The sequence below is a fragment of the Nonomuraea gerenzanensis genome, assembly GCF_020215645.1.
GTDB lineage: Bacteria > Actinomycetota > Actinomycetes > Streptosporangiales > Streptosporangiaceae > Nonomuraea > Nonomuraea gerenzanensis.
Window position 1 is genome coordinate 11,550,035 of sequence record NZ_CP084058.1, and the last position, 226,302, is coordinate 11,776,336.

At 71.8% G+C, this 226,302-nt stretch carries 208 protein-coding genes (2 of these 208 only partly in view); 107 read left to right on the top strand and 101 right to left on the bottom strand.

The genetic code is table 11. The features are described from left to right. Positions 1-580, top strand: partial view of a tetratricopeptide repeat protein gene (locus LCN96_RS53870; protein WP_225270117.1) — the end only. It extends 1,094 nt beyond the left edge of the window; 580 of the gene's 1,674 nt are visible here — the last part of the coding sequence; its start codon lies beyond the left edge, outside the window; the stop codon is at positions 578-580. A 10-nt stretch (positions 581-590) separates the two neighbouring features. Here LCN96_RS53870 and LCN96_RS53875 read toward each other — a convergent pair whose 3' ends face one another. The 7 genes from LCN96_RS53875 to LCN96_RS53905 all read right to left on the bottom strand — a co-directional run bounded on the left by LCN96_RS53875 (position 591) and on the right by LCN96_RS53905 (position 8,498). Beyond that, positions 591-1,394 carry a glycerophosphodiester phosphodiesterase gene (locus tag LCN96_RS53875; RefSeq protein ID WP_225270118.1) on the bottom strand — a complete coding sequence of 268 codons (804 nt, stop codon included), beginning with the start codon at positions 1,392-1,394 and terminating at the stop codon, positions 591-593. A gap of 100 nt (positions 1,395-1,494) precedes the next feature. Beyond that, entirely contained in the window at positions 1,495-2,394 is a 900-nt protein-coding gene (locus LCN96_RS53880) for a sugar phosphate isomerase/epimerase family protein (protein ID WP_225270119.1), read from the bottom strand. Positions 2,395-2,405: 11 nt separating this feature from the next. Next, complete coding sequence (locus LCN96_RS53885) at positions 2,406-4,499, bottom strand: PQQ-dependent sugar dehydrogenase (protein ID WP_225270120.1); 2,094 nt, start codon at positions 4,497-4,499, stop codon at positions 2,406-2,408. A gap of 196 nt (positions 4,500-4,695) precedes the next feature. Next, complete coding sequence (locus LCN96_RS53890) at positions 4,696-5,922, bottom strand: S1C family serine protease (protein WP_225270121.1); 1,227 nt, start codon at positions 5,920-5,922, stop codon at positions 4,696-4,698. Between the two features lie 148 nt (positions 5,923-6,070). Further along, positions 6,071-6,739 (bottom strand): response regulator, encoded by a 669-nt coding sequence (locus LCN96_RS53895; RefSeq protein WP_225270122.1) that lies wholly within the window; start codon positions 6,737-6,739, stop codon positions 6,071-6,073. Next, on the bottom strand, positions 6,736-7,896 hold the full coding sequence (locus LCN96_RS53900) for a sensor histidine kinase (protein WP_225270123.1): 1,161 nt from the start codon (positions 7,894-7,896) through the stop codon (positions 6,736-6,738). The genes LCN96_RS53895 and LCN96_RS53900 overlap by 4 nt, the downstream gene beginning before the upstream one ends. Before the next feature lie 23 nt (positions 7,897-7,919). Then, complete coding sequence (locus tag LCN96_RS53905) at positions 7,920-8,498, bottom strand: hypothetical protein (protein ID WP_225270124.1); 579 nt, start codon at positions 8,496-8,498, stop codon at positions 7,920-7,922. Positions 8,499-8,625: 127 nt separating this feature from the next. Here LCN96_RS53905 and LCN96_RS53910 point away from each other — a divergent pair, with 127 nt between their 5' ends. After that, positions 8,626-9,867, top strand: a complete 1,242-nt coding sequence (locus LCN96_RS53910; protein WP_225270125.1) for a serine hydrolase domain-containing protein — start codon at positions 8,626-8,628, stop codon at positions 9,865-9,867. 313 nt (positions 9,868-10,180) lie between these two features. Here LCN96_RS53910 and LCN96_RS53915 read toward each other — a convergent pair whose 3' ends face one another. Further along, positions 10,181-10,801: a hypothetical protein gene (locus tag LCN96_RS53915; RefSeq protein WP_225270126.1), complete on the bottom strand. Its 621-nt coding sequence runs from the start codon at positions 10,799-10,801 to the stop codon at positions 10,181-10,183. A gap of 323 nt (positions 10,802-11,124) precedes the next feature. On the opposite strand from LCN96_RS53915, the gene LCN96_RS53920 reads away from it, so the two are divergent. The 4 genes from LCN96_RS53920 (at position 11,125) to LCN96_RS53935 (ending at position 14,168) form a co-directional block, all read left to right on the top strand. Then, on the top strand, positions 11,125-12,189 hold the full coding sequence (locus LCN96_RS53920; RefSeq protein ID WP_225270127.1) for a trypsin-like serine peptidase: 1,065 nt from the start codon (positions 11,125-11,127) through the stop codon (positions 12,187-12,189). A 164-nt stretch (positions 12,190-12,353) separates the two neighbouring features. Beyond that, entirely contained in the window at positions 12,354-12,803 is a 450-nt protein-coding gene (locus tag LCN96_RS53925; RefSeq protein ID WP_225270128.1) for a septal ring lytic transglycosylase RlpA family protein, read from the top strand. A 10-nt stretch (positions 12,804-12,813) separates the two neighbouring features. After that, positions 12,814-13,404: a cell wall protein gene (locus tag LCN96_RS53930; protein ID WP_225270129.1), complete on the top strand. Its 591-nt coding sequence runs from the start codon at positions 12,814-12,816 to the stop codon at positions 13,402-13,404. Between the two features lie 14 nt (positions 13,405-13,418). Next, a complete protein-coding gene (locus LCN96_RS53935; RefSeq protein ID WP_225270130.1) occupies positions 13,419-14,168 on the top strand; it encodes a MauE/DoxX family redox-associated membrane protein in 750 nt (249 codons plus the stop codon). An 89-nt stretch (positions 14,169-14,257) separates the two neighbouring features. On the opposite strand, the gene LCN96_RS53940 is transcribed toward LCN96_RS53935, so the two are convergent. Together LCN96_RS53940 and LCN96_RS53945 are read right to left on the bottom strand one after the other, a co-directional pair. Then, complete coding sequence (locus LCN96_RS53940; RefSeq protein ID WP_225270131.1) at positions 14,258-14,599, bottom strand: chorismate mutase; 342 nt, start codon at positions 14,597-14,599, stop codon at positions 14,258-14,260. Positions 14,600-14,678: 79 nt separating this feature from the next. Then, positions 14,679-15,845 (bottom strand): 4-hydroxybenzoate 3-monooxygenase, encoded by a 1,167-nt coding sequence (locus tag LCN96_RS53945; RefSeq protein ID WP_225270132.1) that lies wholly within the window; start codon positions 15,843-15,845, stop codon positions 14,679-14,681. Positions 15,846-15,972: 127 nt separating this feature from the next. On the opposite strand from LCN96_RS53945, the gene LCN96_RS53950 reads away from it, so the two are divergent. Next, complete coding sequence (locus tag LCN96_RS53950) at positions 15,973-16,383, top strand: VOC family protein (RefSeq protein WP_225270133.1); 411 nt, start codon at positions 15,973-15,975, stop codon at positions 16,381-16,383. 3 nt (positions 16,384-16,386) lie between these two features. Here the strand turns inward: LCN96_RS53950 and LCN96_RS53955 are convergent, their stop codons facing one another. Next, positions 16,387-16,644, bottom strand: a complete 258-nt coding sequence (locus LCN96_RS53955; RefSeq protein ID WP_225270134.1) for a hypothetical protein — start codon at positions 16,642-16,644, stop codon at positions 16,387-16,389. Between the two features lie 64 nt (positions 16,645-16,708). After that, positions 16,709-17,047 (bottom strand): hypothetical protein, encoded by a 339-nt coding sequence (locus tag LCN96_RS53960; protein ID WP_225270135.1) that lies wholly within the window; start codon positions 17,045-17,047, stop codon positions 16,709-16,711. Positions 17,048-17,250: 203 nt separating this feature from the next. Here LCN96_RS53960 and LCN96_RS53965 point away from each other — a divergent pair, with 203 nt between their 5' ends. Next, complete coding sequence (locus LCN96_RS53965; protein WP_225270136.1) at positions 17,251-18,582, top strand: hypothetical protein; 1,332 nt, start codon at positions 17,251-17,253, stop codon at positions 18,580-18,582. Positions 18,583-18,646: 64 nt separating this feature from the next. Here LCN96_RS53965 and LCN96_RS53970 read toward each other — a convergent pair whose 3' ends face one another. Next, positions 18,647-20,032: a hypothetical protein gene (locus LCN96_RS53970; RefSeq protein WP_225270137.1), complete on the bottom strand. Its 1,386-nt coding sequence runs from the start codon at positions 20,030-20,032 to the stop codon at positions 18,647-18,649. Between the two features lie 258 nt (positions 20,033-20,290). Between LCN96_RS53970 and LCN96_RS53975 the strand changes: the two genes are divergently transcribed. Further along, the gene (locus LCN96_RS53975; RefSeq protein WP_225270138.1) at positions 20,291-21,073 is read left to right on the top strand and encodes an SAM-dependent methyltransferase; all 783 of its coding nucleotides are present in this window, start codon (positions 20,291-20,293) and stop codon (positions 21,071-21,073) included. A gap of 39 nt (positions 21,074-21,112) precedes the next feature. Here LCN96_RS53975 and LCN96_RS53980 read toward each other — a convergent pair whose 3' ends face one another. From LCN96_RS53980 to LCN96_RS53990, 3 genes are all read right to left on the bottom strand, one after another. Continuing rightward, positions 21,113-21,601, bottom strand: coding sequence for a CAP family protein (locus LCN96_RS53980; RefSeq protein ID WP_225270139.1), 489 nt, complete (start codon positions 21,599-21,601; stop codon positions 21,113-21,115). A 226-nt stretch (positions 21,602-21,827) separates the two neighbouring features. Then, entirely contained in the window at positions 21,828-22,271 is a 444-nt protein-coding gene (locus LCN96_RS53985; protein ID WP_225270140.1) for a GNAT family N-acetyltransferase, read from the bottom strand. Positions 22,272-22,328: 57 nt separating this feature from the next. Then, positions 22,329-22,817 carry a hypothetical protein gene (locus LCN96_RS53990; RefSeq protein ID WP_225270141.1) on the bottom strand — a complete coding sequence of 163 codons (489 nt, stop codon included), beginning with the start codon at positions 22,815-22,817 and terminating at the stop codon, positions 22,329-22,331. A 409-nt stretch (positions 22,818-23,226) separates the two neighbouring features. Between LCN96_RS53990 and LCN96_RS53995 the strand changes: the two genes are divergently transcribed. From LCN96_RS53995 to LCN96_RS54005, 3 genes are all read left to right on the top strand, one after another. Beyond that, positions 23,227-24,336, top strand: coding sequence for a trypsin-like serine peptidase (locus tag LCN96_RS53995; protein ID WP_311132152.1), 1,110 nt, complete (start codon positions 23,227-23,229; stop codon positions 24,334-24,336). Positions 24,337-24,483: 147 nt separating this feature from the next. Then, entirely contained in the window at positions 24,484-25,224 is a 741-nt protein-coding gene (locus LCN96_RS54000) for a response regulator transcription factor (RefSeq protein ID WP_311132153.1), read from the top strand. After that, positions 25,221-26,741: a sensor histidine kinase gene (locus tag LCN96_RS54005; RefSeq protein WP_225270142.1), complete on the top strand. Its 1,521-nt coding sequence runs from the start codon at positions 25,221-25,223 to the stop codon at positions 26,739-26,741. Before LCN96_RS54000 ends, LCN96_RS54005 begins: the two co-directional genes overlap by 4 nt. On the opposite strand, the gene LCN96_RS54010 is transcribed toward LCN96_RS54005, so the two are convergent. Both LCN96_RS54010 and LCN96_RS54015 read right to left on the bottom strand, forming a co-directional pair. Then, entirely contained in the window at positions 26,643-28,241 is a 1,599-nt protein-coding gene (locus LCN96_RS54010; RefSeq protein ID WP_225270143.1) for a hypothetical protein, read from the bottom strand. The two genes, LCN96_RS54005 and LCN96_RS54010, sit on opposite strands and share 99 nt — an antisense overlap. Then, complete coding sequence (locus LCN96_RS54015; RefSeq protein WP_225270144.1) at positions 28,238-29,122, bottom strand: ABC transporter ATP-binding protein; 885 nt, start codon at positions 29,120-29,122, stop codon at positions 28,238-28,240. Before LCN96_RS54015 ends, LCN96_RS54010 begins: the two co-directional genes overlap by 4 nt. A 66-nt stretch (positions 29,123-29,188) precedes the next feature. Here LCN96_RS54015 and LCN96_RS54020 point away from each other — a divergent pair, with 66 nt between their 5' ends. The 4 genes from LCN96_RS54020 (at position 29,189) to LCN96_RS54035 (ending at position 32,263) form a co-directional block, all read left to right on the top strand. Further along, complete coding sequence (locus LCN96_RS54020) at positions 29,189-29,770, top strand: TetR/AcrR family transcriptional regulator (protein WP_225270145.1); 582 nt, start codon at positions 29,189-29,191, stop codon at positions 29,768-29,770. A gap of 96 nt (positions 29,771-29,866) precedes the next feature. Continuing rightward, positions 29,867-30,439, top strand: a complete 573-nt coding sequence (locus LCN96_RS54025) for an NADPH-dependent FMN reductase (protein ID WP_225270146.1) — start codon at positions 29,867-29,869, stop codon at positions 30,437-30,439. 16 nt (positions 30,440-30,455) lie between these two features. After that, positions 30,456-31,430 (top strand): ATP-binding cassette domain-containing protein, encoded by a 975-nt coding sequence (locus LCN96_RS54030; RefSeq protein WP_225270147.1) that lies wholly within the window; start codon positions 30,456-30,458, stop codon positions 31,428-31,430. Continuing rightward, the gene (locus LCN96_RS54035) at positions 31,427-32,263 is read left to right on the top strand and encodes an ABC transporter permease (RefSeq protein WP_225270148.1); all 837 of its coding nucleotides are present in this window, start codon (positions 31,427-31,429) and stop codon (positions 32,261-32,263) included. The genes LCN96_RS54030 and LCN96_RS54035 overlap by 4 nt, the downstream gene beginning before the upstream one ends. 195 nt (positions 32,264-32,458) lie before the next feature. Here the strand turns inward: LCN96_RS54035 and LCN96_RS57620 are convergent, their stop codons facing one another. After that, on the bottom strand, positions 32,459-32,914 hold the full coding sequence (locus tag LCN96_RS57620; protein ID WP_225270149.1) for a DUF488 domain-containing protein: 456 nt from the start codon (positions 32,912-32,914) through the stop codon (positions 32,459-32,461). A gap of 184 nt (positions 32,915-33,098) precedes the next feature. On the opposite strand from LCN96_RS57620, the gene LCN96_RS54045 reads away from it, so the two are divergent. Together LCN96_RS54045 and LCN96_RS54050 are read left to right on the top strand one after the other, a co-directional pair. After that, on the top strand, positions 33,099-33,701 hold the full coding sequence (locus LCN96_RS54045; RefSeq protein ID WP_225270150.1) for a YdcF family protein: 603 nt from the start codon (positions 33,099-33,101) through the stop codon (positions 33,699-33,701). 51 nt (positions 33,702-33,752) lie between these two features. Beyond that, a complete protein-coding gene (locus tag LCN96_RS54050; protein WP_225270151.1) occupies positions 33,753-35,282 on the top strand; it encodes an RICIN domain-containing protein in 1,530 nt (509 codons plus the stop codon). A gap of 6 nt (positions 35,283-35,288) precedes the next feature. On the opposite strand, the gene LCN96_RS54055 is transcribed toward LCN96_RS54050, so the two are convergent. Further along, positions 35,289-35,540, bottom strand: coding sequence for a hypothetical protein (locus LCN96_RS54055; RefSeq protein WP_225270152.1), 252 nt, complete (start codon positions 35,538-35,540; stop codon positions 35,289-35,291). 207 nt (positions 35,541-35,747) lie between these two features. Further along, positions 35,748-38,951 carry an AAA family ATPase gene (locus LCN96_RS54060; RefSeq protein ID WP_225270153.1) on the bottom strand — a complete coding sequence of 1,068 codons (3,204 nt, stop codon included), beginning with the start codon at positions 38,949-38,951 and terminating at the stop codon, positions 35,748-35,750. 298 nt (positions 38,952-39,249) lie between these two features. Between LCN96_RS54060 and LCN96_RS54065 the strand changes: the two genes are divergently transcribed. Further along, entirely contained in the window at positions 39,250-39,780 is a 531-nt protein-coding gene (locus tag LCN96_RS54065; RefSeq protein ID WP_225270154.1) for a hypothetical protein, read from the top strand. A 61-nt stretch (positions 39,781-39,841) separates the two neighbouring features. On the opposite strand, the gene LCN96_RS54070 is transcribed toward LCN96_RS54065, so the two are convergent. Continuing rightward, positions 39,842-41,038, bottom strand: coding sequence for a cytochrome P450 (locus LCN96_RS54070; RefSeq protein ID WP_225270155.1), 1,197 nt, complete (start codon positions 41,036-41,038; stop codon positions 39,842-39,844). Positions 41,039-41,226: 188 nt separating this feature from the next. On the opposite strand from LCN96_RS54070, the gene LCN96_RS54075 reads away from it, so the two are divergent. From LCN96_RS54075 to LCN96_RS54085, 3 genes are all read left to right on the top strand, one after another. Further along, positions 41,227-42,741 carry an FAD-dependent monooxygenase gene (locus tag LCN96_RS54075; protein WP_225270156.1) on the top strand — a complete coding sequence of 505 codons (1,515 nt, stop codon included), beginning with the start codon at positions 41,227-41,229 and terminating at the stop codon, positions 42,739-42,741. A gap of 158 nt (positions 42,742-42,899) precedes the next feature. Beyond that, entirely contained in the window at positions 42,900-43,553 is a 654-nt protein-coding gene (locus LCN96_RS54080; RefSeq protein ID WP_225270157.1) for a maleylpyruvate isomerase family mycothiol-dependent enzyme, read from the top strand. A 65-nt stretch (positions 43,554-43,618) separates the two neighbouring features. Continuing rightward, a complete protein-coding gene (locus tag LCN96_RS54085) occupies positions 43,619-44,572 on the top strand; it encodes an NAD-dependent epimerase/dehydratase family protein (RefSeq protein WP_225270158.1) in 954 nt (317 codons plus the stop codon). Between the two features lie 24 nt (positions 44,573-44,596). Here the strand turns inward: LCN96_RS54085 and LCN96_RS54090 are convergent, their stop codons facing one another. The 5 genes from LCN96_RS54090 to LCN96_RS54110 are packed head-to-tail and all read right to left on the bottom strand — an operon-like array spanning position 44,597 to position 49,235. Next, complete coding sequence (locus LCN96_RS54090; protein ID WP_225270159.1) at positions 44,597-45,877, bottom strand: ABC transporter substrate-binding protein; 1,281 nt, start codon at positions 45,875-45,877, stop codon at positions 44,597-44,599. A gap of 5 nt (positions 45,878-45,882) precedes the next feature. Beyond that, a complete protein-coding gene (locus tag LCN96_RS54095) occupies positions 45,883-46,881 on the bottom strand; it encodes a branched-chain amino acid ABC transporter permease (protein ID WP_225270160.1) in 999 nt (332 codons plus the stop codon). Further along, positions 46,878-47,759 (bottom strand): branched-chain amino acid ABC transporter permease, encoded by an 882-nt coding sequence (locus LCN96_RS54100; protein ID WP_225270161.1) that lies wholly within the window; start codon positions 47,757-47,759, stop codon positions 46,878-46,880. The genes LCN96_RS54095 and LCN96_RS54100 overlap by 4 nt, the downstream gene beginning before the upstream one ends. Before the next feature lie 4 nt (positions 47,760-47,763). After that, a complete protein-coding gene (locus LCN96_RS54105; RefSeq protein WP_225270162.1) occupies positions 47,764-48,480 on the bottom strand; it encodes an ABC transporter ATP-binding protein in 717 nt (238 codons plus the stop codon). Next, a complete protein-coding gene (locus LCN96_RS54110) occupies positions 48,477-49,235 on the bottom strand; it encodes an ABC transporter ATP-binding protein (protein WP_225270163.1) in 759 nt (252 codons plus the stop codon). The genes LCN96_RS54105 and LCN96_RS54110 overlap by 4 nt, the downstream gene beginning before the upstream one ends. Positions 49,236-49,413: 178 nt before the next feature. Here LCN96_RS54110 and LCN96_RS54115 point away from each other — a divergent pair, with 178 nt between their 5' ends. Both LCN96_RS54115 and LCN96_RS54120 read left to right on the top strand, forming a co-directional pair. Next, on the top strand, positions 49,414-50,757 hold the full coding sequence (locus tag LCN96_RS54115; protein ID WP_225270164.1) for a PucR family transcriptional regulator: 1,344 nt from the start codon (positions 49,414-49,416) through the stop codon (positions 50,755-50,757). Next, positions 50,744-52,225, top strand: a complete 1,482-nt coding sequence (locus LCN96_RS54120) for a long-chain-fatty-acid--CoA ligase (RefSeq protein WP_225270165.1) — start codon at positions 50,744-50,746, stop codon at positions 52,223-52,225. Before LCN96_RS54115 ends, LCN96_RS54120 begins: the two co-directional genes overlap by 14 nt. Here LCN96_RS54120 and LCN96_RS54125 read toward each other — a convergent pair. Then, a complete protein-coding gene (locus tag LCN96_RS54125) occupies positions 52,203-54,527 on the bottom strand; it encodes a M20/M25/M40 family metallo-hydrolase (RefSeq protein WP_225270166.1) in 2,325 nt (774 codons plus the stop codon). The genes LCN96_RS54120 and LCN96_RS54125 overlap by 23 nt on opposite strands. 150 nt (positions 54,528-54,677) lie before the next feature. Between LCN96_RS54125 and LCN96_RS54130 the strand changes: the two genes are divergently transcribed. Then, complete coding sequence (locus tag LCN96_RS54130) at positions 54,678-55,427, top strand: sulfite exporter TauE/SafE family protein (protein WP_225270167.1); 750 nt, start codon at positions 54,678-54,680, stop codon at positions 55,425-55,427. Between the two features lie 251 nt (positions 55,428-55,678). Here LCN96_RS54130 and LCN96_RS54135 read toward each other — a convergent pair whose 3' ends face one another. Together LCN96_RS54135 and LCN96_RS54140 are read right to left on the bottom strand one after the other, a co-directional pair. After that, positions 55,679-56,356, bottom strand: a complete 678-nt coding sequence (locus LCN96_RS54135) for a hypothetical protein (protein ID WP_225270168.1) — start codon at positions 56,354-56,356, stop codon at positions 55,679-55,681. A gap of 67 nt (positions 56,357-56,423) precedes the next feature. Further along, positions 56,424-57,071: a TetR/AcrR family transcriptional regulator gene (locus LCN96_RS54140; protein ID WP_225270169.1), complete on the bottom strand. Its 648-nt coding sequence runs from the start codon at positions 57,069-57,071 to the stop codon at positions 56,424-56,426. 87 nt (positions 57,072-57,158) lie between these two features. Between LCN96_RS54140 and LCN96_RS54145 the strand changes: the two genes are divergently transcribed. From LCN96_RS54145 to LCN96_RS54165, 5 genes are read left to right on the top strand one after another with little or no spacing between them, the layout of a single operon-like run. Continuing rightward, positions 57,159-58,274 (top strand): VOC family protein, encoded by a 1,116-nt coding sequence (locus tag LCN96_RS54145; protein WP_225270170.1) that lies wholly within the window; start codon positions 57,159-57,161, stop codon positions 58,272-58,274. Next, complete coding sequence (locus tag LCN96_RS54150; RefSeq protein WP_225270171.1) at positions 58,271-59,200, top strand: fumarylacetoacetate hydrolase family protein; 930 nt, start codon at positions 58,271-58,273, stop codon at positions 59,198-59,200. Before LCN96_RS54145 ends, LCN96_RS54150 begins: the two co-directional genes overlap by 4 nt. Before the next feature lie 47 nt (positions 59,201-59,247). Further along, positions 59,248-60,990, top strand: a complete 1,743-nt coding sequence (gene mhpA, locus LCN96_RS54155; RefSeq protein ID WP_225270172.1) for a bifunctional 3-(3-hydroxy-phenyl)propionate/3-hydroxycinnamic acid hydroxylase MhpA — start codon at positions 59,248-59,250, stop codon at positions 60,988-60,990. After that, on the top strand, positions 60,983-61,576 hold the full coding sequence (locus LCN96_RS54160) for a DUF3159 domain-containing protein (RefSeq protein WP_225270173.1): 594 nt from the start codon (positions 60,983-60,985) through the stop codon (positions 61,574-61,576). The genes mhpA and LCN96_RS54160 overlap by 8 nt, the downstream gene beginning before the upstream one ends. Beyond that, positions 61,573-62,427 carry an MBL fold metallo-hydrolase gene (locus tag LCN96_RS54165; RefSeq protein WP_225270174.1) on the top strand — a complete coding sequence of 285 codons (855 nt, stop codon included), beginning with the start codon at positions 61,573-61,575 and terminating at the stop codon, positions 62,425-62,427. Before LCN96_RS54160 ends, LCN96_RS54165 begins: the two co-directional genes overlap by 4 nt. On the opposite strand, the gene LCN96_RS54170 is transcribed toward LCN96_RS54165, so the two are convergent. After that, the gene (locus LCN96_RS54170; protein WP_225270175.1) at positions 62,414-63,439 is read right to left on the bottom strand and encodes a LacI family DNA-binding transcriptional regulator; all 1,026 of its coding nucleotides are present in this window, start codon (positions 63,437-63,439) and stop codon (positions 62,414-62,416) included. The genes LCN96_RS54165 and LCN96_RS54170 overlap by 14 nt on opposite strands. Before the next feature lie 137 nt (positions 63,440-63,576). Here LCN96_RS54170 and LCN96_RS54175 point away from each other — a divergent pair, with 137 nt between their 5' ends. Genes LCN96_RS54175 through LCN96_RS54195 form a run of 5 tightly spaced genes read left to right on the top strand, consistent with a single transcriptional unit; the run spans position 63,577 to position 70,363 of the window. Further along, entirely contained in the window at positions 63,577-64,947 is a 1,371-nt protein-coding gene (locus LCN96_RS54175; protein WP_225270176.1) for an ABC transporter substrate-binding protein, read from the top strand. Beyond that, entirely contained in the window at positions 64,944-65,816 is an 873-nt protein-coding gene (locus tag LCN96_RS54180) for a carbohydrate ABC transporter permease (RefSeq protein ID WP_225270177.1), read from the top strand. The genes LCN96_RS54175 and LCN96_RS54180 overlap by 4 nt, the downstream gene beginning before the upstream one ends. Then, positions 65,813-66,655 carry a carbohydrate ABC transporter permease gene (locus LCN96_RS54185; protein WP_225270178.1) on the top strand — a complete coding sequence of 281 codons (843 nt, stop codon included), beginning with the start codon at positions 65,813-65,815 and terminating at the stop codon, positions 66,653-66,655. Before LCN96_RS54180 ends, LCN96_RS54185 begins: the two co-directional genes overlap by 4 nt. A gap of 23 nt (positions 66,656-66,678) precedes the next feature. Continuing rightward, complete coding sequence (locus tag LCN96_RS54190; protein WP_225270179.1) at positions 66,679-68,691, top strand: glycoside hydrolase family 2 protein; 2,013 nt, start codon at positions 66,679-66,681, stop codon at positions 68,689-68,691. 37 nt (positions 68,692-68,728) lie between these two features. Next, positions 68,729-70,363 (top strand): sialidase family protein, encoded by a 1,635-nt coding sequence (locus LCN96_RS54195; RefSeq protein WP_225270180.1) that lies wholly within the window; start codon positions 68,729-68,731, stop codon positions 70,361-70,363. Between the two features lie 55 nt (positions 70,364-70,418). Here LCN96_RS54195 and LCN96_RS54200 read toward each other — a convergent pair whose 3' ends face one another. Continuing rightward, positions 70,419-70,997, bottom strand: a complete 579-nt coding sequence (locus LCN96_RS54200) for a TetR/AcrR family transcriptional regulator (RefSeq protein WP_225270181.1) — start codon at positions 70,995-70,997, stop codon at positions 70,419-70,421. 163 nt (positions 70,998-71,160) lie between these two features. On the opposite strand from LCN96_RS54200, the gene LCN96_RS54205 reads away from it, so the two are divergent. Continuing rightward, the gene (locus tag LCN96_RS54205; RefSeq protein WP_225270182.1) at positions 71,161-71,814 is read left to right on the top strand and encodes a GntR family transcriptional regulator; all 654 of its coding nucleotides are present in this window, start codon (positions 71,161-71,163) and stop codon (positions 71,812-71,814) included. Here LCN96_RS54205 and LCN96_RS54210 read toward each other — a convergent pair. From LCN96_RS54210 to LCN96_RS54225, 4 genes are read right to left on the bottom strand one after another with little or no spacing between them, the layout of a single operon-like run. After that, positions 71,786-72,757 (bottom strand): DMT family transporter, encoded by a 972-nt coding sequence (locus LCN96_RS54210; RefSeq protein ID WP_225270183.1) that lies wholly within the window; start codon positions 72,755-72,757, stop codon positions 71,786-71,788. The two genes, LCN96_RS54205 and LCN96_RS54210, sit on opposite strands and share 29 nt — an antisense overlap. After that, entirely contained in the window at positions 72,754-73,545 is a 792-nt protein-coding gene (locus tag LCN96_RS54215) for an amino acid ABC transporter ATP-binding protein (protein ID WP_225270184.1), read from the bottom strand. The genes LCN96_RS54210 and LCN96_RS54215 overlap by 4 nt, the downstream gene beginning before the upstream one ends. A gap of 4 nt (positions 73,546-73,549) precedes the next feature. After that, a complete protein-coding gene (locus LCN96_RS54220; RefSeq protein ID WP_225270185.1) occupies positions 73,550-74,395 on the bottom strand; it encodes an amino acid ABC transporter permease in 846 nt (281 codons plus the stop codon). After that, positions 74,382-75,239 carry a transporter substrate-binding domain-containing protein gene (locus LCN96_RS54225; protein ID WP_225270186.1) on the bottom strand — a complete coding sequence of 286 codons (858 nt, stop codon included), beginning with the start codon at positions 75,237-75,239 and terminating at the stop codon, positions 74,382-74,384. Before LCN96_RS54225 ends, LCN96_RS54220 begins: the two co-directional genes overlap by 14 nt. Before the next feature lie 123 nt (positions 75,240-75,362). Here LCN96_RS54225 and LCN96_RS54230 point away from each other — a divergent pair, with 123 nt between their 5' ends. After that, positions 75,363-76,982, top strand: a complete 1,620-nt coding sequence (locus LCN96_RS54230; protein WP_225270187.1) for an IS1634 family transposase — start codon at positions 75,363-75,365, stop codon at positions 76,980-76,982. A 26-nt stretch (positions 76,983-77,008) separates the two neighbouring features. Here LCN96_RS54230 and LCN96_RS54235 read toward each other — a convergent pair whose 3' ends face one another. After that, complete coding sequence (locus LCN96_RS54235) at positions 77,009-77,506, bottom strand: hypothetical protein (RefSeq protein ID WP_225270188.1); 498 nt, start codon at positions 77,504-77,506, stop codon at positions 77,009-77,011. A gap of 92 nt (positions 77,507-77,598) precedes the next feature. Between LCN96_RS54235 and LCN96_RS54240 the strand changes: the two genes are divergently transcribed. Continuing rightward, positions 77,599-78,042, top strand: a complete 444-nt coding sequence (locus LCN96_RS54240; RefSeq protein ID WP_225270189.1) for a VOC family protein — start codon at positions 77,599-77,601, stop codon at positions 78,040-78,042. A 93-nt stretch (positions 78,043-78,135) separates the two neighbouring features. After that, a complete protein-coding gene (locus tag LCN96_RS54245; protein WP_225270190.1) occupies positions 78,136-81,384 on the top strand; it encodes a helix-turn-helix transcriptional regulator in 3,249 nt (1,082 codons plus the stop codon). Positions 81,385-81,390: 6 nt separating this feature from the next. On the opposite strand, the gene LCN96_RS54250 is transcribed toward LCN96_RS54245, so the two are convergent. Continuing rightward, positions 81,391-84,786, bottom strand: a complete 3,396-nt coding sequence (locus tag LCN96_RS54250) for a M28 family peptidase (protein ID WP_225270191.1) — start codon at positions 84,784-84,786, stop codon at positions 81,391-81,393. Positions 84,787-85,049: 263 nt separating this feature from the next. Here LCN96_RS54250 and LCN96_RS57040 point away from each other — a divergent pair, with 263 nt between their 5' ends. From LCN96_RS57040 to LCN96_RS54275, 4 genes are all read left to right on the top strand, one after another. After that, positions 85,050-88,307, top strand: a complete 3,258-nt coding sequence (locus LCN96_RS57040; RefSeq protein WP_263657419.1) for a BTAD domain-containing putative transcriptional regulator — start codon at positions 85,050-85,052, stop codon at positions 88,305-88,307. A 152-nt stretch (positions 88,308-88,459) separates the two neighbouring features. Beyond that, entirely contained in the window at positions 88,460-89,596 is a 1,137-nt protein-coding gene (locus tag LCN96_RS54265) for an FAD-dependent monooxygenase (RefSeq protein ID WP_225270192.1), read from the top strand. A gap of 33 nt (positions 89,597-89,629) precedes the next feature. Then, positions 89,630-90,199, top strand: coding sequence for a hypothetical protein (locus LCN96_RS54270; protein WP_225270193.1), 570 nt, complete (start codon positions 89,630-89,632; stop codon positions 90,197-90,199). A 158-nt stretch (positions 90,200-90,357) separates the two neighbouring features. Continuing rightward, positions 90,358-90,543, top strand: a complete 186-nt coding sequence (locus tag LCN96_RS54275) for a hypothetical protein (protein WP_225270194.1) — start codon at positions 90,358-90,360, stop codon at positions 90,541-90,543. Between the two features lie 100 nt (positions 90,544-90,643). On the opposite strand, the gene LCN96_RS54280 is transcribed toward LCN96_RS54275, so the two are convergent. Further along, positions 90,644-91,744 (bottom strand): serine hydrolase domain-containing protein, encoded by a 1,101-nt coding sequence (locus LCN96_RS54280; protein WP_225270195.1) that lies wholly within the window; start codon positions 91,742-91,744, stop codon positions 90,644-90,646. A 104-nt stretch (positions 91,745-91,848) separates the two neighbouring features. Here LCN96_RS54280 and LCN96_RS54285 point away from each other — a divergent pair, with 104 nt between their 5' ends. Continuing rightward, complete coding sequence (locus tag LCN96_RS54285) at positions 91,849-92,487, top strand: TetR/AcrR family transcriptional regulator (protein ID WP_225270196.1); 639 nt, start codon at positions 91,849-91,851, stop codon at positions 92,485-92,487. Here LCN96_RS54285 and LCN96_RS54290 read toward each other — a convergent pair. Further along, positions 92,468-93,268 (bottom strand): N-acetylmuramoyl-L-alanine amidase, encoded by an 801-nt coding sequence (locus LCN96_RS54290; protein WP_225270197.1) that lies wholly within the window; start codon positions 93,266-93,268, stop codon positions 92,468-92,470. The two genes, LCN96_RS54285 and LCN96_RS54290, sit on opposite strands and share 20 nt — an antisense overlap. Before the next feature lie 109 nt (positions 93,269-93,377). Here LCN96_RS54290 and LCN96_RS54295 point away from each other — a divergent pair, with 109 nt between their 5' ends. Further along, entirely contained in the window at positions 93,378-94,742 is a 1,365-nt protein-coding gene (locus LCN96_RS54295) for a N,N-dimethylformamidase beta subunit family domain-containing protein (protein ID WP_225270198.1), read from the top strand. Between the two features lie 75 nt (positions 94,743-94,817). On the opposite strand, the gene LCN96_RS54300 is transcribed toward LCN96_RS54295, so the two are convergent. Continuing rightward, a complete protein-coding gene (locus tag LCN96_RS54300; protein ID WP_225270199.1) occupies positions 94,818-96,428 on the bottom strand; it encodes a carbamoyltransferase family protein in 1,611 nt (536 codons plus the stop codon). A 232-nt stretch (positions 96,429-96,660) separates the two neighbouring features. On the opposite strand from LCN96_RS54300, the gene LCN96_RS54305 reads away from it, so the two are divergent. The 4 genes from LCN96_RS54305 (at position 96,661) to LCN96_RS54320 (ending at position 100,980) form a co-directional block, all read left to right on the top strand. Continuing rightward, a complete protein-coding gene (locus LCN96_RS54305; RefSeq protein WP_225270200.1) occupies positions 96,661-98,145 on the top strand; it encodes an APC family permease in 1,485 nt (494 codons plus the stop codon). A gap of 23 nt (positions 98,146-98,168) precedes the next feature. Continuing rightward, positions 98,169-98,834 carry a GNAT family N-acetyltransferase gene (locus LCN96_RS54310; protein WP_225270201.1) on the top strand — a complete coding sequence of 222 codons (666 nt, stop codon included), beginning with the start codon at positions 98,169-98,171 and terminating at the stop codon, positions 98,832-98,834. 109 nt (positions 98,835-98,943) lie between these two features. Next, positions 98,944-100,059 (top strand): alkaline phosphatase PhoX, encoded by a 1,116-nt coding sequence (locus LCN96_RS54315; protein ID WP_225270202.1) that lies wholly within the window; start codon positions 98,944-98,946, stop codon positions 100,057-100,059. Positions 100,060-100,128: 69 nt separating this feature from the next. Next, a complete protein-coding gene (locus LCN96_RS54320) occupies positions 100,129-100,980 on the top strand; it encodes an SGNH/GDSL hydrolase family protein (protein WP_225270203.1) in 852 nt (283 codons plus the stop codon). Positions 100,981-100,989: 9 nt separating this feature from the next. Here the strand turns inward: LCN96_RS54320 and LCN96_RS54325 are convergent, their stop codons facing one another. Further along, entirely contained in the window at positions 100,990-102,177 is a 1,188-nt protein-coding gene (locus LCN96_RS54325; protein WP_225270204.1) for a PucR family transcriptional regulator, read from the bottom strand. 142 nt (positions 102,178-102,319) lie between these two features. Here LCN96_RS54325 and LCN96_RS57045 point away from each other — a divergent pair, with 142 nt between their 5' ends. The 9 genes from LCN96_RS57045 to LCN96_RS54370 all read left to right on the top strand — a co-directional run bounded on the left by LCN96_RS57045 (position 102,320) and on the right by LCN96_RS54370 (position 114,794). Further along, positions 102,320-105,736, top strand: a complete 3,417-nt coding sequence (locus LCN96_RS57045; protein WP_263657420.1) for an AfsR/SARP family transcriptional regulator — start codon at positions 102,320-102,322, stop codon at positions 105,734-105,736. 167 nt (positions 105,737-105,903) lie between these two features. Beyond that, positions 105,904-108,432 (top strand): glycoside hydrolase family 9 protein, encoded by a 2,529-nt coding sequence (locus tag LCN96_RS54335; protein ID WP_225270205.1) that lies wholly within the window; start codon positions 105,904-105,906, stop codon positions 108,430-108,432. Positions 108,433-108,489: 57 nt separating this feature from the next. Then, positions 108,490-108,813, top strand: coding sequence for a PadR family transcriptional regulator (locus LCN96_RS54340; protein ID WP_225270206.1), 324 nt, complete (start codon positions 108,490-108,492; stop codon positions 108,811-108,813). After that, positions 108,810-109,706, top strand: coding sequence for a hypothetical protein (locus LCN96_RS54345; RefSeq protein WP_225270207.1), 897 nt, complete (start codon positions 108,810-108,812; stop codon positions 109,704-109,706). Before LCN96_RS54340 ends, LCN96_RS54345 begins: the two co-directional genes overlap by 4 nt. 34 nt (positions 109,707-109,740) lie before the next feature. Then, complete coding sequence (locus LCN96_RS54350; protein WP_225270208.1) at positions 109,741-110,634, top strand: hypothetical protein; 894 nt, start codon at positions 109,741-109,743, stop codon at positions 110,632-110,634. 10 nt (positions 110,635-110,644) lie between these two features. Continuing rightward, the gene (locus tag LCN96_RS54355; RefSeq protein ID WP_225270209.1) at positions 110,645-112,399 is read left to right on the top strand and encodes a peptidoglycan-binding protein; all 1,755 of its coding nucleotides are present in this window, start codon (positions 110,645-110,647) and stop codon (positions 112,397-112,399) included. After that, on the top strand, positions 112,392-113,126 hold the full coding sequence (locus LCN96_RS54360; RefSeq protein WP_225270210.1) for an ABC transporter ATP-binding protein: 735 nt from the start codon (positions 112,392-112,394) through the stop codon (positions 113,124-113,126). The genes LCN96_RS54355 and LCN96_RS54360 overlap by 8 nt, the downstream gene beginning before the upstream one ends. A gap of 2 nt (positions 113,127-113,128) precedes the next feature. Beyond that, entirely contained in the window at positions 113,129-114,310 is a 1,182-nt protein-coding gene (locus LCN96_RS54365; RefSeq protein ID WP_225270211.1) for an ABC transporter permease, read from the top strand. Positions 114,311-114,374: 64 nt separating this feature from the next. Further along, positions 114,375-114,794 carry a hypothetical protein gene (locus tag LCN96_RS54370; protein WP_225270212.1) on the top strand — a complete coding sequence of 140 codons (420 nt, stop codon included), beginning with the start codon at positions 114,375-114,377 and terminating at the stop codon, positions 114,792-114,794. Between the two features lie 13 nt (positions 114,795-114,807). Here LCN96_RS54370 and LCN96_RS54375 read toward each other — a convergent pair whose 3' ends face one another. From LCN96_RS54375 to LCN96_RS54385, 3 genes are read right to left on the bottom strand one after another with little or no spacing between them, the layout of a single operon-like run. Beyond that, entirely contained in the window at positions 114,808-115,479 is a 672-nt protein-coding gene (locus LCN96_RS54375) for a hypothetical protein (RefSeq protein WP_225270213.1), read from the bottom strand. Positions 115,480-115,485: 6 nt separating this feature from the next. Continuing rightward, entirely contained in the window at positions 115,486-116,472 is a 987-nt protein-coding gene (locus LCN96_RS54380; protein ID WP_225270214.1) for a WXG100-like domain-containing protein, read from the bottom strand. Next, positions 116,463-116,777: a hypothetical protein gene (locus LCN96_RS54385; RefSeq protein WP_225270215.1), complete on the bottom strand. Its 315-nt coding sequence runs from the start codon at positions 116,775-116,777 to the stop codon at positions 116,463-116,465. The genes LCN96_RS54380 and LCN96_RS54385 overlap by 10 nt, the downstream gene beginning before the upstream one ends. A 138-nt stretch (positions 116,778-116,915) precedes the next feature. Here LCN96_RS54385 and LCN96_RS54390 point away from each other — a divergent pair, with 138 nt between their 5' ends. Genes LCN96_RS54390 through LCN96_RS54410 form a run of 5 tightly spaced genes read left to right on the top strand, consistent with a single transcriptional unit; the run spans position 116,916 to position 121,130 of the window. Continuing rightward, positions 116,916-117,305, top strand: coding sequence for a YbaB/EbfC family nucleoid-associated protein (locus LCN96_RS54390; protein WP_225270216.1), 390 nt, complete (start codon positions 116,916-116,918; stop codon positions 117,303-117,305). A 10-nt stretch (positions 117,306-117,315) separates the two neighbouring features. Then, on the top strand, positions 117,316-117,696 hold the full coding sequence (locus LCN96_RS54395; RefSeq protein ID WP_225270217.1) for a YbaB/EbfC family nucleoid-associated protein: 381 nt from the start codon (positions 117,316-117,318) through the stop codon (positions 117,694-117,696). A gap of 55 nt (positions 117,697-117,751) precedes the next feature. Next, positions 117,752-118,372: a TetR/AcrR family transcriptional regulator gene (locus LCN96_RS54400; RefSeq protein ID WP_225270218.1), complete on the top strand. Its 621-nt coding sequence runs from the start codon at positions 117,752-117,754 to the stop codon at positions 118,370-118,372. Further along, positions 118,369-119,679 carry an MFS transporter gene (locus LCN96_RS54405; protein ID WP_225270219.1) on the top strand — a complete coding sequence of 437 codons (1,311 nt, stop codon included), beginning with the start codon at positions 118,369-118,371 and terminating at the stop codon, positions 119,677-119,679. Before LCN96_RS54400 ends, LCN96_RS54405 begins: the two co-directional genes overlap by 4 nt. Continuing rightward, positions 119,676-121,130 carry a pyridoxal phosphate-dependent decarboxylase family protein gene (locus LCN96_RS54410; RefSeq protein WP_225270220.1) on the top strand — a complete coding sequence of 485 codons (1,455 nt, stop codon included), beginning with the start codon at positions 119,676-119,678 and terminating at the stop codon, positions 121,128-121,130. The genes LCN96_RS54405 and LCN96_RS54410 overlap by 4 nt, the downstream gene beginning before the upstream one ends. Positions 121,131-121,136: 6 nt before the next feature. Here LCN96_RS54410 and LCN96_RS54415 read toward each other — a convergent pair whose 3' ends face one another. From LCN96_RS54415 to LCN96_RS54425, 3 genes are all read right to left on the bottom strand, one after another. Next, positions 121,137-122,294 carry a monooxygenase gene (locus LCN96_RS54415; RefSeq protein WP_225270221.1) on the bottom strand — a complete coding sequence of 386 codons (1,158 nt, stop codon included), beginning with the start codon at positions 122,292-122,294 and terminating at the stop codon, positions 121,137-121,139. Between the two features lie 100 nt (positions 122,295-122,394). Continuing rightward, on the bottom strand, positions 122,395-123,477 hold the full coding sequence (locus LCN96_RS54420) for a sensor histidine kinase (protein WP_225270222.1): 1,083 nt from the start codon (positions 123,475-123,477) through the stop codon (positions 122,395-122,397). Positions 123,478-123,531: 54 nt separating this feature from the next. Further along, positions 123,532-125,487, bottom strand: a complete 1,956-nt coding sequence (locus tag LCN96_RS54425; RefSeq protein WP_225270223.1) for a family 10 glycosylhydrolase — start codon at positions 125,485-125,487, stop codon at positions 123,532-123,534. A gap of 282 nt (positions 125,488-125,769) precedes the next feature. Here LCN96_RS54425 and LCN96_RS54430 point away from each other — a divergent pair, with 282 nt between their 5' ends. The 3 genes from LCN96_RS54430 to LCN96_RS54440 all read left to right on the top strand — a co-directional run bounded on the left by LCN96_RS54430 (position 125,770) and on the right by LCN96_RS54440 (position 129,284). Next, a complete protein-coding gene (locus LCN96_RS54430; RefSeq protein WP_225270224.1) occupies positions 125,770-127,236 on the top strand; it encodes a golvesin C-terminal-like domain-containing protein in 1,467 nt (488 codons plus the stop codon). 255 nt (positions 127,237-127,491) lie between these two features. After that, positions 127,492-127,992, top strand: coding sequence for a SigE family RNA polymerase sigma factor (locus LCN96_RS54435; protein ID WP_225270225.1), 501 nt, complete (start codon positions 127,492-127,494; stop codon positions 127,990-127,992). Further along, positions 127,989-129,284: a TolB family protein gene (locus LCN96_RS54440; protein WP_225270226.1), complete on the top strand. Its 1,296-nt coding sequence runs from the start codon at positions 127,989-127,991 to the stop codon at positions 129,282-129,284. Before LCN96_RS54435 ends, LCN96_RS54440 begins: the two co-directional genes overlap by 4 nt. Positions 129,285-129,296: 12 nt before the next feature. Here the strand turns inward: LCN96_RS54440 and LCN96_RS54445 are convergent, their stop codons facing one another. Genes LCN96_RS54445 through LCN96_RS54460 form a run of 4 tightly spaced genes read right to left on the bottom strand, consistent with a single transcriptional unit; the run spans position 129,297 to position 132,308 of the window. Beyond that, a complete protein-coding gene (locus LCN96_RS54445; protein ID WP_225270227.1) occupies positions 129,297-130,058 on the bottom strand; it encodes an SDR family NAD(P)-dependent oxidoreductase in 762 nt (253 codons plus the stop codon). 16 nt (positions 130,059-130,074) lie between these two features. Beyond that, entirely contained in the window at positions 130,075-130,653 is a 579-nt protein-coding gene (locus LCN96_RS54450; protein ID WP_225270228.1) for a TetR/AcrR family transcriptional regulator, read from the bottom strand. Positions 130,654-130,693: 40 nt separating this feature from the next. After that, positions 130,694-131,434, bottom strand: coding sequence for an ABC transporter permease (locus LCN96_RS54455; RefSeq protein ID WP_225270229.1), 741 nt, complete (start codon positions 131,432-131,434; stop codon positions 130,694-130,696). Further along, entirely contained in the window at positions 131,427-132,308 is an 882-nt protein-coding gene (locus tag LCN96_RS54460; RefSeq protein ID WP_225270230.1) for an ABC transporter ATP-binding protein, read from the bottom strand. Before LCN96_RS54460 ends, LCN96_RS54455 begins: the two co-directional genes overlap by 8 nt. Positions 132,309-132,512: 204 nt before the next feature. On the opposite strand from LCN96_RS54460, the gene LCN96_RS54465 reads away from it, so the two are divergent. Both LCN96_RS54465 and LCN96_RS54470 read left to right on the top strand, forming a co-directional pair. Next, positions 132,513-133,646 (top strand): sensor histidine kinase, encoded by a 1,134-nt coding sequence (locus LCN96_RS54465; RefSeq protein ID WP_225270231.1) that lies wholly within the window; start codon positions 132,513-132,515, stop codon positions 133,644-133,646. Next, a complete protein-coding gene (locus LCN96_RS54470) occupies positions 133,634-134,287 on the top strand; it encodes a response regulator (RefSeq protein WP_225270232.1) in 654 nt (217 codons plus the stop codon). Before LCN96_RS54465 ends, LCN96_RS54470 begins: the two co-directional genes overlap by 13 nt. 16 nt (positions 134,288-134,303) lie before the next feature. Here the strand turns inward: LCN96_RS54470 and LCN96_RS54475 are convergent, their stop codons facing one another. The 5 genes from LCN96_RS54475 to LCN96_RS54495 all read right to left on the bottom strand — a co-directional run bounded on the left by LCN96_RS54475 (position 134,304) and on the right by LCN96_RS54495 (position 138,210). Further along, positions 134,304-135,509, bottom strand: coding sequence for a hypothetical protein (locus tag LCN96_RS54475; protein WP_225270233.1), 1,206 nt, complete (start codon positions 135,507-135,509; stop codon positions 134,304-134,306). Beyond that, positions 135,506-136,015, bottom strand: a complete 510-nt coding sequence (locus tag LCN96_RS54480; protein ID WP_225270234.1) for a SigE family RNA polymerase sigma factor — start codon at positions 136,013-136,015, stop codon at positions 135,506-135,508. Before LCN96_RS54480 ends, LCN96_RS54475 begins: the two co-directional genes overlap by 4 nt. A 73-nt stretch (positions 136,016-136,088) precedes the next feature. Beyond that, positions 136,089-136,346, bottom strand: coding sequence for a hypothetical protein (locus LCN96_RS54485; protein ID WP_225270235.1), 258 nt, complete (start codon positions 136,344-136,346; stop codon positions 136,089-136,091). Then, positions 136,343-137,398, bottom strand: a complete 1,056-nt coding sequence (locus LCN96_RS54490; RefSeq protein ID WP_225270236.1) for a glycosyltransferase family 9 protein — start codon at positions 137,396-137,398, stop codon at positions 136,343-136,345. Before LCN96_RS54490 ends, LCN96_RS54485 begins: the two co-directional genes overlap by 4 nt. Continuing rightward, the gene (locus tag LCN96_RS54495; RefSeq protein WP_225270237.1) at positions 137,395-138,210 is read right to left on the bottom strand and encodes a glycosyltransferase family 2 protein; all 816 of its coding nucleotides are present in this window, start codon (positions 138,208-138,210) and stop codon (positions 137,395-137,397) included. The genes LCN96_RS54490 and LCN96_RS54495 overlap by 4 nt, the downstream gene beginning before the upstream one ends. 83 nt (positions 138,211-138,293) lie before the next feature. Here LCN96_RS54495 and rfaE2 point away from each other — a divergent pair, with 83 nt between their 5' ends. Then, complete coding sequence (gene rfaE2, locus LCN96_RS54500) at positions 138,294-139,709, top strand: D-glycero-beta-D-manno-heptose 1-phosphate adenylyltransferase (RefSeq protein ID WP_225270238.1); 1,416 nt, start codon at positions 138,294-138,296, stop codon at positions 139,707-139,709. Between the two features lie 39 nt (positions 139,710-139,748). After that, positions 139,749-140,303, top strand: coding sequence for a DUF1440 domain-containing protein (locus tag LCN96_RS54505; protein ID WP_225270239.1), 555 nt, complete (start codon positions 139,749-139,751; stop codon positions 140,301-140,303). 1 nt (position 140,304) lies between these two features. On the opposite strand, the gene LCN96_RS54510 is transcribed toward LCN96_RS54505, so the two are convergent. Beyond that, on the bottom strand, positions 140,305-141,936 hold the full coding sequence (locus tag LCN96_RS54510) for an IucA/IucC family C-terminal-domain containing protein (RefSeq protein ID WP_225270240.1): 1,632 nt from the start codon (positions 141,934-141,936) through the stop codon (positions 140,305-140,307). A gap of 80 nt (positions 141,937-142,016) precedes the next feature. Between LCN96_RS54510 and LCN96_RS54515 the strand changes: the two genes are divergently transcribed. The 4 genes from LCN96_RS54515 (at position 142,017) to LCN96_RS54530 (ending at position 147,470) form a co-directional block, all read left to right on the top strand. After that, on the top strand, positions 142,017-143,597 hold the full coding sequence (locus tag LCN96_RS54515; RefSeq protein WP_225270241.1) for an IucA/IucC family protein: 1,581 nt from the start codon (positions 142,017-142,019) through the stop codon (positions 143,595-143,597). 112 nt (positions 143,598-143,709) lie between these two features. Then, positions 143,710-144,501 carry an STAS domain-containing protein gene (locus LCN96_RS54520; RefSeq protein WP_225270242.1) on the top strand — a complete coding sequence of 264 codons (792 nt, stop codon included), beginning with the start codon at positions 143,710-143,712 and terminating at the stop codon, positions 144,499-144,501. A gap of 73 nt (positions 144,502-144,574) precedes the next feature. Next, on the top strand, positions 144,575-145,585 hold the full coding sequence (locus LCN96_RS54525; RefSeq protein WP_225270243.1) for a chemotaxis protein CheB: 1,011 nt from the start codon (positions 144,575-144,577) through the stop codon (positions 145,583-145,585). A gap of 28 nt (positions 145,586-145,613) precedes the next feature. Then, positions 145,614-147,470: a CheR family methyltransferase gene (locus tag LCN96_RS54530; protein ID WP_225270244.1), complete on the top strand. Its 1,857-nt coding sequence runs from the start codon at positions 145,614-145,616 to the stop codon at positions 147,468-147,470. Here LCN96_RS54530 and LCN96_RS54535 read toward each other — a convergent pair whose 3' ends face one another. After that, complete coding sequence (locus LCN96_RS54535; RefSeq protein WP_263657421.1) at positions 147,471-148,505, bottom strand: endo alpha-1,4 polygalactosaminidase; 1,035 nt, start codon at positions 148,503-148,505, stop codon at positions 147,471-147,473. 235 nt (positions 148,506-148,740) lie between these two features. Between LCN96_RS54535 and LCN96_RS54545 the strand changes: the two genes are divergently transcribed. Next, positions 148,741-149,706 carry an SMP-30/gluconolactonase/LRE family protein gene (locus tag LCN96_RS54545; protein ID WP_225270245.1) on the top strand — a complete coding sequence of 322 codons (966 nt, stop codon included), beginning with the start codon at positions 148,741-148,743 and terminating at the stop codon, positions 149,704-149,706. Between the two features lie 129 nt (positions 149,707-149,835). After that, entirely contained in the window at positions 149,836-151,230 is a 1,395-nt protein-coding gene (locus LCN96_RS54550) for an IS4 family transposase (RefSeq protein ID WP_225270246.1), read from the top strand. Between the two features lie 16 nt (positions 151,231-151,246). Here the strand turns inward: LCN96_RS54550 and LCN96_RS54555 are convergent, their stop codons facing one another. Further along, a complete protein-coding gene (locus LCN96_RS54555) occupies positions 151,247-152,347 on the bottom strand; it encodes a sialidase family protein (protein ID WP_225270247.1) in 1,101 nt (366 codons plus the stop codon). Positions 152,348-152,750: 403 nt separating this feature from the next. On the opposite strand from LCN96_RS54555, the gene LCN96_RS54560 reads away from it, so the two are divergent. Next, complete coding sequence (locus LCN96_RS54560) at positions 152,751-154,157, top strand: dihydrolipoyl dehydrogenase family protein (protein ID WP_225270248.1); 1,407 nt, start codon at positions 152,751-152,753, stop codon at positions 154,155-154,157. Between the two features lie 33 nt (positions 154,158-154,190). Here the strand turns inward: LCN96_RS54560 and LCN96_RS54565 are convergent, their stop codons facing one another. From LCN96_RS54565 to LCN96_RS54575, 3 genes are all read right to left on the bottom strand, one after another. Beyond that, positions 154,191-154,622: an STAS domain-containing protein gene (locus LCN96_RS54565; protein WP_225270249.1), complete on the bottom strand. Its 432-nt coding sequence runs from the start codon at positions 154,620-154,622 to the stop codon at positions 154,191-154,193. Between the two features lie 252 nt (positions 154,623-154,874). Further along, a complete protein-coding gene (locus LCN96_RS54570) occupies positions 154,875-155,870 on the bottom strand; it encodes a hypothetical protein (RefSeq protein ID WP_225270250.1) in 996 nt (331 codons plus the stop codon). A 146-nt stretch (positions 155,871-156,016) separates the two neighbouring features. Further along, entirely contained in the window at positions 156,017-157,243 is a 1,227-nt protein-coding gene (locus LCN96_RS54575) for a hypothetical protein (protein WP_225270251.1), read from the bottom strand. A 386-nt stretch (positions 157,244-157,629) separates the two neighbouring features. Between LCN96_RS54575 and LCN96_RS54580 the strand changes: the two genes are divergently transcribed. The 3 genes from LCN96_RS54580 (at position 157,630) to LCN96_RS54590 (ending at position 162,109) form a co-directional block, all read left to right on the top strand. Next, positions 157,630-159,672, top strand: a complete 2,043-nt coding sequence (locus tag LCN96_RS54580; RefSeq protein WP_225270252.1) for a transglycosylase domain-containing protein — start codon at positions 157,630-157,632, stop codon at positions 159,670-159,672. A gap of 228 nt (positions 159,673-159,900) precedes the next feature. After that, positions 159,901-160,872, top strand: coding sequence for a LacI family DNA-binding transcriptional regulator (locus LCN96_RS54585; RefSeq protein WP_080044423.1), 972 nt, complete (start codon positions 159,901-159,903; stop codon positions 160,870-160,872). 31 nt (positions 160,873-160,903) lie between these two features. Next, the gene (locus LCN96_RS54590) at positions 160,904-162,109 is read left to right on the top strand and encodes a serine/threonine-protein kinase (protein ID WP_225270253.1); all 1,206 of its coding nucleotides are present in this window, start codon (positions 160,904-160,906) and stop codon (positions 162,107-162,109) included. A 77-nt stretch (positions 162,110-162,186) separates the two neighbouring features. On the opposite strand, the gene LCN96_RS54595 is transcribed toward LCN96_RS54590, so the two are convergent. After that, a complete protein-coding gene (locus LCN96_RS54595) occupies positions 162,187-163,551 on the bottom strand; it encodes a GH12 family glycosyl hydrolase domain-containing protein (RefSeq protein WP_225270254.1) in 1,365 nt (454 codons plus the stop codon). 262 nt (positions 163,552-163,813) lie between these two features. Here LCN96_RS54595 and LCN96_RS54600 point away from each other — a divergent pair, with 262 nt between their 5' ends. Continuing rightward, on the top strand, positions 163,814-164,875 hold the full coding sequence (locus LCN96_RS54600; RefSeq protein ID WP_225270255.1) for a lytic polysaccharide monooxygenase: 1,062 nt from the start codon (positions 163,814-163,816) through the stop codon (positions 164,873-164,875). Then, entirely contained in the window at positions 164,872-165,399 is a 528-nt protein-coding gene (locus LCN96_RS54605) for a hypothetical protein (RefSeq protein WP_225270256.1), read from the top strand. The genes LCN96_RS54600 and LCN96_RS54605 overlap by 4 nt, the downstream gene beginning before the upstream one ends. A 186-nt stretch (positions 165,400-165,585) precedes the next feature. Here the strand turns inward: LCN96_RS54605 and LCN96_RS54615 are convergent, their stop codons facing one another. After that, positions 165,586-168,420: a glycoside hydrolase family 9 protein gene (locus LCN96_RS54615; protein ID WP_397352016.1), complete on the bottom strand. Its 2,835-nt coding sequence runs from the start codon at positions 168,418-168,420 to the stop codon at positions 165,586-165,588. Beyond that, complete coding sequence (locus LCN96_RS54620) at positions 168,363-171,236, bottom strand: glycoside hydrolase family 48 protein (protein WP_225270257.1); 2,874 nt, start codon at positions 171,234-171,236, stop codon at positions 168,363-168,365. Before LCN96_RS54620 ends, LCN96_RS54615 begins: the two co-directional genes overlap by 58 nt. 378 nt (positions 171,237-171,614) lie before the next feature. On the opposite strand from LCN96_RS54620, the gene LCN96_RS57290 reads away from it, so the two are divergent. Next, a complete protein-coding gene (locus LCN96_RS57290) occupies positions 171,615-173,933 on the top strand; it encodes a glycoside hydrolase family 6 protein (RefSeq protein ID WP_318528342.1) in 2,319 nt (772 codons plus the stop codon). 125 nt (positions 173,934-174,058) lie between these two features. Here LCN96_RS57290 and LCN96_RS54635 read toward each other — a convergent pair whose 3' ends face one another. From LCN96_RS54635 to LCN96_RS54655, 5 genes are all read right to left on the bottom strand, one after another. Further along, positions 174,059-174,460: a DnaJ family domain-containing protein gene (locus LCN96_RS54635; RefSeq protein WP_225270258.1), complete on the bottom strand. Its 402-nt coding sequence runs from the start codon at positions 174,458-174,460 to the stop codon at positions 174,059-174,061. A 14-nt stretch (positions 174,461-174,474) separates the two neighbouring features. Next, entirely contained in the window at positions 174,475-175,374 is a 900-nt protein-coding gene (gene folP, locus LCN96_RS54640) for a dihydropteroate synthase (RefSeq protein ID WP_225270259.1), read from the bottom strand. Positions 175,375-175,459: 85 nt separating this feature from the next. Next, the gene (locus LCN96_RS54645) at positions 175,460-175,894 is read right to left on the bottom strand and encodes an ATP-binding protein (protein ID WP_263657422.1); all 435 of its coding nucleotides are present in this window, start codon (positions 175,892-175,894) and stop codon (positions 175,460-175,462) included. Between the two features lie 140 nt (positions 175,895-176,034). After that, positions 176,035-177,084, bottom strand: coding sequence for an NAD-dependent epimerase/dehydratase family protein (locus tag LCN96_RS54650; RefSeq protein ID WP_225270261.1), 1,050 nt, complete (start codon positions 177,082-177,084; stop codon positions 176,035-176,037). Between the two features lie 53 nt (positions 177,085-177,137). Further along, entirely contained in the window at positions 177,138-178,319 is a 1,182-nt protein-coding gene (locus LCN96_RS54655; protein ID WP_225270262.1) for a zinc-dependent alcohol dehydrogenase, read from the bottom strand. Positions 178,320-178,359: 40 nt separating this feature from the next. On the opposite strand from LCN96_RS54655, the gene LCN96_RS54660 reads away from it, so the two are divergent. Together LCN96_RS54660 and LCN96_RS54665 are read left to right on the top strand one after the other, a co-directional pair. Further along, on the top strand, positions 178,360-178,638 hold the full coding sequence (locus LCN96_RS54660) for a hypothetical protein (protein WP_225270263.1): 279 nt from the start codon (positions 178,360-178,362) through the stop codon (positions 178,636-178,638). 79 nt (positions 178,639-178,717) lie between these two features. Then, positions 178,718-180,076, top strand: coding sequence for a carbohydrate-binding protein (locus tag LCN96_RS54665; RefSeq protein ID WP_225270264.1), 1,359 nt, complete (start codon positions 178,718-178,720; stop codon positions 180,074-180,076). Here the strand turns inward: LCN96_RS54665 and ispG are convergent. Both ispG and LCN96_RS54675 read right to left on the bottom strand, forming a co-directional pair. After that, positions 180,073-181,218, bottom strand: a complete 1,146-nt coding sequence (gene ispG, locus LCN96_RS54670) for a flavodoxin-dependent (E)-4-hydroxy-3-methylbut-2-enyl-diphosphate synthase (protein WP_225270265.1) — start codon at positions 181,216-181,218, stop codon at positions 180,073-180,075. The two genes, LCN96_RS54665 and ispG, sit on opposite strands and share 4 nt — an antisense overlap. Beyond that, positions 181,206-182,954: a 1-deoxy-D-xylulose-5-phosphate synthase gene (locus tag LCN96_RS54675; RefSeq protein WP_225270266.1), complete on the bottom strand. Its 1,749-nt coding sequence runs from the start codon at positions 182,952-182,954 to the stop codon at positions 181,206-181,208. Before LCN96_RS54675 ends, ispG begins: the two co-directional genes overlap by 13 nt. A 123-nt stretch (positions 182,955-183,077) precedes the next feature. Between LCN96_RS54675 and LCN96_RS54680 the strand changes: the two genes are divergently transcribed. From LCN96_RS54680 to LCN96_RS54695, 4 genes are all read left to right on the top strand, one after another. Further along, a complete protein-coding gene (locus LCN96_RS54680; RefSeq protein WP_225270267.1) occupies positions 183,078-184,127 on the top strand; it encodes a polyprenyl synthetase family protein in 1,050 nt (349 codons plus the stop codon). A 15-nt stretch (positions 184,128-184,142) separates the two neighbouring features. Beyond that, the gene (locus LCN96_RS54685; RefSeq protein ID WP_225270268.1) at positions 184,143-185,084 is read left to right on the top strand and encodes a 4-hydroxy-3-methylbut-2-enyl diphosphate reductase; all 942 of its coding nucleotides are present in this window, start codon (positions 184,143-184,145) and stop codon (positions 185,082-185,084) included. A 30-nt stretch (positions 185,085-185,114) separates the two neighbouring features. Next, positions 185,115-186,536, top strand: a complete 1,422-nt coding sequence (locus LCN96_RS54690; RefSeq protein ID WP_225270269.1) for a family 2B encapsulin nanocompartment shell protein — start codon at positions 185,115-185,117, stop codon at positions 186,534-186,536. A gap of 111 nt (positions 186,537-186,647) precedes the next feature. After that, positions 186,648-188,888 (top strand): terpene synthase family protein, encoded by a 2,241-nt coding sequence (locus tag LCN96_RS54695; RefSeq protein WP_225270270.1) that lies wholly within the window; start codon positions 186,648-186,650, stop codon positions 188,886-188,888. Here LCN96_RS54695 and LCN96_RS54700 read toward each other — a convergent pair. After that, the gene (locus tag LCN96_RS54700; protein ID WP_225270271.1) at positions 188,812-189,156 is read right to left on the bottom strand and encodes an STAS domain-containing protein; all 345 of its coding nucleotides are present in this window, start codon (positions 189,154-189,156) and stop codon (positions 188,812-188,814) included. The genes LCN96_RS54695 and LCN96_RS54700 overlap by 77 nt on opposite strands. A gap of 427 nt (positions 189,157-189,583) precedes the next feature. On the opposite strand from LCN96_RS54700, the gene LCN96_RS54705 reads away from it, so the two are divergent. Next, a complete protein-coding gene (locus LCN96_RS54705; protein WP_225270272.1) occupies positions 189,584-190,102 on the top strand; it encodes a C40 family peptidase in 519 nt (172 codons plus the stop codon). Positions 190,103-190,250: 148 nt separating this feature from the next. On the opposite strand, the gene LCN96_RS54710 is transcribed toward LCN96_RS54705, so the two are convergent. From LCN96_RS54710 to LCN96_RS54730, 5 genes are all read right to left on the bottom strand, one after another. Continuing rightward, on the bottom strand, positions 190,251-190,553 hold the full coding sequence (locus tag LCN96_RS54710) for a hypothetical protein (RefSeq protein WP_225270273.1): 303 nt from the start codon (positions 190,551-190,553) through the stop codon (positions 190,251-190,253). A 476-nt stretch (positions 190,554-191,029) separates the two neighbouring features. Continuing rightward, positions 191,030-191,332, bottom strand: coding sequence for a hypothetical protein (locus LCN96_RS54715; RefSeq protein WP_225270274.1), 303 nt, complete (start codon positions 191,330-191,332; stop codon positions 191,030-191,032). Positions 191,333-191,608: 276 nt separating this feature from the next. Continuing rightward, positions 191,609-191,911, bottom strand: a complete 303-nt coding sequence (locus tag LCN96_RS54720) for a hypothetical protein (RefSeq protein ID WP_225270275.1) — start codon at positions 191,909-191,911, stop codon at positions 191,609-191,611. Positions 191,912-192,244: 333 nt separating this feature from the next. Beyond that, positions 192,245-192,661, bottom strand: a complete 417-nt coding sequence (locus LCN96_RS54725) for a MarR family winged helix-turn-helix transcriptional regulator (RefSeq protein ID WP_225276267.1) — start codon at positions 192,659-192,661, stop codon at positions 192,245-192,247. Positions 192,662-192,687: 26 nt separating this feature from the next. Beyond that, the gene (locus tag LCN96_RS54730; RefSeq protein ID WP_225270276.1) at positions 192,688-193,305 is read right to left on the bottom strand and encodes a type 1 glutamine amidotransferase family protein; all 618 of its coding nucleotides are present in this window, start codon (positions 193,303-193,305) and stop codon (positions 192,688-192,690) included. A gap of 61 nt (positions 193,306-193,366) precedes the next feature. Between LCN96_RS54730 and mads6 the strand changes: the two genes are divergently transcribed. Then, positions 193,367-194,713 carry a methylation-associated defense system protein kinase MAD6 gene (gene mads6, locus LCN96_RS54735; RefSeq protein ID WP_225270277.1) on the top strand — a complete coding sequence of 449 codons (1,347 nt, stop codon included), beginning with the start codon at positions 193,367-193,369 and terminating at the stop codon, positions 194,711-194,713. A gap of 126 nt (positions 194,714-194,839) precedes the next feature. On the opposite strand, the gene LCN96_RS54740 is transcribed toward mads6, so the two are convergent. Beyond that, entirely contained in the window at positions 194,840-195,643 is an 804-nt protein-coding gene (locus LCN96_RS54740; RefSeq protein ID WP_225270278.1) for an FKBP-type peptidyl-prolyl cis-trans isomerase, read from the bottom strand. A 92-nt stretch (positions 195,644-195,735) separates the two neighbouring features. Between LCN96_RS54740 and LCN96_RS54745 the strand changes: the two genes are divergently transcribed. Continuing rightward, the gene (locus LCN96_RS54745) at positions 195,736-196,779 is read left to right on the top strand and encodes a DUF2293 domain-containing protein (RefSeq protein WP_225270279.1); all 1,044 of its coding nucleotides are present in this window, start codon (positions 195,736-195,738) and stop codon (positions 196,777-196,779) included. 10 nt (positions 196,780-196,789) lie between these two features. Continuing rightward, a complete protein-coding gene (locus LCN96_RS54750; protein WP_225270280.1) occupies positions 196,790-197,164 on the top strand; it encodes an MmcQ/YjbR family DNA-binding protein in 375 nt (124 codons plus the stop codon). Here LCN96_RS54750 and kynU read toward each other — a convergent pair. From kynU to LCN96_RS54785, 7 genes are read right to left on the bottom strand one after another with little or no spacing between them, the layout of a single operon-like run. Then, the gene (kynU, locus tag LCN96_RS54755) at positions 197,157-198,365 is read right to left on the bottom strand and encodes a kynureninase (protein ID WP_225270281.1); all 1,209 of its coding nucleotides are present in this window, start codon (positions 198,363-198,365) and stop codon (positions 197,157-197,159) included. The two genes, LCN96_RS54750 and kynU, sit on opposite strands and share 8 nt — an antisense overlap. Then, a complete protein-coding gene (locus LCN96_RS54760) occupies positions 198,362-199,474 on the bottom strand; it encodes an ABC transporter substrate-binding protein (RefSeq protein WP_225270282.1) in 1,113 nt (370 codons plus the stop codon). The genes kynU and LCN96_RS54760 overlap by 4 nt, the downstream gene beginning before the upstream one ends. A gap of 13 nt (positions 199,475-199,487) precedes the next feature. Further along, on the bottom strand, positions 199,488-199,874 hold the full coding sequence (locus LCN96_RS54765; RefSeq protein ID WP_225270283.1) for an amidohydrolase family protein: 387 nt from the start codon (positions 199,872-199,874) through the stop codon (positions 199,488-199,490). Beyond that, positions 199,875-200,390, bottom strand: a complete 516-nt coding sequence (locus LCN96_RS54770) for a 3-hydroxyanthranilate 3,4-dioxygenase (RefSeq protein ID WP_225270284.1) — start codon at positions 200,388-200,390, stop codon at positions 199,875-199,877. Further along, positions 200,387-200,824, bottom strand: a complete 438-nt coding sequence (locus LCN96_RS54775) for a RidA family protein (RefSeq protein WP_225270285.1) — start codon at positions 200,822-200,824, stop codon at positions 200,387-200,389. Before LCN96_RS54775 ends, LCN96_RS54770 begins: the two co-directional genes overlap by 4 nt. Continuing rightward, the gene (locus tag LCN96_RS54780) at positions 200,821-201,618 is read right to left on the bottom strand and encodes a 2-keto-4-pentenoate hydratase (RefSeq protein ID WP_225270286.1); all 798 of its coding nucleotides are present in this window, start codon (positions 201,616-201,618) and stop codon (positions 200,821-200,823) included. The genes LCN96_RS54775 and LCN96_RS54780 overlap by 4 nt, the downstream gene beginning before the upstream one ends. Beyond that, positions 201,611-203,020, bottom strand: a complete 1,410-nt coding sequence (locus LCN96_RS54785) for an aldehyde dehydrogenase family protein (protein WP_225270287.1) — start codon at positions 203,018-203,020, stop codon at positions 201,611-201,613. The genes LCN96_RS54780 and LCN96_RS54785 overlap by 8 nt, the downstream gene beginning before the upstream one ends. 141 nt (positions 203,021-203,161) lie before the next feature. Between LCN96_RS54785 and LCN96_RS54790 the strand changes: the two genes are divergently transcribed. The 4 genes from LCN96_RS54790 (at position 203,162) to LCN96_RS54805 (ending at position 205,749) form a co-directional block, all read left to right on the top strand. Next, a complete protein-coding gene (locus LCN96_RS54790) occupies positions 203,162-203,866 on the top strand; it encodes a dienelactone hydrolase family protein (protein ID WP_225270288.1) in 705 nt (234 codons plus the stop codon). Between the two features lie 56 nt (positions 203,867-203,922). Next, a complete protein-coding gene (locus LCN96_RS54795) occupies positions 203,923-204,477 on the top strand; it encodes a VanZ family protein (RefSeq protein WP_225270289.1) in 555 nt (184 codons plus the stop codon). A 141-nt stretch (positions 204,478-204,618) separates the two neighbouring features. Further along, positions 204,619-205,371, top strand: coding sequence for a GntR family transcriptional regulator (locus LCN96_RS54800; RefSeq protein WP_225270290.1), 753 nt, complete (start codon positions 204,619-204,621; stop codon positions 205,369-205,371). A gap of 123 nt (positions 205,372-205,494) precedes the next feature. Continuing rightward, positions 205,495-205,749 carry a hypothetical protein gene (locus tag LCN96_RS54805; protein ID WP_225270291.1) on the top strand — a complete coding sequence of 85 codons (255 nt, stop codon included), beginning with the start codon at positions 205,495-205,497 and terminating at the stop codon, positions 205,747-205,749. Positions 205,750-205,909: 160 nt separating this feature from the next. Here the strand turns inward: LCN96_RS54805 and LCN96_RS54810 are convergent, their stop codons facing one another. Next, positions 205,910-206,980, bottom strand: coding sequence for a hypothetical protein (locus LCN96_RS54810; RefSeq protein WP_225270292.1), 1,071 nt, complete (start codon positions 206,978-206,980; stop codon positions 205,910-205,912). 147 nt (positions 206,981-207,127) lie between these two features. On the opposite strand from LCN96_RS54810, the gene LCN96_RS54815 reads away from it, so the two are divergent. Further along, positions 207,128-207,649 carry a gamma carbonic anhydrase family protein gene (locus LCN96_RS54815; protein WP_397351841.1) on the top strand — a complete coding sequence of 174 codons (522 nt, stop codon included), beginning with the start codon at positions 207,128-207,130 and terminating at the stop codon, positions 207,647-207,649. Here the strand turns inward: LCN96_RS54815 and LCN96_RS54820 are convergent. Then, complete coding sequence (locus LCN96_RS54820; protein ID WP_225270294.1) at positions 207,621-208,523, bottom strand: hypothetical protein; 903 nt, start codon at positions 208,521-208,523, stop codon at positions 207,621-207,623. The genes LCN96_RS54815 and LCN96_RS54820 overlap by 29 nt on opposite strands. 53 nt (positions 208,524-208,576) lie before the next feature. On the opposite strand from LCN96_RS54820, the gene LCN96_RS54825 reads away from it, so the two are divergent. Together LCN96_RS54825 and LCN96_RS54830 are read left to right on the top strand one after the other, a co-directional pair. Next, positions 208,577-209,893, top strand: coding sequence for a hypothetical protein (locus tag LCN96_RS54825; RefSeq protein ID WP_225270295.1), 1,317 nt, complete (start codon positions 208,577-208,579; stop codon positions 209,891-209,893). A gap of 214 nt (positions 209,894-210,107) precedes the next feature. Beyond that, positions 210,108-210,269, top strand: a complete 162-nt coding sequence (locus tag LCN96_RS54830; RefSeq protein ID WP_020540796.1) for a hypothetical protein — start codon at positions 210,108-210,110, stop codon at positions 210,267-210,269. A 122-nt stretch (positions 210,270-210,391) separates the two neighbouring features. On the opposite strand, the gene LCN96_RS54835 is transcribed toward LCN96_RS54830, so the two are convergent. The 7 genes from LCN96_RS54835 to LCN96_RS54865 form a co-directional block, all read right to left on the bottom strand. Continuing rightward, entirely contained in the window at positions 210,392-210,673 is a 282-nt protein-coding gene (locus LCN96_RS54835) for a metal-sensitive transcriptional regulator (RefSeq protein ID WP_080044376.1), read from the bottom strand. Positions 210,674-210,702: 29 nt separating this feature from the next. Further along, complete coding sequence (locus LCN96_RS54840; RefSeq protein WP_225270296.1) at positions 210,703-211,770, bottom strand: glycosyltransferase; 1,068 nt, start codon at positions 211,768-211,770, stop codon at positions 210,703-210,705. Continuing rightward, positions 211,767-212,561: a hypothetical protein gene (locus LCN96_RS54845; protein WP_225270297.1), complete on the bottom strand. Its 795-nt coding sequence runs from the start codon at positions 212,559-212,561 to the stop codon at positions 211,767-211,769. Before LCN96_RS54845 ends, LCN96_RS54840 begins: the two co-directional genes overlap by 4 nt. Before the next feature lie 147 nt (positions 212,562-212,708). Then, positions 212,709-214,814 (bottom strand): (Fe-S)-binding protein, encoded by a 2,106-nt coding sequence (locus tag LCN96_RS54850; protein WP_225270298.1) that lies wholly within the window; start codon positions 214,812-214,814, stop codon positions 212,709-212,711. A 138-nt stretch (positions 214,815-214,952) separates the two neighbouring features. Next, a complete protein-coding gene (locus LCN96_RS54855) occupies positions 214,953-215,534 on the bottom strand; it encodes a TetR/AcrR family transcriptional regulator (protein WP_225270299.1) in 582 nt (193 codons plus the stop codon). After that, positions 215,531-216,442 (bottom strand): class I SAM-dependent methyltransferase, encoded by a 912-nt coding sequence (locus LCN96_RS54860; protein ID WP_225270300.1) that lies wholly within the window; start codon positions 216,440-216,442, stop codon positions 215,531-215,533. Before LCN96_RS54860 ends, LCN96_RS54855 begins: the two co-directional genes overlap by 4 nt. After that, positions 216,439-217,248 (bottom strand): sugar phosphate isomerase/epimerase family protein, encoded by an 810-nt coding sequence (locus LCN96_RS54865; protein WP_225270301.1) that lies wholly within the window; start codon positions 217,246-217,248, stop codon positions 216,439-216,441. Before LCN96_RS54865 ends, LCN96_RS54860 begins: the two co-directional genes overlap by 4 nt. A 56-nt stretch (positions 217,249-217,304) precedes the next feature. On the opposite strand from LCN96_RS54865, the gene LCN96_RS54870 reads away from it, so the two are divergent. The 5 genes from LCN96_RS54870 (at position 217,305) to disA (ending at position 221,546) form a co-directional block, all read left to right on the top strand. Further along, positions 217,305-218,003 carry a class I SAM-dependent methyltransferase gene (locus tag LCN96_RS54870; protein ID WP_225270302.1) on the top strand — a complete coding sequence of 233 codons (699 nt, stop codon included), beginning with the start codon at positions 217,305-217,307 and terminating at the stop codon, positions 218,001-218,003. 42 nt (positions 218,004-218,045) lie between these two features. After that, positions 218,046-218,414, top strand: coding sequence for a MerR family transcriptional regulator (locus tag LCN96_RS54875; RefSeq protein WP_225270303.1), 369 nt, complete (start codon positions 218,046-218,048; stop codon positions 218,412-218,414). A 2-nt stretch (positions 218,415-218,416) separates the two neighbouring features. Next, on the top strand, positions 218,417-218,722 hold the full coding sequence (gene trxA, locus LCN96_RS54880) for a thioredoxin (protein WP_221524547.1): 306 nt from the start codon (positions 218,417-218,419) through the stop codon (positions 218,720-218,722). A 301-nt stretch (positions 218,723-219,023) separates the two neighbouring features. Beyond that, positions 219,024-220,430 (top strand): DNA repair protein RadA, encoded by a 1,407-nt coding sequence (radA, locus tag LCN96_RS54885; protein ID WP_225270304.1) that lies wholly within the window; start codon positions 219,024-219,026, stop codon positions 220,428-220,430. A gap of 39 nt (positions 220,431-220,469) precedes the next feature. Next, a complete protein-coding gene (gene disA / locus LCN96_RS54890) occupies positions 220,470-221,546 on the top strand; it encodes a DNA integrity scanning diadenylate cyclase DisA (RefSeq protein ID WP_225270305.1) in 1,077 nt (358 codons plus the stop codon). A 448-nt stretch (positions 221,547-221,994) separates the two neighbouring features. Here the strand turns inward: disA and LCN96_RS54895 are convergent, their stop codons facing one another. Continuing rightward, positions 221,995-222,690: a hypothetical protein gene (locus LCN96_RS54895; protein ID WP_225270306.1), complete on the bottom strand. Its 696-nt coding sequence runs from the start codon at positions 222,688-222,690 to the stop codon at positions 221,995-221,997. Between the two features lie 112 nt (positions 222,691-222,802). Between LCN96_RS54895 and LCN96_RS54900 the strand changes: the two genes are divergently transcribed. Next, positions 222,803-223,690, top strand: a complete 888-nt coding sequence (locus LCN96_RS54900) for an HhH-GPD family protein (protein WP_225270307.1) — start codon at positions 222,803-222,805, stop codon at positions 223,688-223,690. 39 nt (positions 223,691-223,729) lie between these two features. Here LCN96_RS54900 and LCN96_RS54905 read toward each other — a convergent pair whose 3' ends face one another. The 3 genes from LCN96_RS54905 to LCN96_RS54915 are packed head-to-tail and all read right to left on the bottom strand — an operon-like array spanning position 223,730 to position 225,011. Next, entirely contained in the window at positions 223,730-224,227 is a 498-nt protein-coding gene (locus LCN96_RS54905; protein ID WP_225270308.1) for a TIR domain-containing protein, read from the bottom strand. 28 nt (positions 224,228-224,255) lie between these two features. Continuing rightward, complete coding sequence (locus LCN96_RS54910; protein WP_225270309.1) at positions 224,256-224,675, bottom strand: cupin domain-containing protein; 420 nt, start codon at positions 224,673-224,675, stop codon at positions 224,256-224,258. A gap of 12 nt (positions 224,676-224,687) precedes the next feature. Next, positions 224,688-225,011: a cupin domain-containing protein gene (locus tag LCN96_RS54915; protein WP_225270310.1), complete on the bottom strand. Its 324-nt coding sequence runs from the start codon at positions 225,009-225,011 to the stop codon at positions 224,688-224,690. A 114-nt stretch (positions 225,012-225,125) separates the two neighbouring features. Between LCN96_RS54915 and LCN96_RS54920 the strand changes: the two genes are divergently transcribed. Continuing rightward, positions 225,126-225,596 (top strand): MarR family winged helix-turn-helix transcriptional regulator, encoded by a 471-nt coding sequence (locus LCN96_RS54920; protein ID WP_225270311.1) that lies wholly within the window; start codon positions 225,126-225,128, stop codon positions 225,594-225,596. A gap of 93 nt (positions 225,597-225,689) precedes the next feature. Here LCN96_RS54920 and LCN96_RS54925 read toward each other — a convergent pair whose 3' ends face one another. Then, positions 225,690-226,302, bottom strand: the 3' portion of a protein-coding gene (locus LCN96_RS54925; protein ID WP_225270312.1) for a sugar phosphate isomerase/epimerase family protein. 326 nt of this gene lie beyond the right edge of the window; only the last 613 of its 939 coding nucleotides appear in the window; its start codon lies off the right edge, out of view; its stop codon occupies positions 225,690-225,692.

A 226,302-nucleotide genomic window follows, 5' to 3' on the forward strand; every position in this document is an offset into this window, starting at 1 on the left:
CGACCTGCGCCAGCGGCGCCTGCTCGACCCGCTGCGCAGGCTCGACCCGGGGCAGTGGCCGCAACCTCCGCCGGACCCGGCCGCGCTGCTGTGCGCCGCGGTGCGTGCCCGCGCCGAGGGCGAGCCGGGCCGGGCCGCACGGCTGGCCCACGAGGCCGCCCGGGTCTGCCCGGCGAAGGAGATGCGCGTCCGCGCCGACATCGAGACGCTGCTCGGCAACCTCTGCCACGAGCGGCGCGCGCCGGACGAGGCCGTCGCCCGATACCTGGCCGCCGCCACCCTGTTCGAGGCGCTCAACGACTGCACCTCGGTGGGCTGGATGCTGGCCGCGATCGGCCGCATCTCCCTCGGCCAGGGCAGGCGGAGCACGGCCATCGACCACATGGTGGCGGCCGTCAGCAGGCTCCCGAACGACCCGGTCGTACGGACGGGGCTCGGCCAGGCGCTGCGGGCGGCCGGCGAGACCATGGCGGCGCTCGACGTGCTGAGCCGCGTCCTGGAACGCGACAACGTACCGGAGGCCAGGTGGACCTGGAACGAGCTGGCCAGGGAACAGGGAGCGGGAGGCCCGCCCGCCTGAGCGGCGGGTGTCACGGGCGGCGGCCGGCCTTTACTAGCAGGTCGGGCCGGTTGGTCATGATGCCGTCCACACCGTAGGAGATCAGCCGGCGCATCAGCGCGGGCCGGTCGGCCGACCAGGTGTAGACGCGCATGCCCCGATCGTGCACCTTCTGGACGTACCGGGCGGTCAGCCCGGTGTGCGGCAGGGTGAGGCCGTCGGCGTACCTGGCCACCTGGGCGAGGCGCCCGGCGGCGGGCTTGCCGAGCAGCGCGATGGGCAGGCCGGGCACCATGTCGCGTAGCAACCGCATCGACTGCCAGCCGAACGCCTGCACGGTCAGCCGCTCCGGGGTCCACGCCGCGCGCTCCTCCTGCAGCTCGGCGGCCACCCGGCGGTCGATGTCCGGGCTGCGCGGGGAGTGCTTGATCTCCAGCAGCAGCCCGGCGCCGGTGCCGCGCAGCGACTCCAGGGCCCGCTTGAGCGTCGGCACGCCCTCGCCCCGGAAGCGCGGCGCGAACCACGAGCCCGCGTCCAGCCGCTGGATCTCCGCGAGCGTGAAGTCGGAGACCCACCACGGCTTCCGCTTGGGGAAGAGCTTCTCCACGTCGGTGGTGCGGCTCAGGGTCTCGTCGTGCATCAGCACGAGCCGGTGATCCTTGGTCTGCTGGACGTCGAACTCGCACACGTCGGCCCGCTGCGCCCTGGCCAGGGCGCAGGCCGCGATCGTGTTCTCCGGCGCGTGGGCCGCGCCGCCACGGTGGGCGATGTTGTCCACCTGCGGCGGCGCGGCGGTGATGAGCGCGGTGACGACGACGCCGAGCGAGTGGTACATACTTCCCCCCAGGCCCCATATGTCTCGGTGCGGAGGAAAGTTCCCAGACGGTCGTTTTCTACCGCGCGTCGGCGAACTTTTTAACGCTTCGGCGAACCTCCTAGAACCGGATCTTCCGCAGGTACCGGTAGCCGACCTGCGAGGTCTGCCTGGGCGTCACGTCGGGGGTGTCGTTCTCCACGATGTACTCCCTGACCCGGTGGGCGTCGAACACCCGGCGGAAGTCGATCGTGCCGGTGCCCAGGTCGGCCATGTCGCCGTCCAGGTGCCGGTCCTTGACGTGGTACTGCAGCACCCGCTGCGGCGCCCGTCTGATGACGTCGATCGCGAACTTCACCGGGTCCCTGGCCCCGCGCCCCACGCCGCCGGTGACCGCCCAGTAGATGTCGATCTCCAGGTGGACCAGACGCGGGTCCAGCTCGGAGGTCAGCACGTCCCAGGGGGTCACCCCGCCGCCGAGGTCGGTGGTGAACTCGTGGGCGTGGTTGTGGTAGCCGTAGCGCAGCCCCGCCTTGCGGGCGGCCTGCGCCTCGACGTTCATCCGCTCGGCCCAGCCCTTCCACTCGTCCAGGCTGTTCGAGGCCAGGTACGGCACCACCATGTAGGTCTGACCGAGGGTCAGCGCGTTCTGGATCTTCGTCTCCAGCGCGGCGTCGTCGGGGCTGATGCCGTCGTGGCTGGAGCTGGCCTCGATGCCGAGGCCGTCGAGGAAGTCGCGTAACTGCTGCGCCGTACGGCCGAAGTAGCCCAGCGCCAGCTCGACCTTCGGGTAACCGATCTCGGCCAGGTAGGCCAGCGTGGTGTCGTAGTTCTGGGCCAGGTCGTCGCGTACGGTCCAGAGCTGGATGCTGATCTGGCCCGGCGGGACCCGCTCCCTGCCGCCGTGATGGTGCGGTGGGCTCGCCGCCGCGGCCGGGGACGCGGCTGCCAGGGCGGCGGCGCCGAGTCCGAGACCCGCTGCCAGCAGGGAGCGCCTGCTGGGGCCGTAGCCGTAACACATGAGGGTGTCTCCTAACTCGTGGGCTCCAGCACGACCTGCGTGCTGGAGGTGAGCGGCGGCAGGCCGCCGGTGCCCGGGTCGGTGTAGGTGGCCACGAAGACGCCGGTGAGCTCGTCGGTCTCCGGGTCGTGGCCGCTCGGCTCGGTGGTCTGGATGGAGCCCGTGCAGCCGCGGGCCGTGGTCTGCGGGTGGCCGTGGTCGTCGTGGCCGAGTATGTAGTCCACGGTCACGTTCGCGCAGTTCACCGGCTGGTCGTCGGTGACGCGGACCTCGAACTCGACCACGTCGCCGAAGGTGAACGGCTGGCCGGCGACCGGCCGTACCAGCTCCACGACCGGTGCGGCGTTGCCGACCACGATCCGCACCGACGCGGACGCCGACCTGCCGCTGGGGTCGCTCACCCGCAGGGTGGCGTCGTAGGTGCCGTTCTGGGTGTAGGTGTAGGAGCCGCTCGGTTCGCGGGAGTCGACCCGGCCGTCGGCGTCGAAGTCCCAGGCGTAGCGGATCCGGTCGCCGTCGGCGTCGGTGGTGCCGGTGCTGGTGAAGCCGACGGTGAGCGGGGCCAGGCCGTTCGTCACCGTGGCCTGCACGGCCGGGATCGGCGTGTGGTTGCCGGTGTTGCCGATGTAGTCGATGCGGGCGAGCTGGGCGTCCGGGTTCTCGCTGAAGAAGCCGTCGCCGTACTCCAGGACGTAGAGCGCGCCGTCGGGGCCGAACTCCAGGTCCATCGGGTTGTCGAAGACGAACGAGGGCAGCACGGGCTCGATCCGCCTGCCGTTGCCGTGGAACGCCTTGACGTAGTCGCGGGTCCACTCGTAGAAGAGCGGCACGCCGTCGTAGTACCTCGGCCAGCCCACGGCCGTGCGGCCACGCGTGTCGGCCGGGTCGAAGTCGTAGGCCGGGCCCGCCATCGGCCCGATGCCGCCGGTGCCCAGCTCGGGGAACTCCGCCGACGGCCCGTACGAGTACCACACGTCCGGCTGGACCACCGGCGGCAGCCGGCGCAGCCCGGTGTTGCGCGGCGACTCGTTGACCGGCGCCGCGCAGTCGAACGTGGCCCCCGAGGTGCCGGTGGCGAAATCGTAGTCCACGTACGGCAGCCGCGCCGTCGCGCAGTACGGCCAGCCGTAGTTGCCCGCCTTGCGGACGACCGTCCACTTCCCGTGCCCGGCCGGGCCGCGCGCGGGATCGGCCTCCTGCTGGTCGGGCGAGTAGTCGGCGACGTACAGCTCGCCGGTGCGCCGGTTCAGCTCGATCCTGAACGGGTTGCGCAGGCCCATCGCGTAGATCTCCGGCCGGGTGCCCGCCGTGCCCGGCCTGAAGAGGTTGCCCCTGGGAATCGTGTACGAGCCGTTCTCACGGACGCTGATGCGCAGGATCTTGCCCCGCAGGTCGTTGGTGTTGCCGGAGCTGCGCTGGGCGTCGAAGGCCGGGTTCCGGTCGGCCCGCTCGTCGATCGGGGTGAAACCGTCGGACTGGAACGGGTTCGTGTCGTCGCCGGTGGACAGGTAGAGGTTCCCGGCGGCGTCGAAGACGATGTCGCCGCCGACGTGGCAGCAGATGCCCCGGTCCACCGGGACGTCGAGGATGCGCTGCTCGGTACGCAGGTCGATGGTCGTGCCGCCCCAGCGGAAGCGGGAGAGCCTGATCAGGCCCTTGAAGGGCGCGAAGTCCGCCGGGGTGCCGGTGAACGGCGCGTCGCCCTCGTTGACGTCCGGCGTCGCCGGGTCGTCGACGGGGGTGTTCAGCGGGGGCGAGTAGTAGAGATAGACCCAGTCGTCCTTCTTGGAGCCCTTGCCGAAGCCGGGGCTCAGGGCGATGCTCTGCAGCCCTTCCTCGTCGTGCTGGTAGACGTCGAGCCGGGCGGCGAGCGTGTTGAGGCCGGTCTTCGGGTCGTGTAACCAGACCTCGCCCTTCCTGGTCGTGTGCAGCACCCTGGAATCGGGTAGCACCGCCAGGTCCATCGGTTCGCCCGGGTTGTCGTTGAGCGTCACCTTCTGGAACTGGGAGTCGGGCGGCGGCGCCGCCGCGCCTGCTTGGGCGGCGCCTGCCGGCATGAGGATCGCCGCAGCAGTCAGGGCCGCGATTGCGGTTCTCGCGCTCATGCCTCTCTCCTTCGGTCTACTCGGGGGAATAAGAGAGGGCAAAGTAACGTGAATGTAACCCGAGTTACGCCGATCGAGGAGGGCCTAATCGTCACCGATCCGCGCATCTCCGCCTCGGATCGGATTAAGTGCACAACGCGGATCGCCCCCGCCCGTGCGGGCGGAGGCGATCTCGGGACGAGCAGGAGCGCGCCGGCTACTGCTGCTGCTTCTGCTCCTCCATGGTGACGGTCACGGTGTTCTCCTCGCCGTCACGCTGGTAGGTGATGGCGACCTGCTGGCCGACCTTGTACCCCCGCACCTGGCCGACGACCGTGTCACCGCCCTGGACCGCCGTCTCGCCGATCCTGGTGATCAGGTCCCCCTGCTTCAGCCCGGCCTTCTCGGCGGGGCTGCCCTGGGTCACCTGCCGGATGAGCGCGCCGGAGACGTCGCCGCTGGCGTCGGTGACGCTCACGCCCAGGTACACGTGGCTCACCGTGCCCTTGCTGATGAGCTGCTCGGAGACGTGCTTGGCGGTGTTCACGGGGATCGCGAAGCCGAGGTTGACGCCGTCGGCGGCGACCGCGCTGTTGATGCCGACCAGCTCGCCCGCCGCGTTCACCAGGGCGCCGCCCGAGTTGCCCGGGTTGATCGCCGCGTCGGTCTGGATCATGCCGCCGAGGGTGGTGGTCTCCGACTGCCGCTGCTGCCCCTGCCCGCCCCAGCCCGGCGGGAGCTGCTGCTCGTCCTGACCGCTCCCGGAGGTCACGGTACGGTCCAGCGCGCTGATGATGCCGGACGTCACAGTGCCGTCCAGGCCCAGCGGGCTGCCGATGGCCAGCACGTCGTCGCCCACCTTGAGCTGGTCGCTGTCCCCGAGCGCCACCTTGGCCAGCCCCGACACGCCCTCGGCCTTGATGACGGCCAGGTCGGTGGCCGGGTCGGTGCCGACCACGCTCGCCTTGGCCGTCTTGCCGTCGTTGAACTTGACCGTCAGCCCACCGTTCTGCCCCGACACGACGTGGTTGTTGGTCAGGATGTAGCCGTCCTGCGACAGCACCACGCCCGAGCCCTCGCTCGTCTGGCCCTGGATCATCACCACGGACGGCTGCACCTTCTCCGCCACCTGCGCCACCGTGAACTGGTTCGTGGCGGTGCGGAACACCGGGCTCGGGTTGCTCGCGGTGCTCGTGGCCACGGGCTGCGGGCTGCCCCCCGCCAGGTACGCGCCCACGGCCCCGCCGCCCAGCGCCGCCGCCGACAGGGCGGCCACGGCGGCCACCGCCAGCCCCGCGATCGCCTTACGGGTCAGCATGAACCCGGTCCGCCTCGGCGGCGGGGGCGGCGGCATCACCGGGTTCGGCCGGGTGAACCCTCCGGCCGAGGGCGGGGTGTCACCGAACTGGCTCCAGCCACCGGTACGAGGCTCGTTCGCGTCCATGTCATCTCCTGTAGTCCCGATGACACAAGAGTGAGCCCCGTGGCGTAAATACCGACTAAGCGGTGATTGCCCGGTATGCACACCTGCTGATCTCGGCCTTATCGCTGCTGGCAGCGGCGATCGCCCGTCCGGGAAAAATCCCGAAAAATCATTGGAAGTCGCCCGGCACGATCAGCCCCGTCTCGTACGCCGCGATCACCGCCTGCACCCGGTCCCGCAGCCCCAGCTTGGTCAGCACGTTGCTGACATGGGTCTTCACCGTGTGCTCGCTGACCACCATCTCCCGCGCGATCTCCGCGTTGGACAGCCCCCTGGCCATCATGCGCAGCGTCTCCTGCTCGCGCCCGGTCAGCACCGACAGCCGCTGCGACGGCGGGGCGGCGGCGCGCGGGGCGGCCCGGGAGGTGAAGTCGGCGATGAGCTTGGTGGTGACCGAGGGGGCGAGCAACGACTCGCCGGCCGAGACCACCCGTACGGCGTGCACCAGGTCGTCGCGCCTGACGTCCTTGAGCAGGAAGCCGCTGGCCCCGGCCCGCAGCGCGTCGTAGACGTAGTCGTCCAGGTCGAACGTGGTGAGCATGAGGACCCGGCAGTCCCCCTCCGCGCAGATGGCGCGGGCGGCCTCGATGCCGTCCATGACCGGCATGCGGATGTCGAGCAGGAGCAGGTCCGGGCGGTGCTCGCGAACGGCGGCGATCGCCTGCGCGCCGTCGCCCGCCTCGGCGACGACCTCGATGTCCGGCTGGGCGTCGAGGATCATGCTGAACCCGGCGCGGACCAGCTCCTGGTCGTCCGCCACCACGACGCGGATGCTCACGACGCCGCCAGCGGCAGCCGGACGAGCACCTGGAAGCCCTGCCCGCCGGGGCGCGGGCCGAGCTGCGCGGTGCCGCCGCACGCGGCTGCCCGCTCGCGGATGCCGATCAGGCCGTTGCCGCCCGAGGGGAGCGCCGGGGCCCTGCCCCGGCCGTCGTCGGTGATGTCGATCATGAGTGCGTGGTCCTGCCAGGTGAGGGCGACGTCGGCGCGGGCGGCGCCCGCGTGCTTGACGATGTTGGTGAGGGCTTCCTGGGTGATGCGGTACGCGGCCACCTCGGTGTCGGGCGACAGCGGCCGGGGCGAGCCCGAGGTGGAGTATGTCACGTGCAGCCCGGTTCCCCGGACCTGGTCGGCCAGGGCGGGCAGCCCTTCGATGGTGGGCTGCGGGCCGCGCGGGCCCTCCTCCTCCTTGAGCACGTTCAGCAGGCGGCGCAGTTGCACCATGGCGTCGCGCCCGGCGCCGGCGATGGCGTCGAAGGCGGCCACGGCCCTGGCCGGGTTCGAGGTGACCGCCACCGGGCCGGCCTCGGCCTGGACGACCATGACGCTGACCGCGTGGGCGAGGATGTCGTGCATGTCGCGGGCGATCCTGGCCCGCTCGCGCTCGGCGGCGCGCTCGGCCTCGATCTCGCGCTCGCGGGCCAGCCGCACGGCCCGCTCCTCCAGCGCGGCGGCGTGGGCCCGGGAGGCCGCCGCCGCGCGGCCGATGGCGTACGCGGCGACGAACTGCACGGTGCCGCGCACCCCCGACTCGGCCGAGCCGACGATGAGCAGGCCGCCGCCGAGCGTGATGGCGAACGGGATCCACCGCTTCCACCTGCTGGAGTAGGCGGCCAGCGTGTAGAGAGCCACCAGCGTCGTGTACCAGATGGGCTGGGCGGCCACCTCGTCCACGAGGTCGTAGAAGCCTGTGGGGACGCAGACGGACAGCAGCACGAGCACCGGTGCGCGGCGACGCCAGATCAGCGGCACCGCGGAGGCGACCACCACCGCGTAACCCCACCAGTGCCAGGGCCCGCCGTGCGGGTTCTCACGGGACAGGAACGGCCAGAGCTGCACGAGCAGCACCAGCGCCGCGAGCGCGCCGTCCACCAGGATCGTGGGCAGCCCGCCGTACCAGCGGCGGAACCGCGCGACCAACCGGGACTCGGACATAAGTCCCAATTGTCCCCTCCAGGTCACGCGACGGCGACCGCGTGGCGGGCCGGCGCCCGGCGCGCGAGCGGCACGAACGAGACCAGCAGGCACAGGGCGCCAAGCGGGATGAGGTCCTTGTCCATGAACGGCAGGGCGAGGTCGAGCAGCACCAGGACGGGCATCCACGCCTTGACCCTGCGCATGACCGCGAGCTGCAGCACGATCCCGAGCTGGGCCAGGTAGAACAGGAACGGGCCGCCGTCGTACACCACGATCGACACCCCGGGCACGCTCTGCACCTGGTCGAAGAGCACGCCCATCCCGTCGTGGTCGGCGGCCATGAACCCCACGACGAGGTCGATGCCGAACTGGGCGAGCAGCGTCGCGATGCCGGCGGTCCCGGCCACCGCGGTCACGGTGGACAGCGTGCCGCGGCCCGCCATGGCGCGCAGCTGCCAGAAGATCTGTGCGAACAGGACCAGGGCGGCCATGAACGCGAGGTGCCCGGCCGTCCAGGCGAGGCCGGGGCCTCGGCTGCCGTCGAGCCCGTCGATGATGCGGATCACCCCGTAGGCGAAGGTGAGCAGGGGTGCGGCGATGAAGGCGATGCGGGAGTTCATGGCGGCAATCCTGGTCCCGGGGAGGGAGGCCGGGCATCGCCGGTGCGAGGGATTCGGCGGCTCACTCGTGCGAGGGAGACGGAATGGGTCGCGTCGGCGATCCGCGGCGGGGGTGCCCGCCAGCAGGATGGTCGACGTTCCCAGCGACCTGGAGGAGATCACCTTGTTGAAGACCGCAGCCGCCTGCCTCGCCCTGGCCACCGCCCTCGTGGCCGCACCCGCTCAGGCGGCCACGTCCGCCACGCTGACCTGCCCGGCGCCCACCGTCATGCGGCCGGACCCCGGCGCCGTGGTCCCGCCGGTCGACCAGGCGGCGCTGAGCAAGTCGATCGCCGGCCTGCCCGCCGCCGACGCCACCGCGGCCGTGGTCCGGGTGAGCGGCTCGAAGGGCTCGTGGCGGGGCGTGAGCGGCGTGGCCGACGTACGGACGGGGCGCGAGGCCGCGCAGCACGTGCGCTTCCGCGTCGGCAGCGTGACGAAGGTGTTCACCACCGCGGTGGTGCTGCAACTCGTCGCGGAGGGCCGGCTCTCGCTCGGCGACACCGTCCAGGACCACCTGCCCGGCCTGCTGCCCGCCTCCTACCCGGACGTCCAGGTGGGCCAGCTGCTCAACCACACCAGCGGCCTGCCCGCCCCTGAGCTGCCTGAAGGCTTCGAGCACGTCTACGAGACCAGGTTCGACAGGTGGACCCCGCAGCAGTACGTGGCCCTGGCCGTGCGCAACCCGATCGAGTTCACCCCGGGCACCAGGCAGCACTACCTCAACATCAACACGTTCGTGGCCGGGCTGCTGATCGAGCAGGTCACCGGCGAGACGTACGAGCACGAGGTGACGAACCGGATCCTGCGCCCGGTCGGCATGCGCGACAGCTACCTGCCCGGCACCTCGACCACGATCAGGGGCCCGCACCACCGGGGCTACCAGAGCGTGCCCGCGGGCTTCGCGAACGCCATCCCCTACGGCGACGGATACGTGGTGGACATGACCAGGACCAGCGTCACCTCGACCTGGGCGTCGGGCGACCTGATCTCGACCGCGGCGGACCTGGAGAAGTTCGTCAAGGCGCTGTTCTCCGGCGAGGTCGTGCCGCCTGCCCAGCTGGAGCCGATGTTCACGGTGCCGGACGTGACGATGTTCGACGAGTGCGGCAACCAGCCCGCGACCTACACCTCCGGCCTGACGAAGATGGTGCTGCCGGACGGGATCGTGGCGTACGGCAAGACCGGGTCCCGCTACGGCTACACCACCGGGGTCGGCGCGACCAGGGACCTGTCGAGGACCTTGGTCTACTCCGTCAACTCCACCGACGCCAAGTCCTCCGGCCAGAACCGGCGCACGCTCGGCATCGTGTTGGCCTCCTTCGCCTGACCGAGCACCCGGGAGATGTGAGGGCCGGCGAACTCACCCTCACATCTCGGCCGGCGACCGCTCAGCGGCGCCGGCGCCGACGCCTGCGGGCACGGCCACCGCCTGCTCCGCTGTTCTGGCCCGGAGAGGTCGGCTCCGGGCCTGGAATCCTGAAGAACGAGAAGAAACCCAGATATCGACGCATCGCGGCCATGATGTCCCCCTTTACGGACTCGGGTCGCGCGCCGGACGGCTGCGCGCCCGGCGCACGCCGGACTGACCCGCAACCCTACCCGCCGGTCGGCCGCGAAACCCTTCTGACCTGGGATTCCTTCTACTTGTACGACAGCTTGCGGCGCTTGAACATCGGGTGCTTGGTCTCCCAGTAGCGCCAGCCCTCGACGCGGGAGGGCACGTTGGCGATGCCGGTGGAGACCTTGAAGCGCTCGCAGGTGCCGAGAACGTTCCAGGCGGACCAGCCGACGCGGTAACCGAAGACCCGGTACCACATGTTGCCGTACATGCCGTCGCTGATCTCCTGCGTGTACTCGTGGCCGCTGTAGACCATGTGCCGCTCCTCCAGGTGCGGCAGGCCGAGCCGGCGCAGGTTGTAGATGACCTCGCCCTTGTCGATGACCTTCTCGGCCTCGTTCTCCGTCTCGAGGAAGGCGGTGACCTCGTGCTCGCGCGTCACAGAAACCGTCATCGAGCCGCCGGGGCCGTCGATGTACCGGGTACGGGGCACGAAGAAATTGCGCGGCGACATCTGGTGGATACGGAAGAAGGTGCGCGGCCGGCAGTTCCTGCCGCCGTCGTCATCGTGGTTGTGGTCGACGAAACCACGGTCGAACTTGTGGTGGTCGGGGCCGTCGTCCTTGTCTCCCGCGCTCGCCGCCGGCGCCATGGTGACGGCCAGCACGGCCGCGAGAATGCCGCGTGCGACGGGCTTCGCCATTTTTCTCATTGGGGTGAACATTTACCGTTCCTTTCGGCATGCGACCCATAGTCGCCAGACCGGTACGATGCTTACAGTTGCCGCGAGCGAGATGACAACGCCACGCCGAATTCGAATTTCCCGTACTGGGAAAGAAGCGGTGAAAGAGCGTCAATATCGGACCGCAATTCCGTAAAGCGCGCGCATCCCACCCCCCGTGACGCTGTGCAATATGGCGACTTCACGCCGTGATGGCGATATATCCGATTGCGTAGGCGTTGAGGAAGATTGGACCGTCCCTACGTACCTCCCTACGGCAGATTCCGGGTTTCGGGAGGTACGTAATGCACCGCAGAGTCAGTCTGCTCTCCGCCGTCGCCCTCGCGCTGGCCGGCGCGCTCGTACCGGCGGGTGCCGCGCAGGCCGGGGCCGCCAACGGGCTCGACCCCAGGCCCGCCGGGTGGACGGCCACGGATTCGCAGTCGGAGCGCAGGACCGTCTCGCAGTACTGGACCACGCAGCGCATGCTCGCGGCGCAGCCCCTCGACGCGCCCGCGCCGCGGCGTACGCAGTCGCGCGGGCCGTCCCAGGGCGACCCGTGGGCCACCCGCGGCGCCGCGGCCACCACCACCCGCCGCAGCCCGTGGAGCACGCGCGGCGCCGCGTGGTCGGTCGGCGGCACCACGCCGGTCACCACCGCGCGGCAGTCCCTGGTGCCCAACAGCCCGGGGTTGCAGTGGACGGACGGCGGCGCGGTCGTGCGCACCACCGGCAGGGTCTTCTTCACCACCGCCGACGGCCGCAACTCCTCCTGCTCAGGCTCGGCCGTGACCAGTGCGAACGAGAGCGTGGTGATCACGGCGGGGCACTGCGTGAAGCTGAACGGGGCCGCGCACAGGAACTGGGTGTTCGTGCCGGCCTTCGACGACGGGCGGCGCCCGTTCGGCACCTGGGTGGCCGGCGCGATGCTCACCACCCAGCAGTGGAACGCCAGGGAGGACATCAACTTCGACATGGCCGCCGTCGTGGTGGCACCGCTGAACGGGCGCACGCTGACCGACGTGGTCGGCGGGCAGGGGGTCGCCTTCAACCAGGCCAGGCAGCGCCAGATGTTCGCCTTCGGGTATCCGGCGGCCGACCCGTTCGACGGGTCGGAGCTGATCTACTGCAGCGGGCGGGCGTTCAACGACACGGTCATGACCCGCGACCAGGGGCTGCGCTGCAACATGACCGGCGGGTCGAGCGGCGGCCCGTGGTTCCAGGGCTTCAACGAGTCCACCGGTCTCGGCTGGCTGAACTCCGTCAACAGCTTCACCTACAACTTCGCGCCGAACTTCATGTTCGGCCCCTTCTTCGGTGACGAGGCCATGGCCGTCTACCAGGCGGCGCAGAACACGGACGCGCTCTGAGCATCCGTCGCCCGCGCCCGCCCCCCGGCGCGGGCGGCGGCGGTGCCCGAATCAGGGCATTGACGAAAAATCCTTACATGGTACTCATAGATCAAGTCGGAAAGCTTCAATCCCCCGCCGAGATCGTCCGCCGAGATCATCCAGAGTCACCAAGGAGGAGACGCATGGCGCGAAGCACGGCCACCGACCCGCCCGCCGACTTACTCGGCCCCGTCCAAGGAGAGGTCTCCTGGTTCTGCTGCGGCACCGCCTGGGGCCCCTGCAGCAGCACCGGCAAGGGAGCCTGCGGCACCTGCAACTCCGGCAACCTCCAGCACGCCTGGCCCAACACCTCCGACGCCTGCTGGGCGATCACCCGTCCCGACAGCTGCGGCGTCAGCCTGTCCCGCAGGACCTGCGGGTACCGCCACCGCGTCACCGCGCTGTGCACCGGCACCAGCGTCGTCACCGCCATCGCCGACTGCGGCCCGCAGACGGACCTGTTCTGCGGCGAGCGCAGCTGCTGCGGCGCGACCTGCGCGAACAACCGCCTGATCGACCTGACCCCCGCCGCCTACAGCCAGCTCGCCAGCCTCTCGTCCGGCCTGCGGCCGGTGGAGATCTCGACGGCCTAGGAGGGCGGACATGCGCAGCAGAAGGGACGTGCTCAAGTCCGCCGTGCTCGGCGGAGGCGCCGGCGTCGTCGCGGCGACCGCACTGGGCTCGCTCGGCCCCGAGGCGGCCTTCGCCGCCCAGAAGGTCGAGCCCGGCGCCCCCGACCCGGACTTCGCCGAGGGCCGGATCCGCTCGATCAAGGACAACACGCTGCTCGTCCTGGGCTCCAACCTGGTCTTCCACACCATCAGGGTGGTGGACGGCACGAGCCTGTGGAAGCTCGGCCCGGTCCCGTTCGACCAGGCCAAGCCCGGTGACGGCCTGTACGCCAGAGGCGTGCGGATGCCCGACGGCATGCTGGCCGCCGAGGCGGTGTGGCTCAACATCGTCAACATCAAGGGCCACATCAAGAACATCACCGGCCAGACCATCCACCTCGACCACAACGGCTACGACGTGCTGTGTCACGTGGTCGCCGGCAAGTCGGTCGCCATCCACTCGGAGTCCCCGCCCACGGCGGACCTGTCGATGCTGAAGGTCAGCCAGCACGTGCAGATCCTGGGCGCCTGGCGGCCGGACACCAACGAGGTCGACATCGCCACCGTCTTCTCCCCGCACTAGAAGGAGGCAGTGCCATGCACGGGATCGCCGCGTCGCAGCCGTACGTGATCGCCGCCTTCCTCCTGTGGGCCGGCCTGGTGAAACTGTTCGGCAGGCGGATGAGGGCGCAGGCCGGGCGCACCGCCCTGGCCCGGCTCACCGGCCCGGCGCGCGCGGTCCCCGCCCTGCGGCTCGTCGGCCTGGCGGAGCTGACCGTGGCCGCCGCGCTGCTGGTGCCCCCGTTGCACCCGCTGGACGGGGTGGCCGCCGCGTCGTTGTCCGCCGGGTTCCTGGCGTACCTGACCTATGCCTACGTGGCCGCGCCCGCCTCGTCGTGCGGCTGCCTGGGCACCCACTCCCGCCCCGTGGACGTGCGTGCCTTCGCCCGCGCGGGCCTGCTGCTGGCCGCCTCGCTCCTGGCCGCGACGGCTCCGGCCGGTGCCGCGCTGCCGTGGGTGGTCCTGCTGGAGGCCGTGGTCCTGCTGGGGCTCTCGGCCGAGCTGGACCGCCACTGGCTCGTCCCGCTGCGCCGCCTGCTGGTCCGGCTGCGCCGGCCGCTGGCGCTCCCGGTGCCGGCGGACGTGCCGCTGGAGTCGTCCCTGCACCTGCTGCGCCGCAGCCCGGCGTACTGCTCGGCGTCCGCCCAGCTCAGCTCGGACGTGCTGGAGTCGTGGGACGAGGACGGCACCCGGTTCGTGGTGTACGGGGCACGGGGCCGCACGGCGGTCTTCGCCGTCCCGCTCGCCGGTGACGACCCGGCCGACGTGCGAGTCGCACTCGTCTAATCGTGCGAGTCGCACTCGTCTAATCGTGCGGGTCGCGCTCGTCTGGTCGTGCGGGTCGCACTCGTCTGAATCGTGCGGGTGGCGCTCGGCTAGTCGCCCCGCGCCGCCGCGTGGCTGCTGGCGATCAGCTCGTGGTGCCGGACGACCTCGGCGATGATGAAATTCAGGAATCGCTCGGCGAAGACCGGGTCGAGTTTCGATTCCTCGGCCAGCGCGCGCAGGCGGCGGATTTGGGCCGCCTCGCGCGCCGGATCCGCCGGCGGCAGCCTGTACTCCGCCTTCAGCCGGCCGACTTCCTGGGTGCACTTGAAACGCTCGGCGAGCAGGTGGACGAGGGCGGCGTCAAGATTGTCGATGCTGTCCCTGAGTCGCTGCAGCTCATTACGGACGTGCATTTCCACATCAGGCTGATCTGCAGAGGTTTTTTCCATGAGAATATGCCCCCTCGACTCAACATCGCCTCAGAAGGGGAAATATTAGCAGAAAATGGACATTCGCTGCCCGCTCGTTTCACGCCATGAGATCGGCGAAGGCGCGGGCTGCGGCGTCGGAGGAGAACAGCCGCTCCAGCCGCGCTCTGGCGAGCTGCCGCCGGAACGGCCCGGCCAGCGTGGCGTTGCCGGCCTCGTGCATCATCTCGCCCATCCACCGGGAGAACTCCTGGTGATCCCACACCCGCTTCAGGCACGTCTCGGAGTAGGCGGCCAGCGGCCGCTCGTCGCCCTCGCGCAACGCCGCGCGCAGCCCGCGGGCCAGCACGCCGGCGTCGGCGATGGCCAGGTTCATGCCCTTGCCGCCCATCGGGGTGATGATGTGCGCGGCGTCCCCCACGAGGAAGAGCCGGCCGTAACGCATGGGGTCGGCCACGAAGCAGCGCATCTCCACGAACAGCTTCTCCGTGATCGGTCCTGTGGGCAGGCCCGCGTCGCCGAGCCGTAACCGCAGCTGCTCCCAGATCCGCTCGTCGCCCCACTCACCGACGTCGGCGCCCGGCGCGCACTCCAGGTAGAAGCGGCTGGCGCCGGGCCCGCGCGCGAACTGGGCCGCGAACCCGGCCGGATGGATGCCGAAGAGCGGATGGTACGGCGCGGGCGCGTCGGCGAGCACGGTGAGCCAGCCGTAGCCGTGCTCGTAGGTGTAGGTGGTCAGCGCGCCCTCCGGCACGCTGGCGCGGCTGACGCCGTGGAAGCCGTCGCAGCCGGCCACGTACGCGCACGCGATCTCGTGCACGACGCCCGCCGTGTCCCGGTACGTCACGGTCGGCGCGGAGCCGTCGAGGCCGTGCGGGGTCACCTCGGCGGCCTCGAAACGCAGGTCTCCCCCGCCCGCCAGGAACGCCTCGATGAGCCGGCCGACGAGGACCTGCTGCGGCACGATCCGCCCGGCCCGCCCGCCGGCCAGGGCGGCGACGTCGAAGAAGCGCGGTTGCCCGTCGAGGCGGATCTCCAGCATGCCGCCGGCCGTGGTGCCGGCCAGCACGCTCTCGCCCAGTCCCCACTCCTCGAAGAGGCGGGCCCCGTCGTGCTCCAGCACGCCGGCGCGCTGCCGCTGCTCCACGTACGTCCGGCTCTGCCGCTCCAGCACCACGCAGCCGACTCCGGCCCGCTGCAGCAGGTTGGCCAGGGTCAGCCCGGCCGGCCCCGATCCGATGATGACGACCTCGATGCTCTCCCGCATGCTCGGCATCCGACACCAAGATCGAAAAATCCGCAACCCCGTTCTTGTCAGGCTAATCAAGTTTGACCAGAGCATCCGGGCGCGCTTACGGTGGTGGCTAGTCAAACTTGAACAGTTAGGGAGAACGATGACGACGACCGTGACGCCGTACCTCATGGTGCACAGCGCCAAGCAGTTCGCCGACTTCGTCGGGCACGTCTTCGGCGGCACCACGCAGACCCTCATCCCGCTCGACGGCGACCCCGAGCGGGTCGTGCACGGAGTCGTGCGCATCGGCAGCAGCACGTTCTACTTCGCCGACGCCAGAATCGACGGCGCGCAGTGCCTGCCGCCCTACCGTCAGGGAGAGGACCCGTCCCGCACGCAGCTGTACGTCTCGCTGCCCGACCCGGCCAAGGCCCACGCCGCCGCGCTGGAGAAGGGCGCCACCCCGGTCATGGAGCTGACCGAGCAGGAGGGCGGGGCGGCGATGGGCGGCTGGGTGGACCCGTTCGGCACCCTGTGGTGGGTCACCTCGGACCCGGCGCAGCCCGCCTGACGCTCAGGCGCCCAGGTCGCGGACGACGTTGTCCAGCCGGACGGCCAGGTCGTCGAGCATCTGGTCCGTCGGGGTGCCCTCGGGAAGCTGGGCCAGCACCTCGTCGCGCCGGGCGATGACCAGGCCCCGGTGGGCGTCGTCCACCTCGGCGGCGGGGATGACCACGCAGTCCCCCCTGACGAAGACCAGCGTGGCGTCCGGGTGCCGGGAGTCCAGCAGTTGACGGACACATTCCCTGTCTACCAGCGACATCGCGGACATCGCAGCTCCTCGCTCGTTCGTGCTTCCCCCTCAGGCCGTTTACCCACGTGGCAGGGGTGAAACCTCAGCCGAAGGTCGGCGGGCCGCCGTTCGAGCGGGATCGCCGCACCCCGAACACGACCAGGTAGCCGGCCGCCGCCAGCGCCAGCACGGCGGGCGGGACAGCCAGCGGCGGCCGGCCGGCGAGCAGCGCCAGCACGGCCAGCACCACGCCGGCGAGCAGCGCCAGCCCGGCCGCCAGCAGGCGCACGCCGAGCCTGTTCGGGGGCGACGGCTCCGCCGCCCACTCCCCGTGGCCGGCGCCGCGCACCCCCGGCACACCGGTGTCGCTCACCTCACCCTCGGCAGCGGGCGGCTCCCTCAGCACGGGGGCGAAGAGCTCGTCGTCGTCACGGTCCTTCATCGGCTCGCCTCCCTGGGCGACGCTCGGATGTCGTCGTCCGCTGCCCTTCTGCCCCATGTCTGCGGGCTGTCACGTCTTCGGCCCTGACCTGCGGAAACGCCACTCTCGCGCCACCACGTTTCGTTCGCGAGTAATCACGGAGAGTGACCGTATGGTGTGCTCAGTGGCCCTAGTTGGCCCCTCAGCAAGCGAGAGGATCGAGCATGGCGCAGGAACCGAGAATCGACGTCGAGACCAGGGCCTCAGGCATCGAGAGCAGTCTGACCTCCGAGCAGGTCGAGCGGATCGCCGACGCCCTCGGGCAGCAGGGCATCTGGTTCGCCGGCGCGCCGGAGCGCGCGGGCGAGGCCCGCCCCGCCGACCTGGTCTGGGACCTGGTCGGCGACCGCCCGCACCAGGGCCAGACGGCCACCGGCCGCGCGGCCGTGTATTTGGCCGAGGGGCACGACGTCCTGACCAGGCCGCTGATCCTGGCCGACGGCTTCAACTACGGCCCCAGCGACCTGGACGAGCTCTGGCGGCACTTCAACAAGCCGTACCAGAAGGGGGTGCCCGGCTTCCTCGACCAGCTCAGGACGATGGGCATCGACGTCGTGCTGCTGGGCTTCGACCAGCGGCACATCGCGATCCAGGCCAACGCCGCCGTGGCGGTCACCGCCGTGCTGCGCACCATCGAGGAGCGCCGGGGCGACAACCCGCTGGTCGTCGGCGGCGTCAGCATGGGCGGCATCGTCACCCGGTACGCGCTGGCCCGCATGGAGAACGAGCGGATCGACCACCAGACCGACAAGTACTTCTCCTACGACTCGCCGCACCTCGGCGCCTGGATCCCGCTGGTGCTCCAGCAGCTCGCCTACATGCACGAGGCGCTGGCTCCGCGCTCCGGCGGGCCGGGGCAGGCCGAGCTGATCCGCAGCCCCGCCGCGCAGCAGCTGCTGTGGGGCTGGGTGGAGAGCGCCGACTACTCCGGTCCCGTGACCACCTCGCCGCTGCGCAAGGAGTTCCTGGAGGACCTGCGCAGGGTGGGCTGGTTCCCGATGCGCCCGTACAAGCTGGGCCTGGCCAACGGCACCGGCAACGGCGCGGGGCCCGACCTGCCGCCCGGCACGCCGGTCTTCGACCTGCAGCACGAGGCGCTGCAGCTCACCGCCCGGATCCAGCCGGACGGCGGCGAGCTGCAGAACGTCGGCACCGTACGCTTCGGCGCCCCGGTGTGGACGAGCGCCACCTCACACGTGCGGGCGTTCGACGGGGCACCCGGCGGCACGCTCGACTCGTGGGGCAGGCTCGCCGACGCGGTCGGGCTGCCGATCCAGGACCGCTTCCGCGCCAGCGCGTTCGTGCCCGCGGTCAGCGCGGTGGCGCTGGCCAGGGACCCGTTCCAGTGGCAGTCGGATCTGTACGTGGACCTCGGTGACCTGCCGAAGGACGAGACGTTCCTGGACGCGTTCTGCTGCGACGTGGCCAACACCGAGCACAGCTCGGTGTCCCGGCCGCTGATCGAGTGGTTCCTGGAGCAGCTCGCCGGTTGGTGACGCACTCCTGACATGACAGTGCCGGCTCGCGCGATCGCGGGCCGGCACTCGCCGTTGCGGCTGGCTAGCGGATGCCCCGGTGCACGCACAGGAGCTGGTCATGGGTGGCGTTCTTGTCGCGGTAGGCGACGATCGCCGGGCCCTCGGCGCTGTAGTGGTGCGGCAGCCGCTCGTCGGCGGTCCAGCCGGAGCCGTTGAAGCTGCTCCACCACAGGCTCTGGTCGGCGGCGCCGCGGTGCACGCAGTACAGCCGGTCCTTGTAGACGGTCAGGGCCGGGCCCTCGGTGGCGTGGTGGCCGGGCAGCTTCTGGTCGGGGCTCCACCGGGAGCCGTCCCAGCGCGTCCACCACAGCGCCGTGTCGTTGCCCGCGCCGCGGTGCACGCAGTAGAGGTGACCCCGGTAGACGGCCAGCGCCGGGTTCGAGGCGCTGAGGTGCTGCGGCAGCCGCTCGTCGGGGCTCCAGGTGGAGCCGTCCCAGCGGGTCCACCACAGCGCCTGGTCGCTGCCCGCGCCACGGTGCACGCAGAAGAGCTGACCGTCGTAGGCCGCCAGCGCCGGCGCCGCCTCGCTGAGGTGCTGCGGGAAGCGCTGGTCGGAGCTCCAGTACGAGCCGTCCCAGCGCGCCCACCACAGCGCCGTGTCACCCCGGCTGCCACGGTGCACGCAGTAGAGCCGCCCGTCGTAGGCCGCCAGTGCCGGGGCCGCCTCGCTGAAGTGGCGGGGAAGCAGCTGGTCGTCGCTCCACCCCTCCTCGGCGTCGTAGCTCGTCCACCACAGGGCGGAGTCGCCGTCGGCGCCCCGGTGGGCCAGGAACAGCCGGTCCTGGAACTCGGCCAGGGCCGGGCCCGACACGCTGAAGTGGTCGACGAAGCGCTGGTCAGGGCTCCAGCCGTCGCCCGGCTCGTGCACCGTCCAGTACAGGCTCGTGTCGCCGCCGCTCTGGCGGGCCGGGACGAGCATGCCGGGCGCCGTCCACGGCGAGGCCAGCTTGACCCCGTACGGCCGGGCGATCGAGGCGATCCACTCGGCCTTGGCCCGCACCGTGCGCTCGATGACCGGGACCAGCCAGGAGCCCAGCACCGCGCCCGCGATCTCGCCGACGAGGTGCGGGATCTCGGCCGCCAGCAGCGCGGCCGACTCGTTGAGGTGGATCTCGTAACCCCACCACCTGGCGACCGGCCAGACGTCGGCGCCCATGGTGCGCAGCTCACGCTGGAAGCCGCGGACGCGCTCCTGCTCCTTGGAGGTGAGCTCGGCGATCTGGCGCTCGCTCTCCCTGCGGGCGTCGAGCGCGCCGGCGTCCTCCAGCAGCTCGGTCTCGACGGCCACGTCCACGGCGGCCGAGGCCACCGGGTCGTCCTGGGCGTGCAGCAGCGCGGCCTCGGTGTCGAGCACGCTGTCTTCCGTCCCGTTGACCCTTATCTTCGCGGCCTGCGTCTCATCGGTCATTTTCCGCCCCCTGGCGTGATGGATGCACGAACTTCGCCATCGTAACCAGGAGTGCTGATACGACTACTCTACGGCTGGATTGCTCCGGGTAAAGACCGGCCGGGCTCCGCGGCGGCAGCGTCTGCGTGAGCTGCGGCGGCCGGCAGGAGACCGGCGGCTCGGCCTGCACCCCCGGGTGTCCGGGTGCGTAACCCGGGCACCCCATGCAAGCGATCTTCAGACGTACGCTCGCATCCGATCCAGGGAAGGCGCGAACCGATGACCGATCGCCCGCTCGACACCAGTGTCCCCAGCCCCGCCCGCATCTACGACCTGTGGCTCGGCGGCCACGACCACTACGAGATCGACCGCGTCGTGAGCGAGCAGATCCTCGCCGCCGTCCCCGACCTGCCGGTGCTGGCGCGGGCCAACAGGGAGTTCCTCGGCCGCGCGGTGCGCCACCTGGCCGGTGAGGCGGGCGTGCGGCAGTTCCTCGACATCGGCGCCGGCATCCCGACCGCGGACAACACTCACCAGGTGGCCCAGTCGGTGGCGCCGGACAGCCGCGTCGTGTACGTCGACAACGATCCGACGGTCCTGGCCCACGCCCGCGAGCTGCTGCGCGCGGCGCCGGCGGGCACGACCGCGTTCGTGGACGGCGACCTGCGCGACCCGGGGAAGATCCTCACCGCCGCCGCCGAGCTGCTCGACTTCGACCGTCCGATCGGCCTGACCCTGCTCGGCGTCATCGACTTCGTGCCCGACACCGCCACCGCACGCTCGATCATCGAGGACCTGATGTCCGCCATGGCTCCCGGCAGCCACCTCGCCCTGTCCCACGGCCTGGTGGGCAGGCAGCTCGAAGAGGGGGTGCGGCACTGGAACGACAGCGGCGGCAGCCCGCTCACGCTGCGCACGCTGGAGGAGGTCACCTCCTTCTTCGACGGGCTGGAGCTGCTGGAGCCGGGCGTGGTCCCGCTGCCGCGCTGGCGGCCCGGGCCCGGCACCCGCTACCTCGACCGGGAGGCCGTCTACTACGCGGGCGTCGGCCGCAAGCCCTGACGGGGCCGGGGTCCGGCCCCGCCGGGCTCGCGGGGACGATCAGGCGGGCAGGACGTTCGCGGCGAACGAGCCCTTCATGTTGCCCCTGGGCTCGAAGACGAAGACGATGTAGGTCTCCAGGCCCTCCGAGGTCTGCCCCGAGACCCGGCCGATGCCCACCTTCGTGCTGGCCTTCCACACGAGCTGGGTGAAGTGGCCGCTCTGCGGGGTGAACTCGGCCTTGTTGAAGTCGTAGTACTTGACCTCGCCGTACCACTCGTCGACGGCCGCGGAGCCCTTGGCGGGCGCCTCCGTCTCGACGCCCCAGTAGATGTTCTCACCGGTCTGGTCGCGCAGGCCGGTGTGGCCGGCGTCCAGCTCCTTGAACTCCGACCTGGAGGCGGCCCTGCTCTTGGCGTACTCCGTGAGCTCGGGGTCCACGGTCAGTGGTGGCGCGTGGTGCTTGTCCCGGTAGGCGTTCGCCGCGGCGAGCGCTTCGGCGACGAAGGCGTCCGTGGTGCTGTCGGGCAGCGCTGGGCGGACTCCCATCAGAGTCACCTCCGTGATGATCGAGCGCATGTCAGCATGACCCGGGGTGGGCATGCTGTCCCTCCTCACCCGCCGGATCGGGGACGTGCGGACCGGCGCGTGTGACACCGACGCGCGGCGCGCTCGTGGCCCCCCACTGCTGCACCGGGCGTGGTCACCAAGTGGCTCCGCGCGAAGTATGCGCCGCCCATGTGAGCCCGGCAAGGCCCCATTTTCCGCGTTGCCCTCAGCCCCGGGGCGGGCTCACGTAGTGGTGCAGCAACGCCGGCTCGCCGGCCGCGTTCAGCCAGCCGGCGCGGGTGCTGCCGACCCTGCGCCAGCCGGAGCGCTCGTAGAACCCGATGGCGGCCCGCCCCTCCGACGAGACCTCCAGCCTCAGCGGCAGCGGGGTGGCGGCGCGGGCGGTGTCGAGCAGCCGGGAGGCCACGCCGCGGCCCCGGGCGCCGGGCGTGACGAACAGGCGGCTGACCTCCTGGTCCCGGGTGAGCGCCAGGTGCCCGAGCACCGCGCCCGCCTCGACCGCGATCCAGGCCGTGGTCATGCCGTCCGGGGTCAGCCAGGCGCCCGGATCGGCCGGCCAGTGCACGGGGTAGCGGTCGGCGGCCTGGACCTCGGCCAAGGCCTCGACGCAGGCGGCCAGGTCGGCCGCGGTTCTGGTGCGGATGTCCACGACGAGCAAGCGTAGGAGGTGGGCCGGGCGGCGCCGGCGGCCCACCCTTCCTCCCGGCTACTTGCGACCGTCGTGGCGGCGCTCGTCGCGCTCCTGCCTCTTGGGGGCGACGACGGTGAAGGAGGCCGTGGCGGTCTTGTCGCCCACCTTGACCCTGACGGTCCTGCTGCCGGCCCGCGCCTTCGACGGCACGGTCAGCTCCTTGGTGGCGCGCCCGCCCGAAAGGGAGACCCGATAGCTCTTGCCCTCGGGGCTGATGACGACGGCGGTGCCGGAGGAGAGGCCCTTGGCGGCGATCGTCACCTCGTAGGAGGAGCCGGCGCGGACCCGGCTCGGGTCGACGGACACCTTGAGGGAGATCGCCTTGCGCCTCGCGTCCTTGTGCCGGTCGTCCTTGCGCACCTGCTTGGCCGGGGCCGTGTGCGGGGCCTTGGCGGTGGGAGCGGGCTGCGGCCGGGCGCCGTCCGCGAGGGCGGAGCCGGTGAAGGGCAGGGCGAGGAGGGCAGCACTGGCGATGGTCACGGTGAAGGGCTTGGCGAAGCGCACTGGTATTGCATCCAATCCTGGACTGACCTGGCCGAACCTGTTGTGTTCAGCCCCGAAGGTCATCCACGTCCAGCACTCTGCCGAGCGAACCTGAGAAAGCCCTGTCACGCTCTTATGAGTTGGATAAGCGCAGGTAGGGGCCTCGACCTGGGGAGAGTGATGTGCAACACATAACTTCTCTTAGCTAATTCTCAGCCTTTCTCCGGATTTGTTCTCAGGATGCGCACCCGCCTCACGAAAGGCGCGGAGAAAGATGATCTCTCGAAGATCACGAGAAGATCACGGCCGCCTGTGTGCCCGATAAATCCGGACAAAGGGGACATAAAGGCACGGTCAAGAGGGATACGTTCCTGCCTCATAGACGCACCGAACGCTCAGCGCGTTCCCGCGACGAACAAGGAGCATTCCCTTGAAGATCAAGCACACCCTCGTTCCCCTCGGTGGCGGGCTGGCCGCCGCCGCCCTGCTCGGCGCCTCCCTGGCCGGCACCGCGCAGGCGCAGGCCGACCCGCACTGGAAGTCGTCCGAGAGCGTCAGCGCCGCGAACGCCAAGGCGATCGCCCAGTTCTGGCTCGAGAACAACGGCGCCGCGCTGCAGGCCGCCACCTACGTCGAGGAGGACACCACCAAGGTCGACAAGCTCACGTCGACCGGCACCGCCACCGCCGACACGAAGGCGGGCTCGGTGGCGCCGACCGGCACCACCACGTCCACCTCCAAGTCCAAGAACGTGAACCTGCCGAAGAGCATCGGCAAGGTCTTCTTCGTCGGCCAGGACGGCGAGAAGCACTGGTGCTCGGCCACCTCCATCCAGGGCAAGTACGCCAACCTGGTGGCCACGGCCGGCCACTGCGTGTACGACACCGCCAACGACGAGCAGCTCCTGGACAACTGGGTCTTCGTGCCCGGCTACTACCAGGGCAAGGCCCCGTGGGGCATCTACGTCGGCAAGCAGGCGTTCGTGCACTACGACTACAGCGTCTACGAGGACTACGACCGCGACTACGGGTTCGTCTCCGTCTACAACGGCGTGACGATCTCAAAGTCGACCGACACCGACTCCAGGCGGCACCGCGGCTCGATCGAGGTCGAGGACGCGGGCCGGCTGGGCGACAACGTGGGCGGCCAGGGCATCTCCTGGAACCAGCCGCTCAAGAAGGCGCACTACGTCTTCGGCTACCCGCAGGCCGCGCACCCCGACGGCAACAAGCCGTTCACGGGTGTCACGCCGAAGTGGTGCTACGGCACGACCACGGCCAAGACCGTGGGCTCGGCCGCCAAGAAGATCGAGGAGCACGTCGGCCTGAAGTGCTCCATGACCGCCGGCGCGGACGGCGGCCCGTGGCTGCTCAAGTACAGCAGCGCCAAGCGGACCGGCTACCTCAACGGCGTGACCAGCAGCTTCTACGACCAGGACGAGAACGACCGGGTGGACTACATCAGCTCGCCGTACTTCGACGGCGAGACCTACAGCGTCTACTCCGCCGCCGCCGCGGTCTGGTCCGGGAAGCTCGTCTGACGGAAGGGGGGTGGGCTCCGGGTAGCTCTCACTGCGTTTCGAAGGGATAGGAAGGGCCCGGCCGCGTGCCGGGTCCTTCCGCAGCTCACAGACTTTTCACAGGCCGCCCTTCATCAAACCCTCATCCAGGCAGGCCATCGTCACGATATGCACACGACCAGCGCGAACTTCCAGTCCGAGCCCGTGCGCCGAGCCGACGGCAGCTCGATCAACATCCTCGTCGTGGACGACGAGCCGTCCCTGACGGAGCTCCTGTCCATGGTCATGCGCCAGGAGTCCTGGGACGTCCGCTGCGCGTACAACGGCGGCGAGGCCATCAGGGCGGCCCGCGGCTTCCGGCCCGACGCGATCGTGCTGGACATCATGCTGCCCGACATGGACGGGATCGAGCTCCTGCCCCGCCTGCGCGCCGTGCTGCCGGGCGTGCCCGTCCTGTTCCTGACCGCCAAGGACTCGGTGCAGGACCGGCTGATCGGCCTGCGCGCCGGCGCCGACGACTACGTCACCAAGCCGTTCAGCCTGGAGGAGGTCGTCATCAGGCTGCGCGGCCTGCTGCGCCGCTCGGGCGCGGCGCAGCCGCGGCCCGACGCCGGGCTGGTGGTCGGCGACCTCACACTGGATCAGGAGACCCACGAGGTACGGCGGGCGGGCAAGGAGATCCGGCTCACGCCGACCGAGTTCGAGCTGCTGCGCTTCCTCATGCACAACCCGGGACGGGTGCTGAGCAAGGCGCAGATCCTCGACCGGGTGTGGGCCTACGACTTCGGCGGCCAGAGCAACGTGGTCGAGCTGTACATCTCCTACCTGCGGCGTAAGATCGACGCCCAGCGCAAGCCGATGATCCACACCGTGCGCGGGGTGGGGTACACGCTCCGACCGGCCGGATGACGAGCCGGCTCACGATGTCGCTGGAGACCAAGCTGGTGGTCTCCTCCATCGCGCTGCTGGCCGTCGTCTCGGCCGTGATCGCCACCGCGACGACCCTGTTCTTCAACGACTTCCTCACCGACCGGCTCGACCTCCAGGTGCACTCCGCGGCCTACCGCTCCACCCGTTCGGCGGGACCGAGCAACCCGCCGCCCGAGGCCAGGGAGGTGTCGTTCCTGCTGACTCCCGGGCAGGCGATGGAGACGTTCGGCGCGCGGGTGCGGCAGGGCGTGATCCAGCGGGCCGCCGTGCTCACGGACCCGGGCACCGTACGAGACGTGCCGGCGCCGCCCGCCGTGGCCGGCGTGACCGGCGAGCCCACGACCGTCAGCCTGGGGCCGCTGGGCGACTACCGCATGGTCGCGGCGCTGACCAGGACCGGGGACACGCTGGTCGTCGGGCTGCCGCTGACCGGCATGCGGACCACGCTGACCAGGCTCGTCGTGGTGGAGGCCGCGGTGACGCTGGCGGGGGTGGCGCTGATGGCGATCGCGTGCCCGCTGCTCGTCCGCCGTGCCGTACGGCCGCTCGGCCGGCTCGCCGCCACCGCCACCCGCGTCTCGGAGCTGCCGCTGGCCACCGGCGACGCCGTCCTGCTGGCCCGCGTGCCCAAGGTGGACACCGACCCGCGGACCGAGGTCGGGCAGGTCGGCGGCGCGCTGAACCGGATGCTCGGGCACGTGGAGACGGCGTTCGCGGTGCGGCGCGAGAGCGAGACGCGGCTGCGGCAGTTCATCGCGGACGCCAGCCACGAGCTGCGCACCCCGCTGGCCTCGATCGTCGGCTACGCGGAGCTGACCGAGCGCGGCGGCGAGCCGCGCGGCCCGCAGACGGCGCACGCGCTGAACCGCATCCGCTCCGAGGCGGGCCGGATGACCACGCTGGTGGAGGACCTGCTGCTGCTGGCCAGGCTGGACGCGGGCCGTCCGCTGGACCGGCTGGCGCTGGACCTGTCACCGATCGTGGTGAACGCGATCAGCGACGCCTACGCCGCCGCGCCGCGCCACCGCTGGCTGGTGAGCCTGCCCGACCAGCCTGCCCTGGTCGTCGGCGACGCCGACCGGCTGCACCAGGTCGTGACGAACCTGCTGGCCAACGCCCGCACCCACACCCCGCCCGGCACCACCGTGACCACGACCGTGCTGCTGGCCCCCGGCCAGGTGAGCGTCCAGGTGGCCGACGACGGGCCCGGCATCCCGGCGCACGTGCTGCCGCACGTGTTCGGCAGGTTCGCGCGGGGTGACGGGTCGCGCTCCCGGGTGGCCGGGGGCAGCGGGCTCGGCCTGGCCATCGTGTCGGCGGTGGCGGCGGCGCACGGCGGCCGGGTCGAGGTGACCAGCGAGCCGGGGAACACGGTGTTCACGCTGCACCTGCCCGCCTCACGCGAGCAGGTCCCGCCTGGCGAAGGCGGCGCCGCCCGCGGCCACGAGGGCGGCGGCGACCAGGGCGAACCCGGCAGGAGCCAACGGGCCGGGTGAGAGCGAGGGGTGGCCGTACCCGAACGGGGTGAGCAGGAACGCGGTCGTGCCGATCGTCCTGGTCTCCCACATGGCGACGCAGCCGGCCGAAGCCACGACCACCGCCCAGGCCACGGGGACGGCGGCGCGGGGGCGCAACCCGTACACGGCGATCGCGACACCCGCGACGGCCCAGGCGGCGGGCAGGAAGAGCAGGGTCGTCCCGAGCTGGGCGAGCACCGCACCGGGCAGATCCCCACCGAGCCCGCCACCCGCAGCCGCGCCTGTGCCCGCGCCGGCGCCGAGTCCATGGCTCGCGCCCGTGCCCGCGCCCGTGCCCGTGCCCGCGCCCGCGCGGAGTGCGTGGCCCGTGCCCGTGCCCGCGCCGACGGCCAGCAGCATGACGGCGGGCGCGGCCAGGCCGAGCACGAGGTGCCCGGACAGCCAGCGCGTCCGGCCGGTGGCGGTGGCCAGCAGCGCCGACGCCCTGCCACGGCTCTCCTCGCGCAGCGGCCGCAGCGCCCCCGCCACGGCCAGGCACGCGATCACCAGGCAGAACACGTACGTGAAGACCTCCAGCAGGGTCTCCCCCGTGAGCGTGCCGACCTCGAACGAGGCCGACACCCACCCCACCCCCACCGAGACCACCCCCAGCGCGACCGTCCAGGAGACCGTCTGCCCCCCGTACAGCCGCCACGCCAGCCCCATCGTGCCGCCCGGCGCGCGCCGCACGGGTGCCGGACGCTCCGGCAGCAGGCCGGTGCCCAGGTCGCGGCGGGTGGCGACGGCGTACGCGGCCAGGGTGAGCACCACCGTGATCACCACGGGAAGCAGGAGCACCCACCACCGCTCGTCCCCGTAGGCGCGCGCGACCCGCGGCCACCCCGCCGGCAGGTACGCCACCACGTCCTCCGGCAGCACCACGCCGGGAGCCAGCCCCACCACCAGGGCGCCCACGCCGCAGGCCCGCGCGAGCGGCGCGCTCTGGCACAGCTGCGCCGCCAGCAGCCCGCAGGCGGCGAACACGGTCGTACCCGCCCCGCTCACCAGACCGAACAGCAGGGACCCGCCGATCGGGTAGCCGAACCCGAGGCCCAGCACGGCGATCTGCAGGGCGGCGACGGCGAGGTTGACGGCGGCGATCACGGCCACGACGGCGGTGATCGCGGCGTGCCTGCCGACCGCGCCCGCGGCGACGAGCTCCCGGCGGCCCGCGTCCTCCTCGGCGCGGGTGTGCCTGATGGCGAACAACAGCCCGGCGAGCCCGCCGATGAGCAGGCTCTGCACGCTCGACCGCCAGGCGACCACGGCATCGATGGAGGTGCCGTGGACGTTCCCGAGCAGCACCATCGTGATCGGGTTGGCGTTCGCCGCCTCGATGAAGGCCAGCCTGTGGGCTTCGGTGGGCAGCAGGGCGGCCAGGGAGTAGGCGTTGAACGCCGGCACCCCGGCGGCCACCGCGATCCACGCGGCGATCAGCAGCCGGTCGCGGCGCAGGACGAGGCGGGCGATCAGCGTCATGGGGCGACCGGCTCGCGGTAGTGTCGCAGGAACAGCTCCTCCAGCGTGGCCGGCCGCGCCGTGAGGTCGAGCAGCCCGTACGCGGCCAGCCGGGTGAGCACCTCGCCGGCCCGCCCGCTGTCCACCCGGAAACTCACCTCGGTGTCGTGCACCTCCAGCCCGTGCACGCCCTCCAGGCCCTTCAGCGGCCGTTCGAGGCGCGCGGTGATCGAGGTCCACGTCAGGTGCCGCAGCTCGGCCAGGGTGCCCGTCTCGACGACGCGGCCCTGCCGTACGATGCTCACCCGGTCGCACAGGGCCTCCACCTCGGCCAGCACGTGGCTGGACAGCAGGATCGCGGTACCCTCCGCGCGCCGCTCGGCCACGCAGCGGCGGAACTCGTCCTCCATCAGCGGGTCGAGGCCGGAGGTGGGCTCGTCCAGCAGGAGCAGCTCGGCCCTGGCCGCCAGCGCGGCGATCAGCGCCACCTTCTGCCGGTTGCCCTTGGAGTAGGTGCGGGCCTTCTTGCCCGGGTCCAGCGTGAACCGCTCGATCAGCTCGGCGCGGCGCCGCTCGTCCACGTCGCCGTGCAGCCGTCCGAGCAGGTCGATGGTCTCGCCGCCGGTCAGCTCGTCCCACAGCGTGACGTCGCCGGGGACGTAGGCCAGGCGGCGGTGCAGGCGGACGGCGTCGTGCCAGGGATGCCCGCCCAGCAGCCGTACCTCGCCCGCGTCGGCCCGCAGCAGGCCCAGCAGGACCCGCAGCGTGGTCGTCTTCCCCGCGCCGTTGGGGCCGAGGAAGCCGTGGATCTCGCCGGCTCCCACCCGCAGGTCGAGCCCGTCCAGTGCCCGGGTCCGGCCGTACGACTTGACGAGGCCGGACACCGAGATGACCGCGTCCATGGCTCGCAGGCTACGCCGGAACTTGCAGTCCTGTAAATATACAGTCGATGCAATATCATCTCTCGCATGGCGTCGTTGCGGGAGCGGAAGAAGCAGCAGACCAGGCAGGCACTCATGGACGCGGCCGGGCGGCTGTTCGACGAGCAGGGCTACGAGGCCACGACCGTCGACCAGATCGCGGCGGCGGCCGGGGTGTCCCCGCGCACGTTCTTCAGCTACTTCAGGCACAAGGCGGACCTGCTCCACACCAACCTCTACGAGCGGCTGGACGCCGGCGTAGCGGCGATCCTCGCCGGGCGGCCAGGGGAGAGCCCGGCCGAGCTGCTGGCCAGGGCCTTCGACGAGATGCTGGCCGAGAGCTGGACGATGGGGCTGACGCCGGGGCTGGTCGGCGACGCGGTCAAGCTGCCGATCTTCTCGCCCCGGGCGTCGATCGACCGCGCCGACACGCGGATGGAGCGGCTCGCCGCCGCGCTCGTCACGTCCTGCGGGATCTCGCGGATGACCGCGTACGCGATGGTGGGCGCCGCGATCGGCGCCGTGAGCGGGACGGCGGCCGTCTCGATGAGCGAGGACAGACCCGACGAGGAGACGCTCGCGCTGACATCCCGGGCCTGCCGCCAGGCCCTGGCGGGCTTCACCGCCTGAGGCGGGCGCTCACCCGTCTCGCCAGCCGACGCCCTGATTCCGCTAGATCCGATCTAGCGGCCCGTCTAGCGCCTCCTTCACGAAGGGGGTGTCACCATGACGGACGAACCGCTGCGTGTCACGGTCATCATCGGCAGCACCCGGGTGGGCCGCGTCTGCGACACGGTCGGCGCCTGGTTCGCCGAGCGGGCCGGGCGGCGCGACGACCTCGCCGTCGAGGTGCTCGACCTGGCCGCGTACACCTTCCCGGCCTGCTACCCCGAGGAGGCCACGCCGCAGATGCGGCGGTTCACGGAGACCGTCTCCGGCGCGGACGCCTTCGTCGTGGTGACCCCCGAGTACAACCGCAGCTTCCCCGCCTCGCTCAAGCAGGCGATCGACTTCGCCTATGACGAGTGGCAGGCCAAACCGGTCGGCATCGTCGCCTACGGCTCCGGCTCGTGCGGCCACTACGCCGTCGAGCAGCTCCGCACGGTCTTCACCGCCCTGCACGCCGTGACCATGCGTGACTGGGTGGCGCTCGACCTGCTGGGCAGCGGCGTGGACGAGAGCTGCCGCCCCCTCGACACCGACGACCGCCTGCGCGCCGTCGCGGCCATGCTCGACCAGCTCGCCTGGTGGGGCCGCGCGCTGCGCGAGGGCCGGCGTACCCAGCCTTACGTCTCGTGAAGTGAAGGGATCACTCATGCCAGAACTGGCCATCCAGACCTCCGGCCTGGTCAAGGTCTTCGGCGACACGCGTGCCGTGGACGGCCTCGACCTGTCCGTGCCGGCCGGCGCCGTCTACGGGGTGCTCGGGCCCAACGGCGCGGGCAAGACGACCGCCGTACGGATGCTGGCCACGCTGCTGCGGCCCGACGGCGGGCAGGCGACCGTGTTCGGGCACGACGTGGTGCGCGAGGCCGACGCCGTCCGCTCCCGGGTCAGCCTGACCGGCCAGTACGCCTCCGTGGACGAGGAGATGACCGGCTCCGAGAACCTGATCCTGCTGGCCCGCCTCCTCGGCCACCGCAAGCCGGCCGCGCGCGAGCGGGCGGCGGAGCTGCTGGAGGCGTTCGGGCTGACGGAGGCGGCGGGACGGCAGGTCAAGACGTACTCGGGCGGCATGCGGCGGCGCATCGACATCGCGGCCAGCATCCTCAACACCCCCGACCTGCTCTTCCTGGACGAGCCCACCACCGGCCTGGACCCGCGCAGCCGCAACCAGGTCTGGGACATCGTCCGCATCGTCGTCGCCCACGGCACCACCGTCCTGCTCACCACCCAGTACCTGGAGGAGGCCGACCGGCTCGCGCAGCGCATCGCCGTCATCGACCACGGCCGGGTCATCGCCGAGGGCACGCCGGGCGAGCTGAAGTCGTCGGTCGGCTCCGGCTCGATCCACGTCCGCCTGCGCGACGCCGCCACCCGCCCGGAAGCGGAACGCCTGCTCATCCAGGAGCTCGACACCCCCGTCTACCTGGAGGCGGACCCCGTGGCGCTCACCGCCCGCATCGCCGGCACCGGCGACGACGAGGCCGCGCAGGCCGCCCGCGCCCTCGGCCGCCTGGCCGCCGCCGGCATCGTCGTCGACGACTTCTCCCTCGGCCAGCCCAGCCTGGACGAGGTCTTCCTCGCCCTCACCGACCACCCCGCCACCACCGCCGAGGAGGCAGCGTGACCACCACGACCGACACCGCCTACGCCCCCGCCACCGAGGCCCTGGCCACGGTCCTGGCACCCACGACCCGGCCGCCGCGGCCGAGCGCCTGGTCGGCGTCGATGACGTTCGGCTGGCGGGCCATGCTGAAGATCAAGCACGTGCCCGAGCAGCTCTTCGACGTGACCGCGTTCCCGATCATGATGACGCTGATGTTCACGTACCTCTTCGGCGGCGCCCTGGCCGGCTCCCCCACCGAGTACCTGCAGTTCCTGCTGCCCGGCATCATGGTGACGAGCGTCGTGATGATCACCATGTACACCGGCATCGAGGTCAACAAGGACATCGAGAAGGGCGTCTTCGACCGCTTCCGCACCCTGCCCATCTGGCGCCCGTCCACCATGGTCGGCTACCTGCTGGGCGACGTCCTGCGCTACTTCATGGCCTCCACGGTCATCCTGCTGATCGGCCTGCTGCTGGGCTTCCGCCCCGGGGGCGGGTTCGCCGGGGTGGTGCTGGGGATCGCGCTGCTGCTGGTGTTCTCGTTCGCGTTCTCGTGGGTGTGGACGATGTTCGGGCTGCTGATGCGCAACGAGAAGTCGGTGATGGGCGTCAGCATGCTGGTGATGATGCCGCTGACCTTCCTGAGCAACGTCTACGTGGACCCCGCCACCATGCCGGGCTGGCTCCAGGTCTTCGTCAACGCCAGCCCGATCTCCCACCTGGTCAGCTCGGTGCGGTCGCTGATGGGCGGGGCGCCGGACATGGGGGAGATCATGTGGGTGCTGGTGTCGTCGGCGGTGCTGGTGGTGGTCTTCGGGACGCTGACGATGCGGCTGTACAACCGGAAGTAGCGTGAAGGCCGGAGCGGCACCCGAGCTGCTTCTGGTTCAACTCCTACCGGGCGCGAAGCAGGCATCCGTTGCCCTTGGCGCCCGGTCCGGCGATATGGGGATGGAGTGCGATAAGCCACCCGCGCACTCCAGCGCGCCGAAGGAATGACAGAAAAGGCTGTCATGGCAGCACAGTGACATCGGCTCCACGCTGAGTTATGCATGAGATCGGAGTGGTCTTGTAACGGTCCAGACTGCGCCGGGCCGACCGGCGCGCGAGGGAGTCACGCCGTGACACAGCAATCTCTCTTCGCACCAGACCCCGATGCCGCATCTCATAAACCACGAGGAAACCGTCCGGAAAAGCTCCGATGAGTTGATCTCCTCGGCGTACGCAGCAATGGCCTGCGCAAGCGCAGCTCCGCCGATCCCGAATCCTGCTCTGTTCCATTTCGGATTACCAAGTTGCGGCGCGTGCACGTAGCCGATGCCATGCTCGCACAGCGCCTCTGACAGGCGTCTCCTGCTGAAGCCCGGCTTACGCGAGATCGGATTGAGCCGGACGTCCACAAGGGACACCAGCCCCATCTCAACTGCATCGCGAACAAAATCATCAAGGTCACGCCCCTCGTACCCGAGGCCGACGACTCCGCTCCGATCAACTCCGTTCACGGTCCGAGCCTTTCACATCTACGGTTCAGTCCGCTCACAGACCCGTGCCGGCGAAAGAACAGAACGAACACCGCGCCTTTCTGCGCCGGAACACCACAGTCGGGCCGCTGTAACCATCACGCCCGTTATCTTGAGGCGATCGGCTGTCCGGCCGGGCAGCCGACACGGCTCCCAAGGATCACCGATGAACGATGACATCACGACCGAGCAGATCGCGACCATCACCACGTTCGTCGACATCGACGCTCCTCCACCCGACGACCACCCCACGGCGCTCGCCCTCTTCGGCAGCAACCGGACCCGGCCTGCCGAGATCGCGGCGGAGCGCTACCACCGTGGCCTGACACCGCTGATCATCTGCATGGGCGGCATCAACCGCCACAACGGCATCAACGAGGCGCGCACCTGGCACCGCTTGCTCCTCGATCGCGGTGTCCCCGACGGTGCGATCCGCTGCGAGGACCGATCCGCCAACACCTGGCAGAACGTCGAGTACGCGGAGCCGTTCCTGCGTGAGGCGTTGAACGCCGGCCTGGTCGTCACGGCGGTCTGCAAGTGGTACCACCGCCGTGCCGTCCACATCCTCAAGACGCTCGTCCCGACCGTCGGCGCCTTCCACGTCATCACCTGGGAGCCGACACTCTCGGGAAGGTCGATCACCCGCGCGGGCTGGCCCCTCATCCCCGAAGGCAGGCGCCGTGTGCTGCGCGAATGGGAAGAGGTCTCCCGACGCGTCGCCGAGGGCGGTCTCGCGGATGTCCGTCTCTTCCAAGGAGCCTGGCACTGAGGAACACCGTCCGTTAGCATCTGATGACCCATGGTGCTGGACGGAGGTCGGATGCGCAGGCACGTACGCGACCTCGGCCTGGAGATCGGCCTGATCGGCGGCCTCAGCGCCCTCTTCACCGTGGGGACGGGCATCTTCCTCAACTTCGCCACCGACGGCGAGCCCCAGTTCAACCCGGCCCACCTCCCGCCCGCCCTGCTCTTCTCCTGCCTGGCCTGCGCCGTGCCGCCGGTGCGCGACTACCTGGCGGCCCGCCGGGCCGACCGGGCGGCGACGACCGCCGAGCCGTCCACCGCCGGCGACCTGGAGGCGTACAAGCGGCTGTTGAAGGCCCTGCGTGAAGAGGCGGGCTCGCCGCGCTTCGCCGAGCTGGAGCGGCGGGCCGGCGAGCTCGGGCTCGGGGCGGGGCGGGCCGAGTGGGAGCTGGTCACGCAGAAGGAGAAGGGCACGCGCTGGCTGCAGGACCCCGAGCGGGCCGAGCCGATCATCCTGGGCTTTCTCGCCGTGCACGACGTGCCCGCCGCCGCCACCGGGCCGTGGCTGGAGGCCTACCGGAGGCTGGTGCAGCCGCCGCCCGTGCCGAACCGCCGGCTCAAGCTCGCCGCCTTCGTGACGGTGCTGGTCGTGGCCGCGACCGGGGCTTTCATGGGGTACGTGGCGTACGCGGAGAGCCGCATCCTGGAGTCGCTGTATCGCCCGAACATGGCCGTGCTCTCCCAGCACTCACCCGGCCGGTATCTGGCCGTGATCAGCTCGGAGTCCGCGCCCCCGCGTGCCAGGCTCGGCCCGTCGATCATCAGCAGGAGCCCCGAGGCGCTCTACCGGTGGGACCTGTCGCCGGACAAGCACGACGGCTCCTACCACTACGCGATCCGCAACCGCCACACCCGGCGCTGCCTCACCCCCGAGGCCCGCGACCTCGCCGAGGGCGGCTACATCACCGACGCGGTCTGCGACGGCTCCGTGGCGCAGCTCTGGCGGCTGACCGGCGACGGCGCCATCGCGCAGAGCGGCATGTGCGTCGAACCGAACCTGGGCTCCCCCGACGCGGGCACCCCGCTGGTGCTGCGGACGTGCACCCCCGGCAAGAGCGCGCAGCGCTGGCTGGTCACCGGCCGCATGCCCGCCGGGCTCGGCAGCTCGGTGGCCAGCTCGCAGAACGGCGTCTGCCTGGACGCCGCGGCCGGCATGGCTGACCTGGTCACCTGGGAGTGCCATGGCCGGGCCAACCAGTCCTTCACCTACCGGCGCGACGCGCGGGGCGGCTACGAGATGAAGATCATGAACACCTGTCTCGGGGTCTCACCCGGCCGGGAGCGGCGGCGTCCGGTGCGCGAGACCTGCTCCGGCCGTCCCGGACAGCTCTGGCGCTTCACCTACCGCTCACCGAAGAACGACTGGCTGTACTGGGAGGTCAGGCACGTCGCCAGCGACCTGTGCCTGCAACTGGAGCCCGACTTCCGGACGTTGTCCATGGGCGCCTGCGTCCGGTCGAACGTCCAGCAGTGGCGCACCCCCGAGTGGCTGCGACCGCCGGACACTCCCGCCCACCCGGCCGCGAGCCTGCGCCATCCGCGCTGAGTGGCGTCAGTACACGTACGCCCACAGGTCGTAGGTGTAGTAGCCCGGGTAGGTCTGCGGGTAGTGGGTGCTGCACCACCAGGTCTGCCAGCGCCCGGTCTGCACGCCCGACTGGCCGAAGGAGACGCAGACGTCATAGGGCAGGTTGCTGTAGACCATCGTGAGCTCCGACGCGGCGTGCGCCGGGGTGGTCGTGGCCAGGGCGGGTGCCAGGGCGGTGACCGCGAGCAGGGCCAGGGCGGTGATTCTGCGACGCACCAGTTCTCCCCTCATGAAGGGCCGGATGGCGTGGGTTGCGATCACCGTGCATTGGACGTCGGAGGTCAACCCCGCTGCAAGATCGACCTTGTCGAGGCTCCGGCGACCAGCACGGACGCGGCGGACACGGTGAAAGGTTCATCGCGCGGCGGGACCGCGCGGACTGTCAAGGCCCGGATGGTTCGTCGCGCGGCCCGTCGAGGCGCTTCAGAGCTGCCAGCCGATCTCCTCCTGGGGCAGGTAGCGGCAGGTGGAGCCGGTCGAGACGGACGCGCGCAGGTGGGCGGCCAGCTCGGGGTGGGTGTGGTCGAGCTTGCGGAGGGTGTCGCGGATGCGGGCCGTGACGGTCTTGCGGGCGCGCTCCGCCTCGTCGCCCAGCCGCCGCGTGCGCCCGCCCAGCCCCGCCGCGGTACGCAGCTCGGCCAGCAACGCGGCACGCTCCTCGTCGAGCTGGGCCGCCCGGCCGTCGTCGCCCAGCCCGGCGGCACGGTCGATCTCCTCGTCCAGCCAGGCCAGGCGGCGGCGGTACTGAGCCCTGGCCTCGTCGTCGAGCACCTCGTCGCCGCCCATGCGGCGGGCCGCGACCACCACCTCGCCGCCCTCGGGGTCGAGCAGCAGCACGGCCGGCACGTCGTCGCCCGGGCGGCTCAGCAGGGTGTGCAGGTCGCGCAGGCCCTTGGCGTCGGGCAGGTGCACGAGGCGGCCGGCGAAGGACAGCGACCAGACCGCGCCGTCACGCCGGAACAGCCCGGCGGCACCGCGCCGCGACCTGAGGGCCTCGGGCTCGCCTCGGCCGGGACCGCTCCCACCCCACTTCTCCCCGGGCTCCGCGGCTTCCGCAGGGTGGTACTCCAGCACCTGCCGCATCCCCAGCTCCTCCGCCTCCCGCACCACCCCCGCGAACAGGGCCCGCGCGGCCTCCGCGTCACCGGCTCCGGCCCGGGAGTGCAGCGCCTCGGCCAGGTGGGCGCGGGCGAGCACGGACCACGGCCGCGCCCGCATGGCCTCGGCGGCCCGATGGGCGGCGGTCAACTCCTCGACGGCCTCCGGCCAGCGCTCCAGCACGGCGTCCACGCGCCCGAGCCACAGATCGTACGGACCGCTGATGTCCCAGCCGAACAGCGACACCATCCACTGCCCCCGATGCGGCGCCAGCAGGGCCCGCACCCGGGCGCACAGCTCGGGATCCTGCGTGACCACGGCCAGCTCCGCCATCAGCCGCAGCCAGATCGGCTGGAACACGCGGTCGGCCGGCTCCTCGGCGTCGAGCCGGCGCAGCGCGGCGTCGAGGTCGCCCGACTGCAGCGCCGTCAGGGCCTCCAGCAGCGGCACGCACGGATGGGTCGACCCTCTGAGCTCGCGCAGCATCCGCTCCTGCCCGTCGGTGTCGCCGCGCAACGCCGACATCGACCACTGGTGGTGCTTGAGCATGAAGATGAAGTGCTCGTGCTTGGCGTCCGGGTGGATGGACTCCAGCAACGACTCGGCCTCGGCGAAGCGGCCTTCGAGGCCGGCGATGATGCTCGCGTCGATGTCGGTGGACATCACGTGGTGCGGGCGCTCGCTGCCGCGGCCCCTGGCGGCGTAGGCGTGGAACTCGTCGAGATAGCGCGGATCGCCCTGCTCGATCATGGCCACCCAGCGCAGGGCGCTGGAGAAGTGCTCGAGGTCGGGGTCGGAGGTGCGGCGGGCCACGGCGATCAGCTCGCCCGTCAGCGCCACCCGCTCCGCCGCCGTGCCAGGCCCCCAGATGATGTCGTGGTGCGCCCACAGGCTGAACGCCAGCGCGTCGTCGTCGCCGCCCTGCCTGGCCCGCGCGGCCAGGTGCAGGGCCAGCGCCATCGCGAGCCCGTCGTCGGGCACCGTGGGCCCGCCGACCAGCCTGCGGTGGGCGGCTCTGAGCAGGTCGAGTGACTGGCCGGGGCCGTAGTGGCTGTGGTGGACCAGCGCGACGCGGGCGGGCAGCTCGGGGTCGTCGGTGTCGCGGGCGATCCGCGCGGCCTCCTCGAACAGCCGCTTGACCTCCTCGTGCGCGCCGTCGTGGTGCAGCTGCCTGCCCAGGTCGAGCGCGATCAGGCCGCGCCGGCGCGCGCTGACGGCGGCGCTGCGCTCGTACGCCCTGCGCAGGTGGGCGAGCTGCTCCTCCGTCGCGATCCGCCCCCTGGCCTCGCGGGCGGCGTCGAGCAGCAGATCGACGGCCAGGTCGGGGTCGATCCGGTCGCCGGCGAGGTAGGCGTGCCTGGCCAGGTCGCTGGGCGGCAGCCGCCCGGCCAGCGCGGGCGAGCCCGCCACGGCGGCGACCACGGCGGCGTGGCGGTCGCGTGGGTCGTCGAGCGAGTCGTACAGCGTCTCGCGCACCAGGTCGTGGGCGAACGCGAACACGCCGCCGCCCCTGGTCACCACGAGCCTGGCCACCACGGCCAGCTCCAGCAGCCGATCGACGTGCGCGACCGGGGCCGCGATGGCGGCGGCGAGCACCTGGCGGTGGAACTCCCGCCCCAGCACCGCCGCGGCGGGCAGCAGCTCGGCCACCGGGCGCGGCAGCAGCGACAGCCGCCGCAGCAGCGCGTCGCGCACGCCGGGCGCGACCGCGCTGGCCGAGCCGCCGCTGCGCCACAGCCGGGAGGTCTGCTCGACGAAGAACGGGTTGCCGCCCGTGCGCAGGTGGACCTCCGCCACCAGCTCGGGTGGCGGATCGTGGCCGGCGGTGCGGGCCATGAGCGCGGCGACGCCCGCCCGGTCGAGCCCGGTCAGCGTGATCGTGGTCGCCTTGGCCACGAGCGGCGACAGCAGGTCGCGCAGCGGATGATCGACCGGCTCCACCTCGGTGTCGCGGTAGGTGCCGATCAGCAGCAGCCGCTCGAACCACGTCTGCCGCGCAGCGAACTCCAGCAGCCGCAGCGAGGCCGGGTCGGCGGCGTGCAGGTCGTCGATGACGACGAGGACCGGCCGTCGCTGGGAGATCGCGACCAGCGCGGAGGAGACCGCGTCGTAGAGCTGGAAGGCGTCGGACGGGCGCTCGCCTGCCGCGTCGAAGAAGGCGTCGGCGGGCCGCTCGCCGGCCGCGCGCGCCTCGCCCAGCAGCGCCGCCAGGCCGCCGCCCGCCGCCTCCTCGGCCGCCGCCCACTCCTCAGGCTCGGCCGAGCGCCGCAGCGCCCTGACGACCTGCACCCATGGCCAGTAGCCAGGGGCGCCGCCCGCGTCCCAGCACGCGCCGCCCACCACCAGTGCGCCGCACCGCCTGGCCTCGCCGGCCGCGCTGGTGACCAGGGTGGTCTTGCCGATGCCCGCCTCGCCGGTGACCAGCACCAGGCCGCCGTGGCTGTCGATGAGCCTGGTGATCTCGGCACGCAGCAGCGCGGCGGGATGCTCCCTGCCGATCAGCTCGTGGGCCGCGACGTCGATAGGCATGACGTCTGCACGGTATCCGCCCGGGCCGACATTTTCCCAGCGCGATGAACCCCGCCCGCCTGCCCGCACCCTGGCCCTGGAGACTGGCCCGGGAGACTGGCCCGGGAGAGTCGTCAGCGTGGTTGGATGCGCAGCTTCCACTTCGTAGCCTGTTCGGCGGCGTACTGCCGGTCCACCTTGGCCGCCAGCCGCCCTGGGCGGCGTGCCGCCGGTCGCCCGCGCTGGCCGTCCTGTCGCGGGCGCTGGCCTCCCGGTCCAGCCCGCTGGCCTCCCGGTCGGCGGCGTCGGCGCGCCGGTCGTGCCCCTGGTCCTGCTCCGCCTTCAACCGGTCGGAGCGCAGCCCGGCCAGCTCCACGCGGATCGCGGCGCGGTCCATCCGGTTGCGCTCCCTGTCGGCGGCCGCCAGTGTCCTGGCCTCGGCCAGCAGCCGCCATTCCTCACGGACGGCGGGCGGCGCGTCGCGCATCGCGGCCTGGCGGCGGGCGGCGGCCTCGTCGCGCTCCTGGGCGGCGCTGTCCCTGCACTCCGCCGCCCACAGCAGGTCGTGCAGCCGGCGATCGCGCAGGTCCTCGGTCTCCCGCACCTGCTCCAGGTGCCGCCTGCGCAGGCGCGCCGCCTCGTCGCGAGCGTGGGCCAGCTCGTCGCGGCCGTGCGCGGTCCGGTCCCGGACCTCGGCGGCCCGGTCCCGTGCCCTGCCCGCGCTGTCTCTCCGCTCCGCGGCCAGGTCACGTGCGGCGGCATGAACCGCCTCAGGCTGGTCGAACTCCTGCGTATCAGGCTGCTCGTCCTTCTGAACGTCCTCGCCCGCCATCGCCGTCTCCACTGCTGACCGTTCCCTGCCTCCAGTGTGCCCCTAACCGGGCGGGAAAGGCCGACACTTCCCGGCCTGGCTACCAGGTCACCTCCAGCGAGCTGAGCCCGTACACCACGGAGGACGAGCGGAACCGCGGCTCCGTGTCGGCCACGCGCAGGTTCGGGAAGCGCTCGAGCAGGGCGGGGAAGGCGATCCGCAGCTCCATGCGGGCCAGCGGGGCGCCCAGGCAGTGGTGCACGCCGTGGCCGAAGGCGAGGTGGCCGGGCGCGCCGCGGCCCAGGTCCAGGGTGTCGGCGTCGGGCAGGAACGACGGGTCGCGGTTCGCGGCGGGCAGGGTGACGAGCACCAGGTCGCCCTCCTTGATCCGCTGGCCGCCCACCTCGGTGTCGGTGGTCGCGACCTTGGTGGTGCCCGAGTTGACGATGCTGAGCCAGCGCAGCAGCTCCTCCACCGCGGCGTCGATCCGCTCCGGCTCCTTCCTGAGCCGGTCGAGCTGCTCGGGGTGGCGCAGCAGGGCGAGCGTGCCGAGGGAGAGCATGTTGGAGGTGGTCTCGTGCCCGGCGAACAGCAGCAACCCGCCGATGCCGACCAGCTCGTCGGTGGACAGGTCGTCGCCGTGCTCGCGCACGAGCATGCCGAGCAGCTCCTCGCCCGGGTCGGCCTGGATGCGGGCGATCAGGGTCTCCATGTACGCGCGCTGCTCGAACTGGAGCATCATGCGCTGCTCGCCCGGCAGGCTCATGTCGAGCATCCTCGCCGTACGCTGCTGGAAGCCCTCCCTGTCCTCGTACGGGACCCCGAGCAGCTCGCAGATCACCAGCGACGGGATCGGCAGCGCGAACGACGGCACCAGGTCGGCGGGCGCTCCCGCGGCCTCCAGCGCGTCCAGGTGGTCCTCGACGATGCGGCGGATCCGGGGCTCCAGCCGGTTCATCCGGCGGATCGTGAACTCCGGCGTGAGCATCCTGCGCAGCCGCGTGTGCTCGGGCGGGTCGACGCCCAGCAGGTTGCCCGCGCGGACCTTGGCGAGCTGCTCCTCCGTCATGGGCGGGGCTCCGGGCAGCCGCGCGATGTTCGTCGGAGCGATCTTGAAGCGCTCGGCGTCGCCGAGCACCTCCCGTACGTCGGCGTGCCGCGTCACCAGCCAGGCCTCGGTGCCGAACGCCGTCGTGACCCGCTTGACCCGATCCTCGTCCCGTGCGGCCGCCAGCTCCGGTGCCGGGCCGAACTCCACCCGCCGCATGTGCAACGGCATCGTCGAGGTCTCGCTCATATGCAACCCCTGGGTGATCGTCAATTTTGGTAGCACGGTACTGAGCGGGACGGCCGTCGACTAGTTGCGATCTTCAATTGTTGTGAGGTCGTACCACGGCCATGACCGGCGGCGCGCACGGGCTTCCTTGACGCGGGCATGACGGCCCGAGGACTATACCTGCGGTCATCTGGACGAATAGGACATCCATGGATCTGGTAAGGCAAGTTCCCGAGTCCGTGCCCGTGCTGATCGCCGGAGGCGGGCCCGTCGGCCTGGCGACCGCCGTGGAGCTGGCCCACCACGGCGTGCGCTGCCTGGTGGTGGAGCCTCGGGAGACGGTGTCGTGGCTGCGGCCGCGCGCGAAGACCACCTCGGCCCGCTCGATGGAGCTGCTGCGCAGGTGGGGGTTGGCGGAGACGTTACGGTCGCGGGCTCCGCTGTCGGTGTCGTGGTCGGACGAGGCCGTGTTCGTCACGGGGCTGCTCGGACGCGAGATCACCCGCATCGGCGGCTGCTTCGGCCTCGACCTCGTCGGCTCCGACCTGGCGGCCGAGCCGGGCCAGCAGGTGCCGCAGCCGCTGGTGGAGGAGGTGCTGCGGGAGACGGTCGGCGACGCGCTGCTGACCGGCTGGCAGGTGGCCGGCCTCCAGGAGGACGCCGACGGGGTCACCGTGCGCATCACGTCCGGCGGCCAGGAGCGCGAGGTGCGCGCCCGGTACGTCGTCGGCTGCGACGGCCCGCGCAGCGTGACCAGGGCGGCCATCGGCTCGAAGTACGAGGGCCGCCAGGACGCCCGCCCCAACTTCAACATCGTCTTCCGCGCCCCCGGCCTGGCCGAGCGCATGCCGCACGGCCCCGCCGTGCATTATTGGGTGCTGAACCCGGCCCAGCCCGGCATGCTCGGCCGCCTCGACCTGAAGGACACCTGGTGGTGCATCGCCCAGGGGGTGCGGGCGGAGGACGCCGATCCCGTACGCCTGGTGCGCAACCTCGCGGGCGCCGACATCGAGGTGGAGATCCTGGCCACCGACCCGTGGACGGCGCGGATGCTGCTGGTGGACCGCTACGCCACCGACCGGGTCTTCCTGGCGGGCGACGCCGCGCACCAGAACCCGCCCTACGGAGGTCACGGGTTCAACACGGGCATAGGCGACGCGGTCAACCTCGGCTGGAAGCTGGCCGCCGTGCTGCACGGGTGGGCTCCTCCTGGCCTGCTGGCCACGTACGAGAGCGAGCGCCGCCCCATCGCCGCCGACACCATCGAGGCGGCCGCCTCCAACATGGCCACCCTCGCCCCCGAGCTGGCCGACCCGGCGCTGATGGGGGACGAGGCCGCCTTCGAGAAGGTGCGGCCCGCGGTGGCGGAGGCGGTGCTGCGCACCAAGGACAGCGAGTTCCACAGCCTGGACCTGGTGCTGGGGTACACCTACGCCGGGTCGGCCATCGTCTCCTCCGGGGCCGGGGAGCGGCTGCCTCATCGGTGGCTGGCTCCCGGTGAGTCCCTGTACGACCGGCTGGGGCCCGCGTTCAGCCTCGTGGGGGACCAGCAGTCGCCGGGGGCCGCCGTGGTGGTCGCGGAGGCGGCGGAGCTGGGGGTGCCGTTGCGGGTGGTCGAGCTGCCGGGCGAGCCGCTGGCGCTGGTCCGGCCCGATCAGCATGTCGCCTGGCGGGGTGGTGACCCGTCGGGGGCGTTGCGGATGGCGCTCGGGCACGGGCGCTGAGCGACGCCCGAGCACGTCGCCCTGGACGCCTCGACCCGGCTGCCGTGGCTGGGCGACGTCGCGGCATGCGTGCGCGATGAGTTTCCGACGCGGTGCGAGTCTCCCCTGGTGAGCGCTATACCCTTCTCGTCCGGCGTTCAGGGAGAGAGAGAACGATCATGCCAGAAGCAGCACCCCGGGCAGGCCGCGCCGCGGACGACTGGGCACTGATCCACGCCGAGCGCGCCGCCCTCGCCGCCGACCTGGCCGGCCTGGCGGAGGAGCGGTGGGCGGCGCCGTCGTTGTGTGCCGGGCTGACGGTCCGCGAGGTGCTCGCCCACCTGACCGCCGGCGCCAGTCTCACCCCGCTGCGGTGGCTGGCGGGCGTGATCCGTTGCCGGTTCGACTTCGACAAGCAGGTGGCCATGCGCCTGGCCGAGCACCTGGGCGCCGACGGGGCAGAGACCCTGCGGCGCTTCGAGCACGTCGTCACCAGCACCACCTCACCGCCGCTGCCCGCGTTGGCGATGCTGGGCGAGACCGTCGTGCACGGCGAGGACATCCGCCGCCCGCTGGGCCTGCGCCGCGACCACCCGATCGGGACCGTCACGCGGGTGGCGGAGTACTACCGGGGGTCGGACCTGGTCGTCCAGGCGAAGGGGCGGATCGGCGGGCTGCGGCTCGCCGCCACCGACGGGCCGTTCGAGGCGGGCTCGGGAGCGGTCGTCTCGGGGACCACGGTCGCGCTGATCATGGCGATGACCGGTCGAGCGGCGTACTGCGACGAGCTGACGGGTGAAGGCGTCCCGATCCTGCGCGAGCGCTGCGGCTGAGCCCGGACGGGACGCCCGCAGCGCTCGCCCTGCCCACGACTGACCACCGGGTCTACGCTGAACCCATGCGGATTGTGGTGATTGGCGGCAGTGGGCACATCGGTACGTACCTCATCCCGCGCCTCATCGGCGCCGGGCACGAGGTGGTGAACGTGAGCCGGGGCAAGCGGGAGCCCTACACCCCCCACGGCGCGTGGCAGCGGGTCACCACCGTCGTGGCCGACCGGGAGGCCGAGGAGTCCGACGGGACGTTCGGGCGGCGGATCGCCGAGCTGGGCGGTGACGTGGTCATCGACCTCATCTGCTTCAAGCAGGACAGCGCCCGCGCGATCGCCGACGCGCTGGCCGGCCGGGTGCGGCAGTTCCTGCACTGCGGGACGATCTGGGTGCACGGGCCGAGCGGGCAGGTGCCGACGACTGAGGCGGCCAAGCGGGCGCCGTTCGGCGAGTACGGCATCCAGAAGGCGGCCATCGAGGCCCACCTGCTCGACCGCGCGCAGCGCGAGGGCTTCCCCGTGACGATCATCCATCCCGGGCACATCACCGGCCCCGGCTGGGTGCCGGTGAACCCGGCGGGGAACGTCAACCCGGAGGTGTTCCAGCGGCTCGCCGAGGGCAGCGAGGTCGCGCTGCCGAACCTGGGCATGGAGACCGTGCAGCACGTGCACGCCGACGACGTCGCGCGGCTGTTCATGGACGCCCTGGCGAGCCCGTCGGCGGCCATCGGGGAGAGCTTCCACTCCGTGGCCACCACCGCGCTGACGCTGCGCGGGTTCGCGGAGGCGGTGGCGGGGTGGTTCGGGCGGGAGGCGCGGCTGACGTTCCTGCCGTGGGAGGAGTGGAAGGGCACGGTGTCGGAGTTCGACGCCCAGCTCACCTACGACCACATCCTGCACAGCCCGCACTGCAGCATGGAGAAGGCCGAGCGGCTGCTGGGGCACCGGCCCCGGTACACCTCGCTGGAGGCCGTCTCCGAGGCGGTCGACTGGCTGGTGCGGGCGGGGACCGTCAAGCCCTGAGCCCGGGGTCCCCGCGCCGTCACGTCAGCCGCCCAGCGGGCCGAACTCCTTGCGGGTGTCGATCACGTCGCCGAACAGCTCCCAGCGCTCTCCCTTGAACGTCATGAGCTGCATCGACTCGATCGGGAAGCCGTCACCCTGGGCGGTGTCCAGCGTCACCCCGGGCAGCAGCATGTCCACCTTGACCCCCTTGAGGTTGCGGACGGAGTCCCGCAGGCCCTCGCGGGTCGGGCACGCGGCCGCCTCCATGGCCTTGTGGAAGCTGCTCGCCGCCGCCCAGCCGAAGGTGTGGTAGGGCACGTTGACGTCGGCCCCGGGCGCGTACTGCTGCATCTTCTGCTTGTAGAGCTGCATCTCGGGGTCGTTCGCCCACGTCGGGTCGTTCGGGTCCTTGTAGTACGTGGCCGACACGACGCCCTGCACGTTCTCGAAGCCGACCGGCTTGAGCACCGTGATGGAGGCGGCGACGTTGTTGACGATGTGCAGCGGGTTCCACTTGGTGTTCTTGGCGTCGGCGGCCAGCGCCTGCGAGCCGAACTTGGGCGTGGTGATGTTGAGGAAGACGTCGGCCTTGGAGTCGGCCAGGTTGCGCATCTGCGGGTCGATGCTGGGGTCGGAGACCTCGTAGCTCTGCTCGGCCACGACCTGCACCTGCGTGCCTTCGAGGGCCCGCTTGAAGCCGCCGAGCAGGTCCTTGCCGAAGTCGTCGTTCTGGAAGAGGACGGCCACCTTGGCCTCGGGCTTCTCCTTCTTCAGGTAGGCCGCGTAGACGCGGGCCTCGGAGATGTAGTTGGGCTGCCAGCCGATCGTCCACGGGTGCGCGGTGTCGGTGCCCCAGATGGAGGCGCCGGTGGCCACGAAGACCTGCGGCACCTTGCGCTGGTTGGTGTAGTCCCAGGTGGCGGCGGTGGAGGGGGTGCCGAGCGTCTGGAACAGGGCGAAGACCTGCTCCTGCTCCACCAGCCTGCGGGCCTCCTCGACGGCCTTGGGCGGCGAGTAGCCGTCGTCGCGGACGACGAACTCGACCTTGCGCCCGCCGATGCCGCCCTTCTCGGCGTTGACGTAGTCGAAGTAGGCCTTGATGCCCTTGGGGATGTCCCCGTAGGCGGAGGCGGGGCCGGACAGCGGGTAGATGCCGCCCAGTTTGATGCTCTTGTCGGTGATGCCGGTGGTCTGTTGCCCCGCGCACTGCCCGCCCGCCGCCGCGGTGCCTCCGGTGCCGCCACCGGTGGCCGCCTCGCGCCCTCCGCAGGCGGCGACGGCGAGCAGTAACAGCGCCGCGCAGCCGATCGCAGAAACTCGCATCCCTCTTACTCCTTCCGGGGAATCTTCTTGATCAAGCGCCCGGCCAGGCCGGCCAGCCCCGTCGGGGCCACGTACATCACCGCGATGATCAGGAGGCCGAAGATGACGCCGGGCGCCGCGTCGTTGACGTCCTGGGAGATGCTCGGCACGAACATCACGAACAACCCGCCGAGCACGGGTCCGGACAGCGAGCCGAGCCCGCCGACGACCAGGCCGGCCAGCAGGGTGATCGACAGGTTGACGGTGAAGGAGTCAGGTGAGACGAACCCGATCACCCACGTGTAGACACACCCCGCCGCCCCGGCGAACATGGCACTCCAGGCGAACGCGAGCGTCTTGTAGAACGACAGCCGCACCCCCATGACCTCGGCCGCCGCCTCGTTGTCCCTGATGGCGTGCAGCGCCCGGCCCACCCGCGAGCGCAGCAGCGAGGCGGCCAGCAGGAACGCGGCGACGGTGACGGCCAGCGTGAGGAAGTACAGCCACTGGTCCTCGGCCAGCCCGCTCCACGCGGGCGGCGCCGGCTTGGGCAGCGTCAGGCCCATCGAGCCGCCGGTCAGCTCCTCGAACCGCTTGAGCAGCGGGACGAGGAAGATCGCGATGGCCAGCGTCACGAGCGCCAGGTACAGGCCGCGCAGCCGCATGGCGGGCACGCCCAGCGCCAGGCCGAGCAGGAACGCCACCGCCGCCGCGATGGGCAGGGTCAGCGGGTACGGCAGCGCCCACCGGTCCATCAGGATGGCCGCCGCGTACGCCCCGACGGCGAAGAAGGCGCCGTGGCCCAGGGAGATCTGCCCCGCGTGACCGACGAGGAGGTTGAGCCCGAGCAGCGCCACCGCGTACACCAGCACCATCGTGAGCTGGAAGACGTGGAAGGGGACGAGCTGGAACGGCGCGTAGAGCGCGGCGGCCAGGAGCAGGCCGAGCGCGGCCCACTTCCAGTCCGGCTTGCGCCGCTGCCTGACGGGCACCGGCTTGACCTCGACCTTCGTCGCGCTGCTCATGCCCGTTCCACCGCCGCCCGCCCGAAGAGCCCCTGAGGCCGCAGCAGCAGCACACCGAGGATGATCACCAGCGGCACCCCCACCTTGAGGTCGGATCCGATGACGCCGACGTAGGCCCCGGCGAGCGTCTCGGCGACGCCCACGACCAGCCCGCCGACGACGGCGCCGAGCGGGCTGTCGAAGCCGCCGAGCGTGGCGGCGGCGAAGGCGTAGATGAGGACGCCGCCCATCATGTTCGGCTCCAGGAACAGCAGCGGCGCCACCAGCACGCCGGACACGGCGCCCACGGTGGCGGCCAGGCCCCAGCCCAGCGCGAGCGTGCGGCCCACGCGGATGCCGACCAGCCGGGCGGAGGCGGGGTTGGTGGCCACGGCCCGCATGCCGAGCCCGATCTTGGTGTACTGGAAGAGCACGTAGAGCAGCCCCATGACCAGCCCCACCACGCCGAGCACGCCGAGGGTGGAGAAGCTCACGCTGATCCCCACCGCCTCCAGCGCGCCGCCGGGGAACGGGTTCGGGAAGTCCTTGATGAGGAACGTCCAGATCCAGCCGGCGGCGGCGTTGACGAAGATGAACAGCCCGACGGTGACGATCACGATGGTCAGCTCAGGCGCGCCCTCGACCGGCCGGATGATCACCCGTTCGATGAGCATCCCGCCCGCGAACGACACGACCAGCGTCACCACCAGCGCCAGCCAGAACGGCATGCCGGCGGCCACGCACTGCCAGGCGATGTAGGTGGAGAACATGGCCAGCTCGCCCTGGGCGAAGTTGACGATCCCGGTGAACTGGTAGATCAGCACCAGGGCCAGCGCCAGGCTGGCGTAGATGGCGCCCGCGCCGAGCCCCTCGACGACCTGCTGCAGGAATCCGGCCATCGCGTTACACCCGGTACCCGAGGTAGGACTGGGCGACCTGCTCGTCGGCCTGGATCTCCTCGGCCGTGCCCGACAGCACGATCCGCCCGGTCTCCAGGACGTGCGCCTGCTGGGCGATGCCCAGGGCGAGATGGGCGTTCTGCTCGACGACGACCACGGTGGTCCGCTCCTCTTCGTTGATGGTCTGGACGATGCGGAACAGCTCCCGGGTGACGAGCGGGGCCAGGCCCAGCGACGGCTCGTCGAGCAGCAGCACCCGGGGGCGCAGCATGAGGGCCCTGCCGAGGGCCAGCATCTGCTGCTCGCCGCCGCTGAGGCTGCCGGCGGCCTGCTTGAGCCGCTTCTTCAGGACCGGGAAATACTGGTGGATGCGTTCGAGGTCCTCGTCCACGGACGGGCCGCGCCGCACGTACGCGCCGAGCCGGAGGTTCTCCTCGACGGTCAGCGGCATGAACGTGCCGCGCCCCTCGGGCACGTGGGCGACGCCGAGCCGGGCGACGGCGTCGGGCGAGCGGCCGGTCAGCGCGACGCCGCCGAGCGTGATCGTGCCGCGCGTCCTGACCATGCCGGACAGGGCGCGCAGCAGCGTGGTCTTGCCCGCGCCGTTGGGGCCGAGGATCGCGCAGACCTCGCCCTCCTTCACGGTGAAGCGCACGCCGTGCAGCACCTCGGCGTCGCCGTAGCCGGCGACCAGGTCCTCCACCACCAGGTCCGCGCTCATGCCGCCGTCCCCAGGTACGCCTCGATGACGGCCGGGTCGCGCTGGACCTCTTCCGGTGGGCCCTCGGCGATCTTCCTGCCGAAGTCGAGGCAGACGATGCGCTCGCAGATGCCCATGACGAACCCCATGTGGTGCTCGACCACGATGACCGTCAGCCCGTACTCGGCGCGGATCGACTCCAGGGTGCCCGCGAACTCCTCGACCTCGGCCGCGTTCAGCCCGTTCACCGGCTCGTCCAGGAGCAGCAGCCGGGGGCGGACGATGAGGGCGCGGGCGAGCTCGACCCGCTTGAGGGTGCCGAACGGCAGCCCGGTCGCCGGGTGCGCGGCCACCTGGGTCAGGCCCAGCCGTTCCAGCACGGCGTCGGCCTCGGCGCGCAGCTCGCGTTCCTCACGGCTCACGCCCGGCAGCCGCAGCCCGGCGGAGAAGAAGCCGGCGCGGCCCCTGTGGTGCGCGCCGACCAGCACGTTGTCGCGTACGGACAGGCGGGGGAACAGGCCCAGGTTCTGGAAGGTCCTGGCGATCCCGAGGCCGACGATGGCGTGCGGCGCCACGGCGACCAGGTCCCTGCCCTCGTACGTGATCGTCCCGGACTGGGGGGTGTAGCGGCGGGTCAGGCAGTTGAACAGGGTGGTCTTGCCGGCGCCGTTCGGCCCGATGAGCCCCACCATCTCGCCGCCCGCCACCCCGAACCCCACGCCGTCCAGCGCGGTGATGCCGCCGAAGCGAACGGTAAGATCGTGTACCTCCAGCATCCGGCCTCCTGGAGAACAATGTTCTGATAGTGGCCTCAGCGTAGGAGCCGCTCGTCAAGAGCCGCATTGGGCACGGTGACCCAAGATGTTTCTGGCAAGTTGTCCTCTGAGCACAGGCTGGGTCTCATCCCGGTTACAACCCGTTGACCGTGCGGCGATGGCCATGGATCATCCCGGCATGTCCACTGGTTCGAGCACCGTGGAAGCCGCCGTACGCGCGGAACGCACACGCATCCTGTCCGGGTTGCTCGGCGACCTGCAGGAGCTGGCCGACGTCGCGGTCATGACGATGCGGGAGGAGATCCCCGCCTACGACGCCGAGGGGCCGGCCTTCCACGCCGACGTGCGGGACCAGGTGGTCAAGCACTACCGGGCCAAGCTCGGGGTGCTGCTGGAGGACCGTACGGTGACGTTCGAGGACATCTCGTTCACCCGGCGCGCCGCCATGCGCCGGGCCAGGGCCGGGGTGGCGCTGGCCGACTACATCAACGCCTTCCGGGTCGGGCAGCAGGTGTTCTGGGAGGCCGTGGTCGAGCGGGCCGGGCACGGCTACGCCGGGCGCGAGGCGGCGCTGTCGCTGGCGACGCCCCTCATGCGGTACTGCGACTTCGCCAGCACGCACGCCGCGAACGCGTACATGGAGTTCCAGCAGTACGCGGCGGCGGAGGCGGTGCGCGAGACCCGTGACCTGCTGGAGACGCTGCTGGCCGGCTGCGCGCCGACGCGGGGCAGGGAGGTGGCCGCGGCGCAGGCGCACGGCCTGGGTCAGGACGCGCGAACGCCGCTGCTGGTGGTGACCGCGGTGCTGGCGGGGCCGTCCGCGCACCCCGAGGACGCGCGGCACTCCGCGTGCGCGGCCATCGCCAGGATCGCCGGGAACGGCACCCGCACGCTGTCGGTCGTGCGCCAGTCGGAGATCGTGGCCATCCCCGTGCTCGGCCCGGGTACGGGCCCCGAGGAGCTGTGCGACCGGCTGCAGGGCGTGGTGGAGAGCCTGGCCGCCGAGGGCGTCAGGCTGGCCATGGGCATCAGCACCGTCTCGGCGGGCGCCGCGCAGATCCCGCAGGCCTACCAGGAGGCCAGGGCCGTGCTGGACTTCGTGCCGGAGGAGGGCGGCGTGGCCGCGCTGCCCAGGATCACGCCGTTCCAGTACCTGGCGCTCAAGGCCGACGACACCGCGCGCAACCTGGTAGACCCGCGCATCACGTCCTTGCTGTCGGAGGACCGGGCGCGCGGCGGCGTGCTGACGGCCACGATCAGGGCGTTCGCCGCCGCGGACCTGAACCTGCGGACCGCCGCCGAACGCCTCCAGATCCATCCGAACACCGCGCAGTACCGGATGCGCCGCATCCAGGAGCGCACCGGCCGCAGCCTGCGCTCGATCAACGACCTCGTGGAGTTGCTCGTCGCCATCGCGCTGCAGGATGCGCTCCCCACCAATGCCGGGCGGGAAAGACTGGCTGCCGCGACCAATGAGGGGCGTGGGAGATCGGACGTACGGTCGTTCCATGAACCTCGCTGACCGGCTCCACACCGCCGCTGCCCGGCTCGGCGGCAGAGCGGTTCTCACGCTGGACGAGGCGCGGCTGACCTACGGCACGCTCGACGAGCTGAGCGCCCGCCTGGCGGGTCTGCTGCGGGGCCGCGGGATCGGCCCCGGCGACCGGGTCGCCATCATGTTGCCGAACGTGCCGGAGTTCGGCGTCGTCTACTACGGGGTGCTGCGGGCCGGGGCGGTGGTGGTGCCGCTGGACCCGTTGCTGAAGCGCCGGGAGATCGCCGCGTACCTGGGCGACTGCGGGGCCAGGCTGCTGATCGCCTGGCACGCCTTCGCCGAGACGGCGGAGGCGGGCTCGGCGGGCACCGACTGCTTCTTCGTGGTGCCCGGCGAGTTCAGGCGGCTGCTGCGGGGCGTCGCGGCCGAGCACGAGATCGCCGACCTGGAGCACGACGACACCGCGGTGATCCACTACACCTCCGGCACCACGGGCCGGCCCAAGGGCATCGAGCTCACCCACGCGAACCTGGGCGGCAACGCCGCCACCGTGGCCCGCATGCACGCGCTGGGCGTGGACGACGTGGTGCTCGGCGCGCTGCCGCTCTACCACACCTTCGGCCAGACCTGCTCGCTCAACGCCACCGTGCACGCGGGCGCGCGGCTGACGCTGCTGGGCCGCTTCGACGCCGGCCGGGCGCTGGAGGTGATCAGGCGGGACGGGGTGACGGTCTTCCAGGGCGTGCCGACCATGTTCATCGCGCTGCTCGACCATCCCGGCGCCTCCGACATGTCGATGCTGCGGGTCTGCGCGTCGGGCGGGGCGGCGCTGCCACTGGACGTGCTGCGGGCCTACGAGGCCAGGTTCGGCTGCGAGATCGTCGAGGGGTACGGGCTCAGCGAGACCTCCCCCGTGGCCGCGACCAACCGGGGCGGCGTGCACCGCAGGCCGGGCTCGATCGGCTGGCCCATCAGGGGCGTGGAGATGAAGGTGCTCGGCGACGACGGCCGCGAGCTGCCCGCCGGCGAGATCGGCGAGATCGTGGTGCGCGGCCCCAACGTCATGAAGGGCTACTGGAACGACCCGGTGGCCACGGCCGAGGTGATCCGCGACGGCTGGTTCCACACCGGCGACCTCGGGCGCGTGGACGGCGACGGCTACTTCTTCCTGGTCGACCGCCGCCGCGACGTGATCATCCGCGGCGGCTACACCGTCTACCCGCGCGAGGTCGAGGAGGTGCTCTACGAGCACCCTGCGGTGCGGCAGGCGGCCGTGTTCGGCGTGCCGCACCCCGGGCTGGGCGAGGAGATCGAGGCCGTGGTGGCCCTGCGCGCCGAGGTGACCTGCGAGGAGTTACGCGACTTCGTCCGGGAGCGGGTGGCGGCGTACAAGTACCCCCGGCATGTGTCGTTCGTGGACGAGCTGCCGATGAGCCCGACCGGCAAGATCCTCAAGCGCGCGCTGCCCCGGCTCAGAGCCGGTACGTACGGGTGATCGCCACCAGGCCGCCGTCCTCGCGGGTGGCGGCCACGAGGCCCGGGGGCATCGGCGTGAAACCGGGCACGGCGGCGAACCCGTCCCGCTCGCCGATCGCCGTCATCCGCAGCTCGCCCTCCCCCATGACCCTTACGGTGATCTCCGCGCCGCCGGCCGGGATCCCCCGGAAGCGCACCTCGCCCGGCCAGGTGTTCGCGCGGACGCCGGTGACGGGCACGGTCACCGCCCGCATGCCGTCGGCCTTCGCGGTCACCTCGGCGATCGGCCGCTCGACGCGCAGGGTGAGCGAGCGAGCGCCCCTGCCCGCGCTGATCCGCAGCCGGTAGGTGCCGCCGTCCTTGCCCAGCACGCGGACCCGGGGCCCGTCCACGTCCACCGCCGGCGCGCGGCCGGTCCACAGGTCGCCGCGGGCGTAGCCGGGCGGCAGGGCGGCGGTGTCCTTGCCGGAGACGTACGTCCTGGTCCAGTCGGACGGGGCGAGGTCGGCGCTGACCCAGGCCGCCGTCCTGGTGCCGGCGTCCATCACGTACGCCAGGTGCGTCCGACTCGGATGGGCCGCGTCGAAGGCGTCCAGCGCCAGACCGGCGGGCACCAGCGCGACCGCGAGCGCCGCCGCGCCCAGCGGCACCCCGAACGCCACCGGCCTGCCGACCGGCCGCGCCGGCTCCGGCAGCCACAGCTCGGCCACCGGCAGCGCGGTCAGCGCGAACAGCGCCAGCGCCGCCGCGCTCACCCCGCCGAGCGCCAGCCCCATCCCGTCGAACGCCGTCAGCGCCAGCCCGGGCAGCAACGCCGCCGACCCGGACAGCCCGGCCGTCACCACGGCCACCCGCCCTGCCGCCGTACGAGGGCCGCCGTCGCGCGGCAGGAGCGCGGCCAGGCACCCCAGCGCGGCGAGCAGCGCAGGCAGCGCGAACATGAATGACGCCCCCGGCGCGACCTGCGCGCACACCACCCCCAGCACCGCCGGCCACACCAGCCCCCCGACGGCCAGCGCGGTGGGCCCCACCCTGCGCCGCAGCAGGAGGTACCACCCGAGCACCGCCACCCCGGCCAGCACCGCGACGGCCGCGCGGAACGCGCCGGGCCGGTGCAGCAGTCCGCCCATCCCGTAGTAGTCGGGCCGCAGCGCCACCAGCACCTCCCACATCCCCTGCGCGAGCACGGCGGCCAGCGCGACCGGCACCACCCCGGAGACCGCCCCGACGATCATCCGCACCGGCCCCGCCACCCGGCGGCGCCACGCCACCACGGCCAGCCCTGCCACCGCGGCCGGCGCCAGCCCGGCCAGCGGCCACACCAGCGCGTCCGGGTAGGTGATCATGACTCCGAAGAGCCGGAAGTAGGTGACGTCGTGCCCGGCGGCCAGCCCCGGCAGGTCGGCGCCGCCGAACGCGCGCGCCAAGGCCAGCATGTTCGAGCCGTGGTGCTGGAGGCTGCCCCGGTCGAGATGGGCGAGGGAGTCGTCGGCCGTGTGGTAGCGCGAGGACTCCTGGATGTAGGCGAAGTTCATGCCGGTGAACCCGGCCCCGGTCATCGGCGTGAAGTCGGTGTTGTTCGGCAGCAGCCGGTAGAGCTCGACCATCATGGAGTCGCCGCGCGGGTACGGCACGGCGCCGGCGAACGTCCCGACCAGCCCGGCGTTGTCCCGCGACGTCTCGAACATCAGCGACGGCCCGCTGACCCCGCGCGCCTCCCAGTTGAGCAGCACGCCGCCCTTGCCGCCGAGCGGGTGCTCCCTGACGAACGCCTCGGCGCCGAGCACGCCGTCCTCCTCGCCGTCCGTCATCAGGAACACCAGGTCGTTGCGGAGCTTCGCGTCGCCCAGCGCCCGTACAGTCTCCAGCATCGCCGCCACGGCCGCCGCGTCGTCCGACGCGCCCGGCCCCATCGCGGCGGAGTCGTAGTGCGCGGCGATCACCACCGTCCCTGTCGGGTCGGTGCCGCGCCGCGTGGCCACGATGTTGTCCACCTGCCCGAACGCCGCCAGCCCCGTCGAGGAGTTGACCCCCACGGCCTGCTGCACCTGGACCTCCAGCCCGGCGGCGCGCAGCTGCCCCACCAGGTAGTCCCTGGCCTGCGCACTGGCCTGGCTGCCGATCGGGCGCGGCCGGGTGGCGAACGCCTCCAGGTGTCTCAGGGCTCGTCCGGCGCTGAACTCGGCGGCCGGCGCCGAAGCGGGCAGCGGCTGCATGGTGCTGTTCGCCATGGCGGTCAGCACGATCACCGCGGCCAGCGCGAGCAGCGCGCAAGCCCCCGCCAGAACGCGGCGGGGGACGTCGAACAACTTTCCGATCATGCAGCGAAACGCTAGGTTTCGGGCCTGGGCCGCCGGAATGATGCGCATGCCCGGATCGGGCTGTGGTTTACCTCAGGTCCCGTCGGCCGGTGTCTCAGATGACAGTACGATTCGTCTTACGAGGTAAGACCTGCTCTAGAGTCGCACAGCATGACACCTTGGGAGATGGTCGCGGTGCTCGCGGCCGGCGTCGCGGGCGGGGCCATCAACACCGTCGTCGGATCCGGGTCGCTGATCACCTTCCCCACGCTGCTCGCGGTGGGCCTGCCGCCGATCACCGCCAACGTCTCCAACAACATCGGCCTGGTCCCCGGCGGGCTGTCCGGTGTGGCGGGTTACCGCGAGGAGCTGAAGGGTCAGCGTGACCGGCTGCTCCGGCTGGCGCCCGCGTCGGTGGCGGGCGCGCTGGCGGGCGGGCTGCTGCTGCTCAACCTGCCGGAGAGCACGTTCACGGCGGTCGTGGTCGTGCTCATCGCGATGTCCTGCGCGCTGGTCGTGATCCAGCCCCGGCTCAGCCGCGCGCTGGCCGACCGGCCCAGGCGCGCGCACGGCGGCCCGTGGCTGTGGCTGGGCGCGCTGGCGGCCGGCGCGTACGGCGGCTACTTCGGCGCCGGGCAGGGCATCCTGCTCATCGGCCTGATGGGCATCCTCATCGACGAGGAGCTGCAGCGCGTCAACGCGGCCAAGAACGTGCTGGTCGTGCTGGTCAACGGCACGGCCGCCATCCTGTACGCGCTCGTCGCCGACGTGGACTGGACGGCGGTGCTGCTGGTGGCGCTGGGCTCGACGGCCGGCGGCTTCCTGGGCGCCCGGCTGGGCCGCAGGCTGCCTCCCGCTGTCCTGCGGGGCGTGATCGTGTGCATCGGCGTGGTGGCGATGGTGAAGCTTCTCACCGGCTGAGGGGGTCGCGCCTCTGCGGTGATCATCTCCCGGCGAGAGGCTGCCGACGTTCCGTCTTGTGGCCATCCTGGCCGCCACCGCGCCGAACTTGTTATCGATCTTCATGCTGCCTGGTGCTGCTGGTGCCCGCGCTGTTCGAGCCGGCCGCCTGGCTGCCGTCGGACGCGCCGCACGACTGCTCCAGCTCCCTTGCGCTGTTCGACCGGCCGTACCTGGTCGCGGGCGTGCTGGCGCTGCTCTCCGGGATCCGCCTAACCCGCCAGCCCCAGGAGGAAAGCCACGGGCACGAACGCGACCGCCAGCCCCACCGCCCACCACCTCGGCGCGGGCCCGTCCTTCAGCACCGCGAGGCCGAACGGCACCAGCGCGACGGCCAGCCCCGCCAAGGCGAGCAGCGAGACCGGGTCGCTGCCCCCCTTGAGCACTCCCAGCGGCAGAGCCGCCGCCAGCCCCAGCGCCACGCTCCTGACCAGGCCCAGCACCTTGGCCCGGTAGGCGCCGACCGCCAGCACGAGCCAGCCGCCCATGATGCACACGTTGGCCGCCTTGAACACGTGGAAGGCGCCGTACGTGCCCGCCACCGCCCGTTGCGCCGCCTCCAGCCCCAGCACGTCCACGAGCTGGAACGCCAGATGGCTGACCCCGGCGTGGAACACCCGCCCGAACAGCCCGATCACGACCAGCGTGACCCCCCACCGGGCCCACCCGGACGGCCCGATGCGCCGGCCCAGCGCGGTCACGGCAGGCCACAGCAGCACGACCCCGGCCGCGTACAAACCGTACGACCAGGCCATCCGCACCGGGGCGACGGCGTGGGCGGCGAGCTGGGCGGGGAAGAAGTCGTCCACACCCGTGCGGACGAGGACCCCGGCGGCGAGCAGCAGCGGCCCCAGCACCGCACCCGCGCCCTCGACCCAGCGCCCTGGCATCTCTCGGTTCATACCGGCCATCCAACCGACGGCCGGCCGCCCGCACACGGGCGCTGCGGCGAGACTCTCAGGTAGTGCCCGCACTACCTCCGGGCAGCGGCAGGTGCGCCACCGCGTGGGCGGCCTCGCGGTCCATGCCGAACATGCGCAGCACCTGCTCGGCCAGCTCGTCGCAGGCGTCCTCGTCCACCAGGCCGGGCTGTGCCAGCCGCACCTGCAGGAAGCCGAGCAGCGAGCCGCCTGCGCCGGCCAGCGCGACGATCGGGTTGGTGACGTGGAAGCGGCCCGCCTCGATGCCCCTGCGGATGTCGCGCAGGGCGCGCGGGGCCAGGCCCACCTCGGAGTCGAGGTACTGCAGACCGGTACGGCTCAGGATGCGGGCCATCTGCGGATGGGTGTCGACCATGCGCCCGGTCAGCCGTACGGAGGCGGCGAAGACCTCGGCCGGGTCCGCCAGGTCGGCGGTGAGCCGGTCGAGGAACTGGCCGTGCTCCTCCAGCACGTCGGTGATGGCGGCCTGGAACAGCTCGTCCTTGCTGCCGAAATGGTTGTAGAAGGAGCCGAACCCGACGTCCGCCGCCTCGGTGAGCTCCTGGATGCTCACCTCGGCGACCCCCTGCCGCGCGAGGAACTCCCTGGCCGCGTCGATGAGCGCCTGCCTGGTGCGCGTCTTGCGCCGCTCCAGCCGTGACGCGGGCCGCTGATCCGATCTCACGGTCATGAGCATACCGGCTTGACAGAGGCTTCCCTCATTTCTGATGATTTCATCATTAATGAGCGTCCAATCAACATGGGGGTGGTGATGGGAAGCGCACACGCGAACCTGCACAGCGAGCGCGGACCGCTGCGCGGCGAGCATCCCGGCCGGTCGCGGGACCCGGTGATCAAGGTGGTGGACCTGGCCTGGCTGGAGTTCGAGAAGACCGATCTCGGGCGGGCCGAGACGTTCGCCCTCGACTTCGGCTTCGCCGTGGCCGGCCGGACGCGGGACGCGCTGTACCTGCGCGGGACCCTGCCGGGCACGCACTGCCTGGTGATCAGGAAGGGGCCGAGATCGCGGTTCGTGGGCCCCGCGTTCCTGGCGGCGGCGTCCGGCGACCTGGTCAGGCTGGCCCGCGCCACCGGCTCCGACGTGCGGGAGCTGAGCGATCCTGGCGGCGGGCAGGTGGTGGAGCTGCGCGATCCCAGCGGCTTTCCGGTACGGGTCGTGCACGGGACCGCCGAGCTGCCCGCGCTGTCCGGGCAGCACCCGTTGCCGCTGAACGTCGGCGACGCCCGGCCCAGGATCAACGCCACGCAGCGCCCGGCCCGCGAGCCCGCCCGGGTGCAGCGGCTGGGCCACGTGGTGCTGGAGACCAGGTGGTTCGAGCGGGCGCTCGGCTGGTACCTGGACACGCTGGGCATGATCGTCAGCGACTTCCTGTTCCTGGACGGGCAGCGCGACCGGGGCCCGACCATGGCGTTCGTCCGCTGCGACAGGGGCGGCGTGCCGGCCGACCATCACACCCTGGCCATGCACCTCGGGCCCGGCACCGGGTACGTGCACTCGGCGTACCAGGTGGCCGACCTCGACGCGGTCGCCGCCGGCGGCGAGTACCTGGCCGGGCGCGGCTACCGGCGGGTGTGGGGCATCGGGCGGCACATCCAGGGGAGCCAGATCTTCGACTACTGGCGCGACCCCGACCGCCTGATGGTGGAGCACTTCGCCGACGGCGACCTGTTCGACTGCACGGTCGAGCCGGGGTGGGCGCCCATGTCCGCCAGTGGCCTGGCCCAGTGGGGGCCGCCGGTCACCCGCGACTTCCTCGGCACGAACCCCTCACCCGAGCTGCTGCGCACGGTCTTCACGGCGCTGCGCGAGGACAACGAGATCGACGTCGCCCGCCTGCTGGGCCTGATGAAAGCGATGAGAGCGTGAGCGTCAACGTACTGCGTACCGGGCAGGGCTGGTGGGTCGAGCGCGACGGGCTGGCCCACGCGGTGGACACCTCCGCGACGACCACGGCCGAGCTGCTCGCCGACCGGGCCGCCGTCCTGTCGCCCGCGCCGGAGGGGGTGCCGGTCGAGGAGCTGGAGCCGCTCTCCCCGGTGACGGCGCCCTGCCGGGTGGTGGCCCAGATGGTGAACTACCGCTCGCACGCCCAGGACTCCGGGTTCGATCCGGGGCGGGTGCCGATCACGTTCTTCCGCAAGGCGTCCGGGTCGGTGGCGGGGCCGTACGACCCGATCGTCAAGCCGCGGCACGTGCGGCTGCTCGACTACGAGATCGAGCTGGGCCTGGTCATGGGGGCCGAGCTGCCGATCGGGACGGTCGTGACGGACGCCTCCCTGCCCGATCACGTGGCCGGGCTGGTGGTCGCCAACGACGTGTCGGCCAGGGACGTGCAGCTCACCAAGGGGCAGTTCTACGAGAGCAAGTCGTATCCGACGTTCACGCCGCTGGGGCCGCGGCTGGTGCTGCTCGAACGGGAGGAGTTCGGGCGGCTGGTGGATCTGCGGCTGCGGCTGTCGGTCAACCAGGTGCCGCGGCAGGACCGTACGGTGGCGGACATGATCGCCCGGCCGGCGGCGGCGCTGACCGAGCTGGCCCGGTTCCAGGCGCTCGCGCCCGGTGACGTGCTGCTGACCGGCACGCCCGGCGGCACCGCGCTGAAGGCGCCGCCCGCGGTGGCCGAGCGGGTCGGGGCGCTGCTGCCGCCCGAGCTGAAGTGGAAGATCTTCTTCGGACGGCAGGCGCGGGTGCCTGCTTACCTGCGTGACGGGGACGTGGTGACGGCGCGCATCGCCACCGGTGACGGCGCCATCGACCTCGGGTGCCAGCGCACGCCCGTGGAGTACGCATGACAGCCGCGCACGCGCCTGTGCCCTTGTCCGCGCCTGTGCCTGTGCCTGTGCCTGTGCTCGTCGCCGGGGCCGGGCCGACCGGGGTGGCGGTGGCCGCGCTGCTGGCCGCGTACGGGGTGCGCACTCTCGTGGTCGATCCGCACCCGGGCGTCTACCCGCTGCCACGGGCGGTGCATCTCGACGACGAGGTGCACCGCGTCCTGCAGCGGCTCGGGGTGGCCGAGGAGTTCGCGGCGCTCAGCACACCGGCGGCGGGGATGCGCCTGGTGGACGCCGGGCTGCGCACGATCGCCGAGTTCCGGCGCGAGCGCGGGTCGGGACGGCACGGGTGGCCGCAGGCCAACATGTTCGACCAGCCCGACCTGGAGACCCTGCTGCGTGAGAACCTCGCCCGCCGCCCCGAGGCGGAGCTGCTGACCTCGACCGAGGTCGTGCGGGTCGAGCAGGGGGTGCCGGGGCCCGCCCCGGTGCGGGTCCTGCTGCGGGACGTCGGCAGCGGGCGGGAGCGGGAGGTGTGGGCGCACGCCGTGCTCGGCTGCGACGGGGCCAACAGTGTGGTCAGGCAGGCCGTGGGCGCGCGCATGCGCGACCTGGGGTTCGCCGACCGGTGGCTGGTGGTGGACGCGCGGTGCGCGCAGCCGCTGGACGTCTGGGACGGGACGTACCAGGTGTGCGATCCGGAGCGGGCGGCCACGTTCATGCGGATCGGGCCCGAGCGGTACCGGTGGGAGTTCCGGATGCGGGAGGGCGAGACGGAGGCCGAGCTGACCAGGCCCGGAAGCCTGGCGCGGCTGCTCGCGCCCTGGGGCGTCGCGCTGGAGACCTGCTCCGTGCTGCGGCGGGCCGCCTACACCTTCCGGGCGCAGGTGGCGGATCGGTGGCGGCGCGGGCGGGTGTTCCTGCTCGGTGACGCCGCGCACCTGACGCCGCCGTTCATCGGGCAGGGCATGGGGGCGGGGCTGCGGGACGCGGCCAACCTGGCGTGGAAGCTGGCGCTCGTGCTGTCCGAAGGCGGTGGTGAGCGGCTGCTGGACACGTACGAGGCGGAGCGGGCGCCGCACGTCACCCGGACGATCCGGCTGGCCGTCACCGTCGGGCGGGCGATGACCGGTGGGCGGGAGGGGGGCGCGGCCGTGCGGCGGCTGCTGCTCACCCGCGCCGGGCGGCTGCCCCACGCCCTCGCCGTCCGTGGCACGTCGCCTCGGCTGCGGCGTGGGGTGCTGGTGCGGGGGGTGGGCGGGCCGGCGGGGACGATGGTGCCGCAGCCGTGGGTCTCGGTGGGCGGGCGGCGGGTGCGGCTCGACGACGTGCTCGGTGACTCCTTCGCCGTCCTGACCCTCGGGCCGCTCGATGACGGGCTGGCGGCGCTGGCTCGCCGCTTGCGGGCGGTGGTCGTCCACGTGCGCCGACCGGCCCACGGCGCGAACGGCGCGAACGGCGCGCACAGCACGAGCGGCGCGCACAGCACGAGCGGCGCGCACAGCACGAGCGGCGCAATGGGCGCCGACGGCGGCGGGGGCGGCGGGGGCGGGGGCGGGGGCGGGGGCGAGGCGCGGGTCGTGGTCGTCGACGGGACGCTCGACCGGTGGTTGCGCGACGCGCGGGCGGCGGCCGTGCTGGTGCGGCCCGACCGCGTGGTGCTGGCCGCCGCGCCCTTCCCGAGCCGCTCCGGCCCGGTCGGCGCGGCGATCGCCCGCGACGCCGCCGCCTGGCTGCCCCTCCTGCCACCGACCCGCACCATCCGCACCATCCGCACCATCCGCACCACCCTCCTGGAGACCCATGAGTGACCTCGCCCTGCTCCGCCGCGCCGGCCTGCACCTCATCGAGACGGCCGCCCCCGTGCTCGGCTTCACCCTCGTCTACGCCACCACCCAACGCCTCCCCCTGGCCCTCACCGTGGCCCTGTGCCTGGCAGCCGGGGTCGCCGTCCACCGCTTCGTGCACGCCCGCAGCCTCCTGCCCGCGATCGGCGGTTTCGGGCTGGCGGCGGGGGCGGCGGCGATCGCCGCGCTGTCCGGCGAGGCGACCGACTTCTTCCTGCCCGTCCTGGTCATCCGGGGCACGGTCGTGGCGGTGACCCCCGTCATGCTGCTGCTCCGCCTGCCACCGGTGGCCGTGGCGGCCGGGGTGCTGACCGGGCGCGGGCACGGCTGGCGCCGCGACCCGGTGCGGTTGCGGGCGTACACGATCGTGAATGTCGGGTGGATGCTCGGCGAGGGCGCGCTCGTGGCCAACCAGGCGCGCCTCTACCTGGCCGACAGGGCCGTGGCGATGGGGGCGTTCAAGCTGCTCGTCGAGGTCCCCCTGCACGTGTTGATGGTGGCCCTGATGTGGGCCTGCTACCGCCGGCTGACCAGAGGAGAACGTTCATGACGACCACCGTGACCCTGACCGGCACCGGCGTGCCCATCCCGTCGCCCGGCCGCGCCGGGGCGGGGGTGCTGGTCCGGTACGGCCGCACGGCGCTGCAGTTCGACGCCGGACGGGCGACCGTGTTGCGGCTGACCGAGGCGGGCACGGGCCTGCACGAGCTGAGCGCGCTGTTCGTCACGCACGTGCACAGCGACCACGTGATGGGGCTGCCCGACGTGGTGCTGGGGCGGTGGATCCAGGACCACGTGTGGCGGACGGGCCCGCTGGAGGTGCACGTGCCGGAGGGGGAGGCGGCCGGGTTCGTGGCGCGCATGCTGGACCCGTACGCGGCCGACATCGCGCTGCGCATGGAGCACGTGCAGGAGGTGCCTCCCGAGACGCGGCTGCGGACGTTCGCGGCCGAGGCCACGCCGCAGGAGGTGTGGCGGGATGGCGAGGTGACGGTCGAGGCCGTGGCGGTGCACCACGAGCCGGTGCCGGACGCGGTGGCGTACCGGATCAGGACCCCGGACGCCACGGTCGTGGTGTCGGGTGACACGCGGGTGTGCGAGGAGGTCGAGGAGCTCAGCCGGGGCGCCGACGTGCTGGTGCACGAGGCGTGCCGGACGACGGCGCTGCGCGAGGCCGTGGCGGGCACCCCGTTCGAGCAGATCTTCTCCTACCACGCCGACACGGTGGCGCTCGGTGGCCTGGCCGCGCGGGCCGGGGTCGGCCACCTGGTGCTCACCCACCTCATCCCCGCGCCGGAGGACGAGGCCGGAGAGGCCGAGTTCGTCGCGGACGTGCGCTCGGGCGGTTACGGCGGGCGCGTCAGCGTGGGCCGGGACCTGATGACGGTCACCGTGGGGTGACCTCGCCCGCCGTGCTCTCCCGGACGATGAGCCGGTGGGGCACCACGATCTCGGGGGGCGTGCCGATCTCCCCCCTGATCGACTCCAGCAGTGTGTCGACCGCCCGCCGGGCCAGCTCCGCCTTGTCCGGCGCGACGGTGGTGAGGCTGGGCGTGCTGTACTGGCCCTCCTCGATGTCGTCCACCCCGACCACGGCCACGTCGTCGGGGACGCGGCGGCCCGCCCTGGTCAGCGCCCTGATCGCGCCCAGGGCGAGCAGGTCGTTGTAGCAGAACACCGCGTCGGGCGGCTCGGGCAGGGCCAGCAGCCGCTCCATCGCCTCGGCGCCCAGCCGCCGGTGGAAATGCGCGGTGGGCACGATGAGCGCGTCGTCCACGCCGAGCCCCGCGCGGGCGTGCGCCTGCCGGTAGCCGGCGGTGCGCAGCTGGGCCGTCTCCCCGGTCGCGTACGGCTGGTCGCCGATGGCGGCCACCCGGCGGCGGCCCAGCTCCAGCAGGTGCGCGGTGGCGTCGCGGGCGGCGGCCACGTTGTCGATGGCCACGTGCGGGAAGCTGCCGTTGAAGATGTGCTCGCCGAGCAGCACGATCGGCACCCGGTTGCCCCGGGCGCGCAGCTCCTCGGCGGAGACCGACAGCGGGCTGAGCAGCAGGCCGTCGAACATCGTGGCCCGCGAGTCGCGCCCGAGCAGCTCGCGCTCCCGGTCGCCGTCGCCGTCGGTCTGGTCGATCATCACCACGTAGCCGTGGGCCCGGGCCGCCTTGATCACCTCGCGGGCCAGCTCGGCGAAGTACGGCACGTCCAGCTCGGGCACCACGAAGGCGATCATCCCCGTGCGCCCCTGCTTGAGGTTGCGGGCGATGAGGTTGGGGCGGTAGTCGAGCTGGTCGAGCGCCACCTGCACCCTGGCCCGCAGCTCGGCGGAGACAGGCGCGTAACCGTTGACGACGTTCGACACCGTACGGATGGACACGTTCGCCAGTTTCGCGACGTCGCGCAGGGTTGGACCGGCCATGCGTCTCCTATACCTCCGGGTGCCGTTCTTGGGAAGATCCTAAACCTGGCCTTGCATCGTTGCAGACGAGTATGCATGATGTCTGCATCGTTGCAGAGCCCTCACAACGTCTTTTTCCGTCCGGCGAGGAGTCGAAGATGACTACATCCCCCATTGGCCGCCGCGGCTTCCTCAAGGGAGCCCTCGGGGTCGGCGCGCTCGCCGCCACCGGCTCGCTGGCCGCCGCGTGCGCGGCCCCGGGCGGCACGGGCGCGCAGCCGAGCAAGCTGACGACGCCGGCCGCGTCCGGCTCGGCGGCCAAGGGCGAGATCACGATCTGGAACCGGTCGGGGGACCTGTTCAAGGTGTTCGACGCCGCGATCGCCAAGTTCCGCGAGGCCCACCCGAACGTCAAGGTGAACCACCAGGCGGTGGACATCGACGCCAAGCTGGCCAACACGCTGATCAGCGGCACCGACGTGCCCGACGGCAGCTTCTGGGACGACGCCAAGATCGGCGGGCAGGCCGACCACCTCTTCGACCTGACGGACCTGATCGCGCCGTACAAGGACCAGACCTCGGCGTACAAGCTGTCGGTCAACACCGTGGACGGCAAGATCTACGGCGTCCCGTGGGACCTGGACCCGGGCCTGCTCTGGTACCGCGAGGACATCCTGGACAGCGCCGGCATCGACCCGGCGAGCCTGGCCACCTACGACGACCTGCTCGCCGCCTCCAGGACGATCAAGGAGAAGGACCCGAAGACCAGGCCCATCCACCTGGAGAAGACCCCGTTCCTCAGCCAGCTCTGGCTGGAGATGCTGGCCAACCAGCAGGGCACCGGCCTCACCGACGCCCAGGGCAAGCTGCGCCTCGACTCCGCGGAGTACCGCCGGATCTTCACCTGGATTCAGACGGCGGTCGAGGACGGCCTGGTCACCCACGCCCCCTACCTGGAGCAGGCCGACATCAACACGCTCGACAACGGCCAGCAGGTGTTCGTGCCGTGGGCGATCTGGTGGTCGTTCGCGCCGCAGCAGCTGCTGAAGAACACCAAGGGCAAGTGGCGCGCGGCGCCGCTGCCGGCCTGGACGCCGGGCGGCGCGCGCAGCGGCGCGATGGGCGGCAGCAGCTTCATCATCCCCGCCAAGGCCAGGAACCCGGAGCTGGCCTGGCTGCTGTACGAGTTCCTGTGCTTCAAGGAGCCCGGCTACACCGCTGTGTACGGCCCCAACGACGTCTACCCCGGCGGCCTGTCCACCTCGATCCCCAGCTACACCCCGGCGGCCGACCCGGCCAAGCCGCTGTTCAAGCCGATCGACGCGCTCGGCGGCCAGGACCTGTGGAAGGTCGCCGTGGAGGCGGGCGCGAGCATCCCGGCCGCCGCGCCGATCCCCGCGTGGTGGGCGCAGTCGGTGGACTACCTCGGCAACAACCTGCAACGCCTGATGGAAGGCAAGATGTCCCCCGACCAAGTGATCAGCGAGTCGGCCGAGAAGATCCAGAAGAACCTGATCGACCGCTCATGAGGTTGCGCTCCATCCGGCTGACGCCGTACCTGTTCATCGCCCCGTTCTTCGCGGTCTTCGGCGCGTTCGGGCTCTACCCGCTGATCTACGCGCTGCAGCTCAGCTTCATGCACTGGCGGGGCGGCAGCCAGGCCCGCTGGGTCGGCTTCGACAACTACCTGTTCCTGCTGACCAACTCCGACTTCTGGGCCTCGCTGGGCAACAGCGCCGTCATGTGGCTGCTCATCGTGCCGATCCAGCTCGTCGCCGGGCTGGGCGGCGCGGTGCTGCTGGCCGACGCCAAGCTGAGGCTGCGCGGCTTGTTCCGGGTGGCCTTCATCGCGCCGTTCGTGACCCCGATCGTGGCCATGGCGCAGGTCTGGATCGTGGTGTTCGACCAGGACTACGGCCTGGTCAACTACCTGCTCAACCTGGTGGGCCTGCCGGACGTGGGCTGGCTGACCTCGACGGCGTGGTCCAAGCCGACGCTGGCGCTGCTGTTCCTGTGGAAGACCACCGGGTTCGCGATCATCATCCTGCTCGCGGGCCTGCAGGCGGTCCCCGGCGGCGTGTACGAGGCCGCCTCGCTCGACGGCGCCTCCCGCTGGCGGCAGTTCTGGTCGATCACCGTGCCGCTGGTGCGCCGCAGCATGGCGTTCCTGGTGGTCATCCAGACGCTGGCCGTCTTCCAGATGTTCGCCGAGCCGCACGTGGTCACCGAGGGCGGCCCGTACGGCTCCACCACCACCGCGGGCCTGTACCTGTACGAGCACATCACCGCCTCCGACCTGGGCACCGGCGCCGCGAACTCGTTCCTGCTGGTCCTGCTGGTCTTCGGCCTGTCGCTGGTCTCGGTCAGGATGCTGCGCCCGAAGGACGGGGTCTCATGAGTCAGAACAGGCCGGGCCTCGCCCAGTACGCGCTGCTGACACTGCTCGCGATCGTGTTCCTGTACCCGATCTGGTGGGCGGTCAGCTCCTCGCTCAAGCCGGCGGCCGAGATCATCGCCAGCCCGCTGTCGATCGGCGAGCTGACGCTGGACAACTACCGGGCCATGTTCGCCGATGTGCCGATCGGCACCGGGTTCCTGAACACGGGGCTGGTGCTGCTGCTCAAGGGCGGGATGACGATGGTCTTCTGCCCGCTGGCCGGCTACGCCTTCGCCAAGTTCGACTTCCCGCTGAAGAACCTGCTCTTCGGCGTCGTGCTGCTGACGCTGATGTTGCCGACGCTGGTGCTGATCATCCCGCTGCTGCTGGAGATGAGCGCGCTGGGCTGGGTGAACACCTACCAGGCGCTGATCCTGCCGGGCAGCATCGACGCGTTCAGCATCTTCTGGATGCGGCAGACGATCGCCGCCATCCCGGACGAGCTGATCGACGCCGGGCGGGTGGACGGGGCCGGCGAGTTCGGCATCTTCTACAAGGTCGTGCTGCCGGTCATCCGGCCGGGCCTGGCCGCGCTGGCCGTGCTGACCACCATGAACATCTACAACGACTTCGTCTGGCCGGTCGTGGCGGTCAACGACACCGCGCACCAGACCCTCCAGGTGGTGCTGTCCACGCTGGCCCAGAACATCACGGGCAACCGCATCGGCGCCGACTTCGCCACCGTGTGGGGCGAATTGCTGGCCGCCGGGAGCATCGCCATGCTGCCGCTGCTGGTGATCTTCGTCCTGCTGCAGCGCCACTTCATCAACGGCATCCTCGCGGGCAGCGTCAAGGGCTGACCCGGATCATGAAAGAGAGCATCATGGAGTACCCCCGCCCCCACTTCGACCGGTCACACTCCTGGTCGAGCCTGAACGGCGACTGGGACTTCCGGGCCGACACCGAGCAGGGCTACGACCGGACCATCACCGTGCCCTTCGCCTGGGAGACCCCCGCGTCGGGCATCGAGGCCCACTGGCTGCCCGTGGCCTGGTACCGCCGCACGTTCACCGTCCCCGCCGGCTGGGCGGGGCAGCGGGTCGTGCTCCAGTTCGGCGCCGTGCACCACGAGGCCACGGTCTGGGTCAACGGCGTCGAGGTGGCGAGCCACCGGGGCGGCTACACGCCGTTCGAGGCCGACGTCACCGAGGCGCTCAGGGGCGGCGAGCAGGAGGTCGTGGTCCGGGTCCGCGCGCCGCTGGACAAGCGCGAGATCGCGCACGGCAAGCAGCGCAGCGTCCCGCGCGACGACTTCGACGGCGTCTGCTTCACGCCCTCCTCGGGCATCTGGCAGAGCGTCTGGCTGGAGGCCAGGCCGGCGACGTACCTGGCCGGGCTGAAGCTGCGCCCCTCCGGCGGGCTGGACGCCATCGAGGTCGAGGCCCGCGTCGGCGGGAGCGCCGCGGCCACGCTCGCGCTGAACCTGCGCGGCACGGACGTGACTGTCGAGGTGCCGGTCGTGGACGGCCGGGCCGAGGCCGTGCTCCCGGTGGCCGAGCCGCGCCTGTGGTCGCCGGAGGACCCGCACCTCTACCACGTGGACGCCACACTGACCTCGGCAGACGGCACCGACATCGTCGCCGCCTACACCGGGCTGCGGCGCATCGAGGTGATCGGCGAGGAGCTGTATCTCAACGGCGGCCGCCTGTTCGTGCGCGGCGTGCTCGACCAGGGCTACTGGCCGCTGACCGGCATCACCCCGCCCGACGACGCCGCGCTGCGCCGCGACCTCGAACTGGCCGCCGAGGCCGGCTACAACCTGGTGCGCAAGCACCTCAAGCTGGAGGACCCGCGCTTCGTGCACCACGCCGACGTGCTGGGCATGCTGGTGTGGGCCGAGCCGGCCGCGACCGGCCGCTTCTCCGCCGACTCGGTGGCGGCGTTCGAGGAGCAGGTCGCGCCCATGGTCGAGCGTGACGGCAACTCCCCCGCGATCATCATCTGGGGCCTGTACAACGAGGAGTGGGGGCTCGACTGGGACCTGCCGGGCGACCCGGCCAAGCAGCGGGCGGCGGCGCAGGCGTACGACCTGCTCAAGTCCCTCGACCCGAGCAGGCCCGCCGTGGACAACTCCGGCTGGACCCACGTCAAGACGGACCTGCTCGACTGGCACTACTACGACGAGTCCGCCGCCTCCTGGGGCAGGACGGTCGCCGCCCTGCTGAACGGCGAGCAGGACGACTTCCCCGTCAAGCTCGGCCCCGACTTCGTGGTGCGCAAGAAGCTGGCCGCCGGCCCCGACCAGCCGCTGCGCGGCCTGCCCAACCTCAACAGCGAGTACGGCACCGGCTTCACCTCCGTCGAGCGCGGCTGGCAGCTGCGCTGGCAGACCCAGGAGCTGCGCCGCCACGACCGCGTGGCCGGTTACGTCTACACCGAGCTGTACGACATCGAGCACGAGATGGCCGGCCTGCTCGACTTCGAGCGCCGCCCCAAGGACCTGGCCGGCGTGGACCCGGCCGACGTGAACGCCACCACCACGCTGGTGCTCGACGTGGTGCCCGTCGCGCCCGGCCGCGACCTGCTCAGCGACTCGCGCGAGGTGAGCGTGCCCGTACGCGTCTCGCACCACGGCGGCGAGCCGGTCAACGGCCACCTGCACACCGCCTGGACCCCCGTCTTCGGCGCCGCGCCCGCCGCACCCGGGGAGCCGGGCCCGTGGATCGAGGCCAAGCCGTTCCTGCTCAGCGGCGCCGCCGAGGTGCGCGCCGAGCTGCCTGAGGGCTGGACCAGCGGGCGGCTGCACGTCGCGCTGGTCAGCGACGGCGCCGTGGTGGCCCGCTCCGCCGTGGACATCGACACCCACACCGGGTTCGTCATCGGAGACAACCGCTAGTTCGTCATCAGAGACAACCGCCAAGGAGAGACAGCACGTGCGACTCACACCCCCCGCGCGGATCCTGACCGCGTTAGCCCTGATCGCCACCTGCCTCGGAGCACTGGCCGGCCCCGCCTCTGCGGCCCCCGCCGGCCAGGTGCTCTACTCCCCGAACCTGACCGCGTTCCCCCAGGGTGACGCCAGCTACCCGAGGGCCGTCCGGCTCGACCACGACGGCTCGGCGAACGAGACGATGCTGGCCACCTACGCCAGGCGCGGTCACAACGCGCCCGGCTCGTTCCCGATCCACCGCAGCACCGACGGCGGCCGCACCTGGTCGGCGAGCCCGATCTCCACCATCACCTCGCACACCCCCGGCTGGGGGCTCGGGGCGCCCGTCCTGTACGAGGTGCCGCGCACGGCCAACGGCCTCAACCAGGGCGACCTCCTGGCGTCCGGGACCGCCTGGGTGGAGGGCGACTACACGGCGCAGAAGGTCGAGGTGTTCAAGAGCACCGACCACGGCGTGACGTGGACGTACCTGTCGAACTGCACCCAGACCAGCGGCCTGCCCGACACGATCGGGCACGGCATCTGGGAGCCGTGGTTCCTGCTCACCCCGAACAACACGCTGGCCTGCTTCATCTCCGACGAGCGGCCCGCGGGCAGCGCCACCAACAACCAGGTCATCGGCCACTACACCTCCACCAACGGCGGCCAGACGTGGAGCGCCACGATGACGCTGGACGTGTCCTTCCCCGCCGACAACCTGGCCAGGCCGGGCATGTCGATCGTGACGGGGCTGCCGAACGGCACGTTCCTGATGGCGTACGAGCTGTGCAGGGACGCCACGGACGCCGACCACGCGTGCGAGGTGTACGTCAAGACCAGCGCCGACGGCCTGAACTGGGGCTCCGGCGCCGGCACCCTCGTGCGCACCGCCGACCAGCGGGAGCTGCTGCACACCCCGTACGTCGCCTGGCTGCCCGGCGGCGGCGCCAACGGCACGCTGCTGCTGTCGGGCCAGCGCGTCGTGGCGGGGCCGGCCGGCAACAAGACCGTGCTCGGCGAGTCCGGCCAGGTGCTGTTCGCCAACACCAACCTGGGCGCGGGCGAGTGGACCGAGATCGAGGCTCCCGCGCTCACCTCGCCCACCGGCGGCTACAACCCCGGCGAGCCGTCCTGCCCCGGCTACAGCTCCCCCATCGTGCCGTCGGCGAACGGCACCGGCTTCCTCTACCTGACCGCGACGCACCTGACGGGCAACCAGTGCCAGATCAGGTACGGCCTCGGCACGCTGCCGGGCAAGGCCGTCCAGGTCACCGGCCCCGGCGGCAAGTGCCTGGACGTCGACACCAACACCAGCGCCAACGGCAACGCCGCCCAGCTCTGGGACTGCGGCGTGGCCACCGGCCAGCGCTGGTCCAGGCACCCCGAGGGCAGCCTGCGCGCCTTCGGCAAGTGCCTGGACGTGGACGCGCAGGGCACCGCCAACCACACCAAGGTGCAGCTCTGGCAGTGCAACGGCAGCGGCGCCCAGCAGTGGGTGCACCGCGCGGACGGCTCGCTGTTCAACCCGCAGTCGGGCCGCTGCCTCGACGCGCCGGAGGGCGCCACGGCCAACGGCACCAAGCTGCAGATCTACGACTGCAACGGCCTGTTCCCGCAGCAGTGGACCATCCCCGCCTGACGGGCTGACCTCGCGAGGGGCGTGGCGAGCAGGTCGCCGCGCCCCCGCTCCTTCTTCAGCCGAACTGCCGGCCCAGCTGGTCGAGCGTCTCGCTGATGACCTCGCGCAGCGTGCGCGCCTCCCGCTCCTCCGACCACAGGTGGGCGGCCAGCCGCAGCCCCACCAGGAAGGCCGCGGCCAGCACGCGGGGCGGCACCGTGGTGGACCGGTCGCCGACCGCCTCGGCGAGGTCGCGCTCCAGGGCCGCGTGGTTGGCGAGCTGACGGGCCAGCAGCGAGGGGTGACGCTTGGCCAGGCGGGTGCGCACGGCCCACTCGCGCTCTGGCTCCCGCATCTCCTGTTGCAGCTCGTCGATGGAGCGCCGCAGGGCCTGCCAGGCGGTCAGCTCCGCCGGCTGCGCGCGCACCCGCTCCACCAGGGCCCCGATGCGCTGCTCCTCCCCGTACAGGAGGGCGTCCTCCTTGCCGGAGAAGTAGTTGGAGAACGTGCGCCGCGAGATGTTGGCGGCGTCGGCGATGGCTTCGACGGTGACGTTGTCGAGACCGTGCTCGACGGTCAGCCGCAGGGCGGCCTCGTGCACGGCCTGACGGGTCTCGGCCTTCTTGCGTTCCCGCAGCCCCACCGTGGTGTCCATGATGGCAGCCACCCTACCTTCGCGAAGGTGTGCGAGCCCCGGCTGCGGTCAGGGCCCGCACAAGATCATTATCGCGCATCAAGATCACTTATGGAGCACTTCCTGCATTGTGTACACTCCTGTATACAGGAGTGTGACCGCATCAAGGAGCACCATGGCCGCAATGCCCGAGCGTAAGAGCCGCCGCACCGCGGAGTTCATGGCTGACGTCGTGCACGAGCGGCTGCGCGACGCCATCCTGGCCGCCGAGTTCCGGCCCAACCACCGGCTGGTGGAGGAGGAGCTCGCCGACTGGCTGCAGGTGAGCCGCACCCCGGTGCGCGAGGCGCTGCTGCGGCTGCGCCAGGAGGGGCTGGTCGACCAGCGCAAGGGCTGGTTCGTGCGCGACCACGCGCCGGAGGAGATCCTGGAGATCATCGAGGCGCGGGCCGGCATCGAGGCGCACGCCGCCTACCTCGCCGCCGAGCGGCTCGACGGGGAGCGGCTGGCGCGCCTGGAGCAGCTCATCGAGCAGATGGAGGCGCCGGGCATCTCGCGGCCCAAGCTCAACGAGCTGAACAACGAGTTCCACGAGATCATCACCGAGGGGGCGGGCAACTCGCTGGTCGTCCAGTTCTACCGGCGCACGAAGGTCAACTACTGGAACTTCAACCAGCCCGTGGTCTTCACCCCGGCCGACGACGAGGTGGTCAACACGCAGCACCGCGAGCTGGTCGCGGCCATCGCGGCCAAGGACGCCGAGACGGCGGCGCGGGTGGCGCGGGCGCACGTCAACAACACCACCCGCATCATCGTGACCGCGCTCGGGCTCGGCTGACGAGCACCGGGCCGAAGCCGAAGGCCAGCAGGCCGAGCAGGATCACGGCCAGCGCGGCCCACTGCCGGGGGCTCATCGCCTCGTCCAGCACCAGCACGCTGAGCAGCAGCCCGACGAACGGCTGCAGGTAGGTGTTGACGGAGGCCGCGGTCGAGCCCCACCGCAGGATGAACCGGAAGTAGAGCAGATACCCGGCGGCCGAGGCGAGCAGGCCCAGCTCCACCACGGCCAGCACGGGCAGCAGCTCAGGCCGCCCCACCGAGAAGTGCCCCGTCAGGACGGTGGCCGGCACGAGGTAGAGGGTGGCGGCCGTGAGCTGGCCGCAGGCGATGACGGCCGGGTCCAGGTGCGGCAGGTGCGTGCGCGTGTAGACGTTGCCGGCCGCGAAGATCGCGGAGCTGGCGACCACCGCGAGGGGCCAGACCCCGCCGCCCACCGAGCCGGCCACCGAGCCGGCCACTGAGCCGATCGCCGAGCCGCCCGCTGAGCCGCCCGCTGAGCCGCCCGCTGAGCCGCCCGCCAGCGCCGCCATGCCGGCGAAGGCGATGACGACCCCGGCCAGCCGGGGGAGGCTGAACCGCTCGGCCCGCGTCACCAGGCCGGCGATCAGGAACACGAACACCGGCGTGGTCGCCGACAGCACGACCGCCATGGAGGAGGTGACGTGCTCCTGCGCCGCCGTCAGCAGGGTGAACGGCAGCGCGATGTTGAACGCGCCGAGCAGCGCCAGGTGCCCGAGCAGCCGCCGGTCCCGCGGCACGGCGAGCCCGCGCACCCGTACCGTGATCCCCAGCGCCACGGCGGCCAGCGCCATCCGGATGAGCACGATCATGTACGGGTTGAACGACCGCAGGGCGATCGCGGTGAAGAAGAAGCTGGCTCCCCAGATCGACGTCATCACCGCGTAGAGCCCGTAATCCCTGGCCGTGCCGCGGGTGGTCATGCAGGGGCGTCGTTCCTGTCGGCCATCCTCGCCAGGAAGGCCCTGGTCCGCTCGTGCACGGGCGCGGTCAGCACCTGCGCGGCCGGCCCCTCCTCCACGATCGTGCCGTCCACCATGAAGATGATCCGGTCCGCGATGTCCTCGACGAGCGGGATGTCGTGGGTGGCCATCAGCATCGTGCACTCCTGCCTGGCCAGGTCCCTGATGACGTTGGCCACCTCGACGCGCAGCTCGGGGTCGAGCGCGCTGGTCGGCTCGTCCAGCAGGATCATGCTCGGGTCCATGGCCAGCGCCCTGGCGATGGCGACCCGCTGCTGCTGGCCGCCGGAGAGCTGGCGCGGGTAGTGGTGCTCGCGCCCGGCCAGCCCCATCCGGCCGAGCAGCTCGACGGCCCGCCGCTCGGCCGTGGCCCTGTCCAGGCCCAGCACCTGGCGCGGGCCGTAGGCCACGTTCTGGGTGGCGGTCAGGTGCCGGAACAGGTTGAAGTGCTGGAAGACCATGCCGATGCGGGCCCGCTGCCTGCTCGCCTCGCGGTCGCCGAGCGGCTGCAGGTGGTCGCCCACCCTGCGGTAGCCGATCAGCTCGCCGTCCACCTCGACGCAGCCGGAGTCGATCAGCTCCAGGTTGTTCACGCAGCGCAGGAACGTGGACTTGCCCGCGCCGGAAGGCCCGATGAGCGCCACGATCTCACCGTCGTGGACCTGCACGGACACGTCCCTGAGCACCGGGGTGGCGCCGAAGGACTTGAACACGTGCCGCGAGCGCATCTTGACCGGTGCCTGTGTCATGCCGTCACCTCGCTGGGAACTTGCGCTCGAGGACGTGCTGCAGCACCGTGATCAGCGCGGTCAGCAGCAGGTACCAGAAGGCCGCGACGAGCAGCAGTTCGAGATACTTGAAGTTGGTGTAGTAGACGCGGCTGACCGCGAGCAGGATCTCCGAGTACCCGATCGCGTACGCCAGCGACGTGTTCTTGATCATCAGGATGTACTGGTTGCCCACGGCCGGCATCACGATCCGGAACGCCTGCGCCAGCACGATCTGCCGGGTGATCTTCCCGCTGGGCACCCCGAGCGCCCGGGCCGCGTCACGCTGCCCCTGGTCCACCCCCTGGATGCCGCTGCGGATGACCTCCGCCATGTACGCGCTCTCGGCCAGCGTCAGCGCGAACAGCCCGGCCACGAACGGCGTGAAGAACACGCTGGCCGCCTGCTCCTCGATCAGCACCACGTCCGTGAACGGGATCGACAGGCTCACCCGCCCGATCACCCGCGGCACCGCGTAGAACCAGATCAGCAGTTGCACCAGCATCGGCGTGCCGCGGAAGACGAACACGAACCCGGCCGCCGCGGCCCGCAGCACCGCGTTGCCGCTGATGCGCAGCAGCGCCACGCCCGTGCCGAGCACGATGGCCAGCGCCGTGCTGAGCGTGGCCAGGGAGAGCGTGCCCCAGACCGCCTCCAGGATCGTGGGGCCGAACAGGTAGCGCCCGACCGTGCCCAGGTCGAACACGCCGGAGCGGAGGAACGGCAGCGCGATCAGGGGGACGGCGGCGACGACGGCGCAGGCCTGGAGGATCTGCCCCCAGGGCCTGGGCCGGCGGACGGGGAGGAAGACCTGCTGGTCAGGGCCTGGCATCGAGCTGCCCGTTGTACGCGGGCTGCTTCAGCCCGCCGACCGTCAGGCTCCACTTGCCGAGGATCTTGTCGTACGTGCCGTCTTTGATCATCGCGTCGAGCGTGGTGTAGACGGCGTCGCGCAGCTCCGGGTTCTTCCCCTTCATGAAGGTGAAGTTGATCAGGTAGTCGACCAGGTGGTAGTCGGTGGTGGCGAACTGGTCGGGGTTCTCCTTGACGATGTACTGCGCCTGGGCCAGGTCCGGCGCGTACGCCGAGATCCGCTCCGACAGCAGGCCCTGGAGGCCGAGCGGCGTCGAGGTGTAGTGCTCGACCTCGATCTTCCCTGCCGGGCAGGAGGCGTTCTCCTTCTCCACGGCCTTCTCCAGCGTCGTCGAGCCCTCCAGCATGCCGAGCTTCTGACCGCACATGGCCTGGCCGGTGGCGTACTTGCCCGCGTCCGCCTTGCGGACCAGGAACGTGGCGCCGGACTGGTAGTAGCCGATCATGTCGACCTGCTGGAGCCGCTCCGGGTTCGGGCTCATGCCGCCCGAGCCCATGTCGAACTGGCCCGCCTGCAGGCCGGTGATGATCGCCGAGTAGTCGACCTGCACCCACTGAGTGGTCAGGCCGAGCCGCCTGGCGATCTCGTCCACGATCTCCACGCCGAAGCCCCGCAGGTCCTGCGAGCCTTCCGCGCGGAACTCCCCTGGGATGTACGACTGCTGCGAGCCGATCATGAGGACGCCCTGCTGCACGGTGGGCACCTTGGCGCCCTGACCGCTCGCCTGCTGCTGGGCGCCGCCGTTGGAGCAGGCGGCCAGCACCAGGACGGCGGCGGCTGCCACGGCCGGGAAGAACCTCATCGTTGTCTCCCTGCGTGTGAGGTGGTCGGGGGGTCGGGAGCGCTAGCCCCGTTTTCCGCACGTGGAGGTATGTGAAGATCGCCGGGTTGCTGTGGTGATCGTTGTCGCGGTATGACCTGGCTGGTGAGACAGCGTGCGCAGTGGGGCCAGGCCAGTGTCGAGAAGATGCTCGGGGCATTACCGGTGGTGGCCGGTTTCTGCTCGCGGTTGCGGGTCCGGGAGCTGGTGGATGCGGCCTGCCCGGTGCGCGATATCGCGGAGCTGACTCACGGGCAGGTGATCGAGGTGCTGGTGGCCAACCGGCTGACCTCGCCCGCCCCGCTGGTGCACGTGCAGGACTGGGCGCGCGCCTGGGCGGTGGGTGAGACGTTCGGGACCGATCCCGAACTGCTCAACGATGACCGGATCGGCCGCGCGCTGGATGCCATCGCCCCGCATCTGGACCAGCTGACCGGGTCGGTCGGGCTGGCCGCGATCGAGGCGTTCGGCCTGGACGTGGCCCGCCTGCACTGGGACATGACCTCGATCTCGCTGCACGGCGACTACGAGCAGGCCGAGCCCGGCTTCGCGACACCGCGTTTTGGTCACCCCAAGGACCGGCGGCCGGACCTGAAGCAGATCCAGGCCGGGATCGCGGTCAGCGCCGATGGCGCGATCCCGGTCTTGCACCGCGCCTACGACGGCGCGGCCGGTGAGGTGGGGCAGGTCATCGGCGCCATGCAGGGCCTGCAGAAGCTGGCCGGCCCGCAACGCATGCTCATGATCGGCGATTCCAAGCTGATCTCGTATGCCAATCTGGCGGCGATGACCGCCGCTGGGGTCGCCTTCATCGCGCCGGCCTCCAAGCAGTACGTCGGCGTCGCGGCCCTGGCCGGTCAGAAGATCGACGACGCGGCCCGGGTGGACTACGTCGCCGCCCGGGACGAGCACAAGAGCGCCGACCGGCGCGGCCTCTGGCACGTGCGCGAGGACGACACCATGACACTGGCCGGGCCGCGCAAGAAGGACCCGATCCTGACCCTGCGGCGCATCTTCGTGCACTCCTCCGCCCGCGCCCAGGCCGCCGCCACCGCCCGGGCCAAGAAACTCGAGCGGGCCCGCGACGATCTGGCCCGGCTGGAACGCGGCCTGGGCAGCCGCCACTACCCCACCGAGCAGGCCGTCGCCGACCGCCTCGCCGCGATCGGCCGCGACCGCCGGGTCAGCACCTACCTGACCGCGCGGACCGGCACCGATCCCACCACCGGCAAACCCACCCTGGCCTGGCACTTCGACCAGAACGCGATCGACGCCGAAGCCGCCACCGACGGCTGGTACGCCCTGCTCACCAACCTGCCCGCCGAGGCCGCCGACGCCGGACAGGTGCTACGCCATTACAAAGGCCAGGAAGCCGTCGAACGCCGCTACCAGGCCTTCAAGGGGCCGCTGGCCGTCACCAGCCTGTATTTGAAGAACAACCGCCGCATCCACGCCCTGATCACCGTCATCTGCCTGGCCCTGCTCATCTTCTGCCTGATCGAGCGCCAGGCCCGCCAAGCCCTCGCCGACCGCGGCGAAACCAAGGTCAACGGCCTGTACGCCGGACGGCCCGCCGTCCCCACCGGCAAGCTCATCCTCGACGCCCTGGCCGGCATCCGGCTCATCCCGGGCACCGGCCAGTCACCCCCGACCATCCCGCAACCCACCACCCTCCAACTCGATCTCCTGGACCTTCTCGACATCGATCCACGAGACCTCCGCTGAAGATCACTCACCTGCGGAAAACGGGGCTAGCGGGAGTCGGCGGAGCGCCCTGGCTTGCCGGCCGGCGCGGGGCGGTCGAAGTCGGGGCACTCGGCCGCGTCGTCGAAGATCTGCCGCACCTCGGCCTGGTAGTCGGCGGGGAACCGCTGCTCCGCCAGCCCCTGGGGCACCCGCTCCCAGTAGAAGCGCGGCGGCCGCATCCGGATGCCCGGCCGGCTCAGCACGTAGGTGAAGCAGTCGTAGTACCGCCCGTCGTCGCCCCGCACGGTCAGGAACACGATGTCGAAGTCGTCGAACTCGTCCTTCAGGTGCGCGTCGTCGACCTCGAACACGATGCCCTGCGCGACCTTGCCGTACGTCCCGGTGCCGGCCAGGTGGCACCAGCCCCGGTCGGTGCGCTCGCCCGCCGCCCTGAACTGGATCTGCCGGTTGACGGCCTTGGCCTTGGTCACTGCGACGGCCTCAGGAAGGTATTTCCGCAGCTCGGACTCCAGCAGGTAGGTGCAGTAGCCGAAGTAGTACATGGCTCTCTCCAGGGGAAACGAGATTGTATGTGTTACCGTACGCCAATCTGTATACAGCCATTCCGGGCATTCCGTCCAGATAGGGAGAACGCGTGATTCCGCTCTTCAGGCAGCTGCACCACGTGTGCGTCGTCGTCGCGGACCTGGACCGGGCCGTGGCCTACTACGAGAGCGTGGGCATCGGACCGTGGTTCGACTACCCGAAGGGCGGGCCGTACGTGGAGTACGACGTCCCCAACGCCGAGGCCTCGGCCTCGATGCGCTACAAGTGCGCCGACCTGGACAACGTCCAGCTCCAGCTCTGCCAGCCGTCCGAGCTGGACTCGCCGCAGCGGCGCTTCCTGGACGAGTTCGGCGAGGGCGTCTACCACCTGGGCTTCGAGACCCCCGACCTGGCGCGGGCCGAGGAGCAGGGCCGCGGGGCGGGCTTGGCGATCATGGCGCGGGGGCGCAGGGAGGACGGGTCCGGGTTCTGCTACTTCGACACCCGGCCCGGCGCCGGGGTGACGCTGGAGGTGCGTAAGACCCAGCTCTGACGTCCGGCTCCGACAGGTGATGGACGAATCAGTGAGAAGCCAGCACACTCGCGAGGTGAACGGAGAGAACCTGCCACTGTTACGGAGACCCCGATGGCAAGTCTGGCTTCTCCTGCGCTGGTCGGGCGGGACGCCCCGCTGCGATTACTCATCGGCGCCGTCACCTGCCCGCCCGCCGTCATCCAGGTGCAGGGCGAGGCGGGGATCGGCAAGACCAGCCTCGTCCGTGCCGCGATCGAGCCGCTCACCCCGCCCGCCTGGACGGTGCTGATCGGCCACTGTCACCAGATCCGCGAGCCGTTCCCGTACGGGCCGGTGTTCGACGCGCTGCGGCACGTCGCGTCGGCCCTGCCCGGCCACGACCGGCTCAGCCCGGTCACCGGGGCGCTGCGCGGCTACCTGCCCGAGCTGGCGGGGCACCTGCCGCCCGCGCCGTCCCCGCCGCCCATGGACGATCCCCGGGCCGAGCGGCACCATCTGTTCCGTGCCGTGCACGCGCTGCTGGGCGCGGCCGGGCCGGTGGTGCTGGTGGTCGAGGACCTGCACTGGGCCGACGACGGCACCCGGGACCTGCTGCGCTTCCTCACCGACCAGCCGCCCGAGGGGCTGGCGCTGGTGGTGACGTTCCGGCGGGAGGAGCTGCCGGTGCCTGGGCTGCCGTTCGGGCACGCGTACCGGCGGGCGCCCGGGGTGCGCAGCGAGGTGATCTCGCTGACGCCGCTCGATGTGGAAGGGGTGCGCAGGCTGGCCGGGGCGCTGCTCCGCTCGGCCACCGTCGCGTCCGGCGCGGCTTACGGGGTGGGGACGCCCGCCGCGTCTGACGGGGTGGGCGGGCCCACCGCGTCGGACGGAGTGGGCGGGCCCGCCGCGTCGGACGGAGTGGGCGGGCCCGCCGCGCTCACCACCGCCTTCGCCGCGAAGCTGCACGATCGCACGGCCGGGGTGCCGTTCGTGATCGAGGAGGTGGTGCGGTCGCTGCTCGACGACGAGGGCCGCCTGCCCGAGCCAGAGGCGCTCGACCGGATGGGCGTGCCGGTGCTGCTGCGCGAGGCCATGGCCGAACGGCTCACCGGCCTGTCGCCCGCCGCGCTGCGCGTCGTGCACGCCGCCGCCGTCATGGGCCTGCCCGCCGAGGAGCCGCTCATCAACGCGGTCGCGGGCACACCGGCACCGCAGCCCGGCCTGAGCCAGGCGCCGCACGCGCCCGGCGAGCCGGGGGCGCACGAGGCACCGCACGGTGGTCCGGAGGCGCACGAGGCACCGCACGGCGGGCCGGGGTTGAGCGAGGCGTTGCAGGCGGGGGTGCTGCGGGAGCATCCCGACGGCCTGTACGGCTTCCGGCACGCCCTCGCCCAACAGGCCGTCTACGACGCCATCCCCGGCCCCGACCGCCGGCTCACGCACCGCCGCGCCATGGCCGCGCTGGCGGCGCTCGACCCGCCGCCCCTCGTCCAGCTCGCCCACCACGCCCGCCGCGCCGGGGACTTCGCCGCGTGGCAGCGGCACGGCAGCGCCGCCGCCGACCACGCCGCCGCCATCGGCGACATCCCGCTGGCCGTGGAGCTGCTGGAGGGGCTGCTCGCCGACCCGAAGCTGCCCAGGCAGGCCCGCGGGCCGCTGGCGCTGCGGCTCAGCCGCGTCGCCGCGATCGGCCTGTCGCACCGCCGCGTCGTCCGCATCCTGCGCCACCTGCTGTCCGACGACTTCCTGTCCTCGCAGGTACGCGGCGAGGCCCGGCTGAACCTGGGCGTGCTGCTGTCCAACCAGGCGGGCGCCATCACGGCGGGCCGCCAGGAGATCCTCGCCGCGCTGCCCGACCTGGCCGACAGCCCCTCCCTGGCCGCCCGCGGCCTGGCGTTGCTGGCCATGCCCGTGTGGGGCGGCGAGCCGCTGGCCATGCACGAGGAGTGGATGGCGCAGGCGGAGAAGCTGCTCGTGGAGGACCAGGACCCGGAGCTGACCGCCGCCGTCCAGGCCAACAAGGTGAGCCTGGCCATGCTCGTCGGCTCCCCCGACGCGTTCGAGCTGGCGGGCACGCTGCCGGCCAACGACCCGTCCACCGCCGTACGCCGCCAGGTGGCGCGCGGCTACTCCAACCTCTACGACGCCGCGCTCGCCCTCGGCCACTACGCCGCGGCGGCGCGGTTCGCGGAGCGGAGCAGGCGCGTCGCCGAGGAGACCGGCGCGTTGTACCCGGCGTTCCTGGTCGAGATGTCGTCGATCCGGCTCGACCTGCTGACCGGCCGCTGGGAGGGCCTGCGCGAGCGGGCGCTGGCCGCCGTCGAGATGACGTACGAGGCGCCGCTGCTCGCCGTCGAGGCCCGGCTCGCGCTCGGCGTGCTCGGCCTGGCCAGGGGCGAGTGGGACGAGGCCGGCGAGCACCTGGAGGCGGCCGGCGTGCGGGACCTGGACTCGGGGTTCCTGCCGGTCGCCGTGGCGGGGTCGAGCGGGCTGGTCGAGCTGCACCTCACCAGGGGCGCGCTGGAGCCCGCCCTCGCGGCGGCCGACCTGGCGGTGACGCGGCTGCGGCGCAAGGGCGTGTGGGTGTGGGGCGATCAGCTCGTCCCGGCGGCCGTCCACGCGCTGCTGCGGGCGGGGCGGTCGCAGGCGGCGGCGGGGCTGGTGGCCGAGTTCGCGGCGGGCATCTCGGGCAGGAACGCGCCGTCCGCGCACGCGGGGCTCTGCCTGGCCGAGGGGTCGCTGGCCGGTGACGCGGGGGGCTTCGAGGAGGCTGCCCGGTGTTACGGGCGGGCGCGGGCGGCGTACCTCGCGATGCCACGTCCGTACGCGGCGGCGCGCGCTGCCGAGCTGGAGGCGGGCGCCTGGCTCGCCGCGGCCGGCCACGAGGAGCGCGCCACGCACGAGCAGCGCACCACGCGCGAGAGGAGCGGCGCTGGCGAGCCGGGCGGCGCTGGCGAGCAGCGCGCTGCTGAGCGAGAGCGGGCCTCGCACCCGGAGCTGGCCATCGACCGGGGGCGGGCCTCGCCTCGGGGGCGGGCCGCCGGCCTGATCGCGGACGCCGCCGAGCGGTACGCCGCGCTGGGCGCCACGCACGACGCCGCCCGCTGCCGCCGCCTCCTGCGCGAGCTGGGCCCCGACCGCCCGCCGGCCCGCCGCAGCAGGAAGGCCGGCGGGGTGTTGTCGCCGCGCGAGAGCGAGGTGGCCAGGCTGGTGGCGCTGGGCCGGACGAACAGGGAGATCGCCGAGGTGCTGTTCCTGTCCCAGCGCACGGTGGACACGCACGTCGCCCGCGTGCTGCAGAAGCTCGGCGTGCGCACGCGGGCGGAGGTGAGAGAGCCCCGGCCGGAGGACCGGCCGGGGCCCGTCACCCCCGAGTCGTGAGGGCGGCTAGACGGTGATGCTCCACGAGTCGAGGTACCCGGTGTCACCCGAGTAGACGTCCTCGATGTCGAGCACCCAGGCGCCCGCCGCCTGCTGGCTCACCGGGACGGAGAACGTCCTGGTGCCGTACGGGGTGCAGGTCGTGCCGCCGTACCGGTCGACGGCGTACCAGGTGCCGTTGGGCCCGCGCAGCCAGATGTCGAGGTCCTCGGCGCAGGTGTGGCTGATCGTGATGGACAGCCGGACCGGCGTGGTCGCGGTGCCCGTCGCGGTGGAGGTGATCGAGCTCTGCGTGTTGCTGAAGTCGTAGATCGGATAGTCGGTGTTGTTGGTGAACGTCCTGCCGCCCGAGGTGCCCTGGACGGTCAGCGCGTACGTCGTCGTCCGCGTGGCCGTCTCGCCCGTGCCGGTCACCGTGACGGTGTAGCTGCCGGCCGGGGTGGTGGGCGCGGTCGAGATCGTCAGCGTGGAAGAGCCGCCGGAGGTGACCGAGGCCGGGTTGAACGTGGCCGTGGCCCCGGTCGGCAGGCCGGAGGCCGCCAGGTTCACGGTCTGGGCGGTGCCGGCCGTGGTGCTGGTGCCGATGGTGGACGTGGCCGCCGAGCCCGCCTGCACGGTGCCGCTCGCCGGGTTCGCCGAGATCGAGAAGTCACGGGTGGGCGGGGTGCCGCCGACCGCCTGCTTCCAGACCGCGTACATGGCCGCGTCCGCCGCCCGGTCCAGGACGGTGTCGTTGATGTTGGAGGTGGTGTCGCAGGAGGCGTGGTAGCAGGGGTCGTACGCGCGCCCGGCCGTGCCGCCCCACTTGGCGGCCTGCGCCGAGGTCTTGGTGGCGCTGGCGCCGGCCGCGACGCCGGAGCTGGCGATGCCCGCGTTGCGGAAGGAGGCGTCGTCGGAGCGGTTGGCGCCCTCGACGTTCTCCTCGGGCTGCAGGCTCAGCCGGTCGTAGAACTCCTTCAGGTACGCGGCCCCGGCGGTGTTGATGTTGTTGATGAAGTAGCCGCCGTTGGTGGAGCCCGTCATGTCGTAGTTGTAGTAGACCTGGATCCGCTGCCGCTCGGCGGCGCTGAGCGAGGCCACGTAGTACTCCGACCCGTTGAGCCCCTGCTCCTCATCCGTCCACCAGCCGAACCTGACGTGCTTGGCCAGCGTCGGGTTGCGCTGCGCGAGGGTCAGCGCGACCTCCAGCAGGTTCGCCGAGCCGGAGGCGTTGTCGTTGATGCCGGGCCCGGCCGCCACGCTGTCGAGGTGCGCGCCGGACATGATGACCTGGTTCGCGTCGCCGCCCGGCCAGTCGGCGATCAGGTTCGGGCCGGCGCCGCTGCTGCAGTAGGTGGTGGTGCAGCTCTGCCTGACCACGGTGTAGCCGGCCGCGCGCAGCCTGTCCTCGAGGTACGACACCGACTGCAGGTACCCGTTGCCCGTGGACCTGCGGTTGCCGCCGTTGCTCGTCGCGATCGACTGGAACTGCGCCAGGTGCGCCTTGACGTTGGTCAGGCTGATGTCCGGCGGGTCACCGGGGTTCGGCCCCTGGCCGACGGTGAGGGTGTAGGTCGCGGTGTGCGAGGTGGTGCCCGTGCCCGTCACGGTGATCGGGTACGTGCCCTGCGGCGTGCCCGAGCCGGTCCGCAACGTCAGCGTCGCGGAGTTGCCCGAGGTCACCGACGTGGGGCTGAAGGTCGCCGTGGTGCCGGACGGCAGGCCGGAGGCCGACAGGCTCACGGTCTGCGCGCTGCCGGACGTGGTCTGCGTGTTCACCGTGGCCGTGACCTGCTGCCCCGGCGTCGCGCTGCCGGAGGACGGGTTGAGCGTGAGCGAGAAGTCGTTGCCCGGGGTGCCGCAGGCGGGCTCACCCGACGCCGCCGCCACGCTGACCGCGCTCCAGGCGGCCTTGGTGGTGTTGCACTCCACGCTGCTCGCGCCGTACAGCTCGATGACGGCCGCGACGGAGGCGGCGCGGACGTTCGTGTAGCGCCAGGTCGAGGTCTTGCGGGACAGGGCGCCCATGAAGATCTTGCCGGCCTTCTGGATGCCGATGCCGGTGACCGACGAGGGGCCGCCGGAGCAGATCGGGCTGGACGGCTTGCCGCCGCCCGGGTTGTTGCCCTCGGCCAGCAGGTAGAACCAGTGGTTCAGCGGGCCGGCCGCCGCGTGCACCTCGGTGCTCGGGATCGAGGAGGACCAGCAGTTCGGGTCGCCGAGCGCGCCCGGGTTGTACATGTTGCGGATCGGGCCCTGCCCGACCAGGTTGACCTCCTCGCCGACCAGGTAGTCCGGCGGGTCGTTGGGGTTGTTGGCGTAGTGCTCGGTGAGCGCGCCGAAGATGTCGCCGGTGCCCTCGTTGATGCCGCCGTTCTCGTTGCCGGAGCCGGCGCCGCCCGGGGTGGTCTGGAAGATCGCGTGGCCGTACTCGTGCGCCACCACGTCGATGGGGGTGGCCTGGGCGGTGTTGGCCTGGTTGTGGCCGAAGTTGGTGTAGCTGCCGTTCCAGTAGGCATTGACCTCGTTCAGGCCCACCCGGGCGGGGAAGCCGCGGCCACTGCCGTTGATGCCGTTGCGGCCCAGCCAGTCGCGCAGCATCTCCCACTCGCGCTGCACGCCGTAGAGCGCGTCCACGCACGCGGTCTCCAGGTTGGTGCCGGAGCCGTTGCCCCACGCGTCGTCCGTGCCGGTGTAGGCGCTGCCGTTCTGCCCGCCGCACTGGATGCCCGGCCTGGTGGTGTCGGTCATCGAGTACGAGCTGCCGGAGCCGCTCGTGCCGATCGTCACCTGGCCGTTGTAGTAGCCGTTGCCGGTGCCCGCGCGGACGAGGTCGTAGGAGTCGGCGATCTTCCCGGTGCGCGCGTCCACGAACACGTGCTGGATGCTCGGCTTCCCCCCTGTGACGCCGCTGACCACGGCCTCCCAGGTGAGCCGGGGACGCTCGCCCCAGGCCAGCACGACCAGGCGCGGCTCGCCCGTGTCGTCCACCCGGTCCAGCCGCGTCCGCGCCACCTCGGTGGCCTGGCCGGCGGTGATCGTGGCCCTGGTCGGCACGCCCCGCGTGGTCGGCCCGGACGCCGCCACCGTGTCCCTGACGTGCCCCGCCGCGTCGGTGACCACGACGGCGTCGCCGCCGACCATGGGCAGGCCCTTGTACGTGCGCTCGTACGCCACGTAGTACATGTCGCTCGCGCCCGGTGTCACCGAGACCCTGCTGTACGCCTCGTCCGGACCCCTGGTGAGCTCGTCGAGCTGGCTGGAGACGGCCTTGTCGGCGACCGCCGCCGCGAGCGAGGCGGGATCGGCCGCCTGCGCGCTGGCCTGCTTGGCCGCCCCTGGAGGCGCGGCGTGCGCGGGTGACACCACGGTCGCAGTCGTGGCGATGGCCACGACTGCGGCGAGTAAGGCTTTGCGTTTCACGGCTGTCTTGCTCCTTTCGGCGGTTTCCCTGGGCCGCCGGGCGCTGGTGGGCACGCGGCGGCCCGCGCGTAACCCGGGATCGCCTGGGTTCGCGGTGGTGTCAGGGAAAGGGGGGTGATGGGGGGTGACGGGAAGCGAGCGGACCGTTTCGCCTTGTGCCGCCCGACGCTAGGCCCTCGGTGACGGCGGGAAAATACGTATGTGCATCGGTAGGCATACCGATAATTCCGTTTCGCCAGGTGAGGTGGGGGACAATCGGAGGCGTGCAGTTCGGCGTCCTGGGTCCGCTCGCGGTCCGTCGCGCCGACGGCGAGGGGATCGCCGTCGGCGGGCCCCGGCCGCGCGCGCTGCTGGCGATGCTGCTGCTGGACGCGGGGCGCCTGGTCAGCCTCGAACGCCTCATCGACGGCCAGTACGGCGACCGGCCCCCGTCCGGTGCGGCCAACGCCGTGCAGGCCCAGGTCTCACGGCTGCGGCGGCAGCTGCCCGCCGGCCTGATCGAGTCCCACGGGACGGGCTACCGGCTGGCCGCCGAACGCGACGCCGTGGACGCGCACCGCTTCGAACGGCTGGCACGCGAGGGACGCGGGCTGCTCGCGGCAGGCCGGCACGCGCAGGCGGCCCGCGTGCTGCGGGCGGCGCTGAGGCTGTGGCGCGGCCCTGCCTTCGCGGACGTGGCCGACGCGCCGTTCGCGGGGCCGCAGGTGGTGCGGCTGGAGGAGCTGCGGCTGGCCGCCACCGAGGACCTGCACGAGGCCGAGCTCTCCCTGCCCGACGCCGGGCCCTCGGCCGGGCTGCGCGAGCTGGTCACCGCCCACCCGCTGCGCGAACGCGCCCGCGGGCTGCTGATGCGGGCCCTGCACGCGGCGGGGCGGCAGGCCGAGGCGCTGGCCGCGTACGAGGAAGGGCGGCGGCTGCTCGCCGACGAGCTCGGCGCGGACCCGTCACCCGAGCTGGCGGCCCTGCATCTGGAGATCCTGCGCGGGTCGTCGTCGCCGGAGCGTCCGGCACGGGCGGTGCTGCCCGCGCAGCTCACCAGCTTCGTGGGGCGGGAGGAGGAGCTCTCCCGGCTGGCCGTCCTGCGTGCGGCGCGGCTCGTCACGATCGTGGGGCCGGGAGGCACAGGCAAGACCCGCCTGGCCATCGAGGCCGCCACCCGCTACCCGCCCGCCACGGTGGTCCCGTCGCATGACGGCGGTGGGGTCGCGCCCGCTGCCGGTCCGGTGGCGTTCGTGGACCTGTCACTCGTGGACGCCCCGACAGACACGCGCACCGGCGCGCAGGTGGTGCAGGTGGTGCTCGGGGCGCTCGGATTGCGGGAGCCCGCGCTCAGGCCGGCCGCCGGTGGGCCGGAGCCCGTCGAACGGGTCGTGGCCGCGCTGGCCGGGCAGGAGCTGCTGCTCGTCCTGGACAACTGCGAGCACGTCGTCGGCGAGGCCGCCACGCTCGCCCGCCGCCTGCTCGCCCAGTGCCCCGGCCTGACCGTCCTGGCCACCAGCAGGGAGCCGCTGGGCATCACCGGCGAGCACCTCGTCCCCCTCTCGCCCCTGCCCACCCCACCGCCCGGCGCGGACGACCCGCTGGCCTACCCGGCCGTGCGGTTGTTCGTCGACCGGGCGGCGGCCGTGCGGCAGGGGTTCGCGCTCGGGGAGCACAACCTGGAGGCGGTGCTGCGGATCTGCGCCGCGCTCGACGGGCTGCCGCTGGCCATCGAGCTGGCGGCGGCGCGGGTGCGGACGTTCGGGGTGGCGGAGATCGCCGATCGGCTGGCCGAGCACGGGCGGTTCCGGCTGCTCTCGCGCGGCGACCGCACGGCCGCCGCCCGGCACCAGACCCTGCACGCGGTGGTGGAGTGGAGCTGGAGCCTGCTCGGGCCGGAGGAGCAGGCGCTGGCCAGACGCTTGTCGGTGTTCACCGGCGGCGCGACGCTGGAGGCGGTCGAACACGTCTGCCGCGACGACGACGGCAAGGGGGAGGATCCGGCCGGCGTGCTGGCCGACCTGGTGGACAAGTCGTTGGTCGAGACCGACGGCGAGCGGTACCAGATGCTCGACACGATCCGCCTGTTCTGCCTGGAGCGGCTGGCGGAGGCGGGTGAGGAGGAGCGGCTGCGGCGCGCCCACGCCGCCTGGTTCCTGGACCTGGCCGGACGCGCCCACGAACACCTCTACCGGGCCGAGCAGCTCACCTGGCTGGCCTCGCTGTCGGCCGACAACGCCAACCTCCAATCGGCCCTGCGCTGGAGCGTGCGGCACGACAGGCCGACCGCGTGGCGGCTGGTGGGCACGCTGGGCATGTACTGGTGGCTGACGGGGCGGCGCGGCCAGGCCGTCCGGCACGCGGAGCGGCTGCTCGACGCCGCCGGGGCCGAGGTGCCGGCCGGGCTGGCGGAGGAGTACGTGCTGGCCGTGCTGCACGCCGTGCCCGGCACCGGTTCGCCGCACTGGGAGCGGGCGAAGCGGATCGTCGGGGCGCTGGACCGGCCGATGCGCTACCAGTTCGGGGTGGCGCTGTGGGGCATGCTCGCGGGCCCGCCCGAGGGTGGGCTGCCGGCGGCGCGGAAGCGGTGGGCGATCAGGAACGATCCGTGGAGCCGCGCGCTCGACCGGCTCGGCGTCGCGCTGATGACGCTGCACGACGGGCTGCTCACCGAGGCGGAGACCCGGATGGAGCAGGTGCTGGCCGACTTCGGCGCGCTGGGCGAGCGGTGGGGCATGGGGCAGGCGCTCGACTGGCTGGCCCTCATCGCGAGCTGGCGGGGCGACTGGCGGCGGGCGATGGAGCTGTGGGAGCGGGCGCTCGCCCTGTTCGCGGAGCTGGGTGCGCTGGACGAGCTGGCGGACGTGCTGAGCAGGCGGGGCAACGCGCACTGGCGGGCGGGCGACGCCGAGGCCGCGCGTGCCGACAACGAGCGGGCGGGCGAGCTGGAGCGGCGGCTGGGGCGGCCGGAGCTGATGGCCTGGGTGCAGCTCCAGCTCGGGGACATCTCGCGGCTCCAGGGTGATCTGCCCGCGGCGGCGCGGCGGCTCGACGCGGCGCTGTCCGGCTCGGGGACCGGCGCGTTCACCGCCGGTGGGACGAGGTCGCGCGTGTTCACCGCGCTGGGGCGGCTGGCCGCTGCCCGGGGGGATGCGGAGGAGGCCGGGCGGATGCACGCCGAGGCGCTGGCGGGGGCGCTGGGCTCGCCGCTGGCCAGCGACGTGGCGGAGGTCGCGGAGGGGCTGGCCGGTCACGCCCTCTTCCAAGCGACCCACAGCATGGTGCCCGCCGCTCCGGAGCTGGGGCCCGGCTCGGGGGCTCCGAAGCGGCGGGAGGCGGGTGCGCGGCGGGCGGCGGTGTTGCTCGGGATCGGGGCGGCGGTGCGGGGCATGGCCGTGGCCGGGGATCGCGACGTGGCCGCGACGGCGGCGGGAGCCACCCGCGTGCTCGGGCCCGAGGCGTTCGCGGCGGCGTACGCGAAGGGGGCGGCGATGAGCCGGGAGGAGGCGCTGACAACCCTGCGCGCCGCCATCGACCGGTAGCAGCCGCGCCCGCTCGCAGCCGGGCCCGCTCGCAGCCGGACCCGCCGCAAGTCGCCCTCGCCGAAGGCCGTGCCTCTGCTCCTGACAGCCGCATCCGCCGTTGTCAGCCGACAGTCGCCCCACTGTCAGCGCCCCCCGCCAAACTCCCCATCATGCGAAACGTTCTCATCTCCGGCGCCAGCATCGGCGGCCCCGCCCTCGCCTACTGGCTCACCCGCTACGGCTTCAAGGTCACCGTCGTGGAGAAGGCCCCCACTCTGCGCCCCGGCGGCCAGGCGGTGGACTTCAAGGGTGAGACGCATCTCACCGTGTTGCGCCGCATGGGCATCCTGGACGACCTGCGCCGCGTCCAGACCGGTGGCACCGACCAGGAGATCGTGGACGCGAACGGCCGCAAGCTGGCCATCCTGCCCGGCGAGTTCACCGGCGGCGCCCTGGAGATCAAGCGCGGCGACCTGGCCAGGATCCTGTACGACCGCACCGCCGCCGACTGCGAGTATGTCTTCGGCGACTCGATCACCTCCCTCACCGACACCCCCGGCGGCGTCCAGGTCACCTTCGAGCGCACCACCCCCCGCACGTACGACCTGGTCGTCGGCGCGGACGGGATCCACTCGAACGTGCGCCGGCTGACCTTCGGCCCCGAGTCGGACTATGTCCGGCACCTCGGCTACTACTACGCCCTGGTGGACATCGACGGCGACTTCGGCGGCAAGCCGCAGCTGTACAACGAGCCCGGCAGGATGGTGGCGACCGGCGGGCCGAAGGCGCCGGCGTTCTTCGTCTTCGCCTCCGGGCCGCTGAGCTACGACCGCTACGACGCGGGGCAGCAGAAGGAGATCCTCGCGCGGGCGTACCGGGGCATGGGCTGGCGGACGCCGCAGATCATGGCGGCGGTGCGGCACTCGGACAGCGTGTACCTCGACTCGATCAGCCAGGTCAGGATCGACCGCTACAGCCAGGGCCGGGTGGCGCTGCTGGGCGACGCGGGCTACGGCAACACGCTGGGCGGCTTCGGCTCGGGCCTGGCGATGGTGGGCGCGTACGTGCTGGCCGGCGAGCTGGCGGCGGCGGACGGCGATCACCGCCCGGCCTTCGCCGAGTACGAGCGGCAGTTCAAGCAGTACGCCAAGATCGCCAGGAACGGCAACGCCGGCCCCTTCCTCGCTCCCGCCACGGCGGCGCGCATCCGCATGCGCAACATGATGTTCAGGTCGAGCTTCCTGATGGGTCTGATGACGAAGATGGGCGACAAGTTCGCCACGGACATCGCTCTCAAGTCGTACTGAACTTTCGGCGCATCAACCGCATCGAACACCGGCATGAGAACCACGCACATGCTCGCGGCCCTCACCACGGTGCCGGTCGCCGCCGCCCTGATCGCCCTGCCGGCCCAGGCCGCCACCTCCTCCGGCCCCGCCTGCCCGGCGCCGACCAGGGCGGAACTGAAGGGGACGGAGACCGACACACCGCCCAAGGGCGCCAAGGCGCTCAGGGGCGTGCGCGTCCGTCACCTCCCGAAGGGCTTCACCAACGGCTCGGTGTCGGCGATGAAGCACGACGGCATCACCGAGTACGGCTACACCTGGTCCGACAACCGCGACGACCTCGACCGCGCGCACCGTTCCCTGTGGGTGCGGGTGGTGTGCTGGCCGAAGGCGAGCAAGCTGGCGCAGCTGAGGAAGCTGCCCGTGGACCTGGGCACGTTCACCAACACGGAGGGGGCCGTGCGGCTGGGCGGGCGTACGGTGCTCAAGAAGGAGGGGGACGGCGCGCTCGGTCACGGCCGGTACGTCGGCTGGGTGGAGCGCAAGGGCGTCGTCGTCACCGTGATGGTCAGCCAGCCCCTGGTGCCCGAGCTCGCCACCATCGTCAAGGGCATCAAGCTCTGACTTCAGCGCCCCGGCGGCCGTGGGGGCGGTGACTCCTGCCCCTGGCGTACGGAAATACCGCCGCATGACCGATGCGATCGAGGGGAATGCCTGTGCATCCTGGTGGGGACGGGTCCGGCGCGGACCTCGTTCCGGACCTGGAGAGGAGTCACGAGGGCATGGACAACGCGGCAGGCCGCCCTACCGTGATCTTGGACAACGGCGTCGTGGGCCGGGTCGTGCTGGCCCACCCGTACCGGCGTGACCTGGTGCTGGTGCTCGGCATGGACGGCACCCTGCTGAGCTGTGAGCTCGACTACATCGCCTGTGTGGTCGGCGGGGCGCCGCTGTGCCGCGACGGCTGAGGCGTGGCCGGCGGGCCGCCACGCCTCCCAGACGGCTGCGGCCGGGCCAGTCACGAAAGCCGGGCCAGTCACGAAGGCCGGGCCGGCCATGGAGGCCGGGTCAGCCACGCTCGACGAGCCCGCCGAGCAGCTCGGCCGCCGCGAAGTCGTGGGTGAGCCTGTTCTTGGTGAGCGCGAACGTGGTGCCGGTCGCCGTGTCGGCCCACGCCGTGCTGCCGCCGGCACCGCCCACCCCGAACACGGTCGGCGACTGCTCCGGCGTCCTGCCGGGCGCGCCGATGTTGAAGCCCAGGCCCCACGCGGACGGCATGCCGAAGACCTCGTCCATGCCGCTCGACACGACGGCCGTCACCTCACGGAGCCGCTCCTCGCCGATCAGCCGCACGCCGTCCACCTCGCCCAGCAGCGCCGCGTACATCCGCGCGACGGCCCTGGCCGAGGTCTTGCCGCCGGCCGGGATGTCGGCCGACAGGTAGTCGGGCCGGCTGCCCAGCTCCGCGTTGGGCATCAGCGTCATCGGCGCGGCCTTGAACATCGGCAGGTCCGCCGGCATCTCGCCCCACGCGGACGGGTCCATCGGCGCGTCCTCCAGCCGGGCCAGCCGCGCGTGCTCCCGCTCCGGCATCCCGAAGTACAGCTCGTCGGCCACGCCCAGCGGCCCCGCGACCTCCTCCCGCAGCACCTGCGAGATGGGCTTGCCGGTGACCCGCCGCACGATCTCGCCGACGAGGAACCCGAACGTGTAGGCGTGGTAGCCCATCTTGGTGCCCGGCTCCCACCACAGCTCCGCGTCCTCAAGCGCGGCGACCATCGTCTTCCAGTCGCAGACGTCCTCGGGCGTGGTGTCGAGCGGCACGCCGGGCACGCCCGCCGTGTGCGAGAGCACGTGCCGTACGGTGACGGCCTCCTTGCCGTGCCGGGCGAACTCGGGCCACAGCTCGGCCACCCGCGTGTCGTAGCCGAACAACCCCCGCTCCACCAGCACGTGGGCCACGGCGGAGGTGGCGCCCTTGCCGATCGAGAAGTTGTAGAAGGGCGTGTCGGGCGTCACCGGACGGCCGGTCTCCGGATCGGCCACCCCGGCCACCACGTCCACGATCTGGACGCCGTCCCGGAAGGCGGCCACCTGGAGCCCGCGCTCTTCGCCCGACTCGACGAGCCTGTCGGCGGCTTCCTGCACCTGCTTCTGAAGATCACTCATGGGAAGTCCCTTCCTTGTCCGTCGCTGGAACTAGACGGTACAGTACTCACATCAGTACGGAACTGTCTAGTACTGTCAGAGGCAAGCGAACGAGAGGGCGGTCGATGGCAGCGGAAGAGGACGGCCGGACGGCACGCAAGCGCAGGCAGATCCTGGAGGCGGCGCTCCCGGTGTTCCTGCGCAACGGTTACGTGGGCACCAGCATGGACGAGGTGGCCTCACTCGCCTCGGTGTCGAAACAGACCGTCTACAAGCACTTCACCGACAAGGAGCAGCTCTTCACCAGCATCATCATGGACACCACCGGCCAGGTGGAGGGCCTCGCCAAGATCATCACGGCGGCGCTGGAGGACAGCGACGACCTGGAGAAGGATCTGGGCGAGCTGGCCCGCCAGTTCCTGGCCCGCATCATGAGCCCCGACGTGCTGCGGCTGCGCCGGCTGGTGATCGCCGAGGCCGACCGGTTCCCCGACCTCGGCCGCACCTGGTACGCCCAGGGCTTCGAGCGCTCGCTCAGGACCATGACCACGGCGTTCGAGCGGCTGACCGAGCGCGGGCTGCTGCGCGCGGACGACCCGGCCCTGGCCGCCGAGCACTTCGTCGGTCTGCTCCTGTGGATCCCGGTGAACAAGGTGATGTTCTCCGGCGTCGGTGAGCACTACTCGGAGGCCGAGCTCGACCGCCTGGCGGAGGCCGGGGTGGCGGTGTTCCTGCGCGCCTACGCTAGCCCAGGAAGCGCTTGATCCCGTCGGCCAGCGCGGCGGCCATGCGCTCGCGGAAGGCGCCGTCGGACATCTTGGCGGCGTCGCCCGGGTTGCGCATGTTGCCGCACTCGATGAACACCGCCGGCCGCTTCGACAGGTTCAGCCCGCCCAGGTCGGTCCGGGTGTCCAGGCCGTTCTTGGCGGTGTAGGTCGCGTACGGCATGCCGGTGCCCTCGCGGAAGGCGTCGCGGACGTCCCTGCCGAGCCTGGCCGACGGCTTGACCACGGCGTCGTTGTGCCCGGGCAGCAGCCCGGGCATGATCACGTGGAACCCGTGCCCGCTCGGCACGGCCCCGTCGCCGTGGATGGACAGCACCGCGTCGGCCCTGGCCTCGTTGCCGATCGCGGCCCGTTCGGTGACGCACGGGCCCACGCCCTTGTCGTCGGGACGGGTGAGCACGACCTTGGCGCCCATGCGCTCCAGGATCGGCTTCAGCCGCCCGGCGACGTCCCAGGTGAAGGCGTGCTCCGGGTAGCCGTCGTCGGTCTCGGTGCCGGTGGTGTTGCACGCCTTGCGGCCGGTGATGATGTCGACCTGGCGGTTGATCTCCTCGGGGTGCGAGGCGTTGCCGCCGTTGTGCCCCGGGTCGAGCACGACGGTCTTGCCCGCCAGCGGGCTCGCCGGAGTGCCCGACGGCGAGGCGGCGGGCAACGCCGCCTCCTGGGCTGCGGGCACGGCGCCGCCGCCGCAACCGGCGGACAGCACGGCGAGCATGGCGAGCATGGCCAGCGCCACGGGTCCGGCTCGGTGAGCACGCATGGCACCGACCGTACCGGGCCCAGGCACGCAATCCCAAGACCCCGCTGACCTGCGATTTCGTGTCGCGGCCGCGGGTTTGCCCGCCGGTCCGGCGGTGAGGGACCGGGGTGTGATCCGAGGTTACGCAGAGCAGCCGAGCCCACGCGCGGGCGGCCAGGTGACGTTGCGGGTGGCGACGGACGCGCCCCGGTTCAGGGTGGAGCTCTTCCGTTGCGGTGACGGGCTGACGCTGTGCGAGAAGTCGCCGTGGCTGCCCGGCGTGGACGCTCCCCCGCACCTGCCGTCCCACGACTGGGGCGAGCCGGGCACGGGGCTGCGCGGCGAGCACCTGCCGGCCTGGCCCGCCCACCCGATGCCGGCGCCCGCCGAGCCGGGCGTGTACGTCGCGGTGCTGGTGGAGGGCGACGGCGACGGCTGCGACAGGACCGACCCCGACCGGACGACGGCCGACGGGCGGGAGGCCAAGGCGCTGTTCGTGGTGCGTCCCGCGCGCCCGTCGGCCCGCGTGCTCTACAAGCTGCCGCTGCTGACCTACCACGCCTACAACCTGATCGACGGGCACGCCTACGACCCGGGGAGCGCGGCCGGGCACTGGTGCCTGTACAACCTGCCGCGCCCGGAGGAGGTGCCCGGCGGGCTCGCCCCTGGCGTGGGGCTGCACCGGCCCGGCGGCGGCACGGGCGCGACGCCGTACGACATCACGAACTTCGACCCCTACGACCCCACGCCGCGCCAGACCTACGTGCACTGGGACGGCCCGTTCGTGGCCTGGCTGGCGCGGCGCGGCTACGCGGTGGACCTCTGCACGGACCTGGACCTGCACCGGGAGGGCGCCGAGCTGCTGGAACCGTACCGGCTGCTGGTGAGCGCGGGGCACGACGAGTACTGGAGCGACGCCATGCGCGCGGCCGTGGCGCGGCACGTGGCGGGCGGCGGCAACGCGGCCTTCTTCGGCGGCAACACCTGCTGGTGGCGGGTGGTCTTCCACGACGCGGTCACCTTCTCCCGCGTCGGCTTCTGGCACGAGGAGGGCGCGCCGGAGAACGAGCTGATCGGCGTGAGCTTCCGCAACGGCGGCGAGCGCGACCGCGACGAGCACCCGGTGCCGGTGGGGTTCCGGGTGCAGCACGCCGATCACTGGGTGTACGAGGGCACGGGGCTGCGCGACGGCGAGGTGTTCGGGCTGGCGGAGAACCTGGTGGGCTACGAGTGCGACGGCGCCGCGTTCGACCGGGAGGCGGGGCCGCCGTACACGCCCACGGGGGCGGACGGCACGCCGCCCGGGTTCACGATCCTGGGCGTGGGCGACGCCAGGGCGAGCGGCTGGGGCCTGGGCAACGGCGCCGCCACCATGGGCCTGCACACGGGCGGCGGCACCGTCTTCAACGCCGCCACCACCGACTGGGTGCGCGGCCTGGCGACCTCGCCGGCGGTCGAGCGCATCACGGCGAACGTGCTCGACCGCCTCGGCTGAGGCTCACCCAGGCCGGCCTCGGTCGCAGCCGGCTGAGGTTCACCCCGGCCGGCCTCGGTCGCAGGCGGCTGAGGCTCACTCCGGGGGCGGCCTCGGCAGCGGCGGCTCCTCCTGCTTGCGGATCAGGTACGGCGGCATCGCCAGCGCGTGCATGCCGGTGTCGAGCAGCGTCCCGATCGAGTGCTCCGGCGTCTCCGTCAGCGGCTCGCCCGGCCCGTTCAGCGAGGTGTTGATCAGGACGGGCGTGCCCGTGCGCTCGTGCCACCTGTCCAGCAGCGCGTGCAGGAACGGCGTGCTCTCCCGGGTGACCGTCTGCAGCCTGGCCGTGCCGTCCACGTGCGTGATCCCCGGCAGCCGGTCGCGGTGCTCGGCGCGGACGGCGGCGGCGTACTGCATGAACGGGGCGGGCCTGTCCACCTCGAACAGCCGCTCGGCGTGCTCGGCCAGCACCAGCGGCGCCAGCGGGCGGAACCACTCGCGCCCCTTGACCTGGAAGTTGATGTAGTCCTGCATGTCGGGGTTGCGCGGGTCGCCGAGGATGCTGCGGTTGCCCAGGGCGCGCGGCCCCGACTCGCTGCGGCCCTGGTGCAGCCCGATGACGCGGCCGCTCTCCAGCAGCGTGACCAGCGTGCCGGGCAGGTCGGCCGGCTGCTCGGCGTACAGGCCGGCGGGCAGGGCGCGCACGGCCGCCTCGATCTCGCTCTCGTCGGGCTCCGGGCCGAGGAAGTCGTCCGTCCAGCGGAAGCGGCTGTCCACGCCGAGGCAGGCGATGAGCCCGTACAGGGCGCAGCCCACGGCCGTGCCGCCGTCGTGCGGGCTGGGCGGGATGAACACCTCGCGGAACGGCGACTCGCGGATCAGCCTGCCGTTGGCCGAGCAGTTGAGCGCGGTGCCGCCGGCGAAGGCCAGCGCGTCCAGGCCGGTCCGGGCGTGCAGCCAGGCGGTCACCCCGGCCAGCGCCCGCTCGAAGGCGCGCTGGCCGGCGGCCGCCAGGTTCGCGGCGCGGCGGAACTCCTCGCCGCCCGGCTCGTAGCAGAACGCCTCGCCCCGGCCGAACGTCTCCAGCCAGGCGGGCGGGATGTGCACCTCGTGACCACGTACGTCGAGGTCGGGCAGGCCCAGCGCGTCCGGGTCGCCGAACGGCGCCAGGCCCATCACCTTGCCCTCGTTGCCCTCGCCCTCGGGCCACATCGTCTTCGTCAGCAGCGCGTAGAAGCAGCCGAGCCCGGCGGGCCTGGCCCAGTCGCCGTCCCAGAGCTGCTTGGCCAGGCACTCCAGCCGCCCGCGCCCGCACCGGTAGAACGAGGCGACCTCCAGCAGGTCGCCGTCCGTGCCCGGCGGCAGCGGGACCTCCTCGGTGAAGTCCCGCACCCGGCTCCCCTGCGCGTCGATCACCAGCCCCGCAGCCTCCTCGAACGGCGAGGGGTAGAACGCGCTGTAGAGGTGGCTGAGGTGGTGCGAGACCAGCACGATCGGCGCGCCGTCCGTCAGGCCGAGCGTCTCGCGCACCTCCTCCTGGTACGCGGGCGCGTGCTCGATCTCGGTGTCGGACGAGTAGCCCTCCACGACCAGGTCCACCGGCTCCTTCAGCAGCGGCATGGCCGGCAGGTAACGGTCGGGCAGGTCGCCGAGGCGGCCCCAATGGTGCTTGCGCCGGCTGACGCGCTCCTTCTGCAGGCTGTACATGCCGGACTCGCCCACCGCGACGGCGATGGAGCCATCCTGGGTGCGATTTATACCGACGACGATGGGAAAATCCGCCATCTGCGATGCCTCCTGATCGTGATCACGGGCACCGATACCCCAGGGGAGAACAAGTGGATCTCCCAACCGCGTAAGGGACACGTCAGCAGCGCTAAGAAAAGCGTGGCCGGCGGGATGCTGGCCAGGATCGGCGAATGCCCGCACCATACGGGGCGTGCCGTCAACCTCCGCGCCCGGCGCCGGGCCCGACCCGGTGGCCGGCAGGCTCGCCGCCGACCGCCTCGGCGCGCCCACCGTCGTCTACTTCGTCCTGTCGGCCGCCGCGCCGCTCACCGTCGTCGCCGGGGTCATCACCACCGGGTACGCCGTCACCGGGATCACCGGGCTGCCGATCGCCTTCCTGGTCGTGGGCGCCGTGCTGGCGGTCTTCGCGGTCGGGTACGTGGCGATGGCCCGGCACCTGGCCAACGCCGGCGCGTTCTACACCTACGTCACCAGAGGGCTCGGCCGCCCGGCCGGCATCGCGGCGGCCTGGGTGGCGCTGATCGCGTACAACACGCTGCAGGTCGCCCTCTACGGCGCGTTCGGCGTGGCGACCGCGCCGCTGCTGGAAGGGTGGCTGGGCGTCACGCCCGCCTGGTGGGTCGTCTCGCTGGCCGCCTGGGCGCTCGTCGCGGCGCTCGGCCTGGCGCGGGTGGACGTCAACGGCCGCCTGCTGGCCGTGCTGCTGACCGCCGAGGTGGCGGTCATCCTGCTGTTCGACCTGGCCGACCTGATCAACCCGGCGGCGGCCGGCCACACCTTGGAGACGCTGTCGCCGGCCGCGCTGTTCGTGCCGGGCGTGGGGGCGCTGCTGGTGCTGGCGACGTTGGGGTTCGTCGGGTTCGAGTCGTCCGTGGTGTTCTCCGAGGAGAGCAGGCAGCCGCGGCGTACGGTGCCGGTGGCGACGTACGCGTCCGTGACGATCATCGCCCTGGTGTACGCGCTGTCGGCGTGGGCGATGACCGTCGCCACGGGGCCCGACGCCATCGTGGCCACCGCGCGGCGCGACCAGGCGGACACCATCTTCGTGCTGGCCGGGGCGCACCTGGGCCCCGTCGTGGTGGACCTCGCCAGGGTGCTCTTCGCCACCAGCGTCCTGGCCGCGATGATCTCCTTCCACAACACCAGCTCCCGCTACTTCTTCGCGCTCGGCCGCGAGCGGGTGCTGCCGGCCTTCTTCGCCAGGACCCGGGCCCGCAGCGGGGCGCCCCAGGCGGGCTCGCTCGCGCAGAGCGTGCTCGGCCTGGCCACGATCCTGTTCTACGCGGCCCTCGGCCTCGACCCGCTCGTGCGGCTCTTCTTCTACGGCGGCGCGTTCGGTGGGCTCGGCGTGCTGCTGCTGCTCTTCCTGACGTCCATCGCGATCATCGTCTTCTTCGCCCGGCAGCCGAGCGGCGAGACGCTCGGCCGGCGGGTGATCGCGCCCGTGCCCGCCGCGATCGCGCTGGCCGTGATGGTGTGGCTGGCGCTGGACAACTTCTGGGCGCTGCTGGGCGTGCCGGAGGGCGACGCCCTGGCGTGGGTGCTGCCGGCCGTCTACGGGGTCGCGGCGGCGCTCGGGGTGGTGTGGGCGTTCGTGCTGCGTGCCGGACGGCCCGCCGTTTACGCTGCGGTGGGGACGGGCGCCAAGGTCGCCGGCGTCCCCGACGGCGCTTGATCGACGAGAGGAGACCTGGGCCGATGGCAGAGACGTTCCCAGCAGGGCCGGCGGAGGCGTTCGGGCCGTGGCCGGTGTACCACCGCGAGAGCGGGGCGGCGTTCGCCTTACGGCCCGCCGTCCGCCTGGCGACGGCGGACGACGCGCAGCGGGTCGCCGAGCTGATCGCGACCGCCTTCGCGGGGCTGCGCCCCATGGCCTACCTGGTGCCCAGCCGCCGGGATCGGCACCGGGTCATGACCGCCAACTACCGGATCTTCGTGGAGCACGCCGTCGAGCACGGCGAGATCCACCTCATCGACGACGGCCCCGCGGTGGCGGTGTGGTTCCCCTACACCTCGCCGCTGCCCGCCCCCGACGACTACGACCGCAGGCTGGCCGCGGCCACCGGCGAGTGGGTGGACCGCTTCCGCACGCTGGACGAGCTGTTCGAGCAGAACCACCCGGCGGACCCGCACCACCACCTGGCGTTCCTGGCGGTGCACCCCGACCGGCAGAACGAGGGGCTGGGCACGGCCCTGCTGCAGTACCAGCACGCCAGGCTGGACGGGCTGCCCGCCTACCTGGAGGCCAGCGACCCGCGCAACCGCGACCTGTACGCCCGGCACGGCTACCAGGCACGCGAGCCGTTCGCGCTGCCGGACGGCACCCTGTACTGGCCGATGTGGCGGCCGGGGAGCGATTTGTGAGGCGTCACAGATTTGACCGCTGACATTTACTCCCCTGTCCAGTTCACAGAATGACGAGCATGGCTCATCGTGTGTCTGCGAATCCAACCGCGACCACGGGAGAGCCCACATGCGCCGCCGTACCTTCCTGACAGCCGTGCCCGCGTCGGTGGCGTTCTCGGGGGCGGTGTGGCACGAGGCCGTGGCGTCGGTGTCCGCCGGGGCGAGCCCGTACGGGCCGCTCGGCGCGCCCGACGCCAACGGCATGGCGTTACCCGCCGGCTTCACCGGGCGCGTGGTGGCCAGGTCGGGCCGCAGCGTCGGCGGCACGCTCTGGCACCCGGCGCCCGACGGCGGCGCCTGCTTCCCCGACGGCACCGGCTGGATCTACGTGTCCAACTCGGAGGTGCCGCTGATCGGCGGCGCCTCGGCGATCAGGTTCAGGGCGGACGGGTCGATCGAGCGCGCGTACCGGATCCTGAGCGGCACGAACCTCAACTGCGCCGGCGGTGCCACCCCCTGGAACACCTGGCTGTCGTGCGAGGAGATCTTCCGCGGCCGGGTGTACGAGACCGACCCGTACGGCACCCGCGCGGCCCAGCCCCGCCCCGCCATGGGCCGCTTCAAGCACGAGGCCGCCGCCTGCGACCCCGACCGCCGGGTCGTCTACCTGACCGAGGACGAGAGCGACGGCTGCTTCTACCGGTTCACCCCCACGACCTGGGGAGACCTGTCCAGCGGGCGGCTGGAGGTGCTGTGCGGCGACGGCGCCGGGTGGCGCGAGGTCCCCGATCCCACGCCCGGCGTGCTGGCGCGCCAGACCAGGCACCAGGTGCCGGAGGCCAGGCACTTCGACGGCGGCGAGGGCTGCCACTACGCCGCCGGCGTCTGCTACTTCACCGCCAAGGGCGACCGCAGGGTGTGGGCGTACGACACCGCCCGCCAGACCGTCACCGCGATCTACGACGGCACCGGCACGCTCGACGGCGTGGACAACGTCACCGGCCTGAGAGGCGACCTCTACGTCGCCGAGGACGGCGGCAACATGGAGATCAACATCATCACACCCGACGGCGTGGTGGCCCCGATCATGCGCCTCGACGGGCAGGCGCGGTCGGAGATCACCGGGCCCGCGTTCTCGTTCGACGGGACCCGGCTCTACTTCTCCTCCCAGCGCGGCACCAGCGGCGAGTCCGCGGGCACCGGAGGCATCACCTACGAGGTGACCGGCCCCTTCCGCCGCTGACCCCGGTCCTTCCGCGCCGACCGGCCACGGATTCCGCACCCCCCACCCCCCTGCCGGAAGGAGTCCCCCATGGTCCGCCGCACGATCCTCCTGCTCACCGCGGTCTGGCTCGCCCTCTCCCTCTCCCCGCCCGCGCACGCCCAGGCCGAGGTGTACGTGGCCCTGGGCGACTCGGCCGCCGCCGGCCCGCTCGTGCCCAACCAGATCCACCTCGGCTGCCTGCGCTCCGACCGCAACTACCCGCGCCTGACCGCCCAGGCCATCGGCGCCGCCACCTTCCGCGACGCGACCTGCTCGGGCGCCGAGACGGAGGACATGTACCAGCCGCAGAGCACCGAGCTGGGCGACGTGCCGCCCCAGCTCGACGCGCTCAGCCCGGACACCACGCTGGTCACGGTGCAGATCGGGGCCAACGACGTCGGCCTGACCGACTTCATCGAGGACTGCCTGAACCTGCTGCCCCCGCCGATCGGCGACGCCTGCAACGACGACTACAACGTGGGCGGCCAGGACAAGTGGCGGGTCGACACCGACGCGCTGCGGCCCCACCTGCTCACCCTGGTCTCCGACATCCGCGCGCGGGCCCCGCAGGCCAGGATCTTCATGGTGGGCTACGGCACCTACGCGCGCCGGGACGGCTGCTACCCGCGCGTGCCGATCATCAGGGCGGACGCGAACTACATCAGGGCCACGCTGATGTACTTCAACCAGATGCTGGCCGAGCAGGCCGCCGCGGCCGGCGTGGGCTTCATCGACCTGCAGACGCCGAGCGTCGGCCACGACCCGTGCGCCTCGGCCGGCACGCGGTGGATCGAGCCGTACGTGCCCGCCTCGCCCGCCGCCCCGTTCCACCCGAACGCGGCCGGGATGCGCGGCTTCGCGGCCGCCGTGACAGCGGCGGTCACGGGCGCCCAGCGGTGAGTCCGGCGCTCACCGGGGTCTGGTGAGGCGGCGGGCCGCCAGGGCGGCTCCGATCCGCTGGAGGTGGGCCGGGTCCATCGGGTCCAGCCCTGTCAGGACGACGACCCTGCGCAGGCGGTAGTCGACGGTGTTCGGATGCACGTGCAGCAGCTCGGCGGTGCGCCGCCGGTCCAGGCCCGTGTCCAGGTACGCCGTCAGCGTCGTGAGCAGGTCGGGGTTGTCGAGCAGCGGGTCGAGCAGCCCGGCCAGCAGCGCCGTGGCCTGGCTCGACCGGGTGAGCTGGTATTCGAGCAGCACGTCGGCCAGCCGGTAGCCGCCCGGCGGCTGCTCGAAGACCCGTACCACCTCCAGCACCTCCTCCACCAGGCGCGCCGCCGCCGGCACGTCCTGCGGCGGCGCGCACTCGGCGGCCAGCCACACGGGCACGCCCGCGGCCTTGGCCGCCACTCGCGCCAGCTCGCCGGGCTCCGGCTCCTCCCCCTGGAGCGGCACGAGCACCAGCCCGCCCGCCGGGTCGAGCGCGGGCAGCACCGGGTCGGCCGCGTACCGCTGCAGCGCCGTCCTGAGCCGGTGCAGCTTGCGCCGCCCGGCGACCGGGGCGCCCGGCCCGTCCTCGTCGGGATGCCGCCCGGCCGCCACGGCCAGCACCAGGTAGCGCGGCGGCAGCCGCACGCCGGCCAGCGCAGCCCTGTCGCCGCCGAGCAGCGCGGCGACCGTGGCGTGCATGGCGTGCTGCTCCTGGCTGAGCAGGCTCTCGCGCTCCTCCACGTACGCCGAGCAGACGGCGGCCGTGGCGGCCTCCATGTAGAGCAGGACGATCCGGCCGGCCTCCAGCACGTCGTCCAGGTCGTCCGGCCGGGCGCCCGCGAACAGCCGCTCGCACACCATCCGCGCCCCCAGGTGGTAGGCCGCCAGCAGCGCCTCCAGCGGCACCCCCTCCTGCGCCCGGCGGGCCGCCGACTCCCGCAACGGCGCCAGGTCGGCCCTGCCGGGCGGGCGGCGCTCCCGGAAGGCGCGGGAGATCAGGCGCAGGTTGTGCTCGGTGATCGCGGTGATGTCGCCGTCCAGCTCCTCCTTCGGCAGCCGCCGGTAGACGGGGAGCCGCTCGGCGAACCCCCGTACGAGCTGCCTGGCCAGCTTGGCGATCTGGCGGTCGAGCAGCTCGTGCATCGGGCACCCGGCCAGGGTGAGAACCACGCTCGAACCCTCCCAGATCCCCACGCGCCGGTGAAGGCCCCGCCGTGATTCACGGCAGCGTTCATGAAGTCATGGAAAGCACAGGCCGGATGTAACTTTTCACACAGTTCGCACCCCGGGTCCGCGCTTACCCTCTCGCGCTATGAGGCAGTCGCTGACCGTGCTCCTGCTCGGCTCGCCTGAGCTCTCCGTCGGGGGCACGCCCGTGGGCGTGCGCTCCGCCAAGGCCCGCGCCCTGCTCTGCTACCTCGCCGCCACGGCCGCGCCCCGGCCGCGCGCCGAGCTGGCCGCGCTCCTGTGGGGCGAGCGGCCGGACGCCAACGCCCGGGGCAGCCTGCGCCTGGCCCTGTCCGAGCTGCGCAAGGAGGTCGGCGGCTGGCTGGACGTCACCCGCGAGCACGTACGCCTGCGCGCGGCCGACGCCTGCTTCGTGGACCGCCGCCACCTCGCCCAGGCGCCCACCGTGGCGGAGGCCCTGCGGCTGTGGCGGGGGAACTTCATGGACGGGGTGTCCTTCTGCGACGCGCCCGCCTTCGCCGAGTGGCTGGAGTGCGAGCGCCGGGGGGTGCGGCTGCTGCTGCGCGAGGTGCTGCGTGGTGCCCGTGACGAGCCGGCCGAGCAGGTGGTGCGGCTGGCGTACATCGTGGCGGGGCTCGATCCGTACGACGAGGAGGCGCACCGGCTGCTCATGACGGCGCTGGCCCGCGCGGGGAACCGGGCGGGGGCGCTGGCCTGCTACGACGAGCTTCGGCGGCGGCTGGCGGCTGAGCTGGGGGTCGAGCCCGCCCCCGAGACCCGCGCCGTCCGAGAGCGCCTGGCGCCTCTGCCCGCTCCCGAACCGCACGCCGCCCGGCACCGCCCCGCGCCCCCACCCGCGCCCGAGACCCACGCCGCTCGGCACCGCCCCGCTGCCACCCGACGGGCCCCCGTGCCGGTGCCCGCCGCAGCCCTGATCGGCAGGGACGCCGAGGTCGAGCGGCTGCGTGCGCTGCTGGGCCGCGAGCGCCTGGTCACCTTGCTGGGGCCGGGCGGCATCGGCAAGACCCGCCTGGCCATCGCCGCCGCCACCCCGCCCCCGCTCCCGGCACCAGCCACGCCCCTCCCCCTCCCCATCCCCGCACCCGAGACGGCATTCGTCTCGTTCGCCGGTGTCCGCCCCGAGGCCGCCGTGACGACGCTGGCCCGCCACCTGGACGTGGACCTCTCACCCCCACGCCCCGCCCTCGGCCTCCTCCTGTCCGCCATGTCCACCCGCCCACGCCCACTCCTCCTCGTCCTCGACAACCTCGAACACCTCCCCTCCTTCGACCCGGTCATCAAGGAGCTGCTCCACACCGCCCCTGCCCTGCGAATCCTGACGACGAGCAGACGCCGCCCCGACCTCCCCGGCCAGGTGACGATCACCGTCGAAGGACTGAGCACCCCGGCAGCCGAGGCACTGTTCACGGCCAGGGCGCTCACGGCGTGCCCAGGCTTCGACTCGGATCGCGAGGCGCCCCTGGTGGCCACGATCTGCGCCGCCACCCGCGGCCTGCCCCTGGCCATCGAGCTGGCGGCCGGCCTGCTGCGCGCCGTCCCCTGCGCCGCCCTGGCCCGCCATCTCGACGCGGACCTCGGCCTCCTGGCGATCCCCGGCCCGGCCACCCGCTCGCGGCACGCCTGCATGCGCACCGTCTTCGAGACCTCCTGGCGCCTGCTGGACGAAACAGCCCGCCGCACGCTCGCGGCACTGTCGGTCTTCGGCGGCGGCTGCACCCTGGACACCGCCATCGAGGTCGCCCGCACCACCCCGGACGTCCTCGTCCGCCTGGTCGACCACAGCATGATCCAGCTCACCCCGTCCGGCCGCTACGCCATCCACCCCCTCATCCGGCAGTACGCCGCCGCCCACCTCACCCCCGACGAACGCCGGGCCGCGCACGACCGGCACGCCGACCACTTCGGCCGCCTGCTCGAACGGCACGCCGCCGCCCTCCAGGACGCCTCCGACACCGAGGTCACGTGCGTGCTCGGTGCCGAGCTGGACAACATCAGAGCGGCCTGGACGGCCTCGGGACGCCCCCGCTTCCTGGAGCTCTACTGGACGTTGTGCCTGCGGCTGCGCCTGTACGAGGAGTCGGCGGCCGTCCTGCGCCGGCACCTCGCCCGTACCGAGGAGGAACCCCGGCTGCGGGCCCGCCACCTGTGGATGGCGGGCACCAGCGAGCACCACCTCGCCAGGGAGCACGAGGCCACCCGCCTCGCCAGAGCCGCACTGGAAACGCTGGGCGAGCCGCTCCCCGAGTCCCGCCGCGGCCTCGCCCTCGCCACCCTGGCAGCCGCCGCCCGCCAGCTCGTGCACCGATTACTCCCACCCCGCCCCGCACCGGAAGACCGCGAAGCAGCCCAGGCCCTCACCATGCTGGCCAGGCTCGCCTACCACCAGCAGGACCTGCCCACGATGCTCGCCGCCTCCCTCCGCCAGCTCAACGCCGCCGAACGAGCGAGCGCCACCGGACGAACGCACACCACCGGCCAGGCAGGCACCGCCCGACGAGCACAGGCCACCGGACAGGCGCACGCCACCGACCACACCCCCGCCACCCAGCAGGCCGACGACGCCGCGCTCCTGGCCGAGGCGTACGCGAACGCCGCCACGATCGCCCGCGTGGCCGGCCGCCACCGCCTGGCCACCCGCTACGGCACCCTGGCCGACCAGGCCCTGGCAACCGCCCAACCCCCCACAGAGCCCGCACACCGCGCCCGCCTGGCCCGCGGCCTCGACCATCTCTACACGGGCGCGTTCGAGGCAGCCAGCCGATCGTTCGCCGAATGCCGCGCCAGGACGCTAGCCCCCCGCGTGGCGGAGAACTGCTCGGGCCTCCTCGCAGAGACGGCACTCTGGCAGGGCCGGTTCGAGGCGGCGGCCACGCTGTTCGCCGCCACGGCCGACCTGGCGGCCGGACGCCTGGGCGGCGACGACCTCGCCCGCCACTGGTGCCTGACCGGCCAGGCCGAAGCCCTGCTGCGGCTGGATCCGCCACCCCCGGACCACATCAGGCAGGTCCTGACGGCGGCCCGCGCCTCGACCGAGCGCCGCCGCGCCCAGGAGAAACAACGCGGCCTCCGCGACGGCCCCACCATGCGCACCATCCAGGACATGCGCCTGCTCACCGCCACCGCCCGCCTCCACATCCTGGACCGCGGCAACGAGCGGAACGACGACGCACGACAGGTGCTCATGGAGGTGCTCACCCTGGCCGGCCGCCTGCCGTCCCGCCACCGCGGCATGCTGGAGTGCTGGTCCGGCCTCGCCGACCTGCTCTGGTCCCTCGACCCCTGGCCCGACCGCGCGACCACCCGCCTCCTCCACACCCACCTGACCAGGTACGCCACCAGGAACCCGGGCGCCGCGGCCAGACTCGGCTGGGCCCGCGCCCTCGTCCTGACCGCCGCGGGCAGGAGGGCCGCGGCCCGCGAGGCGGCCGAGCACGCCCTGACCACCGCGACCCGCCTGTCCGCCCCCTACGACCGGCGCAGGGCGGAGACGATCCTCCGGCACCTGCGCAGCACCCGATAGGCCCTCTCAGAACCGCGCCGCCGAACGCTAACGCCAACCGAGCATGAAAGTTTCACGTTTCTCGACAGCCCCCTGTGCGCAGCCGTTGACGGGGCGACGGCGGGAAAGGAGGATCGGATTCCGCGCTGTTTTGGGAGCGCTCCCAATCCCCCGCCCGAAGGACCTCCATGACCCGATGCCGGGCCGCGTTACTGGCCCTCCTCACCATGGTCGCCCTGTCCCCCGCCACGGCCGCGCAGGCCGCGGACGAGGGGCCCGAGCAGATCGTGAACGGCACCTTCGACGCCGGCACCGCCCCCTGGTGGAGCACCGGCAACACCGCACTCACCGTCCAGGACGGCCGGGCCTGCGCCGACATCCCCGGCGGCACCGCCAACCCGTGGGACGTCATCATCGGCCACAACGACCTCCCGCTGGTGGAGGGCGAGACGTACGCCTACCGGTTCTACGCCTCCGCGACCCCGGCCAAGGTCGGCAGGGCGCTGATCCAGCTGCCCGTGGACCCCTGGACGCAGTATCTGTCGGCCGCGCCGGAGCTGAGCGTCTCGGGCAACAGTTACTCCTACACCTTCACCGCTCCCGTGTCGCTGCCGAACGCGCAGGTCGTCTTCCAGTTGGGCGGCAGCGCCGAGCCTTGGAGGTTCTGCATGGACGACGTGTCGCTCAAGGGCGGCGCCGAGCCCGAGGAGTACGAGCCGGACACCGGCCCGCGCGTGCGCGTGAACATGGTCGGTTACCTGCCGGCGGGCCCCAAGAAGGCCACGCTGGTCACCGAGGCGACCGAGCCACTGGGATGGGAGCTGAAGAACGCGGACAAGGAGACGGTGGCCAGCGGCGAGACCGTCCCCAGGGGTGTGGACGCCAGCTCGGGCCAGAACGTGCACACGCTGGACTTCAGCGCCCACCGCGAGGCGGGCGAGGACTACACGCTGACGGCCGACGGCGAGACGAGCAGGCCGTTCGACATCGCGGCCGATCTGTACGACCAGCTCCCGGTGGACGCGCTGAAGTTCTACTACACGCAGCGCAGCGGCATCGAGATCCTCGACAGCCTGCGCCCCGGCTACGCGCGCCCCGCCGGTCACGTCGGCGTCGCGCCGAACCAGGGCGACGTGAGCGTGCCGTGCCAGCCGGGCGTCTGCGACTACAGCCTGAACGTCAAGGGCGGCTGGTACGACGCCGGCGACCACGGCAAGTACGTCGTCAACGGCGGCATCTCCGTCCACCAGCTCATGGCCACCTACGAGCGTGACAAGGCCGCGTTCGGCGACGGCCAGCTCGACATCCCGGAGAGCGGCAACGGCCGGCCGGACATCCTGGACGAGGCCCGCTGGGAGCAGGAGTTCCTGCTGAGCATGCAGGTGCCGGATGGCAAGCCGTACGCGGGCATGGCGCACCACAAGATCCACGACCAGAACTGGACCGGCCTGCCCCTGCTGCCGCACCTGGACCCGCAGCCGCGCGAGCTGCACCCGCCGTCCACGGCCGCCACGCTGAACCTGGCCGCCACGGCCGCGCAGGCGGCCCGCCTGTACGCCCCGTACGACGCCGCGTTCGCCGCCAGGAACCTCGCGGCGGCCCGCAAGGCATGGGCGGCGGCCAAGGCGAACCCGGAGAAGTACGCCGACCCGAACGACGGCGTCGGCGGCGGCGCCTACAGCGACGGCGACGTCAGCGACGAGTTCTACTGGGCGGCGGCGGAGCTGTTCATCACGACGGGTGAGAAGGAGTTCAGGGACTTCGTGCTCGCCTCGCCGCACCACACCGGCGACATCTGGCGCGAGCGCGGCTTCGACTGGGGCAACACCGCCCAGCTCGGCCGCCTGGAGCTGGCGACCGTGCCGAACGCGCTGCCCGACCGGGCCCGGGTGCTGCAGTCGGTGGTCGAGGGGGCGGAGAAGTACCTGGCGATCCAGACCGCGCACCCGTACGGCCTGCCGTACAACCCGCCGGACTTCGACTGGGGCTCCAACAACCTGGTGCTGAACAACATGGTCGTCATGGCCACCGCCTACGACCTGACGGGCCAGGAGAAGTACCGCGCAGCCGTACGTGAGGGCATGGACTACATCCTCGGCCGCAACGCGCTCAACCAGTCCTACGTCACCGGCTACGGCGAGGTGGCCTCCAAGAACCAGCACAGCCGCTGGTACGCCCGCCAGCTCGACCCCGCCCTGCCCAACCCGCCGATCGGCACGCTGGCCGGCGGCCCGAACTCGGCCATCCAGGACCCGCTCGCGCAGCGGCTGCTGCAGGGCTGCAAGCCGCAGTTCTGCTACGTCGACCACATCGAGTCGTGGGCCACGAACGAGCTGACCATCAACTGGAACTCGCCGCTGGCCTGGATCTCGGCGTTCCTGGCCGACGGGGGCGAGCGCGCTGACTGCCGCGTCCGCTACACCGCGCACGGCTCGTGGCCCGGCGGGTTCACCGCGCAGGTCGTGATCGAGAACACCGGCAAGCGGACCGTGGACGGCTGGAGCCTGCGCTGGTCGTTCCTGAGCGGGCAGCGCGCCGGGCACGCCTGGGGTGCGGAGCTGTCGCAGTCCGGCTCGGTGGTGACGGCCAAGGACCTGCGCTGGAACGGCAAGATCAAGCCGGGGCAGAAGGTGACGTTCGGGTTCAACGGCACGAACGCCGTCGGCCCCAACCCGGCGCCCGAGGTGTTCCACCTCAACGGCGCGCGCTGCACGTAGGCACGTGAGTCCCCTGGGCGTTGCGGACACTTCGTTGAACGGAATACTGTCGTCCCCATGCCCAGGGGAACCTCTGAAGTCAGCGAGCCGATGTACTTCGTGCTCACCGCCCTCCGTGCGGGCCCGCTGCACGGACACGCGATCAGCAAGGCGGTCAAGGAGTTGTCGCGCGGGCGGGTGCAGCCGTCCGTGGGCACGCTCTACGGCATCCTGGAGCGCCTGAACGAGCGGGGCGTGATCACCGTGGACCGCGAGGAGACGGTCAACGGCCGCAACCGCCGCTACTTCAGGATCACCCCCGACGGTCAGGCGCTCGTGGAGGCCGAGGCCAGGCGGATGCAGGAGGCGGCCGCCCTGGTCCTGCGCCCGTCCGGCGCATGACGGCGCCCTGCGGCCCTCTCGAACGGCGTTATCGCAGGTTACTGCTGGCCTATCCGCGCTCGTACCGGCGGGCGCACGGCGACGAGCTGCTCGACGTGCTGCTGGAGGAGGCCGCGCCCGGCCGGCGGATCCCCGTACCCAGGGAGGCGTGGGGCCTGCTGACGGGTGGCCTGCGCAGCCGCGTCGCGCACCAGGCGACAGGCAACGCCTGGGTGGACGGCCTGCACCTGGGCGTCACGGCCGTCGCGGCGGTGAACCTGGCCGAGCTGCTGCCGTACGCGCAGGCGCTGCCGCTGTGGACGCTGATGTCGGCACTGGCGCTGCTGGCGATCCTGCGCGGCTGGTTGCGTACGGCCTTCCCGCTCACGCTGCTCACCGGCGTGAAGGCGGTGGGGGTGGCCGCCGGGGAGCAGGCGTTCGACGTGACCGTGCTGCCGGTGCCGCCGAACCCGCTCTCGAGCCTGGCCCTGTTCCAGGACAGCGACCCGCTCCCGGTGGCCGCCGGCTACGCGATCGTGCTGATCGGCCTGGCGGTGCTGGCCTGGCCCCGGCGGCCGGTACGGGTCAGGTCATGGTGGTGGTGGGCGGCGGTCGTACCGGCCGCGTGGGCGGGGCCCGCGTGGATGCTGGAGGACACGCGCTACCTGATCAGCCTGAGCCGGATGTGCGTGGAGGCGGCGGCGTTCGGGCTCGCGGTGGCGGCCGGCTACCTGACGCGCGACCACCGGTGGGCGCTGGCGTCGGGCATCTACCTCCTGGCGGTCTCCTGCGACCTGGCCTTCCACGCCGAGGACCTCGGCAGGCAGCACCTCGCGTACGCGGGGATCCTCGGCCTCCTGGTCCTGGCCACCACGTTCGCCCCGCTCCGCCAGCGGCGGCACTGCCTGGATTGACCATACTTCGTTGAACGGAGTATGGTCTCCTGCCATGTCCAAGCGATCCCACCTGGCCCTTGCCTTGTCCTTCTCGGCGGCCGCCCTCTGCGGCTGCGGGGGCGCCGCCGAGAGCGCCGCCCAGCCCGCCCCGACGACGAGCGCCGCCGTCAAGGACAAGCGGCACCAGTTCGAGGCGGCCAAGGCCGACTGTATGAAGCAGCAGGGCTTCAAGTACGTGCCGTACGTGCGCCCGACGGAGGCCGCGACGGAGGAGGAGCGCAAGCGCGACTCCGGCGACTACCAGGCAATGCTGAAATATCGCGAGAAGTACGGGTTCGGGGTGTTCGCCGTGCACGTCTACCCCAAGGAGATCGAGGGGCCGGGCTCGGAGATCCCCATCGCCGACCCCAACTCCGAGGTCCAGAGCTCCCTGTCCCCGGCCCAGCTCGACGCCTACAACAAGGCCAAGAACGCCTGCATGGTCACCGTCGGCAAGCAGGTGCTCGGCCTGACCCTGAAGTCGAACATCGACTACTTCAACCACATGGCCCTGGCGCACAGGCGGGCCAAGACGGCCGAGCTCGACGGCGACGCCGGCCTGGTCGAGCTGGCCGGCACCATGGGCACCTGCCTCAAGGGCAAGGGCTACCCGGTCTCCGACACCAAGCCGACGGCCATCGCCCGCCGCGGCGAGATCGACTTCATGGAGCGGCAGAGCGCCATCGGCCGCAAGCAGCATCCCGACATGGACGCGGGCGAGAAGGTCACCAAGAACACCCGGCAGCTCGTCATGCCGACGCTCACCCCCCAGCAGGCCAGGCCGCACCTGGACAAGGAGATCAAGGCGGCGCTCGACGACCTGGAGTGCGGCAAGGACTTCTACGCGGCCTACGCGCCCAAGGCGGCCGCGCTCCAGCGTCGGGTCAACGACCAGTTCGCGTTCTGACGACCCCGCCATGAGGAAGATGCTCGCCGGGGTCATCGCCGCGGTCGTGGCCGTCGCGGGCGCGGGCTGGGCGGTCGGCTCCCGGCTGCGCTCCCCCGCCGACGAGGCGGCCCGCCGGGCCGCGCCCGCGGCCTCGCTGGTCACCGCCGCCGTCGAGCGCCGCAAGCTCGTCAGCACCGTGGTGCTCAGCGGCACTCTGGAGTACGGCTCCCCGCTGCCGATCAGCCTGGCCGGCGTGGTCGGCGGCACGGCCGAGCTGCAGCGGGCCACCCGGGCACCGCGCAAGGGCCGCATCAAGGAGGGCGCCGTGCTGATGGAGGTCAACGGCCGCCCCGTGTTCGCCCTGCGCGGCTCCGTGCCGATGCACCGCACGATCGCACCCGGCACCGAGGGGGACGACGTGAAGCAGTTGCAGCGGGCGCTGCGTCGGCTCGGCCACGGCGCGCCCGCCACGGGCGTGTTCGACCGGGCCACGATCGCCGCGGTGACCAGGTGGTACGCCGGGAAGGGCTACGAGGCGCAGCAGCCGGCCCTGGCCGACCGGCAGACCTACGACACGCTGCGCAAGGCCGTACGGACTGCCGAGGAAACGCTCGCGGCCGAGAAGCAGGCCCTGGACCGGGGCCGTGACGTGCTGCCGCTTAAGGTCAGGCTGGACAACGCCCGGCAGGACCTGAAGTCGGCGCGGGCCGCGCTGGCCGAGGCGGAGTCCCGCGAGCTCACGCCCGCCGACGAGGCGAAGCTGGCGGCGGCCGAGTCGGCCGTGCGCGCGGCGCAGGAGCGGCTGCTGGAGGCCGAGCAGGCGCTCGCGGCGGCCAGGACGCCGCCGTCCAGCACCCCCTCCGCCACCCCGACGGGCACGAGCACGGACACCCCGGCCCCGGCTGCGGTGCCGGCTGCGGTGCCGGCTGCGGTGCCCGAACCCGACACGAGCCTGCTGGAGCTCAGGGTCGCCAACGCCAGGGCGGACCTGGCAGCGGCCCAGGACGCTCTCGACCTCGCGCGGCAGGAGGCCGGCGAGGCCGGGGAAGCCAGGCTGGAGGAGCTGCGCAAGGCCGTGCGGACGGCCAGGGACGCGGTGGTCACCGCCGAGCAGGCGCTGCGCCAGGCCAGGCAGCTCTCGCCGGCCCGGCTCAAGGTGGCCAACGCGGGCAAGGACGTGGCCGCGGCCAAGGAACTGCTGGCCGAGTACGCCCGCACGTACGGCGTGTCCATCCCGCCGGGCGAGGTGGTGTTCCTGCCGAAGCTGCCCGCCCGGGTGCAGAAGGTGTCGGTGAAGGCGGGGCAGCGCGTCGAGGCCGAGGTGGCCACGGTGACCAGCTCGACGTTCGCGGTGACCGGGTTCGTGGAGGCCGCGGAGTCGGAGCTGCTGCGGCCGGGCATGGAGGCGGCCGTCGAGGTGGATCCGGGCCGGACGTCCCCGGCCCGGCTCACCGCGATCGGCGAGTCCGCCAGGCTGCCCGGCGGGGAGGAGGCGCCCGAGGGCTCCGTTCCCGTCCTGCTCACGCCGTCGGGCGGCAAGGGGCTACGGGCCGGCGCCGCGGTGACCGCGCGGGTGACCGTCGGGGCCACGCGGGAGCCGGTGCTGGTGGTGCCGGTGGCCGCGGTGATCACCTCGGCGGACGGGAAGGCGCGGGTGCGGGTCGAGTACGCCACGGACAGGACCAAGGACGTGGAGGTCCGCACGGGCCTGACCGCCGACGGGAACGTCGAGGTCAGCGGGGCGCTTAAGGAGGGCGACCGGGTGGTGGTCGGCGATGCGTGAACGACCGGACGGCGAGCCGGGCGCGCGGCCGGGAGGCGATCAGGAGCAGCCGCCGGTCATCGAGCTGACCGGCGTCTGCAAGCGGTTCCCCGCACAGCCACCGGTCCGCGCGCTCCACGAGGTCTGCCTGCGCGTGGACCGCGGCGACCACCTGGCGATCGTCGGCCCGTCGGGCTCCGGCAAGTCCACGCTGCTGAACGTCCTGGGGCTCCTGGATCGCCCCACTTCCGGTAGCTACGTCCTGGACGGCACGGAGACCACTACGCTGCGGGACGGAGCCAGGACCCGGTTGCGCGGCGACCGGATCGGCTTCGTCTTCCAGTCCTTCCACCTGCTCCCCCACCGCAGCGTGGTGGAGAACGTGATGCTCGCCGAGCTGTACGGCGCGCGGAAGCGCAGGGGCAGGCGGGAGCGGGCCCTGGCGGCGCTGGAGCGGGTGGGCCTCGGACACCGGGCGGCGTTCACGCCGGGCCGGCTGTCCGGCGGCGAACGCCAGCGCGCGGCCATCGCCAGGGCCCTCCTGGGCGGCCCGTCGCTGCTGCTGTGCGACGAGCCCACCGGCAACCTCGACAGCCGCAACACCGGCGCGGTGCTCGACCTGTTCGACGAGCTGCGGGAGCAAGGGCTGACGATCGTGGTCATCACGCACGAGCAGGAGGTCAGCGAGCGGGCCAGGCGCCGGGTACGGATCGCCGACGGCGTGCTCACCGAGGTCGTGGGGGTCTGACGATGCACGTGCGCGACCTGATCTCCGAGGCCGTCGCCGGCGTGCTGGCCAGGCCGGTCCGCTCGGCGCTCACCACCCTCGGCACCGTGCTCGGCATCACCACGCTGGTCATCACCCTCGGCGTCGCCGCCACCGCGGGCAACCAGATCGTCGGCCGCTTCGACGAGCTGGTCGCCACGGCCATCACCGTGGAGGTGCCCGGGTCCACGACGGGCCCGCCGCTGGTCGGCTGGGACGCGGTCGAGCGGCTGACCAGGCTGCGCGGCGTGGAGTCGGCCGCCGCGGTCGCCGACGCGAAGGAGGGCGCCGACCTGTTCGTGCGCTCCAACGACCTCGTGGACCCCACCAAGGTCACCACGCAATCCCTGACCGTCCTGGCGGCCACGACGGGGCTGCCCGAGGCCGCGCGCGGCCGGATGACGCAGGGCCGCTTCTACGACGCCGGGCACATCGCGCGTGGCGACCGGGTGGCGGTGATCGGCGACGAGGCGGCCAGGATGCTCGGCGTCACCCGGCTCGACCGGGCACCGGCGATCTTCATCGGCAAGCACGCGTACACGGTGATCGGCATCCTCGGCGAGCTGCGCCGCGAGCGGAACCTGAGCACCGCCGTGGTCGTGCCGCCCACCGTGGGCCGCCAGTTCGGGCTGCGCGAGGTGACCAGGGTGCTGGTCAACACCAGCCTGGGCGCCGCCGGCCTGATCGCCGGCCAGGCCCCGGCCGCGCTCAGCCCCGGCAACGGCGACCTGCTGCAGGTGATCTCCCCGCCGAGCCCCACCAGGGCGCGCGACGGCGCCCAGGACGACGTGAACGCGCTCTTCCTGATCCTCGGCCTGGTCTCGCTGGTCGTCGGCGCCGTCGGCATCGCCAACGTCACGCTGGTCACCGTGATGGAGCGCGTCCCGGAGATCGGCCTGCGCCGCTCGCTGGGCGCGGCGAGAAGGCACATCGCCGCGCAGTTCCTGCTGGAGTCCACGCTGGTCGGCCTGACCGGCGGCGTGATCGGGGCCAGCCTGGGCGTGGTCGCGGTCGTCGCGGTCTCGGCCGTCAAGCAGTGGACGCCGCTGCTGGACGTGCGGCTGGCGATCGCCGCGCCGATCGCGGGAGCCCTGGTGGGGCTGCTGGCCGGGCTCTACCCGGCACTGCGCGCGGCCAGGATGGAGCCGGTGGACGCACTGAGGTGAGCCGATCGGGGCCGACGGACAACGCCCGGGTGAGCCGATCCGGCCCGGCGCACGTCCTACAGACATGAGGATCTGGCGAATCGTGCTCCTGCCCGTGCTCCTTCTGGCGCTGAGCACGTCCATGGCCCCGGCGCAGGCGGAGGTCGCCCCGAAGCGGGTGCTCGTGGAGCTGCGCAAGCAGGGCGGCTTCGTGGGGCTGAACGACCGCGTGCTGGTCTACGGCAACGGCTGCGTACGGCTCAGCCGCCGTACGGGGCCGACCATCGACAAGTGCCTGACCGCCAAGGAGGAGCGCAAGCTGCGCGGCCACCTCAGGCACCTGAGGATCGGCCACTCGCAGCGGGCACCGCAGGGGGCGGACTTCATCACGTACACGCTGGCCTACGACAAGCGGCGAGCCAGCGTGTACGACCTGCCCTCGACCTGGCAGCCGGTGGTCCGGCACCTGGACAAGATCATGGAGAAGTACTGGGCGCCCGACTGAGAACCCCGGGCCGTCAGGACTCCTCGTCCTCCAGCCACTCCTGGGCGAAGGAGCGGATCTCCTCGTCCTCCGCGGTCGCGGCGTGCATGAGCAGGTTCGGGTCCTCCTCGGCCCACCGCGCGGCGGCCGCGGCGGCGAACAGCCTGGCCACCTGGTCGGGCCCTTCGAGCCGCGCCACGACGTCACGGGGGTCGGGCTGCTCGTCGTCGTGCCGGACCAGCCACTCGGCCGGCTCCTTGACGCGGCCCGGCCCCAGGCTCACGGCACCCGCTCTGAGCTGGTCGGTCGAGGCCTCGGCCAGGAACCCGAGCACCTTCCAGCGGACGGCGCTGTCGCCGTCCGTGCTCAGGTTCATGACCTGGGCGATGAGCGGACCGTGCCACGTCTGTCCGTTGAGCAGCACGGCCTCGATCGCGAAGAAGCGTACCTGACGCAGAGGGTGGGACAGCAGCGCGGGCACCTCGCCGATCAGCGAGCCGCCGAGCTCCCCCAGCTCGGAGAGCAGCCAGGCGCCGGTGCGGACGAGCTTGTCGTCGCCGCTGTGCAGCAGCCTGGTGAGGTTGGTGACGGGGTAACCGGCCCAGAACTCGTCCAGCAGGTCGTTGGCGGCCGGGCCCACGACGTCGTCGTCGGCAGAGCGCGTCAGGAGAAGCTGGATCAGGTCGTCACCTGTTCGGGTCTGCATCGGCCGTCACCACCATTTCTTCCGCTTGCCTTCTTCCTCGATCTTGCGAAGAGCCTCCTGCTCTCTGCGAATTCTCTCCTCGTGCCCGACCTCCTGGCCGAGCCGGTCCTGTTCCTGCCGCCTCTTCCTGATGCTGCCCCGGAGCGCGTCCCTGGCCGCCTTGCCCTGCTCCTCGGACATGCCTCTCGTGCCGTTGGGAAGCTCGCCGTGCACCTTTCCCGTCGAGTCTCTCCTGAACCAGTTGCCTCCGCTGCTGCCTCCGCTGCTGCCTCCGCCGCGCCCGCGGCCCCTGCCGCGGCCCCCTGAGTTGTCCCGGTTGTTCCGGCGGACCATCTGGGCCATGCCGTCCCGGACGGAACGCGGGCCGGTCGGGTTCCGCAGCCCGGAGGTACGGACGGGCACCCGGGCACCGGCTCCGGCCAGCGCCGGGGTGCCTCCCATCGGGCGGCGCAGGTCGTCCAGGATCTTGTACAGCGGAGTGGTCACCTTGCTGACCAGCCTCGGCGCCACCACCTTGCCCGTGCCTTCCGCACCCTCCCGCAGCACCCTGGCCATGGCGTTGCGCGCCAGGTACATGCGCGCGGTGGCCGCCGCGACGCCCACCCCGCCGGTGAACGCCAGCGCCTGGACCACGGAGGTCAGCCCGGCCACCGCCTGCGTGCCGACGGCCACCTTCACCGCGCTCACGATGGCGGCGGTGCCGTCGAGCGCCACCGGTGCCATCCGCGTCGCGGCCGCCGCCTGGGCGAGGTGGCCCTCGTTGCCGCCGACCCGGTTCCAGTGCCGCGCCAGCGCCTCGGCGGAGTCGCCGCGGTGGGCCTGCTGCGCCCTGCGGATCCCCCCGTCGGCCTGCGCGCCCGCGGGTTCCGCGCCGGCCTGCACGGTACGCCAGGCGTTGGCGTCCTTCTTGATCTCGTCCTCGTCGATGTTCGGCCACGGGATGCCGAGCATGCTCAGGAACCCGTTCAGCTCGGGCGAGAGCATCAGGCCCATGTGGTGCGGCCCATGTTCTCGACCCCGGCCTCTTCCGCCGCCTGGATGTTCGCCGCCACCCCGCGCAGCCCCTCGCCTGTGCCGTCGAGCTCCTCAGACACCCCGGTGAGCGCCATGAGCGAGACCTTGGTGCATTCGGCGTAGGCGGCGGCGAAGGTGCCGAACAACCCGTCGTCGCCCCATGAGGACACGCCGTTCCCCCGCTCCCAGAGGTGCTTGAGCGCTGCCTGGTAATCCGCCCCGTGCGTGCTGACCTGCGTTCCCTCGCGAGTCACCGCACTCGACGCGATTTCGAATCCCGTCATGCCGCGTCACCATATCGACACATGACATGATCTTTACAGTTCTTGATGTTCATGAGACGAACATCTCACCGTCAAGATCGTGGCAGGGAGTGTCTACACTGGGCGGCCTGACCTGCCCCTTGACCGTCGGAGGCTGACATGCGGCCACCAGCGCCGGAAGGCGACGCCGAATACCTGGCCCAGTACGTCGCCCAGAGCCGTCAGATCCTGCGCGACCTCCAGGCGGCCCGCCGGGCCATCCAGCAGGTGGAGGCCGCGGCGGAGAGCGACGACAGGCTGGTGGCGGCCACGTCCGACGGGCAGGGCGGCCTCACCCGGCTGCGGATCGACCCGCGGGCGCTGCGGCTCGGCGAGGCGGAGCTCGGCCGCAAGGTGACCGAGGTGCTCAGGGCGGCGCAGGAGGAAGCGGCGCGGCAGGCGCAGGAGATCGCCGACAAGGCCGCGAGCAGGAGTGCCGCGCTGCCCGCGCCGCTCGACGAGACGTTCGTGCGGGCGCGGGTGGAGCAGGTCGCCCACGATCTCTTCTAGGAGGAACCACGTGTACGGCCGCGACATCGATCCCGCCGACATCAGGGACGAGGATCTCGACGAGGCGGCGCGCATGGGCGAGGGCATGCTGGCCTGGCTGGAGAGCGCGCGGGAGGAGCTGGACCAGGTCATCGGCACGGGCACGGCACCGTCCGGCGAGGTCAGGGCCACCGTCGACGCGGGCGGCCGGGTGCTCGACGTCGCCTACGGCGAGCGCGCGCTGCGGCTGGGCAGCGTGCGGCTGGCCGAGGAGACGCTGGAGGCGGTGCGCGCGGCGAGCGCGGACGCCGAGCGGCAGACCCACGACCTCATGCGCGCGGCGCTGCCCGGGTACGACCCGGTCGCGGCCCGCGCCGAGCTGGAGTCCCTGCTGGACGGCGGGCCGTACTGACCGTTCTCCATCAAGTGATTGACCGGGAGGGGGCGACCGAACTACCTTCGGTCGCATGACCTCCGGCCAGGCCGACGCGATACTCAAGGTCGCCACGCAGCTCTTCGCGGCGCTCGGCTACGACGGCACCTCCACCCGCCAGATCGCCGACGCCGCCGGGCTGAACATCGCCACCGTCAACTACCACGTGGGCGGCAAGCGCGAGCTCTACCTCGCCGTCATGGAGGCCGCGCACCGGGCGGAGAAGGCGGCGCTGGAGCGGGCGCTGGCCAGGCTGCCCGGCGACGACCCCGTGGCCGCCATCCACCGGCTGGCCGACGACTACCTCGACTTCTGTGTGGACCACCCCGAGGTGCCCGCCCTGTGGATGCACCGCTGGCTCTCCGACGCCGGCGACATCACCGAGCTGGAGCGCCAGTACGTGCAGCCGCTGCTCGGCGCGGTGGCCGCCGCGTTGCGGCCCGCCGTGGAGGCGGGGCTGATCGCCGCCGAGACGGATCTCGACTACACGGTGTGGAGCGTCGCCTGGACCGTGCACGGCTTCGCCAAGGGCGGCGTGCTCGACGCGGAGGGCCGCCGCAGGGCCGCCGGAGACCGGGCCGCGCTCCGCCGCTTCCGCGCCCACCTGCACCAGAGCCTGCACCGCACGCTCGGCCTGCCCGGCGATCCCCGGTGAGCCGGCTCGGCAGGGACCGGCTGCTGGGCTACGGGGTCGGCTCCGTGGGCACCGGCGTGTTCTCGGCGGTGCCCGGCCTGCTTCTCCTGTACTACCTGACCGACGTGCTCGGGGTGCCGGCGGCCGTGGCGGGCCTCGTGCTGGTGGCCCCCAAGATCTGGGATGTGCTGCTGAACCCGCTCGTCGGCGCCGCCAGCGACCGCGAGGCCGTGCGGACCGGCCGCAGGACCCGCCTGCTGGCGATCGGCTCGGCCGCGCTGCCGGTGACGTTCGCGCTGATGTTCGCGGTGCCGGGCGACACGCCCGGCGCGCTCTGGGCCGGGGTGGCGTTCCTGCTGGCGGCCAGCGCGTTCGCCTGCTTCCAGGTGCCGTACGTGGCCCTGCCCGCCGAGATGTCGCCCGACCAGGGCGAGCGGACCAGGATCATGTCCTGGCGGGTGGTGTGCCTGACGGCCGGGATCCTGGTGGCGGGCGGGCTGGCCCCGGCCGTGGTGGACCTGGCGGGCGGCGGCCGGGCCGGGTACGCCGTGATGGGCGTGACGGTCGGCGCCGTCATGGCGGCGGCGCTGGTCTGGGCGACGCTGGCCACCCGCTGGGTGCCGTCCAGGCCCGGCCCCCGCCCGCTCGGCCCGGTGGCCGCCTTCCGCCTGGCCAGGGGGAACGTGCCGTTCTTCGTGCTGCTGGCGGCGTTCGTGACGCAGGCGCTGGCCGTGGCCGTGATGCTGGCCGGGGCGCCGTACGTGGCCTCCTACCGGCTGGGCGACTACGGCCTGACCTCGGTGATGTTCGTCTGCCTGGTCGGGCCGAGCATGCTGGCCGTGCCCGGCTGGGCCCGGCTGGCCCGCGTCCACGGGCCGGTGCGCTGCTACCTGGCGGCGTCCGCCGGCTTCTGCGGCGTCGCGGTCGCGCTGGTCCCGGCCGTCGCGGCGGGCGGGACGGCGGCGACGCTGGCGCTGACCGCGCTGGCCGGGGTCTGCTACGCGGCGCTGCAACTGCTGCCGCTGTCGCTGCTGCCCGACACCGTGCACGCCGACACCGCCCGCACCGGGCACGCCCAGGCCGGCGCGTTCACGGGGCTGTGGACGGCCGGCGAGACCGCGGGGCTGGCGCTCGGGCCGGGGCTGTTCGCGCTGGTGCTGACCGGGTCGGGGTTCGTCTCCGCGCCGGTCGAGTCACCGGTCGCGCAACCGGCGGGGGCGCTGACCGGGCTGCTGCTCGGGTTCACCGCGCTGCCCGCCCTGCTCATGCTGATCAGCCTGCCGTTCGTCGCCTGGTACGGGCGGCTCACGACGAAGGAGACCGTGTGAACCTGCCGCCGACGGGAAGGCCCGTAGCGGACCTGCTGGCCGAGGTGACCCGGATCAAGCAGCACGACCTGCCGGTGCGCGGCGGCCAGGTCACCGCCTACGTCTACGACACCGGCCGGGCCGAGGTGAACGAGGCCGCGACCGCGGCGTACCTGGAGATGCTGGAGGTCAACTGCCTCGACCCGACCGCGTTCCCCAGCGTGGTGGAGATGGAGCGGCAGGTCGTCGGCGCGGTGGCGGACCTGCTCGGCGGCGGGCACGGCATCTTCACCAGCGGCGGCACCGAGTCGATCATGCTGGCCGTGAAGGCCGCCCGCGACCTGGCCTCCGCAGCGGAGCAGGCGCGGGCCGGGGGCGGGCCTCGCTCCCGCCCGAACCTGGTGCTGCCCGTCACCGCGCACCCCGCCTTCCACAAGGCGGCCCACTACCTGGGCGTCGAGGTCGTCTCCGTGCCGGTGGACCTGGAGACGTACAGGGTGCGGGCCCGCGACGTCGAGGCGGCCATGGACGCGGACACGATCCTGGTCGTGGTCTCCGCGCCGTCCTACCCGCAAGGCGTGATCGACCCCGTCGAGGAGGTCGCGGCCGTGGCCGCGGCGGCGGGCGTGCCGTGTCACGTGGACGCGTGCGTGGGCGGCTGGCTGCTGCCCTGGCTGCGGGAGGCGGGCGCGGCGGTGCCGCCGTTCGACCTGTCGGTGCCGGGGGTGACGTCGATCTCCTGCGACCTGCACAAGTTCGGCTACGCGCCCAAGGGCGCCTCGGTGCTGCTGTTCGCCGATCCGGCGGCGCGGCGCAAGGCGTACTTCGCGTCGGCGGCCTGGCCCGGGTACACGATCATCAACGCGACCGTGCAGAGCTCCCGGTCGGCGGGCCCGCTCGGCGGCGCCTGGGCCACCCTCCAGGCGCTGGGCCACGACGGGTACGCCGAGCTGGGCCGGGCCACGCTGGAGGCGACGCGCCGGCTGCGCGCCGGCCTGGCCGCGATCCCCGGGCTGCGGGTGCTCGGGGAGCCCGAGTCGTCGCTGGTGGCCTTCACCGGGGCCGACGTGGACGTGTTCGTGCTGGCCGACGAGGCGCGGGCGCGCGGCTGGTTCCTGCAGCCGCAGCTCTCGTACGCGGGCATCCCCGCCAACCTGCACATCACGGTCACCGGGGTCACGCTGGCCGGGGTCGAGGCCATGCTGAAGGTGATCGAGGAGTCGGCCGCGGCGGCCCGCGAGCGCGGGCCCGTGGTGCTGCCGGACGGGCTGGTCGAGCTGGTGGCGGAGCTGGACCTGGAGGCGATCGACGACGCGGCGTTCGCGGAGCTGAGCGCCTCGGTCGGGGTGGACCTGCGGCCGGGGGCGGGGCAGCCGGAGATGGCGACGGTCAACGCCGTCCTCGACGCGCTGCCCGCCCCTGCCAGGGAGGCGGTGCTGGTGCGCTTCCTGTCGGTGCTCTACGGCCGCTGAGCCGGCTCAGGCGGCCGAGGTGATGGCGATGCCCAGGCACATCTCGTCGCTGGTGCCCTCGCCCCAGACGACGTACCGGGGCGCGGTGCCGGCCAGCTCCGGCAGCAGGGCGCGCAGGCCGGCGTCGTGGGTGCAGGTGACCCGCACGACGTCGCCCGCGCGCACCTCGACCGGCTCGGGCAGCGGCCGCAGCGACTGATCGTCGAAGTTGTACGCGGGCACGTCGAGCAGCGTCCTGGCCTTCGCGGTGCCCGGGTTGAGCTCGACCTTGATGGACCGGCCGAGCAGGTGCATGTGCCCGGCCAGCGCGTGCACCGTGAACGGGGCCTCGACGGGCACGTCACAGTGCTGGGTCGGCCCCGCCCTGACCGGGCCGCAGTACCGCTCCAGCAGCCGCACCTGGGTCAGGCTGCCCTCGCCGAACCGCTTCCCGACGTCCCGTACGGCGGCCTCCCTGTCGCACAGCGGGCCGGACTCGCTCGCCGTGCAGGGCAGCTCGACGGGCGCGTAGAACAGCCCGGTCTCCAGCGGCTCCAGCCGCCGGTCGGTGACGCGCAGGCGGATGCCGGAGCGGTCGGTGCCCGGGTCGCCCCGGACGCCCAGCAGGTTGTAGTGCACCTGCATGATCAGCTGGCTGCCCGGCGCCAGGTCGTAGCCGTACTTCGGGTCGAGGAGCACCTCGTTGCTGCCCGGCGCCCAGTGCGCCACCCAGCCGGCGTCGCCGATGCCCGCGTCGCCGAAGCAGGACCAGCCCTGGCCCGGGGTGCTGCGGTCCAGCTCGCGCGCCCGCCGGGCCTGCTCGGGGGCGAGCCTGAAGAAGATCGCATGGTGCACGATGGCGGTGTTCTGGGGCTCGAACTGGGCGCCGGTCAGCGACACCCGGCCGGTCAGTCCGGGATCGACGAGGAAGCAGCGGTAGTCGTCGGTGCCGCCGTTGGGCGGCCCCGGCGTGTACGGCTCCGCCATGGCCAGGTTGACGAACCGCTCACCCGGCCGCAGCGGGGACGCCACGGGAGCGGGCCGGGAGGCGTGCCCGGAATGTCCGGGGGCGGAACCAGTCTGTCCAGGAGCCGATCGTGGCTGCTCCGGAGAGGCGGACGCGCCGCAGGAGGCGAGCAGGACGGCCGCGAGGAGCGCGGCGGCCGTCCGGGCGAATCGCTTCATGACTCCACACTCGCCCGCGGACGGCCCTGCGGGCATCCTTCCTCGGGACGCTTCGCCTACATCCCTGGGATGACCCGCCTGCCGGACCACGGTCGCGCCCTCACGAGGTGGGGAAGGTGGCCTCGACCCGGTACCCGCCGTCCTCCGTCGGGCCGCACGCCAGCGTGCCACCGGCCAGCTCCACCCGTTCGCGCAGGTCGGGCAGGCTCATCCCGGGGCCGGCGACGGCGACCCAGGCGTCCGGCAGGCCGCCGGTGCTGCGTACGGCGATGCGCACGTGGCCGGGCGCGTACCGCACCCCGATCCGTACGTCCGCGCCGGGCGCGTGCTTGCGCACGTTGGCCAGGGCCGCCTCGGCCACCAGGTACGCGGTCCGCCCCACCAGGCCGGCGACGGGCGCGGGCGGCCCGTCCACCGACAGCTCCACCGGCACGCCGTCGCGGGCCGAGTCGATCACCAGCGGCCGCAGGTCCGGCAGCGGTAACCCCAGGTCGAAACCCTCGCCGGTGCCGCGCCGCAGCAGCGCCACCATGTGCCGCAGCTCGTCGAGCGCGTCGCAGCCCGTCGCGCGGATGTCCTCGGCCGCCGCTCTGGCCCGGTCGTCGCCCGCGGCCAGGGACAACACGCCGGCCTGGAGCACGATCCGGCTGACGCGGTGGGTGACGACGTCGTGCATCTCGCCGGCCAGGCGTTCGCGCTCGATCCGCTCGGAGCGCTCGGCCAGCTCGGCGCGCAGCCGTTCCCTGACGGCGACGTACAGGCCGTACATGACCGCGAGCGCGAGCACCGCCTCGCTCCTGGCGATCAGCGCGAGCCGGTCAGGCAGGGTCAGGACGGCGAAGCCGATCACCAGCACCGGCATCCAGCGGGACAGCGCGCGCCGGTCGGCCGCGAACGCCATCGCGCCGTACGCGGCGAACGGCGCCGCCGGCGGCCAGAGCGGCGCGCCGGCGGCCGGCAGCGGCACGACGGCCGGCACGACCAGGGCCAGCACCGGCACGGCGAGCGCCGTGCCCGCGCAGATCCAGGCGACGGCCAGGGGTGCCCGGCGCATCCACAGCAGCGGCAGCGCCCCCGCCATCATGATCACCAGAGCTGGGCCCGCGTAGCCTGTAGCGGGTGTCAGACCTGCCGCGACCAGGACCGCGACGGCGTCGATCGGTCGCGCGCGGGCACCGTCCACCGCCTCATCGTACGATCACCCGCCGTGCCTGCCCACCCCTGAACGAGTAGCCGATCAGAGCCTCGTGAGGCGCACGGCGTCGGCGATGACGTACCCGGCCGTGGAGGTCCAGCGGCTCACGCCGACCACGTTGTAGGTGCCCGCGTCGAGGGTGAACGTCCCGAGATCACGCCAGGCCCCGCCGCCCGTGCGCTGGTCCACGGTGATCGTCCGGTTCCCGCCCGAAGCCGCCACGACGTACGGCGTCGCGCTGTTGTAACCCGCGTTGGCCGGATACCACACCTCCACCCGGTAACTTCCCGCGCTCGGGACGGCGGCGCGGAACCACGCGGGATCGCTGGCCGCGACCGGCTCGGCGAAACGGTAGTCGCTCCCGTGGAGCTGGGCCGAGTACGTCGAGGTGCCCCAGCCCGAGCTCGCGGCGAAGCCGGCGTCCGCGTTGTCGATCACCACGCTGAACCCGCCGGGCGACGACGACGTGACGGCCCGGCCCGCGCTGGGCCCGCTCTCCTGGTGGGTGCGGTTGAGCGCGGTCACGTAGTAGGTGTAGGCGGAGCCGGTGGCCGTCGTGTCCGTGAACGTGGTCTGCCGGGTGGTCCTGATCAGGTTGCGGGCGTCGGCGAAGAAGCACGGATCGGCGGCCGCCGGCGTGCCGTCCACCCGGTAGACGGCGTACGAGGCGGCCGAGCCCGACCAGGACAACTGCACGCCGTTGGAGCCCCGGGTCGCCGAGGTGATCGCCGGCGCGGCCGGCGCGGCGGCGGAGCCGCGGGCGGGCAGCAGCGCGGGCCTGCCGTAGTGCGCGTTGACGACCCTGGTGAACGCGCCGATCCGGTCGGCCTTGACGTCCTTGGCGCTGAAGAAGATGTCACCGGCCACCTCGGGATGTTGCCGGTTGTCGTAGAGGTGGTCGCTCAGCTCGGCGGGATCCTGCCACGCGGCCTCCTGCCCCGACGCGCCCGCCCGGTAGGCCGCCTGCCCGATCACGAGCTGCACGCCGGTGCCCCTGACCTGCTCCGACCACCAGGCGGTGAGCACCTCGTAGGCCGCCGTGGTGAAGCCGAGGTGCCAGTAGATCTGCGGCGCCAGGTAGTCCACCCAGCCCTGCTTGACCCACTGCCGGCTGTCGGCGTAGATCGCGTCGTACGACTGCAGCCCCGAGGTGCGCGAGCCCAGCGGGTCGGTGGCCGCGTTGCGCCAGATCCCGAACGGGCTGATGCCGAAGGAGACGTGCGGCTTGGCGGCGTGGATGCGCTGGTCCAGCTCGCGTACCAGCAGGTTCACGTTGTTGCGCCGCCAGTCGCCGACGTCGGTGAACGAGCCGCCGTACCGGTCGAACGTGGCCGCGTCCGGGATGCTCTGGCCGCTCACCGGATAGGGGTAGAAGTAGTCGTCGAGGTGCACGCCGTCCACGTCGTACCGGGAGACGGCGTCCATGATCGCGTCCTCGATGAAGTCGCGGACCTCCGGGATGCCCGGGTTGTAGTACAGCTTGCCGCCGTAGGCGAAGCGCCAGCCGGGGTGCTGCCGCGCCGGATGCGTGGCGATCAGCCGCGCCGGATCGTCGTGGTTGGCGACCCTGTACGGGTTGAACCAGGCGTGGAACTCCAGGTTGCGGGCGTGTGCCTCGTTCACCATGAAGGCGAGGGGGTCGTAGCCGGGGTTGCCGCCCTGGGTGCCGGTGAGCCACTGCGACCACGGCTCGTACGGCGAGGGCCAGAACGCGTCGGCCGTCGGCCTGACCTGCACGACCACGGCGTTCATGCGCTTGGAGACGGCCAGGTCGAGCCAGGCGCGGAACTCCGCCTGCTGCGCCGCCACGCTCAGCCCCGTGCGGCTGGGCCAGTCGATGTTGGCGACCGAGGAGATCCACATGGCTCTGAGCTGCCGCTTGGGGGTGGCCGGGTCGGTGGCGCAGGCGGCTGCCGCTGCGGGCTGGGAGTGGTGGGGGCTGACGAGCGCGGCGGCGATGAGCACCGCGAGGACGACGGTACGCAGGAGCGCGGTCACGAAGGGAAGTTTCAGCGCATCCGCCAGAAAGCGCAATAGTCTTCACAAACATCGGAGGACACCCTGCGCCCCGGCAAAGGAGAGAAGTTTCACTTAACTCGTTAGTAATGTCAATTATCGACATCTGTAAGGATCTTGCCGTACGGTGCTCCCGTCACCTGTGAACGAGGAGCCCCCATGACTCTCGCCCGCACGCGATTAGTAGCAGGCCTCGCCACCTCGATCCTCGCCATCCTCCCCCTCACCGCGGCAGCCCAGCCCGCCTGGTCGCAGTCCCAGGCGGTGACGGTCAAGGAATCGCCGCTCGCCGCCGCCTTCGCCAAGGCGTCCGCCGCCCACGACGTACCGCGTGACCTGCTCGTCGCGCTCGCCTACGCCGAGACCCACCTCGACGGCCACCAGGGCGAGCCCAGCGCCAGCAACGGCTACGGCGTGATGCACCTGGTCAGCAACCCGACCCACCACTCGCTGGAGAAGGCGGCCGAGCTCACCGGGCTCTCCGCCGACAAGCTGAAGACCGACGACGAGGCCAACGTGCTCGGCGGCGCCGCCGTGCTGCGTGCCCTCGCCGACAAGCTCGGCCTCGACGAGGCCGCCAGGAAGGACGCCGGCCGCTGGTACCCCGCCGTCGCCCAGTACGGCAACGCCTCCTCGCCCGAGCTGGCCCGCCTGTACGCCGACGCCGTCTACGAGCAGCTCGGCCTCGGCATCGACGCGCGCGGTGTCCAGGTCAGGCCGCAGGAGATCACGGCCGACCGCGGCGAGTACGCCGACGCCCGCGACCTGAACGCACGCGCCGGCAAGCAGGCGGGGGAGCCGGCCGACGGGCCGGTCGCCGTGGCCAGCGCCGACTACCCGCCGGCCGCGTGGGTCCCGGCCAGCACCAGCAACTACCGCGTCTCCAGCCGCGAGACCAGCTACAACATCGACCGGGTGGTCATCCACGTCACCCAGGGCTCCTACGCCGGGACCATCTCCTGGTTCCAGAACCCCAGCGCGCAGGTCTCGGCCCACTACGTGGTCAAGTCCTCCAACGGCGCCATCACCCAGATGGTCCGTGACAAGGACGTCGCCTGGCACGCCGGCAACTCCACCTACAACAACCGCTCCATCGGCATCGAGCACGAGGGCTGGGTCAGCGACCCCTCGTGGTTCACCGACGCCATGTACCGGGCCTCGGCCGCACTGACGCGCTACCTCTGCGACAAGTACGGCATCCCGAAGACCAGGACCGGCATCATCGGTCACAACGAGGTCCCTGGCGCGACCCACACCGACCCGGGCTCGCACTGGAACTGGACCACGTACATGAACTACGTGACCGGTGACGGCGGCACCCCGACGTGGACCACCACGGTGGACAACGCCACCGCCGGCCAGTTCACCGCCAGCGCCAACTGGGGCACCTCCACCTACTCCAGCCAGCGCCACGGCGCCGACTACCGCTTCGCCGACCCTGTCGCCGCCAGCGACCCGGCGTGGTACTCGGCCACGATCCCGAGTGCGGGCACGTACCGGATCGAGGTCTGGTATCCGGCGGACGCCGGGTACAACAGCTCGGCGCCGTACATCGTGGCGACGTCCAGCGGCAACCAGACCGTGTACGTCGACCAGCGCTCCGGCGGCGGGGCCTGGCGCAGCATCGGGACGTTCTCGCTGAACGCGGGCACCTACAACGTGGTCGGCGTGAGCCGGTGGACCTCAGGTACCGGCCTCGTGATCGCGGACGCGGTGCGCATCAGCAGGTAGCGCCCCCTTCCGAGTGACGGCCCGCGCCCGAGACCCCTCCCGGGCGCGGGCCGTCACGCCGCGTCTCCCTCCAGCCGCTGTAGCCGCTTTAGACCACCCGCGCCCCTCGGACCGGCTCAGGAGGGAACGCCGGAGCTACGGCAGGACCCGGTCCACCCGACCACAGGAACGGCCGCGCGGCCGAACCGATCGCCGGACGATGCAACATCCTGACCCCTTCGGCCGTCTGGGACGTGACTACCGAAGGGACCGCGCGTGGACGACGAACCCGGCTTCGACGACTTCGTGGCGCAGCACACGGACGCGCTGCTCCGCTACGGGTACGTCCTGACCGGAAACCCTCATGACGCCGCCGACCTGGTGCAGGAGGCGCTGGTACGGCTGTGCGGCGCCTGGCCGAGGGTGCGCCGCAAGGACAACCCGCACAGCTACACCCGGACCACGATGGCCCGGCTGCACATCAGCGTCTGGCGGCGGCGCAGGCGTGAGCACCTCACCGGGGAGCCGCCTGAACGGGCCCACCACGCGATCTTCCCCGCCGACCTGGACCAGGGGCTCTGGCAGGAGCTGGCCGCGCTGCCCCGCAGGCAGCGCGCCGTGCTGGTGCTGCGCTACTACGAGCAGCTCAGCGACGCCGAGATCGCCAAGGTGCTCGGCATCTCCACCGGAACCGTGCGCAGCCAGGCCTCGCGCGGCCTGGACAAGCTGCGTTCCGCCCTCTCCTCCGCACCGGCGTCCCACAGGAGCATGCGATGACCGACCTGGAAGAGCAGCTCAGCCGCGTCCTGTCCGGGGCGGCGCACCACGCGCCGCAGGCGTCGCCCGGCCTGGCCGCGACGGTCAAGACCCGCCATCGCCGCCGGCGGACGCGGGCCGCCGCCGCCTACGCGGTCGCGGCCGTCGTCCTGGTGGTGGGCGGGGCGGGCGTGGCGGTCAACGCCCTGGGCACCTCGGCGGCCCCGCAGCCCGCGGTCGGCCCGACCCGCGAGCCCGAGCCCCCGGCGGACCGGATCCCGCCGCCCGTCGAGCAGGTGTGGCCGCAAGCCGTGCACAAGATTCCGGCCAAGCTGCCCGACGGCCGCGCCTACTACCCGCAGCTGCTCCTCGACGAGCACACGCTGCTGGTCATGACGGGCGTCCAGGACGGCGACCGCCAGTTCCTGTGGAGCTACGACCTGCGCGACGGCCGGCCCACGCGGATCGCCGAGATCCCGCCGACCAAGGGGTCGGCCATCTTCGCCGACGGCGTCACCGCCGGTGGCGGCGACATCGTCTGGTGGGCGTCCTACAAGGAGGCGGGCGGCCCGCGGGTAGCCCGCATCTGGACGGTCCCGGCCACCGGCGGCCGGCCCCGGCCGGTGACCGACGTCCCCCTCGGGAACGTGATGAAGCAGGGCCACATCAACGGCCTGACAGTCGTCGGCTCCGACGTGGTCTTCGCCTACGAGAAGGGCGGCGTCCACCGGGTGCCGCTGAGCGGGGGGACACCGCGGCCGGTCAAGGGCGCCGAGCGGCACCACGTCCTGCAGTGGCCGTGGGTGGGCGTGCACCGCGGCCAGGCGGTCTTCCGCGACCTGCTCAACGTCGAGACCGGCGAGCGGCGCGACGCCGTGGTCAAGGCCGGCGAGCAGGTCAGGTGCGGCGTCGAGCGGTGCGCGGGCGTGGCGGTCGAGTACAGGACCGTCAAGGTCGAGCGCCGCCGCGACGCCTCGGGCAAGGAGATCAGGTGCGGCGACCGACGGTGCCCGGAGACGGCACGCACCCAGACCATCACCCGCAGGTTCGTCCGCGACCGCGACGGCTCGGCGGAGCGCGAGCTGCCGCGCGACTTCCAGATCGGAGACGACGCCGGCCTGGAGCGCTTCTTCAAGGTCACGCTGAACGGACCTGGGGGCGAGCCCGTCCTGACGCTCTGGGACGCCGACACCGGCCGATCCGCCGACCTCGGTCTCCGGCGGGACCCGATCCCCGACGGCGGCCTCGACCGGCTGATGGCCTACCCGATCAAGAACGAGATGTACGTGCTCGACCTGGCCGCGATCACGTAGGCGACGGCGCCGTCACGCCGTCGCGCCACCGTCGATCACGTGGTCGGCCCCCACCACGAAGCTCGACTCCGGCGACGACAACCACAGCGCCGCCGCCGCGATCTCCTCGGGGGCGGCCACGCGGCCGATGGGCAGCGCGTTCCTCATCCGCTCGTCCCGCTCCTCGCGCGTCTCCCCCGGCCGCGCCGACATCGGCGAGTCGATCGGCCCGGGGCTCAGGGCGTTGATGCGGACGCCGTCGGCGATGTGGTCGCGGGCCGCCGCCCGGGTCAGGTGGCTGACGGCGGCCTTCGAGGCGGCGTACGCGCTCGCCCCCGCCAGCCGCCAGTGCGCCCCCAGGTTGGAGGAGACGTTGACGATGACGCCGCCCCCATGGGCCCGCATGTGGGCGATCTCGTGCTTCATCGACAGGAAGACGCCCTTGAGGTTGACGGCCAGGACGTCGTCCCAGATGTCCTCGTCGTAGTCGGCCAGCGGCGCCAGCGTGCCGAAGACGCCGGCCGCGTTGAGCGCCACGTCGAGCCCGCCGAAGCGGGAGACGGCGGCCTCCACCATGGCGGCGACCTCGGTGGAGCGGGTGAGGTCCACGGTGCACGCGGCGGCCCGGCCACCGCTCTCCGCCACCAGCTTCACGACCTCGTCCAGCCGCGCGGCGTCGCGCCCGGCGGCCAGGACCGCCGCGCCCTCCCGCGCGTACGCCAGCGCCGCCGCCCGCCCCACGACGCCACTGGCCCCGGTGACCAGCGCCACCTTGCCTGCAAAACGTACCCTCATTCAAGACCAACCATTCTCATATTTGGACAGCCGTCATGGCTTGTTCGACCGCGTCGCGCAGCCTGCGCGGATCCGGGTCGGCCCGGCCGAGCACCCTGAGCCCCTGCAGCAGCACGAGCAGGAACCTGGCCAGCGCGTACGGGTCCTTGCCCGCCGGGATCTCCCCCTGGGCCCGCGCCCTGACCAGGGTGCCGGCCAGCGCCGTCTCCAGCTCGGCCCAGCTCGTCGCCACCTTGGCCAGCACGACCGCGTCGCGGGAGGCGAACTCCACGGCGGTGTTGACCACCATGCAGCCCCGCCGCAGCTCGTCGGCGAGGATCTCCGCGACGTAGGAGTCGAAGAGGGCGCGGACGGCGGGCAGCGCGGGCCCCGGCTGGGACAGCCGCCCGATCACCTCGCTCTGCGCCAGGTAGCGCTCCAGCGCCTTCAGGTAGAGCTCCCGCTTGCCGCCGAACGTCGCGTAGATGCTCGCCCGGGCCACGCCGAGGTGCTCCACCAGGTCGGCCATCGAGGTCGCCGCGTAACCGCGCTCCCAGAACAGCTCCAGCGCCTGCTGCAACGCGACCTCGGGGTCGAACTCCTTGCTCCTTGCCACGCCGCACAAGCTACCACTATCGAGAACGATCGGTCCAGATCTAGGAGAAGCGCCTGCCCTCGTCACGGCGGAAGGCCCATGCGGCGGCCACCGCCATGGCCCCGGTCCAGCAGGCCAGCATGACCAGCGACACCGCGTCGGGGCGCATCCCGGCGATCGCCCACCAGATCAGCTCGGCCGCACCCCTGGTCGGCACGTACCTCGACAGGGCCTGCACGAACTCCGGCATCACCGCCGGCGGCAGCAGCAGCCCGCCGAGGATGGCCATCGGGAAGAACAGCAGCTGCGACACCGCCATCGCGGCCTTCGACACCAGCACGAACCCGACGAACAACCCCATCAGCATGAACGGCACGACCGCCACGACCAGCGCCCCGAGCCCCAGCAGCAGCCGGGCCGGCGTGATCGTCGCCTCCGTGAACAGCGCCCCCATCACCAGGACGGGGATCACCGAGAGCAGCATGGCGGCCAGCGTCGCCAGAATCCGCCCGGCGAAGCGCGGGAACGGACCCGCGGGCAGCGTACGCAGGTACGGGTTCCACGGCAGCTCGCGCTCCTGCGAGACCGCCACGCCGAGCCCGGTCAGCGCGGCCGACATGGCGCCGAAGAGCATCAGCGAGCCCGTCGCCGTCGTCGCGGCCACCGGGTCCTGGCCCGCGAACGGCACCACGAACGCCAGCATCGCGACCGCCGGGAAGAACGCGCCGGCCAGGATGCCGATCGGCACCCTGATCTGCTCGATCAGCAGATAGCGGGTGTGCGCGAGGACCAGGCTAGACACGTGCGGGCTCCTTCGAGGTCAGGGCCAGGAAGGCCTCTTCCAGGGTGGCCGGCCTGATCTCCAGGCCGGAGAACGGCACCCCGCTGCGCACCAGCTCCACCACCAGCCGGTCGGGGTCGTTGACGACCAGGTCGATCCGGCCGTCCGTACGCTCGGCGCTCAGCACGCCCGGCAGCTCGGGCAGGGTCTCGGCGACGAGGGAGACGCGCCGGGTGCCCACCATGCCGCGCACCGCCCGCATGGTGTCGTCGGCCAGCACGCGGCCGCCGCCGAGCACGAGGACCCGCTCGGCCAGGGCCTCGATCTCCTCCAGGTAGTGGCTGGTCAGCAGCACGGTGCCGCCGTCCGCGTGGAAGGCTCTGACGCCGTCCCACAGCGCCCGCCTGGCCTCGACGTCCAGCCCGGTCGTGGGCTCGTCGAGGAAGACCAGCCTGGGCCGGCCCGCGAAGGCCAGCGCCACGCCGAGCCGCCGCCGCTGCCCGCCGGACAGCCCGCCCACCTGCCGCCCGGCCAGGCCGGACAGGCCGAACCTGCCCAGCAGCTCCGCCGCCGGGACCCGCTCGGGGAAGTGCGCGCCGACGAAGTCGACGATCTCGCCCACGCGCAGGGACTCGGGCAGCCCGGTCTCCTGCGGCGTCACGCCGATGCCGCGCCGCAGGGCCGCGTCCAGCGGCGAGCCGCCGAACAGCTCCGCCGTGCCCGACGTGGGCCTGCGCAGCCCGACGAGCAGGTTGATGAGGGTGGACTTGCCGGCGCCGTTCGGGCCGAGCAGGCCGACCAGCTCGCCCGCCCTGATGTCGAGCGAGACGTGGTCGAGCGCGAGCACGTCGCCGTAGCGGCGGGTGACGTCGATCGCCCTGGCGAGGACCGTCATGTCAGGCCCTCCGTGCTCTGGTGGACGCCGGCCTGGGCAGGGCGAGCGGCCGCGTTCTGAAGGAGGTGTGCATGCCGGTCAGCCTCGCCCGCCGGCCCGGCCCGCCGCATCGGGCGCGCGGTCGCGCCTCGTCCTCCGCCGGTGGGGTGCGGGTCCTTCTTCAGTAGGTGACGGGTCCGCCGTACCGGCGCATAGCCTGGCCCGATGAGTCGGATTCGCTCCCCGCACCACCCGTACGTGGTGGCCGGTGTGCTGCTCGGGATGGGCGCGCTGACCGCCGTGTCGCTGTGGGGCCAGGCCGGCTCGCGCACCTGGTGGCTGGACGTGGCGGTCGCGGTGGCCGGCCTGGCCGGCGCGCTCGCCCAGCTGTGGTGGCCGGTCCACGGGGCGCTGGCCGCGACCGTGCTGGCCACGCTCTCGCCGGTGGCCACGCCCGCGGCGACGATGGGCGCGCTGCAGGTCGCCCAGCGCAGCAGCTTCCCCGTCGCGGCGGCGGTGGCCGCCGCGGGCATGGCGGCCCACCTGGTGCAGGGGTGGTGGCGGCCCAACTCCGGCATCTCCCTGTCCTGGTGGCTGCTGCTGATCTGCGCCGCCTACGGCGCGCTGCTCGGCTGGGGCGCGCTGGCCCGCTCCCGCCGCGCCCTGCTCATCTCCCTGCGCGAACGCGCCCACCGCGCCGAGACCGAGCAGGGCAGGCGGGTCGCCGAGGCCCGCATGGCCGAGCGCCACCGGCTCGCCAGGGAGATGCACGACGTGCTGGCCCACCGCCTGTCCCTGGTGGCCACCCACGCGGGGGCGCTGGAGTACCGCCCCGACTCCTCCCCCGAGCAGCTCGCCAGGGCCGCCGGGGTGGTGCGCGCCGGCGTCCACCAGGCGCTGGAGGAGCTGCGCCAGGTGATCGGCCTGCTCCGCGAGCCGGACGACGAGCACGACGAGCTGGAGCCCTGGCCCGGCCTGGCCGGCCTGCCCGGCCTGATCGCCGACGCGCGGCAGGCGGGCCAGCCCGTGCTGCTCACGGACGAGGTCACCGACACCGCCGCCCTGCCCCCGGCCGTGTCCAGGACCGCCTACCGGGTCGTGCAGGAGGGGCTCACCAACGCCCGCAAGCACGCTCCCGAGCAGCCGGTCGAGGTGCTGCTGAGCGGTGCTCCCGGCACGTCCCTGCTGATCGAGGTCCGCAACCCGCTGCCACCGGCGGGCACCGCGGCCATCGCGCCCGGTGGCGGGCTCGGCCTGGTGGGGCTCACCGAGCGGGTACGCCTGGCCGGCGGGCACCTCGACCACCACGGCGACGGCCGGGAGTTCCGGCTGTGGGCTCGGTTACCATGGCCGGCGTGATCCGCGTGCTCCTGGTCGACGACGACGCCCTGGTCCGCGCCGGGCTGTCCATGATGCTCGACGGCGCCGCCGGCATCACCGTCGTCGCCGAGGCGGCCGACGGTCAGGAGGCCATCACGGCCACAGATGCCCACGCCCCCGACGTCGTCCTGATGGACCTGCGGATGCCCCGGGTGGACGGCATCACCGCCACCCGCCGGCTGCGCGCCCGGGCCAGGCCGCCGGAGGTGATCGTGCTGACCACGTTCGACACCGACGAGAACGTCCTGCACGCGCTGCGCGCGGGCGCCGCCGGGTTCCTGCTGAAGGACACCTCGCCGCCGCAGATCGTGGAGGCGGTCACCCGCGTCGCCGCGGGCGAGCCCATCCTCTCTCCCCGCATCACCCGGCGGCTGATGGAGCGCACGGTCGCCCAGGCGGGCGCCTACGAGCGCGCCCGCGCCGCGCTGGCCCGCCTCACCCCGCGCGAGCACGAGGTGGCCGTGGCCATCGCCCAGGGCAGGTCGAACGCCGACATCGCCGCCGACCTCGCCATGGGCGTGACGACCGTGAAGGCGCACGTCTCCAGCATCCTGACCAAGCTCTCCCTGGACAACCGCACCCAGATCGCGCTCCTCGCCCACGACGCGGGCCTCGCCTGAGCGAGCGGCCGGTCCGTCACCTCGGGGTGAGCACCCACCACCAGGCGCCCTCGCCCCGGCTGTCGTAGGTGGCACCGAGCTGCGTCTTCCTGGAGCCGTCCACGCTGACCAGCACCAGGGCGCCGTTGAACTCGTTCTCGCACCTGCCGGCGCAGCCCAGCGCGATGACGTTCTCGTCGTCGGCCCAGGCGTGCAGTTGCATCACCTGCTGCCGTCCGGCGACCTCGCCCGTCGCGACCTCCGTGATCGCCGTGGGCAGGCCGTCCCTGCCCAGCACCAGGCGGCCGTCGGGGGAGATGGCGGACAGGCTCGTCCCGCGCCGGTACCGCTCCCCGGCGGGGGCGTCCCTCGGCTCGCCGTCCAGGGTGTAGAAGAGCCGGTCGGGAGTGGTGGAGGTGGGTGCCCAGAGGAGCGTGCCGTCCGCGTTCCAGCCGAGGTCCTGACGCTGGCTCATGTTGAACGGCTTGCCCTCCTCGTCGCCGGGCAGGCTGTCGCCCAGCGGAGCCAGCTCGTGGTGCTCGGCCTCCCCCGTCCGCGTGTCGATGAGGTAGTAGCCGGTACGCGGGCTGGTGACGCCCATGACCGGCCCCATCTGATCGCCTTCGCCCTGCATGAGGTCCGGGTACCTGGAGTAGGTGGTGGCCAGGATCCTGGTGCCGTCCGGGGACCACTCGACGGAGCCCACGGAGTGCTCCAGGTCGAACCAGCCCAGCACCTGCCGGGTGTTCAGGTCGAGCACGCCCACCCGGTTGCCGAGCAGGTCGCCTTCGACGACCGCCGCGACCTGGAGCCCCGGGGCCACGTCCACCCACGCGTACGGCGTCCGCTCGTAGCCGTCGGTGCGCGGGTCGTACAGGGACCACTCGTACCGCAGGCGCTGCTTGCCGTCGCCGTTCGGCTCCACCCTGGTCTGGAAGTAGGCCGACACGGCCATCCGGCCCGCGGCGATGAGCTTGACGGGCGGGCTGTGCTCGGTGTCCGTGCGCACGTCCGTCGGCGCGGGCGACGGCCGGGGCGGCAGCGGGATGCCGTTGAGCACGACGGGCTCCGGCCCGCGCTGCCCGGTGACGAACACGGCGACCGCCGCGATCATGACTGCGACCAGCACCGCCACTCCGTACGGCTTCCAGGCGCGCCTCCGTAGCGCCCGGTCGGCCAGGCCCGGCGGCACCCTGGCCTCGCCGGCCCAGTCCTCCATCGTGTCGCGCAGCAGCCGGGTCACGTGGTCACCTCCAGGTCGTGGGCAAGCTCGGGGGCGATCTCGCGCAGCCGCGCCAGCGAGCGGTGCGCGGTGCTCCTGACCGTGCCTACGGAGCAGCCCAGCACCCGGGCGACCTCCTGCTCGGGCAGGTCCTCGTAGTAGCGCAGCACCAGCACCGCGCGCTGGCGGGCGGTCAGCCTGGCCAGCGCGGAGCGCAGCACCAGGCGCAGCTCGCTCTGGTGGTGCGCGTCGCGCGCCTCCCGCTCGGGCGGGCCGGCCTGTAAGACCTCGCCCCGCCGCGTGCTCGCCCGCCACCAGCTGATCTGCTGCCGGTACATGATCTGCTTGGCGTACGCCTCCGGCGCGGCGACCCGCCGCCATCTGGCCGCCAGCCTCGCCAGCGCGGTCTGCACCAGGTCCTCCGCCGCGTGCTGGTCACCACCGGTGAGCAGGTACCCGAGCCGCATGAGGCCGGGAGAACGCGCGTCGACGAACTCGCGGAACCGTTGCTCGTCCGCGGCGTCCACGGTCACCTCCAGGGGATCGACATCACCCTCTCAGACGCCCGCCGTCCCCCCTGGCTATGCGTGGCGGGCCGCCCTACTTCCCGGGCGGCTCCAGCAGCCCCAGCGTGTCCTGCTCGCCCCTGCGCGTGATCACCCCGTTGATCGCCTCGGTCAGCTCCCGCTTGTCGTAGGGGCCCTCGGGCAGCTCGTTGAGGTGCGTCAGCAGGTCGGCGGACAGGCCCACGTGGCGGGAGGCCTGGGCGTAGACGTCCCGCATCGACACCCGCTCGCGCTCCTGGAACGCCTCGTCTATGGCCTGTCGCAGCTCGTCGAGCGCGGCGTGGTCGGTCATCGCTCCTCCTTCGCCAGCAGGTCCTCCACCTGCTCGGTCACCATGTCCACCGGCACGTCGCACACCCACGAGTCGTCGTGCGGGCAGCGCTCGGCGGCCGGGTCCACGCCGTCGGCGCCGCAGCGCGGGCAGGACGTGGTCCACGAGATCAGCGGCCGGTGCGCGGTCCTGCTGAGCGGGCCGGCCTGGATGAGGTTGCCGCACCAGTAGACGGCCACGGTCGGGGTGCCGACGGCCGCCGCCAGGTGGCGGGGGCCCGTGTCGTTGGCGATCACCAGGGCGCAGCGCTCGTACAGGGCGGCCAGGGCGCCGAGACCGAGCGCGCCCACGACGGGGATCGCCGGCCGCCGCATGGCCTCGACCACGCCCAGCACCAGGTCCCGCTCCGCCCGCGTGCCGGTGACGGCGACGGGGCGGCCGGTGAGGTCGGCCACCTCGGCGAAGCGTTCCACGGGCCAGCGCCGCCTCGGGTCGGTCGCGCCAGGGTGCACGGCCACCAGCCCCGGCGGCGGCTGCCCGAACACGCGTGCCAGCTCGGCGCGGTCGGCCCCGGTGACCGTCACCCGCGGCTCCAGCCCGCCGTCCACCGCACCGACCAGCGCCGCGACCTGCAGGAACCGCAGGGTCTCGTGGTGGTAGTCGGTGTACGGCACCCAGCGGTCCAGCGGCTCGGCCCCCGGCGCGCGCAGCCCCGCCGTCACCCGGGCGCCGAGCCCGCTGACGAACGGGTTGGAGAACCGCCCGCCGCCGTGGATCTGCACCGCCAGGTCGAACTCCCGCTGCCGCAGCCGCGCGCACAGCTCCTCGGGCACCGGGTGCCCGGGCTCCCTGGTGGACACGCCGGAGATCGGCGGCAGCGCCACCACGTCGTCCACGGGTCCCGGCCGCCCGGTGAGGAAGCCGGCGTGCCAGGCGGTGCCCAGCAGGGTCAGGCGCGCGCCGGGATAGGCCCGCTTGAGCGCCTCCAGCGCCGGCACCGCCATGAGGTAGTCGCCGATGGCGTTGGCGCGCAGCACCGCGATCCGGTGGACGTCCCCGACCAGCCCCGTCATGACGGCTCCAGCACGTAGTCGTAACATTCCGCGCGGCGGTCCACGACGGTGGTCGGCAGCTCCAGGTGGTAGGCGCGGCTGGGCAGCAGCCCCGCGCCGCCGTACCGCTCCATGACGCGCAGCTGCGCCACGACGTCCTCGCCGGCGTGCGCGGGCGGCACCGAGCGCCAGAACGCGAACCCGCCGCACTCAGCCAGCCGCTCCCGGTCGTAGAGCACGCAACCGCCGATCCAGGCCACCTTGTACGCCCGCCACGACAGCTTTGCTCCGACCCGCTCTGCCAGGTGCAGCGGGTTGGCCGCGTTGTGCAGCGTGTGCCGTTCCCAGGCCGCGCTGCCCCTGCGCACCCGCTCGGGCAGGACCTCCCTGGCCCACTCCTCGTACGGCGCCAGCTCCTCGGGCCGCCGGTCGTCCCGGTAGGACAGCCCGTGCAGCCCGTACCCGACGAACCCGCACTCCAGCTCCGCCATCGCCGCGAGCAGCACCTCCACGGCGTCCGGCTCCAGCCACACGTCGTCGTCCAGGTACAGGCACAGCCGCCGCCCGGCCTGCTCCAGCAGGAACTGGCGCTGCTCGGCCAGCCCGCGCGCGGGCACGTGCCGCAGCAGCTCCACCCGGTTGCCGAGGTGCTCCAGGATCCGGATCGCGCTAGCCACCAGCGGGCTCCCGGTCACCGGCACCTCCGACTGGTCGGAGATCACCACCCGGAACCCCCGGGCGCCCTGGGCCGCCAGCCCGGCCAGCGTGACCGCGAGCGCGGCCGGCCGGTCCCTGGTCGGGACGAGCACATCGAGGTCAGAAGGGCCGTGCATAGCGGCCCGGCTACCCCCCGCCGGACGGGCGTAACTTCCGCTATATCTGGTTTGAGCTGGTCTTTTGCAGGTACACGCTCCTCATGGGCACAGATGAGATCATCAGGGCCGTGGTCGTCGGCGACGTCATGCTCGACTCGTGGCTGCACGGCTCGGCCAAGCGCCTCGCGCAGGAGGCGCCGGTGCCCGTGATGAGACTGGAGGCGACCGAGGACGCCCCGGGCGGCGCCGCCAACACCGCCGCGAACCTCGTGGCGCTCGGCGCCCGCGTCCGGCTCATCGGCGTGGTGGGCGACGACACCTGCGGGGAGAAGCTGGAGCGCGCGCTGCGGCTGCTCGGCGTCGCCGCCGACCTGCTGGCCGTGCCGGGCCGGCGCACCGCGCACAAGCGGCGGCTGGTCACCAGCGGTCAGCTCACCGCCCGCTACGACGACGAGGATCTCTCGCTCATCCCGGAGGAGGCCGAGCGCGAGCTGCTGGGCCGGGTGGTCGAGGCGGTGGCGGAGGCCGACGTGGTCGTGGCGTGCGACTACGGCGGCGGGGTGTTCACCCCGGCCGTGCGGCGGGCGCTGGCGGGGCTGCCGCTGCTGGTGGTGGACGCGCACGGGGTGGCGCCGTGGCGCGAGTGCGCGCCGGCCGCGGTGCTGCCGAACTACTCCGAGGTCGTGCACCTGCTCGGCAACGACGGCGGCGCGGTGGACCGGCCCGCGTACCTGATGGGCTGCTCGGACCGGCTGCTGGAGCTGACCGGCGCCGGGATCGTGGTCACCACGCTCGACGGGGAGGGCACGCTGCTGCACAGGAAGGGGTACCCGCCGTACCGCACCTACGCCCAGCCCGCGCCCCAGCACATGGCCACGGGCGCGGGTGACACCTACACGGCCGCGTTCGCGCTCTGGCTGGCCAGCGGCGCCTCGCCGGAGGAGGCGTCGGAGGCGGGTCAGGCGGCGGCCGGCGTGGTCGTGCGCCGCCAGGGCACCGCCGTGTGCACCCGCTACGACCTGCTGCGCGCGCTGCGCCGCCAGGAGGGCACGGTGCAGACGGCCGAGCGGCTGGCCCAGCTCCTGGACGAGCACCGGCGCAGGGGCGAGCGGGTGGTGTTCACCAACGGCTGCTTCGACGTGCTGCACCGGGGGCACGTGACCTACCTGGAGCAGGCGGGGCAGCTCGGCGACGTGCTGGTGGTGGCGGTCAACAGCGACGCCAGCGTGGCCCGGCTGAAGGGGCCTGGCAGGCCGGTCAACCCGTGCGAGGACAGGATGTCCGTGCTGGCCGCGCTCAACGACGTGGACTACGTGACCGCCTTCGACGAGGACACGCCGGAGCGGCTCATCAGGATGATGCGGCCCGAGCTGTACGTCAAAGGCGGCGACTACACGGCGGAGATGTTGCCCGAGGCCCCGCTGGTGCGCGCGCTCGGCGGCGAGGTACGGGTGCTCGGCTACCTGCCCGACCGCTCGACGACCGCCATCATCGGCCGCATGCGCTCGCTGCCGTAGCGGGGTTTAGCGCTCACACCGTTCGGTAGGCGGCATGCCATGACACAGACGACCATACGGACCCCTACCCGCCCGCGCGAGGACGCGCCCGCCGAGCGGGAGCCCAAGCCGATCGTGCGCGCCGCCGCCAGGGGCGCGATCGCCTCCATGGCGATGTCGGGCCTGCGGCGGCTCACCACCTCGCTCGGCATGGTGGCCAGCACCCCGCCCGAGTCCGTGCTGGAGCGGACCGCGCCCCGGGCCTTCCACAACGTCCCCGCCGAGCGGCGGCCGGCCGTCGTGGAGCTGGTGCACTGGACGTACGGGGCGACCGGCGGTGCGATCTTCGGCATGCTGCCCAGGGCGGTGCGCCGCCGGCGGTGGGCAGGCCCGGTATACGGGGTGCTGGCCTGGGCCGCCTTCGAGGTCGCGATCGCGCCCGCGCTGGGCCTGCGGCGCCGCCACGGCCGGGGCGAGCGGCTGGCGCTGCTGGCCGACCACGTGCTGTACGGCGTCGTGGTGGCCGCCTCGCCCTGGCCGCACAAGGACCAGCCGGAGCAGGAGAGCCACCAGGAGGACCTCCCCGCACCGCCCTGGGCCCGGGAACGTCCCTGACTCAGGGGCCGAAGGGCAGCAGCGGGTTCGGGATCGGCACCCAGCGCATGGCGGCGCCGTCGGCGTCCAGCCAGCGCAGCAGCAGGTTCGCCTTGGCAGGGATGTGCGTGGCGGCCAGCAGGTCGGCCAGCTCGGGCGGATCGCCGTACTCCTTGGCGGCGGCGCCGAACGCGGCCCTGGCCCGCGTCCACAGCTCGTCACGCAGCCGGGGGTGCCGGGCCGTCACCGCGCCGGCGATCTCGCAGAGGTTGTTGGTGAGCAGGCAGTACACCAGCCGCTCCCACGCCCGCACGCCGCCCAGCACGGGCGCGCTGAGGTCCGGGTAACGCTCGGCGACGAGCTTGACGCCCTCGTGGTCGCGGAACAGCGCCTGCCCCGGCATGCCGTGCTCGTCCACCGCGATCAGCACGTTCTGCAGGTGACATTCGAGCACGATCCCGTGCCGCAGGTACGCGTGCAGCACCGGCGGCACCACGTGCTCCAGGTACCGCTGCCACCACAGGAGCGCCCCGTCCTCGTCCAGGGCGTCGAGCGGGTTGCCGGGGAAGCCCTCGCTGATCCCCGCCGCCAGCAGCGCGGTCAGCCCGGGCAGGAGGTGCTCGCCCAGCCCGTCGCGGACGATCACGGCCAGCGCCTCGCCGCCGTCCCCGCCCAGCCGGGCGCTGCGCCAGCCGCGGTCGCGCAGCACGGCCGGGCGCGGCAGGTGGCAGGGCAGGTCGTCGAACGCCACGTCCACCAGGGCCGCCACCATCGACAGGCGGCGCAGGTCGTGCAGCCACAGGCGGCGGATGTCGTTGGTGATCCGCACGTCGAGGCTGAACTTGCAGAACAGGTCCGCCTCGGGCAGGTACACCGTGCGGACGGACGCGGTGGCCACGGCGGTGGCGGCCGTGACGCCCAGCTGTGGCAGGCCGGTGCCGGGCAGGAGTTCGAGCTGCCAGGGATGGGCCGGCAGCAGGGTCAGCCCACCACCCGGCGGCCCTTCCAGCGGGTCCGGCGCGCTCGCGCCCCCGCTCTTGAGCGGGCCGAGCCGGTCCAGCGCGCCGGTGTCCCCGTTTTTGAGCAGGCCGAGCCCGTCCAGCGCGCCGGTGTCGCCGTCCTGTACCAAGTCGTCGGCGGGCACGCCGAGCAGCGGCAGGGCGAAGCTGGCCCGCGCCTCGGGCGAGTAGCGCAGCCAGGCCGCCGGGCCGCCGCCCCCGCGCGCCTTGGGCGCGGGGTGGTAGCGGTGCCCCGCGAGCAGGGCCTGCTCGGAGCGCAGGTAGGCGTCGGCGGGCGGCACGGTGGCCCGCCTGGCGGCCAGCAGCGCGGCCGTGACGTCCCGGCTGTCGAGGATCTCGGCGGGCAGCGTGTCGTTGGCGACCCCGGTGGCCGCGCGCAGCTCGGCGGCCGTCAGGTCGACCAGCTCCGGCAGCGTGAGCGGGCGCCAGCCGTCGGCGGTGCGCAGCGCCGGGGAGGCGGGGAACCGGGTGCCGCCGACACGCAGCAGGCGACCGGTCTCGGGCAGCAGGAGGGCTCCGGGTTCGGCGGGCCTGGCCACCTCGCGGATGAGGCAGTTGAGCAACGCCGTCACGGCGAGGGACTCGGCTTCGAGCCCCGGCCCCAGGGCAGGCAGGAGGCCGTCAGTAAAAGCCATGGCGACCCTACTCCTACCCTTTGTCCCCATTGATGCCCACAGAGTAGCTATGAGGATGGTTTCTGGGAAAGATGGGGGTTATGAGGCGTTTAGAGGGCGAGTTCGCCGCCGAACTGGCCCTCGTCCGGCCTGACCTGTCCGCCCGTTACGCCGCGGCGCTTCCCGGCGCGCGGGCCGCCGTCCTCGGGCGGTTGTGGCGGGGGCTGCTGTACGAACCGCTCCCCGGGCTGACGGCCGCCGGGCCCGCCCGCGTGCTGCTGGCCGACGGGCGCGTGCTGACGGGGCCGGAGCGGCGGCCGTACGACCTCGGCGAGGTGCCGGCGCTCCGGCTGGACGGTCGGCCGCACCACCATCCGGCCGAACTGCTGGCCGCCCTCGGCCTGCCCTGCACGGGCCGCCTGATCGAGGATCTCGACCACAGCGTGGCCTCCATGGCGCTGTCGCGCGCCGGGGCCACGCCGCCGCCCGCCGCCACGCTGGAAGATCACGAGCAGAGCGTGGTGGACGGCCACCCCTACCACCCCGGGTGCCGCAACCGGCCGGGCGTGTCGGTGGCGGAGCAGCTCGCGTACATGCCCGAGCACCGCCCCATCGTCGCCCTCGACCTGCTGGCCCTGCCGCTGCGCGAGTGTCTCGTCTCCGGGCCGTGGCCGGCCTCGCTGGTGGACGGCGACCGGTTGCTGCTGCCCGTGCACCCGTGGCAGGCCCGGCACGTGCTGCCCGCGCTCGGCCTGCGCCCGCACGCCGTCGGGGCGATCAGGGCCCGGCCGCTGATGTCGGTGCGCACGCTCGCCCCGCTCGACGGCGGCCCGCATCTGAAGACGGCGTTCACCACCCGGATGACCTCCGGCGTCAGGGACATCTCGCCCGGCTCGGTACGCGACTGCGTCCCCCTGTCGAGCCTGCTCACCACGCTGTCCGCCCGGTGCGGCGGCGACCTGCGCATCGCCCGCTACCTGGCGGGGGCCGCCGGCCCGGTGGACGGCGAGCACAGCGCCGACCTGTCCTGCATGCTGCGCGAGCCCACCCGCGAGCCCACCCGCGAGCCCACCCGCGAGCCCACCCGCGAGCGCGGCCCCGTGCTGCCCGTCGCCGCGATCACCCGGTCGATGGCGCCCGATCCGGCCGCCTGGCTGGCCGCCTTCGCCCGTCTGGCCCTGCGTTGCGCGCTGGGGCTGCTGTCGCTCGGCGTGGCCCTGGAGGCACATGGGCAGAACCTGCTGGTCGCGCTGGACTGGGACGGCCTGCCGTACCGGCTGATCTACCGCGACCTGGCCGACGTGCGGATCAGCCCCGCGAGGCTGGCCCGCCACGGGATCGAGCCGCCGCCGGTCAGCGCCAGGCTGCTCAGCGACGATCCGGCGGTCCTGCACGCCAAGCTCTTCGGCTCGCTGGCCGGCACCACGTTCGGCAGCCTGGTCGCCCTCTTCGGGCAGGGCGACAGGGCCGCCGAGGGGCGGCTGTGGGCGGTCGTGGCCGCCGCGGCCCGCGAGGCGTTCGAGGCGCTGCCGGACACCCGGGACGTGCGCGCGGATCGGGAAGCCCTCTTCCGCGAGCGCATCGCGGTCAAGGCGCACCTGGTCGCGCGGCTGGAGGGCGCCCCGGCGGGGGACAGCTGGACTGCCCTGCCCAATTTCCTCAGCGATCCGGAGGGCACTTGATGACGAATCGCCTGGCCCTTTGCGCGATGGGGCGAGATTATGGGTACGAGCCGGAATCTGCCGCGCGCGACCATCCCCGAAGGCGCGCCGCCCAGAAGAGAGGGGGCTCGCCATGATGCAGCTGTCAGTACGTCTTGTCCCCGTTGATGACACCACCCTGGTGATCGCGCTGACGGGAGAGCTCGATTCGACGACGAAACCGGTGCTGGCCGCCTTCCTCGATCCCCTGCCGCAGACGCCCGTCAAGCACGTCGTCGTGGCGGCGGGCGACCTCTGGTTCTGCGACCTGAACGGGCTGGAGCTGCTCGCGAGCACGCACCGCGCGCTGCAGGACAAGGGCGGTCATCTGGCGCTGGCGGAGGTGCAGCCACCGCTGCGCCGCCTGATCGCGCTGATGACCGAGCAGTCACTGACAGCGCTGCCGGTGTTCGCCAGCATGCCCGAGGCCCTGGCCGCGGCCGGGGTGGAGGAGTACCGGACCCCCGAGCCGCGCGTGCAGCGCCGTCACCTGCCGCGCCTGCGTACCGTCCCCCGCGCCAAGCCCGCCACGCGCACCCAATCAGCCACGCGCACCCAGCCCGCCACGCGCACCCAGCCCCCGGCGCGCGCGCACTCCAGGACGCGCGAGGAGCCGGCCCGCCCGGCGGCCTCGCCCCCCGTCGAGCTCGACGCGAGCCGGTTGCCGACGATCATCTTCGAGGCGCGCTCGCTGCGTGACGAGGCCCTCCACCAGCAGCAGGCCCTGCACAACCGGCTCACCGCCACGGAGCAGGCCCGCCAGCAGCTGCTCATGGCCCGCCGGCGCTGCGACGACAGCCTGGTGGCCATGCGCAGCAGCCTCTCGGAGGCTCGCTCGATCCTGATCATGGCCGAGACGGGCTCGGCGTCTCCCCCCTTTTCGTGATCCGTGCCCCCGCGGGGGCACGGATAAGGGCACCGCGTGCATGAGGTTCCTCTCCCCGGATAGGGGGGAGGACATGGAGGCTGCAGGGCGAGACGTGGTCGTGGTCGCAGCGTCGGCGGGCGGCGTGGAACCTCTGCGCCTCCTGCTGAGCGAGCTGCCACCGGACCTGCCTGCCGCGGTGCTGGTCGTGCTGCACGTGTCGCCGCAGGGCAGCAGCGTGCTGGCCAGCATCCTGGACCGGGCGGGGCCGCTCAAGGCGGCCCCCGCCGAGGACAGGGAGGCGATGCGACCGGGCCGGGTGTACGTCGCGCGTCCCGACTTCCACCTGCTCCTCGACAAGGGCCTGGTCCGCCTGTCGCGCGGCCCGCGGCACAACGGGCACCGCCCGGCGGCCGATCCGCTGTTCATGAGCGCGGCCCTGGACGCCGGGGCACGGGTGTCGGCCGTGGTGCTGAGCGGCACGCTCGACGACGGGGCGAGGGGTTGCGAGGCGATCGACAGGCACGGGGGCGCGGTCGCGGTACAGGATCCGACGGAATGCGCCTTTCCCGGCATGCCGGAGGCGGCGATGTCGGCGGTGCCGACCGCGCGGGCACTGCCCGTACGCCAGCTCGCGCGGTGGATCCTGGAGCAGAGCCGTACCCCTTTGAGTACGGAGGATCAGGTGGACGACAACGAGATGGAGCGTGAGATCGAGCAGTTCCTGCGCGAAGCGCCGGCCCTGGGGGAGCCGGAGGGGGAGCTGATCGCCTTCAGTTGCCCGGAGTGCAACGGGCCCATCTACGAGCAGAGGAGCACCACGACCGCCCGGTACGTGTGCCGGGTGGGCCACGCGTGGTCGCGGGACAGCATGATGAACGCACAGTCGGACGCCGTCGAACGGGCCCTGTGGGTGGCCATCCAGCGGCTGGAGGAGCGGCTGCGGGTGCTGGAACGCATGCGCCGGAGCGCTGCGGAGCGAGGTCAGGAGCTGTCGCTGCGCTACTTCGGCGAGGAGGAGGAGCGCACCAGCGAGGCCCTGAACACCATTCGCATGCTGCAATCCCGTATCGGCGGCAACAGTGACACGCTGCTGGCGGATTGAGCAGCGCGGATCGGCGTAGGCTTCAGTGGTGACCACAGAGGAAGAGCGTGAGTTCGACGACCTCCTCCTTCTCCTCAAGGAGACGCGCGGCTTCGACTTCACGGGCTACAAGCGCAACACCTTGATCCGGCGGATCGCCCGCCGGCTCGAGGCCCTGAAGCTGCACGACTACGGCGAATACCGCGATCTCCTGGAGCTGGAGCCCGAGGAGTTCACGCGGCTCTTCGACAGCCTGCTGATCAACGTCACCAGCTTCTTCAGGGACGCCGCCGCCTGGCAGCGGATGCGTGAGCTCGTCGTCCCCGCGCTGCTCGACCACAAGTCTGCGGGCCAGCCGATCAGGGTCTGGAGCGCCGGCTGCGCCACCGGCGAGGAGCCCTACACCATCGCCATGGTGCTGGCCGAGGAGCTCGGCCTGGACGAGTTCCGCAACCGGGTGAAGATCTACGGCACCGACCTCGACGAGAAGGCGCTGCACGTCGCCCGCGCGGGCGTCTACAACGACCGCTCACTCGCCGACGTGCCGATCGACCTGCGCGAGACCTACTTCGAGCGGGTCGAGAACGGCTACACCTTCCGCCGCGACCTGCGCCGCCAGCTCATCTTCGGCCGCAACGACCTCACCCACGACGCCCCGATCTCCCGCGTCGACCTGCTGCTGGCCCGCAACACGCTGATGTACTTCAACACGGAGATGCAGCTCAACATCATCCGGCGCTTCCACTTCGCGCTGTCCGACCCCGGGTTCCTGTTCCTGGGCAAGGCGGAGATGCTGCTCAACCACAGCGACAAGTTCGAGCCGGTCGATCTGCGCATGCGCCTGTTCAGGAAGATCAGGCCGGCCGGCCAGGGCAACCGCCCGCCGTGGTCGGTCACCGGCGCCGCCGCCGACCTGGCCTCCCGGCTGCCGACGCTGGCGTCCGTGGCGCTGGCCTCCGGCCCCGTGGCCCAGCTCGTCGTGGACGTCTCGGGCAACCTGGCGCTGGCCAACTCCAAGGCCGAGGCCCTGTTCAACCTCAACCCGCGCGACGTCGGCCGTCCCTTCCAGGACCTGGAGGTCTCCTACCGCCCGGTCGAGCTGCGCTCGGTCATCGAGCAGGCCCGCCACGACCTGCGCCCGGTCGAGCTGCAGGAGGTGGTCTGGCACCGCGTCGGATCTCCGGAGAGCAGCGTTTTCGATGTCTCGGTCGTTCCCCTGCTCGCCTCGGGCAATCTGGTCGGCATGGGCATCCATTTCTACGATGTCACCCGCTACCGCAAGCTCAGGGACGAGCTCGAACAGGCCAACAGGCAGCTCGAACAGGCCTACGAGGAGCTGCAGTCGCTCAACGAGGAGCTGGAGACCACCAACGAAGAGCTCCAGTCCACCAACGAAGAGCTGGAGACCACCAACGAGGAGCTCCAGTCCACCAACGAAGAGCTGGAGACGATGAACGAGGAGCTCCAGTCCACCAACGACGAGCTCCAGCACATCAACGACGCCCTGACGGCCCGCACCATCGAGCTCGACGAGGTCAACCGGTTCGTCTCCTCGGTGGTACGCAGCCTGGGCGACGCCGTGGTGGTGCTCGACGACGACCTGCGGGTGGTGGTCTGGAGCCCGGGAGCCGAGGAGCTGTGGGGGGTGCGCGCCGACGAGGCCGTGGGCGAGACGCTCGCCGGGCTCGACATCGGCCTGCCGCTGGAGCTGCTCCTGCCGCGCCTGCGCGCCGCCCTCTCCGACGGGTCCAACCCGCTGCAGACCGTGGAAGGGCTGGTGCTCGACGCGGTCAACCGCCGCGGCAGGCCGGCGCCGCTCACCGTGCAGCTGTCGCACCTGCGGACGGAGGACGACACCGTGCACGGTCTGATCATGGTGATGAACGTCGTGAACTCGGACGGGTGATCATCTGCACGGCTTGTACGGCTGGTCCTTCAGCGAGTAGTCGGCCGCCTTCTTGATCGAGTTGAAGCCCAGCTTGTTCGCCCTGGTGCAGAAGCTCGCGGGGGCGGTCTCGTACTCGACCTGGAAGACCGGCTTGCCGGCCTTGACGAACACGTTCAGCTCCGCGCACTCGTCGTACTGGAAGCACTCCTCGTTGACCGCGTAGTCGAAGCTGGAGACCAGCTCGGCGGCCTGGCTGAGGTCGTTCTTGAGCGCCACCGAGAGGCCCTTGGCGTGCGCCATGGCGGCCAGGGCCCTGTTGTAGGCGAGCTGGGTGGCGGCGCTGACGGTCCAGCCGGTGACCGCCTTGCCCTCCTCGTGGGCGTTGACCACGTCGAACTCGACCCCGTCGAACCCGGCCTGCGCGCACTTGTCGACGCGGGCCGCCATCATCTTCAGCAGGAAGTCCCGCTGGCCCTGGTCGTTGTTGATGTTGGCCCAGCGCTCGTTCGGGAAGTCCTCGCTGAACGGCTTGCCGAGCAGGGAGTCGCCGTGGGCCTTGTGCCAGTCGGCGAACTGCTTGTAGTCCGGGCGGTAGTCCTCGATCGAGCCGGCGTCCACGTAGCAGACGGCTTTGGCGCCGCGGGCGTGGATGGCCTTGACGGCGGCGGTGTTGATCGTGGTGTTGTTGCCCGCCACGTCGCCGTCCACGTAGAGGTCGATGTCGAAGACGGTGGGCTTGACGCAGGGGCCGCCGGTTTGGGGGGTGGTGCAGATGTCTACGTTGATGCCGCCGGTGGACCTGTATGTGGGATTGCCCTCCAGCTGGTATTGCCAGCGGCTCTGGAGCGGCGGGCGCCAGATCGCGGCGCTCGCCACCGCGCTCCCCGCCACGGCCGCGCTCCCCGCCGCGCTCCCCGCCGTGGTCGCCGTCGCCACCGAGGCCGTACTCGCCGCCGTGGCCGCGCTCGCGCCCGGTTGGCTGGACGCGGTCACCAGCGCCGTCGCCGCCATCACCACGACGCCCGCCTTGGTCGCGGCCTTGGCCCCCGTCATGGAAGGAAGCCTTCGGGTATTACCCACACCATCCCCTTATTTCCGGAAATCTCGCGCGATGGGGCGATCGGGGTGATCGCCGATCCGGATCTTGTCAGCCCCACCGCCACCCTGTCCCCGACTTGTGCGGATCTCCGTTCGGTGAGATAAGGGATGGGCGTTCGAGGCCAGAGCTCATCCCGTACGCCCTGCGCGACAGCAGGGGCGCCGAGCAACTCCCCGTCCAGGAGATGCCATGCATGAGAACCTCCGCCGCCACTCCTCCCTCCCCAGACTCCTGCGCCTACCCCTCGCGCTGGCACTCCTGATCACCACCTGGGCGCACCCGGCCCTGGCCACCACCACCGCGGGCCAGACCCCTGCCACCCCCACTTCGAACCAGGTCATCATCCTGCCCGGCGCCACCTCCGCCGAGGGCATCGCCGCCGGCCCCGGCACCACCTTCTACGCCGGTGACCTCTTCAACGGCGACATCTACCGCGGCGACGCCCGGCGCGGCACCGCCGAGCGCTTCATCGACGTGCCGGACGGCCGCATGGCGGTGGGCATGGTCGCCGACCTGCGCCACGACCTGCTGTTCGTCGCGGGAGGCTTCACCGGCCAGGCCTACGTCTACGACCTGCGGTCCGGCGCGACGGTGGCCACGTACCAGCTCGCGAGCCCGGAGGCGGGCGTCGTCAACGACACGGCCCTGGCCCGCGACGGCGTCTGGTTCACCGACTCGCTCCAGGCCAAGCTGTACTTCGTACCGATCGGCCGCAAGGGTGCGCTCGGCCCGGCCCGTACGCTCGACCTCACAGGACCGGCCGCCGACACCAGCGCCGACTTCAACCTCAACGGCATCCAGTCGGCGGGCCGCACCCTCGTCGTCGCCCACACCGGGCACGGCAAGCTCTACACCGTCGATCCCGCCACGGGCGCCAGCACGCCCATCGCCGGCGTGGACGTGCCGAACGCCGACGGCATCGTGCTGTCCGGCAACCGCCTGTGGGCGGTGAACTCACTCAGCCAGGTCTCCCGTTTCCGGCTGGACCCCGGCCTGACCAGCGGCGTCCTGGAGAAGACGATCACCAGCCCGCTCTTCGACTTCCCCACCACGGCCGCGCTCATCGACCGTCACCGGCTCGCCGTGGTCAACGCGCACCTCACCACGATCCCGCCGACCTCCCCCACGTACGAGGTGATCGTCGTCGAGCCCTAACCGCAATGCCGGGAAGTTAGGGTCGTTGGTGGTTGCGCAAGGGGTGTGCCGGGAAGCCGGGACATGAGAACGGAGATCCAGTAGAACGGGTGATCTTCCACAACCATCCGTCAACAGACTGGATCTCCGTTGAGCCGACAGTCTGCCAGGTCCGCCCTGGCCCGCGCCATCAGCACGGTCACATCGACCACCCGGACTGCTGCGGGAGTGTTCGCGCCGGGTCATCTGGGCGAGCTGACCCAGATCATTCCGTTCGAGATGGTTGATGAGGTGCTGGCCGAGGCCGGGACGGTGGAGCGGCGGCTGCGGGACCTGCCGTCGCGGGTGGTGGTGTATCTGCTGCTGGCGGCCGGGCTGTTCGCGGGGCTGGGCTATCGGCAGGTGTGGGCGCGGCTGGTGTCCGGACTGGCGGTGCCGGGTGTGGCGCCGTCATCCTCGGCGCTGGCCCAGGCACGGCGCCGGGTCGGGGTGGCGCCGTTGAAAGCGCTGTTCGAGCTGCTGGCCGGGCCGTCGGCGGGTGCGCTGCGGTGGCGGGGGCTGCTGGTCTGCGCGATGGACGGCACCACGATGTCGGTGCCCGACAGCCCGGCGAACCTGACCCGGTACGGGCATCAAAGCGGCTCGCACGGCGGGTCCGGCTACCCCTTGGTGCGGCTGCTGGCCGTGGTCGTCTGCGGCACCCGTACCCTGCTGGCCGCGACCTTCGGCCCGTTCAAGACCGGCGAGACCAGCTACGCGCCCGCCCTGTTCAGCTGCCTGCACCCAGGGATGATCCTGCTGGCCGACCGCAACTTCGCGGTCAAGAGCCTCATCACGGCGATCGCCGGCACCGGCGCGGACCTGCTGATCCGCTGCAAGGCCGGCCGGGCCCTGCCCCGGCTGGCCACCCTGCCCGATGGGTCATGGGCCAGCGTGCTGGGCGGCGTACCGATCCGCGTCATCGACGCTCACCTCACCATCACGCTGTCGGGCAGCAGCCGGCGCACCGTGCACTACCGGCTGATCACCAGCCTGCTCGACCAGCGCCGTTACCCCGCCCGCGACCTCGTCGTCCTCTACCACCAGCGCTGGGAGATCGAAACGGTCTACCTCGAGCTGAAGTCGACCATCCTCGGCGGCCGGGTCCTGCGCGCCCGCACCCCGCAAGGCGTCGACCAGGAAATCTATGCCCTGCTCACCGCCTACCAGGTTCTGCGGCTGGCCATGGCCGATGCCACCGCCGCCTGCCCCGCCATCACCGATGACCGAGCCAGCTTCTCCATCGCCCTGCACACCGCCCGCGATCAGATCATCCGTGCCGCCGGTATCCTCGCCGGCACCACCATCGACCTGCTCGGACGCATCGGACGCGCCGTACTCGCCGCCCCACTGCCCGCACGCCGCGCCCGCATCAGCCCGCGCATCGTCAAACGCGCGATCTCCAAACACCGGGCGAAAGGGCAAGTCGACCGCACCAACCACCGGGCGGCCATCACCACTGAGATCCTCACCCAACCCCAGTTGACGGCCGCCGCAAGTCCTTAACTTCCCGGCATTGGCCCTAACCGGCCAGCTCGGCGACGGGAATCCGGCGGAAGGCGATGCTCTCGTACGGGCCGAAGTTCCCCGTCTCGAACAGCAACCCCACCGTCTCACCGTCCACCCGCACCAGATCGGAGTACGCGGCGGGCAACCCGGACACCGTGTGCACCGCCCGCCACGTGACACCATGATCGCGACTCGCCCGTACGGTCATCAGTGCCCGCGCGTCCGGAGCCGCCGGACCCGAGAACAGCAGCACGTCCGGCGAGTCGCACCACAACACGCTGCCTTCCACCACCGGCCCCACCAGCCCGGCCTGCGGCCGGAACGGCAGCTCCAGCGTCTGCCCGCCGTCCGCGGAGTAGGCGTCGGCCCGGGTGCCGGGGGCGGTGGAGTCGGTGCGGGTGTTGACGTAGATCCGTCCGTCGGGCAGCTCGGTGGCGGTGGTCTCGTTCACGTTGACGTAGCCGTCGGGGGTGTCGTCCACGTACCCGATCCGCCAGGTCTGCCCGCCGTCGTCACTCAGCAGCGAGTGACCGCCGTTGTACTTGCCCTCGGTGCCGTTGTCCTGCCCGCCGGGCGGCAACGAGTGGTTGGCGGGCACGACGATGCGCCCGGCCTGCTCGCCCTGCCGCACCACGAGCGCGTGCCCCGGCGTGGTCGCATACCAGCGCCACTCCGGCCGCTTCGCCCCCTGCGTGATCTCCCTGGCCGCCGACCAGGTGACCCCGTCATCCTCACTGACCTGCACGAACACCCGCCGCCCGTCAGCGGCCGAAACCTGCCCCCGCCTGATCTTCTCCTCAGTGGCCGACGGCCCCTGCCGCACGAACACCAGCACGATCCGGCCGTCGTCCAGCACCACCGGCGCCGGGTTCCCGGCAGTCCCCCGCCGCGGCTCCGTGGCCACCACCTGCAGCGCGCCCCACGTCCGTCCGCCGTCGGTCGAACGCCTGAGCACCAGGTCGATGTGCCCGGAATCGGACGCCGACCCCCGCCGCCCCTCCGCGAACGCCAGCACCGTCCCTGCCCCCGTCACCACGACCGCGGGGATCCGATAGGTGTGATAGCCGTCGGTCGACTGCCGGAACGGGACCGAGGTGGGGTAGTCATCCGCCATGCCGGGCACGCTACGACGCGCGGGTTAACGGACTTCGACGTGGGCCGTACGTGACGGCGAAGAGGCAGGCGATGCGGTAGGCGGCGGGCGGGGATCGGGAGCGCGGGCCTGGACCATGCGCCGGCGTGGCCGCGCCGCCGGGGAGGTGGCTCCTCGGCGGCGCGCCTCGCGATGCCACGTCAACGGGCGAACACGATGATGTTGTCGCGGTAGCTGCGGCGGGCGTGGTCGAACGTGCCGCCGCAGGTGATCAGCCGGAGCTGGGCCCCAGGAGCGGGGCCGGTCGTCTCACGGCGCTCACCCGCCGTCGAGGGACGACGCAGTGGCGGGGGCGTGTGCAGGGACCGCCGACCGCGCGTGAAAGCATTTCCCTGATAGCCGAACGAGTCTTGTGGAGGCAGGGGTGGCTGACGAGTTCGATGTCATCGTGATCGGGGCGGGGCCCGCCGGTGAGAACGTCGTGGACCGGGCCGTGCGGGGTGGCCTGACGGCGGCGATCGTGGAGGAGCGGCTGGCCGGTGGCGAGTGCTCCTACTGGGCGTGCGTGCCCAGCAAGGCGCTGCTGCGGCCGATCGACCTGGCCGGTGAGGTGGCGCGGGTGCCCGGCCTCTCGCTGGGCCCGATCGACGTGGCCAAGGTGCTGGCCAGGCGTGACGAGGCCGTGTCCGGCTACGACGACGCCGGGCAGATCCGCTGGATCGAGAGCGTGCCCGCCGAGTTCGTACGCGGCCGCGGCCGCCTCGACGGCCCCAAGCGCGTACGCGTGACGACCGGCACCGGCGAGGACCGCGTCCTGACCGCCCGCCACGCGGTGGTGCTGGCGACGGGCAGCACCGCCGCCATCCCCCGCACCCCCGGCCTGGCCGAGGCGTCCCCGTGGACCAGCCACGAGGTGACGGCGGCGACCCAGATCCCCGAGCGGCTGGTCGTGATCGGCGGCGGCGTGGTCGCCTGCGAGATGGCGCAGGCCATGCACGGGCTGGGCGCGCGGCAGACCACGGTGCTGGTGCGCGGCGGCGGCCTGCTCAACCGCATGGAGCCGTTCGCGGGCGAGCTGCTGGCCGAGTCGTTCGCCGAGGCGGGCATCGAGGTACGCACCCACACCGACGTGGTCAGGGTCGAGCGTCCCGAGCCCGGCGGCAAGGTCACCGTCCACCTGCCGGAGGGGCCGCCGCTGGAGGCCGACGAGCTGCTGGTGGCCACCGGCCGCCACCCCGCGACCCGCAACCTCGGGCTCGCCTCGGTGGGCCTGCCCGACGACAAGCCGGTCGAGGTGGACGACAGCATGCGGGCCACCGGGGTCGAGGGCGGCTGGCTGTACGCCGTGGGCGACGTCAACGGGCAGGTGCTGCTGACGCACATGGGCAAGTACCAGGCCAGGATCTGCGGCGACGTGATCGCCGCGCGGGCGCGGGGCGACGAGCTGCCGGCGATGCGGGATCTCGCGGGCGGCTACGGTGCGCCCCAGGTGGTCTTCACCGACCCGCAGATCTGCGCCGTCGGCCGTACCGAGGAGGTGGCCCGCGCCGACGGGTTCCGGGTGCGGGTCGTCGACTACGACATGGGGGCGGTCACCGGGGCTTACCTGCTGGGTGACGGTTACCGGGGCAAGGCCAGGGCCGTCGTGGACGAGGACAGGAAGGTGCTGCTCGGCGTCACGTTCGTGGGTCCGGGGGTGGCCGAGCTGCTGCACGCGGCCACGATCGCGGTGACCGCCGAGGTGCCGCTCGACCGGTTGTGGCACGCGGTGCCGTCGTTCCCGACGGTGAGCGAGGTCTGGCTCCGGCTGCTGGAGGCTTACGGGCTGTGAGCGCTGGGACGGCGGTGCCGGCGTGAGCGCGGGTCAGCAGTGGTCCCGCCGTACGTTCAGGCGGGAGATCAGCGACGGCGGTGGGATGGCGGCGTGCTCCGGCACGCCGTGATCTCCCGAGCGCAGCATCAACTCCGCCACCGTCTCCTCCACGCTGTCGCGCACCTCCACGTGTGACAGCAGGTCCGTCAGCCGCAACACCGACAGCAGATGATCGGAGGGACGGACCACGAAGATCCGGCCGCTGCCCTCCTCGGCCATCCGCTGCATGGCCATCGCCAGCACCCCGATGACCGACGAGTCGTAGAAGTCGAGGTCGGCCAGATCGAAGACGAGGGTGGGCCCGGGTGACCAGTCCCACACGGCGTTGATGCGGGCGCTGAACCGGGCCCGTCCCGCATGGTCGAGCACGCCGCTGGCGCGCATGACCGTGCAGTGCAGATGTCTGGTCGTCTCGATACGCAAACCGCCCACCTGGATCCACTGCCCGGTGAGCGGCGTTATCACAGGTGATCGCTATTTTTCCCCGGTCCATCGGGCATCGCCGTCCCCGCGGTCACCAAGAGGACCGTTGACCAGCTTGCGCATGAGCCCGGCGAGCGTCTCGACGTCAGCACGTCCGACAGGTCGAGATCGGGCCGCTCACGCCGCCACTGCTCCAGGATCCCGTCCTGGCCGCCGTGACCGCGCGCCACCGCCCCGCCGGGCTGAGTACGTCTAGCGCGCGGTGCCCGATTCCAGCGTGGGGACCGCGTCCGGGCACGGCGCGAGGATCACCAGCAGCGGCGCCCCGGCAGGCCCGGTCAGCTCCAGCTCGGTGATGTTCCCGCGCACGGTCTGCGCGGGCGCGCCCAGGTCCCCGTCCCGGAAGCTGATGATCCGCTCCACGGACGGCGCCGCGGCGTGCAGGAGCTTCCTGGTGGCGTGCCGGAGCCAGCGCAGCTCGCTGTTGACCCGCCGCCACGTCGCGGGGATCATGCTGACCGCCTCCGCCCGTGTCCCGAGCCGGAGCGTGATGTGTCCGCTCGACCCGAACCGGTCCTTGAGCACCGGGTTGACCACGAACATGCCCGACCGCAGCGCCCGCACGCCCTGCCGGTTGACGTTGGCCAGGCCGCCGGCGCTGATCAGCGAGTACAGCTCGCAGCGGGAGCCGTCGAGGGTGTCCGGGTCGTAGTCCACCGGCGGCGGCTCCTCGAAGACGACCTTGTCCAGCCGCACCCCGGCCACCCCGTCGGCGGCGACGCGCCCGGACACGGCCTGGCGGACCTCCTCGCAGACGCCGTCGCCCTCGGTGACGTCCAGCACCTCGACGCAGATGAGGCCGTCGTCGGGGATCTCCTCGGGGGTGAGGTCGAAGGCCACCCGGGCGTGCGCCTTCTTGCCGCGCAGCAGCACGCACTGGCGCAGCCGTCCCTGGGAGCGGACCTGGACGAGGCGCGGCAGCGTGGGGGCCGAGGTGGTCCCGGTGTGCCAGCCGCTCACCGATCGCTCGTCCGCCGACAGCGACACCAGCACCCGCAGCGGGCGGCCCTGCGCCGAGACCTTGAAGCCGGCCAGCCCCGACGTCTCGAACCTGCCCACGATCTGGCTGCCGCGATGCAGCCGGTCGGTGACCTGGAGGGGGGCGAGCCGGCCGCTGGTCAGGTGTACGGGCGGGATGGCGGGAAGGATCACCTGGTCCAGGTCGGTGGTGGATCCTGAGCTGGTCATCGGATGCTCCTGGAGGGAAGGGGAGCGGCCGCGTGGTGGCGGCCGCTCATCGGATGCGGTGGGCGGGATTGGACCCCGCCGGGTCACACGAGCTGGTCATCGGACGCGGTGGGCGGGCTTCGACCCCGCCGGGTCACACGAGCTGGTCATCGCACGCTCCCCACTGCGGCCAGCGCGGCCAGCGCGGCCGGGTCGTGGAGGTCGAGGCGGGTGAGCATCGGCTCGCGCCGCTCCCACAGCCGCCGCACCGCCCCGTACAGGGGGTCGCCTCCCGGCTCCACGTGCCGCAGGTTGACGGCGAGCGCCCGGGCGTAGTCGTCCCCCTGCTCCCAGTGCGGCAGGAGCTGGCTGGGCACGTCGGCCCCGCAGCGGCGCAGCCACGACCACAGCCGGGCGCGCTCGCGCTGCTCGGGCCCGAGCACGGTCTCTCCCTTGGCGTGCCTGGCGATGGCCTCTCGGAGCAGCCCGCGGTGCTCGGACGGCGAGGCGGGCACGTGCGTGGCCCCGCAGGCGCCGCCCTCGGACCAGCCGGCCTGGATGACGGGAATGCCGAAACCGGGCAGGTCGCTGTCGCCGAACGCGACGCCGACGTCCGTCATGCTCCACAACATGGTGGTCGACAACGAGCCGCGCACGCACCGGACGCGGGGCCGGCCCGCGGCGGGCACGGGGTCGGGCACGGGGTCGAGGAAGAGCCAGTTGGCGGACTCGTCGGCGGCGGCGAACTCGGCCGTTGCGTCGAACAGCTCGGTGTCCCGCCCCGGCGCGTGGCCGAACACCGCGATCGTGGGCCGGTCGGCGTCGAGGCCGAGCCGGGCGCAGCCGTGGTGGCGCAGCTGGCGGCGTTCGGTGTCCGTACGGACCTGGTAGCCGCTCTTCGCCCGCCAGGCCACCCGCTCGGCGCTGGGCCTGATCAGCTCCCTGTGCGGCCAGACGTGCCGCTCGAAGAAGGCGCCGACCCTGGCGGGCAGCTCGTCCTGGAAGGAGCAGGTCCCCTGGTCGGGGAAGATCGCGTACGCCTTCAGCGTCCCCGTCCCGTGCACGTGCACGACGGGCAGCTCACGGGGCACGGCCCGGTCGGCCCGGCTGGTGACCAGCGCGACGGGCGACTCCTCCGGCCGCAGGTCCTGCACGGCGCCGTACGCCCGGGCCAGCGGCATCCAGTCCGGCGTGGTCAGCACGGCCAGCCGCGCCGAGAGCAGCCCGCAGACCGCCCTGGCGACCGTCAGCGTCCGCACCACGACGCGCAGATCCTCGTCGTAGGTCTCCGCCACGACGCACCCGGCACCGCCGGGGGTGTCTCCCCAGCAGGTCCTGGCGGCGGCGAGCAACCGATCGACGTGCCCGCCGTCACCGCCGACGCGACGACGCATAAGCCCCTCCACCAAGGCAGCAAGAAATGCCCAGGTGAACGTTGCCAGCCCGGCTCGGGCCTGCCGCGCGGGCGACACGGTTCTTTGCCTCAGCGTGGGGGAATCACCGACAGTCGCAGAGACCTCAGGAGCCCCACGCTGCACGAACCAGCCGATGACCCCGATTCCGGCGAAAAACCCCGAACAATCCGGCGATGCCGAACGTCCAAGTCTTTACCTGGAGCATGTCATGCCGGGGTTTAGGATGCACCGTAATGCCAGGATGGGGAGGTTTTACCAGCATGGGTTCCCGTTTGTCGAGTGTCGCACGCCTGACGGCGGCGGCTGCCGCGGCCGGTGTGGTCGCCGCAGCAATCGCGCTGCCTGCGGTCGGGGGTACCGGAGCGATGTTCGTCTCGGCATCCGAGGATCTAGGCATCAAGCCCGAGGACCTCAAGGAGCCGCCGCTCGCGGAGAAGACGACGGTCCTGGACGCCGAAGGTAACCAGATCGCGCAGTTCTACGAGGAGTACCGCGAGACCATCTCGCTCGACCAGGTCGCTCCGATCATGAAGACGGCGATCATCTCCATCGAGGACTTCCGCTTCTACGAGCACGGCGCGATCGACATCGAGGGCACCATCCGCGCCCTGGCCAAGAACTTCACCTCCGGCGGCATCGCCCAGGGCGGCTCGTCCATCACCCAGCAGTACGTCAAGCAGGTGCTGCTCAACTCGGCGACCACCGACGAGGAGCGGAACGCCGCCCTGGAGGCGAGCTACGCGCGCAAGCTCAGGGAGCTGCGCTACGCGATGGCGGTCGAGGAGAAGTACACCAAGGACGAGATCCTGGAGAAGTACCTCAACATCGCCTACTTCGGCGCGCACGCCAACGGCATCGAGGCGGCGGCCAAGCGCTTCTTCGGCGTGCAGGCCTCCGAGCTGAACCTCGTGCAGGCGGCGACCCTGGCCGGCGCCGTGCAGGACCCCAACGCCACGGACCCCAACCTCGGCAAGGCGCAGCGCAAGCGGCTGCTCGACCGGCGCAACGTGGTGCTCGACCGGATGGCCGAGCTGAAGAAGATCACCGCCGAGGAGGCGGCCGAGGCCAAGAAGAAGCCGCTCGGCTACAAGGGCACTCCCCTGCCGGGTGGCTGCGAGGCCAGCCCGTACCCGTACTTCTGCATGTACGTCCGCAACGAGGTGCTCACCAACAAGACGTTCGGCAAGAGCGCCAAGGCCAGGAGCCAGTTCCTCAACCGGGGCGGCCTGACGATCCAGACCACGCTGGACCCGAAGATGCAGAAGGCCGCCGAGAACGCGATCAAGAAGCACGTGTTCGCCTCCGACAACCCGGTCGCCTCCGAGGCGCTGGTGCAGCCGGGCACGGGCCAGATCAAGGCCATGGCCGCCAGCCGCAAGTTCGGCACCAACAAGCGCAAGAAGGAGATGTCGTACAACGTCGTGGCGGACCACGTGCACGGCGGCGGCGTCGGCTTCCAGGCGGGCTCGACGTTCAAGACGTTCACCCTGATCACCGCCCTCAAGGAGGGCATGCAGGTCAACGACGGGTTCTCGGTGGGCAGCGGCTACCGCGCGCCGTACTACTCGACCTTCAAGAACTGCAAGGGCCAGAACATCGGCGACCCCAGCCACACCGTCACCAACGACGAGGGCGGCGGCGGCTTCAAGTCGCTGAAGACCGGCACCTGGGGCTCGGTGAACACCTTCTTCATGAAGCTGGAGGAGCACGTCGGCCTCTGCGACACGGTCAAGACGGCCAAGTCGCTGGGCATCAAGCGCTCCGACGGCCTGCCGCTGACCGAGTACGAGACGTTCACGCTGGGCACCAACGAGATGGACCCGGTGACCGTGGCCACCGCGTACGCGGCGATCGGCGCGCGCGGCAAGTACTGCAAGCCGATGGCCATCACGAAGATGACCGACCGCAACGGCAAGGTGACGAACTACAAGCCCGACTGCAACCAGGCCCTGGACCCCGAGGTCGCCGACGCCGCCGCCAGCGTGCTGTCCGGCGTGTTCACCCAGGGCACGATGCGCAGCGTGGGCGGCATCGGCCGGCCCGCCGCGGGCAAGACGGGCACCACCGACGCGCAGGCCACGGCCTGGTTCGCCGGGTTCACCCCGGACCTGGCCGGCGCGGTCAGCATCGGTGACCCGCGCGGCGCGCAGGACCACAAGCTGAACAACATCACCATCGGCGGCCGTTACTACGGCTCGGTCTTCGGCGCCTCGATCCCCGGGCCGATCTGGAAGGACACGATGATCGCCGCCCTGAAGGGCACCCCGGCGACGAACTTCACCCCGATCAACACCTCCCGCTTCGGCGGCTGCGGCTCCGGCTGCGCGCCCGTGGAGCGGACGGAGCCGCGAGGCGACGGGGACGTGGACGGCCAGCTGGAGGACGTGGACATCGCCGATTTCGGCTGATCACGGGTAGGAAGGGTTTCCTGATCGCCGGATTAGACAAATCGGGCACGGATAATATGCCGTGATCCACATCCGGCACAGAAACCTCTGTCGGTTACCAGTGCCCCTAGCTGAGCAAATTCGGAGTGCGTCCGTACTGCGGGACGCACTCCTTGCAAAGACCCTATTAACAGCGGCGAAACATTGGTAACGTGGGAGCGCTCCCAGGATCTTTCCGCGAGGTGCTCCATGACCGAGCAGCCCACACTGGCACAGGTGGCGGCCGCTGCAGGGGTTTCCCCCGCGACCGCATCTCGAGTCCTCACGGGCTCGGTGCGGGTCAGTACCTCGACCCGCCGCCAAGTCTACGACGCCGTGTCCCGAATGGGATACGTCCGACAACGCGCGCCCCGGGGAACGGCGGCCAAGACCATGGCCGACGGGGTCACAGCAGTCGTCTGTGATCATTTACCCCGGCTCTTCTCCGAGCCCTACTACGCCAGGCTCCTGTCCGCAGCGGGCGCCGTGATAGCCGAGCACGGCACCCACCTCATGGTGACCACCGTCACCCCCACCTCCTCCACGCTGCCCGCCTTATCCGGCGCGGTGCTCATCGTGGGGGCGAGAGAGCGTCACCCCCTGGCGATCAAGTTATCCACCTCGGGCGTCCCCGTCCGCAACATCGGGCGTCCGCCCCACGACCTCAAGCTCCCGTTCGCCGACGTCGACAACCTCGACGGCGGCAGGCAGGCGGCCGAGCACTTCCTGCTAACGGGTCGCCGTAACGTGGCCGCCATCGGCGGCCCGCCGTCATTGCCCGGCGCCCGCGACCGGCTGGAGGGCCTGGTACGCACCCTGCAGGCGGCCGGCGCGCCGGACGTGCCGGTGGCCTACGGCGACTTCACCGCGGCTTCCGGCACCCACGCCATGCAGTGGTTGTTACGCCATGCCCCGGGACTGGACGCCGTCTTCGTCGCCTCCGACCTGATGGCGGCGGGCGCGATCCAGGCCCTGCGCAGAGCGGGACGCAAGGTGCCGGCGGACGTGGCGGTGATCGGGTTCGACGACGCCCCGGTCGCCAGGCACACCGTCCCGGCCCTGACCACGATCCGCCAGCCCGTCGAGGAGCTCGCCACGGTCGCCACCCGGCTGCTCCTCACGGGGGCCGCGGGGATCGACCCCGTACTCCCCACGGAACTGGTCATCCGTGAGTCGGCTTGAGCCTGGGGACATACTGGCCCGCAGGTATCTGTTGCTGGACCCGCTGGCCCGCGGCGGCATGTCGGTCATCTGGCGCGCCTTCGACCAGTCCCTGCACCGGATGATCGCGGTCAAGGTGCTCACGGCCTCGCTGCACACCGACCCGGGAGAGCGGGTCAGCGTGCGCAGCGAGGCCCGCGCCGCCGCCAGGTTCATCCACCCCGACTCCATCGAGATCTACGACTACGGGGAGACCGTCACCACGGGCGGTGGCGTCGCGGCCTACGTCGTGATGCCGCTGCTCGACGGCACCCCGCTGGCCGAGCGCATCGAGAAGGGGCCGCTGCCCTGGCACGAGGCGGCGGCCATCGCGCTGCGGCTGGCCCGCGTGCTGATGGCCGGGCACGCCCGCGGCCTGGTGCACAGGGACGTCACGGCGGAGAACGTGCTGCTCACCGCCGACGGCCCCAAGCTGCTCGACTTCGGCATCGCGGCGTGGGCCGGCGACCCCGACGACGACCGCGGCACCCCGCCCTACGTGGCCCCCGAGCGCCTGCTCGGCGCGCCGACCCATCCGGCCGTCGACGTGTACGCCCTCGGCGTGCTGCTGCACACCATGCTCACCGGGCGCACGCCGTACCCGGGCACGACGTGGGAGGAGATCGAGGCGGCGCACCGGACCGAGCCGCCACCCCGGGTGCCCGGCGTGCCGTACGCGCTGGCCACGCTCTGCCAGCGCTGTCTGGCGCACGAGCCGGAGGACCGCCCGACGGCGGCGCAGATCGTCTCGGGGCTGACCTCCACGCTCGGCACCGCGACGCTGGGCCGCCACGTGCGGCGCGGGCTCACGGTGGCGAGCTCGGCCGCCCTGGCGCTGTCGGCGCTGCTGTGGTTCCAGCAGACGCCGGCGCCCGAGCCGCTGCCGAAGCTCGCCCAGCCCACGCCGTCGCCCACGGCCAAGCTGATCGAGAGCACGCCGAGCGCGGTGATCACCGTCGAGCAGGCCGCGGCCGGCTTCACCACCGTGCTGAAGGCGCGCACCCCGTGCGGCGCCACCGACGACGACGTCGTGCTCGACCTCACCCAGGTGCTCCAGGACGCCGTCACCCCCCGGCACGGGCCTTCGGTGCGGTCGGGGACCAGCGGCCTGCGTCAGAAGCTCTCCGACCGTCTCAGGGAGGGCAGGCTCACCCCCGCCTGCCTGAGCGAGCTGGAGGCGCGGCTGGACGATCTCGACAACGCGCTGCGCCACGATTGATGAGGGGTACGGCAGCACCAGCCGTACCCCCCGATCGCGCGGGCGGGGCCCCTCGCAAAGCGTGCCCGCGCGAGTCCTCATGAGCAGGTGTATCCGCTGGGCACCTGCGTGTTCCCGGCGGGCCGCGAGGCCTGGTAGCCGAACGAGGTACTGGCACCGGGCGCCAGGCTCCCGTTGTGCGCCAGGCTCCTGACCGTCACCGTGCCGCCGCTGACGGTGTGGGTGGCGTTCCAGATGCCGGTGATCGTGTGGCCGGACGGCAGCGGGAAGGTGACGGTCCAGCCGTTCATCGCCGAGGTGCCCCGGTTGGTGACGGTGACCGGCTGGATGACGTACCCGTTGTTCCAGGACGTCTGGGTGGTGGGCGTGACGGCGCAGCTCCCGCCCCCGGTGCCCGGCTGGGTGGTCACCGTGACGGTGGCCGAGTCGGGCGAGACGTTGCCGGCGGCGTCCCTGGCCCTGATCCGGTAGCGGTAGGTGGTGGACGGGTTGAGGCCGGTGTCGGTGTAGGAGGTGGCGCTGCCTCCGCCGACCCTGGTGAAGGTGTCGCCGGTCGCGCGCATGACGTCATACCCGGTCACGCCCACGTTGTCGGTGGAGGCGGCCCAGGTGAGGGTGGCGCTGGAGGAGGTGACGTTCGAGGCCGACGGCGTGCCTGGGGTGCTCGGCGGGGTCGGGTCGGTGGGGTCGCCGCCCGAGCCGAACGAGAAGGAGTTGACGGCCAGGCCGGTGCCGCCGATCCAGGGCTCGAACCCGGCCTGCACGCTGGTCAGGTACCACGAGCGCTGGCCGTAACCGCGGCTGACCACGTCCGAGTAGAAGGTGTTGATGGTGAAGTCCAGCGAGGTGGCGGGAGAGCTGCGCACGTACGAGATCACGTTCCAGCCGATGTTGCCGAACCAGACCTGCCACGTCGCCCCGGCCAGGTTGACGGTGCCGACCTGGGAGCCGATGGGCTGGATGGAGCCCTGCCTGTTGAGCCAGATCATCAGCTCGGCGCCGGTGTTCTGGCCGTCGGTGCGGGGCGTGGGGTCGAACCACAGGTCGTAGGAGGCGTTGTAGGTGCCCGAGCCCGGGTACGTCATGCTCACGCTGCTGCGCAGCGCGCCGAAGCCGGAGGCGCTGGCCTGCATGGGCAGGTTGCTGCCGGTGGTGCAGTTGGCGTAGTGGCAGCCGGCGTAGATCGACGGGTAGCCGGCGGGGGCGCCGCTGGTGGAGTTGTTGTGCGCGGCCTGGGTGACGGTGAAGCCGCCGCTCTGGTTGACGTCGATGCACTGAGCGGTGCTCGCGCCCCAGACGTTGTTCTGCACGATGTAGCGGTTGCTCTGGATGCTGGTGGAGCCGTACTTCTCGCAGATCACCGGCGCGGCCTGGGCCGGCACGGCGAACAGGCCGAGGGCGAGTAACGCCCCGATGATCAGGAAGATGTGCGCGTGCCTCATGGCGTGTTGCTCCCGCCTCTCTGACAGGGGAGTGTAGTGGGAGCGCTCCCAGCAATCAGCCTCCTTTGGGGTCACGAACAGGGCAAGCACGCCCGACCGCAAATGATCTGGAGCGGGCCAGGCCACCAGCGGAAACCGTGACCAAGATCGGCTGAAAGTTTCACTCGACGTTGTCGGATCCGCGCCGCCCGTGATTCAATGCGCTGGCCGGGCGGGCAGGTCGTGGGCAGGTTTCCTCTGTCGGCAGCGCAAGGGAATCCCCATGAAGTTCTTCAAGTCGGCGGCGATCACCGCCGCGTTGGTCCTGATCACCAGTGTCCTGATGGTCCCCACGCAGGCGCAGGCTCACGGCGTGTCGATGTTCCCCGGCAGCCGTACGTTCCTGTGCTGGCAGGACGGTCTGCGGGACAACGGGCAGATCCTCCCCTACAACCCCGCGTGCGCCGCTGCGGTCAACCAGAGCGGCGCGACCCCCCTGTACAACTGGTTCGCGGTGCTGCGCTCCGACGGCGCGGGCCGGACCACCGGATTCATCCCCGACGGTCAGATCTGCAGCGGCGGCACCGGCGGGCCCTATGACTTCTCGGCCTACAACGCGGTCCGCTCCGACTGGCCGCTGACCCACTTGACCTCCGGGGCGACCATCCAGATGCGGCACAGCAACTGGGCCGAGCACCCCGGCTCCTTCAACTACTACGTCACCAAGAACGGCTGGAACCCGAACGCGCCGCTGAAGTGGTCGGACCTGGAGCCGTTCGGCAGCGTCACCAACCCGCCCAAGTCCGGCGGCGCCGGTGGGCTCAACTACTACTACTGGAACGCGCAGCTGCCGTCCGGCAAGAGCGGCCGGCACATCATCTTCACGCACTGGATCCGCTCGGACAGCAACGAGAACTTCTACAGCTGCTCCGACGTCACCTTCGACGGCGGCAACGGCCAGGTCACCGGGGTCGGCCCCGGCGGCAGCACCCCCGGCCCGTCCCCGACCGTCACGCCCACCGACCCGGTCCCCACGGGCTCCTGCACGGCCACGTGGAAGGCCACCAACACCGGCTGGGCCGGCCACTTCCAGGGCGAGGTGACCGTGAAGAACACCAGCACCAGCTCGATCAACGGCTGGACGGTCAAGTGGACCTACAACAACGGTGAGGGCTTCGACGGCTCACCGTGGAACGGCGTGCTGACCACCCAGGCGCCCAACGTCACGGTCAAGAACGCCACCTACAACGGGCAGCTCGCGCCGAACGCCTCCACCGCGTTCGGGTTCAACGCGACAGGCTCGGTCCCGGCCACCGCCCCGACCCTGACCTGCACCAGCCCGTGACCAAAAGCCGTCGCGGGCTCATCGCGGCGATCGTCACCCTGGCCGGCGTCGTGCTGGCCGGGGTGACGTTCTTCGTTGCCAGGCAGCCGTCATCGACGCTGAACGACGAGCTCGCCGCCCAGGTGACCCTGATTCTGGAGCAGGCCTCGCCAGGCGAGCACCACGCCCACGGGCACAGCGGCTTCGAGTCCCGCGTCGTGTGCGCCGTGGAGCCCTTCGGCACCGAGCCCCCGAACGCCACCGCGCTGGTCGAGGTGCGCTGGGTCTACGCCCGCCACCTGTGCGCGATCACCGGGGAGAGCCCCGACTGGGCGGCCTCCGTACGGGCCTCGGGGCCGATCGCCGTGAAGATCGACATCCCGCCGGAGGTGCGGGTGCCCAAGGCCGGGGCAGGCTATCCGGACCGGGTCAGGCAGCTCATCCCCGAGCGGTACCACACGCTGGCGTTCGAGGAGTTCTCGGACGACGCGGCGATCGAGGCCGCGCGCGAGCGGTTCGCGCTGGTCTCCTCGACAGCGAAATAGCCCCCACAAGAGAAAAACGGACGCGGCCGAAGTGGAGGTTTCGGCCGCGTCCGTCCCATCCGGGCGGGGATGGTTTCGGGCAGGGATTCGATGGGTTAGTGCCTCACCTCCTCATACGCACCTGGTGATCGGGCGGTTCAGTTGGCACCGCCCCCGCCGCGATTGCGGCGGGGGCGGGATCGTGGGTCAGGCCGGGGTGCAGGTGATCGGGTCGGGAGCGGTGGACGCCCCGTTGGCGATGAAGCCGAAGGTGGTGGTCGCGTTCGGCGCGAGCGCGCCGTTCCACGTCTCGTTCCTCACCGTGACCGTGCCGCCGGAGACGGTGTGCTTGCCGCCCCAGAGCTGCGTGATCGTGTTCTGCGAGCTCCAGGTGACCGTCCACGCGCTGGTCGCGGACGTGCCGGCGTTCTTCACCGTCACCTCTGCCTGATAGGCGCCGCCCCACGAGTTGACCACCTTGTAGGTGGCCGTGCACCCGCCGGCCGGCGCGTCGGTGGTGGTGAACGCGGTGCCGTCGGAGGCGGCCGAGCTGTTGCCCGCCGCGTCCCTGGCCACCACGCTCACCGTGTAAGCGGTGCCGGGCGTCAGCCCGCTCAGGTCGAACGACGTCGTCGTGGCCGTGCCTGCCCTGGTGGACCCCAGGTAGACGTCGTAGCCGGTCACGCCGACGTTGTCCGTGGACGCCGCCCAGCTCACCCGCGCGCCCGTGGCGGTGATCCCGGACACCGAGGGCTTGCCGGGCTTGCTGGGCGGCGTCCCGTCCACCGTGTCCGAGGTGGTGAACGCCGTGCCGTCGGACTGCGCCGAGGTGTTGCCTGCCGCGTCCCTGGCCACCACGTGAGCGGTGTAGGCCGTGGCAGGGGTGAGACCGCTCAGGTCGAACGACGTGGCCGTGGCCGTGCCTGCCTTGGTGGACCCCAGGTAGACGTCGTAGCCGGTCACGCCGACGTTGTCGGTGGAGGCCGTCCAGCTCAGCCTCGCCGAGGTGCCCGTGATCGCCGAGACGGCGGGCTTGCCCGGCTTGCTGGGCGCGGTCGTGTCCTCCTCCACCGGCCCTGGCGGCTCACCCCAGATCTTGGTGGCGCCGCTGTGCAGGGTGATGTGGTCGGTACGCACCGGCGTCGTGCCGGGCGTGGTCGGGATGCCCTGGTAGGACCAGTCGTTGGCCGGGTCCCAGGTGCCCGAGCTGCTGATCCTGAACTGCACCTCCCTGCGGTGCTGCGACTGCCCGGCGGGCGCGATGGCCTGGCCCGAGCAGTCGACCGCCACGTAGTACGTGCTGCCGCTCGCCTGGTGCAGCGTCGGCGCCTTGCACTGCGTGTAGGCCGACGACACGCTGATCTGCGAGGCGGTCGTCGAGCCGTCGAGGGTGAAGTAGTAGCGGAACGAGCCGTCGGACAGGACCCTGGCGGGCCACGCCGACTGGTTGCGGACCAGCGCCTTGATCTCGGTGAAGCCCGTGCCCGAGGCGTTCACGCCCGCCTCGACGAAGATCTCCGGGCCGTCGGGGGTCTCCTGGACGGGGAAGCCCGCCGCCGGCGCGCCGCCGTACTCCTTGTAGAGCCTGGCCAGCGCGCTGGTGAAGCCCGCGTTGTAGTCGGTGGCGACCTCGTTCATGACGTAGTCGTCGCGCTTGTCGGTGTAGGCGTCGTCGGGGCTCGGCGGGCCGCCGACCAGTGCGCCGTAGAGGGTGTGGCGGGTCTGCTCGGGGTTGGTGATCTGGTCGGTCCACGAGCCGTGCGCCGTGCGGTGGTGCGGGTTCTTCGGCGGGTTGGTGCCGAAGCCGACCACGTAGGAGGAGTTGCGCGGGTTGTCGCCGAGCGCGTAGTTGATCTGCCGCACCGCGAAGTCGTGGTAGCGGGTCTTGCGCGTGGCGTCGGTGATCGTGTCGCTGTGCACGAGCGCCGCGAACGCGGTGTTGGCCGCGTAGCGCAGCGAGCCCCACCGGTCCAGGACGGCCTGGCCGCCCGGCGAGTAGGCCACCTTCTGGCCGTTCACGCCGACCGTCCAGAAGTCGAGCCAGCGGTTGGCGTCGTCCAGGTACTGCTGCTTGCCGGTCAGCTTGTGCAGCAGCACGTACGCTCCATACGACTTGTCGTCCCAGGCGATCGTCCACTTGTACGACTTGGTGGTGCTCTGCGGCTCGGTGCCCAGGTTGGCGTAGCCGCTCTCGGCCTTGGTCAGGTAGGAGGCGTCGTTCGTGGCCCGGTAGAGCCAGATCGCGCCCCACACCAGCTCGTCGTTGAAGCCGCTCCAGGAGTTGTAGAAGCTGGAGGCGTCGGTGATGCACTCGCTGTACTTCTTCCTGACCGTGTCGGCGAAGGAGTAGAGCTGCTTGGCGTGCGTCACCAGGGTGTCGGCATATGACGGATTTGTCGGGCGGAAGACGATCGAGGAGGCCGCCATCGCCGCCGCCGTCTCGCCCGCCAGGTCCGACCCGCCGCACGAGGCGTCGATCTTGTACGCGGGCCGGTTCATCGCCATCGCCTCGGCAGGGCCCCACCAGGCGTGGTCCGTGCCGCCGTTGCCGACCTGCCCGTAGAGCACGTTCGGCGACGGATGGGCCTTGATGAAGTAGTCGTTGACGAACTTGAGGTTGTCGAGCAGGTGGGTGAGCTGGCCGGAGCCCGCGTACGCGTCGCGGTACTCCACCGCGCCCCAGGCCAGCATGGTGGCGGAGAACGCCATCGGGAAGCCGAACTTGACGTGGTCGCCCGCGTCGTACCAGCCGCCCGTGAGGTCCACCCCCACGTCCTTGCCGTCGTTCAGGCCCGAGTCGCCGCGCCAGGAGACGCGGTTCCAGTCGGGCAGCGCCCCCGACTGCTGGGCCTCGTAGAACCACAGCGACTTCTGCAACGCCTCGCCGTAGGCGAAGGCGGGCGCGGCGGCCGAGGCCGCCGGCCCCGCCCCTACGGAGAGGGGCAGGACCAGCGACGCCGCAGCGATCAGAGCTGCCTTTCGGATCACGGGAAGAGCCGCCCGTACTCGGCCAGGGCGACGGCGACGTCCACCTGCGCCCAGAACCGGTGGTAGTTGAAGACCGGCGCGGAGCCGGTGCCGTTCAGGAACGCCTGGACCTTCGGCCAGTCCGGGTCGTCCTCGTAGAACGACCTGATCGACAGGAACGTGGAGTTCGAGTTGATCGGGTCGCCGTTGGGCATCTCACCGGTCCAGCCCGGCGGCACGTAGACGGGGTCGTCCACGCGCTGGTAGTCGGTCTTGGTCTCCGGCACCGAGACGCCCTCGGCGTCACGGTTGTCCCAGATGCCGTCGAGCAGCGCCTTGGCCGTGTCGCGCGCCTCGGCGTGGTTGGCCTTGGCCGCGTAGTACATCAGCACCTTGGCGTACGCGCCGGCGACGCCCACGTCCTGCGTGTGGTCCACGACGGTCACGTGCAGGCCGGGGTTGGCCGGCGGCATGCCCGTGGCGGCGCTGAAGTTGCCCGCGGGCTGGCCCGTCCACCGCAGGGTGGAGGGGATCTGGTAGCTGCCGTCGGCGTTGATCGTGGTGTTGTCCAGCGCCCACGCCACCCACTTGTCCAGCAGCGCCTTGGCGTCGGTGTTGCCGGTGGCGTAGTAGAGCTGCGCCACGCGGTCCATGGTCCACGCCTGGAAGCCGAACCACTGGTTGGACGGCGGGTCGTGGTAGACCGGCTGCCAGTCGTAGGCCATGCCGTGGAACTTGGGCAGGCTGGCCGGCGGCGCGCTGTAGTTGCCGTTCCAGCTGTTGGTGGCGCCACCGGCGATGGCGCCCTCGGCCGACTGCAGCCAGGTGTAGAACTGCAGCTGGCGGGTCAGGCTGGTGCTCCAGTCGGCCGCGCCGGTGGAGCTCCTCGGCCGGAGCTCGGTCACGTTCGACAGCGCCCAGGCCGCGAACGGGTTCTGGTAGCCGGAGTGGTTGTGGCTGGAGCCGATGCGCCAGGCCCAACCGGCGCTGGTGTCGGTCGCGCCGCCCCAGGCGTAGTACCAGCTCAGCAGGTAGTTCGAGGCGTTCTTGCCGGTGCCGGCCGGGCACGACGGGCTGGTGCACCCGGGCTGCTTGAAGTACTTGTCGTACATCGCGTAGCGCAGGTAGTCGCCCATCTTGGCGGCCTTGGCCACGGTGGCGGAGATGTCCGCGGCCTTGTTCTGCTCCTTGGCCCAGGTCAGCGCCCAGTAGGCGGCCTGGACGGCGCGGGCGTCGGCGTCGGGGGCGTTGGTGTACTTCCACTGCTTGGCGTACGAGGCGTCCTTGGTGAACAGGTCCAGGTAGCCGTTGGTACCACCGTGCGCGAAGGTGTCGCAGGACGGCTGCGGGATCGTCTCGAAGACCGACTCCTCCGGGCCGCGCTGGTAGGTGTTGATGTAGGCGGGCCTGGTCGTGCCGTCGCCGCAGCGGCCGAAGCCGTAGGTGTTGTCGACGTCCAGCAGCCAGTGCATGCCGTAGATGTCGCGGGTGCCGTACGCGCTCTGCAACTCACTCGCGATCGGGTCGGTGCCGACCGAGACGCCGCTGTCGAGCTGCGAGGGGTAGTTGCTGATCGTGTTGTGCTCGGGCGCGTACGTCGCCGGCTTCGAGGCGTTGTAGAACGAGTTCGTCGGCTGGTCGGCGGTGGCCGGGATGATGTACTTCTCCATCGAGGCCCACGCGGCGTTGAACTTCGACCAGTCACCGGTCACGCGCCCGTAGGCCGCCTCCAGCCACAGGTAGTAGCTGTAGGCCTCGGACGTGGTCTCGTGCCCGTGGTCCGGCGCCTCGACCATGAAGGTCTCGATCGAGTGGTACGGCACGCCCTCGGGCGAGAAGTAGCCGTTGGCCGGGTCGTGGATCTCGTTGTAGAGCTCGACGAAGCGCTGCACGTAGACGTTGTCGCCGCCGACGTCGTCGTCCGCCTCGTTGGCGGTGACGTCCACGGCGGTGTAGCCGGTGGCGCTGATCCGGATGACGGCCGAGCCGGCGGTCGTGTCGGCGTCGTCGGCCGCGCCGATCGTGAAGCTCTGCTCGGTGTTCCAGTTGGACGGCGTGAACGTCCTGCTGGTGGGCGTGGCGACCGTCAGGTCCGCGTCACCGCTGACGCGGGCGGCGGAGACGGTCACGTTCGACGACGGCGCCTGCGACAGCTTGACGCCGACGGTGGCGGTCCCCGTCTCGGGCACCGACACGGTCGTCGGGCTCACCACGAGCGCCGGGCCCGTGTCCGGCGAGACCGTGATCCCGACCGGTGAGGAGGTGGTGACCAGGCCGGCGTTGTCGGTCGCCCTGGCGGTGATGGAGTAGCTGCCCGCCGCCACGTTCTGCCAGTTGTAGCTGTACGGCGAGGAGGTGTCGGTGCCCAGCAGCGTGGAGCCCTGGTAGAAGTCGACCTTGGCGACGGTGCCGTCGGCGTCGGCCGCGTTCGCCGCGATGGCCACGGTGGCCGGAGCGGTGTAGGTCTGGCCGGCGGTCGGCGAGGTCAGCGACACGGTGGGCGCCGTGCCGGTGCCGCCGCAGGTGACGCCGTTGACGCTGAACGAGGTCGGGTTGGGGTTGCTGCCCGTCCAGGTGCCGTTGAAGCCGATGTTGGTGGAGGCGCCGGTGGCCAGGTTGCCGTTCCACGGCATGTTGGTGCCGGTCACGCGGGTGCCCGACTGGCTCCAGTTCGCGCCCCACCCGTTCGGGGTGTACTTCTGCCCGGTCGTCGGGTAGTCGAAGGCCAGCGTCCAGGACGTGATCGGGTCGCCGGTGTTCTTCAGCGTGATGTTCGCGGTGAAGCCGCCCTGGCCCGGGCTGCTCGTCCACTGGTTGGCCGCGTACGTCACGTCGCACGCCACGGCCGCCTGGGCGGGCGCGGCCGTGACGGCCGAGGTCACACCCGCCACGAGGACAAGGGTCGTGGCCACAGCGAGGCGTTTCGATAAGCGGGTCAACAGAAGGGGAGGTCTGTACTTCACGAGGTCTCCATGGGAGTAGGGGTGTGGGAGCGCTCCCAAAGTGGATTGTGGGTGCCCTCCGGCGTATGTCAACGGAATGGCGTCGCGGTAACCCTCGTGTTTCCTCTCACCAGGCTGCCCGGGATGAAAGTTTCATCCTCGTTCCGGGGCATTCAACGAGCATGCGGGGCGGTGGACACCTTCCCGGCGGGGGGCCTCTGTACACGGCTCCGATGGCGACACACCATGGGAGCGCTCCCAGCCATCTAGCACTGGAGATGATCGCTCGTGAGACTCCACCGCGGCCTTCGCAAATGGGCCGTGACCATGACCGCCGCGAGTGTCGCGGCCTTAGGGCTCGTCGTCGGCCAGACCTCGGCCGCGAACGCCGCCGTCGCCTGCGACGTGACCTACACAGCCAACTCGTGGACGAGCAGCCCTGGTCAGGGCGGATTCACCGCGAGCATCACGTTGAAGAACACCGGTGACCCGCTGACCTCGTGGTCGCTGGCCTTCGACTATCCCACGACCACCCAGAAGTACACCCCGACCGGCTGGGGCGCCAACTGGAGCCAGTCCGGCACCCGCGTGACCGGCACCAACATGCCCTACAACGGCAACCTGGCCACCGGCGCGTCCGTCTCCATCGGCTTCAACGGCACCTGGTCCGGCACCAACCCGAACCCGGAGTCGTTCTCCGTCAACAACACCACCTGTGGCGGCACCGGCCCGACCACCCCCTCGGTGGTCACCTCCTCCAGCGCTGTCGCGGTCAACGAGGGCGGCACCGCCACCTTCACCGCCCGCCTCTCCTCCGCGCCCACCTCGAACGTCACCGTCACCACCGCCCGTACCAGCGGTGACACGGACCTGACCGTCGGCTCCGGCGCCTCGCTCACCTTCACCCCGAGCAACTGGAGCACCCCGCAGACCGTCACCCTGGCCGCCGCCCAGGACGCCGACACCACCGCGGGCACCGCCGCCTTCAGCGTCGGCGGCACCGGCGTCACCGGAGTCACGGTCAACGCCACCGAGGTGGACGACGACGCCACCGTCGAGCAGTCGATCGTGGTGACGCCGACCTCGGTCACCGTCCCCGAGGGCTCGACCGGCACGTTCACCGCGCGCCTGGCCGCCCAGCCCAGCTCCAGCGTGACCGTCACCACGACGGCGGGCAGCGGTGACAGCAACCTCACCGTCAGCTCCGGCGCCTCGCTGACCTTCACCACGTCGAACTGGAACACCCCGCAGACGGTCACCCTGGCCGCCGCGCAGGACACCGACACGACGAACGGCAGCCGCACCTTCACCGTCGCCTCCACCGGCCTGACCTCGCGTACGGTCACCGCCACCGAGGCCGACGACGACGGCGGCCCCAACCCCACCCACGTCGAGAACCCGTACGCCGGCGCGACCGGCTACGTGAACCCGAACTGGAGCGCCAAGGCCGCGGCCGAGCCCGGCGGCTCGGCGGTCGCCAACACCTCCACCGCCGTATGGCTGGACCGCATCGCCGCCATCGCCGGCTCCTCCTCCGCGATGAGCCTGCGCGCCCACCTCGACGAGGCCGTCAGGCAGGACGCCGCCAACGGCTCCGCGCCGCTGACCATCCAGATCGTCATCTACAACCTGCCCAACCGCGACTGCTCGGCCCTGGCCTCCAACGGCGAGCTGCTCATCGCGCAGGACGGGTTCAACCGCTACAAGAGCGAGTACATCGACCCGATCGCGGCCATCATGCGCGACTCCGCGTACGCCAACCTGCGCATCGTCACGATCATCGAGCCGGACTCGCTGCCGAACCTCGTCACCAACATCAACTCCTTCGAGAAGTGCCGTGAGGCCAACGGCGCCGGCGGCTACCGCGACGGCGTCCGGTACGCGCTCAACCAGCTGCACGCCATCCCGAACGTCTACACCTACATCGACGCCGCCCACCACGCCTGGCTGGGCTGGGACTCGAACTTCCAGCCGTCGGTGAACCTCTTCTACGAGACCGTCGCCGGCGCCACCGCCGGGGTGGACAGCGTGGACGGCTTCATCGTCAACACCGCCAACTACTCGGCCACGACCGAGCCGCACTTCACCATCAACACCACCGTCCCGCCGAACAACACCTCGATCCGTCAGTCCAAGTGGGTGGACTGGAACTGGTACGTGGACGAGCAGAGCTTCGCCATCGCCCTGCGCAACGCGCTCATCGCCAAGGGCTTCCGCTCCGGGCTGGGCATGCTGATCGACACCTCGCGCAACGGCTGGGGCGGCAGCGCCCGCCCGAGCGGGCCGAGCACCTCGACCAACGTGGACGAGTTCGTCAACCAGTCGCGCGTCGACCGGCGCATCCACGCCGGCAACTGGTGCAACCAGAGCGGCGCCGGCATGGGCACCCGCCCGACCGCCAGCCCGGCCGCCGGCTTGGACGCCTACGTCTGGATCAAGCCTCCGGGCGAGTCCGACGGCGCCAGCCGCGACATCCCGAACGACGAGGGCAAGAAGTTCGACCGGATGTGCGACCCGACGTACACCGGCAACAGCCTCAACGGCAACAACATGTCGGGCGCCAAGGCCGACGCGCCGCTGTCGGGCCAGTGGTTCTCCGCGCAGTTCAGGGAGCTCCTGGCCAACGCCTACCCGCCCATCAACTGATTGGACCCGGCCGATCGGGGACCCGCCTGACCCGGGCCCCCGACCGGCTGGAGGGACCCGCCTGACCCGGGTCCCTCAGCTACCGGAGGGGGTCCGGGCAGCGTGCCCGGGCCCCCTTCCCGTGCTCACCGGCGCGCCTGGCGCCACTCCGAGACGATCCGCTCCACGTCGAAGGGCACCAGGTTGAGCGGCGGGCCGGGCAGCCCCGTGCGGATCGCCTTCCTGATCCGCTCGTTGATCTCCTCGACGATCCGCCGCGCCTCGGTCTCCGAGCGCGCCCCGCGCGCCTGGGCCAGCGCCTCCTCGGCGTCCTTGCGCAACGCCAGCGTGGGCGGCAGCGGCATGGAGAGCCCCTCGCTCTCGACCTTCTGCTTGATCCACCACATCTCGTCGAGGGGCCGCCCCTCCCCGGGCAGCGGCTTGCCCTTGCCGGGCAGATCCTCGAACGCCCCGCGCTCCTCGGCCTCCCTGATCTGCCGGTCGATCCAGCTCTCGAACGGCATCCCGACCGGCTTGCGTTCGGTCACCTGCGCACTCCTCCTCACGCCAGGTTGTGACTGGGCGCCACGGGGCCGCGCCACCCCAGCACGGCCTCGGTCATCCGCACGGACGCGACCGTCGCGGCCACGTCGTGCACCCGCAGGATGCGGGCCCCCTTGAGGATGGAGACCACGTTCGCGGCGATCGTGCCCTCCTTCCGCTCACCCTGGGGGCGGTCGAGCGTCTCCCCGATGAAGTCCTTGTTGGACAGCGCCACCAGCGTCGGATAGCCGATGGCGGTGATCTCCTCCAGCCGCCGCGTCAGCTCCAGGGAGTGAAAGGTGTTCTTGTTCAGGTCGTGCCCGGGGTCGATGATGATCCGGTCGGCGGCTATTCCGGCGTCGAGCGCGGCCGCGACCCGCTCGCGCAGGAAGCCGGCCACCTCGCCGACCACGTCGGCGTAGCTGGGCCGGAAGACCCGCCGCCCGGGCCCGCCGAGGCTGTGGGTGACGACGACGCAGGCGCCCGTGCCTGCCGCGACCTCGGCCATGCCGGGCTCGCGCAGCCCGTTGGTGTCGTTGATGACGTCGGCGCCGGCCTCGACGGCCGCCGCGGCCACCTCGGGCCGGTGGGTGTCGACGGAGATCACCGCGTCGGTGGCGGCCCTGACCCTGGCGATGACCGGGACCACCCGGTCGATCTCCTCGGCCACCCCGATCCGCGCCTGCGCGGCGCTGAAGGCGAAGCCGCCGATGTCGACCCAGTCGGCCCCCTCGGCCACGGCCTTCGTGGCCGCCGTCACCGCACTGTCGAGCTCGAAGGTGCGGCCCTGGTCGTGGAAGGAGTTGGGTGTCCTGTTGACGATGGCCATGACGGCGACCTGGCGCTCGAAGTCGAACTCGCGCCGTCCGATGCGCCGGACAGGAGAGATGATCCCCGGGGAAAGCTGCTCGCCGCTCACAGATCGAGCCTACCCGGCGGCGCGGACGCGGGCCCGGCCCGAAGCCGACCCGGAGCCGGCGCGGAGCCGGTGGTGCAGCCGCAGGTCAGGCGGTGAAGCCGCCGAACGGGCGGCCGCCGGGCGCGGTGACCCTGATCCGCCTCATGTGGCCGCGGGAGTTCAGGCCGGACCGGCGCGGTAACCGCATGGTGAGCAGGACGGTGGTGCCGCTGGGGCCGGTGCGGAAGTCGGCCGCGTCGCACAGGCGCCGGATGAGGTAGATGCCCCGCCCCGTGTAGGAGGAGTCGGATGGACGCTTGCCCCCGTTGACGTACGCCTCCGGGATGCCCGCCCCCCGGTCGCTCGTCTCGGAGCAGATGATGCCGTCGACCGTGTAGAGCTTGAAGCGCCCCCACCCGCCCGCGTGCTCGACCGCGTTGACCACGCTCTCGTGGACGGCCAGGACGAAGTCGTCCAGCCGGGGGCCCTGCAACCCGCAGGTCTCGGCGTGCTCGGCGACGACGTGGCGCAGCTTGCTCACGTCTTGGAGGGTGAAAGTCTGTGCGATCAAGGTACGCATGCGCTCCTCCGTGTCGTTCGATCGACACGCAGGCCGCGCTTCAGGACCTCGCGTGGTCATTCCTCTTCCCCGGCTCGCGGAACTTACACACGGTCATCTCATTACGGACGTCCGCCAATCCCCGTCGCGAGCTCGCGAACGCGCGCGACCGGTCCGGCGTCGGGCGCCAGCGGCGCGGTCTCCATCCCCGCACCGTCGTGCAACCCGTCGAACAGCTCCCGCATGGCCTCCTCGGAGGAGTGCCGCGGTTTCCAGCCCAGCACTTCACGCGCCCGGTCCGTCTTCATGACCGGAACGCGCAACGCCAGCTCCAGCAGCCCCGGCGCCGCCGGGATGAGCCGCAGGTGCCAGCCCGCCGCCACGGCCGCGGTGGCCAGGCCGCGCGGGATCCGCACCGTGCGCGTGTCCAGCATCCTGGCCAGGTCGTGGGGGTCGAGCACCGGCTCGGCGGCGATGTTGAAGGCGCCGCTGACGGGTCTGGTGACGGCCAGCCGGTACGCCTGCGCCGCGTCCTCGGCGTGCAGCGCCTGCAGCCGCAGCCCGGGGATGTCCGGCACGAACGGGATCCGGCCCGCCTTGACCAGTCGCCGCGGCAGCAGCGGCCCGGCGAACAGCCTGCGCTGCTCGGTGGCCGCCGCGCGCTGGAAGATGAAGCCGGGCCGCATGCGGACCACGCGGATGTTCGGGTGGTCGTGCTCGAAGACGTCGAGCACCCGCTCCACGTACGCCTTCTCCCGCCCGTACGCGGCGCCCGGCCAGCCGTGCGTGGGCCAGCTCTCGTCCACCGGCCGGTCCTTGGGCCCCGGGGAGTACGCCCCCACGGAGGAGGCGTGCACCAGCGCGGGCACCCCGGCCTCGGCGGCGGCGCGGAAGACCCGCATGCTGCCGAGCACGTTGGCCCGCCAGGTCACGGCGGGGTCCCTGGTGGGCTGGAACAGCCACGCCAGGTGCACCACCGCGTCCGCGCCGTCGAAGATCCGCGTCAGGTCGGCGGTCGCGACGTCGGCCTGCCGCCAGTCGGTGCGGTCGATCCGCCACCCGGGCAACCGGCGGGCGAGCCCGACGATCGAGGACACCTGGTCGTCCGCGGCCAGTGCGCGTACCACGCTGGTGCCGACATTCCCGGTAGCTCCCACCACAACGACTCTCATGCTGTGCACCGCTGCCCTCCCGGTGGCCGGCGAAACCCTGTGAGCTGCGGAATTCAGGGCTGGAGCAGCACCTTCACGGCGCCGTCCGCCTTCTTCTGGAACATCTCGTACGCCTGCGGCGCCTGCTCCAGCGGCAGCCGATGGGTCGTCAGGTCCATGACGCCGAGCGGGTCGGCGTCGTCGGTCACCAGCGGCATGAGCGCCGGGATCCACCGCTTGACGTGGGCCTGGCCCATGCGCAGCGAGATGCCCTTGTCGAACATGCGCAACATCGGCAGCGGGTCGGTCATACCGCCGTACACGCCGATGATCGAGATGACACCGCCGCGCCGGACGGAGTCGATGGCCTGGTTCAGCGCCGCCAGCCGGTCCACGCCCGCGTTCGACATGAGCGGCGCGGAGATCGCGTCGGGCAGCAGCCCGGTCAGCGTCTGGGCGAGCTTGGCCGCGGGCGAGCCGTGGGCCTCCATGCCGACGGCGTCGATGACGGAGTCGGTGCCGCGCCCGGAGGTGCGCTCCCTGATCTCGTCGGGCACGTTGTGCACGTCGCTGGCGTCGATGACCTCGATGCCGTGGCGGCGGGCCAGCTCCAGGCGGGTGCTGATGCCGTCCACGCCGATCACGCGGTGGCCGAGGTGGCGCGCGATGCGGGCGCACATCTGGCCGATGGGGCCGAGCCCGAAGACGGTCACGCTGCCGCCGTCGGGGATCTCCGCGTACGCGACGGCCTGCCAGGAGGTGGGCAGCACGTCCGACAGGTACAGGAACCGCTCGTCCGGCGGCCCGTCGGGGACCCTGATCGGGCCGAACTGGGCCTCGGGCACCCGCAGGTACTCGGCCTGCCCGCCGGGCACCCGGCCGTAGAGCCTGGTGTAGCCGAACAGGGCGGCGCCCATGCCCTGCTCGCGGACCTGGGTGGTCTCGCACTGCGCGTACAGCTCCATGCCGCACATGTGGCAGTGGCCGCACGCGATGTTGAACGGGATGACCACGCGGTCGCCGCGCTTGAGGTTCGGGACGCCCGCTCCGACCTCCTCCACGACGCCCATGGGCTCGTGCCCGAGGATGTCGCCCTCGGCCATGAACGGCCCGAGCACCTCGTACAGGTGCAGGTCGGAGCCGCAGATCCCGGTGCTGGTCACCCTGATGATGGCATCGTTGGCCTCCTTGATGACCGGGTCGGGAACCTCCTCGACCCGTACGTCGCGTTTGCCGTGCCAGGTGACTGCTCTCATGACTGCCGCATACCCGAGCACACCGCCCTAAACTGCGCGCATGGCACGCACAGAGCCCACGCCGCTCACACCTGACGAGATGGCCAGATTCCTTCCGGCCATGACCGACTGGCTGGCCAGGGAACTGCTCGAAAAAGGCTCCGTACGCCTGGCCGCCCTCGACACCGCCGGCAGCCAGCGCAACTTCCAGGAGGTCGCCGGCCGGGTGAGCACGCTGCTCGGCCGGCGGGTGATCACCGTGACCAGCAGCCACGGGATGACGTTCGAGTTCGCCGACGAACAACTGCCTGACCAGGAGCGATCCCCCATAACACCGTGATAGGTGTTTTTTGACACGACCACTCCTCGTATCGGGTCCCGTACGGTGACGGCACCCCCCAAGTACGAGGAGAGTCACCATGCTCCCCAGGAAGACCCTGACGGCCGGCATCGCCTTGGCGGCCGTCGCCCTGATCACCGTCCCCGCCGTGGCCTACGCCGCGCGGCAGGACGACTCGCTCTTCGAGGCGGCGCGGGCAAGCGCGTCCGTCGCGGCCGATCCCCCTCCCGGTCTCGTGGACGCGCTCGCCCGCGACCTCGGCGTCACCGGCGAGCAGGCCGAGCAGCGGCTGCTGAACGAGGCCGCCGCGGCCGAGGCCGAGCCCGCGCTGCGGGCAATGCTGGGCCCGGCGTACGCCGGCACCTGGGTGACCGGCCCCACCGCCACCCCGGTCGCCGCCACCACCGACCCGTCGAAGGCGGCCGGCATCACGGCCGCCGGCGTCCAGGCCCGCGTGGTCACCCGCTCCCTCGACCAGCTCGACGGGGCCAAGGCCGCCCTCGACCGGGCCGCCGCCGAGGCTCCGCGCACCGCGCCCGTCTGGTACGTGGACGTCGTGGAGAACACCGTGGTCGTGCTGACCTCCACCCCCGCCAAGGCCGCCGCCTGGGTGCGCGCCAGCGGCGCCGACGCCTCCGCCGTGCGGGTGGTGCGCTCGGCCGAGCAGCCGCGGCCGTACTACGACGTGCGCGGCGGCGACGCCTACTACATCGGCTCCGGCTCACGCTGCTCGGTCGGCTTCTCGGTGACGCGGGCAGGCTCCCAGGGCGGCTTCGTGACCGCCGGGCACTGCGGCAGCACCGGCGCCACCACCACGGGCTCCAACCGGGTGGCGCAGGGCACGTTCCACGGCTCGTCCTTCCCCGGCAACGACTACGCCTGGGTGGAGGTCAACACGCAGTGGACCCCCGTCGGCGTGGTGAACGGCTACAGCGCCGGCATCCTGCCCGTGCGCGGCTCGACCGTGGCCCAGCCCGGCTCGTCGATCTGCCGCTCGGGCTCCACCACGCAGTGGCGCTGCGGGTCGGTGCAGCAGCTCAACACCAGCGTCACCTACCCGCAGGGCACGGTCAGCGGCGTCACCAGGACCAGCGTGTGCGCCGAGCCCGGCGACTCGGGCGGCTCGTTCATCTCCGGTGACCAGGCCCAGGGTGTCACGTCGGGCGGCTCGGGCAACTGCAGCTCCGGCGGGACGACGTACTTCCAGCCGGTCAACGAGATCCTCTCGACGTACGGGCTGACCCTGGCCACCCAGGGCGGCGGGCCCTCGCCCACCGTCACGCCGACGAACCCGGGCGGCACCTGGGCGCCGAACACGGCGTACGCCACCGGCGCCACCGTCACCTACGGCGGGGCGACCTACCGATGCCTGCAGGGTCACACCTCGCAGACCGGCTGGGAGCCGCCGAACGTGCCCGCGCTCTGGCAGCGGGTCTAACCGGAACCCCCGGGCCGGAGAGCCCCCTCCCCGGCCCGGGACTCCCGCTCCTCCGCCAGCCGCATGGCCTCCTCGACCAGCGTCTCCACGATCCGCGACTCGGGCACGGTCTTGACCACCTCGCCCTTGACGAAGATCTGGCCCTTGCCGTTGCCCGAGGCCACGCCCAGATCCGCCTCGCGGGCCTCGCCCGGCCCGTTGACCACGCAGCCCATGACGGCCACCCGCAGCGGATGCGGGAACCCGTCGAGAGCCGCCGTCACCCGGTCGGTCAGCGTGTAGACGTCCACCTGGGCCCGCCCGCACGACGGGCAGGAGACGATCTCCAGCCGCCGCTCGCGCAGCCCGAGCGACTCCAGGATGCCGATGCCGACCTTGACCTCCTCCACGGGAGGCGCGGACAGCGACACCCTGATCGTGTCGCCGATCCCCTCGTCGAGCAGCACCCCGAAGGCCACCGCCGACTTGACCGTGCCCTGCATGAGCGGCCCCGCCTCGGTCACGCCCAGGTGCAGCGGGTAGTCGCAGCGCGTGGCCAGCAGCCGGTAGGCGGCCACCATCACCTGCGGGTCGTGGTGCTTGACCGAGATCTTGATGTCTCGGAAGCCGTGCTCCTCGAACAGCGAGCACTCCCACAGCGCCGACTCCACCAGCGCCTCCGGCGTGGCCCTGCCGTGCTTCTGAAGCAGGCGCGGGTCGAGCGAGCCGGCGTTGACGCCGATGCGGATCGGCACGCCGGCGCCGGCCGCCGCCCTGGCGATCTCGCCCACCTTGTCGTCGAACCTCTTGATGTTGCCCGGGTTGACCCGCACCGCCGCGCACCCGGCCTCGATCGCGGCGAAGACGTACTTGGGCTGGAAGTGGATGTCGGCGACGACCGGGATCTGCGACCGCCGCGCGATGCCGGGCAGCGCGTCGGCGTCGTCCTGCGACGGCACCGCCACCCTGACGATCTGGCAGCCGGCCGCCGTCAGCTCGGCGATCTGCTGCAACGTGGCGTTGACGTCGGCCGTGACCGTGGTGGTCATCGACTGCACCGACACGGGGGCGTCGCCGCCCACCGGCACGCCGCCGACCATGACCTGACGGCAGGCCCGGCGGCGACGGCGGACGGACGGCAGGCCCAGCTCTACAGCGGCCATCTGTTCAGCTCCTTCCTGATGGCGTACGCGATGCCCTGGCCGGTCAGCCCGGCCTCGGCGAGCAGCTCCGAGCGGCTGCCCTGGCCGATGAACGCGCAGGGCAGCCCCAGGTTGAGCACGTGCTGGCCCGGCGCGCAGACCTGCCGCAGCAGAGCGCCGGCCCCCGAGGCGGCGATGCCGTCCTCGACCGTGACCACCAGCCGGCTGCCGCAGACGGCCTTGCGCAGATCGGCGGTGACCGGGATGACCCAGCGCGGATCGACCACGGTCACGCCGAGGCCCGCGGCCGACAACATGGCGGCGGCGCTCAGGCACGGCTCGGCCATCGGCCCGATGGCCACGAGCAGCACGTCCTGCCCGCTGGAGGAGAGCACGTCGACGTCGCCGATGCTGCCCGCGGGCGGGATCTCCGCGCCGGACGCCGCCTTGGGGAAGCGCAGGGCGGTGGGCCCGGCGTACTCGACGGCCTCCTCCAGCAGCTCCGACAGCCGCACCGCGTCACGCGGCGCGGCCACCCGCATGCCGGGCACGATGGCCAGCGTCGCCAGGTCCCACATGCCGTGGTGGCTGGGCCCGTCGGGGCCGGTGATGCCGGCCCGGTCGAGCACCAGGGTGACCGGCAGCCGGTGCAGCGCCACGTCCATCAGCACCTGGTCGACGGCGCGGTTGAGGAACGTGGCGTAGACGGCGACCACGGGGTGCAGCCCGCTCATGGCCAGGCCGGCGGCCGAGGCCAGGGCGTGCTGCTCGGCGATGCCCACGTCGAACACGCGCTCGGGGAAGCGCCTACCGAACTCGGCCAGCCCCGTCGGCCCCGGCATGGCGGCGGTGATGGCGACCACGTCGCGGCGCCGCTCGCCGAGCGCGCACAGGTGGCGGGCGAAGGCGTGCGTCCAGGTGCTCGTGCGCGGCGACACCGGCCGCCCGGTGGCCGGGTCGGTCACCGGGATGGCGTGCAGGTGCTCGTCGAGGTCGCGCTCGGCGGGCTCGTAGCCGTGCCCCTTGCGGGTCAGGCAGTGCACCACCACCGGCGCGCGCAGCTCGCGGGCCGCGTGCATGGCCTGCTCCAGCGCCTCGATGTCGTGCCCGTCCACGGGGCCGAGGTAGCGCAGCCCGAGGCTCTCGAAGACGGAGACGCCCGGGCCGGCGCGCAGCCGCCCGAGGTGGTCGGCGCAGCCGCCGATCGTCGGCGCGTAGGAGCGGCCGTTGTCGTTGAGCACCACGACGACCGGCCGGTCACGGGCGGCGCCCAGGTTGTTGAGCGCCTCCCAGGCGACGCCGCCGGTCAGCGCGCCGTCGCCGACCACGGCGACCACCGCCCGCACGTCGCCGCCGGCGAGCCTGCGGGCCTTGGCCATGCCGTCGGCGTAGGACAGCGCGGTGGAGGCGTGCGAGCTGGCCAGGTGGTCGTGAGGCGACTCCTCCCTGCTGGGATAGCCGCTCAATCCGCCACGGCAGCGCAGCGTGTCGAAGCCGTCGCGGCGGCCGGTGAGGATCTTGTGCACGTACGCCTGGTGGCCGGTGTCGAACACGATCACGTCGTCGGGCGAGTCGAACACCCGGTGCAGCGCGATCGTGATCTCCACGATGCCGAGGTTGGAGCCCAGGTGCCCGCCCGTGGCGCTCACCTTGTCGATCAAGAAGTCACGGATCTCGCGGGCCAGCCCGGGAAGCAGCTCGGCGGGCAGGGACCGCAGGTCATCGGGGTTGGAGACAGAGGGCAGCAGAGTCTTCATGACATCCCCAGACAGTGGGACTGCTGTGGCAAAAGAAAGCTTGAGCCGCAAAAGACACTTTACACGCTCCGTATTCAATGAGTAACTAGGGGTAGTGACGGACTGACAGAAGGAGCCGTGCGTATGCCGGTGGGCTTCACTCAGCACTCCCTTGGTTCACGGATTGACCGGCGGCTGAGCGGGTTCCTCGACTCGTGGCGGAATCCCGTCTCCGACCCGGGCGTGGAAGCCGCGTACGACTTGCTGGCCGAGTTCATCCTCGGCGGCGGCAAACGGGTGCGCCCGCAGTTGTGCTACTGGGGCTGGCGCGGCGCCGGCGGCGACGACTGTGAGGAGATCATCAGCGCCGCCGCAGCCCTGGAGCTGTGTCACGCCGGCCTGCTCATCCACGACGACATCATGGACGGCAGCCTCCTGCGCCGCGGGCAGGCCACCGTCCACCGGAGTCTGACGGACCTGCACCAGGGGCCGGGCGCGGAGGCGTTCGGGCGGGCGGGCGGCATCCTGCTCGGCACGCTCAGCCTGGCCTGGTCCGACGCGCTGCTGTCGTCGTGCGGGGTGGAGGCGCCGCGGCTGCGCGCCGCCCACCACCTGTTCGACGCCATGCGCACGGAGGTGATCAGTGGCCAGTACCTCGACGTCCTGGCCCAGCTCCGTGCGGGCGCGACCGAGGCCGAGGCGCTGACGGTGATCCGTTACAAGAGTGCCAAGTACACCGTCGAGCGGCCGCTGCAGATCGGTGGCGCCCTGGCCGGCGCCCCGCTGGAGCTGCTCGACGCGTACTCCAGGTTCGGGGTGCCGCTGGGTGAGGCGTTCCAGCTCCGTGACGACGTGCTGGGCACGTTCGGCTCGTCGGCGGAGACCGGCAAGTCGGCCCTGGACGACCTGCGCGAGGGCAAGCAGACCGTGATGTACGCCTACGCCGTGCAGCACGCCGCACCCGCGCAGCTCCAGCACCTCAGGGCCTGGCACGGCAATCCGGAGCTGACCGAGGAGCGCGCCGCCGAGGTGCGGCAGATCCTCACCGACACCGGAGCGCTGGCACGGGTCGAGGAAATGATCGATGAACGCGTGCGCGAGGCCATGTCCGCCCTGGCCGCGGCCGAGCTGAAGCCCGAGGCCGCCGCCGTCCTGGCCACCATGGCCGACCAGCTCGCGCACCGCACCAAGTGAGAGGCGTCTTCCACCATGGGACAGGTACTACTCGCGGCTCCGCGCGGCTACTGCGCGGGCGTCGAACGCGCGATCATCACGGTGGAGGAGGCGCTCAGGCGCTTCGGCTCCCCTGTCTACGTGCGCAAGCAGATCGTCCACAACACGTTCGTGGTCGACGACCTGAGCCGGCGCGGCGCGGTCTTCGTCGAGGAGCTCGACGAGGTCCCCGACGGCGCGCTCGTCGTCTTCTCCGCCCACGGCGTCTCGCCGGCGGTCAAGCAGGAGGCGGCCAGGCGCGGGCTGCGCACCATCGACGCCACCTGCCCGCTGGTGACGAAGGTGCACAAGGAGGCCGTGCGGATGGCCGAGTCGGGCTACGAGATCGTGCTCATCGGCCACGCCGAGCACGAGGAGGTCGAGGGCACGCTCGGCGAGGCCCCCGACCGCATCCACGTCGTGGACCCCGCCAGGCCGGACGAGCTGAAGGCCGGCGGCGCGCAGCCGATGAGCTGGCTGTCGCAGACCACGCTGGCCGTGGACGAGACCCTCCAGGCCGTCGAGCGGCTGCGCGAGCGCTTCCCCGGCCTGATCGACCCGCCCAGCGACGACATCTGCTACGCCAGCCAGAACCGCCAGGAGGCAATCACCAGCATCGCGCCGCGATGCGAGCTGGTCATCGTCGTCGGCTCCGCCAACTCCTCCAACTCCCAGCGGCTGGTGGACGTCGCGCTGGCCGCGGGCGCGGGCGCGGCCTACCTCGTCGACCGGGCCTCGCACGCCGACGAGCGCTGGCTCGACGGCGTGCGCACGGTCGGCGTGAGCTCCGGCGCCTCCGTGCCGGAGGGGCTGGTCGCCGAGTTACTCGACTGGCTGGCCGCCCGCGGGTTCGCCGACGTGGAGCCCGTGACCCTGACGGAGGAGACCCTCACCTTCTCCCTCCCGCTCGAACTCCGATCCAACCGCAAGACGGGCTAACGCCCACACCGAGATTGGTGGTGCAGCACGATGACCGAAACGACCCACTCGACCGCGCCCGAAAACGGAAACGGCCATGGCAACGGGCAGCTCAGCCTCAGTACCGATGCCGCCAAGCAGCTCGCGACGACCACCAAGACTCCGCCGCAGATGCAGGAGATCACCACCCGCTGGCTGCTGAAGCTGCTGCCGTGGGTGCAGTGCTCCGGCGGTGTGTTCCGGGTGAACCGGCGGCTGACGTACACCCTTGGTGATGGCCGGATCACCTTCACCACCACGGGCGCGGAGGTGCGGGTCATCCCCGCCGAGCTGACGGAGCTGCCGATGTTGCGCGGCTTCGACGACATGGAGGTGCTCGAAGCCCTGGCCGACCGTTTCACCCAGCGGGAGGTGGAGCCGGATGAGGAGATCGTCGCCGAGGGCGGCCAGGTGGACCAGCTCGTGCTCATCGCCCACGGCCGCGTGGCCAAGGTGGGGCGCGGCGCGTACGGCGACGAGCAGAGCCTGGGCGTGCTGGCCGACGGCGACTACCTGGGAGAGCAGACGCTGGTGCAGGGCGGCCGGTTCGAGTACAGCGCGCGGGCCAAGACCGTGACCACCGTGCTCACGCTCTCCCGCCAGGACTTCGAGCAGATCGCCGAGCAGGCGCCCGCGCTGCGCGAGCACATCGAGTCCTGGCGCACCAGCGGCGACCGCGACCAGAACGACTACGGCGAGGCGGCCATCAACATGTCGTCCGGCCACGTCGGCGAGGCCGTGCTGCCCGGCACGTTCGTGGACTACGAGCAGGCCCCGCGCGAGTACGAGCTGAGCGTCGCCCAGACCGTGCTGCGCGTGCACAGCCGGGTCTCCGACCTGTACAACCAGCCGATGAGCCAGCTCGACCAGCAGCTCCGCCTCACGGTCGAGGCCCTGCGCGAGCGCCAGGAGCACGAGCTGATCAACAACAAGGAGTTCGGCCTCCTGCACAACGCCGACTTCAGCCAGCGCATCCGCACCCGCTCCGGCCCGCCCACCCCCGACGACCTGGACGACCTGCTGTCCACCGTGTGGAAGGAGCCCACGTTCTTCCTGGCGCACCCGCAGGGCATCGCCGCGTTCGGCCGCGAGTGCAGCAAGCGCGGCATCTACCCGCAGTCCACCGAGGTCGGCGGGCACCGGGTGCCGGCCTGGCGCGGCGTGCCGATCTTCCCCTGCAACAAGATCCCGGTCTCCGGCACGCGCACCACGTCGTTCATGCTGATGCGGACCGGACAGGAGAACCAGGGCGTCGTCGGCCTGCACCAGACCGGCATCCCCGACGAGTACCAGCCCGGCCTGTCGGTCCGGTTCATGAACATCAACGAGCGGGCCGTCATCTCCTACCTGGTCAGCGCCTACTACTCGGCCGCCGTGCTGGTGCCGGACGCGCTCGGGGTGCTGGAGGACGTCGAGCTCGGCCGGAACGGCTGACCTGACGCCCCCTCACGTCCGTCCGGCCCCACCCGGCGACCCGAACGTGCGGGCCGGACGGCGGGCGCCGTCTCCTGGGCAACGTCGAGGTACACAGGTAAGGGAGGGCAGATGTCCCAGCCGTTCGAACTGCCGGACTTCTATGTTCCGTACCCCGCCCGGCTCAACCCCCATCTGGAGCAGGCTCGCGCGCACTCCAGGCAGTGGGCGCGCGACATGGGCATGCTCGAAGGCTCCGGCGTCTGGGAGGAGGCCGACCTCGACGCCCACGACTACCCGCTGATGTGCGCCTACACCCATCCTGACTGCGACGCGGTGGAGCTCGGCCTGATCACCGACTGGTACGTCTGGGTCTTCTTCTTCGACGACCACTTTCTCGAAGTGTTCAAACGCACCGGCGATCTGCGGGGCGGGAAGGAGTACCTGGGCCGGCTGGCCCGCTTCATGCCGATGGGCGCCGACCTGACCGTGCCGGAGCCCGTCAACCCGGTCGAGGCCGGCCTGGCCGACCTGTGGCCGCGCACGGTGCCCGGCATGTCCCTGGACTGGCGGAGCCGCTTCGCGCAGAGCACGCGCAACCTGCTGAACGAATCTCTCTGGGAGCTGGCCAACATCAACAGCGGCCGGGTGGCGAACCCGGTCGAGTACATCGAGATGCGCCGCAAGGTCGGCGGCGCCCCCTGGTCGGCCGGGCTGGTGGAGCACGCGGTGCGTGCCGAGGTGCCGGCCGTGCTGACGGCCACCCGGCCGCTGCGGGTGCTGCGCGACTCCTTCTCCGACGCGGTGCACCTGCGCAACGACCTGTTCTCCTACCAGCGGGAGGTGCGCGACGAGGGCGAGCTGAGCAACGGGGTGCTGGTGCTGGAGAAGTTCCTCGGCTGCACCACGCAGGAGGCGGCCGACGCGGTCAACGACCTGCTGACCTCGCGGCTGCAGCAGTTCGAGCACACGGCGGTCTTCGAGCTGGGCCCGCTGTTCGCCGAGCACGCCGTCGATCCGCTGAGCGCCGCCGACGTGCTGGCCTACGTCAAGGGGCTGCAGGACTGGCAGTCGGGCGGGCACGAGTGGCACCTGCGCTCCAGCCGCTACATGAACGAGCGGGCCAGGGCCACCCGGCCGCTCGGCATGTCGGCGCTGGTGAACGTGGTGGGGGCCAAGCGGCTGCGGAACGTCGCGCACGTGCCGTACCAGCGGGTGGGGCCGTCGGTGATCCCCGAGCTGTGCGTGCCGTTCGAGCTGCGGCTCTCCCCGCACCTGGACGCGGCCCGGCGCGACGTCGTGGCCTGGTGCGCGGCGATGGGCATGCTGGAGCCGCAGAACGGGGTGGCCGGCTCGGCCGTGTGGGACGAGGCCAAGCTGATCGACATCGACCTGCCGCTGTGCGCGGCCGGCCTGCATCCCGACGCCTCACCGGAGGAGCTGAACCTGGCCTCCCGCTGGCTGGCCTGGGGGACGTACGGCGACGACTACTTCCCCGTCGTGTTCGGCCGGTCGGGGAACCTGTCGGCGGCCAAGGTGACGGTGGACAGGTTCGGGCTGTTCATGCCGCTCGACGGCACTCCCCCGCCGCCTCCCGCGACCGCGCTGGAGCGGGGGCTGGCGGACGTGTGGGCGCGGACCGCCGCGCCGATGCCGCCCGAGGCCCGGGCCAGGCTGCGCGCGGCGGTCGAGGAGATGTGCGCGAGCTGGCTGTGGGAGCTGGCCGGCGAGATCGCGCATCACGTCCCCGACCCGGTCGACTACATGGAGATGCGCCGGGCCACCTTCGGCTCCCAGCTCACGATGAGCCTGTGCCGGCTGCGGCACTCCAAGGGCACCCCGGAGGAGTTCTACGCCAGCGGGCCCGTGGTGGCGCTGGAGAACGCGATGATGGACGCCGGGGCGCTGGTCAACGACGTGTTCTCCTACCAGAAGGAGATCGAGTTCGACGGCGAGGTGCACAACTGCGTGCTGGTGGTGCAGACCTTCTTCGGCTGCGACTACCCGGCGGCGCTCGGCATCGTCAGGGATCTGCAGGAGTCGCGGGTGCGGCAGTTCCAGCACCTCGTCGAGCACGAGCTGCCGGTCGTCTGCGACGACTTCGCCCTCGACGCGGCGGCGCGGCGCGACGTGGACGCGTACGTGACCGAGCTGCGCGACTGGCTGGCCGGGATACTCAACTGGCACCGCGGCTGCTCGCGCTACGACGAGCCGACGCTGCTGCGGCACCACGCCCCGGCCCGGTGGCGGCTGGGCGGGCCCAGCGGCCTGGGCACCTCGGCCGCCCTGATCGGCGCTACAGGGGTGCGTGCCGGCACCTGGGCTGGTAGAACCAGCCCATCATGCGCAGCAGTCTCCGCTGGTACGGCGTGACGTTGTGCAGCCGGATCCAGCGTTGTGAGGCGGGCACGGTGGGCATGACGAGCACGCGCAGCCCCGAGACGTCGATGAAACGCAGCTCGCCGGTGTCGACCACGAGGTAGCCGCCCGGGCTCCGGCAGCCGGCCAGCGTGCTGGCCAGCGCGGCGCTGTTGGTGGCGTCGATCTCGCCGATGAGCAGGATCGCCTGCTCCGGCGGCGCCGCCGACGTCAAGATGGTCAGCTGCTCGTCCTGGTAGAGCAGCCGGTCCTGGACGTTCACGCTCCTCGCACCCCCCAACACGCGCTCTGGGGGTCGTCTTGCCGAACGGGATGACCGCCGGCACGCGCCGGCGGTTTGACCCGAATCCAGGCTACACGACACAGGTTTGACGAGGTTATTTTCGTAGGAAAATGACCGATTTTTCGGACAATCCTGAACATCTCGCTCAGCCTGCCGCGGCCGGGCGCCGGTAAGCCCGGAGAGCGCGTGGCGGAGGCGGGCTTACCGTGGATCTCCCGAGATCCGGCCGACCCCATTCGCATGCCATCACTCGCCGCCAAAAAGGACGAAATATCCGCTTATTGTGCGAGCCGCCCAATGGCGTTTTGTCGCAATAGAAGCGAGAAAAGGACGCAGATAAGACAACTGCGTACAGGTCGGCGGTCATGCCCCCGGACGCCGCGCGAAACGGGAGCGCTGATGTGTCATGAAACGGAAAGCCATCCGCCAGGCGACAGTGGCGGTGTGCGTCATCGCGTGCCTGGGATCAGGGGCTTATGGGGCGCCTGCCAGGGCGTCCGCCTCGGGGAGCATCGCTCTCAGGGCCGCGCTGGAGATGATCGGGGTGCCCTACTCGTGGGGCGGAGGCGGGGTGCACGGGCCCGGCTACGGCATCGGGCGGGGCGCCAGGACCAGGGGATTCGACTGCTCCGGCCTGGCCGAGTACGCCTACGCGCGGGCCGGGATCCTCATCGGCTCGACCACGACGGAGCAGTGGCGCACGGGCGTCCGGGTGCCGGAGGAGCTGCTGGAGCCGGGGGATCTGGTCTTCTTCGACAGCGACCGCAAGCGGCCGGGGCCGGAGCACGTGGGGCTGGCACTGGACGGCGAGCGGATGGTGCACGCGCCCTACACCGGCGCGCTGGTGCGCATCGACCCGCTGGACAGGCCGGACCTGCTGGGTGTGGTGCGCCAGGACCTCGGCCGCGGCGATGCGCAGGGGTGAGTGCTGTCTGCCGTGCTGTCTGCCGTGCGCCCCTCGGGCGTTGCCCGCCCGAGGGGCGCACGGCCGGCCGAACGCTCCGGTGTCCGGGAACCGCGCGCCGTGGTCTCGCGAGTCACCACGGCCGCTCATCCCGTGAACCGGATGCGAGCTACTCGGCCTTGGCCTGGCCGTTCTCGATCTCGGTGTCCTTGTTGTGGTCGCCGACGGAAGGCTGGTTGTTGTTCAGCAGCTGGACGTCGACCTCGTCGAGGATGTTGATGATCTCGACCTCGAGGTCGTTGACCGAGTGGTTCAGCACGTTGTTCAGCGCGTCGTCGATGATTTGGAACTGGGACAGCAGGGCCTGGCCCTTGTTGCTCGGGTTGGGGCCGACGTCGGCGGACGCGGCGGAGGCGGAGAACCCGAAAGCGGCGGCCGCGACAGCGGCACCGGCCAGAATACGACGGATCATTGTTTGCTTTCCTCCATGGATCGGCGCTGGAGTACCGGCGCCGTGTTCATACGTGCAGAGCTGTGAGGTGCCGCTGTCAACGATCGTGGCGGACATCGGAGATGGCAAACTCGAAATGCCCTCATGGAGGTCAAGGAGGCGCTTGGATTCTTTGGCACTGGATTTCGGCGACCGGAGAAGTCGTCGTTGAGTATCGGTGTCCGTGGATATCGGCGTCCGTGTCACTCACGAATTTCCCGGCCGGCCCGGCGCAAGGCTGGAAGCGTCTGCCGTACGTCCTCAGACGGACCTTCACCCGGTCACGCTGAGGACGTACGGCCCCCGAACGCTTCAGTGCCCCGAAAGCCGCTCCGTGGCCTCGCGAGTCTCCACGATCAAGTTTCTTTCGTGCACCTGGGGAGAGAGAGGAGGGCGGTTGGCCACGCGGCCCGCTTCGGTGCGGTGCCGCCGCGCCTCCCCCGTCTCGAGCCCGAGACCTACTCGGACTTGGCGAAACCGTTCTCGATCTCGGTGTCCTTGTTGGCGTCGCCGACCGAGGGCTGGTTGTTGTTCAGCGCCTGGACGTTGACCTCGTCGAGGATGTTGATGATCTCGACCTCGAGGTCGTTCAGCGAGTGGTTGGCAACGTCGTTCAGGATGTCGTCGATGATCTGGAACTGGCTCAGGATGGCCTGGCCGCCGTTGTACGGGTTGGGGCCGACGTCGGCGGACGCGGCGGTCGCGGAGAACCCGAATGCGGCGGCCGCGATAGCGGCACCGGCCAGAATACGACGGATCATGATTGCTTTCCTCCATGGATCGGCGCGGAATTCCGGCGCCATAGTCGTTCGTGCAGGGCTGTGAGGTGCCGCCAATAACAATTGCGGCGGGCGGCGGAGCCCGCAACCCAGAAAGGCCTCATGGAGGTCAAGAAGACACCTCGATTTTTTGGTGACGGTGCTTAAGTCTTTCCATGGCCTCGCGGATCGCACCGCCGGCTCTTTCGCATACGCGGGCAGGAGGGGGCCGGGCCTCGGGGCCCGGCCGCCCTCCTCCGTCCGTGGACGCTCCCGGACCTACTCGGCGCTGGCCAGGCCGTTCTCGATCTCGGTGTCCTTGTTGTGGTTGCCGACCGTGGGCTGGTTGTTGTTCAGCAGCGGGACGTTGACCTCGTCCAGGATGTTGATGATCTGGACCTCGATGTCGTTGGCCGAGTGGTTCAGCACGTGGTTCAGCGCATCGTCGATGATCTGGAACTGGCTGATGATGTTCGCGCCCTCGTTGCGCACGTTGGGGCCGACGTCGGCGGACGCGGCGGTCGCGGAGAACCCGAAGGCGGCGGCCGCGATAGCGGCACCGGCCAGAATACGACGGATCATGGTTGCTTTCCTCCGTGGATCGGCGCGGAATTCCGGCGCCATAGTCGTTCGTGCAGGGCTGTAGAGGTGCCGCGAATAACCCTCACGGGAAGCGACGAAAACCGCAACTCGGAAAGGCCTCGGCTAGGTCAAAGTGCCGCCTCCATTTTTTGGCGTCGGGTTTTCCCGGCCCGCCGCGGCACCGTCCTGCACAGGACTTCGGCGATCTGCATTCAACCGGTGTTCCGCCCCGGTAAGACCGCCACGGGGAATTCGTTCACCGCTCTTTGGACAAAGATCGACCGGCTCTTTGACGACTCTTCCTGCGCCGGCGTGTTTGCCGCCGGAGTCGCGTTACGAATCCCCGGCCAGGCGGTCGAGCGCGGCCGAGAGCCGCTGGAGCGCCTCCAGGCACCGCCGCGCGTCATCCGCCCCCAGCTCTCCCACCAGCCGGTCGGCGAACTCCTGGTGGCCGGGGTCGATCCTGGCGATCGCCTCCAGCCCGGCGGCCGTGGGGCTCAGCAGCTTGGCCCGGCGGTGCGCGGGGTTGGGCCGGTACTCGGCCAGCCCCCGCTCCACGAGCAGGTCGGCGATCCGCTGCACCCCCTGCCTGGTCATGCCCATCACCCTGGCGATGCCCGCGACGGGCAGCGGCTCGCGCAGGACAGCGCCGAGCACCTGCCACCACGCGGCCGTCATCCCCGCCGGCCGCGCCAGGCCCTCGGCCACCTGGAGAAACTGGCCGTTGAGCCGGAAGGCCCCGAGCGCCATCCCGGACAACAGCTCGCCGCTCTCGCTCACGCCGCCATCAACACCTCGAACGCCGTGGCGTCGCTCCTGGCGAACAGCCGGAACCAGGCGTCGAGCACCTCGGGCCGGAAGACGTCGAGCCGGCGGAAGACCTCCCTGGCGAAGGCCACCGGCTCGGTGGGGCCCGCCGTGACGAGGTCGCCGTCGAGCACCGCGTCGCGGTCGAGGTAGTGCTCGCCCCCGGCGTATCCCTCCTGGGCCGCCAGGTACTGCGCCACGGCGCCGGTGTGGTCGCGCTCGTCCAGCAGCCCTTCCCTGGCCAGCCCGGCCGTGGCGCCGCAGATGGCGGCCACCGGCACGCCCGCGTCGAGGAACTCGCGCGCCTTGCGGGCGAACGGCGCCAGCGTGTCTCCCGTGTCCCACAGGTCGGCCCCCGGCAGGATGAGCAGCGCGCTGTCGGCAGGAGACAGCTCTGCCAGCGCGAGATCGGGGGTGATGCGCAGGCCGCCCATGGTGACGACCGGGCCGGTGGTCAGGCCGACGGTGACGATCTCATAGCCCCCTGGCTCGCGGTGGTAGTTGCCGTTGCGCAGGTGGGCGGTGAGGTGACCGGTCTCCCAGTCGGCGAGGGTGTCGTAGACGGCGTGGTGAACGATTCGCTTCATGACAACATACTGTCATTTCGACAACATGTTGTCAATCGAATCCCGTGGAAGGATAGGCCGCATGGCACAGATCGTCGGCGGAGGACGTCCGGTCAACGACGCCGAGCGGCGCGTGATCGCATATCTCCGCGACCACGCGCCCGCCGACTGGCTGCTGCTGCACAACGTCGAGGTGCCACGCGGCCACGACGTCTTCGAGGTGGACCTGCTCGTGCTGACCGGCCACTCCCTCGTCGTGGTCGACGTCAAGGGCACGCGGGGGCGCATCGAGGTGTCGGGCACCCGCTGGTTCCCGCCGCGCAGGGAGGCGTTCGGCTCGCCGGTGACCAAGCTGCGGGGCACCGCCAAGGCGCTCAAGGGCCTGCTGGTCTCCAGGGCCACCCAGCTCGAGCGCGTCTACGTCGACAGCCTGGTCGTGCTCACCTCCCCCGACGCCCAGCTCGTCGACCCCGCCGGGCGCGACGCGGTCAACGTCACCGACCTGCCCGGCCTGCTGGCCACGCTGAGCGACACCACCCGGGTCAGGCGCGGGTGCAGCCCCGACGCCAGGCCGTACCTCACGGCGATCCTCGACGCGCTCAACCAGACCGTGCGCCGCAGCACGGCCCCGCCCCGCTACGGCAACTGGGAGGTGGAGGAGCAGCTCGGCGGCGACGCCAAGGTCACCGAGTACCGCGCGTTCAACTCCACGCTGCCCGGCAGCGAGACCGTGCTGCTGCGCGTCTACCAGGCCGATCCGCTGGCCGACCAGCAGGCGCGGGCGGCCGAGCGGCAGCGCATCGCCAACGCCTACCAGACGCTGGCCCGCATCCCGCCGCACCCGTGCGTGGTGCGCTCGCGCGACTTCTTCGCCATCGACGACGAGAGCCGCTTCGTGCTGGTGCTCGACGACGTCCACGGCGAGGCGCTGCACCTGGCGCTGGGCAAGGGCGCGCCGCTCGGCGTCATCCAGGACCTGCTGCGCGGGCTGGCCCACGCCCACGCCCACGGCGTGGTGCACCGGGCGCTCACCCCGGCCGCCGTGCTCGTCACCGACGACGGGCACGCGGTGCTGACCGGGTTCGACTACGCCAAGCCGGGCCCGCGCAACTACACCGTGGCCCACGAGCTGGGCAACGTGCTCGACGCCGCCTACGTGGCGCCGGAGTGCCAGGAGCGGCCCGACCTGATGACGACCGCCTCCGACGTGTACGCGGCCGGCGTCATCGCCTTCCAGCTCCTCACCGGCCAGCTCCCGACCAGCGGCGACGCCCACGGGCCCGACGTGCCCGAGGTGGTGCGCCGCATGCTCGACCACTCCCCCGCCAAGCGCCCGTCGGCGGCCGAGGCGCTGGAGACGCTGCGCGGCACCCCCGTGCAGGGCTCGCGCCTCAGGCGGTTCGTCCGTCGCATAGTGTCCCGGCCATGACCGTTCGGCCGTGTCCCAGCGTGGCGGCCGCCACCGAGATCACCGACGTGGCGGAGCAGCGGGGCGCCGAAGATCCGGCCGGGCCCCGGCTGAGGGCAGGCCGGGCAGCGAGAGGTGCCGCCCGGCCTACGCAGGCGTGATCGTGTCGAGGATGTCGATCACGTACAGCACGGGCTCGGCGCCCGGCGACGGCACCGCCACCCGGCTGCCGACCCGGCGCCCGGCCAGCGCGCCGACCCAGGCCTCCGGCACCGACCCGGCCACCAGCGTGAACGCGCTGGGCCCGCCCCGCCGGTAGGAGGAGTCGACGACGGCCCGCGACGGCCACGCCGCGGCCACGTACTGGATGACGACCTTGGACCCCGCCACGACCTCCGGCCCTGACCCGTCGATCAGGGTGCGCGGCGGGTCGGCGGGGGTGAGGCCGGCGGGGACGACCGGCAGCGTGCGGCCCACGAGCCGGGCGTCCGCCGGGTAGCCGCCCAGGATGTCGAAGACGAGCACCAGCGTGTCTGCGGGCGAGACGCCGGTCAGCGGCACGTCCGGCCCCATGGCCTCGCCCGCCGGGCTGACCAGCATGACGCGGCTGCCGGCCGGCCGCCCGATGAGCGACTGCCGCCACGTCTCGGCCACCTGCCTGCCGTCGAAGACGACCTTGGTGGGCTGGTGGCCGTCGTGGGTGCTCAGGTACGGCCGGTTGCCCGACCAGCCCCGGATGTCCACGTCGGTGAGCACCACGTCACCCGGCACGGTGCGCCGCCCGCTCCCGACCGACAGCACCGTGATGCGCGGCGTGCGGCCCGGCTGGCCCTTGGGGATGTCGACGATCGGCTTGCTGCCGAACCTTCCCGTCACGACGGGTTGCGAGCCCTCCTCGGCCACCCCGCACGAGGCGGTGAGCATGAGCAGCGCAGGCCAGAACAGACGCACGATTTCCTCCAGGGCCAGGTCCAGAGGAGGTACTTGCCGTAAGTGGGCCAAGGCACGCTTCGGGGCTCGCCATCTCACGACAAACTTGGAAGGTGAGCAAGCCGAATCTGGCCAGGCGGGTCGCGGAGGCGGCCGAGATCGCGCTGACCACCCGCAAGTACGTGACGTTCATCGACGTGGTGACCGGCCTGCGCTGGCTGCACTCCAGGCACGTGGACACCTGGCGGCAGGGCCGCGCGGCCACGCTGGCGGAGCTGGCGGCCGTGGACGAGGAGCGCCTGCTCACCGCGGCCGGCCTGCTGCGCGACTGGGCGCGGGCCAAGGGGCTGCGGCCGGTGGACACCCCGTACGTGGCCGGCACCCGCGACCGCCGCGAGCTGCGCTTCACCGCCGGGCCCGAGCAGGCGCCGTTCCGGGTGCACTGGCTCTCGCCCGACCTCAGCGAGGCCAGGGTGCGCCGGCTCACCGAGGCGCAGAGCAAGGCGCCCGACCTGGTGGCGGTCGCCCCGCTGGAGGCGTGGACGTGCGCGTCCTGCGGGGACACGGGCCCCTACCTGATCATGGAGGACGACCGGCCGCACTGCCTGACCTGCGCGGACCTGGACCACCTGGAGTTCCTGCCGTCGGGCAACGCGGCGCTCAGCCGCCGCGCCAAGCAGGAGAGCGGCCTGTCGGCGGTGGTCGTCCGGTACAACCGGCGGCGCAAGGTCTACCAGCGCGTGGGCCTGCTGGTGGAGCAGGCCGCGCTGGCGGCGGCCGAGGAGCGCTGCCTGGCCGACGAGGAGTTGCGGCTGCGCCGCCGCGAGCGCGACCGCGTGCGCCGGGCGGAGATGGACGTCGAGTACCAGGCCGCGATGGCCGCCGAGATCGCCCGGCTGTTCCCCGGCTGCCCCGGCGAGCGGGCGCGGCGGATCGCCGAGCACGCCGGCCAGCGCGGCAGCGGCCGGGTGGGCCGGTCGGCTGCGGCCAGGGCGCTGGACGAGAACGCCATCACGCTCGCCGTGATCGCCTCCATCCGCCACCTCGACACCGACTACGACAGCCTGCTCATGGCGGGCGTGCCCCGGATGGAGGCCCGCGACCGGATCCGGACTGTCATCGAACGCAAGCTCGAAGAGTTCCGCCGGCCGGGCTAGGGTCACAGGCATGAGCGACGACTGGCACGACGTCAGGGAAGAACTGCGCGCGTTCGCGCTCGGCCTGCCGGAGACGCACGAGGACCACCCCTGGGGCGAGACCGTCATCAAGGTCAACAAGAAGGTGTTCCTCTTCCTCGGCATCGACGAGCAGACCGAGAAGTGGGACCCCACGTTCGGCGTGAAGCTCCTGTCGGAGGCGCACGGCCACGCGCTGACCGTCGAGGGCGCCCAGCCGAGCGGCTACGGCCTGGGCAAGGCCGGCTGGGTGACCGTGCCGTTCCTCTCGGCGCTGCCGGAGACCGAGGTGCTGCTCGACTGGGTGGAGGAGAGCTACCGGGTGATCGCCCCCAAGCGGGCGGTCAAGGAGCTCGACCTCAGGTGACGGCCAGCCGGGTCGCGTACCTGTCGTCCCGCCACAGCTCCTTGTCGAGCACCTCCAGCAGCGTGGTGGCGGCGTCGTAGACGTCCGCGTAGCCGATGTAGAGCGGCGCGAAGCCGAACCTGAGCACGTCGGGCGCGCGGAAGTCGCCGTGCACGCCCCGGTCGATCAGCGCCCGCATCACCGGGTAGCCGTCGGGGTGGCGCAGCGACACCTGGCTGCCCCGCGCGGCCGGGTCGGCGGGCGAGACCAGCTCCAGCCGGTCGCCGACGAGCTGCACGAACAGCTCGCCCAGCGCCATGCTCTTGGCCCTGACCTGCGCCATCGGCACCCGCTCCCACACGTCGAGCGCCGCGGCCAGCGCCGCGAACGACAACACGTGCGGGGTGCTCACCGCGAACCGCCGCACCCCCTCGGCCGGCCGGTAGCCGGTCTCGAACGCGAACGGCTCGGCGTGGCCGTGCCAGCCGGGCAGCACGTTCTCGGCGTCGGCGTGGTGGCGCGGGTTGACGTAGAGGAAGGCGGGCGCGCCGGGGCCGGCGTTGAGGTACTTGTAGGTGCATCCCACGGCGAAGTCCGCCCCGGAGACGTCCACCTCCATGGCGCCCACGCTGTGGCACACGTCCCACACGATGAGCGCCCCGGCGGCGTGCGCCTCGGCGGTGACCGCGGGCACGTCCTGGCGGGCGCCGGTGCGGTAGTCCACCTCCGACAGCAGCACCACGGCCGCGTCGTCGAAGCGCCCCTCGCTCAGGTCGCGCAGCTCGTAGTCGCCCAGCAGCGCGGCCAGGCCCTGCACCATGTAGTGGTCGGTGGGGAAGTTGCGCGTGTCGGAGACGATCACCCGCCGCTCCGGCCGCAGCCGCAGCGCCGCCGCCACGGCCTGGAAGACCGCGATCGAGGTGGAGTTGCCCACGACGACCTGGCCGGGGCCCGCGCCGATCAGCGGGGCGAGCCGGTCGCCCAGCGTGAGCGGCTGCTCGTACCAGCCGGCGTGGTTCCAGCCGCCGACGAGCTGCCCGCCCCACTCGTCCTCGACCGTCCTGCGCACCCGCTCGGCGGTACGGCGGGGCAGGGCGCCGAGCGAGTTGCCGACGAGGTAGATCACCCCTTCCGGCAGCACGAACTCGTCCTTGAACGCCCGCAGCGGGTCCGCGGCGTCGAGCGCGAGGCACTGGTCGCGATCCAAGGTCACTCCCGTCATGGAGGGATGGTGGATATCACCCTGTTCACACCATTCTCGTACTGACGGGCGTACCAGTTCTGCACCGGGTTGTGCGTCCCGTCCAGCCGGAACCTGCCGCGCGGGCCCGCCAGCTCGCCCACCTCGCCCAGGGCGCGGGTCAGCTCGCCGCCCCTGGCCAGCGCCGCGTCGATGAGGCGGACGGCGTCCCAGCTCTGCAGGGCCACGGCGGACGGGTTCCGGCCCGTCCTGGCCCGCCATCTGGCCACGAAGGCGGCGTTGTCCGGGTTGTCCAGCGCGGGCGAGTACATGCCGACGCTCGTGACGCCCTCCGCGTCCGGCCCGACGGCTCGCAGCACGTCCTCGTCCGTGAGGTTCATGCAGGCCAGCAGGTCGAGCCTGGAGTCGTAGCCGAGCTGCTTGAACGCCCTGGTGAAGGCGACCGCCTCGCCGCCCGCGTAGAACGCGAACAGCAGCCGGGCCTGGCGCGGGATCTGCTCGAAGTACGGCCGCAGGTCCGTGACGCGGCCGTACGGGGTCAGGATGCGCTTGAGCGGCTCGGCCCCGTACCCCTCGGTGAAGCCGGCGAGCGTCTCGACGCCGGCCGAGTAGTCGGAGGCCATCAGCACCGCGCCGCTGCGCCCGTACCGCTCGGCGGCGTAGCGGCCGGCGGCGTGGCCGTGGGCGTGGTTGGTGTAGGAGACGCGGAAGACGTTGGGGCCGTCCAGCTCGTCGGCGCCGGCGTTGGCGACCACCACCGGCGTCCGGCCCGCCTCCTCGACGACCGACACCGCGACGGGCGAGGCGATCAGGCCGGTGAGCACGTCCACCTCCTCGGCGTCGATGAGCCGCCTGGCCTCCTTCCTGGCCTGCTCGGGGACGCCCGCGTCGTCGGCCACCAGCAGCTCGGCCCGCCTGCCGCCCAGCCGGCCGCCGTGGTCGTCCAGGTAGAGGCGCATGGCGGTCTCCATGTCGTCGCCGAGCATGGCGTACACGCCTGTCTGAGAGATGATCGCGCCGATCTTGACCGGGAGCGTGTCCTCGTCGGGCGGCGGCACCGTGCCGCCGCAACCGGCGGCCATCAGCACCGCCAGTCCAACCACGGGCAGCCCCAGCACGGGTGCGCGCATGGGGGAGCTCCCTTCAGCCCAGGAACGCCTCGGCGTCGGCTGCGAGCAGCTCCGCGCGGGCCGTACCGGGCAGGAAGCCGGCGCGCCGGATCAGGTCACCCGCGGGTGACTCGCCCAGCGGATGGGGATAGTCGCTGCCGAGCATCACATGGTCCTCCCCGAGAGTGTCGACGAGCAGCCGCAGCACGCGCTCGTCGAAGACGGCAGAGTCGACGCTGAACCTGCCGAGGTAGTGGGACGGCGGCCGATCGCGGACGCCGCCGAGGGTCAAGACCGGGGCGGGCGAGACCACGAGGATCGTCGCTTCGCGCTCCGAATCGGCCCTCAGCCTGGGCGCCCCGGGCCGGCCCAGCTCGGGCCGGCCCCTGGGCACGTGGTGCGGGTGGACGTCGATGGCCATCTAGCCCTTGCCAGGATGTAGCGCGCCGCATCCACCGCAGGTACGGGCCTTCTCGTCGCCGTAGAACGCCTCGAAGACCGGCGGCAGGTCCTTGACGATGTCGCGGACCTGCAGCTCGACCTCGTGGACCAGGGCGCCGCACTCCATGCAGTACCACTGGAACTTCTCCAGCTCGCCCTCCGGCCTGATCCGCTCCACCACCAGCCCCACGGACCCGGCCTCCGGCCGCTGCGGCGAGTGCGGCACGCGCGGCGGCAGCAGCCACATCTGACCCTCACGGATGTGCACGGTCTCGGGGCCGTTCGCGGTGACGACGTTCACGTGCATGTTGCCGCGCACCTGGTAGAACAGCTCCTCGTACGGGTCCACGTGGAAGTCCGTCCTGGAGTTGGGCCCGCCGACCACCATCACGATGAAGTCGTTCGCCCCTTCGAAGACCACCTTGTTGCCGACCGGCGGCTTGAGCAGGTGGGCGTGCTCGTCGATCCACTTGGTGAAGTCGATGGGGGCGATCATGACAGCTCCTGAGGATGGTAGGCGACTGCTTGCATCTCGATGAGGAGGTGCGGATGCGGGAGCTGGTGCACCGCGACCGTGGTCCGGGTGGGCCCCTCCTCGTCGAAGAACTCCGCGTACACCTCGTTGTAGCCCTTGAAGTCGTTCATGTTCACCAGGTACGTGGTGATCTGCACCAGGTCGGCCAGCGAGCCGCCCGCGGCCTTGAGTATGTCGCCGATGTTCTCGATGACCGCCCTGGTCTGGGCCCGGATGTCCAGGCTGGTGGCGCCGTGCTTGTCCACCTCGACGCCCACGAACGTGTCGTCGGGGCGCCGGCAGCTCGTGCCCGAGACGTACAGGAAGTCGCCCGCCCGCTTGACGTGCGGGAACCTGCCACGCGGAGTGGCCTTGCCGGGCACGCGCATGGCCCTCGGCCTGACATGCGGGCTCACTTGCCGAACACCGCCCGTACCGAGCCGAGGCCCTCGATCCGCGCCTCGAACACGTCGCCCGGCTCGACCGGCACCACCGGCCCGAGCGCGCCCGTCAGCACCACGTCACCGGCCCGCAGGAAGAACTCGCCGCGGCCCAGACGGGTGGCCGCCCAGACGGCGGCGTTGAGCGGGTGCCCCAGGCACGCCTCGCCCGAGCCGGCCGAGACCTCCTGGTCGCCCCGGGTCATCGTCATCCGCGCCGCCCGCAGGTCCAGCCCGCGCAACGGCACGGGCGTGCAGCCGAGCACGAACGCGCCCGACGAGGCGTTGTCGGCGATCGTGTCGACCAGCCTGATGTCCCAGCCCTCGATCCGCGAGTCGGCGATCTCGATCGCCGGCAGCACGAAGTCCACCGCCCTGATCACGTCGGCCACCGTGAACGGGCCGCCTTTCAGGTCCGCGCCGAGCACCAGCGCGACCTCGGCCTCGGCCCGCGGCTGCAGGAACCGCTGCGGCGGGACGGGCTGGCCGTCGCAGTAACACGTGTCGGCGAAGAGCATGCCGAAGTCCGGCTGGTCGATGCCGAGCTGCTGCTGCAGTGTCGTGTTCGTCAGGCCGATCTTCCTGCCGACCAGCCGCCGCCCCGCGCCGAGCGCCTGCCTGGTGCCCAGCTCCTGCACGGCGTACGCGTCGGCGGCCGTGCCCACCAGGTCCCTGATCGGCGCGCAGGGCCGGCCGGTGCGCGCCGCCTCCGCCAGCCGGTCGGCCGCCTGCGCGTGCGCGTCCACTGCCTGGGACCATTCGTCATGCATCGGATTGCTCCAGTTTGATGGTGATCGTGGTGGGTTCGGAGTAGAAGTCCAGCGACCGGGTGCCGCCCTCCCTGCCGATCCCCGACAGCTTCACGCCGCCGAACGGGGTGCGCAGGTCGCGCAGGTACCACGTGTTGACCCAGACGAGCCCGGCCTCCAGGCGCTGGGCCACCCGATGGGCCCGGTCGAGGTTCGTGGTCCACAGCGTGGCGGCCAGGCCGTACTCGCTGCCGTTGGCCAGGTCGACGGCCTCGGCCTCGCTGTCGAAGGGCGTGACATGGCACACGGGACCGAAGATCTCTTCTCTGTTGAACCTCGACCATTCAGACAAGCCTGTCACCACCGTCGGCTCCACGAAATAACCGGAATCGCGATGATCGCCGAACACGGGGACACTGCCGCCTGCGAGCATCTTGGCTCCCTCCGAGCGGGCCAAGGCGTAGTAGGAGAGCACCTTCTCCCGGTGCTCCGCCGAGATCATGGGCTGGAGCTGCGCCTCCTGGGCGCGGGCGGCCAGCCGGGCGCAGAAGTCCTCGAAGACCGAGCGGTGCACGTACATGCGCTCGGTGCACAGGCAGACCTGGCCGCCGTTGGTGAAGACCGACTTCACCGTGCCCTCCACCGCCTTGTCGAGGTCGCAGTCCTCGAAGATCAGCCCCGCGTTCTTGCCGCCCAGCTCGAACGAGATCGGCTTGACCCGGTCGGCCACCGACTTCATGATCGCCGTGCCGGTGCGGGTGGAGCCGGTGAACGTCACGGCGTCCACCCCCGGGTGCTCGACCAGGAGCTGGCCGGCGGAGCCGTACCCGTAGATGATGTTGACCACGCCGGGCGGCAGCCCGGCCTCGGTGCAGATCTCGGCGAACACGGCGGCCGAGCCCGGCGTCTGCTCCGACGGCTTGACCACGACCGTGTTGCCCGAGACCAGGGCGGGCGCCAGCTTCCAGGTCATCAGCAGAAACGGCAGGTTCCACGGGACGATCACCGCGACCACGCCGAGCGGCCTGCGCACGGTGTAGCTGAGCAGGCCCGACAGGTGGAAGGCGTCCTCGGGCCGCTGCGCGGCGATCTCGGCGAAGGCGCGGAAGTTGGCGATGCCGCGCGGGATGTCCAGGGTGCGGGTCTGGTCGAGCGGCTTGCCGGTGTCGGCGATCTCGGCCGCCACCAGGTCGTCGAAGCGCGCCTCGATGCCCTCGGACAGGCGCCGCATCCAGCCGGCGCGCTCGCCGACGGGCATCGCCGCCCAGTCGCGGGCCGCCTCCCTCGCCGCGCGCACGGCCCGGTCGACCACCTCCGGGTCGGCCTCGTGGACCTGCCTGATCACCGCGCCCGTGACAGGGTCGTGCACGGGGAACGCCTTGCCCGCGGCCACCGGCTGGCCACCGACGTAGTGGGTCAGCACAACGGTCTCCTCATCTCTCCCTCGCCTCCCGGTATAGATCGCGGTGCTGCTCGTGGACAACAGGAAGTTCCGGGACACGGAACCTGTCGATCGCATCGTCTCGCCCGAACGCGGCGCGCGCCATGCGCGATGCTGGTGGACATGCAGACCCGTACAGATCGCATCACCGCCCACGACGGCTCCTTCGACGTCCACGTGTGGCTGCCCGACTCGGGCTCCGGCCCCGGCCTCCTCCTGGTGCAGGAGATCTACGGGGTCGGCCCGTACATCGAGAAGGTCGCCGCCGACCTCGCCGCGCGCGGCTACGTGGTGGCCGCGCCCGACCTGTTCTGGCGGCTGCGGCCGCACTGGGTCGGCGAGCACACGCCCGAGGGCACGCAGGCCGCGCTCAAGCTGGCCCAGGGCTTCGACCTGGCGCAGGGCGTGGCCGACTGCGCGCTGACGGTCTCCCACCTGCGCTCGCTGCCCGAGGTGCGCGGCGGGGTGGGGGCGCTCGGCTTCTGCCTGGGCGGCTCGGTGGACTACATGCTCGCCACCCAGATCGAGCTGGCCGCGGTGCTGTCCTTCTACGGCTCCGCCGTGCCGGACGCGACCGGGCTGATGGAGCGCATCCAGGCGCCGCTGCTGCTGGTGTTCGGGGGCAGCGACCCCTACATCCCGCGCGAGAGCGTGGCCGCCGTCGAGAAGGCCGCCGAGGGCCGGCCGAACGTGGTCATGCACGTCGAGGAGGAGGCCGGGCACGCCTTCCACAACAGCGAGTCGCCGATGTTCCACCAGCCGGAGCCGGCGGCGCGCGCCTGGGAGGTGGCGATGGCGTTCCTGGAGCGGCACCTGCCCGCCCGGTGAGACCTGTCCAAGGAGACAGCTTCCGGTACCCCTAGATCAACCGTCATCATGAGCGGATGGCGCGCACGTGGGAATTGTGGGGAAACGTCATTATTGCTGGTACCTTTGCGCTCCCCCTGGCCTTGCTGGCAATCATGCTCCTCTCCCGCCACCGCGCTCGCGCCGGTCATCCCGCGCCCCTGCGCGCCTCGCTCGCCGACGTCGGCATCGTGGTCGGGACGGCGCCGTGGATCTGGATGATCCTGACGCCGTCGGACGGCCCGTCAGGAGTGAACCCGGTGCCGTTCACCGACCTGGCGGACCTGATCGGGGCGCCGTGGGAGGCGGTGTCGGTGCAGGTCGGGGGCAACCTCCTGGTGTTCGCGGCGCTGGGCGCGCTGCTGCCCGTACGCAGCCGCGCGATGTCCTCGCCCGCCCGTGTTGCGGCGGTCGCGGCGGCCTTTTCGGTCCTGGTCGAGACCCTGCAGTACGTGTGCCGTCTGGGGCGTCTGTCCTCCGTGGACGACGTCATCCTCAATGCGACCGGCGCGGTGATCTTCGCTTTGGTTACTCGCCGCTGGTGGGCCCGGACCGATACCGGCCGGGACCGTTCCACGGTTACGGCCCGCTAAAACATCGTCGAATTCACCACTCGGGCACGATCCTCTCAAAATCAGCCCGCGACCAAGGGCTGCTTCTGTGCGATCGTGGACAAGACGGGGCAAGTTCTCTGGAGACGCCACTACGCGGTTGGTGACAGAGGGTGATCAAAGTTGTCTGAATCCCCGGTACCCCACGAGCCCCCTATCTATCGACGCATCGCCGACGGTCTCCGCGCCCGGATTCTGTCCGGCGAACTGCGCGACGGGGACCGACTACCGGGCGAGAACGCGCTTATGGCCGAATACGCAATCGCACGAGCCACCGCCAGGCAGGCGCTTGCCGTACTGATCAACGAAGGGCTGGCGGTGCCCAGACGAGGTTCGGGGGTTTACGTGCGGCTCTTCAAACCGATCCGCAGGCACGGCTCACGCCGCCTGTCACGAGAGCAGTGGGGTCAGGGACGCGCCATCTGGGACGCCGACACGCGTGGCCGCCCCTTCACCGTCGACGCCTTAGAGGTGGCGTTGGAGCGAGCCACCGAGGATGTGGCCGCCGTGCTGGAGAGCGGCGAGGTCTGGGTACGCCGGCGCCGCTACTCCGTGGACGCCAGACCGGTGCAACTGGCCACCTCCTTCTTCCCCGCCCGCCTGGTCGAGGGCAGCGCGATCACCCTCGCCGACACCGGCCCCGGCGGCGTCTACGCCAGGCTCAGCGACCTGGGCCTGCCCCCCGCCCACTTCACCGAGGAGGTCAGGGCCCGCATGCCGGGCCCGCGCGAGAGCAGGCTGCTCGACCTGCCCGCCGGCACGCCGGTCATCGTCATCGCCCGCACGGCGTACACGTCGGGCGGGCTGCCGATCGAGCTGAACGAGATGGTGCTGGACTCCGCGGCTTACGTACTCCAGTACGACTTCGACGCGTGATTCAAGCCGATCTGTCAAGCGATAGGTTGACCTGTCCATCACGATCATTGAATTCTCTAGAGAAGTGCCGCATCTTCTAAGGAGATGGAACCTCGCCTGGGGGCCCGGGAAAGGCGGACAGCGATGTCCTTTGAGATGTCCTTTGATCGGCATCTCGCCGAGATCGCCCGGGAGTACCCCCAGTGGACCATCTGGCGGAGCGACGCGGGCCGCTGGTGGGCCACGAGACACCATCCGCTGAGCGCGGCGCAGCGCGATGCCGGATGTGCGATGACCATCGACGCGGACGACCCGGACGGCCTGCGCGACCGACTCCGGGACCAGGAAAGGTGGGCCGGCGAGCAGCACACGTGGCGAGCCGGCCCCGCACCACCCTGACGCGGGTCGCGGCACGTGCCGCGAGCCCGCGTCCACGAGCAGCCCGGTGCCGGGTCCAGCGTCTCGGCGGCCCCGGCACCGGGCCCCCAAGATCAGGAGGGGCCACGAACGCGGAAGTCCCCGACCCGATCGGGGGCGGGGGCTTCCGCTCCCCTACCGGCTACTTGCGCGAGTCCGACATCCGGCCGATGTTGACGTCGGTGTCCTCGGAGACGACGCCCTCGCGCGGCTCGGCGGCCTCGTCCTTGACGATGACCCGCACCGTCCGCTCCGGGTCCTCGGCGTCGTCCTGCGGCGGCACCGGCTGAGCGGGCGGCTCGGGCTCACCGTGGGCCTCGGGCTGGGCGGGCGGGCCGGCCGGGCCGGCCTGCGGGAGCTGGGCGGGCTGTGCGGGGGCCGGCGGCGCGATGGCCTCGGGCACCAGCGGCCCCGCGTTCGACTCGGCCCGCATGAGGTCGCCCAGCACCGAGCTGATCTCCGTCAGCCGCCGCACGACCTCCGTGTGCGTGTTGCTCAGGTACTCCACCCGGCGGCCCGCCTGCTCGTCCAGCGCCGTCGCCCGCTGGTGGGCGGTGGCCAGCAGGCTCTCGGCCTCCTGGTGCGCGCCGGCCAGCAGCTGCTCGGCCTGGGCGTTGGCCGACTGCATCACCTGCTCGGAGTCGGTCCTGGCCATGGTGATCGTCCGCTCCGCCTCCGCCCTGGCCTCCCGCAGCGTCTCCTCGGCCTCGGCGCGGGCGGAGGTGAGCTGCTCCTCCGCGTCGCCGCCCGCCTGCGCCAGCATGCGCTCGGCGGCCTGGGTGGCCTCGCTCACCCGACGCTCGGCCTCGGCCTGCGCGGAGGTGAGGATCTTGTCGGCGGTCTCGCGGGAGGTGGTCACGAGGCGCTCCGCCTCCGACTTGGCGGCGTCACGCACGCTGGCGGCCTCGGCCTCCGCGTCCTCGCGCTTGGCGGCGGCCTCCTCCTCCCCGAGCCGGAGGATCTGCGCGAGCCTGGGGCTGAGATCCTCGTAGCTCTGCGGCGTCTCGACCATGCGGCGTCTGGCCTCGGCCAGCTCGATGCGGCCCTGCTCCGCCTGCTCGATGGCCCGTGCCAGCCGCTCCTCCAGATCCCTTATCTGGTTCCGGGTGCGGATGATGTAGTCATGAACCTGGCGGCGGTTGTAGCCGCGCATCACGACTTCGAAGGTGTCCTCTTGCATCAGGTCGGGAATGCTCTCGTGCTGGTTCATCATGGGGGTTACCTATGGTCTGCGTGAGGCGGGGGAAAACTAGCGGGTTGTGAGGGTCTGGCAACGGGACGTCAGGAAACGACTTTCCTGCCATCTGCCCACGTCCGCAACCCGAACGCCATACCCCGAGCTGGAATTACGATGTCTCGAATGTACATAGCAGCGTTGGACAACGGAGCAGTCCCGGACATACATCCTGAAGCGTACATAGCCCCTGGTGCGGTCGTGGTCGGCGACGTACGCGTGGGCCGGGCGTCCAGCATCTGGTACGGCTCCGTCCTGCGCGGGGACGACGAACGGATCGAGATCGGCGCGGAGTGCAACGTGCAGGACCTGTCGTGCCTGCACGCCGACCCGGGTGAGCCGGCGATCCTGGAGGACCGCGTCAGCCTGGGCCACAAGGCCATGGTCCACGGCGCCCACGTGGAGACCGGCGCGCTGATCGGCATCGGCGCGATCGTGCTGGGCGGCGCCCGCATCGGCGCGGGCACACTGGTGGCCGCCGGAGCCCTCGTGGGCCCCGGCAAGAAGATCCCGGCGGGCGTGCTCGTCGCGGGCGTGCCCGGCAAAATCGTGCGTGAGCTCACCGACGACGACCGCGACTCCTTCGCCCGCACGCCGGACAACTACGTGGCCAAGGCACTCAGGCACCGGCAGGCGTCATCGCTTTGATCAGAACCTCGTCCGACACCGACGCCGGGTTGAGCGGGTCGGCGTAGTCGGGCAGCTCCGGCCTCAGGAAGCGGACGAAGTCGACCGTGAGCTTGAGGTCGGGGGTGCCCTTGACCTGCTTGGCGTTGCCCTTGGTGGCGTCCTTCTTGAGCGTGCTGTAGCTGTCCCAGTCGGTGTAGGCCGTCACGCCCCACTGGAGCACGTCGGGCAGGCTGGAGGGCCAGCGCTGGGCCACCTTCCACGTGCCCTTGTCCTCCTTGTAGAGCGCGACGAAGACCCGGCCGACCCGGGCCAGCGCGAGGTCCACCCAGCCGCTCTTGACGGCGACCTCCTTGGGCTTGGAGCTGCCGTCCTGGGTGAGCTTCGCCTCCACCTGGCCGCTCTTCTCCGCGGTGCCGGTGGTGACGGAGACCCAGTTGGGCTTGGCGTAGGAGCCGGGCTGGCGGGCCATGAGGCCGCCGAGCGAGAACTTCCGCTTGGGCTGCCCGCCGCTCCTGCCCTCGACCTTGACCCGGGCGTGCATGACGATGTCCCCGGCGAGCTCCTGGTACACGAAGGGCCCGCGGAAGCCGTCGAACCACGCCGAGACGTTGGGCTCCAGGTACATCGCGCCGTTCACCGTCTTGTTGACGTCGTACTTGGTGAGCCGGTCGACGTCCTTCTCGGTCTCGCTGAGCTTGGTCCACATCTTCAGGTCGGCCGCGTCGTCGAACTCGGTGGAGGCCTCGCCCACCTCCCCGCCGGGCGCGGGCGGGGCGGCGTTCTGTAGCGTGAGAATGCCCGGGCCTGTGGGTGTCGGCTGTGCCGCAGTCGTCGTACCGCAACCGGAGAGCACGCTCACGACCGCCAACGTCCCTGCTACCTTCACCCTCATGTCGGACATTCTGCCGTGAAATGCCGATGGATGATCCGAGTACGCCCAGTACGATGACCGCCGTGCCACCCTGGGATGCGTTCACCGCCACAGAGGCGGAGGTCCGCGCGATGGTCGCGGACCCGCGCTGGCAGGGTCTTCCCGTACCCGATCGCGCCCACGTCCTGGCGGCCAGAATTCTTGTGACCCCAGCTGGCGACCGGTGGCTGTACGGCGCGCACGCGCGCTGGCACCTGCACGACCCCGCCGACGGCCGCTGGCACCCCGCCCCGCCGCCGCGCGGCACGCGGGTGCGCCGGGTGACGCACGCCGCGGCGGTCCTGCCGGACGCCGTGGTGCCGACCGGCCACGACTTCCACGCCGAGCCGGGCTCCACCCAGTCGTTCATCGGCCCCGACGTGCCCGAGCGCCTCACCGAGCAGCTCAGGGTCCTGGTGCGCGCCTGCGGGCGCAAGTCCGAGCTGGACTACCCGCTGACGGCCTTCGATGAGATCTTCGCCACAGACGTGCCGAGCACGGTGGCCGCCGTCTGGGGCACGATCATGTGGTGCGCGTACGCGCCCGCCTTCGACGGCAACGAGCGGCTGATCACGGTCTTCGGCGAGTACCTGCGCCGCTCGCTGCCCGGCGACGAGTGGGTGCGCTGGCTGCCCGCGCCGCCCCTGATGGACCTGGTCACGCTGGTGGCCGAGCGGATGCGGGCCGGGCGGGCGCGCGCGGCGCTCAGGCTCGCCGCCGTGATGGCGGACACGGCGCAGATCCTGCTGCTCGACACCCGGTTCAGGCCGCGCGCGCTGGCGCTGCTCACGATGGTGGAGCCGCTGCTGCGCCGCCCCCGCTTCGGCGACCCGTACGACGACGACGCGGCGATGCGCGGGGAGTGGCTGGAGCGCTGCCCGGCGCGGCTGTGCCGGGCCCTGCTCGTGGAGAACGACCCGGAGGCGCACTTCTCCCACACGCTCTACGACCTCGTGGACGCCCTGTCGTTCACGCCGGAGCCCCGGGTGGCCGCGGCCACGTTCCTGGCCGACCTGTCCGACTCCAGGGGGGCGTTGCCGGGCCGGCTGGACCACCGGCTGCGGATGGCGTACGAGGAACTGCGCCAGGCGGGCCTCACGGGCACCTCAGCGGCCGAGACGACGCAACCCGAGGGCTTCCCCGTCCGTACGGGCGAGGCCGCCCCCGTGTCGGAGGTGGAGCCGCCTGACCGGGGCAGCGCGGCGGCGGTGCTGGGGGCCGCGTACGCGATGGGGCTGGCGTGGGGCCGGCTGACGGGGGCCAAGCTCCCGGAGCGCGGGCTGGCCGGGCAGTCGGCGCTCGTCCGGCGGATCGTCCACGAACGAGACGACCATCACACGGGTCACATGTAAACCACTAATGCCGCTATTTCCCCCTTACTCCTCCTATATCGTTCTAACGCCCCAGATAACAGCAATTTCGCTGAATTGTGATCTCGGATTCGGGAAATGATCCTGACGGGGCCCCCGCGGCGCAGAAAGGAATGACTCCGATGGGCCATGTCGCAGGAAGGGCCCTCACCGTAACCTCGTAGAGGGTGTGGGCTGCGGAAGGAAGGACGACGCGGTGGGGCACGACGACCTGGACTCTCGGGTCCATGACCGTGTCGCGTTGGACGAGATTGCGCTCTACGCCGAGGTGCTCACCGCCGTGGCAGTCAGTGAGCGGCGGCTGACCTTGGACGAACTCGACGACGCGCTCGGATTGCGGACTTCGGCGAGTCGCTGAAGAACCAACTCGATTACCAAGACCCCGGGGACCTAGTTCCCGGGGTTTCACATAACTAGTCAATCCACGGCTGGATCATCCGACTTACGGATGAGGCCCTCAGGTAAGAGGGCTAGACCCTTCTAGGAGCGGACGAGGCGCGCGATCGCCGCCGACGCCTCCTTCACCTTCGCCTCGGCCTCGGGGCCGCCCGTGTTGATCGCGTCGGCCACGCAGTGCGAGATGTGCTCCTCCAGCAGCCCCAGCGCGACCGCCTGCAGGGCCCGTGTGGCGGCGGAGACCTGGGTGAGCACGTCGATGCAGTAGGCATCGTCGTCGACCATGCGCTGCAGACCCCGGATCTGGCCCTCGATTCGCCGCAGGCGCGTCAGATATGCCTGCTTGTCTCCGCTGTACCCATGCATGCTTCTACGGTACCCGTAAGGAGTATGCGCTAGCGGAGATCGGTGATGAGCTTCTCCCACTGCTCTGCCACCTCGTCGGCCGAGTGCCGCACCGCGGTGTCGAGCGCGCCGGCCGCCAGGGAGCGCCGCCTGCGCTCGTCGTCGATCAGCGCCAGCAGCGCCGACGCGAACAGCTGCAGGTCTCCCTCCGACTCGGGCACCAGCACCCCGTTGTAGCCGGTCGCCACGAACTCCCTGGGCCCCTTGGCCCCCTCGAAGGCCACCACGGGCACCCCGCACCCCATGGCCTCCAGCACGGTCATGCCCAGGTCCTCGCTGCGCGAGGTGGTGGCCACGATCGAGGCCTTGGCGAACTCGCCCGCCAAATCGGGCGTGGTGCCCATGAAGTACACGTGGTTGTGCAGGTTCAGCTCGCGCACGAGCGAGCGCAGCCGCCGCTCCTCCGGGCCGCCGCCGTACAGCCTCAGCCGCCAGTCGGGCCGCTTGTCGGCCACGATCGCGAACGACCTGATCAACCGGTCGTAGGCCTTCACCGGCACCCACCGGCCACCGGCGGCCACGATCCTGTTGTCCATGCGCGAGCGCGGCCACGGGCCGCCAGGCAGCGCGTCCAGCACGCTGTGCACGGCGGGCGTGTCACCGAGGAGCCTGCTCCACTCCTCCTGGGCCGACTCCGTGGCCGTCACGACGGCGCTCAGGCGCGGGTAGAAGCGCTTGACGGGGCCCGGCACGGCCGGCCTGCCCCACTCGCGGGCGATCTTGATGGTGTCGCGCGGCGCGTGCCTGGCCGCCTGCACGCCGATCCCCGGCCTGGTGGTGATGAGCACGTCGGACCTGAGGTTGCGCAGCATCCGCCAGAGCGCCACCTCGGTGCGCACCTGCCCGCGCGGGAGCAGGTGCCTGACCCCCGGCCGGACGTCGACCACGCTGCGCATGCTCACCTTGGGGCCGACGGGGAAGAACGGCTTCTCCTTCTGCCGCCTGACGCTGATCACCTCGACGTCGTGCCGCTCGGCCAGCGCGGTGGCCAGGTTGAGCGTGGCGCGCACGTCACCCCGCATGGCGTACGCGGAGGCGAGCACCAGGCTGACCTTCATCCCCCGACCTCGATCCGCAGCTCGTCGTCGGCGGTGTAGCAGGGTTTGATCAGCACGCCGTCGACGCGGGCCGACGGGTAGTGCAGGCGGCGCCGCTTGCCGTCCACGTCGTCGAGCCGCGAGCCGAGCCGCAGCGCCGTGGGCACACCCTCCACCTGCAGCGCCGGCTCCCACATGCCGGCCCCGTCGGGCTCGGCGGCCAGCACGTCCACGAGCGAGACCGCCGCGTGGAAGCGCACGCCCTGCACCGTGGCCGTGCTCTTCAGATGGGCGCCCGTCTGCCGGCGCTCCAGGGTCATCACGGCCTCGTGGCGGGAGTCGTCGTCCTCCAGGCCGGTGTAGGCCAGCAGGCCCATCACCTCGAAGCGGCCCTCCCTGAACCAGATGGAGCGAACCTCCGCCACCGGCTCGGCGTCGGAGATCTTCAGCGCCAGAAAGCCGTTGCGGGTCCGGTACGAGCGGTAGGCGAGCGTGCGCCTGCACAATGCATACGCGTCGAGATGGTCGAGCGAGAACCCCGGATCGACGCTGCGCAGCCTGCTGCGCCTGCCCTCGCGCCGCAGGTAGGCGTCCCACCGGCCGGTGCTGAGCTCCAGCGGCGCCAGCGACACCGCCAGCGTCGCCTCACGCGCCCGCGCGCCTGGGCTGCCGAGCAGCACGTCGCGTTCCACCCCCGTGGTGCGATGCCGGAGAACGAGTTCGGTGCCGTCTTCCAGTGGTTCCTCGATGGCGAGTCGCAGGGAGAGCACGTCGGCCAGGGTGACTTCGGCGTCCGTGACGACGACGCCCATCACGAGCCCCCTCCCCGTCGAATAAGGCCATGCGACGTTGAGGTTACCGTGATTTTCCCGTTATGTGGATGCCGGATTTCTTCCAACCCCACCCGTAGACAGGCGAAACTCCTCCACAACTGGTGTGGAGGAGTCCGACTTTCACCGTCAGGACGCGCCCTTGACCGACTTGATCAGAAGCTGCGCCACGTCCACGACTTCGAGCGTCTCCTTGGCCTCGCCGTTGTTCTTCTTCTCGTTGATGGCGTCACCCAGCATCACCATGCAGAACGGGCAGGCGGTCGAGACCGTGTCGGGGTTGGTGGTCAGCGCCTCGTCCACGCGCTCGGTGTTGATGCGCTTGCCGATGCGCTCCTCCATCCACATGCGGGCGCCGCCGGCGCCGCAGCAGAAGCCGCGGTCCTTGTGGCGGTGCATCTCCTGCGTCTGCACGCCGGGCACCTTGGACATGATGTCGCGTGGCTGGGAGTACACCTTGTTGTGGCGGCCGAGGAAGCACGGGTCGTGGTAGGTGATCTTCTCCTCGATCGGCGTGATCGGGGTGAGCAGCCCCTCGTCCACCAGCTTCGACAGCAGCTGCGTGTGGTGCACGACCTCGTACGTGCCGCCGAGCTGCGGGTACTCGTTGGCCAGCGTGTTGAAGCAGTGCGGGCAGGTGGCCACGATCTTCTTGACGCCGGCCTCGTTGAGCGTCTCGATGTTCTGCTGGGCCAGCATGTTGAACAGGTACTCCATGCCCAGGCGGCGGGCCGGGTCGCCGGTGCACGCCTCCATGTGGCCGAGCACCGCGAACTTCACGCCCGCGATGTGCAGCAGCTCCGCGACGGCCTTCGTGGTCTTCTTGGCCCGGTCCTCCAGCGCGCCCGCGCACCCGACCCAGAACAGGTACTCGGTGTCCTCGGGCATCTTGTCCTCGACCATCGGGACCTCGAAGTCGAGCTCCTCGATCCACTCGGCCCGCTTCATCTCGGACATGCCCCACGGGTTGCCCTTGTTCTCCAGGTTCTTCACCATCACGCCCGCCTCGGACGGGAACGACGACTCCACCATCACCTGGTAGCGGCGCATGTCGAGGATGTGGTCGATGTGCTCGATGTCCACCGGGCACTGCTCGACGCAGGCGCCGCAGTTGGTGCACGACCACAGCACGTCGGGGTGGATCACACCTTCCTCGCCGACGAGGGGCTTGTCCAGCAGCGCCAGCACGTCGGTGTCCTTGTGCTCGACGCCCGCCGAGGCCGCCAGCAGGTACGGGGCCACCTTGAAGGCGTGGTCACGCTGGTCGAGGATGAGCATCTTCGGCGACAGGGGCTTGTCGGTGTTCCACGCCGGGCACTGCGACTGGCAGCGGCCGCACTCCGTACAGGAGTAGAAGTCCAGGAAGCCCTTCCACGTGGTGTCGCCGATCTTGCCGCGGCCGAGCCGCTCGGGGTCGAGGTCCTCGTCCTCGAAGTCCACCGGCTTGCCGTCCACCCGCATCTCGGGCGCGCCGCCGAGGCCGTCGGGGCGGCGCGAGAAGAGCACGTTGAGCGGGGCGGTGAAGATGTGCAGGTGCTTGGAGTTCACCACGATGACCAGGAACACCAGCATGAAGCCGATGTGCAGGAGCAACGCGATCTCCTCCAGCAGCGCGCTCTGCGGCAGCGCGTCGCCCAGCGCCAGCGAGACGAAGGCGCCGGAGGAGTACGGGAAGTTGCCGTTGGCCGCCGCCGCGCCCCTGGCCAGGAAGAGCGTCCAGATGATGTTGAAGATCATGAACAGGACGAGCCACGCGCCGCCGAGGTGCGAGCCGGAGAAGCGGGAGCCGCGGCCCAGCGTCTTGGGCGAGTTCTTGACCCGGATGATCGCGAAGGCGACCAGGCCGAGCAGACACGCCACCGCGATGAAGTCCTGAAGGAAGCCGAGCACGCCCCACGTCCCGATGAGCGGGATGTGGAAGTCGGGCGTGCCGGTGATCGCCCCCTGGATGATCGCGCCGTAGGCCTCGATGTAGACGGTCAGCAAGATGAAGAACGCCCACATGACGAAGAAGTGCGCCACGCCCGACGGCGTCCACTTGAGCAGCTTCTTCTGCCCGAACACCTCGACGAGCTGAGCCTTGATCTCATCGCCGACATGTGTCCTGGCGTACTCGGTCCGCTCGGGGGCGGGCGGGCCGACGGTGGCGAGCTTGAACAGGAACATGACCCTGCGGCCGGCCACGACCACCGCCGCGACGGTCATGACCAACCCGATGACGGCTACCCAGAGCACGGGGTCCTCCCACAGACGACTTGACTGTCAGCGTACGGTCACCCGCTGCGCAGGCATGTAGCAGCAATCCTACCCACGAGTAACTTTACTGGGTTACGCGACATACCCTAAGGTCATCGCCGTCTCCAGAACAATGCTCTATCCCGTGAAGTACCGCTGGATGGTCGGCGCCAGGATTTCCACCAGTTCGTCATGATCGGCGCTCGCCAGCGGCTGCAGCTTGAGCACGTACCGGGCCAGGACGATCCCGAGCATCTGCGCGAAGGCCGCCTCCACCCGCAAGTGCGGCACCCCCAGCCGGTCGGCCACCTGGTAGAGCAGGGCGGAGGTGAAGAACTCCCTGACCATCCCGACCGCCTGCTCGTTGCTCATGGCCGAGCGCAGCAGCGCCAGCACCGGCGCCCGCGTCTTCTCGTCGGCGGTCAGCCGCAGTATCGTGCGGACCAGCCGCTCCCCGATCTCCTCGCGCGGGCCGTCGAGCAGCACCGGGATGATCTGCTGAGGATTGATCGGCAGCTCCATGGCCGCCGCGAACATGCCCTCCTTGGTGTCGAAGTAGTGGTGCACGAGCGCCGGATCGACCTGGGCCTCCCGCGCGATGCCGCGCACGGTCGCCTTGTCGAAGCCCTTCTCCGCGAACACCCGCCTGGCGGCGGTGAGGATCTCACCGCGCGTGTCGGCCGACCCGGGCCTGCGCCCCGGCCTGCGCTTGTCCGTCACCTACCCACCGCCAGGTAGACCCGCATCGGCACCGACAGCACACCCTCGGGGAACTCCTCCCGCAACGCCGCCCGCTGCCGCTCCACGACCTCGTCCGCACGCTCCGCGGACAGCGCTGCCATGTAGGAGTGCGAGCGCAGGTCGAGCAGGAAGTCCTCGATGCCGATCAGCCTGGTCCAGGGGATCCAGCGCTCCTCGATCACCTCGAACGCCGCGGCGATCGGCGGCACCGACCACTGCTCGACGGCCGGCCCCCAGTAGGTGGGCACCTCCTCGGCCAGCCTGGCCTCATAGGCGGCCAGCCAGTCGGCCTGGGCGGCGTGGTTGAGGTTCCAGCAGCCGACGATGGCGCCACGGGGGCGCAGCACCCGCCTGGCCTCGGTGATCGAGGCCACGGGGTCGAGCCAGTGCCAGGACTGGGCGTACATGACCAGGTCGGCCACCTCGTCGGCCAGGGGGAGCGCGTTGCCGTCGGCGAGCACGGCGCTCACCCGCGTGCCGTTCGCGCCCTCGCTTGTGGAGACGCTGCCGGCTGCGCGGTCGCTTCCGGTCGCGCGGTCGCTTTTGGTGGCGCGGTCGCTTTTGGTGGCGCGGTCGCTTTTGGTGGCGCGGTCGCTTTTGGTGGCGCGGTCGCTTTTGGTGGCGCGGTCGCTTTTGGAAACCAGGCGGGCCAGCATCGCCTCCCCCGGATCCACCGCGATCACGTGGGAGCCGCGCGCCCTGAGCGCGTGCGTCATGATGCCGGTGCCCGCCCCGACGTCCACGGTCGTGGCGCCGTCGAGCTCGACACCGGACACCTCCGTCAGCGCCCGGTAGACCTCGTCGGGATAGCCCGGCCTGCCCGCGTCGTAGGCGTCGGCCACCAGGTCGAACGTCCTGCCCAGATCCTTGATCGGCCCCGTGTTCATGTGGATGCCGCCAGGTGCAGCCTCGCGAAGGCCAGCCCCTCCGCCAGATCGTCGATGCGCTCGGTCCTGCTCGCCGCCTTGCGGGTGTTGATCTCCAGGACGACCAGGCCCGCGTAACCCGTGTTGGCCAGCCGCTCCAGCATCTGCGCGCACGGCTGGTTGCCCCTGCCCGGCACCAGGTGCTCGTCCTTGTTGGTCACCCCGAGGCCGTCGGCCAGGTGCAGGTGGGCGAGCCTGTCGCCGAGCTTGACGGCCATCTCCATGGCGTCGGAGCCGGACACGGCGGTGTGCGACAGGTCCAGCGTGACGTGCGGGAAGTCGTAGTCGATCGGGTTCCAGTCGGGTGAGTAGGGCACCACGTCGTTGCCCCTGGCACGCAGCGGGAACATGTTCTCCACCGCGAACGTGACGTCCGTCTCGTCCCGCATCCGCGCGAGCCCGTGCTCGAAGTCACGGGCGTACTCGCGCTGCCAGCGGAACGGCGGATGGACCACGACCGTCGAGGCGCCCAGGCGTTCTGCCGCCTTCTGGGCCTTGACCAGCTTCGCCCACGGGTCGCGGCCCCAGACCCGCTGGGTGACCAGCAGACAGGGCGCGTGAATGGCCAGGACGGGCACCTCGTAGTGCTCGGACAGCCGCTCGATCACGTCGATGTCCTGGCTCACCGGGTCGGCGCCGACCATGATCTCCACGCCGTCATAACCCAGGCGCGCGGCCAGCTCGAACGCGTCAGGAGTGCGTTCCGGATATACCGAGGCGGTGGACAATGCGATCTTCGCATTGGGCACGCGGATGACATCAGCCACGTTGCCAGCCTAAGCCGGAGAAGCCGATCTGGCGCGTCAGCCCCTAGCGTTAGGGCATGACCCGGATAGCGAAAGGTGCGATCCCGAGCCCGAATATCTGGAATACGCCCCAGATCTACGAGCTGGAGAACCGTGCCGTCGATCCCGATGGCGCGGCCGACGCGGCGATGCGCGCCCTGCGCCCCTGGGACGGCGCCACCGTGCTCGACATCGGCTGCGGCACCGGCTACCACCTGCCTGTCCTGGCCGCCGAGGCGTCCCAGGTGATCGGCGTCGAGCCGCACGGCGACCTGGCCGGGCTGGCCCGCCGCCGCTGCGCGGGCCTGCCGAACGTGACCGTGCACGCCGCGACGGCCCAGGAGCTGCCGCTGCCCGACGCGGGGGTGGACGTGGCGATGGCGCGCTGGGCGTACTTCTTCGGGCCCGGCTGCGAGCCGGGGCTGCGCGAGCTGACCCGGGTCGTACGGCGTGGCGGCGCGGCCTTCGTCCTCGATCTGGACGCCACCCGGGGGTCGTTCGGGCGATGGTTCTCCCGGACCGTGCCGACGTACTCGTCCAGAGAGGTCGAGTCCTTCTGGCACCGGCACGGCTGGCAGCGCCGCGAGCTCGACCTGCGCATGGTCTTCCAGCGGCGCGCCGACCTTGAAGCCGTGCTGCGCATCGAGTTCACGCCCCAGGTGGCCGAGCAGGCCATCGCCGAGACGCCCGGCCTGGAGCTGGCCTATCCGAACGTGCTGCGCTGGCGCTACTTCTGAGCCCTTGACCTTGACACTGACGTCAACGTTTACCTTGGTGGCATGCGCATCGGTGAGCTGGCTGAACGCACCGGGGTGAGCACCCGCTCGCTCCGCTACTACGAGCAGCACGGGCTGCTCCGGGCGCGACGCGCCTCGAACGGCTACCGCAGCTACAGCGAGGACGACGTCAGGCTGGTCTCCGAGATCCGGGCCCTGCTCCAGATCGGCTTCACGCTGGAGGAGACCCGCCCGTTCGTCGACTGCCTGCGCCAGGGGCACAGCACGGGCGGTTCCTGCGCCGAGTCGGTCGAGGTCTACGAGCGCAAGCTCAGCGAGATCGACCAGGAGATCCGCGTGCTGCTCGCCCGCCGCGCCGAGGTGGCCGCCCAGCTCGCCCAGTCCTGCCCAGGTTGCTTTGTGAGGGGATGAAGATGATCACGTTGACCACGGACAACTTCGAGGAGCAGGTGCTCAGGAGCGACAAGCCGATCCTGGTGGACTTCTGGGCCGAGTGGTGCGGGCCGTGCCGGATGGTGGCGCCCGTACTGGAGCAGATCGAGGCCGAGCACGGCCTGACGATCGGCAAGCTGAACACCGACGAGAATCCCGAGATCATGGCCCGTTACGGGGTGATGGGCATCCCGACGCTGATCCTGTTCGAGAACGGCGAGCCGGCCAAGCAAGTCGTCGGCGCCAAGCCCAAGCGCATGCTGGTCTCCGAGCTCGGCCTCGCATAACGGCGCCCCGCGCGCCCACCCCGCGCGCCCGCCCCGCACGCCCACCTGTGCGCGCCCACCTCATGCGCACCTACCCCGCGCCCCCACTCCCCGCACCCACCCCCACCTCCGCGCCCGCCGTCCGCGCCGTCCGCGCCTTCCGCGCGGCGGCGGGGCGCAGTGGTCCTGGCTTGGCGACAGCAGCGGTCCTGGCCTGACGACAGCAGCGGTCCTGGCAGCACGGGCGCAGGACAAGACGCACATCCCGCTCCCGTCACGCACGGCTCGAAGATTGTCGGTGGCGCCCGCTAACCTGCACCACATGGCCAAGACTGCCCCGAAGCCCGGATACCGCTGCGCCGAATGCGGGTGGCGCACCACCAAGTGGGTCGGCAGGTGCGGGGAGTGCCAGGCTTGGGGCACGGTCGACGAGGAAGGCGCCAGGGCGGGCGTCAACGTCGTCCAGGCCGGGGCCACCACCGCTCCCGCCCTGCCCATCGGGCAGGTCAGGGCCGAGGTGGCGACCGCCCGCACCACCGGCGTGGCCGAGCTCGACCGGGTGCTGGGCGGCGGGCTGGTGCCCGGCGCGGTGGTGCTGCTGGCGGGCGAGCCCGGCATCGGCAAGTCCACGCTCCTGCTGGAGGCCGCCGCGCGCATCGCCGAGCGCGCGACCGTCCTGTACGTGACGGGCGAGGAGTCCGCGGCCCAGGTGCGCCTGCGGGCCGACCGCATCGGCGCGATCCAGGACCAGCTCTACCTGGCGGCGGAGACCGAGCTGTCGGCGCTGGTGACGCACGTGGAGAAGGTCCAGCCGAGGCTGCTGGTCGTCGACTCCGTCCAGACGATCGGCTCCGCGCAGGCCACCGGCGTGCCCGGCGGGGTGACGCAGGTGCGCGAGGTGGCGGCCAACCTCGTCCGGCTGGCCAAGGAGCGCAACATGGCCACCGTCCTCGTCGGCCACGTCACCAAGGAGGGCTCCATCGCCGGCCCCCGCACGCTGGAGCACCTGGTCGACGTCGTGCTCAACTTCGAGGGCGACCGACACTCCCGGCTGCGCATGGTCCGCGCGATCAAGAACCGGTTCGGCCCCACCGACGAGATCGGCTGCTTCGACCTGCACGAGCGGGGCATCGAGGGCATCACCGACCCCAGCGGCCTGTTCGTCTCCCGGCGCAGCGAGCCGGTCCCCGGCACCTGCGTCACCGTCACGGTCGAGGGCACCCGCCCGCTGCCCGCCGAGGTCCAGGCCCTGGTGGCGCGCACCGAGGCGCAGCAGCCCCGGCGCACCTCGTCGGGGCTCGACACCTACCGCGTCCAGATGGTCCTCGCCGTCCTGGAGCGCCGGCTCAACGCCCGCCTCGGCGGCTGCGACGTGTTCACCGCCACCGTCGGCGGCATCAAGCTGGCCGACCCCGCCGTGGACCTGTCGGTCATGCTCGCCGTCGCCAGCGCCGCCGGCGACAAGCCGCTGCCCGCCGGGCTGGTCGCGCTGGGCGAGGTGGGCCTGGCGGGCGAGCTGCGCCCGGTGAAGGACGTGCGCAGGCGCCTCACGGAGGCGGCCCGCCTGGGCTTCAAGCGCGCCCTCGTGCCGGCCGGCTCGCTGGAGGAGGGCACGGGCAGGCGCGGCGGCCAGCGCTCCCTGGTGCCGGTCGGGCCGGTGGCGTTCGCGCCGGGCTTCGAGGTGGTCCAGGCGGAGAACGTCTGGGACGCTCTCACACACGTCACATAGCGCGGCTAAGCTGAGGTGACCGATCGACACGGGGGTCAGGTGGATAGGAGTCTGGACGACCGCCGTCGCGAAGCCCTGGCCGCGGTAGCGCCGGGCACACCTCTGCGCGACGGCCTGGAGCGGATCCTGCGCGGGCAGACCGGCGGGCTGATCGTGCTGGGCTACAACAGGGTCGTCGAAGAGGTCTGCAGCGGCGGCTTCGAGCTCGACGTCGACTTCTCCGCCACCCGGCTGCGCGAGCTGGCCAAGATGGACGGCGCCATCGTGCTGAGCGACGACCACAAGATCGTCCGTGCCGCCGTGCACCTCGTCCCCGACCCCGCCATCCCCACCGACGAGTCCGGCACCCGCCATCGCACCGCCCAGCGCGTCGCCAGGCAGACCGGCCTGCCGATCATCGCGATCAGCAAGTCGATGCGCATCATCGCCCTCTACCTCGACGGCATCCGCTACGTCCTGGAGGAGTCGGCCGCCATCCTGTCCAAGGCCAACCAGGCCCTGGCCACGCTTGAGCGCTACAAGCACCGCCTCGACGAGGTCTCCGGCACCCTGTCGGCCCTGGAGATCGAAGACCTGGTCACGGTCAGAGACGTCGCCGCCGTGGCGCAGCGCCTGGAGATGGTCCGCCGCATCTCCGACGAGATCAAGGGCTACGTCGTCGAGCTGGGCACGGACGGCCGCCTCCTGTCGTTGCAACTCGACGAGCTGGTCGCCGGCGTGGACTCCGAACGCGAGCTGGTCATCCGCGACTACCTCCCCGCCCCCTCCGGCCGCCGCCAGAAGCGCCTCATGGAGGCCCTGCACGAGCTGGACCAGCTCTCCGGCGCCGACCTCCTCGACCTCTCAGCCGTCGCCCACGTCCTCGGCCACAACGGCACCGACCAGCTCGAAACCCCCGTCTCCCCGCGCGGCTTCCGCCTCCTGGCCAAAGTCCCCCGCCTCCCTGCCACGGTCGTGGACCGACTGGTCAACCACTTCGGCGGCCTGCAAAAACTCCTGGCGGCCAGCATCGACGACCTGCAGGCGGTGGGCGGCGTCGGCGAATCCCGGGCCCGCAGCGTCCGCGAGGGCCTCTCCCGCCTGGCCGAATCCTCCATCCTCGAGCGCTACGTCTAAAAGCAAGGTCTCGCTGATCGCTCGGGCGTTCTTTCGAAACCCAGCCCGCCCCAACCCCAGTTACCGGCTTGGCCGTTGGAAGCCCGCCCCGAATCTAGGGGGCCTCGCCTTCGGCTCGGGCTGTGTTCATCCGGGTCTCGTGGCTGCGCCACGAGACCCGGTGCGAAGGGCTTGCCAGCCCCTCGCGCTCCCCGGACGCAGCACCACGATCTTCGGTCCCAGATACGGAGCACGCCTCACGGGGCATCGCTCAAGGAGCGGACCCGAGGTCGCCGAGCCTGGCAATGGCAAAATACGTTCCCGAACACATTCCGCTCACCGAGGCGGGCGTCGTTGCCATCGCGCTGCAGCCCCCGCAGCTCGCGGCCTTTCTCACCAGCTCTCTCGCCGCCACCGACGATCTCTTACACCGCGCCGACCAGCTGCCGCGACAGCCGAGCAGAACACCTCAACGCAGATGGAAAACACCCTTCTCGGTCCGCATCCTGCCCATCCGCGCCACCGCCACATAAGTCCCCGGCAACGCGTTGGCGGACGGCGAGCGGCAGTCGGAGCTGGAGCGCCGCCGGTCCCACTCCAGCGACCGCACGTACGGCACCCCCCGCTGCAGTTCCTGAACGTCGGTGCCCTCACCGCTCACGCAGTCGGCCGTGGACCAGATGCGGTCGGCGCCCGAGGTGATGCGGATCTCCATGGCCCGTGGCCCCACGTCGGCCTTGCACATCACCGAGCCGGTGTTGACCAGGGTGACGAGGAAGGTGGGGCGGGAGGCGCCGGCGTAGATCTGCTCCTTGCCACCCTGGAGGCTGAGCACCAGGTCCTTCTCCTCGCACGGCTCCCCGGGCCGCTTGGGGCGTTCGGAGGGGGTGGCCTTGGCGCTGGTCGTCGGGGACGGGCTGGCGGTGCCCAGGGCGAGCGTGCGCAGCCCGGCCAGGAGCGGGTCGACGCTCGGCGTGGCCTGGGCGGAGGCGCTGGCGCCCGCGCTCGGTGAGGACTGCGCGCTGGAGCTGCGTTCGGGGCCGCTGCCGCCGCTGGAGCACGCCCACGCCACAACGGCCACCACGACGAGCACGGCCACCAGCACGCTCATCCGGCGCCGCCAGTAGATGTCACCGCCGTCGCCACGCATCGTATCCGGGTCCATACAGCACAGAATGGTGAGCGGGCAACGACAAGGAGTGACGACACGCCGGTGGATGCCATCTCCTGGAACGTCGGCACGCCAAGGGTTGGCATCGCCCCATACCCTTGACGGCGTGGTCGAGCCGAACCTCCTGCACACCGCCGTTCTCGACTGGTACGAGGACAACGCCCGGGATCTGCCGTGGCGGGCGCCCGACGCGACCCCGTGGGGGGTGCTGGTGAGCGAGATCATGCTCCAGCAGACCCCGGTCGTCCGCGTCCTGCCGATCTGGCACGAGTGGATGGAGCGGTGGCCGACCCCCAAGGCGCTGGCCGCCGAGCAGCCCGGCGAGGCCGTACGCCACTGGGGGCGGCTCGGTTACCCGCGGCGGGCGTTGCGCCTGCACGCGTGCGCCCGCGCCATCACCGAGGAGCACGGCGGCCAGGTGCCGTCGGACCACGCGACCCTGCTGGCTCTGCCCGGTATCGGCGAGTACACGGCGGCGGCCGTCGCCAGTTTCGCCTTCGGCGGGCGGCACGCGGTGCTGGACACGAACGTGCGCAGGGTGTTCGCACGGGCGATCAGCGCGGAGGAGTACCCGCCGACCGCCACCTCGGCGGCCGAGCGGCGGCTGGCGGAGAGCCTGCTGCCCGAGCTGGGCGCCGCCCGGTGGGGGGTGGCGGTGATGGAGCTGGGGGCGCTGGTGTGCTCGGCGCGGGCGCCGCGCTGCGCCGACTGCCCGATCACGCACGTGTGCGCGTGGCGGCTGGCGGGCAAGCCGCCGTACGCCGGGCCCGCCCGTAAGGGGCAGACGTACGCGGGCACCGACCGGCAGTGCCGGGGGCGGCTGCTGGCGGTGCTGCGCGAGGCCCACGGGCCGGTGCCGAAGGCGGCGCTGGACGTGGTGTGGGACGACTCCGTGCAGCGTGAGCGCGCGCTGGACGGGCTGGTGGCCGATGGGCTGGCCGAGGCGCTCGACGACGGCACCTACCGCCTGCCCCACTCCTCAGACCAGGGCTGAGCCTCTTACGCCACTGGTGCGCGTGCGGAGGGTGGGCGGTCAGGCGTCGGGGTCGACTTCGGGGTGCGTGAACCGCACGGGCTTGCCCAGCGAGCGGGCGTAGGCGATCTCGGCTCGGGTGCTGTCTCCGATGTGGTCGCCGACCACGAGCACCTCATCAGCGAGCCGGATCTTCGCTCGGTGCAGATCGTCGAGCCGGACCTTCAGCGCCCTGGCCGCGGCAGGATCGGACCAGAGTTCGTGCGGCGACTTCATGTCACAACCCGGCTTGACGACGATCTTTCCGGCTGTGGTCTCCCGCAGATCGGCCTCGGTCATCTCGGCCATGAAGCGGGTGGAGCCGCAGATCACGACGATAGGCGGGAGGCTCAGCCGCTTCTTCGCGTCGGCGAGTTCCTCCTCGGGGGTGAGCGGTTGCGGGTATGACACCGGTTCTCCTGGTGGTGTGGTCCACGAGATGCCTGCGGAGACGAGAACGAGGGTATCCAAGATCGTCTTATCGCGGACGACGTGGACACCCTCGCTGCGGCAGGTCATCGGATCGATGCGAGATCCCCTGAGCCCGCTAACGGACCCAGGGCGGCACGAGCCGCTCGTCGTCCTTCGGGGCCAGGTCGCAGGCGTCCGGCTCCGACACCCCGTCCGGGTTGTAGACCTGCGCCCCGGGCGGCGCGACCACGACGGAGACGAACCCGCGCTCCCCGTCGGCGAACAACTGCCTGCTCACATCCGCGGGCAACACCATCGTGTCCCCCGCCCTCACCTCGTACCGCTCACCACCCAGCTCGACCACGGCGGCCCCGTCGAGCCACGTCCACACCAGCTCGGCGTCGAAGGCGTGCACCGGCCCCACCATGCCGGGCCTGGCCTCCACCCGCCAGACGGCGGCGTGCTCGGCGGCGCCCTGCGTCGGGGAGGCGAGGGTGGTCATGACCCCGTTCGGGGTCTCGATCCTGCGGGAGTCGGCTCCCAGGACCACGGTCATCGACATCTCCTCTCACGCGATCCACGGCGGCACGCCGAACTCGGCGCCGTCGGGGCCGAAGGCTCTGGCGCCGGCCGGTGCGGTGACGACGGCGGTGTAGCCGTGGCCGGGGTCGGCCAGGACCCGCCGTACGGTGCGGGCGGGCATGACCACGGTGTCGCCGGCCGTGACGGTGTACGTACGGCCGCCCAGCTCGACGGTCGCCGCACCGGCCACCCAGCTCCACACCTGCTCGCTGTCGAAGTCGTGCACGGGCCCCTCGGCGCCCGGGCGGGCCTCGACCTTCCACAGGGACCGCGAGGCCCCTCCCTGTGTCGGCGAGGCGAACGTCGTCATGACCCCGCCTGGTGTCTGCGAGCGCCGCGCCTCGGCCTCACGTATGACGGACAACACCATCAACCCCTAAGATAGGCAACTACGTTGTCCATATAGTTAACCAGGTTGTCTATCGTGTCAAGCTACGTCCCCGGCTTCGAGCTTCCGCTGCGCCTGCTGCTCGCGTTCAGGTTGTTGATCGACGAGCTGCACTCCGAGCTGGGCAGGCAGGGTCATCCCGAGCTCAGACCCATGCACGGGTTCGTCATGCAGGCCATCGGCCCCGACGGCACCACGGCCGTCGAGCTGGGCCGGACGCTGGGCGTCTCCAAGCAGGCGGCGGGCAAGACCATCGAGACACTGGAGCGGGCCGGCTACGTCGAGCGCACCACCGACCCGCACGACACCAGGCGCAAGATCGTGCGCCTCACCCCGTACGGCATCGACGCCCTCGACCGCTCAGCCCGCATCTTCGACGCGCTGCGCACCCGCTGGGCAGCCGAGCTGGGCGAGGAGCGGCTGCGCGAGCTGGAAGCCGACCTGCGCAGGATGACGCCCGGCAACCCGTGGCGGCTGGACATGCCCGGCTGGTTCGGCAACCTCTAGGCACGATGGCATGAAGGCCGCCGGGCCGGCTCGGCAACCTCCAGGCACAATGAGGTGAAGGCCGCTCAGGCGATGAGCTGGAGGTGGTCGGGCCTACGCGGCGAGCTGGAGGCCCAGGCTGGTCAGGTTCGTACGCGCCCACGCCAGCTCCTCGGCCAGCATCGACACCAGCGCCCCCGGGCCCTTGGCCCGTCCGGGGACGAGCAGGTTGTGCGTCTCGACCTCGATGTGCGCGCTGCCGCTCACAGCGCCCGACAGCATGGCCGTCAGCGTGTCCTGCAGCACGCCTCCTGTGCCCGGCGTCTCGCCGGTGTGATTGTGCACGTGGCCCAGCTTGACCACGGGCGCCCCGGCCTCGGCCAGGCCCTTCAGCGCCGCACCCGGCTCACCGGCGTCGCAGGCGAGGTGGCAGGCGTCCAGGCACACGCCCAGGTGCTCGGAGTCGATGCCGCACACCCGCTCCAGCGCCTGCTCGGTCGTCTCCAGCACGCAGCCGGGCCACGGCTCGAACCCGACTCTGATCGTCTTGCCGGTCGTGCTGTAGATGCCGCGCAGCTCGCGGGCCAGCCGCTCCAGCCGGCGGGTGGCGATGGAGTGCAGGTCGGCGGGCCAGTCGCGGCGCCAGCCGATGGGGATCGTCGAGATGCTGCCGAACCGCACGTCCTCGGGCAGCAGGAACGCCAGGATCTTGGCCAGCGCCATCGTG

Excerpts from the sequence above, each read along its gene's own strand:
- LCN96_RS53875 (WP_225270118.1), bottom strand. The coding sequence starts at position 1,394 with ATGTACCACTCGCTCGGCGTCGTCGTCACCGCGCTCATCACCGCCGCG.
- LCN96_RS53880 (WP_225270119.1), bottom strand. The coding sequence starts at position 2,394 with ATGTGTTACGGCTACGGCCCCAGCAGGCGCTCCCTGCTGGCAGCGGGT.
- LCN96_RS53885 (WP_225270120.1), bottom strand. The coding sequence starts at position 4,499 with ATGAGCGCGAGAACCGCAATCGCGGCCCTGACTGCTGCGGCGATCCTC.
- LCN96_RS53890 (WP_225270121.1), bottom strand. The coding sequence starts at position 5,922 with ATGGACGCGAACGAGCCTCGTACCGGTGGCTGGAGCCAGTTCGGTGAC.
- LCN96_RS53900 (WP_225270123.1), bottom strand. The coding sequence starts at position 7,896 with ATGTCCGAGTCCCGGTTGGTCGCGCGGTTCCGCCGCTGGTACGGCGGG.
- LCN96_RS53905 (WP_225270124.1), bottom strand. The coding sequence starts at position 8,498 with ATGAACTCCCGCATCGCCTTCATCGCCGCACCCCTGCTCACCTTCGCC.
- LCN96_RS53910 (WP_225270125.1), top strand. The coding sequence starts at position 8,626 with ATGGTCGACGTTCCCAGCGACCTGGAGGAGATCACCTTGTTGAAGACC.
- LCN96_RS53915 (WP_225270126.1), bottom strand. The coding sequence starts at position 10,801 with ATGGCGAAGCCCGTCGCACGCGGCATTCTCGCGGCCGTGCTGGCCGTC.
- LCN96_RS53920 (WP_225270127.1), top strand. The coding sequence starts at position 11,125 with ATGCACCGCAGAGTCAGTCTGCTCTCCGCCGTCGCCCTCGCGCTGGCC.
- LCN96_RS53925 (WP_225270128.1), top strand. The coding sequence starts at position 12,354 with ATGGCGCGAAGCACGGCCACCGACCCGCCCGCCGACTTACTCGGCCCC.
- LCN96_RS53930 (WP_225270129.1), top strand. The coding sequence starts at position 12,814 with ATGCGCAGCAGAAGGGACGTGCTCAAGTCCGCCGTGCTCGGCGGAGGC.
- LCN96_RS53935 (WP_225270130.1), top strand. The coding sequence starts at position 13,419 with ATGCACGGGATCGCCGCGTCGCAGCCGTACGTGATCGCCGCCTTCCTC.
- LCN96_RS53940 (WP_225270131.1), bottom strand. The coding sequence starts at position 14,599 with ATGGAAAAAACCTCTGCAGATCAGCCTGATGTGGAAATGCACGTCCGT.
- LCN96_RS53945 (WP_225270132.1), bottom strand. The coding sequence starts at position 15,845 with ATGCGGGAGAGCATCGAGGTCGTCATCATCGGATCGGGGCCGGCCGGG.
- LCN96_RS53950 (WP_225270133.1), top strand. The coding sequence starts at position 15,973 with ATGACGACGACCGTGACGCCGTACCTCATGGTGCACAGCGCCAAGCAG.
- LCN96_RS53955 (WP_225270134.1), bottom strand. The coding sequence starts at position 16,644 with ATGTCCGCGATGTCGCTGGTAGACAGGGAATGTGTCCGTCAACTGCTG.
- LCN96_RS53960 (WP_225270135.1), bottom strand. The coding sequence starts at position 17,047 with ATGAAGGACCGTGACGACGACGAGCTCTTCGCCCCCGTGCTGAGGGAG.
- LCN96_RS53965 (WP_225270136.1), top strand. The coding sequence starts at position 17,251 with ATGGCGCAGGAACCGAGAATCGACGTCGAGACCAGGGCCTCAGGCATC.
- LCN96_RS53970 (WP_225270137.1), bottom strand. The coding sequence starts at position 20,032 with ATGACCGATGAGACGCAGGCCGCGAAGATAAGGGTCAACGGGACGGAA.
- LCN96_RS53975 (WP_225270138.1), top strand. The coding sequence starts at position 20,291 with ATGACCGATCGCCCGCTCGACACCAGTGTCCCCAGCCCCGCCCGCATC.
- LCN96_RS53980 (WP_225270139.1), bottom strand. The coding sequence starts at position 21,601 with ATGGGAGTCCGCCCAGCGCTGCCCGACAGCACCACGGACGCCTTCGTC.
- LCN96_RS54000 (WP_311132153.1), top strand. The coding sequence starts at position 24,484 with ATGCACACGACCAGCGCGAACTTCCAGTCCGAGCCCGTGCGCCGAGCC.
- LCN96_RS54005 (WP_225270142.1), top strand. The coding sequence starts at position 25,221 with ATGACGAGCCGGCTCACGATGTCGCTGGAGACCAAGCTGGTGGTCTCC.
- LCN96_RS54010 (WP_225270143.1), bottom strand. The coding sequence starts at position 28,241 with ATGACGCTGATCGCCCGCCTCGTCCTGCGCCGCGACCGGCTGCTGATC.
- LCN96_RS54015 (WP_225270144.1), bottom strand. The coding sequence starts at position 29,122 with ATGGACGCGGTCATCTCGGTGTCCGGCCTCGTCAAGTCGTACGGCCGG.
- LCN96_RS54020 (WP_225270145.1), top strand. The coding sequence starts at position 29,189 with ATGGCGTCGTTGCGGGAGCGGAAGAAGCAGCAGACCAGGCAGGCACTC.
- LCN96_RS54025 (WP_225270146.1), top strand. The coding sequence starts at position 29,867 with ATGACGGACGAACCGCTGCGTGTCACGGTCATCATCGGCAGCACCCGG.
- LCN96_RS54030 (WP_225270147.1), top strand. The coding sequence starts at position 30,456 with ATGCCAGAACTGGCCATCCAGACCTCCGGCCTGGTCAAGGTCTTCGGC.
- LCN96_RS54045 (WP_225270150.1), top strand. The coding sequence starts at position 33,099 with ATGAACGATGACATCACGACCGAGCAGATCGCGACCATCACCACGTTC.
- LCN96_RS54050 (WP_225270151.1), top strand. The coding sequence starts at position 33,753 with ATGCGCAGGCACGTACGCGACCTCGGCCTGGAGATCGGCCTGATCGGC.
- LCN96_RS54060 (WP_225270153.1), bottom strand. The coding sequence starts at position 38,951 with ATGCCTATCGACGTCGCGGCCCACGAGCTGATCGGCAGGGAGCATCCC.
- LCN96_RS54070 (WP_225270155.1), bottom strand. The coding sequence starts at position 41,038 with ATGAGCGAGACCTCGACGATGCCGTTGCACATGCGGCGGGTGGAGTTC.
- LCN96_RS54075 (WP_225270156.1), top strand. The coding sequence starts at position 41,227 with ATGGATCTGGTAAGGCAAGTTCCCGAGTCCGTGCCCGTGCTGATCGCC.
- LCN96_RS54080 (WP_225270157.1), top strand. The coding sequence starts at position 42,900 with ATGCCAGAAGCAGCACCCCGGGCAGGCCGCGCCGCGGACGACTGGGCA.
- LCN96_RS54085 (WP_225270158.1), top strand. The coding sequence starts at position 43,619 with ATGCGGATTGTGGTGATTGGCGGCAGTGGGCACATCGGTACGTACCTC.
- LCN96_RS54090 (WP_225270159.1), bottom strand. The coding sequence starts at position 45,877 with ATGCGAGTTTCTGCGATCGGCTGCGCGGCGCTGTTACTGCTCGCCGTC.
- LCN96_RS54095 (WP_225270160.1), bottom strand. The coding sequence starts at position 46,881 with ATGAGCAGCGCGACGAAGGTCGAGGTCAAGCCGGTGCCCGTCAGGCAG.
- LCN96_RS54100 (WP_225270161.1), bottom strand. The coding sequence starts at position 47,759 with ATGGCCGGATTCCTGCAGCAGGTCGTCGAGGGGCTCGGCGCGGGCGCC.
- LCN96_RS54105 (WP_225270162.1), bottom strand. The coding sequence starts at position 48,480 with ATGAGCGCGGACCTGGTGGTGGAGGACCTGGTCGCCGGCTACGGCGAC.
- LCN96_RS54110 (WP_225270163.1), bottom strand. The coding sequence starts at position 49,235 with ATGCTGGAGGTACACGATCTTACCGTTCGCTTCGGCGGCATCACCGCG.
- LCN96_RS54115 (WP_225270164.1), top strand. The coding sequence starts at position 49,414 with ATGTCCACTGGTTCGAGCACCGTGGAAGCCGCCGTACGCGCGGAACGC.
- LCN96_RS54120 (WP_225270165.1), top strand. The coding sequence starts at position 50,744 with ATGAACCTCGCTGACCGGCTCCACACCGCCGCTGCCCGGCTCGGCGGC.
- LCN96_RS54125 (WP_225270166.1), bottom strand. The coding sequence starts at position 54,527 with ATGATCGGAAAGTTGTTCGACGTCCCCCGCCGCGTTCTGGCGGGGGCT.
- LCN96_RS54130 (WP_225270167.1), top strand. The coding sequence starts at position 54,678 with ATGACACCTTGGGAGATGGTCGCGGTGCTCGCGGCCGGCGTCGCGGGC.
- LCN96_RS54135 (WP_225270168.1), bottom strand. The coding sequence starts at position 56,356 with ATGCCAGGGCGCTGGGTCGAGGGCGCGGGTGCGGTGCTGGGGCCGCTG.
- LCN96_RS54145 (WP_225270170.1), top strand. The coding sequence starts at position 57,159 with ATGGGAAGCGCACACGCGAACCTGCACAGCGAGCGCGGACCGCTGCGC.
- LCN96_RS54160 (WP_225270173.1), top strand. The coding sequence starts at position 60,983 with ATGAGTGACCTCGCCCTGCTCCGCCGCGCCGGCCTGCACCTCATCGAG.
- LCN96_RS54165 (WP_225270174.1), top strand. The coding sequence starts at position 61,573 with ATGACGACCACCGTGACCCTGACCGGCACCGGCGTGCCCATCCCGTCG.
- LCN96_RS54170 (WP_225270175.1), bottom strand. The coding sequence starts at position 63,439 with ATGGCCGGTCCAACCCTGCGCGACGTCGCGAAACTGGCGAACGTGTCC.
- LCN96_RS54175 (WP_225270176.1), top strand. The coding sequence starts at position 63,577 with ATGACTACATCCCCCATTGGCCGCCGCGGCTTCCTCAAGGGAGCCCTC.
- LCN96_RS54180 (WP_225270177.1), top strand. The coding sequence starts at position 64,944 with ATGAGGTTGCGCTCCATCCGGCTGACGCCGTACCTGTTCATCGCCCCG.
- LCN96_RS54185 (WP_225270178.1), top strand. The coding sequence starts at position 65,813 with ATGAGTCAGAACAGGCCGGGCCTCGCCCAGTACGCGCTGCTGACACTG.
- LCN96_RS54190 (WP_225270179.1), top strand. The coding sequence starts at position 66,679 with ATGGAGTACCCCCGCCCCCACTTCGACCGGTCACACTCCTGGTCGAGC.
- LCN96_RS54200 (WP_225270181.1), bottom strand. The coding sequence starts at position 70,997 with ATGGACACCACGGTGGGGCTGCGGGAACGCAAGAAGGCCGAGACCCGT.
- LCN96_RS54205 (WP_225270182.1), top strand. The coding sequence starts at position 71,161 with ATGCCCGAGCGTAAGAGCCGCCGCACCGCGGAGTTCATGGCTGACGTC.
- LCN96_RS54210 (WP_225270183.1), bottom strand. The coding sequence starts at position 72,757 with ATGACCACCCGCGGCACGGCCAGGGATTACGGGCTCTACGCGGTGATG.
- LCN96_RS54215 (WP_225270184.1), bottom strand. The coding sequence starts at position 73,545 with ATGACACAGGCACCGGTCAAGATGCGCTCGCGGCACGTGTTCAAGTCC.
- LCN96_RS54220 (WP_225270185.1), bottom strand. The coding sequence starts at position 74,395 with ATGCCAGGCCCTGACCAGCAGGTCTTCCTCCCCGTCCGCCGGCCCAGG.
- LCN96_RS54225 (WP_225270186.1), bottom strand. The coding sequence starts at position 75,239 with ATGAGGTTCTTCCCGGCCGTGGCAGCCGCCGCCGTCCTGGTGCTGGCC.
- LCN96_RS54235 (WP_225270188.1), bottom strand. The coding sequence starts at position 77,506 with ATGTACTACTTCGGCTACTGCACCTACCTGCTGGAGTCCGAGCTGCGG.
- LCN96_RS54245 (WP_225270190.1), top strand. The coding sequence starts at position 78,136 with ATGGCAAGTCTGGCTTCTCCTGCGCTGGTCGGGCGGGACGCCCCGCTG.
- LCN96_RS54265 (WP_225270192.1), top strand. The coding sequence starts at position 88,460 with ATGCGAAACGTTCTCATCTCCGGCGCCAGCATCGGCGGCCCCGCCCTC.
- LCN96_RS54270 (WP_225270193.1), top strand. The coding sequence starts at position 89,630 with ATGAGAACCACGCACATGCTCGCGGCCCTCACCACGGTGCCGGTCGCC.
- LCN96_RS54275 (WP_225270194.1), top strand. The coding sequence starts at position 90,358 with ATGGACAACGCGGCAGGCCGCCCTACCGTGATCTTGGACAACGGCGTC.
- LCN96_RS54280 (WP_225270195.1), bottom strand. The coding sequence starts at position 91,744 with ATGAGTGATCTTCAGAAGCAGGTGCAGGAAGCCGCCGACAGGCTCGTC.
- LCN96_RS54285 (WP_225270196.1), top strand. The coding sequence starts at position 91,849 with ATGGCAGCGGAAGAGGACGGCCGGACGGCACGCAAGCGCAGGCAGATC.
- LCN96_RS54290 (WP_225270197.1), bottom strand. The coding sequence starts at position 93,268 with ATGCGTGCTCACCGAGCCGGACCCGTGGCGCTGGCCATGCTCGCCATG.
- LCN96_RS54300 (WP_225270199.1), bottom strand. The coding sequence starts at position 96,428 with ATGTACAGCCTGCAGAAGGAGCGCGTCAGCCGGCGCAAGCACCATTGG.
- LCN96_RS54310 (WP_225270201.1), top strand. The coding sequence starts at position 98,169 with ATGGCAGAGACGTTCCCAGCAGGGCCGGCGGAGGCGTTCGGGCCGTGG.
- LCN96_RS54315 (WP_225270202.1), top strand. The coding sequence starts at position 98,944 with ATGCGCCGCCGTACCTTCCTGACAGCCGTGCCCGCGTCGGTGGCGTTC.
- LCN96_RS54320 (WP_225270203.1), top strand. The coding sequence starts at position 100,129 with ATGGTCCGCCGCACGATCCTCCTGCTCACCGCGGTCTGGCTCGCCCTC.
- LCN96_RS57045 (WP_263657420.1), top strand. The coding sequence starts at position 102,320 with ATGAGGCAGTCGCTGACCGTGCTCCTGCTCGGCTCGCCTGAGCTCTCC.
- LCN96_RS54335 (WP_225270205.1), top strand. The coding sequence starts at position 105,904 with ATGACCCGATGCCGGGCCGCGTTACTGGCCCTCCTCACCATGGTCGCC.
- LCN96_RS54340 (WP_225270206.1), top strand. The coding sequence starts at position 108,490 with ATGCCCAGGGGAACCTCTGAAGTCAGCGAGCCGATGTACTTCGTGCTC.
- LCN96_RS54345 (WP_225270207.1), top strand. The coding sequence starts at position 108,810 with ATGACGGCGCCCTGCGGCCCTCTCGAACGGCGTTATCGCAGGTTACTG.
- LCN96_RS54350 (WP_225270208.1), top strand. The coding sequence starts at position 109,741 with ATGTCCAAGCGATCCCACCTGGCCCTTGCCTTGTCCTTCTCGGCGGCC.
- LCN96_RS54355 (WP_225270209.1), top strand. The coding sequence starts at position 110,645 with ATGAGGAAGATGCTCGCCGGGGTCATCGCCGCGGTCGTGGCCGTCGCG.
- LCN96_RS54360 (WP_225270210.1), top strand. The coding sequence starts at position 112,392 with ATGCGTGAACGACCGGACGGCGAGCCGGGCGCGCGGCCGGGAGGCGAT.
- LCN96_RS54365 (WP_225270211.1), top strand. The coding sequence starts at position 113,129 with ATGCACGTGCGCGACCTGATCTCCGAGGCCGTCGCCGGCGTGCTGGCC.
- LCN96_RS54370 (WP_225270212.1), top strand. The coding sequence starts at position 114,375 with ATGAGGATCTGGCGAATCGTGCTCCTGCCCGTGCTCCTTCTGGCGCTG.
- LCN96_RS54375 (WP_225270213.1), bottom strand. The coding sequence starts at position 115,479 with ATGCAGACCCGAACAGGTGACGACCTGATCCAGCTTCTCCTGACGCGC.
- LCN96_RS54380 (WP_225270214.1), bottom strand. The coding sequence starts at position 116,472 with ATGGGCCTGATGCTCTCGCCCGAGCTGAACGGGTTCCTGAGCATGCTC.
- LCN96_RS54385 (WP_225270215.1), bottom strand. The coding sequence starts at position 116,777 with ATGACGGGATTCGAAATCGCGTCGAGTGCGGTGACTCGCGAGGGAACG.
- LCN96_RS54390 (WP_225270216.1), top strand. The coding sequence starts at position 116,916 with ATGCGGCCACCAGCGCCGGAAGGCGACGCCGAATACCTGGCCCAGTAC.
- LCN96_RS54400 (WP_225270218.1), top strand. The coding sequence starts at position 117,752 with ATGACCTCCGGCCAGGCCGACGCGATACTCAAGGTCGCCACGCAGCTC.
- LCN96_RS54415 (WP_225270221.1), bottom strand. The coding sequence starts at position 122,294 with ATGAAGCGATTCGCCCGGACGGCCGCCGCGCTCCTCGCGGCCGTCCTG.
- LCN96_RS54440 (WP_225270226.1), top strand. The coding sequence starts at position 127,989 with ATGACCGACCTGGAAGAGCAGCTCAGCCGCGTCCTGTCCGGGGCGGCG.
- LCN96_RS54445 (WP_225270227.1), bottom strand. The coding sequence starts at position 130,058 with ATGAGGGTACGTTTTGCAGGCAAGGTGGCGCTGGTCACCGGGGCCAGT.
- LCN96_RS54460 (WP_225270230.1), bottom strand. The coding sequence starts at position 132,308 with ATGACGGTCCTCGCCAGGGCGATCGACGTCACCCGCCGCTACGGCGAC.
- LCN96_RS54465 (WP_225270231.1), top strand. The coding sequence starts at position 132,513 with ATGAGTCGGATTCGCTCCCCGCACCACCCGTACGTGGTGGCCGGTGTG.
- LCN96_RS54470 (WP_225270232.1), top strand. The coding sequence starts at position 133,634 with ATGGCCGGCGTGATCCGCGTGCTCCTGGTCGACGACGACGCCCTGGTC.
- LCN96_RS54485 (WP_225270235.1), bottom strand. The coding sequence starts at position 136,346 with ATGACCGACCACGCCGCGCTCGACGAGCTGCGACAGGCCATAGACGAG.
- LCN96_RS54490 (WP_225270236.1), bottom strand. The coding sequence starts at position 137,398 with ATGACGGGGCTGGTCGGGGACGTCCACCGGATCGCGGTGCTGCGCGCC.
- LCN96_RS54495 (WP_225270237.1), bottom strand. The coding sequence starts at position 138,210 with ATGCACGGCCCTTCTGACCTCGATGTGCTCGTCCCGACCAGGGACCGG.
- rfaE2 (WP_225270238.1), top strand. The coding sequence starts at position 138,294 with ATGGGCACAGATGAGATCATCAGGGCCGTGGTCGTCGGCGACGTCATG.
- LCN96_RS54505 (WP_225270239.1), top strand. The coding sequence starts at position 139,749 with ATGACACAGACGACCATACGGACCCCTACCCGCCCGCGCGAGGACGCG.
- LCN96_RS54510 (WP_225270240.1), bottom strand. The coding sequence starts at position 141,936 with ATGGCTTTTACTGACGGCCTCCTGCCTGCCCTGGGGCCGGGGCTCGAA.
- LCN96_RS54515 (WP_225270241.1), top strand. The coding sequence starts at position 142,017 with ATGAGGCGTTTAGAGGGCGAGTTCGCCGCCGAACTGGCCCTCGTCCGG.
- LCN96_RS54520 (WP_225270242.1), top strand. The coding sequence starts at position 143,710 with ATGATGCAGCTGTCAGTACGTCTTGTCCCCGTTGATGACACCACCCTG.
- LCN96_RS54525 (WP_225270243.1), top strand. The coding sequence starts at position 144,575 with ATGGAGGCTGCAGGGCGAGACGTGGTCGTGGTCGCAGCGTCGGCGGGC.
- LCN96_RS54535 (WP_263657421.1), bottom strand. The coding sequence starts at position 148,505 with ATGACGGGGGCCAAGGCCGCGACCAAGGCGGGCGTCGTGGTGATGGCG.
- LCN96_RS54545 (WP_225270245.1), top strand. The coding sequence starts at position 148,741 with ATGCATGAGAACCTCCGCCGCCACTCCTCCCTCCCCAGACTCCTGCGC.
- LCN96_RS54555 (WP_225270247.1), bottom strand. The coding sequence starts at position 152,347 with ATGGCGGATGACTACCCCACCTCGGTCCCGTTCCGGCAGTCGACCGAC.
- LCN96_RS54570 (WP_225270250.1), bottom strand. The coding sequence starts at position 155,870 with ATGACCAGCTCAGGATCCACCACCGACCTGGACCAGGTGATCCTTCCC.
- LCN96_RS54575 (WP_225270251.1), bottom strand. The coding sequence starts at position 157,243 with ATGCGTCGTCGCGTCGGCGGTGACGGCGGGCACGTCGATCGGTTGCTC.
- LCN96_RS54580 (WP_225270252.1), top strand. The coding sequence starts at position 157,630 with ATGTTCGTCTCGGCATCCGAGGATCTAGGCATCAAGCCCGAGGACCTC.
- LCN96_RS54585 (WP_080044423.1), top strand. The coding sequence starts at position 159,901 with ATGACCGAGCAGCCCACACTGGCACAGGTGGCGGCCGCTGCAGGGGTT.
- LCN96_RS54595 (WP_225270254.1), bottom strand. The coding sequence starts at position 163,551 with ATGAGGCACGCGCACATCTTCCTGATCATCGGGGCGTTACTCGCCCTC.
- LCN96_RS54600 (WP_225270255.1), top strand. The coding sequence starts at position 163,814 with ATGAAGTTCTTCAAGTCGGCGGCGATCACCGCCGCGTTGGTCCTGATC.
- LCN96_RS57290 (WP_318528342.1), top strand. The coding sequence starts at position 171,615 with ATGACCGCCGCGAGTGTCGCGGCCTTAGGGCTCGTCGTCGGCCAGACC.
- LCN96_RS54650 (WP_225270261.1), bottom strand. The coding sequence starts at position 177,084 with ATGAGAGTCGTTGTGGTGGGAGCTACCGGGAATGTCGGCACCAGCGTG.
- LCN96_RS54655 (WP_225270262.1), bottom strand. The coding sequence starts at position 178,319 with ATGAGAGCAGTCACCTGGCACGGCAAACGCGACGTACGGGTCGAGGAG.
- LCN96_RS54660 (WP_225270263.1), top strand. The coding sequence starts at position 178,360 with ATGGCACGCACAGAGCCCACGCCGCTCACACCTGACGAGATGGCCAGA.
- LCN96_RS54665 (WP_225270264.1), top strand. The coding sequence starts at position 178,718 with ATGCTCCCCAGGAAGACCCTGACGGCCGGCATCGCCTTGGCGGCCGTC.
- ispG (WP_225270265.1), bottom strand. The coding sequence starts at position 181,218 with ATGGCCGCTGTAGAGCTGGGCCTGCCGTCCGTCCGCCGTCGCCGCCGG.
- LCN96_RS54675 (WP_225270266.1), bottom strand. The coding sequence starts at position 182,954 with ATGAAGACTCTGCTGCCCTCTGTCTCCAACCCCGATGACCTGCGGTCC.
- LCN96_RS54680 (WP_225270267.1), top strand. The coding sequence starts at position 183,078 with ATGCCGGTGGGCTTCACTCAGCACTCCCTTGGTTCACGGATTGACCGG.
- LCN96_RS54685 (WP_225270268.1), top strand. The coding sequence starts at position 184,143 with ATGGGACAGGTACTACTCGCGGCTCCGCGCGGCTACTGCGCGGGCGTC.
- LCN96_RS54690 (WP_225270269.1), top strand. The coding sequence starts at position 185,115 with ATGACCGAAACGACCCACTCGACCGCGCCCGAAAACGGAAACGGCCAT.
- LCN96_RS54695 (WP_225270270.1), top strand. The coding sequence starts at position 186,648 with ATGTCCCAGCCGTTCGAACTGCCGGACTTCTATGTTCCGTACCCCGCC.
- LCN96_RS54705 (WP_225270272.1), top strand. The coding sequence starts at position 189,584 with ATGAAACGGAAAGCCATCCGCCAGGCGACAGTGGCGGTGTGCGTCATC.
- LCN96_RS54710 (WP_225270273.1), bottom strand. The coding sequence starts at position 190,553 with ATGATCCGTCGTATTCTGGCCGGTGCCGCTGTCGCGGCCGCCGCTTTC.
- LCN96_RS54715 (WP_225270274.1), bottom strand. The coding sequence starts at position 191,332 with ATGATCCGTCGTATTCTGGCCGGTGCCGCTATCGCGGCCGCCGCATTC.
- LCN96_RS54720 (WP_225270275.1), bottom strand. The coding sequence starts at position 191,911 with ATGATCCGTCGTATTCTGGCCGGTGCCGCTATCGCGGCCGCCGCCTTC.
- LCN96_RS54725 (WP_225276267.1), bottom strand. The coding sequence starts at position 192,661 with ATGGCGCTCGGGGCCTTCCGGCTCAACGGCCAGTTTCTCCAGGTGGCC.
- LCN96_RS54730 (WP_225270276.1), bottom strand. The coding sequence starts at position 193,305 with ATGAAGCGAATCGTTCACCACGCCGTCTACGACACCCTCGCCGACTGG.
- mads6 (WP_225270277.1), top strand. The coding sequence starts at position 193,367 with ATGGCACAGATCGTCGGCGGAGGACGTCCGGTCAACGACGCCGAGCGG.
- LCN96_RS54750 (WP_225270280.1), top strand. The coding sequence starts at position 196,790 with ATGAGCGACGACTGGCACGACGTCAGGGAAGAACTGCGCGCGTTCGCG.
- kynU (WP_225270281.1), bottom strand. The coding sequence starts at position 198,365 with ATGACGGGAGTGACCTTGGATCGCGACCAGTGCCTCGCGCTCGACGCC.
- LCN96_RS54760 (WP_225270282.1), bottom strand. The coding sequence starts at position 199,474 with ATGCGCGCACCCGTGCTGGGGCTGCCCGTGGTTGGACTGGCGGTGCTG.
- LCN96_RS54765 (WP_225270283.1), bottom strand. The coding sequence starts at position 199,874 with ATGGCCATCGACGTCCACCCGCACCACGTGCCCAGGGGCCGGCCCGAG.
- LCN96_RS54770 (WP_225270284.1), bottom strand. The coding sequence starts at position 200,390 with ATGATCGCCCCCATCGACTTCACCAAGTGGATCGACGAGCACGCCCAC.
- LCN96_RS54780 (WP_225270286.1), bottom strand. The coding sequence starts at position 201,618 with ATGCATGACGAATGGTCCCAGGCAGTGGACGCGCACGCGCAGGCGGCC.
- LCN96_RS54790 (WP_225270288.1), top strand. The coding sequence starts at position 203,162 with ATGCAGACCCGTACAGATCGCATCACCGCCCACGACGGCTCCTTCGAC.
- LCN96_RS54795 (WP_225270289.1), top strand. The coding sequence starts at position 203,923 with ATGGCGCGCACGTGGGAATTGTGGGGAAACGTCATTATTGCTGGTACC.
- LCN96_RS54805 (WP_225270291.1), top strand. The coding sequence starts at position 205,495 with ATGTCCTTTGAGATGTCCTTTGATCGGCATCTCGCCGAGATCGCCCGG.
- LCN96_RS54810 (WP_225270292.1), bottom strand. The coding sequence starts at position 206,980 with ATGATGAACCAGCACGAGAGCATTCCCGACCTGATGCAAGAGGACACC.
- LCN96_RS54815 (WP_397351841.1), top strand. The coding sequence starts at position 207,128 with ATGTACATAGCAGCGTTGGACAACGGAGCAGTCCCGGACATACATCCT.
- LCN96_RS54820 (WP_225270294.1), bottom strand. The coding sequence starts at position 208,523 with ATGAGGGTGAAGGTAGCAGGGACGTTGGCGGTCGTGAGCGTGCTCTCC.
- LCN96_RS54825 (WP_225270295.1), top strand. The coding sequence starts at position 208,577 with ATGACCGCCGTGCCACCCTGGGATGCGTTCACCGCCACAGAGGCGGAG.
- LCN96_RS54835 (WP_080044376.1), bottom strand. The coding sequence starts at position 210,673 with ATGCATGGGTACAGCGGAGACAAGCAGGCATATCTGACGCGCCTGCGG.
- LCN96_RS54840 (WP_225270296.1), bottom strand. The coding sequence starts at position 211,770 with ATGAAGGTCAGCCTGGTGCTCGCCTCCGCGTACGCCATGCGGGGTGAC.
- LCN96_RS54845 (WP_225270297.1), bottom strand. The coding sequence starts at position 212,561 with ATGGGCGTCGTCGTCACGGACGCCGAAGTCACCCTGGCCGACGTGCTC.
- LCN96_RS54860 (WP_225270300.1), bottom strand. The coding sequence starts at position 216,442 with ATGAACACGGGGCCGATCAAGGATCTGGGCAGGACGTTCGACCTGGTG.
- LCN96_RS54870 (WP_225270302.1), top strand. The coding sequence starts at position 217,305 with ATGACCCGGATAGCGAAAGGTGCGATCCCGAGCCCGAATATCTGGAAT.
- LCN96_RS54875 (WP_225270303.1), top strand. The coding sequence starts at position 218,046 with ATGCGCATCGGTGAGCTGGCTGAACGCACCGGGGTGAGCACCCGCTCG.
- trxA (WP_221524547.1), top strand. The coding sequence starts at position 218,417 with ATGATCACGTTGACCACGGACAACTTCGAGGAGCAGGTGCTCAGGAGC.
- radA (WP_225270304.1), top strand. The coding sequence starts at position 219,024 with ATGGCCAAGACTGCCCCGAAGCCCGGATACCGCTGCGCCGAATGCGGG.
- LCN96_RS54895 (WP_225270306.1), bottom strand. The coding sequence starts at position 222,690 with ATGGACCCGGATACGATGCGTGGCGACGGCGGTGACATCTACTGGCGG.
- LCN96_RS54905 (WP_225270308.1), bottom strand. The coding sequence starts at position 224,227 with ATGACCTGCCGCAGCGAGGGTGTCCACGTCGTCCGCGATAAGACGATC.
- LCN96_RS54910 (WP_225270309.1), bottom strand. The coding sequence starts at position 224,675 with ATGACCGTGGTCCTGGGAGCCGACTCCCGCAGGATCGAGACCCCGAAC.
- LCN96_RS54915 (WP_225270310.1), bottom strand. The coding sequence starts at position 225,011 with ATGACGACGTTCGCCTCGCCGACACAGGGAGGGGCCTCGCGGTCCCTG.